Here is a 179,779-nt window from a genome sequence, read left to right on the forward strand (position 1 = left end):
GGCTGATCAGCGGGGTCAGCAGCGCCACCCCGATGAAGGCGAAGAGCACCCCGCCGAGGATGGTGGCGAGGGTGTTGTCGCCGGCGTGGCCGCCGAGGCCGAGGAAGAGCAGCACGGCGCCGATCGCGGTGACGATCCCACCGGCCACCGTCACCTTGGTCAGCGGTCGGTCCGGCGTCGCCACGTCCTGCATGGCGGCGATCGGCGGGATCCGGGACGCCCGCAGGGCCGGCAGCAGCGCCGCCACCACCGTGATCACCAGACCCACCCCGAACGCGCCGATCACGGCGGCCGGGGGTACGCCGAGCCCGGCCAGGCTGAGCCCGCCCGCCAGCTTCCCGAACAGGTACGCCAGCAGCGCGCCGACGCCGATGCCGGCGGCCAGCCCCAGCACGGAGGCGATCAGTCCGACCGCGATGGCCTCCAGCACCACCGAGCCGATGATCTGCCGGCCGCTCGCCCCGATGGCCCGCATCAGGGCCAGCTCCCGGGTCCGCTGCGCGACGATGATCGAGAAGGTGTTGAGGATGAGGAACGTACCGACCAGCAGCGCCACCGCGGCGAAGCCGAGGAGGATCTTGTTGAAGAAGGAGAGCCCCTCCTTCAGGCCGGCCGAGGCGTCCGCCGACATCTGCTCGCCGGTCTTGACCTCGTAACCAGCGTCGAGGGTCCGGGCGATGTCGTCCCGCAGCGTCTCGTCGCCGACGCCGGCGGCCGCCTTGACGCTGATGTTGTTGAAGACGTCCGGCTCGCCGAGCATCAGCCGCTGCGCCACCGGGGTGGTGAAGGCGACCTCGTTCGCCCCGCCGATCGAGGCCCGGTCACCGCTGTAACCGAAGATCCCGACCAGGGTGAACTCCTTCTTCGGCTCCAGGGTCAGCACGCCGACCCGGTCACCGACCTTCACCTTCGCCGCGTCGGCGAGCGCCTGGTTGATCACGATCTCGTCGTCGGCGCGCGGCTCGCGGCCTTGGCGCAGCTTGACCAGGTCGCTCTCTCCCACCCAGTTCTCGCCCAACTGCGGCGGCCCGAACGAGGTGACCACCTTGCCGTTGCTGCCGATCAGCCGGGCGCCGTCGGCGGCCACCACCCCGGTGGCCTCGGCCACCCCGGAGACCGACCGGACCTTCTCCAGCGCCGCGGCCGGGATCGGCGCGGCCACCTGCTCGCCCTCGACCTCACTGAGCGCGATCTTCGGCTTGGCGGCGACGTTGACGTCGACGCCCTCGTACGCGTCGGCGAAGACCGCGTCGAACGAGCGGCCGAGCGTGTCGGTGAGGACGAACGCGCCGGAGACGAACATGACGCCCAGCACCACCGCCAGGCCGGAGAGGATGAGGCGCACCTTGCGCGCTAGCAGGCTCTTCCATGTCGCGCGGAACATCAGCGCGTCACCTCGGCGGGCGTGTCGAGCTTCTTCATCGTGTCCAGCACCGTGTCGGCGGTCGGCTCGATCAGCTCCGAGACGATCTGCCCGTCGGCGAGGAAGATGACCCGGTCGGCGTACGCGGCGGCGGTCGGGTCGTGGGTGACCATGACGATGGTCTGGCCGTGCTCGCGTACCGAGTTGCGCAGGAAGTTCAGCACCTCCGCGCCGGAGCGGGAGTCCAGGTTGCCCGTCGGCTCGTCGGCGAAGATCACCTCGGGGCGGGAGACCAGCGCCCGCGCGCAGGCGACCCGCTGCTGCTGGCCGCCGGAGAGCTGCGCCGGCCGGTGCCTCAGCCGGTCCCGCAGGCCCACCGTGTCGATCACTGTGTCGTACCAGGCCGGGTCGGGCTTACGGCCGGCGATCGACAGCGGCAGCAGGATGTTCTCCTGCGCGGTCAGCGTCGGCAGCAGGTTGAACTGCTGGAAGATGAAGCCGACCTTGTCCCGGCGCAGCTTCGTCAGGCCGGCGTCGCCGAGCCCGGTCACCGTGGTCTCACCGATCGACACCGTGCCTCGGGTGACCGAGTCCAGCCCGGCCAGGCAGTGCATCAGCGTCGACTTGCCGGAGCCCGACGGGCCCATGATCGCCGTGAACCGGCCCCGCTCGAACTCGGCGCTGACCCCCCCCAGCGCGACGACCTGCGCCTCGCCGCTGCCGTACACCTTCCACACGTCACTGGCCCGGGCCGCGGCCTGCGCCTGCCGGCCTACCGTCGCGGTCACGTCATCAACCTCTTTCATCTGCCTGCCTGCGATCCCCACCGCCCCCGCTGGTCGGTGGGGTTGATCCCATCCTCGGTGCCGTCCGGCGCGGATCCGTCCGCCTGCGGGGTGACCCGGCGCGGATTTTCCGCTGCGGGTCGGCCCCGATCCCGGCTCAGGGTTGCCCCTGAGCCGACGGTGGTCGAGCGCGATTCCCGCACGGCGGGACGGCGCCGGAGCCGACGCTAGGACCTGACGCCACGTCATGGTCAACCCCGCCGCGCCGTCTTTCGTCACGGTAGGTGACGGGGGCAACCGCGCCGTCGTCCCGCAGGCGTCCCTTTCCGTACGCTGCGCGGCGCAGCAGCCGCCGGAGGCGCCGGGGCGTATCGCGGGCCTACCGGCGAAGGCGATGCCGGCTGCGACGGCGACGCGGCGCTTCAGTCCGACCGGGCTGTCCGCCGACGGGCAGGACGCGCCTCTGGTGGACCTGCCGGCCACCCGCAGCGGTCAGCGTCGCGCCAGGTGAGCGCGTCCGAGGGCGCCGGCCCGGCCCCACCGTCCGGGGACGTTGAGCAGCTCAATGCGGCCCATGCCCGGGGGCACGGCCGGTCTGGTCACGAGGTGGTCCCCGCGCGGCTCCATTCCGAGCATGGTCCGAAGCAACAGCAAGGGAGTGCCCGTGGACCACGCCTGTGGACTGCACGCCGTGGGGTACAGGACCGGGTACCTGGTCAGTGTCCGGTCGTATCCGGCGAATGCCTCCGGCAGCCTGCCGTCGAAGAACTCGGCGGCGTCAAGGATCCCCTCGGCGATGCGCCCTGCCTCATCGGTGAAGCCGTAGCGCCGCAGGCCCCAGGCGATGAACGCGTTGTCGAAGGGCCAGACGGTGCCGACGTGGTAGCCGAGCGGGTTGTATCGCCCCTGTCCCTCGGCCAGGGTGCGCACGCCCCAGCCGGAGAACAGTCGGGGGCTGAGCAGGTGTTCGGCGATCTTCGGGGCCCGGGATTCCTCGACGATCCCACTCCACAGCAGGTGGCCGATGTTGGAGGAGAGCGCGTCGACCTGGCGGCCGTCGCCGTCGAGCGCGAGGGCGTAGTATTCGCCGTCCTCGATCCAGAAGTCGCGGTTGAAGCGCTGCTTGAGCTCGGCCGCCTCCCGTTCCAGCCGGTCGGCGTACGCCGGGTCGTTCCAGAACTGGCGGGCCAGCCGGGCGCCGCGGATCTTGGCGTCGTAGGCGTAGCCCTGCAGTTCGCAGGTGGCGCGGGGCAGGCTGGGCAGCCGGCCGTCGCGGAAGGAGATCGAGTCCCAGGAGTCCTTCCAGCACTGGTTCTCCAGCCCGGTTTTCTCGTTGCGGCGCTGGTACCAGACGTAGCCGTCGCCCATCAGGTCGCCGTACTCGTCGATCCAGTGGAGTGCGGCTCTCGCCGAACGCTCGAGAAGCCGAACCGCGGTGGCGTCTCCGGTCCACCGCTCGTACTCGTCGAGCAGGATCACGTGGAGAGGAGTTGAGTCGGCGCTGCCGAAGTACGGCGTATGCGGCTGCTCCTCGAATCCGGCCGTCTCCCCGTACCGCAGTTCGTGGAGGATCTTCCCCGGCTCCTCCTCGCGGAAGTCATCCAGGACGATGCCCTGCGTCAGGGCCAGCAGGCGCAGCGTCGTGGCCGCGAGGTCCGGTGTGAAGGGCAGCGTCTGAAGGCTGGTGAGGATGCTGTCCCGACCGAAGATCGCCATGAACCACGGCAGGCCGGCGGCCGGCAGGGCATGCCCGCTGCCGGTCAACGGCATGAAACGCAGCGCGGCGAGATCAGCCAGGCTGCGCCGGTAGGTCATCGCCAACGTTTGAGAGTCGCAGGTCAGACGGGGTGCCGCCGCGAGCCACCGGTCGAGGTCCTGGCGCATCTGCTTCCTGGACCGACCGGGTATGCCCTGCAGGCTTTCCCGAAGATCACGTCCGTCCGCGCCCAGTGCTTGCACGTGCACTTCGGTGGCCCACTGGCCGTGCGGTTCGAGCCGGACGTCGTACGTCAGTCCCTGCTCGTCGATCCGGGCCGGCGCGGTGGAGGAGACCAGGGTCTCCCGGCAGAACATCTCCCGCTTGTAGCCGAGACGCAGGCACCCGTCTTCGATCCGGGTGTAGTATTCACCTCTTTTGTTGCCCACATCCTTGATCTCGAAAAGGTCGGCGAAGTCGCTCTCGACGTCGATCCGGATCTGCAGGTCGACCGTTTCGTGTTCGTGGTTGATCACCGTCAACTGTTCGGTGAAGCTTTCGCCGATCGAGCGCTCCCGAATGGCTGCCACTCTGGTCTCGACGAGCGGAGTCGGGACAGTCGCCACGACGAAGAAGCGGGCCTCGAAATACTCGACTTCCTCGGCGGTGAGCGCGCTGACCCGTTCGCCGTTGATGGACAGCGTCCACTTCGACAGGAATCGGGTGTCGAACGAGAAGAGACCGGTCGGGATGGTCGGAGACGCGTCGATGTCGCCGGTCTCCTCACTGACCACGAACGTGTTGCCGTCCAGCAGTCGGACGAGTCCGTCGCTCATGCCGGCCGGTTCCGCTTCCGCTCCTGGGCGAACTCCCGTGGGTGGTGCGCGCCGGGTGGCCCCGGCATGATCCGCTGGACGAGGCGGGCCAGCCGCACGTCGCCCTCCGCCCTGAGTTCGCTACGCGCCCACGCCGCGTAGAGGTGCGACCTGCCACTGACGATCCGGTCGAAGACCGCCCTGCTGCCGCGGACGAGGCAATCGACCTCGCCCTCCTCTTCCTGCGAGACGCGGACATCGCCGCGTTTGATCACCAGGAACCAGCGGTCGACGTCGTGGTCGTGTTCGAGGTCGAACCGTACGGTTCCGGTGGCCTCCTCGAGAAGGGGCTCGTGGCCGCGACGGCCGAGCGCTTCGAAGAAGCTCGCGGTGGGATTCGACATGAGCCTCCCTTCGATGAGCTCCGACGCTCGGATGAGTGGACGAACTCACCATGGCCGGGAGCGGGGCGCTGCCGCATCACCCGCATCGGGTGAAGTTCGGGCACCGCCCTCCGATCTCATCCTTCTGGGGTGATGCCGCGGCACCACCATCCGAGTGACGCTGCCTCTTGGTCGGCGGGATCTTCTCGGGGGTGGTGCGATGTCGGAGACGATCAGAGAGTTCTTTGACGCGCTCGAACGCCACGGCCACGAACGCCTGCTGAAGAAGACGAACGGCACCATACGCTTCGACCTCGAGCACGACCACGAGGTCGACCACTGGTTCGTGGAGATCCGCGGGGGTGTCGTCCGGGTGTCACAGAAGAACAGCGACGCCGACACGGTCATCCGCTCCGACAACGCCTTCTTCGATCGCATGGTGCGGGGCGAAATCAAACCGCTCCCGGCGTGGCTGAGGAACGAGATCACGACCGAAGGGAAATTTCAGTTCATCGTCCTGCTGGAGCGGCTCTTCGCACCGCCGCCCGGCGCGCGACATCCGCGGATGGCCGCCCGTGACCGTGGGGGCAGAGATGAAAAGTGACCTCGTCAGGATCCTGGACGGCAACATCTTCGTGTTGAGCGATGGCAGCGGCGACATAGAAGCGAAGCCCACCGTCCCGTGCGGGTTCTTCTCGTTCGACACCCGGTTCCTGTCGCTGTGGCGGCTGACCGTCAACGGTGAACGGCTGAGCGCGTTGGCCATGGACGAGCCGTCGTACTTCGAGGCGCGGTTCTTCCTGGTGCCGGGCGCTCCGACGCACTACGTGGACGCCAAGGCGTCGGTGATCCGCGAACGATCGGTGGCCGGCAGCTTCGAGGAGCGGTTGACCGTGCTCAACCACTCCGGGGAAGCGGCCGAGTTCACCATCCGCATGGACGCGGGCTGTGACTTCATCCCGCTGATCGTGGTCGGACAGGAACGCACGCCAGCTGGCCGGCTGTACCAGCGCGTCGAAATGGGGAGCCTGCACCTCGGCTATGAGCGGGAGAAGTTTCGGCGGGAGACCGTGATCTCGACGACGGAGCCGGCGCAGGTCGACGAGCAGGGACTGACGTACCACATCCGGATCGGAGCCCACGGGAAGTGGACCACCACGCTGCATGTCCGAGGGTTGGTGCTGCGTCCGGACGGTGAGGACGTTCGAGAGCATGTTCATCCCGGCCGCCTCCGACGCGACAGGTCCCGGCTCCAGTGGGACCTCCAGCAGTGGCTCGGCAAGGGTCCGCAGCTGACATGCGACTGGGAGCCACTGGAGCGGACCTACTGGCGTAGTTACGTCGATCTCGCCGCCCTGCGGTATTCGCCACTGACGCTACCGGCCGAGGCGATGCCCGCGGCGGGCCTGCCGTGGAACGCGACCCTCACCGGCCGTGACCCCCTTCTCACCAGCCTGGAGGTGTTGCCGTTCGCACCGGAACTCACGGTGGCGACGCTGCGCATGCTGGGAATCGACCAGGGTGCGGTGCTGGACGACTTCCGGGACGAGGAGCCCGGCAAGATCCTGCGCGAGTTCCGCTACGGCGAACTGGTCGCGTTTGAGGAACGCCCGCAGTCGCCGTACTACGGCGCCGCCGACATCACGCCGCTCTTCGTGGTCCTGCTCGACGAGTACGAGCTGTGGACCGGGGACGTCGCCGCGATGCATGAGTTCGAGGACGAGGCCCGGGCGGCCCTGCGCTGGATCGACGAGTACGGCGACCTGATGGGCGACGGCTACGTCTGGTACCAGCGCCGCAACGAGAAAACCGGCCTGGAGAACCAGTGCTGGAAGGAATCCTCGAACTCGATCTCCTTCCGCGACGGCCGGCTGCCCAGCCTGCCCCGCGCCACCTGCGAACTGCAGGGCTACGCCTACGACGCCAAGATCCGCGGCGCCCGGCTGGCCCGCCAGTTCTGGAACGACCCCGCATACGCCGACCGGCTGGAACGGGAGGCGGCCGAGCTCAAGCAACGCTTCAACCGCGACTTCTGGATCGAGGACGGGGAATACTACGCCCTCGCGCTCGACGGCGAGGGCCGCCAGGTCGACGCGCTCTCCTCGAACATCGGTCACCTGCTGTGGAGTGGGATCGTCGAGGAATCCCGGGCCCCGAAGATCGCCGAACACCTGCTCGGCCCCCGGCTGTTCTCCGGCTGGGGCGTGCGCACCCTGGCCGAGGGGCAGGGGCGGTACAACCCGCTCGGCTACCACGTCGGCACCGTCTGGCCCTTCGACAACGCGTTCATCGCCTGGGGCCTTCGGCGCTACGGCTTCACCGAGGAGGCAGGGCGCATCGCCGAGGGGATCATCGACGCGTCCCGGTATTTCGATGGGCGCCTGCCGGAGGCCTTCGGCGGCTACGACCGCGAGCTGACCGGGCACCCCATCTCGTACCCCGCAGCGAACAGCCCGCAGGCCCTGGCCACCGGAGCGCCCCTTCTGTTGGTGCGCACCGTGCTCGGCCTCGAGCCGTACGGGGACGATCTGGTGGTCGCGCCGGCGCTGCCCGAGCGGTTCGGCCGGATCGAACTGCTCGACATATTAGGGCGGTGGGGCCGGGTCGACGCCATCGGAAGCGTGGACTCCCGGGAGGGGTAAGGATCCCGGCAGATGAGCGCGGCGACGTCGCCACGGTGACCATGGCAGTTGACCCGGGACGGGGGTCACCGTTGGGGACGTACCAGACCCGTCTCGTACGCCAGCACCACCGCCTGCACCCGGTCGCGCAGCCCCAGCTTGGTCAGTACGTGCCCGACGTGGGTCTTGATGGTGGTCTCGCTGACCGACAGGGCGGCGGCGATCTCGGCGTTGGACAGCCCCCGGGCCATCTGCACCAGCACCTCCCGTTCCCGCTCGGTCAGCGCGTTGAGCGCCTTGGGCGGGGCGGCCGCCGGGTCGGGCAGCATGGCGGCGAACCGGTCCAGCAGCCGCTTGAGGATGCGCGGCGCGACCACCGCCTCCCCGGCGGCGACCGTCCGGATCGCGGTGACCAGGTCCTCCGCCGGCACGTCCTTGGCGAGGAAGCCGCTGGCGCCGGCCCGCAGCGCCCCCACCACGTACTCGTCCAGGTCGAAGGTGGTCAGGATGAGTACCCGGACCGGCAGCCGGGCACCGACGATGGCCCGGGTGGCGGCCACCCCGTCCATCCGCGGCATCCGGATGTCCATCAGCACCACGTCCGGCAGCAGCCGCCGGGACAGCTCCACCGCCTCCTGGCCGTCCCCGGCTTCGGCCACGATGTCCAGGTCGTCCTCGGTGCCCAGCACCATCCGGAAGCCGGTGCGCAGCAGCGGCTGGTCGTCGACGAGCAGGATCCGCACCGGTCGACCCGTCGCCGCGCCCTGGCTCATCCGCTCTCCCTGTCGTGCTGTCCCCGTCGGCCGTGCCGATTGGCGTCGCGTCGGCCGGTCACGCCGGCACCGCCCCGAGCGGCTCCACCGGGATCCTCGCGTACACCCGGTAGCCGCCGCCCGGGCGTGGGCCGGTCCGCAGGGTCCCACCGTAGAGGCCGACCCGTTCCCGCATCCCGACCAGCCCGTGCCCGATCCGGTCGGGTCCCGGGCCGGGCCCTCGGCCGGTGTCGGTGACCTCGACGGTGAGGAACCCGCCGTCGACGGTCAGCCGCACCAGCGCGGTCGCCTCCCCGGCGTGCTTGATGGCGTTGGTCAGCGCCTCCTGCACGATCCGGTAGACGGTCAACGACACGCCCTCCTCCACCGGCGGGGCGGTGCCGTCGACCCGCAGGGTCACCGGCAACCCGGCCTCGCGGACCTGCTCGACCAGCGCCTCGATCCCGGCGAGGCCGGGCTGCGGGGTCAGGTCGGCGGCCGGTTCCGCGTCGGTGCGCAGCACGTCCAGCAGGCGGCGCATTTCCCGCAGGGTGACCCGGCTGGTGTCCTCGATGGTGGCGATCGCCTCGTCGGCGGCGTCCAGGTCCCGGCGCAGCACCCGACGCGCCCCGGTGGCCAGCACCCCCATCACGCTCACGTGGTGGGCCACCACGTCGTGCAGCTCCCGGGCGATCCGGCGCCGCTCGTCGGCGACGGCCTGCTCGGCCAGGGAACGCTGGTTCTCCTCGGCCACCCGGGCCCGCTCCCGCAGCGCCCGCACCGACGCGCGGCGGGCCCGTACCGCCCGGCCCACCGCGTACGACAGCAGCCCGGTGAGCAGGTTGTTGAGCACCAGGTACGCCGGGCCGACCTTGAGCATCCCGTCCACCGGGGCGATCAGGTTGGCCAGCACCACCGGCACCCAGAGCAGCACCGCGGCGAGCACCGCCGGCCGGGCCGACCGGCGCGCCGCCATGGTGTACGTCAGTACCACGAACGTCAGGCCCTGGGTGGTGGGGGCGTGGCCGAGCAGCGCCGGCACGGCGAGCGTGGCCACCGCGGCGCCCACCGCCGGCCACGGGGCCACCCGGCGCAGCGCCACCGGGGCCGCGCCGAGCACGCTCCAGGCCAGCGCGGCCGGCAGTGGCTCGGGCCAGAACTCCCGGGGGGTGAGCAGGATGAAGGCGACCTCCACCACCACCAGGGCGGCGGCGAAGGCGGCGTCCCCGGCCAGCGGGTGGCGCCGCCACCAGCGCGCGGGTCCGTCGGTCATACCGGAACGCTAGCCGCCGCCCGGCGCGATCGGTCGTCGCCGACGGTGAACCCGGTCTCCTCTTCAGGGAGGAGGGTCATTCGTCCGCGCCGGGGGCGGCGGGGCGGGACCGGGCGTCCCGCAGCGGGTCGGCCGCCGCCGACCGGTCCGGGAACGGCGGCGGGGTGCCGCCGAAGGTCGGGCAGTGCGCCTGGTGGCTGCACCAGTCGCAGAGCCGGCTCGGCCGGGGCCGGAAATCCTGCCGCTCGGTGGCCTGCTCGATCGCCCGCCAGAGCGCCACCACCGTGCGCTCGAAGCGCAGCAGCTCCTCGGCGTCGGGGGAGTAGTCGCAGACCTCGGCGTCCTTGAGGTAGAGCAGGCGCAGCACCCGCGGCACCACGCCCCGGGTGCGCCACAGCACCAGCGCGTAGAACTTCAGCTGGAACAGCGCCCGCGCCTCGAACGCCTCCCGCGGCGCTCCGCCGGTCTTGTAGTCGACCACCCGCAGCGCGCCGTCCGGCGCCACGTCGAGCCGGTCGAGGTAGCCGCGGATGAGCAGCTCCTCGTCGACCACCGCGGAGATCAGGCTCTCCCGTTCCGCCGGCTCCAGCCGGCGCGGGTCCTCCACCGCGAAGTAGCCCTCGAGCAGCGCCGCCGCCGAGCGGAGGAACTCGGCGGTGCCGGCGGCGTCGCCGGGGTCGAACAGGCCGGCGAGCTCGGGCTGCTCGGTGACCAGCCGGTCCCACTGCGGGACGACGAGGTCACCGGCGGCGTCCGGGGTGCGCCCGCCCGCCGGCAGGTCGAACAGCCGCTCCAGCACGGCGTGCACCAGGGTGCCCCGGGCCTGCTCCACGGTGGGCCGCTCGGGCAGCCGGTCGATGCTGCGGAACCGGTAGAGCAGCGGGCAGGTCTTGAAATCCGCCGCCCGCGACGGTGACAGCGACGCCCGGACCGTGGCGGGCAACGCCGCCGGGGTGTCCTGCTGGTCGATCACCGGTTCCGCTGTCATGTCCCGAAGGTTAGGGCACGGGTGTGACAGCGCCGTGATCGCCGCACGGGGGCATGATCCGCGCCGCGTAGCATCGGGCCGGTGGAATCCCGCACCCGCGCCCCGCGCCGGCCGCGCCGGCCCGGCCGGCGTCCCGGCCTGACCGTCGGGCGGGTGTGCGGGGTGCCGCTGCACCTCAACGTCTCGATGCTGCTGCTGACCCTGCTGGTCACCGTGACGTACGCCGAGTTCGCCCGCGACCGGCTCGGCATGTCCCCGCTCGCCGGCTACGTGATCGGCCTGGGCTTCGTGGTGTCGCTGCTCGGGTCGGTGCTGCTGCACGAGCTGGGCCACGCGCTGACCGCCCGCCGGTTCGGCATCGGTGTGCGCGGGATCACCCTGGAACTGCTCGGCGGCTACACCGAGATGGACCGGGACGCCCCGACGCCCCGCGTCGACCTGCTGGTCTCGCTGGCCGGGCCGGCGGTCTCCGCGGTCCTCGGCGTGCTGGCCGTCGGCGCCACCCTGGCCCTCCCCGACCAGACCCTGGCCCACCAGCTCGCCCTGCAACTGGCGCTGAGCAACGTCATCGTCGCGCTGTTCAACCTCCTGCCCGGGCTGCCGCTGGACGGCGGCCGGGCGCTGCGCGCCCTGGTGTGGGGGATCACCCGGGACCGGGACCGGGCCACCGAGATCGCCGGCTGGGTGGGGCGCGCCGTCGCGGTGGCCACCGCGGCCGTGGTCGTCCTGCTGACCGTCGAGGAGATCCTGGTACCGCTGGCCCTGCCGCTGATGCTGCTGGTCGCGGTGACCCTCTGGCGGGGCGCCGGCCAGTCGATCCGGTACGCCCGGATCAGCCGCCGGGTCCCGCTGATCGACCTGGCCCGGCTGGCCCGCCCGGTCTTCGGCGTACCCACCGGCACCCCGCTGGCCGAGGCGCAGCGCCGCCACGCGGCGCAGGCCCCGCCCGGGGCGGCGGTGACCGTGCTCGACGGTGCCGGCCGGCCGGTCGCCCTGGTCGACCCGGTGAAGGCGGACGCCGTACCCCCGGCACGCCGGCCCTGGCTGGCGGTGGACGCGGTGGCCCGGCCGCTGGCCGGGCTGCCCACGCTGCCGGCCGGGCTCGACGGGGAGCGGGTGATGGAGGCCGTGCAGGCCCACCCGGGCGCACAGTACGTGGTGACGTCAGGCGAAGATGTCGTCGGCGTTCTGCACATCGCGGATCTCGCACAGGTCCTCGAACCCACACGGAAGATGAACAAGTGACCGCAGCACATCCCTCCGCCCTCCCGGCCGACCCCGGCACACCGGTGCCCGCCGCCATCCCGGAACTGCCCCCGGTGCACCGGGGGCCGTTCCGCCCCGGCGACCGGGTGCAGCTGACCGACCCGAAGGGGCGGATGCACACGGTCGTCCTGCAGTCCGGCAAGGCCTTCCACACCCACCGCGGCATCCTGGAGCACGACGCGCTGATCGGGCAGCCCGACGGCAGCGTGGCCACCACCACCGGCGGCGGGACGGCGTTCCTGGCGCTGCGTCCCCTGCTGTCGGACTACGTGCTGTCGATGCCGCGCGGCGCGCAGGTGATCTACCCGAAGGACTCGGCGCAGATCGTCGCGATGGGCGACATCTTCCCCGGCGCCAAGGTGCTGGAGGCCGGCGCCGGCTCCGGCGCGCTGAGCTGCTCGCTGCTGCGCGCCGTCGGCACCGGCGGCGAACTGCACTCGTACGAGATGCGCGAGGACTTCGCCCAGATCGCCAAGCGCAACGTGGAGGCGTTCTTCGGGGCCCCGCACCCGGCCTGGCGGCTGCACGTCGGCGACGTCGCGGACTGCCCGGAGACCGGTTTCGACCGGATCATCCTGGACATGCTCACCCCGTGGGAGACCCTCGACATGGTCGAGCGGGCGCTGCTGCCGGGCGGGGTGTTCATCGGCTACGTGGCGACCACCCCCCAGCTGTCCGAGCTGGTGGAGGCGCTGCGCGAGCGCGGCGGGTGGACCGAGCCCCGGGCCTGGGAGTCGCTGGTGCGGGACTGGCACGCCGAGGGGCTGGCCGTCCGCCCGGACCACCGGATGATCGCGCACACCGCGTTCCTGGTGTCCGCGCGTAAGCTCGCTCCGGGCGTCACCGCCCCGCCGCGGCGCCGCAAGCCCAGCAAGGGCGCCGAGGCGTACGCCGAGCGTCGGCAGGCGCTGCGCGAGGCAGAGGCGGCCCGGCAGGCGGCGGCCGCGCAGGCCGCCGGTGCGCCGCCGGCCCCGGCCGACGAGGTGGACCTGCCGTGACGACGGAACGGGGCGGCCGGGAGTGAGCGGGCGGATCCCGCCGACCGGTGCCGGGCGGCGGCGCGACCTGGTGGAGGTGGCATGAGTCGGCCGGGCTTCGGCGGCGGTGACCTGCCAGCCGTGTTCCCGGACTGGTCGCCCTACCAGGACCTCGAGTCGGCCGCGCGGGCCTACCTGCGCGATCCGGACATCGCCCTGGAGGCGCTCGGCGGGGTGCTGCGCGGGGCGTCGGTGCTCGGTTTCACCCTGGAGCGCTTCGTCAACGAGGTCAACGGCGTCTGGCAGGAGGTCGTCGTCTGTGACGGCAGCCGGCTGGTGCTCTGGCACGGTGAGGACGTGCCGCCGGAGGAGGGGCCGCCCGGTTCGATGACCTCGTCGCTGCGGGTGGTGCCGGTCTCCACGGTCACCGAGGTCGGCTGCCGGCGGCGGTTGACCCGGGCCGACAGCGGCGAGGTACGGGTCGACAGCATCGACGTCTACCTGCTGCTGACCTCGCTGGACGAGGCGCCGCCCGGCGACGAGATCGTCGGCGGGCCGCGGCACGACGCACTGCGCTTCGGCAAGACTCTCGACGACGGCGGCGCGGGTCAGATCGCCCGGCTGGAGGAGTTCGCCCGGCTGGTCGCCTCGGTGGTCGGCCGCCCGGTGCTCTGAGCGCGCGGGCCGCGGACGACGGTGTCGTCCGCGGCCCGACCACCGCCTGCGGCGGTCAGTCCTGCTCGGCCTCCGGGCCGGCGACCTCGACGCCGTCGCTGCCGCGCACCACGTGGATGCACTCGCCCGGGCACTCCTTCGCGGAGTCGATCACCTCGAGGCGCAGGTGCTCCGGCACGTCGACCCGGCTGCCCGGGGCAAGTCGCAGCTCGCCGTCGGGGCCCTTGACGTACGCCAGCCCGTCGACGTCGAACTCGAAGACCTCCGGCGCGTACTGCACGCAGAGCCCGTCGCCCGTGCAGAGATCCTGGTCCACCCAGACCTGCAACTGGTCGGTCGCGACCTCGGCCACCGGTGCACCCCCCATGTTCTCCCGTCCCACGCCACGACGGTACCCGAACGCCCGGACCTGCCCCGGAGGCGACCCTTGGCGATCAAGGTTCGGTGACGAGGGCGTTGCGTGGGACCGAATCGGCCTCATTGCGGCTAGTGTTAGGGCAGAACGTTCAAGCCCCCCGGGGAGGTGGGACGTGGCACGCAGCGACGACGCGGACTCGCGCGCCGCACGGTGGGAGAAGGAGGCCCACGATCTCTCCACGCAGGTCGCGTTCCTTCAAGAGGAACTCGCTCTGGTGCGGCGCAAGTTGACCGAAAGCCCCCGACACGTCCGGCAGCTCGAAGAGCGGCTGGCGGCCACCCAGGCACAGTTGGCGCGGCTCACCGAGAACAACGACCGGCTCGTGAGCACCCTCAAGGAGGCTCGCGCGCAGATCGTGACGCTCAAGGAGGAGATCGACCGTCTCGCCCAGCCGCCGAGTGGCTACGGCGTCTTCCTCGCGCGGCACGACGACGGCACGGTGGACATCTTCACCGGCGGACGCAAGCTCCGGGTCGCCGTCTCGCCCTCGCTGGACGCCGCCGAGCTGCGGCGCGGCCAGGAGGTCCTGCTCAACGACGCGCTCAACATCGTCGACGCGTTCGGTTACGAGCGGGTCGGCGAGGTGGTCATGCTCAAGGAGATCCTGGCGGGTCCCGACGGCGGCCCGGGTGACCGGGCGCTGGTGGTCTCGCACTCCGACGAGGAGCGCATCGTGCACCTCGCCGACACCCTGATCGGTTCGCCGATCCGGGCCGGCGACTCGCTCATGATCGAGCCCCGCTCGGCGTACGCGTACGAGCGGATCCCGAAGAGCGAGGTCGAGGAGCTGGTCCTGGAGGAGGTCCCCGACGTCGATTACGGCGACATCGGTGGCCTCCAGTCCCAGATCGAGCAGATCCGCGACGCGGTGGAGCTGCCCTTCCTGCACGCCGAACTGTTCCGCGAGCACCAGCTGCGCCCGCCGAAGGGCATCCTGCTCTACGGCCCGCCCGGCTGTGGAAAGACGCTGATCGCCAAGGCGGTGGCCAACTCGCTGGCGAAGAAGATCGCCGAGCGGCGCGGTGAGGAGAAGCACACCAGCTTCTTCCTCAACATCAAGGGTCCCGAGCTGCTCAACAAGTACGTCGGCGAGACCGAGCGGCACATCCGGCTGGTCTTCCAGCGGGCGCGGGAGAAGGCCGGCGAGGGCACCCCGGTCATCGTCTTCTTCGACGAGATGGACTCGGTCTTCCGTACCCGTGGCTCCGGCGTCTCCTCCGACGTGGAGAACACCATCGTCCCGCAGCTGCTCAGCGAGATCGACGGTGTGGAGGGGCTGGAGAACGTCATCGTGATCGGCGCCTCCAACCGGGAGGACATGATCGACCCGGCGATCCTGCGTCCCGGCCGGCTCGACGTGAAGATCAAGATCGAGCGTCCGGACGCCGAGGCGGCCAAGGACATCTTCTCCAAGTACATCCTCGCCGGGCTGCCCCTGCACCCGGACGACCTCACCGAGCACGGCGGCGACCCTCAGGCCACCGTGGCGGCGATGATCGACGCGGTCGTGCTGCGGATGTACTCGGAGACCGAGGAGAACCGCTTCCTCGAGGTGACCTACGCCAACGGCGACAAGGAAGTCCTCTACTTCAAGGACTTCAACTCCGGTGCGATGATCCAGAACATCGTCGACCGGGGCAAGAAGATGGCGATCAAGGAGTTCCTCACCTCGGGGCGGAAGGGGCTGCGGCTGCAGCACCTGCTCGACGCCTGCGTCGACGAGTTCCGGGAGAACGAGGACCTGCCGAACACCACCAACCCGGACGACTGGGCCCGGATCTCCGGCAAGAAGGGCGAGCGGATCGTCTACATCCGCACGCTCGTCTCCGGGGGCAAGGGCGCGGAGGCCGGCCGGTCGATAGAGACCGCCAGCAACACCGGCCAGTACCTCTGATCGGACCGACGGCACGGGCCCGCGACGCGACGCGTCGCGGGCCCGGTCGGTAGGCTCCGGTCACCGCGTTGTCGACCCCGTCGAGGATCCGCGGGAGTGGTCCGGCTGCTGCCCGCGCCCCGCCCGCCCGGGCCGTGCCCGGCGTGGCCACGACCACCGCCGCCGCACTCACCATGACCGTCGCGGTGGCGCTGTGCGGGGTCACCGGATGGCATCCGAGCCCGCTGCTGGCCGACAGGAAGACCCGGGCGCAGCGCTGGGTCCACCAGGACCTCACCGTGCCGTCCAGAGTGGCCTGGGTCTGCGCCGACGCGCAGCAGCGCCACCCCGACGTGCCGGGCACCACCACCATCGTGCTCGACCGGGGGCCGTACCGGGCCTACCTCGAATCGTTCTGCCTCTCCGCGCTCCAGGGCGCCAGCGCCCGCACCGAGCCCGGCATCTGCACCTGCCCTTCCTCGAGCCCGGCCGGACCGCGCTGACCGTCCGCCGGGTCGGCGGTCCGATCCGGTTCGTCACCGCCGACCACGGGGCCGAGCGGCGGGTCAAGCGGTGGCATCGAGGCCGGCCCGCTGCTGCGCCACCGGGTGAGCGCCGTCAGCGTCACCGTCCCCGAGTGCGCGGTGGCGCCCTCCGACGCTCCCCGCACGCCCGGCAACCCGCCCGCCGCGCCGGGCGCCCGAACCCCGACACCATCGCCGGCTGGGCCGGCGTGCCCCCTTCCCTGGTGACGGCGACTACGCTCGACGTGACGGCGGACCGGGTGAGGCGAGCGGAGCGGGTAGATCGATGAGCGTTAGACGGATCATGGGCACCGAGGTCGAGTACGGCATCTCCGTGCCCGGCCAGGCCGGAGCCAACCCGATGGTCACCTCCTCCCAGGTGGTCAACGCGTACGGAGCGCGCCCGGAACTCAACCGTGGCGGCCGGGCCCGCTGGGACTACGAGGAGGAGTCGCCGCTGCGCGACGCCCGCGGTTTCACCTACTCCGGAGCCGCGTACGACCCGGCCGAGGCGCTCGCCGACGAGGACCTCGGCCTGGCCAACGTGATACTCACCAACGGCGCCCGGCTCTACGTCGACCACGCCCACCCGGAGTACTCCACTCCGGAGGTGACCAACCCGCTGGACGTGGTGCGCTGGGACAAGGCGGGGGAGCGGGTGATGGCCGAGGCGTCCCGTCGGGCCGCCACCATTCCGGGCACCCACCCGATCCACCTCTACAAGAACAACACCGACAACAAGGGCGCCAGCTACGGCGCCCACGAGAACTACCTGATGCGGCGGCAGACGCCGTTCGCCGACATCGTGGCGTACCTGACGCCGTTCTTCGTCACCCGGCAGATCGTCTGCGGCGCCGGCCGGGTAGGCATCGGACAGGACGGCGGCCAGAGCGGCTTCCAGATCTCCCAGCGCGCCGACTTCTTCGAGGTCGAGGTCGGCCTGGAGACCACCCTCAAGCGACCGATCATCAACACCCGGGACGAGCCGCACGCCGACGCCGACAAATACCGCCGGCTGCACGTCATCATCGGCGACGCCAACCTGTCGGAGATCTCCACCTACCTCAAGGTCGGCACCACCGCGCTGATCCTCACCATGATCGAGGAGAAGGCGCTCGGTGCCGACCTGGGCATCGCCGACCCGGTCAGCGAGCTGCGCGCGGTCAGCCACGACCCGTCCCTGAAGCACCTGATGCGGATGCGTGACGGCCGCCGGCTCACCGCCCTGGACGTGCAGTGGGCCTACCTGGAGCGGGTCCGATCCTTCGTGGACGACCGGTACGGCAGCGACGTCGACGAGCAGACCGAGGACGTGCTGGCCCGCTGGGAGAGCGTGCTGGACCGGCTCGGCCGGGACGCCTTCCTCTGCGCCGACGAGCTGGACTGGGTGGCCAAGCTGCGGCTGTTGGAGGGTTACCGGGAGCGGGAGAAGCTCGGCTGGGGCTCGCACAAGCTGCAACTGGTCGACCTGCAGTACTCCGACGTCCGCCCGGAGAAGGGCCTCTACCACCGGCTGGTGTCCCGGGGCTCGATGAAGACTCTGCTGGACGACGAGCAGACCCGGCGGGCGATGACCGAGCCGCCGGAGGACACCCGGGCCTACTTCCGGGGCCGCTGCCTGGCCCAGTACGCCTCTGAGGTGGTCGCGGCCAGCTGGGACTCGGTGATCTTCGACGTCGGCCGGGAGTCGCTGGTCCGGGTGCCGATGATGGAGCCGGAGCGGGGCACCCGCAAGCACGTCGGGGCGCTCTTCGACCGGTGCGAGAGCGCCAAGGACCTGCTGGAAACCCTCACCGGCGGCTGACGCGCCGCCGACGGACGCCCGTCGTGTGCCGCAAGCCGGCGCGCGACGGGCTTTTCGTCGCTCAAGCGAGGTAAGTTCATCGCAGACGATCGTGGAGGAGGCAGCCATGGCCACTCGTGACAGCGGCGGGCAGTCGCAGTCGGGCAAGGCCCGTCAGGGCGAGGAGATCGAGGACGTCACCACCGAGGCGAACCCGGAGGTCGCCGAGCGGCACGCCGAGATCACCGAAGACGTGGACGACCTGCTCGACGAGATCGACTCCGTCCTCGAGGAGAACGCCGAGGAGTTCGTGAGGGGTTATGTGCAAAAAGGGGGCCAGTGAGGCATATGTCCGATTCCCCAAGGGTCGGACAAGATGTGCCCGCAGTGCACGCGGGCCCTCCCCTTCACTGAGTTCCACCGCGACCGCCGACGAGTGGATGGGCTCGCCTTCTACTGCAAGGCGTGCGCGACCGCCCGGTCCGAGGCGAGTCGCCGCAGGCGCGGCATCTCTCCTCAGCGGAAGTCGCCGACGCCGGTTGCCGGGGGTCTGAAGTGGTGCCCGGACTGCGAGCAGATAAAGCCGGCGGAGGACTTCCCCAGTACCGCCACCAAGGCCAGCGGCCGACACAGTTGCTGCAAACCCTGCCATAATGCCCGAGGCAGGGAGACGCGCAGCGACTCTACGGCGGGACGCGCGAGTACCACCTGCGGCGGCGTTACGGGGTGGGGCAGGAGGAGTTCGACGAGTTCCTGGCCGAACAGGGCGGCGTCTGCGCCATCTGCGGCGGCGTCGACCCGCAACACCTGGACCACGATCACCGCACCGGATGGGTGCGCGGGATACTCTGCTTCAACTGCAACGGTGGTCTTGGCCAGTTCCGTGACAGTCCCACGAGGCTGGCCAGGGCGATCACGTACCTGAGAGGAACCACGTGGCAGCGGGTTTTGATCCATCCGGGCGTCTACCAGATGTGTTCACCAACGCGGGGACGTCCTCCTTCACCTCGTTCCTGAGCAAGGTGGCCCCCGAGATGCTGCCCGGCCGACGGCCGCTGCCGCCGGGCATGGCCGCCGACATGGCGCCGCACGCGACGACCATCGTGGCCATCGCGGCCGCCGGTGGCGTGGTGATGGCCGGCGACCGGCGGGCCACCATGGGCAACCTGATCGCCCAGCGCGACATCGAGAAGGTGCACCCGGCCGATGCGTACTCGCTGGTCGGCATCGCGGGCACCGCGGGCATCGGCATCGAGCTGATGCGACTGTTCCAGGTGGAGCTGGAGCACTACGAGAAGATCGAGGGCGCGATGCTCTCGCTCGACGGCAAGGCCAACCGGCTCGCCTCGATGATCCGCGGCAACCTCGGCGCGGCCATGCAGGGGCTCGCGGTCATCCCGCTCTTCGCCGGCTTCGACCTGGCCGTCGGCGACCCGGCGCGGGCCGGGCGGATCTTCAGCTTCGACGTCACCGGCGGCCCCTACGGGGAGACCGGTTACGACGCGATCGGCTCCGGCTCGCTCTTCGCCAAGTCGGCGCTGAAGAAGCGCTTCCGGGCCGGGCTGTCCGTGGACGACGCGGCCCGCCTGGCCGTCGAGGCGCTCTACGACGCCGCCGACGACGACACCGCCACCGGCGGGCCGGACCTGACCCGCCGGATCTACCCGGTGGTGATGACGGCGACGGCCGACGGCACCCGCCGGCTCACCGACGCCGAGACGGCGACCATCGCCGAGGCGATCGTCGCCGGCCGGATGGAGAACCCAGGCGGCTGACCCCGCTCCCACCTCACCTGTCAGCAGTCGTCAGCACAGCGCCCGAAGGAGAACCGCCGCCGTGGCCATGCAGTTCTACGCCTCGCCCGAGCAGATCATGCGCGACCGCTCCGAGCTGGCCCGCAAGGGCGTCGCCCGGGGCCGTAGCGCGGTGGTCCTCAGCTACGAGGGCGGGGTGCTCTTCGTCGCGGAGAACCTCTCCAGCGCCCTGCACAAGGTCAGCGAGATCTACGACCGGATCGGCTTCGCCGCTGTCGGCCGGTACAACGAGTTCGAGAACCTCCGCCGCGCCGGCGTGCGGATGGCCGACCTGAACGGTCTGAGCTACGACCGGCGCGACGTCACCGGCCGGGCCCTGGCGAACGCGTTCGCGCAGACCCTGGGCTCCATCTTCACCGAGCAGTCCAAGCCGTTCGAGGTGGAGATCTGCGTGGCGCAGGTCGGCGCCACCGCGGAGGACGACGAGCTGTACCGGATCACCTACGACGGTTCGGTCAACGACGAGCCGGGCCGGATGGCGATGGGCGGCCAGGCCGAGGCGATCACCGGTGTGCTCAAGGCGCAGCACCGGCCGGAGATGTCGCTGAGCGAGGCGGTGAAGGTGGCCGTGCAGGCGTTGAGCAGCGTCGGCGGCGAGGGCGGAGCCTCCCGGACGATCGCCGCGAACCAGCTGGAGGTGGCGGTCCTGGACCGCCGCCGGGTGGGGCGTACCTTCCGGCGGGTCACCGGAGCGGCGTTGACCGCGCTGCTGGACGGCGACGCGTCGGGCGACGCCGCGCCGGCCGGTGGGCGGGCGAAGACCCCGACCGTGCCGACGGAGGAGGGGCACAAGCCGACCTCCTCCGCCGGCTCGGCGGACCTGGAGGGTCGGTCGGAGGACACGCCGGAGGCGTAGCGGTTCCTGGTTCCCAGGGGGTCGGGGTCTCCCCGGCCCCCTGATGTGTTCGGGCCCGGGCGGGCCGCCGGGCCGCGCGGACGCCGCCCAGTCGGCGGTACGCCCCGGCGGCGGCAAACCATTCCAGGGCGGCGAGTCGACGTACGCCACGACGACGGCTTGCCGCCCCATGCGCGCCGGTACGGCGAACGGCCCACCCGACCCGGAGACCTGGGTGGGCCGCTCGCCTGGGTCGACGGGGTGGCCGCCGGGTCAGCCGATCGGCAGGCGGGTCAGCCAGTCCTGCCAGGCCTGCTCGGTCCGGGCCGGGTCCGGGTCGGCGGCGAAGACGTGGTGCCCGAGGACGAGGACGTTGCCGCGGTCGGTACCGGAGTGGATGAACCGGTAGAGCGCGTCCGGGGTGCGTACGCCGAAGTACGTCGGCAGGCCGGCCAGGTCCACCACCCCGTCGATGGGCGGCAGGCCGGGCAGGTCGAGCCGGGCCGGCTCGCCCTCGGTGACCGGGCCGGTGAGCCGGAACGCGCCGGCCACCGCCGCCCAGACCTGGTCCGGGTCGCCCGCGCCAGGCCGGAAGGCCGAGACCGGGGTGCCGGTACGGCCGGCGAAGTGCCTCAGGTACGCCGCCAGGGTCTCCAGGTACATGTCCCAGCCAACCCGCATGGCCTCGTACTCGGTCTCCCAGTTGTCCCCGAGGACGCCGCTCTGCACCAGCCGCAGCACAGCGCCGCCCTGGTCGCGTCCCTCGATGAGGTACTCGAGGGCCATAAAGGTGCCGTCCGGCCCCGGCTCGGACCGGTGCGCGAACCGCTTTCCGGGCTCCCAGGCCGTGACCGTGGACTCCTCGACGTGGCCGGCCATGGCGAACCGGGTCCGGCCGCCTTCGCCCGGCTCGACCTCGCTGCGGCCCATGAACCAGGAGTCGATACCCGGACCGCTGGTGATCGCCGCCCAGACCTGTTCCGGGGTGGCGGGCAGTTCGATGTCCTTGCTCAGTTCAAACGGGTGTCCCATGGCGCAGCCTCTCTGGACGGTGATCCGAACGGGGTTGTCGAGCGGTCGAGCTGAGGTGTCGGGCGGCGGTCAGCGGGCGCGGCCGGGGGCGGCGGAGCGTGGGGCGCAGCGCGGCGGTGGTCGGTCGGTCCGCTCGATCAGGTACGCCCGGTCGACGCCGGCGGCTGTCGTGTGGTCATGTCAGGACTTGACCGATTCGCTGGTGCTGGCGGGTGGGTTGGCGGTGGGGTGCAGGGCGAGCACCAGCCGGTGCTCGCGACCGCCGGCGGCCTGCTCGTCGTGGTACTTGCCGACGAGGCCGGCCACGGTGGCCGCCAGCTCGTCGGCGAACGCGGCCCGGTCGGTCGCCGAGGCGAACCGGATGTTCGCGTCGATCGCGAAGGTCGCGACCCGCCTCCCGGCCCGGTCCGCGCCGGTGATCAGCGCGCCGACGTCCTGGACGAGCCGGGCGGCGATTGCCAGCAGCCACCGCGCGGAGAGCCGGTCCGGCGGCTGGGCCGGATCCGGGCGTACCGCGGCGAGGGCGACCGGCGAGATTACGTACGACGCCGCGGTGGCCCGCATGACCCGCTCGGTGACGTTGCCCTTGCGGCGCTCCTCGACCAGCTCGATCAGGCCGTGGTGCTCCAGCGCCCGGAGGTGGTAGTTGACCTTCTGCCGGGCCAGGCCGACCCGGGCGGCGAGCATCGTCGCGGAGGCCGGCTCGGCGAGCGCGGCGAGCAGCCGGGCCCGCATCGGGTCCAGCGACGCCTCGGCCGCCGCCGGGTCCTCGATCACAGCGATGTCCAACATGGCAACACCCTCCAACCGGAATTCCCTTGCCAGGACAGAAACATCTGTCGGATAAGCCGGTTCTGCACCGTGGGCCGGCCTTCAGGAGGCCGCCGGGTGGCGGGAGTCCCTCCGACTCGCCGTGCTCACGCAATGGCCTCCTTGCCATCGTGCACCATGAACTCGCCGGTGCCGGCGGTCCCGAACCCGGCCTGGCGCAGGGTGAGCGCCACCGCACCCGCACCCCCGGTCAGCACCTCCGACTCGGTGATCCGGTAGGTCGCCGGCGCGGCGCCGTCGGCGAACAGGCGCTTGCCGTCACCGACGACGACGGGGAACTGGAGCAACCGGTAGGTGTCGACGAGCCCCGCGTCGTGCAGGGTGCGCACCAGCTGCCAGCTGCCGTGCACCTGCAGCTCCCTGCCCGGCTGCTCCTTGAGCCGGCGCACCTGCTCGACGACGTCGCCGCGCAGCACGGTGGTGTTCCCCCAGGCCGCGTCTGCGTCGGAGAGGGTGTTGCTGACGACGTACTTCCGCCCCGTGTTGAGGGCGGTGGCCACGACGTTGTCGGGGTCGGTCACCTGCGGCCAGTAGCCACGCATCATCTCGAAGGTGGTGCGCCCCAGAAGGATGGCGTCGGCCTGCCGGAACCACCCCTCGACCGGGTTGAGCTGCCCGGCGTCGCTGTGCGGCACGAGCCAGCCCCCGCGTGCGAAGCCGTTGCTGGGGTCCTCCTGGGCCCCGCCCGGGCCCTGCATGGCGCCGTCGAGGCTGACGAAGGTGTGGACGCTGAGCTCCATGGCGCTCTCCCTGGATGGGGTCGTATGTATCCGACGTGGGCCGATTCGCTGTTCCTTCTGTCTGCCACCACTCTCGCACCGGAGACTTTTCCTGTCAAGACAAAAAAAACTGTCGGTGAGTCGGTCCCACGACGGAACCGACGGTGTAGCCCAGCTCGACCCGCAGCGCCACCGGCGCCGGGATCGCCGTCACGGCGACCAGGGCGGCCACGCCGGCGGTCCAGGCGAGGGCCTGCGCGCGGTGCCGCTCGCGGAGCTGACGGCGGCGCAGCAGCTCGACGATCGTGGCGAGCAGGATCAGGCCGGTCAGTACCTGACCAGGGCGAGCTTCATGCGACCTTCCACGGGGCGGGTGGGGTGGCGGAGTCGAAGGCGTCGGACAGCGTGTCGCGCCAGTCCGGCAGCGGGGGCAGGCCAGCGGCGGCCCAGCGGTCGTGCCCTAGCACACTGCACGCCGGTCGCGCAGCCGGACGGGGAAACCGATCGCTCGTGGTCGGTCGGATCCGGTCCGGGTCGAGCCCGGCCAGGGCGAAGGTGGCGCGGGCCAGGCCGTACCAGGTGGTGCGGCCGGAGCAGGTGCCGTGGTAGACCCCGGCCGGGGCCCGACCGGCCAGCGCCGCGTCGGCGAGCGCCATCAGCTGGGTGGCCAGGGCGTACGACCAGGTGGGCTGGCCCTGCTGGTCGTCGACCACGTCGAGGTGCTCGCGTTGCCCGGCGAGGCGGAGCATGGTCGCCACGAAATTGGGCCCGTGCGCGCCGTAGAGCCAGGCGGTGCGCACCACGTAGCCGGTTTCGGGGAGGAGTCGGACCACGGCCCGCTCTCCGGCGAGCTTGCTGCGCCCGTACGCGTTGACCGGGTCGGTCGGCGCGTCCTCGGCGTACGGGCTGGCCGCGTCGCCGGGGAAGACGTAGTCGGTGGAGACGTGCACCAACCGGGCGCCCGCCTCGGCGCACGCCCGGGCGAGGTGCGCCACCGCGTCGCCGTTGACCGCGGTGGCCGCCGCCTCGGCCTGCTCGGCGCCGTCGACGTCGGTCCAGGCGGCGGTGTTGAACACCACGTCGTGACCGGTGACGGCGGCGCGGACCGCGTCGGCGTCGGTGACGTCCAGTTCGGCGCGGGCGGCGGCGGTCACGGTGAGGTTGGCCCGGGTGTCGAGCACGGCCAGCAGATCCCGGCCGAGCATGCCGCCCGCGCCGGTGACGAGGACCCGGGTCATCCGGCCCTGGCCGCCTTGAGCGGCTCCCACCAGGCCCGGTTGTCCCGGTACCACTGCACCGTCTCGGCGAGCCCGCGGTCCAGGTCGATGCTGGGGGCGTACCCCAGCTCGGAGCTGATCTTGCTGATGTCCAGCGAGTAGCGGCGGTCGTGGCCCTTGCGGTCGGCGACCGGGACGACCCGGTCCCAGCCGGCGCCGCAGGCCTCCAGCAGCCGGCCGGTGAGCTCCTTGTTGGTCAGCTCGGTGCCGCCGCCGATGTTGTAGACCTCGCCGGCGCGGCCCTTCTGCTGGGCCAGCGCGATGCCCTGGCAGTGGTCGTGCACGTGCAGCCAGTCTCGGACGTTGTCGCCGTCGCCGTAGAGCGGGACGGTGCCGCCGTCGAGCAGGTTGGTGACGAACAGCGGGATGACCTTTTCGGGGAACTGGTACGGCCCGTAGTTGTTGGAGCAGCGGGTGACCACCACGTCCATGCCGTGGGTGCGGTGGTACGCCAGGGCGAGCAGGTCCGAGCCGGCCTTGGAGGCCGAGTACGGGGAGTTCGGCGACAGCGGCCAGGTCTCCGTCCAGGAACCCTCGTCGATCGAGCCGTACACCTCGTCGGTGGAGACGTGCACGAACCGGCCGGTGCCGTGCCGCAGCGCGGCGTCCAGCAGGGTCTGGGTGCCCAGCACGTTGGTGGTGACGAAGGGCGCGGCGCCGGCGATCGAGCGGTCGACGTGCGATTCGGCCGCGAAGTGCACGATCACCTCGTGACCGGCGACGACCTCGTCCACCAGGGTGGGGTCGCAGATGTCGCCCTGCACGAAGCGCAGCCGGGCGTCATCGCGGATCGGGTCGAGGTTGGCCAGGTTGCCCGAGTAGGTCAACTTGTCGAGGACGGTCACCGCGGCCGGTTCGAGCGCGGGCACGCCCGTGGCGCTGCCCAGGGGCCTCCCCAGCAGCATGCGTACGTACTCCGACCCGATGAATCCGGCTCCGCCGGTGACGAGGATCCTCACGGGTCCGAAAGTGTACGCGAAACGTCAGGACAGCCCGGGGATGTCGAACCGACCCCGGTGTCCGGTTCGGGGTGGTGCCGGTAGTCTCCCCGGGTGCGTGGAATCCTTCTCGCTGGTGGCACGGGGTCCCGGCTGTGGCCGATCACCCGCGCGGTGTCCAAGCAGCTGATGCCGGTATTCGACAAGCCGATGATCTACTACCCGCTGTCGACCCTGGTGATGTCCGGGGTGCGGGAGATCCTGGTGATCACCACGCCGGAGGACCAGCCCCAGTTCCACCGGCTGCTCGGCGATGGCAGCCAGTGGGGTCTGCGGCTGGAGTACGTCACGCAGGCCCGCCCGGAGGGCATCGCGCAGGCCTTCGTGCTGGGCGCGGACTTCATCGGCGACGACTCGGTCGTGCTGATCCTGGGCGACAACATCTTCCACGGCGTCGGCCTCGGCCGGCAGTTGGCGGCCAACACCGAGCTGGTCGGCGGTCGGGTGTTCGCGTACCCGGTGGCCAACCCCGAGGCGTACGGCGTGGTCGACTTCGACGCCGACGGCAAGGTGCTCTCGATCGAGGAGAAGCCGGCCCGGCCGAAGTCCCGGTACGCGGTGCCGGGGCTGTACTTCTACGACAACCGGGTGGTCGAGATCGCTCGCGGGCTGACCCCGAGCGCCCGGGGCGAGCTGGAGATCACCGCGGTCAACGAGGCGTACCGGGAGCGCGGCGAGCTCTCGGTGGCCGTGCTGGACCGGGGTACCGCCTGGCTGGACACCGGCACCTTCACCTCGATGATGCAGGCCGCCGAGTTCGTCCGGGTGATCGAGGAGCGGCAGGGCATGAAGATCGGCTGCGTCGAGGAGGTGGCCTGGCGGGCCGGCCTGATCGACGACGACCAGCTACGGGCGCTCGCCGAGCCGCTGACCAAGAGCGGCTACGGCGACTACCTGCTCGGCCTGCTGGCCGAGAAGCACGGCCAGGTGGTGACCCGATGAAGATCCGGCCGCTGAGCATCGAGGGCGCCTGGGAGATCACCCCGCAGCAGCACGGCGACCCGCGCGGGCTGTTCATGGAGTGGTACCGCGTCGACCGGCTCGCCGAGGCGGTCGGTCACCCGCTGCGGCTGGCCCAGGGCAACCTGTCGGTGTCGGCGAAGGACGTGGTGCGCGGCATCCACTTCGCCGACGTCCCGCCCGGCCAGGCCAAGTACGTCACCTGCGTACGGGGGGCGGTGCTGGACGTGGTGGTGGACCTGCGGGTCGGCTCGCCGACCTTCGGCCGCTGGGAGGGCGTCCGGCTGGACGACGCCGACCGCCGCGCGGTCTATCTCGCCGAGGGGCTGGGGCACGGCTTCTGCGCGCTGACCGACGACGCCACGCTGAGCTACCTCTGCTCCGCCACCTACAACCCGACCGGCGAGCACGCGGTGCACCCGCTCGACTCCGACCTGGCGATCGAGTGGCCGGCCGACGCGCCGCAGCTCTCCGCTCGGGACGACGCCGCGCCCACCCTGGCGCAGGCGTGCGAGTCCGGGCTGCTGCCCGACTACGAGGCCTGCCGGTCGTTCGTGGCCGGGCTGCGGCCGGACGGAATGTCGTACTCGGACGGTATTTGATCGACCGGACCGCACCTCCTGTGCTGTGACAGTGACGAACGGGGCCTCCGGGCGGCTAATGTCACATCATGGAGCGGCGAATCTTCGGCCTCGAGACCGAGTACGGCGTCACCTGCACCTACCGGGGGCAGCGACGGTTGTCCCCCGACGAGGTCGCCCGGTACCTCTTCCGCCGCGTCGTGTCGTGGGGCCGGTCGAGCAACGTCTTCCTGCGTAACGGGGCCCGGCTCTACCTGGACGTCGGGTCCCACCCGGAGTACGCCACGCCCGAGTGCGACTCGGTGGTGGACCTGGTCGCCCACGACCGGGCCGGTGAGCGGATCCTGGAGGGGCTGCTCATCGACGCGGAGAAGCGGCTGCACGACGAGGGCATCGCGGGCGAGATCTACCTGTTCAAGAACAACACCGACTCGGCCGGCAACTCGTACGGCTGCCACGAGAACTACCTGGTGTCCCGGCACGGGGAGTTCGGCCGCCTCGCCGACGTGCTGATCCCGTTCCTGGTCACCCGGCAGTTGATCTGCGGGGCCGGCAAGGTGCTGCAGACGCCGCGCGGCGCGGTCTACTGCCTGTCGCAGCGGGCCGAGCACATCTGGGAGGGCGTCTCCTCGGCGACCACCCGGAGCCGTCCGATCATCAACACCCGCGACGAGCCGCACGCCGATGCCGAGCGATACCGGCGGCTGCACGTCATCGTCGGCGACTCCAACATGAACGAGGTCACCACGCTGCTCAAGGTCGGCTCCGCCGACCTCGTGCTGCGGATGATCGAGGCCGGCGTGGTGATGCGCGACCTGTCGCTGGAGAACCCGATCCGGGCGATCCGCGAGGTGTCGCACGACATCACCGGCCGGCGCAAGGTGCGGCTGGCCTCCGGCAAGGAGGTCAGCGCGCTGGAGATCCAGCAGGAATACCTGGCCAAGGCGACCGAGTTCGTGGAGCGCCGCGGCGGCGACCAGACCGCCAAGCGGGTGGTGGAGCTCTGGGGCCGGGTGCTGCGCGCGGTGGAGACCGGCGACCTGGACCCGGTGGCCCGGGAGATCGACTGGGTGAGCAAGCTCCGGCTCATCGAGCGCTACCAGCGCAAGCACGACCTGCCGCTGTCGCATCCCCGGGTGGCCCAGATGGACCTGGCCTACCACGACCTGCGCCGCGGCCGGGGGCTCTACGGCCTGCTGGAGCGCCGTGGCGAGGTGGACCGGGTGGCCACCGACCCGGAGATCTTCGAGGCGAAGGAGACCCCGCCGCAGACCACCCGGGCCCGGCTGCGCGGCGAGTTCATCCGGCACGCCCAGGAGAAGCGGCGGGACTTCACCGTGGACTGGGTGCACCTGAAGCTCAACGACCAGGCGCAGCGCACCGTGCTCTGCAAGGACCCGTTCCGGGCGTACGACGAGCGGGTCGAGCGGCTGATCGCCAGCATGTGACGTCCCCGGCGGCCGGTGCTCCGCGCGCACCGGCCGCCGGCCCACCGGTACGCTGGCGTCGCGATGAACACTTCCGAACCCTCCGACCGCGATCGCGGCGCCGAGAAGCTGAACTGGATCGAGCGCCGCCGCGAGAAGATCCGCGCCGAGATCGCGCGCAACCGCCGTGGCGAGCACACCGTGCCGACCTGGGTGCTCGCGGTCGCGCTGGTCGCCATCGTCGGGGGCTGGCTCGCCCTCGTCTTCCTCGTCGGCTGACCTCCGGCCGCCGCTCAGCCGCCCAGGCTCGCGGCGTGCCGGCCCGCGGCCGCCGCCGTCAGGAAGTAGGCGTGGTCGGCGTCCAGGCCCCGGCCCATGGTGGACAGCTTCACCGGCAGGGCGCGCAGCGCCGCGTCCAGGCCGTCGGTGGGTACCCGGACGATTCGGTGCCGGCTGGCCAGCGGCGCGAGGGCGACGTCCACCTCGCCGGCCAGCGCCGGGTCCAGGCCGTCCGGCACCACCAGCTCCGCCGGGGCGAGGGCGACCCGGCCGTACGCGGTGAGGCTGTGGTGGGACACCCCGCGGTGGCGGGGCCGGGGATCGGCGTCGGAGATCCGCAGCGAGCCCACTGGCCGCCCGCCGAGGGTGGCCACCGCGTTGACCGCCTCGCCGACGGCGACGCCGGAGAAACCCCACCGGGTGCCGGTGCCCAGGTTGCCCGGGCCCTGGGCGACGATCGCGACGTCGGCGCGGAGCACGTGCCGGGCGGCCAGCAGCCCGCTGTGCAGCGTGCTGGCCTCCAGGTCGCCGCCGAACGCCTGGCCGACGCTGACCGTGCCGACCAGCTCGTCGCGCAGCCCGTCCAGCGTGCGGGAGAACCAGGCGGGCAGCGCCCCACCGTCGGTGAGCAGGTACGCCACCCGGGCGTCCGGCGCGTCGGTGCGGATGCCGGCCAGGATCGCCGGCAGCGCGGAGTGCAGGTCGGCGGTGACCACCGGCAGGCCGTCCAGGCTCTCCGCCGCGGCCAGCAACTGGTGGTGCGGGGAAGCCTCCTCGTCGACCCCGAGCATGATCGGCTGCAGCGGGGTGTAGCGGGCCTTGACCAGGTGGCCGGCGTCGCGGGTGTCGCCGGCCAGCGGCGGGTCCGCCGGCAGCCGGTCGGGCAGCGCGACCACCAGGGCGTACCCGCCGGTGCCGAGCCCCATCAGCAGGGCGCCGGCGTTGAGCAGCACCCGGTCGCCGGGCTCCGGGTCGCCGACCAGCTCCGGGTAGGCCAGGGCGCGCATCGTCGTACCGTCGGGCAGGGTGACGTCGAGTTCCGCCGCGCCGGCCCACCGCCGTCGTACCGCCGTGACCGTTCCGGACCGCCATCGCACCATGCCCGGCACGCTAGCCGCGACCGGCCGGTCCGCCATGGGCGGGTCCGGGACGCCGCGCCGGTCGGGACTGGCCGGGGCCGTCGACCTCCTGGTCCGCCGGTTCCTGAGTACGCCGGGCCCGGCGGCCGTCGGTGCCGGGCATCGACCGGGTCGGGTCGAGGAAGACGTACCCGATCTCCCGGTAGCGCTCGGTGAGCCGGCGCTCGGCCTCGTCGGCGGCGGCCTCGATGTCGGCGGCGGTGGCGTCGTCGCGGAAGTCGACCTTGGCGGCGACCAGGATGTCCTCCGGGCCGAGCAGCATGGTCATCAGCGTGTCGATCCGGTCGACCGTGGGCAGGCCGGCGAGTTCCCGCTCGATCTCGCGGTGCAGCCGCTCCGGCACGGACCGGCCGACCAGCAGCGAGATGTTGCTCCGCGCGAGGATCGCGGCGACCACCAGCAGCAGCAGGCCGATCGCGATGGAGGCGAGGCCGTCCCACAGCTCGTCGCCGGTCCAGTGCGACAGGCCGAGCCCGACCGCGGCGATCAGCAGCCCGGTCAGCGCGGCGGTGTCCTCCAGGAAGACCGCCTTGACGGTGGTGTCGGCGGTCAGCCGCAGGAACCGGCGCGGGGTGGTCCGCCAGCGGCGGGACTCGTTGCGCACCTGGCGTACCGCCCGGGCCAGCGACACCGACTCGATGGCGAAGGAGACCGCCAGCACGATGTACGAGACGAGGTAGTCGCCGCTGTGCCGGTGGACCAGGATGGTGGTCACGCCGTGGGTGATGGCGAAGCCCGCCCCGGCGACGAAGGTGAACAACGCGGCGAGGAACGCCCAGACGTAGCTCTCCTTGCCGTACCCGAAGGGGTGCCGGGTGTCCGCGGGCCGCGCCCCCCGACGCAGCGCCAGGTAGAGCAGCACCTCGGTGGTGGTGTCGGCGACCGAGTGGGCCGCCTCGGAGAGCATCGCCGCGGAGCCGGAGATCAGGCCGGCGACCAGCTTGGCCACCGCGATGGCGAGGTTCGCCGAGCCCGCCACCACGACCGTGCCGACGCTCTCGGTCTTGACTTCGCCTTCCGACATGCGGTCACCCTAAGTCGGTCGGGGTCGACGCCGCCGGGCGACGGCGCGCGGCGGGAACGCGGCAAGGTGTGCTGCGCGCCGCGCCCGCGTGGGTGCACGCGGCCGCCGCGCGGGCTGCTAGCGTTCAGGCGTGTCGCGCAGCCGTACCGAACGCCTGGTCAACCTGGTGATCTGCCTGCTGTCCACGCGACGGTTCCTGACCGCCGCGCAGATCGCCGCGACCGTGCCCGGTTACGAGCACGATCCGGACGACCCGAAGGAGCACGAGGCCTTCCAGCGCAAGTTCGAGCGGGACAAGGCCGAGCTGCGGGAGCTGGGGGTGCCGCTGGAGACCGGCACGGCGAGCGCCTTCGACGCTGAGCCCGGTTACCGGATCGCCCACCGGGAGTACGCGCTGCCGGACATCCCGCTCGAACCGGACGAGGCCGCCGCGGTGGGCATCGCCGCCCGGCTCTGGCGGCACGCCGGGCTGGCCGCCGCCGCCTCCTCCGGGCTGGCCAAGCTGCGCGCCGCCGGCGTGGACGTGGACCCGCAGGCCACCCTCGGCCTGGAGCCGATGGTCACCGTCGACCCGTCGTTCGCGCCGCTGACCGCCGCCGCCCGGGACCGGCGGGAGGTCAACTTCGACTACCGGGTGCCCGACCGGGACGCGCCCACCCGCCGCCGGCTGCAGCCGTGGGGCGTGGTCTGCTGGCGCGGCCGGTGGTACGTGGTCGGCCACGACCTGGACCGCGAGGCGACCCGCTGCTTCCGGCTCTCCCGCGTGGTGGGCACGGTCCGGGTGACCGGCGAGCCCGGTGGCTACGCGCCGCCGGCCGGCGTCGACCTGATCAGCCACGTGGCCCGCTGGTCCGGGCCGGTCGAGCGGACCGGCAGGGCCACCGTCCTGGCCGCCCCGGGCCGGGCCGCCGGCCTGCGGCGCTGGGCGGTGCAGAGCCTGCCCGGCCCGGACGGCGACCGGCTGGTCCTGCCGTACGCCGACCCGGACCACCTGGCCGGCCAGCTCGTCGGGTACGGCCCGGACGTGCGGGTGCTCGACCCGCCGGAGGTCCGCGACGCGGTGATCCAGCGGCTCAAGGAGATCGCCGCCCGGCACGACGATCTGGCCGTCGCCGGGGGTGCCCGGTGACCCGCCCGACCGCCCGCGGCGCCTCCCGCACCTCCGCCGACCGGCTGGCCCGGCTGCTGAACCTGGTGCCCTACCTGCTGGCCCGTCCCGGCATCGAGATCGCCGAGGCGGCCGGCGACCTGGGCGTCACCGAGCGGCAGCTGCGTGAGGACCTGGAGCTGCTCTGGGTCTGCGGGCTGCCCGGATACGGTCCTGGCGACCTGATCGACATGGCCTTCGACGGCGACCGGGTGACCATCACCTACGACGCCGGCATCGACCGGCCGCTGCGGCTCACCCCGGACGAGGCGCTCGCCCTGGTGGTGGCGCTGCGGATGCTCGCCGAGACGCCGGGGGTGGCCAACCGGGAGGCCGTTGAACGGGCCCTCGCGAAGATCGAGAACGCGGCCGGCGACCTGGTGGGCGCCCCGGTGGAGGTCCGGCTGCCCGGGGAGACCCGGCGGGTGCGGGAGCTGCGCGACGCGGTGGAGCGCCGCCGGGCGCTGCGGATCACCTACTACACCGCCGCCCGGGACGAGAGCACCGAGCGGACCATCGACCCGCTGCGGATGCTGATGGTCGACGGCCGGGCGTACGTGGAGGCGTGGTGCCGCCGCGCCGAGGCGGTCCGGCTGTTCCGGGCCGACCGGATCGACGCGGTCACCGAGCTGGACGAGCCGGCCGTGGTGCCGCCGCAGGCCCGCCCGCACGACCTCCGCGACGGGGTGTTCCGTCCCACCCCGGACCTGCCGCTGATCACCGTGCGGATCGGCCGGGGGGAGCGGTGGATCACCGAGTACTACCCGTGCGAGCGGGTGGAGGACGGCGACGGCGACCAGTGGCTGGTGTCGCTGCGGGTGACCGATCTCGGCTGGGCCCGCCGCTTCGTGCTCGGGCTCGGACCGGAGGTCACCGTGGTCGCCCCGGCGGAGCTCGCCGATCAGGTACGCGCACAGGCGGCGGCCGCGCTCGAGGCGTACGCCACCCCGCTGGGCGGCGCGGCGGAGTCGGCCGACCCGGCGGTGGAGTCCGTCACCCAGTAGGCTGACCGCCGTGGTGAAGTGGATCGTGCTCGCGGTGGTGCTGTTCGCGCTCGTCGTGCTGGCCCTGGCGGTCCGGCCGGTGCTGGCGCGGCTGCCCCGGCTGCGCCGGGCGGCGGTGGCGCTGCAGCGGCGCCAGGCCGACGCGGAGGCGCTGCGCGAGACGGCCGAGGTGCTCCAGGAGCGGGCCGAGACGCTCCAGCGGCAGGTCGAGACGACCCACCAGCGACTGGAACTGATCAAGGCCAAGCGAGGCAAGTGATCGATCGCGGTCGGTGGACCGCGCGTCCGCTGCGCCATCGGTGCCCGTTTCGCGCACGGATGGACGTGTCCAGGTGGTTGACGGGACGCTCCGAGGTGGTCAAGACTTCACCGGCCGGGACCCACCAGCAGTGGCCCGGCGGGTGGCAACGCCTCTCGACGCACGTACGATGGGCTGCGACACACCCTTCGACACAGAGCGACTGGAGCTTCCCATGGGTGCCCTCAAGCCGTGGCACATCGCCGTACTCGTGGTCGTGCTGATCCTGCTCTTCGGCGCGAAGCGGCTCCCCGACGCGGCCCGCTCGCTGGGCCGCTCGCTGCGGATCATCAAGGCGGAGACCAAGAGCCTGCACGACGACGACCGCGACCTGGCGGAGAAGGCCGACGCGCAGGCCGGCCACCAGCCGCTGCCGCCGCACGCCGGCCAGCAGCAGTACGCGCAGCCGCAGCAGCAGTACGCCCCGCAGCAGGCTCCGCAGCAGCCGGTCGCCCCGCCGGTCGACCCGGTGCAGCGCGTCCGCGACAACTGACCGAAGGGCCCGACCACCGTGGCCTTCGCGCTTCGTAAGCGCGGTCCGAGCGAGTTCGAACGGGCCGCCGATGGCTCCATGACGCTCATCGAGCACGTCCGTGAGCTGCGTAACCGACTCTTCCGCGCCTCGCTGGCGATCCTGGTCGGTTTCGGCCTCGGGATCTGGCTGGCCACGCCGGTGCGGATCCTGCTCTCCAAGCCCTACTGCGATCTGCCGCAGTCGATCGACCCGCTCACCGACAAGTGCAAATTCGTCCAGCTCGGTGTGGCCGACGTCTTCCTGCTCAACCTGAAGATCGGCCTCTGGGTCGGGTTGATCATCGCGGCCCCGGTCTGGCTCTACCAGCTCTGGGCGTTCATCGCGCCGGGCCTGCACCGGCACGAGCGTCGGTACGCGTACGTCTTCACGGCGCTCGCCGCGCCGCTGTTCGCGGCGGGCGCGGTGCTGGCGTTCTTCGTCACCACCAAGGGGCTCGAGTTCCTGCTCGACGTCTCCGGTGACGACATCGCCACCAACCTCGAGGTCACCCGCTACATCTCGTTCGTCACGAACCTGATCCTGCTGTTCGGGGTGGCGTTCGAGTTCCCGCTGATCGTGCTGATGCTCAACTTCGTCGGCCTGGCCAGCGCGAAGAAGCTGCTCAGCTGGTGGCGGGTGGCGATCTTCGTGTTCTTCGCCTTCTCCGCGGTGGTCACCCCGACGCCGGACCCGTTCGGCATGACGGCGTTGGCCATCTGCCTGTCCGCGCTGTACTTCGGCGCGGTCGGGGTCGCCTTCATCAACGACCGGCGCAAGGGCCGGGGCAAGGAGATCTACTCCGGTCTCAGCGACGACGAGGTGTCGCCGCTGAAGCTGGACGACGAGCCGGTTCCGGCCGCCTCGCGGGTCGACTTCTCCGGCCCGGTCGACGCCCCGGAACCGGTCGCCGCGCCGGCGCCGATCGAGCGCCGCTACGACGACATGACCTGACCGGCGGTTCCGGTGCCCGCGCCGGAGCGCCCGCACGAGCAGAGACGCCGTCCGTGAGGATGGCGTCTCTGCGTTTTCCGGCCGCCGACGACCTGCGGGGCGGGAGCGACCGGGCGACGGGTCGACCGGGAGGGTCAGAGCCCGCCGAGGAGCCGGTCCAGCGGTTCGGGCACCCGGTCGGGGTCGAGCGCGTCGACGAGCAGCCCGGCGTAGCGGTGCTTGCGGCCGGACCGGGTGCCGATGAAGCGGTGCAACTGGTCGGGCAGGCCGCGTCCCCGCTGTGCGGGCTGCCGCTGGAACAGGCGGAACGACGCCAGCTCACCCTGGGATTCGGCGACCCGCTCCACCCGGTCGGTGCCGAGGCAGCGGATCAGCTCGTCCTCCAGGTCGGCGACGCAGACGTGGAAGCCGCGCGCCGCCATCTCGCCGCGGGACAGGGTGCCGCCGAGGCCGGCGTCGCCGAGGGCGCGGCGGAACCAGCCCTCCTCGGCGGCGTCGCAGAGCCCCGAGATCCGGACGTCCAGGCCGCCCGGGCCGAACCGCCGCAGGAAATGGCCGACGTTCGTGGCCCCACCCATCGGCACCACGCGGACGCCCTCCGCCTCCAGTGACCGGTCGCGGCGACGCGCCAGGGTCTCGACGGCGTGCCGGTCGCTGGTCCCCTCGACGAGCACGATCGTGTGTGCCCCGGCGTCGGTGGCGAGGTCCTGGTTCATCTGCGGGTGCACCGGCGTCTCCTCCTGTCACGACGTCGGTCCGACCGTTGCAGACCCGGGTGGCGGCGGCAAGCGGATTCCGCGAGGGGCGCCCGCCTCCGTCGTCGGGGCCACTGACGTCGTACGAGGCCATCCCGCGCCGGGCCGGCGCCGGCGTTCCCCGGATCTCCGATTCCGCCCGGCGGCGGCCGGCCGTGTCTAGGCTGAAAGTCGCATCGGTACGGCTGCGTGACGCTCGACCGCCCGGCTCCCCGCAAGGGCTCATCCCGCGTGGGCGCCAACGCCAGCATGATCGGCGCCGCGTCCGGTGTCGCGAGCCGCCGGCCAACTCTGCGGGAGTGATGCGATGGCGGATACGGTCCGGAGGTTCTTCGACGACCTCGCTCGCCATGGTCATGAACGAGTGCTGCCGAAGACGACCGGCACGATCCGCTTCGACCTCACGCACGAGCGGGGCACCGACCACTGGTTCGTCTCGATCGTCGACGGCGCCGTCCGGGTCACCCGGGAGGAGCGTGACGCGGACACCGTCATTGGCGCCGAGGAGGCGTTCTTCCACCGGATGGCCCTAGGCGACGCCAGACCGTTGGCGGCGTGGTTGCGCAACGACATCACCGCCGAGGGCCACTTCCGCTTCGTCGTCCTGCTGGAACGGCTGTTCCCCGCGTCGCCCGGCGCGCGCCATCCGCGATCGCTCGTCCGCAACCGGCGGGGGCGGCGGTGAGGCCGGATCTCGTCAGGATCCTCGACGGGAACATGTTCGTGTTGAGCGACGGCAGCGGCGACGTGGAGGCGTCGCCGACGAACCCGTGCGGGTTCTTCGACTTCGACACCCGGTTCCTGTCGCTGTGGCTGCTGACCGTGAACGGGGAGCGCTTGAGCCCCCTCGCCATCGACGACGCGCACTACTTCGAGGTGCGGTTCTTCCTGGTGCCGGGCACGCCGACGCACTACGTGGACGCCAAGGCATCGGTCATCCGGGAACGGTCGATCACCGCCGGCACGTTCGAGGAGCGGCTGACGATCATCAACCACGACGCGGACCCGGTCGACTACACGGTGCGGGTCGACGCGGACAGCGACTTCGCCCCGGTGACGGCGGTCGAGCAGCGGCGGGAGCCGGTGGGCCGGATGGACCGCCGGGTCGAGCGGCGCTGCCTGCGCCTCGGATACCAGCGGGAGAAGTTCCGGCGGGAGACCGTGATCTCGGTGGCCGACCCGGCCGAGGTCGACGAGCACGGGCTGACCTTCCGGTTCCGTCTCGACCAGCGGGAGTCCTGGACGACGGTGATCCGGATCGAGACGGCGGTGCTGCGCCCCGACGGGCAGGATGTCCGCAAGCGGCTGCACCGCCGCCATCGGCGGTCCAGGTCGGAGCTGCGGCACGATCTCGACCGCTGGCTGGCCAAGGCCCCGCGCCTGAGCTGCAACTGGGAGACGATGACCGCCACCTACCGGCGCAGCCTGGTCGACCTGGCCGGTCTGCGCTACTCCCCGCTGACCCTGCCGGACGAGGCGATGCCGGCCGCCGGACTGCCGTGGGGCGCCACGATCACCGGTCGCGACAGCATCCTCACCAGCCTGCAGGTGCTGCCCGTCGCGCCGGAACTCGCGGTGGCGACGCTGCGCATGCTGGGGATCGACCAGGGTGCGGTGCTGGACGACTTCCGGGACGAGGAGCCGGGCAAGATCCTGCGGGAGTTCCGCTACGGCGAGCCGGCCGCGTTCGAGGAGAAACCGGTGTCCCCGTACTACGGCAGCGCGGACGTCACCCCCCTCTACGTCATCCTGCTCGACGAGTACGAGCGGTGGACCGGGGACGTCGCCCTCACCCGGGAGCTCGAGGACGAGGCGCGCGCCGCGCTGCGCTGGATCGACGAGTACGGCGACATCATGGGCGACGGGTACGTCTGGTACCAGCGCCGCAACGAGCTGACCGGCCTGGAGAACCAGTGCTGGAAGGAGTCCGCCGACGGGGTCTCCTACCGCGACGGCCGGCTCCCCGGCCTGCCCCGCGCCACCTGCGAACTGCAGGGGTACGCCTACGACGCCAAGCGGCGCGGCGCCCGGCTGGCCCGGGAGTGCTGGGGCGATCCGGCCTACGCCGACCGGTTGGAGCGGGAGGCGGCCGACCTGAAGCGGCGGTTCAACGAGGACTTCTGGATCGAGGACGGTGGTTACTACGCGCTCGCCCTCGACCCCGACGGCGGCCAGGTGGACGCCCTGTCGTCCAACATCGGCCACCTGCTCTGGAGCGGCATCGTCGACGAGTCCCGGGCGGCCGCGGTCGTCGGACATCTGCTCGGCCCCCGGCTGTTCACCGGATGGGGCGTGCGCACCCTGGCAGCGGGGGAGGGCCGGTACAACCCGCTGGGCTACCACGTCGGCACGGTCTGGCCCTTCGACAACGCGCTCATCGCCTGGGGCCTGTGCCGGTACGGCTTCCGCCGCGAGGCCGGCGCCATCGCCGAGGGCATCATCGACGCCGCCCGGTACTTCGACGGGCGGCTGCCGGAGGCGTTCGCCGGGTTCGACCGCGAGCAGACCGGCTACCCCGTGTCGTACCCGACGGCCAACAGCCCGCAGGCGATGGCCACCGGGGCGCCGATCCTGCTGCTGCGTACCCTGCTGGGCCTGGAGCCGTACGGGAATCACCTGGTGGTGGAGCCGGCGCTGCCGGCCAGGTTCGGCCGGATCGAGCTGCTCGACATCCCCGGCAGGTGGGGCCGGATCGACGCCATCGCCACCAGCCGTTGACTGGCGCCGGCTGGTGGGCCGGCGCGGCGACGGCCGCCCCTACGCGGCGACCGCCTGACGACGCCGGATCCGCTCCGCACGGTCCCGGTCGCGGCCGCCGGGACGGTCAGAGCACCTGGGAGAGGAAGCGGCGCAGCCGCGGGTGCTCCGGCGCCTCGAAGATCGCGGCCGGTTCGCCGGCTTCCAGGACCACGCCGTCGTCCATGAAGGCGACGGTGTCGGCGACCTCGCGGGCGAAGCCCATCTCGTGGGTGACCACCACCATCGTCATGCCGGCGGCCGAGAGGTCGGCCATCACCGCCAGGACGCCCTTGACCAGCTCGGGGTCGAGCGCGGAGGTGGCCTCGTCGAAGAGCATCACCTGCGGTTGCAGGGCCAGCGCGCGGGCGATCGCGACCCGCTGCTGCTGCCCGCCGGAGAGGTGCGCCGGGCGGGAGTCGGCCTTGGCGGCCAGCCCGACCAGCTCCAGCTGGGCCCGGGCCAGCTGGGCGGCCTCGTCCTCGGGCAGCTTCCTGATCTTCCTCAGCGCCAGGGTGATGTTGCGCAGCACGCTCATGTGCGGGAAGAGGTTGAACTGCTGGAACACCATGCCGACCCGCTGGCGCAGCGCGTCCGGGTCGTCGCGCAGCACGCTGCGCCCGTCGAGCAGCACGTCGCCGCGGTCCGGTTCGATGAGCCGGTTGATGGTGCGCAGCAGGGTGGACTTGCCGGAGCCGGACGGGCCGATCACGCAGGCGGTGCCGCCGCGGGCGACCTCCAGGTCGGCGCCGCGCAGCACCCTGTTGGCGCCGAAGGCCAGGTGCACGTCCCGGACGCTCAGGCTGACCGAGGTGGTGGTGGCGGTGGCGGTCATCGCGGGTCCTTCCGGGTCGGCGCGGTGGTCTCCGGGGGCAGGGCGGTCTCGCCGGCCAGGGCCAGCCCGCCGTCGTCGGAGGGGTTGACGGCGACCGCGCGGCCCTGGCGCAACCTCCGGTCGATCCAGTTCACCGCGTGGGTCAGCGGCACGGTGAGCGCCAGGTAGAACAGGCCGGCCAGCAGCAGGGCGGACTCGTTGCCGGTGGTGGCCGCGTAGTCCTGGCCGATCCGGAACAGTTCCCGCTGGCTGGCCACCAGGCCGAGGAAGTAGACCAGGCTGGAGTCCTTGATCAGGGCGATCAGCTGGTTGACCCAGGCCGGCAGCACCCGGCGTACGCCCTGCGGGACGATCACCAGGCGCATCGCCTCGCCCCAGGAGAAGCCGAGCGCCCGGGCGCCCTCCAGCTGGGCGGCCTCCACGCTCTGGATGCCGGACCGGAAGATCTCACCGATGTACGCGGCGGCGATCAGCGACAGCGCCAGGATGCCCAACGGGTACGGGTTGGGCCCCCAGACCTCCATGCCGAGCGGCGCCAGGCCGACGCCGATGAGCAGGATGGTCGCCGCGGCCGGCAGGCCGCGGAAGATGTCGGTGTAGACCCGGGCCGGCCAGCGCAGCCACCGGGTACGGGAGATGCCGGCGATGGCCAGCAGCATCCCGAACAGCGAGCCGAGCAGGGCGGCGGTGACCGCCAGGATCATCGTGTTGGGCAACCCGACGGTCAGCATCTCGGGCAGTGCCTCGCGCATCGAGTCCCAGTCGAAGAAGGTCTCCCACAGGGTGCTCCACGTGTCCATCAGTCGTTCACCGTCCGCCCCGCTCGCTCGTCATCCGTACCGGTCAGGAAGAGGCCGACGCCGACGGCGCCGCCACCGTGCCGCTGCCGGGCGTGAAGTCGGCCGGGATCGGGCGGCCCGGGTAGTACTGGGCCTGCAGCCGGCTCCAGGTGCCGTCGGCGATGACCTGGTCGAGGCCCTTGTTCAGCGCCTCGCGCAGCTTGTCGTTGCCCTTGGCCACGGCGTACGCGGTCGGGGCGGGGCTGAGCTGCTTGGCCGCCACCTTGATCTTGCCGCCGCTGTCGGCGGCGGACTTGTCGCCGATCTCGGCCGGGGCGATCCACGCGTCGGCGGTGCCGGCCTTGAGCTGGTTGAGCGCGCCGTTGTAGTCGGGCACCCGGACCGGGTTCAGGTTCTTGCCGGTGGCGTAGTCGTCCTGGACAGTGCCCTGCACGACGACCACCCGCTTGCCGGCGAGCTGATCGAAGCTGGTGATCGAGGAGCCGGCCGGCACGTCGAGTCCGAAGTAGCCGAAGTCGTAGCCGTTGCCGAAGTCGACGGTCTTCTTCCGCGCCTCGGTGATGGTGATCGAGGAGCTGCCCACGTCGAACTTGTGGTTGTTGACCTGGGAGAGCAGCGCGGAGAAGTCGGTACCGACGAACTCCACCTTCAGGCCGATCTTGCCGGCCGCGGCGGTGAGCAGGTCGTTGTCGAAGCCGGTGAACGTGCCGTCCTTGAGATACACGTTCGGCGGCGCGTCGGTGAGCGTGCCGGCCCGCAGCACGCCCGGCTGCAGCAGCTCGTACGGGTTGTCGGCGGCGCTGGTGGAGTCGTCGCCGCAGGCGGTCAGCGTGGTGGCCGCGAGGACGGCGGCGGCGCCGAGCGCGGCAACCTTGGACAGGGCAGGAATGATTCGCACGGGTTTCTCCGGGGTGATCGGTCGGCGGGCGCGAGGGCACGCCGCGAGACGGTGCGCCCGGTGGGCACACACCGCTGGAGTGGTTCGAGGAAGGGTGTCGTCTAGTGCGCGGCGGGGCGGCGACAGGCGTCGCTGCATACCCGCATCAGGTCGACGTGGCGCCGCTTGACCAGCGCGACGCCGGTCATTCGCCGGTACGACGGGGCCGCGCAGGCGGCGCCGGGAACGGGCGGTGCGCAAAAGTGAGCAGACATGGTTCTCCTGGGTCAGTGCTGACCTGGGAACCAGGCCACGCTTGCACCGGTGCTGCACCGGTGCCTGGTCTTCACCCGGAGCACCCCACCGTGGAGGAGGGTTGCCGGCCAGCGAGCCGGGGCTTGATGCTGGCGCTCATGACCTGCCGCAAAGGCTAGCAGCACCGCCCGGCCGATCGTCCAGCCGTTATGACGGCCCTCACGTCCGCTCCTTACCGAGCCGCCCTCGCGGCCGCAGCCGGCCGTTCGGCCCGGTCGCGTCGTACCCATCGAGCGATCCCACGGTTGCCTCGATGATCAAGAATGCCGGTCATGACCGCCCCCCTCGATGGCCGCCCCGCTCGCGCGCCGGTCGGGCCGCCGCTGGTTCCTCCTCGCCGCCCTTGCCCGAGCCGTTCGCCGCCGCGCTCGCCGACGCCGACCGCGGCCTGGCCCGGAGTGAGCTCTCCGTGCCCGTCGAGGACCTGGAGAAGCTGATCGGCCGGCGCCCGACCTCGCTCGCCGCGGCGGTCCGCGCGCCGCTCTGACCGGGTACGCCCCGCCTCGGGCCGCCCCGGGCGGGGCGATAACCCGTCGAGCGCGACCGCTTCGATGCGCCAGAATGGCGGCGTGGAACAACGGGCGCTGGTACGGCTGAGCAAGCGGATGTCCCTGGCGCTGCGCCACGAGCCCGGACGCTTCGGCCTGACCCCGGACCACGGGGGCTGGGTCACCGTGGCCGACCTGCTGACCGCCCTGCGGGTCGGGCGGCCGGCACTCGACCAGGTGGTCGCCGGCAACGACAAGCAGCGCTTCGCCGTCGAGCGGGGCGCCGACGGGGTCGAGCGGATCCGGGCCAGCCAGGGCCATTCCTACCCGGTCGACCTGGGACTGACCCCGACGCCGCCCCCGCCACGGCTCTACCACGGCACCGGCGCCGCCGCGCTCGACTCCATCCGGGCCACCGGCCTGCACCGGGGCGGGCGGCACCACGTACACCTCTCACCCGACGTGGAGACGGCCCGGCGGGTCGGCGCCCGCCGGGGCGGCGCGGTGGTGGTGCTCACCGTGGACGCGGCGGCGATGGCCGACGGCGGGCATGTCTTCTACCGCAGCGCCAACGGCGTCTGGCTCACCGAAGCGGTGCCGTCCGCCTACCTGAACTGAGCACGCGATGTCCTGGGTGGTACCGACGCTGGTCTGCTGAGCACCAGCGTGCTCGGCTCGCTCACCGCGTGCGGCGGTTCGGGTCCCGGCGCGCCGGCCGTCCGCGCGGGCGCTGGCCCGCGTCGGGCGGAACGGGTGCTACGCCAGCCGGATGTCGTCCCCGTCGTGCAGATGGCCGAGAACGCCTTGATGCTGCCCTCGGTCGGCTGGGTCACCACGACTCCCTGGGCGGCGAAGAGGGCGATCCGCCACGCGGAACCGGCGCGCGCCGGGCCGGTCCGGTCCACGCCGGACGGGGTACGCGGTCACCGCCCGTTGCCGCTATCGTGGCGGCGGTGCCCAGCGCCGCGGATCGTCCCCTGCTCTTCCTCGACGTCGACGGGCCGCTCATCCCGTTCGGCGCCCCGTCGCCGGCCCGTCCGGGCGGGCGCGAACCGGCGCCGGCGCTGCGCGGGAACCCGCTGCTGGCCCGGCTCGATCCGACGCACGGTTCCCGGTTGTGGGCGTTGCCCTGCGACCTGGTCTGGGCGACTACGTGGATGGCGGACGCGAACGTGGTGATCGGTCCGCTGCTGGGCCTGCCCGAGCTGCCGGTGGTGGACTGGCCGGACGCGGACCGGGAGGACGGTGGCCCGCACTGGAAGACGCGGGGTCTGTGCGACTGGGCGGCGGGCCGGCCGTTCGTCTGGGTCGACGACGAGATCACCGAGGCGGACCGCGCCTGGGTGTCCGCTCATCATCCCGGGCGGGCCCTGCTCCATCGCGTCGACCCGCAGCGCGGCCTGACCGAGGGGGACTTCACCGTCATCGGCCGGTGGCTGGCGCGCCGGTGACCGCGCCGGCCGGCCTCGCGCCGGGCCGCCACCGGCCGGATGCCGGCCGTCCCGGTCCGGGCCGGTCGCAACGGCCCGTCCCGGCTCCGGCCGGTCGGGGTTAAAGGCGCCGCTGCCGACCTACTTCGGCCTGTGCTTGGTTCATGGCATTAATCGTGGCGTTGATGCATCCTGGGAGTGGCCGCCGGTCGGTGGCGCCCAGGGAGAGGACCACGGCGGACATGGACGCCAGACGCACCACCGTGCGCGACATGCGCCGGGCCAACCGCTCGGTGCTGCTCACCCGGATCTGGTTGGACGGCCCGCTCAGCCGCTACGAGCTGGGGCAGAGCACCGCGTTGAGCCTGGCCAGCGTCAGCAACCTGGTCGGCGAGATGATCGACGAGGGCGTCGTCGAGGAGGCCGGCTTGGTCGAGTCGGACGGCGGTCGCCCCCGGGTGCTGTTGCGCGTCGCCCCCGGCTACGGCTACCTGGTCGGCGCGGACGTCGGCGAGACCCGGGTGCAGGTCGAACTCTTCGACCTGGCGATGACCGCGCTGGCCAAGGCGGAGTACCCGATCGCCGCGGCCGAGCCCGACCCGGACGACGTGGTGGCCAGCCTGCTGCACGGGCTGCACGCGGTCGTCGACCAGGCCGGTGTCGACCCCGCCGCGGTGCTCGGCTTCGGCGTAGCGGTGTCCGGGACGGTGGAACGCACCGCCGACGGGGTCGTGTACGCCCAGACGCTCGGCTGGGACGGCGTCCCGCTGGGCGCCATGCTGCGGGCCGGCACCGACATCCCGGTGCACCTCGACAACGGCGCGAAGACCCTCGGTCAGGCCGAGATGTGGTTCGGCGCCGGCCGGGGCGCGCGGCACGCCGTCATCGCCCTGGTCGGCTCCGGGGTCGGCGCCTGTGTGGTCGCCGACGGCGTCGGCTACCGGGGCGCGCACAGCAGCGCCGGCGAGTGGGGCCACACCACCATCGTGTACGGCGGGCGCCGCTGCCGCTGCGGCAACCTCGGCTGCCTGGAGGCGTACGTCGGCGCGGAGGGGGTGCTGGACCGGTTCCGGCAGGCCAACCGGGGGCGCCCGGCGGCCGGCGGCGACGAGGAGAGCGCCTTCGGCGAACTGCTGCGCTCCTCCACCCGGACGGCCGGGAAGGTGCTCGACGAGACGGTCGGCTACCTGGGCGCGGGGGTGGCGACGCTGGTCAACCTCTTCAACCCGGAGCGGGTGGTGCTCGGCGGTTGGGCCGGCCTGGCGCTGGGCGGGCGGTACCTGCCGCAGATCCGCGAGGCCACCGCGCGGCACGCGCTGCGGCAGCCGTACGCGCAGACCTCGATCGAGCTGTGCCAGCTCGGACCGGACGCGGTCGCGATGGGCGCGGCCACCCTGCCGATGGCCCGGCTGCTGCGCGACGGGGGCGTGCCGCGCGGCGGCGCCCCCCGGGTGGCCGCGACACCGCTGCCGCGTCCGGCGCGCCGCCCGCGGTCGCAGGCCCGCTGAGCCGCCGCATCCTGCGCGCCGCCCGCGGTACCGGGCCCGCTGAGCCGCCGCGCCTCGCATCCGGCCAGCCGGGGTACCCGCCCGACGGCGGCCCCGGCCGGCGAGCGGAGCGTCGCCGGCCGGGAGGAGATGGGGCGGCAGGGGAGAGGGCATGCGGCGGCGGCCGCCCGGGGTGTCCGGACGGCCGCCGCGCGCGGGGTCAGCGGTTGCCGCGTACCCGCCGGACGGTGTCGCTGTACCACAGGGCGCTGCGCTTCGGGATGCGCCGCTGGGTGTCGTAGTCGACCCGCACGATGCCGAACCGCTTGTCGTAGCCGTACGCCCACTCGAAGTTGTCCAGCAGCGACCAGGCGAAGTAGCCGCGCACGTCGGTTCCCGCCTGCCGGGCCCGGGCCACCGCGCGCAGGTGCTCGGTCAGGTACGCCACCCGGTCGTCGTCGGCGACGAAGCCCTCGGCGTTCGGCCGGTCGTCGAACGCCGCGCCGTTCTCGGTGATCACCAGCGGCACGCCCGGATAGTCGTGGCTGAGCCGGACCAGCAGGTCGGTGAAGGAATCCGGGACGATCTCCCAGTCCATCGCGGTGCGGGGCAGGTCCCGGCGGACCACCCGGCGCACCGGGCGGCCGTCGGCGTCCTCCGGCCGCCCGTCGGCGTCCACTCCGGAGAAGAGCTGACCGAAGTAGTAGTTGACGCCGAGCACGTCGAACGGGGTGGAGATGACGGCCAGGTCGTCGTCCTCGACCGGGATGCGTATGCCCTCGCGGGCCAGGTCGGCCACCACGTCCTCCGGATACCGGCCGTGCACCAGGGGATCGAGGTAGAGGCGGTTGCCCAGCCCGTCGGCGGCGCGGGCCGCCTCCCGGTCCGCCGGGCTGTCGGTGGCCGGGTCGGCGGTCGCCAGGTTGACGGTGATGCCGAGTTCCACCGGCCGGGTGGCCGCCGCCCGCAGCCGTCGGACCGCCAGCCCGTGGCCGAGCAGCAGGTGGTGCGCGGCGGCGATGCCGTCGCCCAGGTTCCGCCGGCCGGGGGCGTGCGCCCCGTAGGCGTAGCCGAGCATGGCCGAGCACCACGGCTCGTTCAGCGTGGTCCAGGTCCGCACCCGGTCACCGAGAGCGTCGAAGACCAGCTCGGCGTAGTCGGCGAACCGGTACGCGGTGTCCCGGACGGGCCAGCCGCCGGCGTCCTCGAGTTCCTGGGGAAGGTCCCAGTGGTAGAGGGTCACCCAGGGGTCGATGCCCCGGCCGAGGAGTTCGTCGACGAGCCGGTCGTAGAAGGCGAGGCCGGCGGCGTTGGCCGGGCCGCGGCCGCCGGGCTGCACCCGGGGCCAGGCGACGGAGAAGCGATAGGTGTCCAGGCCCAGGTCGGCGATGAGGCCGACATCCTCGGGCATCCGGTGGTAGTGGTCGCAGGCCACGTCACCGGTGTCCCCGCCCGCGACCGCGCCGGGGACCCGGCAGAAGGTGTCCCAGATGGACGGTGTCCTGCCGTCCTCGGCGACCGCTCCCTCGATCTGGTACGACGAGGTCGCCACCCCCCATCGGAACGTCGGCGGCAGGGTGTCGATCGGGTCGGCCTGACCGGCCGTCGCCGGGATGGTGAGGTCGGTGTCCATGGTTCTCCTCGCGATCGCGGGTGGTCGGTCAGAAGCGGAGGGGGCGGGCCGGCTCACCGGGGGACCGGCTCGGCGACGGGATGCAGCCAGCAGGCGACGGCCCGCCCCGGTCCGTCGTCGGCGGGTGGGCCGAGCGGCGGGAGCCGGGTGTCGCAGGGGTCGAACGCCCGGGGGCAGCGGGGGTGGAACGCGCACCCGGTGGGCATGGCCCGCAGGTCCGGCGGGGAGCCGGGGATGCCGGTCAGCTCCCGCCGCGGGCCCCGCAGGGCGGGGAAGGAGTGCAGCAGCCCGTCGGTGTACGGATGCAGGGCGTGCCGGTACAGCTGGGCGGTGGGCGCCTGCTCGACGATCCGGCCGCCGTACATGATGGCGATCCGGTCGGAGAACTCGACCAGCAACGACAGGTCGTGGGTGATGAACAGCACCGCGAAGCCGAGCCGCTGGCGCAGCTCGGCGAGCTGGCCGAGGATCTGCCGCTGCATCACCACGTCCAGCGCGGTGGTCGGCTCGTCCATGATGACCACCTGCGGCTCCAGCGCCAGCGCCACGGCAATCATCACCCGCTGCCGCATCCCGCCGGAGAGCTGGTGCGGATAGCTGTCCAGCCGGTCGGCTGAGATGCCGACCAGCCGCAGCAGCTCCCGAGCCCGGTCGAGCCGGGCGGCGGCGGTGGTACGCGGCTCGTGCGCCTTGATCACGTCGAGCAGCTGGGTGGAGACCTTGTGCACCGGGTTGAGCGAGTTCATCGCGCCCTGGAAGACGATGGAGGTCTCGGCCCAGCGGAACGCCCGCAGCCGGGCGGGGGAGAGCGACAGCACGTCGATCGGTTCGCCGCCGACCGGGTGGTAGATCACCTCGCCGCCGCTGACCACGCCGGGCGGGGGGAGCAGCCGGGTCAGTCCGTACGCCAGGGTGGACTTGCCGCTGCCGCTCTCCCCGGCCAGCCCCAGCACCTCGCCCCGGTGCAGGGTCAGGTCGACGTCGCGGACGGCGTGCACCGCGGCGTCGCCGAGCCCGTAGTCGACGCGGAGCCCGCGGATCTCCAGCACCGGATCGCTCATGGCGCGACCTCCTCTCTGGGGGCCGGCACCGGACGGGCCGGCGCCAGCACGGGGGTGAAGCCGACCCGCATCCGTACGGTGCGGCCGTCGGCGGTGCGGATCCGGGTCTTGCCGGCGCTGCGCAGCCGGGGGCTGACGAACTCGTCGATGCCGAAGTTGATCAGGGCGAGGGCGGTGCCGAGCAGCGCGATGGCCAGCCCGGCCGGGACGAACCACCACCAGGCGCCCTGGGCCAGGGCCTGCTGGCCCTGGGCCCAGAACAGGATGGTGCCCCAGTTCCAGGACGAGGTCGACGAGATGCCGATGAAGGCCAGGGTGATCTCCGACATGACCGCGAAGATGACGGTGCCGACGAAGCCGGACGCGATGATCGCGGTGAGGTTGGGCAGGACCTCGAACAGGATGATCCGCCAGGTCCGCTCGCCGGTGGCCCGCGCCGCCTCCACGTAGTCGCGGCGCCGCAGCGACAACGTCTGCGCGCGCAGCACCCGCGCGCCCCACGCCCACGAGGTGAACCCGATGATGAGCGCGACCAGCGTGTCGCTGGCCTGCTCGACGATCGACGTCACGATGATGATCAGCGGCAGCGCGGGAATGACCAGGAACACGTTGGACAGGGCCGACAGGCCCTCGTCGGCCGCCCCGCCGATGTAGCCGGCCGTCACGCCGATGAGGATGGACAGGATCGTCGCCAGCACGCCGGCGATCAGGCCCACGACCATCACGCCGCGCGCGCCCACCAGGATCTGGCTGAAGATGTCCTGACCCAGATGGGTCGTGCCGAACCAGTGCGTGGTCGACGGCGGCTGGAGGACGTCGCCGCTGCGCGCGCCCGGGTCGTACGGCGCCACCCACGGCCCGATGACCGCGAAAAGGCAGTAGACGGCCAGGATGACCAGGCCGGTCGCGGCCTTGGCATTGGCCACGAACCGGAACCGGCGCCGCTTCGCCCGGCCCGGCGCGGCCGCTGGCTGGGCCATCGCCCCCTGACCGGGGATGACCTGCTCGATGCTCGACGGTGAGATTGTCATCGCTCAGCTCTTTCGGGTCCGCGGGTCGAGAAGCAGGTACGCGACATCGGCGAGCAGGTTCGCCACCAGCACGGAGATCGTGATGATCAGGAAGATCCCCTGCATCAGCGGGTAGTCCTTGGCGCCCACCGCCTGGAAGAGCTGGTAGCCGAGACCCGGGTAGGAGAAGACGATCTCCACCAGCAGCGTGCCGCCGACGATGAACCCGAGCGACAGGGCGAAGCCCGAGACGTTGGGCAGCAGCGCGTTGCGGGCGGCGTAGCTGAGGGCCACCCGGCGCTCCGACAGCCCCTTCGCGTGGGCGACCGTGATGTAGTCCTCCGACGAGACGGTGACCATCATGTTGCGCATGCTGAGGATCCACCCGCTCATCGAGGAGACCAGGATGGTGGCGGCAGGCAGGATGCTGTGCTGGATCGCGCTCGGGATGAAGTATTGGTCGAACGCCGGCACGAGACCCGGCTCGTAGCCGCCGGAGGACGGGAAGAAGCTTCCCGGGCCGGCGAACAGGGCGATGGCGACGAGGCCCAACCAGAAGTACGGGACCGAGGACAGGAACGTCGTGGCCGGCAGCAGTCCGTCGACCCACGAGCCGCGCCGCCAGCCGGCGCCGACGCCGAGCGCGGTGCCGAGCAGGAAACTGATGATCGTGGTGATGCCGACCAGGCCGACGGTCCACGGCAGGCTGTCGCCGATCACCGTCGACACCGGCGCCGGGAAGAAGGTGAAGGACAGCCCCAGGTCACCGTGGAGGAGTTGCCCCCAGTAGTCGAGGTACTGCTCCCAGACGTTCTCGTTCTCGTCCAGCCCGAACAGCACGCGCAACGACTGGATGGCGTCGGCGCTGATCCGGCCCTGGTTGCGCGAGATGAGGGACTGGACCGGGTCGCCCGGGACCATCCGCGGGATGAAGAAGTTGAGCGTGATCGCCGCCCACGCCGTGAACAGGTAGAAGGCCATGCGCTGCAGCAGGAATCTCATCGTGCCTCCCCCAGCGTGGCGGTGTCTTCCCGCTCGACCAGCGCCGGGGGTGGCGGCACGGCCGGGTCGGCGTCGGGAGCGGCGGAGCCGGGGGCGTCGGCGGCGACGGTGGCCGGATCATAGAGCCAGCACGCCGCCCAATGGCCGGGCCGGTCGCCGATGCTCAGCCGCGGCGGCAGGTCCGCGGTGCAGCGCCGCATGGCGTGCGGGCACCGGGGGTGGAACCGGCAGCCGGCGGGCGGGCTGATCAGGCTCGGCGGCTCGCCGTGGCCGCGGTCTTTCCCGGCGGCCTCGTCGATGCCGGCGCCGTCGCCGGTGATGCGCTCGGGGTCCGGTGCCGACTCGGTGAGCAGCCGGGTGTACGGGTGGGCCGGGTTCTGGGTGATGGTCTCACTGTCGCCGCCCTCGACCATGCGGCCGGCGTACATCACGATCGTCTCGTCGGCGAAGTAGCGGGCCGAGGCGATGTCGTGCGTGATGTAGAGGATGGCGAGGTTGAGCCGCTTCTTGAGGTCCTGCAGCAGGTTGAGCACGCCGAGGCGGATCGAGACGTCGAGCATGGACACCGGCTCGTCGGCGAGGAGCACCTCCGGGTCGGCGCCGAGCGCCCGGGCGATGGCGACCCGCTGCCGCTGGCCGCCGGAGAGCTCGTGCGGGAACACGTCCAGGAAGCGCTCGGGCGGGGTGAGGCTGACCCGGGTGAGCAGATCGGCGAGGGCCTTGTCCAGATCCTCTCCGCTGCGCCCCGCGTTGCCGTGGATCCGTAGCGATCGGGTGAGGTGGTAGCGGACGGTGTGGACCGGGTTCAACGACGCGTACGGGTCCTGGAGGATCAGCTGGACACGTCGCACGTACGACCGGAACGCACGACCGCCGCGCACCCTGGTCGACGTGCCGTGCAGGCGGATGTCGCCGGCGGTGCGGGGGTAGATCTGGGCCAGCAGCCGGGCCACGGTGGACTTGCCGGAGCCGGATTCCCCGACCAGCGCGGTCACCCGGCCGCGACGCAGCGCGAACGATGCGTCGTCGACGGCGTGCACGACTGCCGGCGTCCGGGAGAAGAGGTCACGCAGCCGTCTGCGGACGGGGAAGTGCTTGGTCAGGCCGACGGCCTCCAGCACCACCTCGTCAACCGGCGCCGCCGCGCTCTCGCTCAACGTCATGCCGAGTTCCTGTCTGGGGTTGCCATGTCACCGAGGGGCGACGGGTACCAGTCTGAGTGTGGGTTCCGCCTCCCCGGCCGACCGCGGCCGACCGGGGAGGCGGTGCCGGGGGTCAGCTACCGGCGGGCTTGAGGTGCAGGACCACGTCCAGCGCGTTGGGCTGGGTGGGCTGCATGGCGCCGTACGGGTTCGAGTCGTCGGGCCAGCCGGTCCAGTTCTTCGTGCTGTACGCGCCACCGATGTTGTCCGCGCCGACCGGGATCATCGGCATCTGTTCGACGAAGACCTTCTGCAGCGTGTTCATCGCGGCGGTACGGGCGGCCTCGTCGGTGGCGTTCGCGTAGGCCTTCAGCGCCTCGGTCGCCTGGGGGTTGTTGAAGCGGCCGAAGTTGCCGGCGGGGGAGGCGGTGCCGATCGGCTTCAGCTGCCCGCCGTCCATGATGGTCCGGTAGATGTCGTACGGCGTCGCGCCGCCCTCGGTCCACCGGAAGGTCGCCTCGAAGTTGCCCTGCTCGACGTTTCGGAACCAGGCGTCCTGGTTGGCCTTGTCGATCGTCGCGGCGATGCCGATCTTCGACAGGTTGTCCTTCACGATCTCGAGGCTGGTCTGGTAGTCGGACCACCCGGCCGGGTCGGTCAGCTTGACCGTGACAGCCTTGCCGGTCTTGTCCTTGAGGGTGTTGCCGTCGAGCTTGTAGCCGCCGCCGGTGAGCAGCGCCTTGGCGCCGTCGACGTCGACCTTGTGCTCCTGGCCCTTGAACTCGGGCGCGATGAACGAGTCACCGGCCGGACTGGGCAGACCGGTCACGCTCTTCACCAGCGGGTGGAAGTACCCGGCCTCCGCCGTGGTGAAGATGTCCTGGCGGTCGATGACCATGTTCATCGCGCGGCGCAGTGCCGGGTCGTCGAACGGCTTCTTCGTGGTGTTGAGGTAGAGGCCGTGGATGCCCAGGATCGCCGGCGCCCACACCTTGTGGTGGGCCTGGTCCTTGGCCACGAAGACGGCCTGGTAGTTGGGGATGAAGACGAAGCTCCACTCCGACTCGCCGTTGGCGAGGGCGGTGGTCTGCGCGCTGTTGTCGGTGTACGACGTGAAGCGCAGCTCCTTGACCTTCGGCAGGTCCTGCCAGTAGCCGCTGCCGCGCACCGTCAGGGTCGTGGTGGCCGGGGTGAACGACTTCAGGGTGTACGGGCCGCTGCCGACCGGCTGCTTGACGGGGTCGGTCGTCGGGTCGCTGATCTTCTCCCAGAGGTGCTTGGGCACGATCGGCACCCGCCACAGCACCTTCTGCTGGTTGACGAACTGCGGGCTGGCCATCTTGATCGTGACCTCGTTGCCGCTGGCGGTCGCGTCCGTGTAGGGCACGCCCTGGTCGTTGAGCGCCGGGTACTTCTTGACCAGGTTGTAGGTGAACGCGACGTCCTCGGCCGTGACCTTCTGCCCGTCCGACCAGGTGGCGTTGTCGCGAATGGTGACCTTGACCGAGGTGTAGTCCGGCGACCACTCGGCCTTGGTCGCCAGCCACGGCTTGAACGGGTCGGCCGGCTTGACCGGATTCCACATCATCAAGGGCTCGAAGATCTGCCAGCGGTAGCCCAGCGAGGCCGCGGCGGACGTGGTGAGGAACGGGTTGTTGTTCTCCGCCTGCGGGCCGTTCGGCATGCCGACGTTCAGCACGGTGGCCGCCTGGCCGTTCTTCTTGTTGGCGTTCGGGCTGTCGCCACACGCCGCGAGCGCGGTGGCCATCGCGCCGGCCAGCGCGACGGCGAGGAACTGCCTTCTTCTCATGGAGGTCTCCCTCGGTGCTCCCGCAGGTCCTCGAGCGGGATGTGGTGGATGGAGGGTGTGCGGTGTTACCACCGGTGGGCGCGGTGCCCGCCGGTGTGGGTGGCGGATACAGCGGTGGAGCGGTCAGGTGGTGCTGGTTGAGGCGCGGACGGTGAAGCTGGTCGGGATGACGGTCGGTGAGTCGGGCAGGGGTGCGCCGTCGAAGTGGGAGATGAGGGTGCGGGCGGCCGCCGCGCCCATCTGGCGCAGCGGCTGGCGTACGGAGGTCAGCGGCGGGTGGGTGTGCCCCGCCAGCGGCAGGTCGTCGAAGCCGACGACCGCCACGTCCTGCGGGACCCGACGGCCGGCGTCCCGGAGGGCCTGCAGCGCCCCGGCGGCGGACAGGTCGTTGTGGGCGAAGACGGCGTCGAACGACACGCCGGCGGCGAGCAGTCGCCGTACCGCCTCGCGCCCGCACTCGAAGGTGAAGTCGCCCTCCACCACCCGGGGCGGTTCGATCGGCAGGCCCGCGTCGGCGTAGCCGTCGGCGAAGCCGGCCAGCCGCTCCCGGGTGCAGCCGAAGCGGGCCAGGCCGGTGATCACCAGGGGCCGGCGGCGCCCGAGGGTGAGCAGGTGCGCGGCGGCGGCGCGGGCGCCGGCGGCGTTGGTGGTCCCGACCGAGGGGAAGCCGGGCTGGTGGCTGCGGTCATCGATCAGGATCACCGGCAGGCCCCGCTCGTGCAGGGCGGTGATGTAGTCCAGCGTGCCCTCCGGCTCGACCACCAGCAGGCCGTCGAAGGACTTCGCCGAGACCTGGGAGGCGAACCGCCGCATCGACTCGTCACCCCGGTTGCAGGTGAACAGCAGCAGGCCGTACCCCTCGGTCTCGACCACGTCGACGGCGCCCTGCAACACCTCGCCCATCCAGGGCCAGGTGAGCGAGGGCACCAGCATGCCGACCACCCGGGTCCGGCCCCGGGCCAGTCCGACGGCGCGGGAGCTGGGCACGTAGCCCAGCTCGGCGATGACGGCGCGGACCCGGGCCTCTGTGGCCCGGTCGAGTTCACCCCTGCCGTTGAGCACCCGCGAGACGGTCGTCTTGCTCACGCCCGCCCGGGCGGCGACGTCGGCGATGGTGATCGGCACGTGACGCTCCCGGGTCGCAGGGATGGTGGGCGGGTTCCGGAACCGGTTTCGGAAGCGGTTCGGTCGCAGTCAATCCGAGTGACCACCGTCACGTCAATAACGCCCAGATAACGAAACATGGCTAACTTCAAGCCGTCAAAAAAGCCGCCCCGGCGAGGACGCCCCGCCGGGCCGGTCGCGGTCCGGGCCCACGTGGCGTTGAGCTGCCTCGATGCCGTCCGGCGCGGGTCATCGAGCCGGCCGCGTCAGGTCCAGCGGGCGGCGGCAGTCGGTGGACGAGTCCGCGTCACTCCTCGGATTCCGGCCCGAGCAGCCGGATCTCCTCGATGTCCATCGCCGCCTGCACCTCGCGCAGCACGCTGTCGTCGATCTCGTTGGCGTTACGCAGCCGGGTCACCTCGCGTCGCTTGTGCTCCAGGACGCCGAGCCGCAACCGGCGGTCCAGCTCCCGCGCCCGGTCGGCGTCCTCGCCCTCGCCCGCGGCGGCCGTGTCGTCGAGGTGCCGCTGGTAGTCGCCCCGCAGCCGGTCCACCGCGTCGGGTGCGACGCCGAGCTCCGCGGCGACCTCCGGCAACGCCGCCAGGCCCGCCTCGGTGGCCTTCACCCGGGCCCGCCGGACCTCGTCGCCGCGTTCCCGGTCACCCCGCAGGCCGGCCCAACGGACCACCGCCGGCAGCGTGGTGCCCTGGATCAGGATGGTCGACACGATGACCACCGCGGTGCAGAAGATGATCAGATCGCGTTCCCGCACCGGGGTGCCCGTGGCGGTGGTCACCGGCACGGCGAGCGCGGCGGCCAGGGAGACCGCTCCCCGGAAGCCGGCCCAACCGGCCGCCAGCCGTACCCGCCGGTCCACATGGGGGCCGCGTCGGACCACCGGTAGGCCGTACGAGAAGAGCTGCACCCACACCAACCGGATCGCCATCACCACCCCGGTCACCACCACCGCGATGGTCACCGCCTGGGTCACGGACTTGGTGGTGACGCTCTCGACGGCCCGGGGGATCTGCATGCCGAGCAGGACGAAGAGCGATCCGTTGATCAGGAAGGTGGACAGGTCCCAGAAGGCGTACGCCAGCACCCGGGAGCGGGCCCGGATGATCCGCGGCCCGGCGTACGAGAGGACCAGGCCGGCCACCACCACCGCGAGGACGCCGCTGGCGTGGACCACCTCGGCGAGCAGGAACGCGGTGAACGGGGTGAGGACGCTCAGCGCGCCCTCCCGCAGCGGGTCGTCGAGGCGGCGCCGGATCAGCACCACCACCAGGCCGATCGCCAGCCCGGCGCCGACCCCGCCGGCCGCCGAGCCGGCGAACTGGCCCAGGAACCCGAGCACCCCCGGCGCGGCGCCACCGGCGATCAGGCCGACGGCGACGGAGAAGAGCACCAGCGCCGTGCCGTCGTTGATCAGGCTCTCCGCCCGGAGCGTGGTCAGGATCCGGCGCGGCATCCGCTTGGCCAGGCCGGCGACCGCCGCAGCGTCGGTCGGCGCGAGCACCGCGCCCAGCACCCAGGCCGCGGCCGGGCTCAACCCCAGTTGCTGGGCGACCAGCGACACCCCGACCATCGTCACCCCGACCAGCGCCACCGCCAGGGACGCGATCACCAGCAGGTTGGCCCGGATCTCCCGCAGGCTGATGACCAGGCTCTCCCGGTAGAGCACGGCCGGCAGGAACAGCAGCAGCACGACCTCGGGTGCGAGGACGACGTCCGACAGCGGCGGCAGCAGGGCGAGCAGGCCACCCATCGTGATGAGCAGGACCGGCGGGGCCACGCTGTACCGTCCGCCGATCGTGGTGCCGACCAGCACCGTGGCGCCGAGCACCACGATCAGGACCAGTGCCTCCACGGCGTACTCCCGCCTCCCCGGCCGCGGCGCGTCTCCCCCCGCCGGCCGTGGTGGCCGTCCGGCTCCGATCCGTCCGGTGCCCGTGCGCCACCCGACATGCTGGTACGAAGTCGGACACCGCGCGGCGGAATCCCGGATCTGACCGGGTTCGGTGGACCGTGAGGCGCGCCGGGGCGTGCTCAGTGAGCAGGGCGAGCAGGCGGCTGAGATGCTGGCCCACGCGTTGAGGAACTGACCGATCGCGTCCGCCACGATCCCGGGAGCACGGCACATGACACCGCACACCGACGTCCGTACCCACCGGCTGCTCTACGGCTGCATGGGGCTCGGCGGGAGCTGGGACACCGCACCGTACGGTCCTCGCGACGTCGAGGAGGCCGAGGCGGCGGTGGCGGCCGCGCTGGCCGCCGGGATCACCGCGTTCGACCACGCGGACATCTACCGGCACGGCAAGTCCGAGGCGGTCTTCGGTGAGGTGCTCGCCCGGACGCCCAGCCTGCGGGACCGGATCGTCCTGCAGTCGAAGTGCGGGATCCGCCTCCCCGAGGGTGACCGCCCGGGATACTACGACCTGCGTGGGGCGAGCATCGTCCGCCGGGTCGAGGAGAGCCTCGAGCGGCTGCGTACCGACGTGCTGGACGTGCTGCTGCTGCACCGGCCCGACCCGCTGGCCGACCCCGACGAGATCGCCGAGGCGTTCGGTTCGCTGCGCCGCCAGGGCCTGGTGCGCCAGTTCGGTGTGTCCAACATGAGCGCCCCGCAGATCGCGCAGCTGCGGGCGCGGCTCGACGTCCCGCTGGTCGTCAACCAGCTCGAGATGAGCCTGCACCGCCGGGACTGGGTCGAGGCCGGCGTCCTGGTGAACACCTCGGCCGCCACCGGGAACGGCTTCCCGCTGGGCACTGTGGAGTACTGCGTCACCGAGCGGATCCAGCTCCAGGCCTGGGGGTCGCTCGCGCAGGGCCGCTTCACCGGGCGCGGGAGCACCCCGGCCGAGCAGGAGACCGCGCGGCTCGTGGCCGACCTGGCCGCCCGGAAGCGGACGACGCCGGAAACCATCCTGCTCTGGTGGCTGCAACGCCATCCGGCCGGCGTGGCGCCGGTCATCGGCACCACCCGTCCGGAACGGATCGGTGCCTGCCGGGACGCCGCCGGGCGGGAACCGGAACTCACCCACGAGGAGTGGTACCGCCTCTGGACCACCGCCCGCGGCGCTGCGCTGCCCTGACAGTGAGCAGGTACGACGCCGTTGGTGCGGATCCTCGGGTTCGTCTTCCCCGATGACCTCGACGCGCGAGGTCGTCGGGTGGCGGCTCCGGAGCGGGTGGGCGCGGCGCGCGAAGGGTCCTCTACGATTCCGCGCATGGCACTGCTGCACCGGGCGGAACTCCGACCCACGAAGCTCGAACTGGTGGCGCGGTGGTTGCCCGGCCGCCCCTGGTACCAGGGGCCGGCCGCCGGTGACATCGTGCGCGTGGCGGCCTACCGGTTCGACGACCCGGCCGGTGAGGTCGGGATCGAGACGACGCTCGTCAGCGCCGGCGACGGCCCGGTCCACCAGGTGCCGCTCACGTACCGTGGCGCCCCACTGGAGGGCGGCGACGACTGGCTGGTCGGTACCACCGAGCACTCGGTGCTCGGCCGGCGCTGGGTGTACGACGCGTGCGGAGACCCGGTCTACGCCGCCGCGCTGGCCAGCGCCATCTTCGCGGGCAAGGGCCAGGCGGAGGAGTTCCTCGAGGTCGACGGCCGACTCGTCCGCCGTGAGCCCACCATGACCGTCACCGGCAGCGGCGCCCAGGACGCCGGCGTCCCCGCCGTCGGCGCGCCCCGTCGCGTCCTGGCGGACGACCACACGCGCGTCGTCACGGACTCCGTCGAACTGGCCGTCGTCCGCCGCCTCGACGGCGGCGACGGGCTGGCCGGCGCCACGCCGACCGGCGCCACGCTGACCGGCACCTGGAGCGGCCAGCCGACTCCGCTGCCGCTGGCGTACGCCTGGCCGCGCTGACGGCCGCTCGTCCGACGACTGGCCCGCGCGGTTGCCGGCTACCACCCCCGCCCCGGGCGTAGGCTGGCGCGCGTGGATCAAGAAGACCGCATCGCCCTATTCCTCGACTACGAGAACCTCGCGCTGGGCGCCCGCGAACACCTCGGCGGCATGGCCTTCGACCTGCGCCCCATTGCCGACGCCCTCGCCGAGCGGGGGCGGGTGGTGGTGCGCCGGGCGTACGCCGACTGGTCGTACTTCGACGAGGACCGCCGGATGCTCACCCGGTCCCACGTCGAGCTCATCGAGATGACCCAGCGCATGGGCGCCTCGCGGAAGAACGCCGCCGACATCAAGATGGCTGTCGACGCGGTGGAGCTGGCCTTCGAGCGCTCGTACATCTCGACGTTCGTGATCTGCACCGGCGACAGTGACTTCACCCCGCTGGTGCACAAGCTCCGCGAGCTCAACAAGCGGGTGATCGGCGTCGGGGTCGAGAAGTCCACCTCGGCGTTGCTCCCGCCGGCCTGTGACGAGTTCCTCTACTACGACCGCCTGGAGGGGGTCGACATCGCGCCGACGCGGGCTCGGCGCGGCCGTCCGGCGCGGCTGCCGGGCGCGGAGGCGCCGCAGGTGGAGCAGGAACCCGAGCAGCAGCCGGTGGTGGAGGAACCGGTACGCGACGTCGACACGCTCGCCGTCCTCGTGGCCCAGACCGTGGCGGGTCTGCAGGGCAGTTCCAGCGGCGCGGTGACCGCCTCCACGCTGAAGCGCACCCTGCTGCGCAAGGATCCGACGTTCAGCGAGTCCGACTACGGGTTCCGCGCCTTCGGGGAGCTGCTGCGGCACCTCGCCGAGCGCAACGTGATCGAGCTGACCGAGGGGCCCGCCAAGGGCGACCCGGAGGTCTCCCTGCCCGAACACGGCGACCGGGAGGTGGCGTTCGGGCTCCTCCGCGCCGTGGTCCAGGAGCTGGCCGGCAGCGACGGCACGGTGGCCCTGTCCGGCCTGAAGAACCAGCTTCGGAGGGCACGGCCCGACTTCAGCGAGAAGAAGCTCGGCTACCGCAGCTTCCTTCAGTTCTGCAAGGCCGCCGCCACCAGCGGCGCCGTCCATCTGCGGTGGAGCCCCGAAGCCGACGACTACCTCCTCGCCACCCAGGCTCCGTGAGCGCGCCCGCGGCGGCGGTCAGGGTTTGCGGGCGACGGCGGCGTACATCGACGCCTGGGCCACGGGCGTACGCTGCTCCGGCGGGTCGTCCGGGCGCCATTCGGTCACCGGACTGATGCCCGGGTGGACCAGCTCGAGGCCGTCGAAGAACGACGCGAACTGCTCCCGGCTCCGGAAGGCCATGTCGATCATGCTCGTCGTGGTGGTGGGTGCCGCGGTGGCCGCGATGTGGTGCGGCACCAGATCGGTGGTGGCGTGGGAGATCACCACATAGCTGCCGGAGGGGATGGCCTCGATCAGCCGGCGGGTCACCCCGTACGGGTCGTCGCCGTCGGTGAGGAAGTGCAGGATCGCGACCAGCATCAGACCGACCGGACGCTGCAGGTCGAGGGTCGCGCGCAGGTCGGGGTGCCACAGGATCCGCTCGGGGTCGCGCAGGTCGGCGTCGACGTAGGCGGTGGCCCCGTCCGGTGCGCTGGTCAGCAGGGCGCGGGCGTGCGCGAGCACGATCGGGTCGTTGTCCACGTACACCACCCGCGATTCCGGTGTGACGCCCTGGGCGACCTCGTGCATGTTGGGGCTGGTCGGGATGCCCGTTCCGATATCGAGGAACTGTCGGATGCCGGCCTGCGCGGCGAGGTGGCGGGTGGCCCGCTGCATGAACCGCCGGTTCTCGATCACCGTGGTCCGGATCGCCGGGTAGGCCGCGGCGACCGCGTCACCCGACTCCCGGTCCGCGGCGAAGTTGTCCTTGCCGCCGAGCCAGTAGTCGTAACGGCGGGCGGCGTGCGGCACGGTCGGGTCGATCCGCGACGATGGCGGGACGTCATCCGTCAGGGGGGACCTGCTCGACGGGAGTGGCTCCGACGTCGTGTCGGCCATCGTGACCTCCGTGCGCTCGGGGACGGCACGGCGATCCTACCGGCACGACGGTCGTGCGGCGCACCCGTCACATGCAGGGCGGTCGATGCCGGCCTCAGTCGCCCAGCCGCTGTCGGGCGAGGAACTTCGGCACCACCATCCGCCACGCCTCGGTCACCAGCTCGGTCATGTGGTCGGGGTCGAGCCGGGCGAGATGGCAGCACACCCAGTGGAACCGCAGGTCGGATGCGCCGGGCAGGAAGAACAGGTCCGGCTCGGCGGCGACGAGGCCGTCGCGCTGCTCCCTGGGGTAGCCGAAACCCATCGTCTGCTCGTCCCGGGAGAACGCGACGTACACGATGGAGCCGACCCGGAACTTCACCCGGTCGCGGACCAGGTGCTCGCTGCTCCGGGGCAACGTCCGGGCCAGCGCCCGGACATCGGCGACGGTGACCACGCCGGCAACCCTACGGGCGCCCTCCGACATGGAACGGGTGGCTGGCTGAGCGTGGCGACCCGGCTCAAGGCCACCGCGTTGACCCGGACGGGGTCGCGGTAGATCCGCACCGACTCTGCCGCGGCGTGCACCGCCGCGGGCAGCTGCCCCAGGTCGGCGTGCCGCAGCCTGACCGTGTTCAGCGCCAGCGCGAGCTCGGGCAGGTAGACCGACAGCGCCGGGCCGTCGACCGCGTTCGCTGCCACGTCTCCGCGCCAGGTCACTGCTCGTCGTCGACGACCTCGGTCCGGTCGTCGTGTGTGACGGTCACCGGGCGGTGCTCGTCGGGCTGGGGCGCCTGCGCCATCGTGTGGTGGGGATCCCCGTCGGGGGAGTAGAGCACCCGGTCGGTCTTCCCGGTCTTCTCCCGGTCTTCCTCCGGCTCCGTCACGTCCGCCTCCTGCCTGCCGTCCGTGTCGCATACGCTACGCGGCCACCCCGCCGGTCGGTCCCGTTTCCGCCCGGTACGAGGCGATCGGTGCCGCATGAGGCACCGCACGGCGTGACGCCACCGGCTGGTACGCGCGCTGATCGTCGGGCCGACCCCGCTCCGGCGCGCGGGCCGACCACCCGGGCTCGGGCCACTTCCCGCGCGCTCAGTCCGGCTGGCGGAGCGTGCGGCCCCGGACCAGCCCGGCAGCCAGAAGATCACCACCGCGAGGATGTGCAGTGGGGCGCTCCGGTCCCGTCGGCGAGTCGCAGCGGCCGACCGGTGCGGACGTCACCGCACCGGCATGCGACGGCGGCCGAAGCCGGACCGGCCGTCCGGCGGTGGTGGGCCACCTCACCGCCCCCGCCGTCCGGGGGCATCGCGCCGGCCGCGCCGCGGTGCGTACAGTTCCCGGGTCGGTCGGTCGGTCGACCCAGCGGACGAGGACGAGACGGTAGCGGGAATGACGGTGGACAACGTCGCACAATCAGGTCGGAACGTGGAGTCCGTGGGCATCGACCAGGACCAGCTGCGGACCTGCCTGAGCGTCTTCGAGGCGTTGGAGGCGTTGCCGCCCGAGCACCCGGACGTGGTGCGGGTGCAGCGGGCCACCGCGAAGCTGTACAAGATGATCAAGCAGCGGCGGCGCGAGGAACGGCGCGATGCCATCCTGGCCCACGACCAGGCCGTGACGGCGGCCACGGCCACCGGCGCGCCGGGCCGCATCGACGACGAGACCCGCGGCATCCCGCTCGCCCCTCCCACCCCGGGCGCCACCGCCGGCACGCTGATCAACCCGCGCGGTTGCTACAGCTGCAAGGAGCGCTACCGCGAGGTGGACGCCTTCTACCACCAGCTCTGCCCACCCTGCGCCGCGCTCAACCGGGAACGTCGCGACGCCCGCACCGACCTGACCGGCCGACGGGCGTTGCTGACCGGCGGCCGCGCCAAGATCGGCATGTACATCGCGCTGCGGCTGCTGCGCGACGGCGCCCACACGACGATCACCACCCGGTTCCCGCACGACGCGGTCCGCCGGTTCACCGCGATGCCGGACAGCGGGGACTGGCTGCACCGGCTGCGGATCGTCGGCATCGACCTGCGCGACCCCGCCCAGGTGATGGCCCTCGCGGACTCGGTCAGCGCGCAGGGGCCGCTCGACATCCTGATCAACAACGCCGCACAGACCGTACGCCGCACCCCCGGCGCCTACGCCCATCTCGTCGCCGCCGAATCCGCGGCCCTGCCGGACGGGCCGCTGCCGGAGCTGCTCACCTTCTCCGGCGCGGGCGGCCGGGGCGACACCGCCGCGCTGCCCGGCGGGCGACCCGCGATGACCCCGCACGCCCTCACCGCGCTCGCGCTGACCAGCGGCTCCGCCTCGCCCGAGCGGATCGCCACCTCCACCGCCGTCGACGCGGGCGGCCTGGCCCCGGACCTCGGGCCGGTCAACAGCTGGGTGCAGCGGGTGCACGAGGTGGACCCGGTCGAGCTGCTGGAGGTGCAGCTCTGCAACGTGACCGCCCCGTTCGTCCTGGTCAGCCGGCTGCGACCGGCGTTGGCCGCGTCCCCCGCCCGGCGCACGTACGTGGTGAACGTGTCGGCGATGGAGGGCCAGTTCAGCCGGGCGTACAAGGGTGCGGGGCACCCGCACACCAACATGGCCAAGGCGGCCCTGAACATGCTGACCCGGACCAGCGCCGAGGACATGCTGGCCGACGGGATCCTGATGACCAGCGTCGACACCGGTTGGATCACCGACGAGCGCCCGCACCCGACCAAGATGCGGCTGGCCGACGAGGGCTTCCACGCGCCGCTGGACCTCGTCGACGGGGCAGCCCGGGTGTACGACCCGATCGTTCGCGGCGAACGCGGCGAGGACCTCTACGGCTGCTTCCTCAAGGACTACGCCCCCTGCGCCTGGTGAGCCCCGTTCACGACAGCCCGGCGATGAGTCCTTCCCTGGTGTCGGCCGGGTCGACGACGTCGTCGAGCTCGCCGCGGCGGACAGTGCTCGGCCACGGGCGTAGGCGAGGGCGACCAGCTCGTCGTACCGGCGCTGGCGCTCGGGGTCGTCGGTGATCGCCGCCAGTTCCCTGCGGTGCCCGAGCCGCACCGCGCCCTCGAGCCCTATGGCGCCGACCTCGCCGGTCGGCCAGGCGAGGGTGAGACATGACGGGTGGAAGCTCCCGCCGGCCATCGCCGTGGCGCCGAGCCCGTACGCCTTGCGTCGTCGATCAGGTCGGCGAGGTTCTCCCGTACGGTGCGCCGCCCGGCCGCGTGTCGCTTCGCCGCCGCCTCGGCGCGAGCCGCGTCGCGCAGTCCGGCCTGGCGGGCCAGCACCTCGGCGCAGCTCTGCCCGCACCGGCCCGTGGCGGTCTCCCGAGCGGTGCCGGAGGGCTCGTCGTCGCTCACGAGTTCGTCACGGGCCTCGGGCGTCCGGCGCCGCCGCCGACCGGGTTCGGCCCGTGCGGGGCGCGGGGCGCCGCCCGTTCCGGTTTCGCCGGCGCGCGCAGGCCACCGACGAACAGCGCGACGAGCTGGTGACCGACCTCCGCGAAGGTCAGCGGCCCGTCCGGGTGGAACCAGGTGTGCGTGTTGCCCAGGGCGCTGAGGAACGCGTGGGTGATCACCGTGGCGGAGACGTCGGTGCGGACCACGCCGCTGTCCTGGCCCTCGCGGACGAGGTCGCGGAACAGGTCGTGGTAGCGCCGGCGCTCGCGGCGGGTGGCCTCGGCCTGCTCGTCGTCGAGCAGGTGCGCCGACCGGGCCCAGACGGTGAGTTCGTCGAGGTGCTCGGCGGTGTGCTCGACCACGTCGAGGGCTGCGGCGCGCAGCCGCTCCTCGACCGGTCCGGGACCGTCGGCGATCGCCCGCAGCCGGGAGGTCTGCTCCGCGAGCAGCTCCCGGTAGATGCTGGTGAGCAGCTCGGACTTCGACCCGAACCAGTGGTACAGGGCCCCCTTGGTGACCTCCGCCGCCGCCACGATCTCCTGCACGCTGGTCGCCTCGTAGCCGCGCCGGGCGAACAGTTCGGTGGCGGCCGCGACGATGTTCTGCCGGGCCGAGCCGCGCGGTGCCCGCCGCCGTCCGGCCGCGGCGGCCGGCTCGGTCGGCGCCACGGTCACCGCGACTCCAGCTGTCGGCGGATCTCGCGCCGGGCCACGTCGCGAACGTGCACCTCGTCCGGGCCGTCGGCGATGCGCAGCGTACGGGCGCCGGCGTACATCGAGGCGAGGGGGAAGTCGTCGGAGACGCCGGCCCCGCCGTGGACCTGGATCGCCCGGTCGAGCACCTCCAGCGCGACCCGGGGGGCGACGACCTTGATGGCCGCGATCTCGGTGCGGGCGGCCTTCGCGCCGTACCGGTCGATCATCCAGGCCGCCTTGAGGGTGAGCAGTCGGGCCTGCTCGATCGCCATCCGCGACTCGGCGATCTGCTGCTGCACCACGCCCTGCCGGGCCAGCTCCTGGCCGAAGGCGACCCGGGTGGTGGCGCGGCGCACCATGAGGCTCAGCGCCCGCTCGGCCAGGCCGATGGCCCGCATGCAGTGGTGGATGCGCCCGGGGCCGAGCCGGGCCTGGGCGAGGGCGAACCCGCCGCCCTCCTCGCCGAGCAGGTGGGACGCCGGCACCCGGACGTCGGAGAAGGTCACCTCGCCGTGGCCGTGCTGGTCGTGGTAGCCGAAGACGGGAAGCGAGCGCACCACCTCGACGCCGGGGGTGTCCACCGGCACCAGGATCATCGACTGCTGCCGGTGGGTGTCGGCGGACGGGTCGGTCTTGCCCATCACGATCATGATCTGGCAGCGCGGGTCGGCGATGCCGGTGGTCCACCACTTGCGGCCGTTGATGACGTACGAGTCGCCGTCGCGTTCGATGCGGGTGGAGATGTTGGTGGCGTCGCTGGAGGCGACGTCCGGTTCGGTCATCGCGAAGGCGGACCGGATCTCGCCGTCGAGCAGCGGACGCAGCCAGCGCTCCTGCTGCTCGGCCGTGCCGAACATGTGCAGGATCTCCATGTTGCCGGTGTCCGGCGCCGCGCAGTTGGTCGCCTCGGGGGCGAGCTCGATCGAGCGGCCCGTCAGTTCCGCCAGCGGCGCGTACTCCAGGTTGGTCAGCCCGGAGACGTCGGGCAGGAAGAGGTTCCACAGCCCCCGGCGGCGGGCCTCGGCCTTGAGCTCCTCGACGACGGCGGGCAGGTGGTGGAGCCTGCCGGCCGCCGCGAGCTCGGCCCGTTGCGCCGCGTAGACCGGCTCGGCCGGGTAGACGTGGTCGTCCATGAACTCCTGGAGTCGCTTCAGGTGCTCGGCTCCCCGTGCGGTCGGTTCGAAGTCCATCGTTGCCTCTCCCCATTGACGCGCATGTCCGCGACTCGCTACCGTCGCCGGACGCCGAACATACCGGCTGGTCGGTATGGCGTCCAGAGCACAGTGAGCGTGAGGAGCACCAGGGTGAGCGTGATGGACCGGTTCCGCCTCGACGGGAAGGTCGCCGTGGTGACGGGCGCCTCCTCCGGCCTGGGGGTGTCGTTCGCCCGCGCGCTCGCCGAGGCCGGCGCCGACGTCGTGCTCGGCGCCCGCCGCGCCGAGCGCCTGCCGGAGACGGGCGCGCTCGTCGAGGCGGCCGGCCGGCGGTACGCGGCCCGCGCCACCGACGTCAGCAGGCCGGAGGACTGCGAGGCGCTGATCGCCACCGCGGTCGAGCAGTTCGGGCGGGTGGACGTGCTGGTCAACAACGCCGGCGTCGGCACCGCCGTGCCCGCCACCCGGGAGACCCCGGAGCAGTTCCGCTCGGTGGTCGACGTCAACCTGATGGGCAGCTACTGGATGGCCCAGGCCTTCGCCCGCGCGGCGACGGGCGGCGGCGCCATCGTCAACATCTCCAGCGTCATCGGCCTGCGCCCCGGCGGCATCCCACAGGCCGCGTACGCCTCCAGCAAGGCCGGCGTCATCGGGCTGACCCGCGACCTGGCCGCACAGTGGACCGGCCGCAAGGGCATCCGGGTCAACTGCATCGCTCCCGGCTTCTTCCAGTCCGAGATGAGCGACCAACTGGAGCCGGCCACCTTCGAGATGGTCAAGGCGCTGGCGCCGGCCGGCCGCCTCGGCGAGCACGAGGAACTCGCCGCCACGCTGATCTGGCTGGTCAGCGACGCGTCGTCGTACGTGACCGGTGTGACCGTCCCCGTCGACGGCGGCCTCGTCATGCCTTGACCTCCGCGGGGCGCAGGGCGTAGACCGGCTGTCACATCGATCGATGAACCGCGACCCGCCGCACAGGAGGAGCCGGATGAGCTTCAACCTCGCGACCATCCTCCGGGAGCACCCGGACAAGCCGCTCTGCCACATCAACGACCTGACGTTCAGCTACGCCCAGGTCGGATCCTGGCCACCGGTCAGCCTGCTGCGGGTCGGGTGGCCCCGGATCCGCGCGGCACGAACCCTGCACAGCAAGTGCAGTAGTTGTGGTCCGCGAGGCCGCGATCGATCTTCACGAAACCAGAAAGTCCTGATCGGACACCGTGACGTCACAGGGTCGCAACGAACCCATTGACGAATTCCGCTTGAAAAGTACACTCCCGGTGTAACAAACCGACCATGCTTCGCCCGAGTCGCCCAGCGCATCCCCCGTCGCCGCGTCCTCCACGAGGTGAAGATGAGCCCAGCACCCTCCGGCACCCTCGGTGACGGCATCGCCCTGGCACTGGACCACGTCGGCGTGCGGTTCGGCGGGCTGGTCGCGCTCGACGACGTCTCCCTGCGGGTGCCGCCCGGCCACATCGTCGGCGTGATCGGCCCCAACGGCGCAGGGAAGACCACGCTGTTCAACGTGGTCTGCGGCTTCGTCCCGCCGACCACCGGATCGCTCACCCTCGACGGCCAGCCGTTCCGGCCGCGTCCGCACCGACTCACCCGCGTCGGCATCGCCCGCACGCTGCAGGGGGTCGGCCTCTTCCCGGGCCTCACCGTCTGCGAGAACGTGATGGCCGGCGCCAGTCACGCCGCCCGGGCCGGCTTCGCCGCCGCGCTGTTCGGCCTGCCGCGCAGCGACCGCGACGAACGGCTGCTGCGGGAACGGGCGCTCGACCTCCTCGCCGAGCTGGGCGTCGCGCGGCACGCCGACGCGGCCACCGCCACCCTGCCGTACGCCGTCCGCAAACGCGTCGCCCTCGCCCGCGCCCTGATCGCCCGACCCCGCCTGCTCCTGCTCGACGAACCCGCCGGTGGTCTGAGCGCCGATGACATCGCCGAGCTCGGCGAGCTCATCACGGCGTTGCCCCGCCGCGCGGACCGCGCCTGCTCGATCATGCTCGTCGAGCACCACATGGACCTGGTCATGTCCGTCTGCCACGAGCTCGTGGTGCTCGACTTCGGCAGGGTCGTCGCCGCCGGGACACCAGAGCAGGTGCGCGACGACCCGCTGGTCACCGAGGCGTACCTCGGCGCCGACGTCCTAACCGAGGCACCGGGCCCGGGGGCCGGATCGTGAGCGCCATCCTGGAGGTCGACGCGCTCAGCTCCGGATACGGCCCGGTCCCGGTGCTGCGCGACGTCACGTTCAGCGTGCCCACCGGGACCGTCGCCGCCGTGCTCGGCGCCAACGGCGCCGGGAAGACCACCCTCCTGCGAACCCTGTCCGGCCTGCTCCGACCCACCGGCGGCCGGGTCCGCTTCGACGGCGCGGACCTGCGCGGCGTACCCGTCGAACGCCTCGTGCGGCGCGGCCTGGCGCACGTGCCGGAGGGTCGCGGCATCGTCGCGGAGCTGACCGTCGAGGAGAACCTGCGCCTGGGCGGGCTGTGGCGCCGCGACCGGGCCGACGCCCGGCGGGCACAGGACGAGGTGTACCAGCTGTTCGAGCCGCTCGCCCGTCGGCGGCGGCACGCCGGGCACCAGCTCTCCGGCGGGGAACGGCAGATGCTCGCCGTCGGACGGTCGCTGATCGCCCGCCCCAGGCTGCTGCTGCTCGACGAGCCGTCGCTCGGGCTCGCGCCCCGGGTGACCGCGCAGATCATGGCGCTGCTGCGCCAGCTCTGCGACAGCAGCGGCCTGACCGTCCTGCTCGTCGAGCAGAACGTGCGCAGCGCCCTCGGGATCGCCGACCAGGGTGTGGTGATGTCCCTGGGCCGGGTGGTCATGGCCACCCCGGCGGCGCAGTTGCGCGACGACGAGAAGCTCCGCCACGCGTACCTCGGGTTCTGACAGCCCGCCGGAGTAGGAAGGATCCGCGGTTGGACCGGTTCTTGTTCCTCACCTTCGACGGGCTGTCCACCGGCGCCGTCTACGCGGCGTTCGCCCTCGCCCTGGTGCTCATCTGGCGGGCGGCCCGCCTGGTCAACTTCGCGCAGGGCGCGATGGCGGTGGCGACGGCCTACGTCGGCTACGCCGTCGCCTCCGCCACCGGCTCGTACTGGCTCGGCCTCGGCGCCGCCGTCCTCGCCGGCCTCGCGCTGGGCGCGCTGGTGGAACGGGTGCTGATGCGCTTCGTCGGCCACGCCAACCCGCTCAACGACGTCATCGTCGCCCTCGGCCTGGTGCTGCTGATCCAGGCGGTGCTCGGCATGGTCTTCGGCAACGAGTATCGGCCGGCGGCCGCACCCTTCGACACCGACGCGCTGTCCATCGGCGGGATCGCCGCGATGTCCCCGTACGACCTGTGGGTCCTCAGCGCGGTCATCGTGGTCGTGGTGCTGCTCGCCCTGCTGTTCACCCGTACGCCGATCGGTCTGCGGATGCGGGCGTCCGCGTTCGCGCCCGAGGTGTCCCGGCTGCTCGGCGTCGACGTCTCCCGCATGCTCACGGTGGGCTGGGCGCTGGCCGCCGCGGTCGGCGCCCTCGCCGGCATGCTGGTGATTCCCACCGGGCTGGGACTGCACCCGCACGCGATGGACCTGGTCTTCGTCATCTCGTTCACCGCCGCGGTGGTCGGCGGCCTGGACAGCCCGGCCGGGGCGGTGGTCGGCGGCCTGCTGGTCGGCCTGATCCTGTCGTACGTCACCGGCTATCTCGGCCCCGACACCACGCCGCTGGCCATCCTCGTCCTGCTGCTGGCGATCCTCCTGGTCCGTCCCGGTGGGCTCTTCTCCGGCGTGAGAGCGAGGCACGTGTGACCACGACCCGGTCCGATCCGTCCACGGTCGATCCACCGCCCACCCGGTCGTCGCCGCTGCGCCGGCCGCTGCCCGGCCCGCCGGGCACCACCGGAGTGCGCGGGTCGACCCTGCTGCGCCACCTGATCCTGGCCGTGCTCGCCGGCACCGCGGTCGTGCTGGTGACCAACCAGTTGCCGCCGTACCAGAACCTCCAGGTGGCCCGGGTCTGCGCGTTCCTCTGCGTGACCGCCGGCTTCACCGTCCTGGTCGGGCTCAACGGCCAGCTCTCCCTCGGGCACGGGGCGCTGATGGCCACCGGCGCGTACACCGTCGCCCTCGCCCAGCGGGCCTTCGCCGAGCGGGCGGTGCCGGGTCGGTGGATCCTGCCGCTGTCCCTGCTGCTCGCCGTAGTGGTGACCGCGGTGGCCGGCCTCGTCATCGGGCTGGCCGCCGCCCGGCTGCGCGGGCCGTACCTGGCCGGCGTCACCCTCGCCGTCGCGACGCTGGTCCCGGCGATCACCACGATCTTCACCGGCGTCTTCAACGGCGAGCAGGGGTTGGGCTTTCCGGCGGAGACGCCGCCGGCGTTCCTCGGCGCGTACTTCCAGCCGGAGCGCTGGCTGGCCTGGGTCGGGCTGCTCGCCGCGCTGGTGACGATGCTGCTCATGGCGAACCTGGTACGCAGCCGGTTCGGTCGGTCGCTGCGCGCCGTCCGTGACGACGAGGTGGCCGCCCGGCTGGCCGGCATCCACGTCGCCCGCAACCAGGTGCTCGCCTTCGTGGTCAGCGCCGCCTGCGCCGGCCTGGGCGGGGGCGTGTACGCGGTGCTGACCGCCACCGTCGCCCCGGGCAAGTTCTCGCTCGACCTGTCGCTGTTCCTGCTGATGGCGATCGTGATCGGCGGCCTGGGCAGCCTCGCCGGTGCGGTCTGGGGGGCGGTCCTGCTGGTGGCGCTGCAGGACCTGCCGAGCCTCGTCACCGAGACCTTCACCCTGCCGTCGGGCCTGGCCCAACGGCTGGAGGGCAACCTGGCCCTCGCGCTGTTCGGTCTGATCCTCATCGTCGTGATGCTGCTGGCCCCGGGCGGCGTGCAGGGCGTCGTCCGCAGGCTCACCGCACGTCTCGGGCCGCGTCGCCGGGACCCGAGCCGCTGACCCATCCGGTTCCACCACACCCGTTCGCACCCGTCGCACCGGACAGGAGAACCATGCACCTCACCGCACGCCGCGCACTCGCGGCCGCTGCCGGCCTCGCGCTATTGGTCGGCGTGTCGGCCTGCGCCAACGACGAGCAGAAGGCGGCCGAGAACGTCCCGGGCGTCACCGACACCGAGGTCGTCATCGGCACCCACCAGCCGCTCACCGGCCCCGCCGCTCCCGGCTACTCCCGGATCTCCGCCGCCACCAAGGCGTACTTCGAGCACGTCAACAGCAAGGGCGGCGTGAACGGTCGGAAGATCGTCTACAAGGTGATGGACGACGGCTACAACCCCGCGAACACCGACAACGTCGTCCGCAAGCTCGTCCTCCAGGACAAGGTCTTCGCGCTCCTGGGCGGGCTCGGCACCCCCACCCACACCAACGTGCTGGAGTTCGTCAAGGCCCAGAAGGTGCCCGACCTCTTCGTCTCCTCCGGTAGCCGTAACTGGAACCAGCCGGAGAAGTACCCGACCACCTTCGGTTGGCAGCCCGACTACACCGTCGAGGGCAAGATCCTGGCCACGTTCGTGAAGGAGGAGTTCCCCGGCGCGAAGGTGTGCCACTTCGGGCAGAACGACGACTTCGGCCGGGACTCCCTCGTCGGAGTCGAGAAGATCCTCGGACCGGTGTCGGCCAAGCAGACCTACACCACCACCAACCAGCAGGTCGGCCCGGCGATCGGCGCGCTGAAGGCAGCCGGCTGCCAGGTGGTGATCTCCGCGAGCATTCCCGGCTTCACCGCGCTCGCCCTCGGCCAGGCCGCCGGTCAGGGGTTCAAGGCGCAGTGGGTGGTGTCCAACGTGGGTGCCGACTACACCACGCTCGCCAAGCAGCTCGGCGACAAGAAGGCGATCCTCGAGGGGCTGATCGCCGACAACTACCTGCCGATGGCCAACGACGCGAGCAACCCGTGGATCCAGGAGTTCACCAAGATCCACCAGCTGTACAACGCCGCCAACCCGGTCGACGGCAACGCCGTCTACGGCTACTCGATGGCGTACACGTTCGTGCAGGCGCTGCTCGCCACCGGCAAGGACCTGACCCGCGAGAAGCTGGTCGCGGCGGTGGAGAAGGGCGGCTTCGCCGGGCCCGGCCTGACCCCGTTCCGGTACGGCGGGGACGTCCACGCCGGCTACAGCGGCGTCCGGATGAACAAGATCCAGGGCGGCGTGCAGAGCTACTTCGGTCCGACCTGGACCACCGACGACGGCGACGGCGAGGTCAAGGAGTTCACCGAGGCGCCGAGCGCGCCGCCGGCTGACGCGATCCCGACGACCTGACCCGCGATGGCCCGGCGGGGCAGTCGCTGACGGGCCGCCACGGTGGCGTGGCGGCCCGTCAGGCCCGGGAGTGCCAGCCGGGCGGCGTCTACACTTCCGGTGCCGTTTCTCCGGTGGGGCCGGCCGTACCGACAGGGGCTGTCAGCTGTTGTTGGTCGAGTAGGCGTTGGTATGGGTTGGTGACCTTGAGAGAGTGGGTTGTGCGTCGTGGCGGCGTGTGGGTCAGGTGTTCGGCGGCGCGGTGCTGCGGGCGCGGCTGGCTGGGGTGAGTGTCGTACTGGGTGGTTAGTGTGCCTGGCATGGGGCAGCGGGATCGGCTGAGCGTCATCCAGGCGTACCGGTTCGCGTTGGACCTGACCCCGGCGCAGCAGCGGGAGGTGTTGGCTCATGCCGGGGCTGCTCGCAAGGCGTACAACTGGGCGCTGGCCCGGGTCAAGGCGGTGATGGATCAGCGGGCCGCCGAACGCAGCTACGGCATTTCCGAGGATCAGCTCACTCCAACGGTCGGCTGGTCTCTGCCTGCGCTGCGCCGGTCGTGGAACGAGGCGAAGGACGAGGTGGCGCCGTGGTGGCGGGATTACTCGAAGGAGGCGTACAACACCGGCTTGGACGCGCTTGCCCGTGGGCTGAACAACTGGGCCGACTCGCGTTCGGGTAAGCGGGCCGGCCGGCGGGTGGGTTTTCCCCGGTTCAAGTCCCGCCGCCGGTGCACACCGTCGGTGCGGTTCACCACCGGCGCCATCCGGATCGAGCCGGACCGTAAGCATGTGGTGTTGCCGCGGCTGGGCCGGTTGAAGCTGCACGAGTCGGCCCGGAAGTTGGCCCGCCGCCTAGAGGCCGGCACCGCCCGGATCCTGTCCGCCACGGTGCGCCGCGACGGCGGCCGCTGGTACGTGTCGTTCACCTGCCAGGTCCAGCGCGTCGAACGCACCCCCGCCCGTCCGAGTGCGACAGTCGGCGTTGACCTTGGGGTGAGGCACCTGGCGGTGCTGTCCACCGGCGACCTGGTGCCGAACCCGCGCCATCTCGATGCCGCTCTGCGGAAGCTACGCCGAGTCAGCCGTGGCCTGTCCCGCAAGACCGGCCCCGATCGGCGTACCCGCCGAGATCCTTCGAAACGGTGGGAGCGGGCGCGCGGCCAGCTCGGCCGGGCGCACGCGCGGGTGGGGAACCTGCGCCGCGATGGCCTGCACAAGCTCACCACCCGCCTCGCCACCACCTACGGCACGCTCGTGGTGGAAGACCTGAATGTCGCAGGGATGCTGCGTAACCGCCGGCTGGCCCGGCGGATCGCCGACGCCGGCTTCGCCGAGACCCGCCGGCAACTCGCCTACAAGACACAGTGGTACGGCGGCCACCTGGTGGTGGCCGACCGCTGGTACCCCTCCTCGAAAACGTGCTCAGGCTGCGGCGCGGTGAGAACCAAGCTGGCCCTGTCCGAACGCACCTACACCTGCACCACCTGCGGCCTGGCCCTGGACCGGGACCTCAACGCCGCACGGAACCTGGCCGCCCTGGCCGCCACCGTCGCCGGGAGTGGCCCGGAGACGCGAAACGGACGCGGAGCCGACCGTAAGACCCCGCCCGCGGGGCTGGTGGCCGTGAAACGTCAACCCGGCACCGCCACCGCGGGCAAGACCGGGACCGTCCCACCGCAAGGTAGGACACCCGATCATGTGCTTACTTCTGCTACATGAGAGGAAACGGACCGTCAACATGATCGACGTGGACGCCGACGCGCCGGCCCGGGTGGACGGGCGAGCGGCGCGAGGCGAGCGCACCCGCAGCGCCATCGTCGACGCGCACCTGGCGCTGATCGACGAGGGGGACCTCAAGCCCACCGGGGAGCGCATCGCCGAACGGGCCGGGGTGTCGCTGCGCACCCTCTGGACGAACTTCAAGGACATGGAGACGCTGTTCGCCGCGACCGGGCGACGGGTCAGCGAGCGGCAGGAGGCGCTGTTCCGTCCGATCCCGCCGGAGCTACCGCTCACCCGACGGATCGGGGAGTTCTGCGCCCTCCGGGTCCAGATGCTGGAGGTGCTGGCGCCCTCGGCCCGCGCCTCCGCGCTGCGCGAGCCGTTCTCGCCCCAGTTGCGGCGCAACCGCGAGGGCAACATCGCCCGGGTGCGCAGCGAGATCGAGACCGTGTTCGGCCCAGAGTTGACGCACGCGGGGGAGGGACGCGAGCAGCTGCTCGACGCCCTGACCGTGGCGAGCACCTGGTCGGCCTGGTCGATGATGCGCGACGCGATGGGGCTCGACGTCGAGGCGGCCCAGGCCACCCTGGCGCGGATCCTCGGCGCGCTGCTCGTCGACGCCATCGCCGCCGGCCTCCGGTAACCGGCCGGCGCGCCGGCCGGCCCTGAGGCGGTTACGGCTTCAGCACGACCTTGACGCAGTCGTCCTGCTTGTTCTTGAAGATGTCGTAGCCCTCCGGCGCGTCGTCGAGCCGCATGGTGTGCGTGATGATGAAGCTCGGGTCGATCTCACCCTTGCGGATCCGTTCCAGCAGCGGCCGCATGTAGCGCTGCACGTGCGCCTGCCCGGAGCGCATGGTCAGCGAGCGGTTCATGAACGAGCCCATCGGGAACTTGTCGACGAAGCCGCCGTACGCGCCGACCACCGAGATGGTGCCGCCGTTGCGGCAGCTCAACACCGCTTCGCGCAGCGCGTGCGGCCGGTCCGTCTCCACCTTCATCGCCTGCTTGGCCTTGTCGTACGCGTGCAGTGCCGGCGACGCGTGGTGCCCCTCCATGCCGACCGCGTCGATGCAGGCGTCCGGTCCGCGCCCGGCCGTCATGTCCCGCAGCTCGTCCAGGACGTCGGTCTGTTCGTAGTTGACGGTCTCCGCGCCGGTGTTCTCCCGCGCCATCAACAGCCGGTACGGGAACCGGTCGATGACGATGACCCGTTTCGCGCCGAGCAGGAAGGCGCTGGCGGCGGCGAATTGGCCGACCGGTCCCGCGCCCCAGATGGCGACCACGTCCCCGGGCGTGATGTCGCACATCTCGGCGGCCATGTAGCCGGTCGGCAGGACGTCGGACAGGAACAGCACCTTCTCGTCGGGCAGATCGTCCTCGATCTTGATGGCGCCGACGTCGGCGAAGGGCACCCGCACGTACTGCGCCTGTCCGCCCGCGTAGCCGCCCATCAGGTGTGAGTAGCCGAAGATGCCGGCGGGGGAGTGACCCATCGCCAGCTCCGCGATTCCCGCGTTGGGATTGGAGTTCTCGCAGATCGAGTAGAGGCCGCGTTGGCAGGAGGCGCAGTTGCCGCAGGCGATCGGGAAGCCCACCACGACCCGGTCGCCGACGCGCATGCCGTCGCCTACGCCGGGGCCCAGTTCCACGACCTCGCCCATGAACTCGTGGCCGAGCACGTCGCCCTTCTTCATGGCCGGCATGTATCCCTGCAACAAGTGCAGGTCCGAGCCGCAGATGGCCGACGAGGTGATCCGGATGATGGCGTCCCGCGAGTTGAGGATCTGCGGGTCGGGAACCTCTTCGACCGCCACGTCGTTCGGGGCGATCCAGCAGTTGGCTTTCATCCGGTTCCTCTCCTCCTCAACCCATCCGCAGCGTCGCCAGCGGCCGCGCGGGACGCTGCTTGGCCTGTTGCTGGATGCTCGAGCCTTCCGGGCTGCCGTCGGAACGGGTGATCTCGCCCGTCTCGATCACCTGCTTGAACCGCCGCAGGTCGTCGCAGATCTGCTGCTGCGGGTTCTCGCCGAAGGCCCTGGCGACCGCCGCGCCGAACCGCCGGCCCGGCACCGCGTACTCCATCTCGACCCGCACCTCCGTGCCGCGCCCGTCGCCGGCCGGCACGAACCGCACCGATCCCGAGTTCGGCACCCTCGCGCCCTTGATCGAACGCCAGCTGATCAGCTGGTTCGGGCGGTCGTCGACGATCTCCGCGTCCCACTGGACCCTCCGCCCGACCGGCGCCTTCGCCGTCCAGTGCGATCGCCGGTCACCGGTCGTCCGCACCTCCCGCAGGTGGTACATGAAACGGGGCAGGTTCTCGAAGTCGTGCCAGAACCGGTACGTCTCCTCCGCGCCGCGGTTGACCGTCACCGAGGCGTGTACCCGGCCGCCGTCGGGCCTGGGCCGGCGCCGGGTAGCCCGTACCGCCGTGTACAGGTCGATCGCGGTGATCCCGGCGACCGCCGAGGTCGTGTACACCAGCCGCCGCCGTCGGTCGCCCGGCCGGTGCCGCATCGCCTGGCCGCAGGCGGCGAGGTCCATGACGTCGCCGGCGACCCGCGTCCACGCCGCCCACCCCGCCCGGCGGGGGATCAGCAGCGACGCGGCGTGACCCAGCTCCCGAACCCCGGCGACTCGCAGTACGGTCTGCGCGGTGCGGGAGTCGTCGATGCCGGCGAGCCGGCTGACCCGTTGCCGGGCGGCGAGGGCGGCCACGCCCAGTCCGAGACTGAACCACCCCAGCAGTCGTGCCGTCCCCTCCGACCCGCGGTCCTGGCTCTCCCGTTCGATGCCGAGGGAGTCCGTCACGGACCGCGCGCTCAGCGTGTTCTTCCTCTTCATCCGTCCTCACCCTGCAATCTGACGCTGGCGGCCGCTCGTCGTGACCGGTTCCACCTCTCGCGTGTGCGTCGAGGTGCGCTGGCTTCCCCGAATCCCCAGGTCTACGCCCGCCCGCCGGGAACTGGCGGAGCCGGTCGGGCGGTTGGACATCGTCGTCCCGATGTCCAACCGCCGTGCCGCCGCGAACTGGCCGGGCGCAGGCAGGTGCGGGGCCGGCCGGGGTAGCCCTTGACGGTCGGTGGGCGGATCAGATCCGGCGGGCGGTCAGCCACCGATCCGGCCAGTACCCGACACCGTCCAGCAGGGGTTCGCCGGAGAGGTCGCCCATGGTGGGACCGTCTGTCTGGGACCGGCTGGAGATGAATCGGTGATGCCCGCCGTCGTCGATGCCGAGATAGATGCCTGAGTGGTCGATCTGGCGGTTGGGTATCGGCTGGGCGTTGAAGAACAGCAGATCGCCGGGGAGTAGGCGGTCGATCCCTCGGGTCCGCTGGCCGGAATTGGGCATCAACTGAACGCCTGGGCCCACCTCGGCCATCGCGTATGCCCGACGGGGGAGACCCTCGCCCGGGGTGTTCGTTCCGAGCAGCGGATACCCGAGCCGGTGACCGTAGACCATCCGCAGGTAGCCGGAGCAGTCCAGGGCCAGCGCGCGCTGCGGCTCGGGCACGGCGGCCTTGCCGTCGAGGAACGACCACGGGAGACCGAGGTAGTCGTAGAAGTCTGAGCGCTCCTGACGCCCATCGGGATCCGCGGGGTCCGGCGGTCCGAACGAGGCGTCACCCGAATACTGTTGTCCCTGGTTGTCCTTCTTCACCGGGGCTCCGTCGACGTATTCGAAGGCGATTGCCAACACGTCCGGCGAGCGGTCCTTGCGGGCCGCGGCGAGCCAGTCGATAAACCATTTCTCTTGTTCGGCGCCCGCATGCCACGCCTGGGGTGTGAGCCGAACCCACATCTTTGTCTCGATCTTCGCATCGGTAAAGCGTGGCTCTTCAAAAGTCCGGGGCGGACCGTCGATGTGCGCGGTCCGCGCGCCGTCCGTCATGATCGCGACGGGCTCTCCAGAGGAGTCGATGATCTCCGTACGATCTGGTCCGGTCGACCGCTGGTATGTGTAGCCCGAAGCACCGCGTGCCTGGCCGCCGGACGCCTTCGCCGCGCCCAGGGTCAACACCGGTTGGTCTGTCGGCGACGGTCGCGCGACGACATAGGTGACCGTGCTTGCGGCGACCAGCATGGCGAACCCGGCGATACTCAGCAGTGCAGCCCGGGTGCGGAGGTACCTCCGGTACTTCATGTCCGCTTCTCCCTTCGCGACTCGGTTCCAGGTGATCGGTCAGGTCACCGGCACGAAGCCGGCGACAACGCCGCTGAAAGCAACACCGAATGTGACCGCGGTCACGATGATGGTCGCCAGGATGGTGGCCTTGGGCGGCTGACGCACAAGCTGGTACGCGATTAGTCCTGGGATAACGAAGCCTAGGGTCTGGTGGGCGAACAGTAGCGGGAGGTCACGCTGGACGATGACGAACAGAGTCAATTGCAGGAGGACGCTGACCAGCACGATCGCCGCGAACAGCCGCTTTCCGTAGAGGATGACCACGCGTTGCATCAGCAGAGCGATGAGATAGGTCAGAAGGGTCATCCCCACGATGATCACAGCCTGCAATTGATCCTCGATGAGTGTCAACGCAATCCAGCCAGGCGTGATCATGCCGCCGGGCGAGAGGTTGGTGGTCAAGTAGCACATCAGCGCGAACACCAGCCCGATCCCAAGGCTCGCGGTGGCAAGCTGAGCACTGAGTTCTCCGCCGAACGTCATCGTTGCGTCCTTTCTTCGGTCGGCATACGAAGCGTGGAGGCGGATGGCGAGCCATCCTCGCAGGTCCAGCCCGGCAGTGTCGCTAGCTGATGGACCAACACCTCACCCTGTCCGTGGATGTTCCCCACCGCGATGATCGAGGCATCGTCCGGCGTTGCCGCCGTCACGCCCTCCAGCAGGCTGCCCGGATCGGGCTTGCCCCCCAGGTCGACGACCCGGTCCTGAAGTTCCGCCGGCACTGTCGTACGCGCACTCTTAGTGACCTCACCAATCAGGACGATGTTCTCGGGGCGCACCCGGCCGCTGAGCTCGCCCATCTGACCGTTACGTTCGATTCGGTCCGGCCGGCAATTGATCACCATGGTGAGCGGACGGGTGATGAGCTGCTGGTCCTCCAGTTGCCTGATGTTCATGAAGGTGGATTCCGGGTCGTTGGCGGCGAAGATGTTGGCGAACCGGAAGCGCTTTGTGCCGTTCATCACCCGTGCCACGGAGAGCACACCCGGGTCAGGTGGTGCCTCCCACATGCCCTTGAGCGCGTTCTGCCGGTTGACACCCAGTTGCTCGGCAACGGCCAGAGCAATGGCGACGTTCTCCTTGAAGGTGATCCAGCCGAATCCGTCCATCTCACGGTCGGTCACCGACTCCGGATCCACCGCTATGAGGTGGCAGTCACGCCGTTCGGCTTCCTCCTGCAGGATCGCCAGTCGGTCCCGCTCGGCGGTGATGCACACCCCTCCGGCCGGCATTGATCGGCTCAGAGACCGGGCCACATCATCCAGGGTGGGGCCCATCTCGGTGAGGTGGTCCTCGCGCACGTTGCACAGCACCCCGATGTTCGATCGGATTAGCTTGCTCTGGTTGACCTCCTGCAGCGCCGGCATCACCGCCATGCACTCCATGACCAAGACATCCGGGTGATACACGGCGGCCCGACGCACGATGCCGACCTGCTCCACCACATTCGCGATGCCGAACTTGCGGTGCACCGGCTCTTCTGTGGCGTCCGGAAAGATGAATCGGGCAGCGGTCCCGGTGGTCTTCGCCACCACCACCCGGCCGCCGCCGCGCAGGGCGCCGGCGCAGAGCCGCGTGATGGAGCTCTTGCCTCGGATGCCATTGACCAAAACTCGGTCCGGGATCTTGTCCAGGTTGCCATTGTGGTTGCGCTGCTCGACGACCCCGGCGACGAGCAGACCCAGACAGCTGAGAACGAAAACGACGTAAAGATATGCCACGTCAACCCCTTTCGTCTCGGTCGTCGGGGTGGAGATCGGCTCGATCTCCATACAATGGCGCGGCCCGATCAGCGTCTGCTTGCTGGGGGAGCTGTGGGAGCACGACGGTGCTGTCCTGCTCCGTGCCGCGCAGCCGGCTCGCACCACCCAACCGGCTGGAGCCGGTGTGCCGGACCTGCCGGCAGACCTCCAGGCACATGGCCAACGCCCCGATGTCGTCGTGCCGGTGCGGCGAGATCGGCTCCTCCACCGAGCCGTCGCCGATTCTGTCGGCCTCGTCGGCGAGCCGACGCAGTGGACGTGAGAAGACGTAGTACTGCCACACCTGCGTGAGCAGCACGATGCCTGTTACAGCCCCGGCGACCAACAGAGTCCAACGCCGTCCGTCGCTCTCCGGTAGCCGTAGCCCGGCCAGGTCCTGCTCCACCACGAGCGACCACTTCAAAGGAGTAACCGTGTTGGGCTTGTTCAGGCCAGCGGCGGCGACCAGAGTCGGACTTCCCTCGGGCGTCTTCGCCATCCCCACGGTGCCGCCCTTCAAGGCCTCGCCTGCGGCAACTCGTGCCGAACCCTCCAGTTCCTGGAAAGCGCGGAAACCCTCTGAGTCGAACACTGTGCGCAATTCCTCGTCGACGACCCGTACCTGCCCGTCCACCTCACGCAGCATCTCCAGCAGGTAGTCGATGTCGAACTCACCGACAACCGCGACGCCGTTGGCAGCGACTCGGAAGGCGTATACCACCGGGAGGCGGGCGGTATCGCCGTCCAGAGCGATGCCGGTTTCACCGCGCAGCGGCTCCTTCCGCAGCGGCTCACGCCCCGCGGAGCTAACCACCGATCCGCTCGGGTCCATCAGGTATAGGCCGCGAAAGCGGTGTTTGTCGGCCAACTCCTGCTTCAGCATGGGAGTCATTTGCGCCGGGTCGGTGGCCTCGGCCGCCTGGGAAATGCGCGTCACTGTCTGCAAACCGTTGTTCAGCGCCTTACCCATGACATTGCTCGCCGCCTCGGCCCTGCTCTCCTCGTCCCTGACAAGCTGATCGGGTATCGGCGGCTCAGGCGCGCGGAGTGTGTAGGCCACGGCCGCGGCCGGCCAGAGCAGAGCCACCACGGTGGCCAGAGCCAGGCCCTGCGTCACGGTCGGTCGCCACCGCCACCGCCACCGCCACCGACCACGGCGGGTGGTAGGAGACGAGGGATCTCCGGACGTGAGGGCCAGCGCCCGGGCGATACGGTGGGCCTCCGCGACGCGCAGCGGGTGCCGTCTGGTGGGGACGGCGCCGCAGGCGTTGTCCTTGGCGCGCTGTAGCAGCGACCGCACGGGGCCGAACAGCGCTAGCCGCATCAGCAGGAAACTCGGCACCGCCACCGCCAGCAGGGTCAGGCCGAGCAGGAAACCGTGTATGGCAGAGGTGCCGACCGTCTCGTCCGCGACAATCAAGGTGGCGACCGTCGCCCCAGTCTCCCCCACAGGAGCAGAGGAGACGACCAGCTGCTTGTTCAGCCATTCGGTCACCCTGATTGGGTGGCCCTCGCTGGACCCGGACTGCGCCAGCCCGCGGAACACCACCGGTAGATGGACGTCGGGTACGGCGCTAACCCCCTGCATCAGGGTGCTCTTGCCATCCGGTGTGATCACGAAGACGCCCTGTCTGGCGTCGGGGTTTAGCCGTAGCTCGTCTATGTCGAGCGGCTGCGTCGCCAGCAGGGTCCGCGAAGCGTCCAACGCGGTGCTGCGGACCAGCGCCGGCCCGTTGGGGGTGGTGATCGGGAACGTGTCCTTGACCGGCAGTGTTGGCGGCAGCAGCTCCAAGGGCACCCCGCTGCCGGCGGTCGCCAGCGGGCGACGGGAGGGGGTCTCCACGATCGCCGCCCCGTTCCAATCCGTCCCGTCCCCCACCAACTGTTTCAAGAGTTCAGGGTCGGGCGTGGATGGGGACCGGGCCGCGATCCGCTGATCGAGGTCCTCGACTGAGTGGTTGATGGTCAGTCGCATGCTGGAGGCGACCTTTGACACGTTGTCCCGCTGCGAATCGACCACGGCCGGCGGCACACCCCGTTGACCGTTGACAGCAAACCCCAGCACAATGGCCGCGCCTAGCACCATGGTCGCCCAGATATACACCAGCGATGGCTTATTGGAGCCCGCGGGAAACCCGGTGGTCGGTAGCTGCTGGTCAAGGGCCCGTCGCCGCCAGGGAAGGATTTGCTCCTGCGTCTCGGCGGGGTTTGCTGCCGCTACCGGAGCGCGTCCGCGAAACCGGCTCTGACCCGTCCTTCGGTCGGGCGCAGGCTGTTCGCCTCTGCTCTTTCTTCTCACGGCGACCCCTTCCCTTCCGGGAACATCGGAAGTTGCACGCTCAATCTCGATCATCGAACTCGGCGGGGTGAGGCAACGTCACCCCGCCGGGATGAACTCGAGCGCGGCGTGGACATTCCGCCATGCCCAGCTTCGCGAGCGCATGGGGCGGCACGATTAGATCGTCGAACTGGGCGGGATGAGGGAGCCTCACCCCGCCGAGGTGAACCCGACGTGGGCGGACGTTCGGCGAGCCGTTTCGAGGGGTTATGGGGCGTGTGTGACGGCAGGTTGGCCGGCCCCGCTGTTCGTAGGGTCCGCACCCCGTTGGATGGTGCTGGGCGCCCATCGGGTCGCGAGGTTCCCGAGCGCCGCCTTTTCACGGCAGTGGAAGGACCCGTCGCTGGCGTCCACGTGCACTCGGCCGCACCGGGCCGCCATCTCGGTTCCGCAGAAGCCTTGTCAGCGCCTCACACGGAGCCCGGCGGCGATCCCGCCGCGGCTGTTGAGGTAGCCGGTGATCCGATCCTGGGCCGCGGTGTAGATGGTGCGGCGATCGTCCCCGCCGGGCATGCCCTCGAGGGTGCGGGCCAGGTCGAGGATGCGGATGGTCGGTCTGAGGGAGAGCCACACCGGGATGGCCTCGGCGCGCGTGACGACCCACCGTCGGTTGGGCTGCTCAGTGAACGTGAATTTGGCCAGGACTCCCTCCCGGTTGGAGTCGTTGGGGAAGTCGTGGCGGGCAAGGGTGTTTCCCACGCCGAAAGCGATCCATTTGTCGCCAACCCGCTCGAAGGGCTGCACGACGTGAGCATGGTGACCGATGATCAGGTCGATGTTCGGGTCAGCGATGAGCTGTTTGGCCCAGAGCAGTTGCTCGCGGTTGGCTATGTGACTCATTTCGGTGCCCCAGTGGGCGGAGAGCACGATGATCTGCGCGCCGGCCTTGCGGGTGGCCTCGGCGGCGGCGCGGATCGCGGGGACGTCGATCCGGTTGGCCAGCCACGCCTTGCCGGGTGGCGGTTCTAGGCCGTTGAAGTGCATCGCCCAGGACAGGTGACCGATCTTGACACCGTTAACCTGGTAGATGGTCGGCGTGGCGTGCTCGGCAGCACTGCGGAAGGTGCCGGTGTGCCGCAGGCCGGCAGCGTCGAGGGCGCCGAGGTTGTCGTACACACCTTGCTCGCCTTGATCCAGCGAGTGATTGCTGGCCGTGGAGCAGGTGTCATAGCCGGCGGTCTTCACCGCGTCGGCCAGGTCCTCTGGGGCGTTGAAGCGCGGAAAATCCTTCGGTTCGCCAGGCCCCATCGGGGCCTCCACATGGCAGATGGCCAGGTCAGCCGATTCGACGGCCGGGCGGACCGAGGCGAACATCGGGTCGAAGTCGTAGCCAGCGCGGCCGGCCGCCTCGGCGTCCGCCCGTGCCTGCCGCCAGGTCGGCGGGTGCACCAGGATGTCCCCGGAGCCTAGGATGCTGACCTGGGACGGTGTGCCCGGCCCCGGTTGCGCAGTTGCCACCGCTGGCGGCGAGGAGAGCCGCTCGCGAAGGATGTCACCGCGCAGCGATGACACGCCCGTCGGGGCGACGACCAGCGCGGTGATGAGCACGACGCGGACGGCGGATAGGCGCATGTGGGCCTGCCCTTTCTTGAGCCGAACAACCGGCATGCGACTCGCCCGGAGTCGAGACGCCATCGGGGCACGTCGGCGAAGGTGGGCTGATCAATCTGCCCGGGCAGCTAGGGTGGGCCGCCGCCGGCCGGTTCTGTAGTCAGCAGGGAGGGCCAGAGGGCCACCTTCCCTCGGAGAGTCAACGCCCGATCGCGCTACCGTCCCTGCGCTTGTCCGCCGCACCGAAAAGCTGATTCCCTTCGACCTCGATAGCGGTGAGACCGCTGTCTAGTGCCACTAGCCTGGGGCATGGATGCTCGCGTACCGCCAGTTCAGCCAGAAGTGCGCCGACCCGCCTGCCCGCTTCAAGCTCAGAGGGAGCGCCAATTGCCTTCCCACATTTGCGGGTGATGTCCTGTCCGCTGAAATGTCCCTGATCGAGCGCCTCCGCCGGGCGCATGCCGTCGACCATTACCCCTGTCAGTGCCTGTGTCACGTAATCCGGGATGTGGGAGCCCCCGGCAGCGCCCACCACAAGCTTCAATTTCCTCGCGTCTTTGTCAAGCACTATCGTTGGTGCCATCGACGCCGTGGGTCGCTTTTTGGGCTCCATGACGTTCACCGGCTTGCCCGGTGAGACCGACGACGTGTCCGTAAAGTTGCTCATTGCGTTGTTGAGAATCATCCCCCGTGCCTCCAGGTGCGACCCGAAGTGGGTGTTGATGGTTGTAGTCATGGACACGGCGTTGCCGTCGGCATCGACGATGCTTATGCTGCTCGTCGGATCGCCAACGTCGATAGTGCTCGGGACGTCGCTGACAGATGGTGCGGGAGGCGCAACTCCCTTAGGGTCCCCTGGTTCAATCGGGTCGATTGCCCGGTCAGGGGAGTAGAGGGAGAAGCGCTTGTCGAGATAAGTGGTGTCGAGTAGCCCGGCCACCGGCACGTCATGGAATTCCGGGTCGCCTATGTATGCGCGGCGGTCGAAGTTCGCCAACCGGCTGACCTCGACTGCCAGATGAATGCGGTCTGCCGAGCCGGGGTCCGTCTTGCCTACCTCGCCGCGTTCCAGCATCCCCAGCATTTCCAGGACCGACACTCCTCCGAAGGCTGGCGGCGCTGAGCTGCATACGATCACGCCAAACACCTTCCTGCACAGCGGTTTGCGCTCTGTGGCCGTATAGTCCGCGAAGTCATCCGCAGTCATGAGACTGGGGATGGTTACCGGACCGGCCGTGTTGCCTTTGAGCTTGATTGGGCCCTTGGCCGCATGGCGTGCGATCGCCGGTGCGATCCTGCCGTTCGGGTCGTAGAACGCGTCCGCGCCCTCGTCCCGAACCTCCCGCAGGACGTCCGCGATGTCAGGGTTGCGAATCGTCGTCCCCGCCGCCTTCGGCTTGTCACCGTTGCAGTAACGGGGGCGAAGGTCGGGGTAGTTGCAGCGCTTCCTCCCATTGAAGCGTTCCCCGAGGCCACTGCTCAGGTTCTCGGACATTGGGAAGCCATCCGCAGCCAGCCGGATGGCGTCGTCGAAGAGTTCATCCCACGGCAGGACACCGTATGCTTCATGCACATCCGCGAGCACTCGCAGAGTGCCTGGAACAGCGAATGCCCGCCCGGTTGCAGACGCCGCGTACGGGAAGCGGTCAGTCCGAAGCGCCTGGCGCTCCTGATCAGTGGGAGTCATGACGTTCTGCGTCACGGTCTTGGGGGATCTGGACATGCCGTCGAAGAACCGAACGGTGTGCTTGTCAGGATCCCAATAGGTGATGAGTGTGCCGCCAGCCAAACCGGAGGCATGTGGCTCCACAACAGCGAGGACGGCCTGGACGGATACTGCCGCATCCGCACCCGTGCCACCCCGGGCAAGAATCCTGCAACCGGCCTGAACCGCGAGAGGATGGGCAGCCGCCACCATGAACTTTTTACCGACCGCGTCTGCTTCCCGACCAGTCGTCGGATTCGCGCAGGGATCGGGACGCGTCGCAACGGCGTTGGCTCCGATGGGCGCTGTCAACAGGGCTGGCAAGATGAGCGCCAACACCAGCGTGGGAAAGAAGTAGCGCTGCTTGCGTGCATACATATATCCAACCTCTCCGTTTATGCGAAAACGGGGCGTCGCGGTGGATTTCAGTAAGCTTCGTGGCAGGAATCCCACTTCCGCGGGGATGGCGGGGGTCGGCGCCGGCTGATTGCCAGGGCGCTCGGAGACGTGAAGACCATTCTTTGTTCGTACGCATCAGACCCCTCGTTCTTTCAACCGGTATCAGAGCGACGTCCCGGTCGGGGGCTAGCAGATTGATCTGAGCATGCGCTATTCCCCGTCCCACCAATGCCGAGCGGAGTTGCCACAGGCATCATCCTTCGTGGTTGGGCGACGGCGCAGGGCATCGCGATAAGTCGTGGCCTCCGGGACGGAGGTGTCGCAGGTGGTAGCGGGGAAGTCCGGTCTGGCCGAACACGGCGAGCAGTGTCTTGAAACAAACCGCGTGTCCCGGTTGGTGAGGCCGACTGTCGGCACCTGCGGGACAGGTCCTTCGAAGGGGATCTCGAAGGCTTAAGAATGCATTTCAGCGAGGTCGTCCACTGTCGGACGGCCGTGCCGGATTCCGAGGCAGAACACGGGGCCAGCAGCGCCGTTGGGGAAGCGGCGGCGGCTCGCGGACGGGGGCGCGACCTTCGCCCGTTACCCGTTCGCATTCGAATGCCGGGAAACCGCACAACTCCGCCCACGCGTCGACCAGGCTTCGAACTTCAGCTAGGAAGCTGCAGCCAGCACGCCCTTCACCACTGTTGCCCGCCCAAGACGCAGGGCAGCGACCTCGACCACACCGAGGACGTACGGCGGGGTGAAGAAGCGCGGACGGCCCGACAACCGGGCACGCAAGCCCGCGCGTGTTGTCGTAACGGGGCGATGGATGAGCAGCCGCAACGGTATGTCTCTCCGGTCGTCCCTGAAGCCTCTGCCGTCGAGACCAACATCGACCCATAGCCTTCAGTGACGAATCCACCCCGGAGCGTCCGCCTGGTGTTAGCGTCAGGTGGGCAGGGCCTTGTGACCGCGCCGGGGGGACCACGCACGTTCAGCACCTGCCAACACACGGGTGGCGAGCTGTGGTTCAGGGCCGTCACATCCGCCCGGCCACCCGGAGCGAGTTCCGCCCCGAGGAGGAATCGTGCAGGATCGGTTCGAGGCCACAGGTCGTACCCGCTGGCGCCGTTTCGCAGCCCTGATGGTACCGGCGACCGTCATCGCCGGCGCGATCGTGATGGGCATGGCAAACGGCGCGCTGGCTGCCTCCTTCGCCGTCTCCGGCCAGACGTTTAAGGTCTCCGCCTCCGAGCTGCGGGGCGAGGGTTTCGTCCAGTACGGCGGCATCGCCGAGGAGATCGACGGAACTGAGCACCCGGTCGCCGTCACCGGTATTCGCAACGCAAGGCTCTTCGATCTCTGCCAATCGGCGAAGGTGCCCGGCGCGCCCGTGGTGCTCACCATTAACGCCGGCGGCGGCGGCAGGCCCGCCACCGCGAGCGACCTGCTGATCGACGTCGACTCGCTCGAAGGTGACGCCGAGTTCACGAACATCAACATCGGCCAGGACGCGTCGACCCTCGAGGGTGGTCCCGACGGCGCACAGGGCGCCAGGAAGGCCTTCGGCCAGCAGGCCGCGACGGTGACGATCAAGAATCTCCGCCAAGTGGCCCGCTCCACCCACGCCGGGACGTTCAACCTCACCGGGCTGAAGCTGAAGGTCAATGTCGGCGCTGCCGCGAGGGAATGCTTCTGAGCTGACCACCGCGGCGAGCGTCGTCGCGCAGGACGCTGACGTGGGCGCGCGGACGGCACCCTCATCGGCACATTCCCTGCTCTCGACCCCTCATCCGGCAGGAGGCGTGCGTGACGAATGCCGAACAGCAACACACCCAGCCGAAGCGGTTCCGCGCCGGCTCGCGCGGCTTCCGCCGCTGGCGGCGGACACGGCCCTTCTGGGGCGGCCTGCTGACCGCACTGGCCGGTCTACAGATCTTCGGCACCACCCAGATGTCGCCCGCTGGTCTCGCCTTCCAGATGGGGCCAACCGGCTTCCTCTCCTGGCTGATCCCTACGATCCTGGTGACCTCCGGGCTACTGATGTGGTTCAGGCCGCAACACCGGATCCTCTACGCCATGGTCGCTGCGGTGACCGCGCTGTTCTCGCTGATCGGGGTGAACCTCGGCGGCTTCTTCGTCGGTCTGCTGCTCGGCATGGTGGGCAGCGCCCTCGGCTTCGCCTGGGTGCCGAACGTCCACCCGGCTGCCCGGTCCGGCGGTGAGTCGGCCAGCGACGCAACGGTGCGCGACGAGGCGGCCGGCGACGGCACGGCGCGGAAGGAGACGCCAGACGACGCGACGGGACGGGACAAGCCGACGGCCGGTGCGGGCGGTGACCTGGCGGCCCCCGACACAGCCCCGAGCGCGAGCAGCCGGCCCTCGTCAACGAGCTGATGTCTGGGCGGGACGGCATCGGGCCGTGTGTGGCCCAGCCGACGTTGGCTGCGCACGAAGAGATCGGTGGGCCCGGGACGTTCCGGCGAGTCGGAGGGCTGGAGGCGGAGCCGCCAAGGCCGCGACAACGCGTTCCGCGATTTTTCACGGTTCTGCTCGGGCTGCTCGGAATCTCCACCGCCCTGGGGCTCGCCGGGATCAGCCCGGTACGGGCGTCCACCTTCGCCGTCCTGGCGTTCGACGGGCCGACCTGCCCGACGCCACAGGCAGCGAGCGGTCTGCCAAGCGCAGGCCGGGCCTCGTCCGCCGGCCCGAACGGCTTGCCCTCGGCCGGCTCCGGCGGAAACGCCGAGGCGGACGACGGCAACACCTTCACGCTCGGCGGGATCGGCGATCGTTCGGGCAACCGCGGGGATGACGAAACCGAGGCCCCGGCGCAGCCGGTGCCCTCGGTCACGCTACGCCCCCAGCCGTCCGCGACCAGGCTGGCCAACGCCACGCCGAAGGTTTCCGCTCTCGAGTGCGCCCGTCCGAATCCGACCCCGAGCCCCACCGGAACTGTCCGGGCCGGCAAGCCCTTGCCGCGAATCAACGCCGAGCCGGGGCAGCCGGTGGTGGCCGCGACCCCGTCCAACCTGACCGGCTCCAAGGTGACCATGATCGGGCTCCGGTTCGAGGGGATCGTCGACTTGCCCACCGTCGACGGCACCCTCAAGGCGGTGAAGTTCAGCATGGAACGGGCCGTCATCCACGACTTCCTGCTGCGCGCGCCCGGCCCGGCCGGCATTACCATGCGGTTCGCCAGCGACCGGCTGACGGTGAGCGGCAATGTCAACTTCTATGCCACCCGTTTCGTCGGATGGCTGTTCGGCATCAAGATCATGCTCGCCCCGGACCTGCCGCTCCCCGACGGAATGCAGATTACGACGCCGATCCCGATCACGTTCAGCGATCCGGCGATCGATCTGGCCTTTGTCGACAGTGACACGGTGACCGCCTGGCCGGCGCTGAGGGGGACCCTGGACTGACGTCGCTCCACCAGCACCGCTTGTGGAGCGGCTGTCCCGCCGGTCCGCACCCGACATCAGAGCCGGGCGCGCTCCCTCGGAGCGCGGTCGTGCCCATGCGCCCAGTTGTGGATATGAACCGGCCTAAATGTCCTGTCCGGCGGTGGGGGCAATACCAAGCTTGCCTGCGTTCCTGCTCTCAGCGGGCAAGAGGGGGACCGACTGCGAGCGCGTTAAGGCCGCGGCCGGGACCGTCTTCGGAACCCGGCCAGCGACCGTATCAGAGGCCAGCGTCAGCTGGAGTAGCCGCGCTCAGCGATCCAGTCAGCGACCTTCTCGTCGCGCATCCAGTAATGCTTGGTCGGGTCGTACGGGTCGGCGATTCTCATGGTGTGACCGCCGTTGCGGTAACCAACGACGCTCACGTAGTGACCGCTCTCGTACGAGTACTGGTTGCCGTGGGTGTCTACGGCGGTGCCCGTGATGTTAGCCACCACGCCGCGCTGCGCGTCAACCGCCTCAACTACGTCGGTGCGCAGCGTGCCCACCTGCTCCGGATTCGCCTCAGCCCCCTCGATCTCGGTGGTCTCGTAGCCACCGCCGGTCAGCTCGTTGAGGACCCGGGTAGTGTCGTTGACCGAGTTGGTGCCGGCCTCGGTGGTACCGAGCTTTTTGGCCACCTCGCGCTGGCTCACAATTTTGCCCTTCGTGGACAAGGCAATCCGGGTTGCGGCAGGGGCGCAGTAGTAGGAGTTCGGCTGCCGTTGGTAGTCGTAGTGAAGCACCCGTTTGCCCTGGTCTGGCGGAGGGTGGGGCTGTGCCGCGACGGAGGAATTGCTCCTGACCAGCTCGGCGGCGGTCTCCGGACCGGCGGCGGCTTGGGCGGCGGTCTCCGGACCGGCGACGGCTTGTCCGGCGATCGCCGGACCGGCGACGGCGCCACCGGTGACCACGGCGAGGGACAGTAGGCTCCTGCGGAAAATCGAGTTCATCGTGAAGCTCCCATCGAAGAACTGGTCTTCCGGGCTGTCGGCCGCTTACCCCTCGAAGGTCCGCGTAAACAGAGACGCGCCTGTGTGAGGACGTCGTCGTGCCGCGGCGGGGCTGCCCGCCGCGCGTGTCATGGGCGAAGGCCGCCCGGTCGCGCATGTTGTCAAGGCACCACGGGGGTACGGCGCACCCACACCCAGCCCCCCGCCGGCACGCCAGCCCGCCGACACCACGGCCGTCCCCCGCCCACGGCCCGCCGCCGATCCCGTCACCGATCCCGCGACCACCACCGCCAGCCGGGGCGAGGATGGTCACCGGAAGCGTCGTGCGTCATCCCAGAACTCCCTCGGGCCCGCCCCGGCGCATACCCGCCTCGACGTCCTTGACGCCCCGGAGGGCGCATCCATCGCCTTGATCTCCGGCCAGTCAGGCTTGTCGCGCTGCGCCGTGGACCGTCGAGGCGGGCTCCCGTCGTGCCCGATCAACGGGATCGGTCGAGCGGCCGGCGACGCCGACGCAGTCGTTTGCCGGCTCCGGCACCGGGAAGGCGACGGGGACGAGTCCTGCCGCCGCCATGGGGCGACGCAACCTGAGGAGGCCGCATCATCAGCCAACACCCAGGAGCCGCTGGCCGGTAAACGAAATCGCGATCCTCGCCGCGGACGGCGGCGAAGAGGTCGAATACACCCAGCCCGAACCGCCGCGGAGCAGGCGGGCGCCGTGGGACCGTCAACCCGGACAGGCTCCGCATGAACCCCCGCGGCGATGTACTTCGTCCGGACGTTCTTCCAGCCCGACAAACCCGGTGGCGGCGATCTGCCACGGACCGTGGTCGTTGTTCGAGACCGGGATCGTCGACGGCCGGAGGGTGATTTCCTTCCCCAGCCTGCGCACCGACATCCAGAACGCGGGCGGGATCTGGGTCGACCAGCAGGTCCGGGTCGACAACGGCCTGGTGACCAGCCGCAGCCCTGCGGACCTGCCGGCGTTCTGCGACAAGATGGTGGAAGAGTTCGCCGAGGGCCGACACGTCCGCCAGATGGCAACCGCCTGACCCGCGCCGGCCCGGGCCCCGCGCCCGGGCCGGGCGCCGGGCCGGCGGTGCCGGGTCGCGCGGCCAGGCGGCGGTGAGCCGTACGGGTCAGCCATGGCCGATCCGGGGTGAGCCCGGCCACCGCGGCCGCCCGACGGGTGGGCGCGCGCCGAGACGGGGGTCTAGCGTCGTGCTGGCGGTCGTCCGCCCCGCACGGGCCGCGGCCGTCCCACCCCTGTCGCACCCCCGAAGGACGGTCACATGCGCGCCACCGTGATCCACGGACCGAACGACATCCGTGTCGAGGAGGTTCCGGACGCCGCCGTACGCCAGCCCACCGACGCCGTCGTGCGGGTGGTCAATGCCTGCATCTGCGGCAGCGACCTGTGGGCGTACCGCGGGGTGGCCAGCCGGCAGCCCGGCCAGCGCATCGGCCACGAGTTCCTCGGTGTGGTCGAGGCCACCGGCGCCGAGGTGATCTCGGTGCGGACCGGTGACCTGGTGGTGGCGCCGTTCGTCTGGTCCGACGGGGTCTGCGACTTCTGCCGCGAGGGCCTGCACACCTCCTGCCCGCATGGCGGGTTCTGGGGATCGGAGGGCTCCGACGGCGGGCAGGGCGAGGCGGTGCGTGTCCCGTACGCCGACGGCACGCTGGTGAAGCTGCCGGCCGAGGCCGCCGGCGACGAGCGGCTGCTCACTGCGATGCTCGCGCTCTCCGACGTGATGTCCACCGGCCACCACGCCGCGCTGGCCGCCCGGGTCCGCCCCGGCGCGACCGTCGCGGTCGTCGGTGACGGCGCGGTCGGGCTCTGCGGCGTGCTGGCCGCCCGCCGGCTCGGCGCCGAGCAGATCATCGCGCTCGGCCGGCACACCGCCCGCACCGACATCGCCCGTTCCTTCGGCGCCACCGACGTGGTCGCCGAGCGGGGCGACGCCGCGGTCGCCGCGGTGAAGGAGCTGACCAAGGGGCAGGGCGCGCACGCCGTGCTGGAGGCCGTCGGCACCGGGGAGTCCATGCGTACGGCGATCTCGATCACCCGCGACGGCGGCGCGGTCGGCTACGTGGGCGTGCCGCACGGCGGCAGCGCGGGCGTCGACATCGGCCAGATGTTCGGCCGCAATGTCGCCCTCGGCGGTGGCGTCGCCCCGGCCCGCGCCTACATCCCGGAGCTGCTCGCCGACGTCCTGGACGGCACCATCGACCCGTCGCCGGTCTTCGACCGCACCGTCACCCTGGACGAGGTGCCCGACGGTTACCGGGCGATGGACGAGCGGACCGCGCTGAAGGTCCGCATCACCTTCTGATCACAGCTGCGACCGACGGACGCCGCTCCTGGTGAGCGGCGTCCGCCGGGCCGGTACGGTGCTCGCCGTGACCGCAGAAGATCACCGCCCGACCGGCCCCGTCGCCGTGCTCGCCAACCCCACCGCCGGCCGGGGCCGGCACCGCGGCCTGCTGCCCCGGCTGCTCGACGGGCTGGCGGCCGCCGGACGTCCGGTCCAGCTGCTCGAGGCACGTACCCCCGACGAGGCGGAGGCGGCGTGCCATGCCGCCGTGGCCGGCGGTGCCGGCGCGGTGGTCGCGGTCGGCGGCGACGGCACCGTGCACCGGGCGTTGCAGGCGGTCGCCGGCACGAGCGTGCCGTTCGGGCCGGTCCCGGCCGGCACCGGCAACGACTTCGCCGTCGACACCGGCTTCCCGGCCGACCCTTTGGCGGCCGTGGCGGTGATCGCCGACGCGTTGCGCGCCGGGCGCAGCCGCCCGGTCGACCTGGCCCGGATGACCACCGCCCGCGGGGGCGACCGCTGGTACGGGGCGGTGCTCGCCGCCGGCTTCGACGCGATCGTCAACGAGCGGGCCAACCGGATGCGCTGGCCGCGCGGCCCGCGCCGCTACGACCTGGCGATCCTGGTCGAGCTGGCCCGGCTGCGCCCGCGCGCCTACACGCTGCGCCTCGACGGCGAGGAGCACCGCCTCGACGCGGTCCTCGTCGCGGTGGGCAATTGCGCCAGCTACGGCGGCGGCATGCGGATCTGCCCGGACGCCGACCCGACCGACGGCCTGCTCGACGTGGTGGTCGGCGGGCGCTTCGACCGGCGCACCCTGATGCGGGTCAAACCGCGTCTCTACCAGGGCACCCACGTGACGCATCCGCTGGTGCGCAGCTACCGGGCCCGCACGGTGGAGCTGGCGGCCGAGGGCATCACCACGTACGCCGACGGGGAGCGGGCGCTGGACCTGCCGGTGCGGATCACCGCCGTGCCGGCGGCGGTCCGGCTGCTGCACTGACGTCGGGTCGCTCGGCCGGCGTGCCATCCCGCGCGGCCGGCGCATCCCCGACCGGCCGCCCCGGACCGTCGGCGACCATGTCGGCCGGCGGTCCGGGCGATCTGCCGGCCCGGACCGCACCGGCGCTGGCGGCGATGACCAGGCCGATGGCGAGCACCTCCCACGCCCGCAGCTCCTGCCCGAGCACCAGGAACCCGGCGAGGGCGGCGATCGCCGGGCCCAGGCTCATCAGCACCGCGAAGGTGGCCGTGGGCAGCCGGCGCAGGGCCAGCAGTTCCAACGTGTAGGGCAGCACCGAGGCGAGCATGGCCAGCCCGGCGCCGAGCCCCAGCACGGCCGGGTGCCACAGCCGCGTCCCGGCGTCGACCAGGCCGATCGGGAGGGTGACCAGGGCGGCCACCCCGAGGGACAGGGCCAGCCCGTCGGCGCCCGGGAACCGGCCGCCGACCCGGGCCGAGCAGACGATGTACGCCGCCCACAGGGCGCCGGCGACCAGCGCGAGACCGGCGCCGACCGGGTCGAGCCGGTCGAAGCCGCCCTGGCCGAGCAGGGCCACCCCGGCCAGCGCCAGCCCGGCCCAGCACCAGGCGGCCGCCCGACGGGCGGTGAACACCGACAGCGCGAGCGGCCCGAGCACCTCCAGGGTCACCGCCGGGCCCAGCGGGATCCGCTCGATGGCCTGGTAGAAGATCGAGTTCATGCCGGCCAGGGCGAGGCCGAACGCGATCACCGAGGACCAGTCGGCGCGATCGTGCCCGCGCAGCCTCGGCCGGCACACCGCGAGCATCAGCAGGGCGCCGATGGCCAGCCGCAGGGTCACCGCGCCGGCCACCCCGGTACGCGGGAACAGCAGGGCGGCGCCCGCCGACCCGAACTGCACCGACAGGGCCCCGCCGAGCACCAGCCCGACCGCCGTGCCGCGGCCGTACCGGGGGCGCGTCGAGGCGCGGGGGGCGGCCGACACGTCCGGCGGCATGGTCTGGGTCATGCCTGCGACGCTAGGCCCCGCCGGCGGGGAGCGGAAATGCCGGTCTGCCCGCGGTTATGCTTCCCGCTCATGACCGTGGAGCTGCGGCACCTGCGCGCCTTCCTCGCCATCGCCGAGGAGGGCAGCGTCACCCGCGCCGCAGCCCGGCTGCACCTGACCCAGCCGGCCCTGTCGCGGACCCTGCGCCAGCTCGAGGACCATCTCGGGGTACGACTGGTCGACCGGTCCACCCATCACCTCGATCTCACCGCGGCCGGGCGGGCGTACCGGGACCGGGCGGCCGGCGCCTTGGCCGCCGTCGACGCGGTCCTCGACCCGGCGCGCCTCACGGGGGCGCCGATCCGGCTCGGTCACGCCTGGTCGGCGCTGGGGGAGCGGACGGTCGTGCTGCTGCGCCGGTGGCGGCAGCGCCATCCGGACATCCCGCTGGAGTTGCTGCGCATCGACGACCGCACCGCAGGGCTCGCCCAGGGCCGGGTCGACGTCGCCGTGCTGCGGCACCCCGTCGACCTGCCGGACGTGCACGCCGAGCTGCTGCTGACCGAGCCGCGGGTCGCCACGGTGGCCGCCGACAGCCCGCTGGCGCGGCGCGCCAGCCTGACCCTGGCGGACCTGGCCGACCAGCCGCTCGCGATGGCCGACCTCGGCACCACCACCCTGGCGTTGTGGCCGGCGGGGCGGGCCCCGGCCACGGTGGTGGCGGTGGCCAACACTGACGACTGGCTGGCGGCCATCGGCGCCGGTCGGGCGGTGGGCGTCACGACCGCGGCGACCGCCGCCACGTATCCGGGCCCGACCGTCGCCTACCGGCCGCTCACCGACGCCCCCGACGTCGAGGTGCTGCTGGCCTGGCGCCAGCCGTTCACCCACCCGGCCGTGGCCGACCTGCTCGCGCTGGTCCGCGAGACGGCGCGCGGCTGAGCCGACCGGCTCGTCAGCCGGCGGGCGGTCCGGGGACGGCGCCGGTGAGCCGGTCCAGCCACTCGGCCAGCAGCGCCCGTTCGGCGGGACTGAGGTCGCCCGCGACCTCGGCGAGCGCGGCCCTGAGCGCGATGGCGTGCCGGACCGCCCGGTCCGGTGGGCGTACCGCGCGGGCGGCCGGGCTGTCGGCGCAGATCGAGGCGAGCACCACCTCCCGGGTGGCGAGGGACAGGCCCGGGTCGCCGCCCTGGATCAGGGTGAGGGTGACCCCGCAGCTGGCGGCGTGGACCATCTCCGCCGCCCGGTCCACGCCGACCCGCAGCCGGCCCGCCTCGGCGACCCGGACGACCAGCTGGCCGAAGATGTCGGCGGCCACCCGGGCGGCGGTGGGGCGGACGCCGGGGCGCGGGTCGCCGTACATCAGGGCGTGGAAGGCCGGGTTGGCCACGCCGAACCCGACGTGCAGGTCCCAGCCCCGGCGCAGGTCGTCCACCGGGTCGTCGGCCGGCTCGCGGGCCGCCTCGGCGTGCAGGTACGCGGCGAAGCCGTAGCTGGCCGCGGCGTCGAGCAGTCCGGCCATGTCGCCGAACTGACGGTAGATCGTCGGGGCCTGCACCCCGGCGGCCCGGCCGACCGCCCGGGTGGTGACCGCCGGCCGTCCGCCCCCGGCGAGCAGCGCGGCGGCGGCCCGCACGATCCGGTCCCGGGCCGACGTCTCAGTCACGACAGCGACGATAACCCCCGACTGTTAGCGGCGACTGGTAGCGCGAGTAACACGCTCGTGTTAGCGAGCTGGTCAGTGGCGCACGGCCAGGTCGAGGACCGCGCCCAGGCCGTTGCTGCGGCCCGGGTCGGCGCACGGCAGCACCAGCACCGCGCAGCCCGCGCGGACCGCTCCCGCGTCGGCGGGGGTGTCGCCCACCATCAGCGCCCGCTCCGGGTCCACGCCGAGCATCCCGCACGCCCGCAGGAAGATCCCCGGGTCCGGCTTGCAGCGCCCCACCTCGTACGACAGGGCGTACGCGTCGACCAGCGCGTCGAGACCCCAGGCGGCGAAGTGCGGCCGGATGTCGAAGCCGATGTTGCTCACCACCGCCACCTTCACCCCGGCGTGCCGAAGCGCCGCCAGCGTCGTCGCCGTGTCGGAGTAGGGCACCCAGCCCTCCGGGACCAGCACCCGCTCGTAGAGCGCCGCGGCGAACCCGTCGATGCCGGCGTCCACCGTCTCGGCCAGCCCGGTGTACGCCCCCCGGTGCGCGTGCTCGTAGAGGTCCCGGTCGGCCCAGAGCTCGGCCAGCCGGGGCGGCACCCGGGCCGGCAGCGGCCCGCCCGCCCGGCCGGCGGTGAGCAGGCGGTCGGCCAGCGCGGTGACCCGCATCCGCTCCAGGGTCACCCCGCACGCCGTCGCGGCGGCCGTCACCCAGTCGTGGGGCTCCTCCACCTGGGCCAGCGTGCCGTGGAAGTCGAAGAGCACCGCCTCCACCGGGCGGCGGGACGCGCTCGGGCGGACTGCGCCGCGCGAGGCATGGGGCGGTTCGGCATGATCCGGCACGCCGTGCACCCTACCGACCCGCTCCGACCGTCCTGCCGGACGGCCTTGGCGGGTGGCGGCGCGCGGCACCAACTAATCTTGGAGGCATGTCGAGCCCCGCCGAGCGGTACGCCGCGGCGCGCCGCCGGGCCGCGCAGGCCTCACAGTTCCCGGCGCTGGACGAGTTCGCCCTTGACCTGGGGTTCGATCTCGACGACTTCCAGCGTGAGGCGTGCCAGTCCCTGGAGCGGGGCAGCGGCGTGCTGGTCTGCGCCCCGACCGGCGCCGGCAAGACCGTCGTCGGCGAGTTCGCCGTACACCTGGCGCTGCGCGGGGTCCCGGGGGAGCCCGCGGCGGCCGACGGCGAGCAACCGCCAGCCACCCGGCGCAAGTGCTTCTACACCACGCCGATCAAGGCGCTGTCGAACCAGAAGTACCACGACCTGGTCGACCGCTACGGCGCCGAGCAGGTCGGGCTGCTCACCGGCGACAACGCGATCAACGGCGACGCGCCCGTGGTGGTGATGACCACCGAGGTGCTGCGCAACATGCTCTACGCCGGCTCGGCCACCCTCGAGGGCCTGGCGTACGTGGTGATGGACGAGGTGCACTACCTCGCCGACCGGTTCCGCGGCGGGGTGTGGGAAGAGGTGATCATCCACCTGCCCCCCTCGGTCACGCTGGTGTCGCTCTCGGCGACCGTCTCCAACGCCGAGGAGTTCGCCGACTGGCTGGTCACCGTGCGCGGCGAGACCGCGGTGGTGGTCAGCGAGCATCGGCCGGTGCCGCTGTGGCAGCACATGCTGGTCGGCAAGCGGATGTTCGATCTGTTCCACGACGCCGACGCGGCCCGCAAGCACGACGTGCACCCGGAGCTGCTCCGCTACACCCGGGACACCATGCGTCGCCTGGAACTCGGCGAGGGCCGCAGCGCCGGCCCCGGCGGCGGGCGGCGCGGCCCCCGCTGGCGCGGTCCGATGCGCCCCGACATCGTCGACCGCCTCGACCGGGAGGGGCTGCTCCCGGCGATCCTGTTCATCTTCAGCCGGGCCGGCTGCGCCGCCGCCGTGCAGCAGTGCCTCGCCGCCGGCCTGCGGCTCACCTCCCCGGAGGAGCGCGCCGAGATCCGCCAGGTCGTGGAGAGCCGGGTCACCGCCATCCCCGGCGAGGACCTGACCGTGCTCGGCTACTGGGAGTGGCTCGACGGCCTGGAGCGCGGCCTGGCCGCCCACCACGCGGGCATGCTCCCGGTGTTCAAGGAGGTCGTCGAGGAGCTCTTCGTCCGCGGGCTGGTCAAGGCGGTCTTCGCCACCGAGACCCTCGCCCTGGGCATCAACATGCCGGCCCGCTGCGTCGTCCTCGAACGGCTGGTCAAGTACAACGGCGAGGCGCACGTCGACCTGACCCCGGGGGAGTACACCCAGCTCACCGGGCGGGCCGGCCGGCGCGGCATCGACGTCGAGGGGCACGCCGTCGTGGTCTGGTCGCCGGAGACCGACCCGCGGCACGTCGCCGGGCTCGCCTCCACCCGCACCTATCCGCTGCGATCCAGCTTCCGGCCGTCGTACAACATGGCGGTCAACCTGGTCGGCACGGTCGGCGCGGAGCCGGCCCGGGCGCTGCTGGAGTCGTCGTTCGCGCAGTTCCAGGCGGACCGGTCGGTGGTCGGCCTGGCCCGGCAGGTGCAGCGCAACACCGAGACCATCGAGGCGTACGGCGCGGAGGCGGCCTGCCACCACGGCGACTTCGACGAGTACTTCGCGCTGCGGGTGGCCATCGCCGACCGGGAACGGGCCATCGCCCGGCAGGGGCAGACCCAGCGCAAGGCGGCCGCGGTGGCGTCGCTGGAGCGGCTGCGGGTCGGCGATGTGATCCGGGTGCCCTCCGGGCGGCGCGCCGGCCTGGCGGTGGTCCTCGACCCGGCCACCGGCGGCTTCGGCGAGCCCCGCCCGCTGGTGCTCACCCAGGACCGCTGGGCCGGCCGGGTCAGCCCCGGCGACTTCACCACTCCGGCCGAGGTCCTCACCCGGATCCGGGTGCCGAAGCACTTCAACCACCGTTCGCCGGCCGCCCGGCGGGACCTCGCCGCCGAGGTCAGCGGCACCGGCCTGGACCAGCACGGCGGGCGTCGCGGCGGCCGGTCCCGGCAGGCCGACGGCGAGGACCACCGGCTCAGCCAGCTCCGCGGCGAGCTGCGCCGCCACCCCTGCCACGCCTGCGCGGATCGGGAGGAGCACGCCCGCTGGGCGGAGCGGCGCCGCCGGCTCGAACGCGACACCGAGGAGCTGCGCCAGCGGGTCTCCGGCCGCACCGGCTCCCTGGCCCGTACCTTCGACCGGATCGTCGCCCTGCTCACCGCCCGCGGCTACCTCTCGGCCGACGGCGGGGTCACCGACGCCGGCCGGATGCTCGGCCGGATCTGGACGGAGGCGGACCTGCTGGTCGCCGAGTGTCTGCGCCGGGGCGTCTGGGACGGGCTCTCCCCGGCCGAGCTGGCCTCCGCCGTGTCGGTGGTGGTCTTCGAGGCCCGCCGGGACGTCGACGAGCGGGCGTCGCTGCCACGCGGCGCGGTCGCCGACGCGGTCGACGAGACCCTCAGGCTGTGGGGCGAGATCGAGTCCGACGAGGCGAACCGCGGGCTCACCGTCACCCGCGAGCCGGATTTCGGCTTCGCCTGGCCGATCTACCGGTGGGCCCGCGGTGAGGCGCTGGCGAAGGTGCTCGCCAGCGGTCACCAGATCGACGGGGAGATGCCGGCCGGCGACTTCGTCCGCTGGGCGCGGCAGGTGGTCGACCTGCTCGGTCAGCTCGCCGACTCCGGCGGCGCGTCGACCGAGTTGCGCGCCACCGCCCGGCAGGCCATCGCGGCCGTCAACCGGGGCGTGCTGGCCTACCACACCTCCGCCTGATCTTCCGGCCACCGCTGGCCGGATATCGTCGCATCGCAGCGTCACCGCGACGGGTATCCCGGATTCGACCGGGGGTACGATTGCGCCTGCTCATCCACCTCCCCGATCATGGCTCGGACGCCTTGTTGCGCGACGGTAATCAACGGGGGGGACGACTGCGATGGCGCAGATCCATCACTTCGAGTACGGGTGGATCACGCCCGCGCTCAGTTACGCCCTGTCCGTGCTGGGCTCGGCCCTCGGGCTGGTCTGCGCCGGGCGGATCCGCACCGCGCCCAGCGCCGGCCAGCGGGCCTGGTGGGGGCTGCTCGCCGCCTTGGCCATCGGCGGCACGGCAATCTGGGCCATGCATTTCATGGCGATGCTCGGCTTCGGCGTCGAAGGGACGAGGATTCGCTACGACGTACCGATCACCGCGGCCAGCACCGTGATCGCCGTCGTGGCGGTCGGCATCGGGCTGGCCATCATCGGCACCGGCCGCCTCAACGCGCTGCGGCTCCTCGCCGGCGGCCTCTTCACGGGCCTCGGCGTGGCCGCGATGCACTACACCGGCATGGCGGCGATGCGGCTGGACGGCGCCCTCAGCTACGGCCGCATCCGGGTCGCCCTGTCGGTGCTCATCGCGGTGGTGGCTGCCACGGTGGCGCTCTGGCTGTCGATGACCGTCCGGCGCGGGCTGGCCATCGCCGCCTCGGCGCTGGTCATGGGCATCGCCGTCAACGGGATGCACTTCACCGGGATGAGCGCGCTCTCGGTGCACCTGCACGAACGTCGGGGCGACCTGGCCGGCGCCGAGGTCAGCGGCCTGCTGGTGCCGATCGTGCTCGCGGTGATCTTCGTGGTGGTCGGGCTGGTCTACGCGCTGCTGGCCGCGCCCACCGAGGACGACCGGGCGGGGTCGGCGTACCTGGACGCGCGGCGGGACGGGGTGCAGCCGGCCGCCGCGACGCCCGGGCCGGGGCCGGACCCGGTGGGGCTGCGCGCCCGCTCCACCCTGGGCCAGCCGGGCACGCCCTTCCCGTCCCGCCGGGACACCCTGCGCCGCTGACGCGGCCCGGCCCGGGGCCGCGGTTGGCCGACTGCGGCCCCGGGCCGTCTGATCCCCCGGCTTGTCTGATCACCCGCGCCGTCTGATCACTATCGGGCGGCGAGCGCGTCCACCAGGCGTCGGCACGAGCCGGCCAGGTTCCACCGCTGGGCCAGATCCAGCAGCCGGTCCGGGTCCGCGGGCGCGGTCGGCAGCGCGGTGGGCAGCGCCGGCAGCGGTACGTCGAGCGCCACCCGCACCACCTTCGGCGCGACCGCCAGGTAGTCCCCGGCCGCGACCAGCTTGGCCCGCAGCCCCGGCGCGAAGCCCGAACCCGGGTCGTCCAGCGCGTCGAGGATGCCCGGCAGGCCGCCGTACCGGTCGATCAGCCGGGCCGCCGTCTTCTCGCCCACCCCGGGCACGCCGGGCAGCCCGTCGCTCGGGTCGCCGCGCAGCGCCGCGAAGTCGGCGTACCGGTCGGCCGGCACGCCGTAGCGGGCGCGCACCGCCGCGTCGTCGCAGTCCTCCAGCTTGGCCACCCCGCGGCCGATGTAGAGCAGCCGCACCCCGCGCCGGTCGTCGATCAGCTGGAACAGGTCCCGGTCGCCGGAGACCACCTCCGCCGGGCCCGGCTGGGTCACCGACAGCGTGCCGAGCACGTCGTCCGCCTCGTAGCCGGTCGCACCGGTCGCGGTGATGCCGATCGCCTCCAGGACCTCCAGGATCACCGGCACCTGCGGGGAGAGGGTGTCCGGCACCACCTCGCCGCCCTCCGGCGCGACCCGGTGCGCCTTGTACGACGGCAGCAGCTCCACCCGCCACGCCGGCCGCCAGTCGTGGTCCAGCGCGCAGACCATCCGGTCCGGCCGGCGGGTGCGGATCAGCTGGGCGAGCATGTCGAGGAAGCCGCGGACGGCGTTGACCGGCTGGCCGTCCTCGGTCCTCGCGGCCGACTCGGGGATGCCGAAGTAGGCCCGGAAGTAGAGGCTGGGCGCGTCGATCAGCAGGATCGGGGGTTGGTCTGCCACACCGGACAGCCTGGCACAACCCTCCGACGGCTTGGCAACGGCGCGGCCTGATCCGACCGACTCCGTACCGGCGACGTGGGGGTGTCGGAGCGTCCGGGATGCCGCCATCTCGGTGACCGGATGCGGATCATCGCGGTCCCGCCGGCCGTCAGGGCTCGGCGTCGTCGCGGTAGAGCGTTTCGCGGCGGGCCACGGACTGCACCGCGTAGCTCGCCACCAGCAGCGCGATCGCGACCGCCACCTCGATGCCGGCGAGGGCGCCGTCGGCGATGGTCAGCCCGAGCGCGAGCAGCACCAGGCCGACCAGGGCGAGGATGCCGGCCCAGAGCAGCCGGCGCCTGCGTACCGCCGGCCGGTCCTGTGCCACCGTCCCCGCCTTCCGCCGAGCCGCCCCGGTCCAGGCTATCGGCGGTGACCGCCCGGCGGACCGATAACCGGTGGGTGGCGCCGGCCGTGGCCCGGCAGACTGCCGGCATGGCGTTCGTGCCCGGTCTGACGCTCAGCCGCCGCTTCCACGACGAGGTGATCGGTCCGCTGCTGGCCCGCCGCCTGCCGGACCTGCGGCACGCCGCCGGCCTGCTGGACGGCGGTTCGGAGCTGCTCGGGCTGGACACCGCACGCTCCACCGACCACGACTGGGGTCCCCGTGCCCAGCTCTTCGTCGCCGGGCCGGATGACGTGGCGGCGGTCCGCGCGGTGCTGGACGCCGACCTGCCGGCCGAGTTCCTGGGCTGGCCGACCCGGTTCGCCGGCCACACCGACGCCCGCCTCGGCGTCGTCCACGCGGACGGGGACCGGCACGGGGTCACCGTCGACGAGCTGGGCGGCTGGCTGCGCGGGCGGCTCGGCTTCGAACCGGGTACGGCGGTCACGGCCGAGGACTGGCTGTCGGTGCCCACCCAGCGGCTGGCCGAGCTGACCGGCGGGGCGGTCTTCCACGACGGGCTCGACGGCGCGCTCGCCGCTGCCCGGGCCCGGCTGTCCTGGTACCCCGACGACGTCTGGCGGTACGTGCTGGCCGCCGGGTGGACCCGGGTCGGCCAGGCCGAGCACCTCGCCGGCCGGTGCGCGGAGGTCGGCGACGACCTCGGCAGCCGGGTGGTGACCGCCGGCCTGGCGAGGGACCTGATGCGGCTCGGCCTGCTGCTGCACCGCCGCTGGCCCCCGTACGACAAGTGGCTCGGCACGCTGTTCGCCCGGCTGCCGACGGCGGCGCCGGTGGTCACGGCGCTGGCCGAGGCCCTCGGGTCCGCCGGCTGGGCCGACCGGCAGGCCGGCCTGGTCCGGGCCCTGGAGGCCCTCGCCGGCTGGACCAACGACGTCGGGCTGGCGCCGGTGGTCGACCCGCGGGCGCGCCCGTTCCACCAGCGGCCGTTCCTGGTGCTCGACGCCGGCCGGTTCGCCGCCGCGCTGCGCGCCGCCATTGGCGACCCGGCGCTGCGCGCGCGGCCGCCCGTCGGCGCGATCGACCAGTACGTGGACGGCGTGGACGTGCTCACCCGTCCCGACCGGGCGCGGCGGGTCGCGGCGGCGGTGCTGCCCGGCTGACGGGCGGCACGTCGGCGGTCGGCGGGAGTCAGCCGACCGGCTCGACCGGCCGGGCCGGCTCGTCGACCCGCAGGTCGGTGAGGTCGCGCAGGCCTCGGACGGGGGAGAGCAGCAGCGCCAGCGGCGCGAGCAGGGTGGCGACGGCGAAGAGGAACAGGGTGCCCCGCGTGCCGGCGACTCCGGCCAGGGCGCCGGCGACCACGCCGCCGACCGGGATCGCGCCCCAGGAGACGAACCGCACGGTGGCCATCACCCGGGCCAGCAGCTCCGGCGGGCTGGCGGTCTGCCGGTAGGTGCGGGTGGTGACGCTCAGCACCACCACCCCGCCGGCGAAGACCACGTTGCCGACTGCGAACATCAGGTACGCCGGCCAGCCGGCGCCCCACGGGACGAGCGCCGCACCGGCCACCGCGACGGAGCAGGCGACCACCAGCGACCGGGCGGTGCCCCAACGGTTCGTGATCCACGGCGTCAGCGCGGCGCCCACCAGCGATCCGACGCCCTCCACGGCGAGCAGCACACCGACCAGGGCGGCCGGGGCGTGCAGCTCCCGGACGAGGTGGAGCGGGTAGACCGCGAGCTGTGCCCCGCAGACGAAGTTGACCGCTGTGGCCGCCCACATGCCGGGGCCCATCACCGGGTGGCGGGTGACGTAGCGCCAGCCCTCGCCGATCATCTCCCGGACCGGGGGCCACCGGTCCGGGGCGTCGACCCGGCGGGCCGGCAGGGTGAGCAGCAGCGCCGCCGAGACCAGGTAGCTGGCCGCGTCGACCAGCACCGTCGGCACCGCGCCGAGCGCCTGCACCGCCAGCCCGCCCAGCGAGGGGCCGCTGAGCTGGGTGGTGGCGTGGGTGGCCGAGGTGAGGCTGTTGCGGGCGTGCAGCTGCTCCCGGCCGACGATGCCGGGCAGGAAGGTGGAGTTGGCCACGTCGAAGAGCACGTTGGCGAAGCTCACCACCAGCGCCACCACGATGAGCTGGGCGACGGTCAGCCAACCCTGCCACCAGGCGAGCGGGATCGACGCGACCGCGGCGGCCCGGGCCAGGTCGGCGCCGACCTGGGCGCCGCGCAGCGGCAGGCGTTGCACGATGACGCCGGCGGGCAGCCCGATCACGATCCAGGCGACGTAGCTGGCGGCGGCGATCAGCCCCATCTCGAAGGCGGTCGCGTCCAGCACGGTCAGCGCGGTCAGCGGTAGCGCCACCGCGCCGACCGCCGACCCGACCGAGCTGGTCGTGCCGGCGGTCCACCAGCGCCAGAACACTCCGGCTCCCTGCCCGACGGTCATCGCCGCCAACCCCCGTCCGCGAGCCAGTGAGTTCCAATCTGGAACGGACTATAGTCGTGGTGTCGATTGGGTTTGGGGGTGGGATGTGCGGCGGTCCGAGCTCGCCGACGCCGACTGCGGCATCGCCCAGGCCGTCGGCGTCCTCGGCGACTGGTGGACGTTCCTGATCGTCCGCGACATCGCCGGCGGCACCACCCGCTTCGACGCGCTGCAACGTGAGCTCGGCGTCAGCCGCCGGGCGCTCACCGAGCGACTGACCGCGCTGGTCGCGCACGGGGTGCTGCGTCGCGAGGCGTATTCGCACCACCCGCCGCGCTTCGACTACCTGCTCACCGCCAAGGGCGAGGGCCTGCTGCCGGTGCTGGTCGCCCTGCAGGACTGGGGCACCCGGCACGTGATGGGCGACGGCGACCTCACCGCCACCGCCGACGCCGCCTCCGCCGAGGCCCGCCGGGTCCAGCACCTCGTCGGCCGGCGGCTGCCCGCGCTCACCATGCGCCGCCACGACGGCGGCGCGGAGCCACCGGCCGTGCCCGGCCGGTGGAGCGTGCTCCACCTCTTCCCGGGCGCGTTCGCCCCCGGCGGCCAGGGACTTCCGCCCGGCTGGGGCGACATCCCCGGCGCCGTCGGGTGCACCCTCGAGTCGATGACGTACGCCGCCCGCCACCACCTCTTCCGCGCGGCCGGCGCCGAGGTACGCGGGATCAGCACCCAGCGCCCCGACCAGCTCGCCGCGTTCGCCGACCACGCCCGGCTGCCGTACCCGCTCCTGTCCGACCAGGATGGACGCCTCGCCGCGGGGCTGCTCCTGCCGACCTTCCGCGCCGGCGGGATGGACCGGTTCAAGCGACTCACCCTGCTGGTCGACCCGGCGGCGGTGGTGCGCGCGGTGCAGTTCCCGGTCACCGACCCGGCCGGCTCGGTGGACGAGATGCTCGACCTGCTGCGGCGGCAGAGCGCGCCGCGCCCGCCGCACTGATCCCGCTGCGGGCCGCGCCGGTCGGCGGGCCGACGACGGGCCGACGAGCAGGGCGACGTCGTCCTCGTGCCCGGCGCGGGCGAGCCGCATCGCCTCGCACGCCCAGCTCACCACGCCAGTGGCACCGCTGCGGGAACCCTGGCGGATGTGCATACTTGCGCGGTTGATGTTGTGCCGGACGGTTCCTGCCGTTCGGCTGCTGCGCATGGGGCGGTAATGATGGTCGAGCAGACGGTGCCGCGGCGACGCGAGGTGGCGACGGGCGCGAACGCTCCGATGGCCGACCCGGGCCTGCGCCAGTTGCTGGCCGGCCTGACGGCGGTGCGCGACGGTGACTTCGGCACCCGCCTGCCGGAGGACGCCGACGGGCTGCTCGGGGAGATTGCCACCGTCTTCAACGGCATGGTCGACCAGCTGTCGCTGTTCACCTCCGAGGTGACCCGGGTGGCCCGGGAGGTGGGCACGGAGGGGCAGCTGGGCGGTCAGGCCGAGGTGCCCGGGGTGTCGGGCACCTGGAAGGACCTCACCGACTCGGTGAACGCCATGGCCGGCAACCTGACCGACCAGGTCCGCGACATCGCCGAGGTCGCCACGGCGGTGGCTCGGGGTGACCTGTCGCAGAAGATCACCGTCGACGTGCGCGGCGAGATCCTGGAGCTGAAGATCACCATCAACACGATGGTGGACCAGCTGTCCTCGTTCGCCGACGAGGTGACCCGGGTGGCCCGGGAGGTGGGCAGCGAGGGCCGCCTCGGGGGCCAGGCCGAGGTGCCCGGCGTGGCCGGCACCTGGCGGGACCTCACCGACTCGGTGAACTTCATGGCCGGCAACCTGACCAGCCAGGTCCGCAACATCGCCCAGGTCACCACCGCGGTCGCCCGGGGCGACCTGTCGCAGAAGATCACCGTCGACGCCCGCGGCGAGATCCTCGAACTCAAGAGCACCATCAACACGATGGTGGACCAGCTGTCCTCGTTCGCCGACGAGGTGACCCGGGTGGCCCGGGAGGTGGGCACCGACGGGAGGCTCGGCGGTCAGGCCCAGGTCAGCGGCGTGGCCGGCACCTGGCGGGACCTCACCGACTCGGTGAACTCGATGGCCGGCAACCTGACCGACCAGGTCCGCAGCATCGCCCAGGTCGCCACCGCCGTCGCCCGGGGCGACCTGTCGCAGAAGATCACCGTCACCGCGCACGGGGAGATCCTGGAGCTGAAGAACACCATCAACACGATGGTGGACCAGCTGTCCTCGTTCGCCGACGAGGTCACCCGCGTCGCCCGGGAGGTGGGCACCGAGGGCCGCCTCGGCGGCCAGGCCGACGTCAAGGGTGTCTCCGGCACCTGGAAGGACCTCACCGAGTCGGTCAACGTCATGGCGGACAACCTCACCGCCCAGGTGCGCAGCATCGCCGAGGTGACCACCGCCGTCGCCAAGGGTGACCTGACACAGAAGATCCGGGTCGACGCCCGCGGTGAGATCCTGGCGCTCAAGGAGACCATCAACACGATGGTCGACCAGCTCTCCGCGTTCGCCGACGAGGTGACCCGGGTGGCGCGCGAGGTGGGCACCGAGGGGCGCCTCGGTGGCCAGGCCCGGGTCTCCAACGTCGGCGGCACCTGGAAGGACCTGACCGACAACGTCAACGAGATGGCGAACAACCTCACCAACCAGGTGCGCTCGATCGCGCTGGTCGCCACCGCCGTCGCTCAGGGCGACCTGAGCCGGCAGATCACCGTGGAGGCCAAGGGTGAGGTGGCGGTGCTCGCCCAGACCATCAACACGATGGTCGGCACGCTCGGCGCGTTCGCCGACGAGGTGACCCGGGTGGCGCGCGAGGTGGGCACCGAGGGGCGCCTCGGTGGCCAGGCCCGGGTGCCCAACGTGGCCGGCACCTGGAAGGACCTGACCGACAACGTCAACTCGATGGCGAACAACCTGACCGGCCAGGTGCGCAACATCGCCCAGGTCACCACCGCCGTGGCGCAGGGCGACCTGACCAAGAAGATCGACGTCGACGCGCGCGGCGAGATCCTCGAACTGAAGACCACCATCAACACGATGGTCGACCAGCTCTCCAGCTTCGCGGCCGAGGTCACCCGCGTCGCCCGGGAGGTGGGCAGCGAGGGCCGCCTCGGCGGCCAGGCCGAGGTCGAGGGCGTCTCCGGTACGTGGAAGCGGCTCACCGAGAACGTCAACGAGCTGGCCGGCAACCTCACCCGCCAGGTACGCGCGATCGCTGAGGTGACCAGCGCCGTCGCCACCGGCGACCTGACCCGGTCCATCACCGTGGACGCCCCCGGCGAGGTCGGCGAGCTGAAGGACAACATCAACTCGATGGTGGAGTCGCTGCGCGAGACCACCCGCACCAACCAGGAACAGGACTGGCTCAAGACCAACCTGGCCCGCATCTCCGGCCTCATGCAGGGTCACCGCGACCTCGACGTCGTCGCCGGCCTGGTGATGAACGAACTGGCACCCCTGGTGTCCGCACAGCTCGGCACCTTCCTGCTGGTCGACGACACCGGCACCGGGACCGCGCTGCGGGTCGTCGGCGGCTACGGCCACGACGCCACCCGCCGCCGGTACGCCCTCGGCGACTCGCTGGTGGGTCAGGCGGCGGTGAGCAAGCGGGCGATCGTGGTCGAGGCGGTGCCGGCCGACTACGTCACCGTCTCCTCCAGCCTGGGCGCCGCCGCCCCGCTGCACCTCGTGGTGCTGCCGATCCTCTTCGAGGACCAGGTCCTCGGCGTCATCGAGCTGGCCAGCATGAGCCGCTTCACCGATATCCAGCGCGACTTCCTCGACCAGCTCACCGAGACCATCGGCGTCAACGTCAACACCATCGTCGCCAACGCCCGCACCGACGTGCTGCTCACCGAGTCCCAGCGCCTCGCGGCCGAGTTGCAGGCCCGGTCGGAGGAACTGCAGGCCCGGTCGGAGGAGTTGCAGCGTTCCAATGCCGAGCTGGAGGACAAGGCGGCGCTGCTGGCGCGGCAGAACCACGACATCGAGACGAAGAACTCCGAGATCGAGCAGGCCCGCCAGGAGCTGGAGGCCCGCGCCCAGCAGCTCGCGCTCGCCTCGAAGTACAAGTCGGAGTTCCTCGCCAACATGAGCCACGAGCTGCGTACGCCGCTGAACTCGCTGCTCATCCTCGCCCAGTTGCTGGCGCAGAACCCGAACCGAAACCTGACCAGCAAGCAGGTCGAGTACGCCACGGTCATCCACTCCGCCGGCACCGACCTGTTGCAGCTCATCAACGACATTCTCGACCTGTCGAAGGTCGAGGCCGGCAAGATGGACATCAACCCCGAGGCGTTCGACCTGTCGGTCCTGCGGGACTACGTCGACGCGACCTTCCGTCCGTTGACCACGCCCCGCGGCCTGGAACTGGACATCGTCACCGGCCCGGACGTCCCCACCGCGCTGCATACCGATGAGCAGCGGCTGCGCCAGGTGCTGCGCAACCTGGTCTCGAACGCGGTCAAGTTCACCGAGAAGGGCAAGGTGCAGCTGCGCATCGAGCGGGCCCGGCCGGACGAGCTGCCCGGCGGCGTCGAGCCCGTGGAGAGCGTCATCGCGTTCCGGGTGATCGACACCGGGATCGGCATCGCCGAGCAGCACCTGACCGCCGTCTTCGACGCCTTCCAGCAGGCCGACGGCACCACCAGCCGTCGGTACGGCGGCACCGGCCTCGGCCTGTCCATCAGCCGGGAGATCGCCCACCTGCTGGGCGGTCAGATCACCGCGCAGAGCGTCCTGGGTCAGGGCAGCACCTTCACCCTGTACCTGCCGGCCTCCGCGGTCGGCCCGTTCGTCGCCGACACCGCGCCGGTCCTGGCGGCCGGGCACCCGGCGGGGCCGGCCGAGGCGGACGGCCACCGGCGGACCGACCGGCGGCGCCTGCTGGTGCTGGAACGCCACGACAAGGGCCTGCTCACCATGCTCGCCCAGGGCGTCGCCGCGGGGCCGGCGGAGCACGCGGTGAACGTGTCCACCGCGGTGGACACCGCGTCGGCGGTCGAGGCCCTCACCGCGCACCGTCACCACCTGCTCGTCCTGCACCTCGACGTGTCCACCGACGGCGGTACCGCCCTGCTCAAGGCGCTGGATGACGACCCGGGCCTGCGCGGCCTGCCCGTGCTGGCCTACCACGGGCAGCCGTTGACCGCCGGCCAGGAAACCCTGCTGCAGGCGCTGGCCAAGGACCGGCCGCTGGAGGTGCTGCGCAGCCTGGACGACCTGCGCGAGCGCATCGCCCTGCACCTGTCGGCGGACAGCCCTGATCGGGTCGTGCCGCTGACCCCACCGGCCGCCGACCACGCGCTCGCCGGCGACCCGTTCGCCGGGGCGCTGGCCGGTCGCAAGGTCCTCGTCGTCGACGACGACGCCCGCAACGTCTTCGCCCTGACCAACATCCTCGAGCTGCACGGCATCGACGTCTTCTACGCGGAGAACGGCCGCACGGGCGTCGAGACGCTGATCCGCCACAACGACATCGACCTTGTGTTGATGGACGTGATGATGCCGGAGATGGACGGGTACGCCGCGACCGCCGCGATCCGCGCCATGCCCCGCTACGCCGAGCTGCCCATCATCGCCGTCACCGCCAAGGCCATGCGCGGCGACCGGGAGAAGAGCATCTCCTCCGGCGCCAGCGACTACGTCACCAAGCCGGTCGACGCCGACGACCTGCTGCACTGCATCCACCGCTGGCTGAGCAGCTGAATCCGGGCCGCCGGTGCGCCGCCCGCAGCGCGGCCACCGGCCCGCCCTGCAGGTCACGCCGGCATGGGGCAGAGTGGCATCCGCGTCGGGACGCCTCCGGCGCCACCGAGGGAAGGGGCAGTGGCCGTGGAGGGACCGACCGGGGTGGTGTTCCCCCGTACCGGCGAGGGGCGCAGCACGAGCGCGCTCGGGCGCGCGGTCGTCGCCGACGCGCTGCGCGCCGTCGATCCGGTCGGTGCGCGCTCGGCGGAGCACGAGACCAACTGGCGGCACGGCTACCTGGGACACTTCCGCCGGCTGGTCGAGGCGGGGCTGCTCTCCCGCGACGCCGCCCTGAGCATCGCCCGGGACGGGCTCGCCTCGCTGCACGCCCGGATGACCGTGGTCGGTGACGACGGCCGCGAGACCGGGCTGGACGAGGCCTTCACGACCGCCACCGCTCACGCGGCCCTGGAGACGGCGACGGTCACCGGCGGCGGGCCGGTCGAGCGGGAATTCTCGCTGCCCTACCGGGGCCAGCGGCTGCGCGGCGACGACCTGCGCCGCCGACTCGACGCCTGGGTCACCGCCGGGGTCGTCGAGCCGTCCTGCGCCGAGGCGGTCGGCGCGGTCCTCGCCAACCCGGACTGGCTCGACCTGCGCGACCAGCGGGTCGTCGTGCTCGGCGCGGGCGCGGAGATGGGCCCGCTGCCGTCCCTGCTGCGCTGGGGCGGCGACGTCGTGGCGGTCGACCTGCCGCGACCGGAACTCTGGCGGCGGGTGCTGCAGACCGCCCGTCGCCACGGCGGCCGCCTCCGGCTGCCGGTACGGCCCGGCACCGCCGCCGACGACGACCACGCGCTGGCCTCCCGCGCGGGCGCCGACCTGCTGCACCGCCTGCCGCAGGTCGCCGACTGGCTGCGCGGCATCGACGGCCGGCTGGTGCTCGGCAACTACGTGTACGCCGACGGGGCGACCAACGTGCGGGTCGCCATGGCGGTCGACGCGCTCACCGGTCACCTGCAGCAGCACCGCGACGACGTCGCACTCGCCTTTCTCGCCACCCCCACCGACGTCTTCGCCGTCCCGGCCGAGGCGGTGCGGCACGCCGAGCGGGGCTACGCGGCACGTGGGTGGGCGCGCCGGTCACTGCGCGTCGTCTCCGGGGGCCGGCTGCTGCACCGCAACTATCCGCCCGGCGCCGATCCCGGCATCAACGACAGCCTGGTCCCGCAGCAGGGCCCGAACTACGCCCTCGCGAAGCGGCTGCAGCGGTGGCGGGCCACGGTGGCCCGGGACGCCGGCTCGACGGTGTCGTTCACGGTCGCCCCGCCGACCCGCACCCGCTCGGTGCTGCGCAACCGGGCGCTCGCCGCCGCGTACGCCGGCGCCCACCGGTTCGGCATCGAGGTGTTCGAGCCGGCGACCAGCAACACCCTGATGGCCGCGCTCCTGGTGCACGACCTGCGCACCGACGGCCCGGCGCTGGCGCACCCGTGGCAGGACGAGGCGTACGCCGCGGCGCACGGCGGGCTCTGGCGGGTGCCGTACGCGCCGCGCAGCGCCCTGGGGCTGGCCGTCCTGCTCGGCCTCGGCGGCGCCCGGGCCTGACCGGCCCCGCGAACCGGAGTAGGTCCCCGACCAAACGACCGTTAAGCTGGCGGGGTGGGAACCGAGGAGCTGTACCCGCCGGACCGGCTGGCCGCCGCGCAGCGCGCCACCGCCGCCGCCGGCCTGGACGCGTTGCTGCTGACTCCCGGCTCCGACCTGCGCTACCTGACCGGCTACCACGCGCACGCGGGGGAGCGGCTGACCTGCCTGGTGCTCCCCGCCGAGGGCGAGCCGACGCTGATCGTCCCCACCCTGGAACGCCCGGCCGCCGAGGCGTCGCCCGCCCCGGCCACCGGCGTCCGCATCGTCGACCACGCCGACGGCGTCGACCCGTACCCGCTGGTCACCGCCGCCCTCGGCGGACCCGTCGCCTCGGTCGGGCTGGCCGACCGGATGTGGGCCGAGCAGGTCCTCGCCCTGCGCGCCGTGCTGCCCGAGGCCACCCAGCGGCTGGCCGGGGAGGTGCTGCGGGAGCTGCGCATCCGCAAGTCCCCGGCCGAGGTCGCCGGCCTCGCGGAGGCGGGCGCGGCGATCGACGCGGTGCACGCCCGGATGGGCGAGTGGCTGCGCCCGGGGCGCACCGAGGCCGAGGTGGCCACCGACATCGCCGCGGCCATCCGTGCCGCCGGCCACGCGACCGTGGACTTCGTCATCGTCGCCGCCGGCCCGAACGGCGCCAGCCCCCACCACGGCACCTCCGACCGGCCGATCGGCGCCGGCGAGCCGGTCGTCGTCGACATCGGTGGCACCATGCCGTCGGGCTACTGCTCCGACTCCACCCGCACCTACGTGGCGGGCGGGCCGCCCCCGGCCGAGTTCACCGACTACTACGCAGTGCTGCACGCGGCGCAGCGCGCCGCCGTCGCCGCGGTCCGGCCCGGCGTCACCGCCGAGGCGGTCGACGCGGCCGCCCGCGAGCCGATCACCGTCGCCGGGTACGGCGACGCGTTCCTGCACCGCACCGGCCATGGCATCGGCCTGGACGGGCACGAGGAGCCGTACGTCGTCGCCGGCAACCCCCGGCCGCTGGAACCCGGCATGGCGTTCTCCATCGAACCGGGTATCTATCTCGCCGGGCGGCACGGCGCCCGCATCGAGGACATCGTCGTCTGCACAACGGACGGCGTGGTACGGCTCAACACCACCCCCACGGAGCTCATCGCGCTATGACTGTCGACCGGATCCTCCCCACCGACGAGGCCCACGACCTGCTGGACCTCGCCACCGAACTCGCCGACCGCGAGCTCGCCCCGAAGGCCGCCGGCTTCGAGGAGCGCGCCGAGTTCCCCCGGGAGGTGCTGCGCACCCTCGGCCGGGCCGGCCTGCTCGGCCTGCCGTACGCGGAGGAGCACGGCGGCGCCGCCCAGCCGTACGAGGTCTACCTCCAGGTGCTGGAGATCCTGGCCAGCCGCTGGCTCGCCGTCGCCGAGGCGGTCAGCGTGCACACTCTGTCCTGCTACCCGGTCGCCCAGTTCGGCACCGCCGAGCAGCGCAAACTGCTGCCCGACATGGTCGGCGGGGAGCTGCTCGGGGCGTACTGCCTCTCCGAGCCGCAGGGTGGCTCGGACGCCGCGTCGCTGACCACGAAGGCGGTCCGCGCCGGCGACGCGTACGTGGTCACCGGCACCAAGGCGTGGATCACCCATGCCCGGGTCGCCGACTTCTACAACATCTTCTGCCGCACCGGCGAGCCCGGCCCCAAGGGCATCTCCTGCCTGCTGGCCGACCGGGGCACGCCCGGCATCGTCCCGCAGGCGGCCGAGCGGACCATGGGGCTGCACGCCTCCCCGGTGGCGCAGATCGCCTTCGACGACGCCCGGGTGCCGGCCGACCGGCTGATCGGCGGCGAAGGGATGGGCTTCACCATCGCCATGTCCGCTCTGGACTCCGGACGGCTCGGCATCGCCGCCTGCGCGGTCGGGCTGGCCCAGGCGGCGCTGGACTACGCGGTCGGCTACGCCAGGGAGCGCCAGCAGTTCGGCCGGGCCATCATCGACTTCCAGGGGCTCGGCTTCAACCTGGCCGACCTGGCCACCCAGATCTCCGCCGCCCGGGCGCTCACCCTCTCCGCCGCCCGGCTGCGCGACGCCGGCCGGCCGTACTCGATCGAGGCGGCGAAGGCGAAGCTCTTCGCCACCGACATGGCGATGCGGGTGACCACCGACGCGGTGCAGGTGCTCGGCGGCGCCGGCTACGTCGCCGACCACCCGGTGGAGCGGTACATGCGGGAGGCGAAGGTGCTGCAGATCGTCGAGGGCACCAACCAGATCCAGCGGCTGGTGATCTCCCGGGCGCTGGCAAAGGGCTAGTGCGGTGTCCACTGACGTTCACCGGGTTTCCGGTGGGCGTTGTGGATCCTCGCCGTCGTAGGCGAGCGACTCCCCACGGGTGGTGGGGCGGGCCTCCGCGGGCCAACCGACCCTTTTCCCCTGACGACCAACCCGGCGAACTAGTGGACATCGCACTAGCCTGTCCCGGTGGCATTCCCGCGGATCACCATCGACCCCCAGGTCATGGGCGGCGCGCCGTGCGTCCGGCAGTCCCGGATCCCGGTGGCGACCCTGCTGGCGATGATGGCGGAGGGGATGTCCGTCACGGACATCCTCACCGACCTGCCCTTCCTCGACGAGGAGGACATGGCCGAGGTGTTGAACTTCGCCGCGGATGCGGTGCGCGACCGGTCGGCCCGCTGAGCGTCACGCTCGGCGACCGGTCGTCGCCAGGAAGCGCTTCACCAGGTAGGTTGCGTGCCGTGGAGGAGATCGACCGGGCCATCGTCGCCGCGCTGACCGCTGACGGCCGGCTGTCGTACACCGATCTGGCCGAGAAGGTCGGGCTGTCGGTCTCCGCGGTGCACCAGCGGGTCCGTCGGCTGGAGCAGCGCGGCGTGATCAGCGGGTACACGGCCCGGGTGTCGTTCGAGGCGCTGGACCTGCCGCTGACCGCGTTCGTGGCGATCCGCCCGTTCGACCCGTCGCAGCCCGACGACGCCCCGGAGCGGCTCGCCCACCTGCCCGAGATCGACTCCTGCTACTCGGTGGCGGGGGAGGACTTCTACCTGCTGCTGGTGCGGGTCGCCGGCCCGGCCGACCTGGAGCGGGTGCTGCAGGAGATCCGCACCGCCGCGAACGTCACCACCCGCACCACGGTGGTGCTGTCCACCCCGTACGAGGGGCGGCCGCCGAAGGTCGGCGTCGGCGAACCGGCCCGCCGCGCCCGCAACGGCGACTCCTGAGGTACGGCTCAGCCGCCGTTCCAGCGGAGGATGACCTCCCGGCCGTGCTCGTAGCCGAGCACGCTCACCGTGGCCGTGTCCAGCCGCAGCTTGCCGCCGCCCGACGGGGGCAGGCCGATCCACCGGGCGCCCACCACCCGCAGGCTGTGCGCGTGCCCGACCAGGCCGACGCTGCCCCGCTCCAGCAGGGGGGTGACGCGGGCCAGCAGCAGGTCGACCCGCTCGCCCACCTGCTCGGGGGACTCCCCGCCGGGGCAGCCGTCGGTCCAGATGTTCCAGTCCGCACGGTCGGAGTGGATGTCCACGGTGGTCCGACCCTCGTACGCGCCGTAGTTCCACTCGGCCAGGTCGTCGTCGGTGGCGTCCACGGTGAGGCCGGCCAGCTGCGCGGTGCGCAGCGCCCGGACCCGGGGGCTGGAGATCACCTTGACGAACCGCCGGCCGAGCAGCACCCCGGCGAGCGCCCGGGCCTGTCGCTCGCCGTCGGGGGTGAGCTCCAGATCGGTGTACGACGTGTGCCGGTGGCTGGCACTCCAGGTGGTCTCGCCGTGCCGGATCAGGACGATCTCGCTCATGTCCCCAGTCAACCAGGCCCGGGTGGCGCCGGCCGGCTCGCAGAGCCATCCACCTAATATCCTAGGACGCTCTAGAGGGTGTGACGTGTGTCGCGCCGCGAGGAAGTGGGTGCTACCGGAGTATCCTCCCGGGTATGACCGGGTCGGTGAGGAAACTGTCGATCTCCGTCCCGCCGGACGTGGCGGAGCGGCTGGAACGCGAACCCAACGCCAGCGCCTATCTGGTGGACGCCGCCCGGGCGCTGATGCGCCGGGAGGCGCTGGCCGCCGAGCTGGCCCACCAGGGAATCCAGGTCACCGACGAGGGGGTGGCCCGGGCGAGGGCGACGCGCGCCGCGGTGGACGCGGCGTGGCCGTCGGAGCGCTACGAGGCCGTGCGCGACCGCGTGCGCCGCGCGGTCCGGGACGACGACGTCGCCGGCACCGCGCAGGCGCCGGCCGCGTGACCGCGGGGGACGGCCTGCCGGTGCGGCTGGTGTTGGACAGGTCCGCGCTGCTGGCCTACCTGGCCGGATCGGTGCACGTCGGGGAGCCGCTGCACGAGGTGATCGCCGACGGGGTGCGGTTCGGGGTGACCGCCGTGACCGCCGCCGAGACCCTGGCGGTGGTGAATGACCCGAAGGACCGCGCCGCGCTGCACCGGCTGCTCGCCCTGGCCGCCTGCGCGGTGCTGCCGACCGCGGGGGAGGCCTGGCAGGAACTGGCCTACTGGCGCGGCTTCACCGGCCGCGCCGACCTGGCCACCACGGTGCTGGCCTGCCTGGAGCACGACGCGCCGATCCTGACCGGCGAACCCCGGTACGGCGACGGTGACCTACCGGTGATCCGGATACCGGGCTAGGCGTCCAGGAACTCGGGGCCAGCCACTCGGCCCGCTGCGGGATCGAGGTGTGCGTGGTGCCCGGCAGGATCGCCGGTCGGGCACTGCGGCAGCCCGGTGAGGTCGCCCGGCCGAGCCCGATCGACTCACCCTAGCGTCCTAGGGTGCCCTACGAGGTGTGACGCGCCATCCCACACCAGCAGGCCGCCGGCCGGGCAGGGCCCGGTTTCGGCGCTCGGTGACCGGGGACGCAGGGGGAGCGGGGCGGCAGGCCCCGAACCGCCGGAGCGACAGGAGGCGACATGAGCTTCACCGACAAGGCGAAGAGCAAGGCCCAGGAGCTGACCGGCGTTGCCAAGGAGCGGATCGGCGACGTCACCGACAACGAGCGGATGCGGGCCGAGGGCGCCAACGAGCAGAGCGCGGCGCGCGCCCAGCAGGCCAAGGAGGCCGGCGGCGAGGTGAAGGGCGCGATGCGCTGACCGCGGGCGTGTCGAGCGGCCCCCGGGGATTCCCCGGGGGCCGCTCGTCTACCGTTCCGGCATGCTGGTAGCCCGTTCCCTGCTGCTGTTCGTGCTCGCCGCGCTCGCCGAGATCGGCGGCGCGTGGCTGGTCTGGCAGGGCTGGCGGGAGCACCGCGGCCTGTGGTGGATCGCGGCCGGGGTGCTCGCCCTCGGCGCGTACGGCTTCGTCGCCACGTTCCAGCCGGACCCGAACTTCGGCCGGATCCTCGCCGCGTACGGCGGGGTGTTCGTCGCCGGGTCGCTCGCCTGGGGTGTGCTGGCGGACGGCTTCCGCCCGGACCGGTGGGACCTGGCCGGCGCGGCGATCTGCCTGCTCGGCGTCGCCGTCATCATGTACGCCCCGCGCGACGCCTGAGCCCTGCCCCGAAAACGCGGTGACGACGAGCAACAAGGGCTCCGGGCGCAGCATCCGGCGCAACAAGCGGTTCCCGCATCGACCGTGACCGACGACGAACGCTGCACCTGGATGGACCGGCTCGGCGGGTTCCGGTGGGCTGGACGACGCATCGCCCGGCACCCCGTCGAGGGTGCCGGGCGATGGTGGGTCGGGTCAGTCGGTGCGGTGCGCGGCCCACCACTGCTGGCCGGACTCGGGCAGGGTGTCGATCGGGTCGTAGTAGGCGTAGCGCTTGTTGAGCGCTTCCAGGTCGGCCGACTCGATGGAGGTGCGGTAGTTCTTGGTCCAGTACGAGATGCCGCGCTCGCGGTCGTACTCGGTGAGCATGTGCACCCAGCGCTTGCCGACGAAGGGCACGTCGCAGACGATCCGCGGGGTGGCGTAGCCGGGCAGGTAGCCCATGATGTCGTGCTGGAGCTGCTGGGCGTGCCAGACCGGGACCCGCCAGTGTTCGGCGTTGGGGATCATGTCGCACATGTAGAAGTAGTACGGCAGGATGCCCGCCTCGCCCTGCAGGGCGAAGCAGAGGTCGAGCAGGTCGGGGGCGGTGGCGTTGACGCCGCGCATGAGTACGCCCTGGTTGCGGACGTCGCGGACGCCGACGTCGAGGGCGGTCTGGGCGGCCTTCGCGACCAGCGGGGTGATTGACTGGGCGTGGTTGACGTGGGTGTGGATGGCGAGGTTCACGCCCTGCCGGGAGGCGGTGCGGGCGACCCGCTCCAGGCCCTCGACGACGTCGGGCTGGAGCCAGTGCTGGGGCAGGCCCATCAGGGCCTTGGTGGCGAGCCGGATGTCGCGGACGGTTTCGAGCTCGAGCAGTCGCATCAGGTACGACTCGAGGTTCTTCCACGGCACGTTGGCCACGTCGCCACCGGAGACGACCACGTCGCGGACGCCGGGGTGGGCCTTGAGGTAGGCGATGTGGGCGTCGTAGCGGTCGACGGGCTTGAGGGTGAGCTTGAGCTTGTCGACGGCGGGGGTGGAGTTGCCGACCAGGTCCATCCGGGTGCAGTGGCCGCAGTACTGCGGGCAGGTGGAGAGCAGTTCGGCGAGGACCTTGGTGGGGTAGCGGTGGGTGAGGCCTTCGGCGACCCACATGTCGTGCTCGTGCAGCGAGTCGCGGCTGGCGTACGGGTGGGACGGCCAGTCGGTGCGCCGGTCGGAGGCGACAGGGATCATGTAGCGCCGGATCGGGTCGGCGAGGAACGCCTCGGTGGTCATCGGCGCGAACGGGACCATCGTGTTGAGCATCTGCGGCGGCACCAGCATGGACATGGTGGCCAGCGCGCTCTGGTCGGCCACGAGGTCGTCGTAGAAGGTCTCGTCGACGAGGTCGCCGAGGACGGTGCGCAGCTGCTTGATGTTCTTGACGCAGTTGACGCGCTGCCACTGGGCGCTTTCCCACTGGTCGCGGGTGATGTGGCGCCAGCCGGGGAAGCGGGTCCAGTCGGGTTCGACCAGGGGGCTGCGGCGGTATTCGTACGGCTGCCCGACGGTCGGCACGGCGACCGGGGCGTGACGGGGTTGAGGGATGGTCTCAACCGGTTGGGTCTGGGTCACGGCCCCTCCTCGAGCGTGGCGTGGATGATCAGCAGATCCGAAGGCTACTGGAAAATATCCGGTGAAGAAACTAGTCTGCCGTAAGTTTTCCCGCGACGCGAGTCCTAGCCAGGGCTTCGGGCGGCTGGACAGGGGGAGGTCGGCGTGACGTCACCGGTGGGTCTGCACCGCGTTGTGGAACCGGCGGGGGTGCTGCCGCAGGCGGCGTGGCGGCTGGACGCCGACCCGCGGATCGCGGCGAACGAGGTGCGCATCCGGGTGGAGCGGCTCAACCTGGACGCGGCGAGCTTCCGGCAGCTGTGGGAGAAGCACGGCGGTGACGGGGAGAAGGTCCGCGCCGAGGTGCTGGAGATCGTCTCCACCCGGGGCAAGATGCAGAACCCGGTGACCGGGTCGGGCGGCATGCTGATCGGCACCGTGGAGGAGGTCGGCCGCCGCTCCCCGCTGGAGCTGAAGGCGGGCGACCGGGTCGCCACGCTGGTGTCGCTGACGCTGACCCCGCTGACCATCCTCGACGGGCTGGCCCGCTGGGACGGGCGCAGCGAGCAGGTGCCGTGCGACGGGTACGCCATCCTGTTCGCCCGGTCGATCGCGGCGGTGCTGCCGGCGGACCTGCACCCGGAGCTGTCCCTGGCGGTGCTGGACGTGTGCGGGGCGCCGGCGCTGACCGCGCGGGTGGTCGCCGAGCAGGTGCAGCGGCGGCAGCGGGCCGGTGACCCGACGCCGGTGAGCGTGGCGGTGATCGGCGGCGCGGGTAAGAGCGGGTCGCTGTCGCTGGCCGCGGCGCGGCGGGCGGGCGCGGGTCGTACCGTCGGGGTGGTGCCGGTGGCGGCGGAGCGCGACGCGCTGGAGGCCGCCGGCCTGGCGTCGGTGGTCGCGTTGGCCGACGCCCGGGATCCGGTGGCGCTGTCGACGGCGGTGACCTCGGCGTTGGGGATGCCGGCGGACGTGACGGTGGTCTGCGTGGACGTGCCGGGCTGCGAGCATGGGGCGGTGCTGGCCACCGCGGACGGCGGTACGGTGATCTTCTTCTCGATGGCGACGAGTTTCGCGGCGGCGGCGTTGGGCGCGGAGGGCCTGGCGGCGGACGTGACGATGCTGGTGGGCAACGGGTACGTGCCGGGGCACGCGGAGCTGGCGTTGGGTCTGCTGCGTTCGGAGCCGGGGGTCCGTGGTCTCTTCGAGTCCCGGTTGACGGCAGACTGAGACCCATGACGAACCCCTCGACGTTGTACCGCGGCGGAATGTTGCACTGTCCGGCGGAGCCGACCGCGACGGCGCTGCTGGTGCGTGACGGTCGGATCGCCTGGTTGGGCGCCTACGCGGACGCGCCGGCGGCCGACCGGGTGGTGGAGCTGGACGGGGCGCTGGTGACGCCGGCGTTCGTGGACGCACACGTGCACGCCACGGACACCGGGCTGGCGTTGTCGGGGCTGGACCTGTCCGGGGTGCGGTCGGCGGGGGAGTTGCTGGACGCGGTGGCCGCGTTCGCGGCCGGGTTGCCGGGCGACGCGGTGGTGCTGGGGCACGGTTGGGACGAGTCGGGTTGGGCGGATCAGGCGCTGCCGGACGCGGCGGCGTTGGACCGGGCCGCGGGCGGGCGGCGGGTGTACCTGTCGCAGGCGTCGATCCACTCGGCGCTGGTGTCGGCGGCGTTGCTGGCGGCCTGCCCGGAGGCGGCGGCTGCGCCGGGCTACGACGCGTCGGGGTGGTTGCGGCGTGACGCGCACCACGTGGTGCGGGCGGCGGCGCAGGGATCGGTGACCCGGTCGCAGCGGATCGCCGCGCAGCGGGTGGCGCTGGCGCACGCGGCGACGCTGGGGGTCGCGGCGGTGCACGAGTGCGGTGGTCCGGAGATCTCCGACGAGGAGGACTTCACCGGTCTGCTGGGCATCTCCGGTGCGGGTCTGCCGGAGGTGTACGGCTACTGGGGTGAGCTGTCCGGTGCGGCGCGGGCCCGGGAGCTGGGCGCGGTGGGTGCCGGCGGGGATCTGTTCGCCGACGGGGCGTTGGGCTCGCGCACGGCGCACGTGTCGCGGGACTACCTCGACGGGGACGGTTGCGGGCACGGCTACCTCTCCGCCGACCAGGTGCGCGACCACCTGTTGGACTGCGCGGCGCACGGCATGCAGGGCGGCTTCCACGCCATCGGTGACGCGGCGATCTCCACCGTGCTGGACGGGTTCGCGGCGGCGGCGGCGAAGCTCGGCACCGACCGGGTGCGGGCGGCCCGGCACCGGGTGGAGCACGCGGAGATCATGAGCAAGCGGCTGATCGCCGGGTTCGTGGAGTACGGGATCGTGGCGAGCATGCAGCCGGCGTTCGACCGGCTGTGGGGTGGCGCGGGCCGGATGTACGAGTCGCGCCTGGGGCTGGACCGGTCGTTGGAGTCGAACCCGATGGGGTCGATGCACGGCGTCGGGGTGGCGTTGGCGTTCGGGTCGGATTCGCCGGTGACGCCGCCGGACCCGTGGGGGTCGGTGCGGGCGGCGGCGGCGCATCACAACCCGATGCAGCGGATGAGTGTGCGAGCGGCGTTCGCCGCGCACACCCGCGGCGGGTGGCGGGCGGTGCACCTGGACAACGAGGGTGTCATCGCGTTGGGCGCGCCGGCGACGTTCGCGGTGTGGTCGACGCCGGCCGGGGCGGAACGGGGTCTGCCGGTGCTGTTGGCGGAAGACCCGGAGCAGCGGGGTCCGCAGGATCCCACGCCGTTGCCGGTGTGCCGGCGTACGGTGCTGCGCGGTGAGGTGATCTATGAGGAAGGGTCTTCGTGACAGGCAAGCTTGACCTGGATCCGGTGCTGATGTCCCGGGCGCGGGAGTTGGCGCGTCGCGCCGGGCGGCCGGTGGTGGATCTGGCGCGCAGCCACACCACCGTGTCGGTGGAGCGGGCGGTGCTGCGGTTGGCCGGGGTGACCGGCGCGGACCCGGACGGCATTCCGTGGGTGAACCGCCTGGTGGACGCGGTGGTCGCCGACACCGGCCTGGGGCACGGGGTGGCGGCGCCGGTGTTCGACGCGCTGGCCCGGGAGCAGATCACCGACGTGACGCTGCTGGCGCAGAAGGCGGCCGCCGGGTCGGTGCGCTTCGAGGTGCCGTCCGGTAAGGCGGCCACCGCCGCGCGCAGGGCGGCGCGCAGGGCCGTCGGTGCGGGTGTGCGGGCCATCGACCGGCGGCGGGCCGAACGGGACCGCCTGGTGAAGCGGTACGGGGATCCGAAGCAGCGGCCGTGGATCTACCTGATCGTGGCGACCGGGGACATCTACGAGGACATCCCGCAGGCGCAGGCGGCGGCGCGGGCCGGCGCGGACGTGATCGCGGTGATCCGTTCCACCGGGCAGTCGCTGCTGGACTACGTGCCGGAGGGGGCGACCCGGGAGGGTTTCGCCGGCACGTACGCCACCCAGGAGAACTTCCGGCTGATGCGGGCTGCGCTGGACGAGACGTCGAAGGAACTGGGCCGGTACGTGCGGCTGACGAACTACGCGTCGGGGCTGTGCATGCCGGAGATGGCCACCCTGGCCGGGCTGGAACGCCTGGACATGATGCTCAACGACTCGATGTACGGGATCCTGTTCCGCGACATCAACCCGATCCGTACGTTCGTGGACCAGCGGTTCTCCCGGCAGGTGCACGCCCGGGCGGGGATCATCATCAACACCGGTGAGGACAACTACCTCACCACCGCCGACGCGGTGGACGAGGCGCACACGGTGACGGTGTCGCAGCTGCTCAACGAGTACTTCGCGCACGAGGCGGGGCTAGCGGACTGGCAGCTGGGGCTGGGGCACGCGTTCGAGATCAACCCGGACGTGCCGGAGTCGTTCCGGCTGGAGTTGGCGCACGCGCTGCTGGCCCGGGAGCTGTTCCCGGACGCGCCGCTGAAGTGGATGCCGCCGACGAAGCACATGACCGGCGACGTGTTCCGCGGCAACCTGCTCGACGGGTTCTTCAACCTGGTGGGCACCATGACCGGGCAGAGCATCCTGCTGGTCGGCATGATGACCGAGGCGGTGGTGACGCCGTGGCTGTCGGACCGGGACGTCGCCCTGCAGAACGTCCGCTACGTGCTCGGCGCGGCCGGTGGGCTGCACGAGGACTTCGTGCCGGCGCCGGGCGGGTTCATCCAGCAGCGCGCCAACCGGGTGCTGTCCGAGGCGGTCGACCTGCTCGAACGCATCGGTGACCAGTCGCTGCTGACCGCGATCGCCGAGGGCACCTTCGGGATCATGAAGCGGCCCGCGGACCGGGGCAAGGGCCTGGCCGGGGTCGCCGCCCACGAGGCCGACTACTACAACCCGGCCACCGACATCCTGGAAGGGGGCCCCGCGTGACCGCCGCGGCCGAGAAGAAGATCGTCCGGCCGTACGGGGACACCACCGGCGATGGCATGGTGCAGGTGTCGTTCACGCTGCCGGTGCCGCACGACAAGCGGGCCGAGGGCGCGGCGATCCAGCTGGCCAACAAGATGGGCATCGACCCGGCGATGCTGGTGCACGCCAAGCCGATGAGCGACGGCTTCACCTTCTTCGTCGTGTACGGGCGGGTGAACCATCTGGTGGACCTCTCCCAGGTGCAGGTGGTGGAGCGCGACTTCCCGCTGCTGTCGGCCAAGGAGGCCAACGCGGTGGTGAAGCAGCGGTTGCGGCGCAAGCTGTCCGTGGTCGGGGCGTGCATCGGCACCGACGCGCACACCGTGGGCATCGACGCGATCCTCAACGTCAAGGGCATCGCCGGGGAGAAGGGCCTGGAGTACTACCGGGAGCTGAAGGTCACCAACCTGGGCGCGCAGGTCAGCGTCCCCGAGCTGGTGGAGGCGGCCCGGCAGGAGAAGGCCGACGCGGTGCTGGTGTCGCAGGTGGTCACCCAGCGCGACGCGCACCTGCACAACACCCGGGAGATGTCCGCCGCGTTCCGCGAGGCGATGCCGGCGGGCAGGCGGCCACTGCTGATCGTCGGCGGGCCGCGGTTCGACGAGGCGATGACCGACGAGCTGGGCGTGGACCGGATCTTCGGCCGGGGCACCACCCCCGGCGAGGTGGCCAGCTACCTGGTGCACGCGTTGATCACGAACAAGAAGGCGAAGGCATGAGTGATTCCCGGGTCGGTCTGACCGTCACCCACCGGCGGTACGTGCCGTACTCGCACGCCCACTACGCGGGGAACCTGGTCGACGGGGCGTACGCGCTGGGGCTGTTCGGGGACGTCGCCACCGAGGTGTGCATCCGCACCGACGGCGACGAGGGGCTGTTCGCCTCCTACTCGGACGTGCAGTTCAGGGCGCCGATGAAGGCGGGGGACGTCCTCGAGGTGGTGGCCACGGTGACCCGGGTGGGCACCCGCAGCCGCACCATCGACTTCGAGGCCCGGGTGGTGTGCCGGGGCCGCCCCGACAAGGGCGAGTCCGCCGCGGAGGTCCTGGACACGCCGATCGTGGCGGTCACCGCGACCGGCACCGTGGTCGTACCCCCGACGGCGTGAGCCTCGCCGTCTGCGCCGACGTCGGGTCCACGTACACCAAGGCCGCGGTGGTGGACCTCGACGGCGGCCGGCTGGTCGCGGCCGGGTCGGCGCCGACCACGGTCGGCACCGACGTGCTGCACGGCCTGGACGCCGCCGTCACGGCGGCCACCGCCGGCCTCGGCGTCCGCGACGTGCGCTGGTACGTCTGCTCGTCGGCCGGCGGTGGGCTGCGGCTGGCGGTGATCGGCTACGAGCCCCTGGTGACCGCGCAGGCCGGTCGGCGGGTCGGCCTGTCGGCGGGTGCGAACGTGGTGCACGTGGCCGCCGGCCGGCTCGGCGCCGCCGAACTGGCCGCGTTGCGCGCCGCCCGCCCCGATGTGGTGCTGCTCGTCGGAGGCACCGACGGCGGGGACGCCGACACGCTCACCCACAACGCCACCCGACTGGCCCGGGCCCGCTGGCGGGTGCCCGTGGTGCTCGCCGGCAACGTCGACGTCCGCGACGACCTGCACGCGCTGCTCGCCGGGGCGCGGGTGCCGGTGACGGTCGCCGACAACGTGCTGCCCCGCATCGGGGTTCTCGCCCCCGCCTCGGCGCGGGCGGCGATCCGGGAGGTGTTCCTGCGGCACGTCATCGGCGGCAAACGGCTCTCCCGGGGCACCCGCTTCGCCCACCTGGTGCGCGCGGCCACCCCCGACGCGGTGCTGACCGGGGTGGAGGTCCTCGCCGACACCCTCGGCGGGGACCTCGCCGTGGTCGACGTGGGCGGCGCCACCACCGACGTGTACTCGGTGCTCACCCCCGACGAGCGGGCCACCGGCCCGGGCCGGGAGGTCGCCGGGACGCTGTGGCGGGCCCGTACCGTGGAGGGCGACCTGGGCATGCGGTGGAGCGCCCCCGGCGTGGTCCGCGCCGCCGCCGAGGAACGCCTGCTCACCCCGGGGGAGCAGGACACCCTCGAACAGGCGGCGACGGTGCGGGCCGCCGACCCGGGGTTCCTCGCCGGCACCGACGCCGACCGGGCCGACGATGCGCGGATCGCCGCGCTCGCCGCGACGGTGGCGCTGCGCCGGCACGCCCGCGGCGTCGCCACCGGGGAACGCGCCGGCCGGGACCTGCGGGACGTGCGGCTGGTGGTGGGCTCCGGCGGTGTGCTGCGTCACGCGCCCGCCGCGGACGCCGCCGGGGTGCTCGCCGCGGTGCTCGGCGACCACGCCGGCGGGTGGCCGCTGCCCCGCGCCGCCCGGGCGGTCATCGACGTCGACTACGTGCTGGCCGCCGGCGGGCTGCTCGCCGCGGACCATCCGCAGGCCGCGCGGGCGTTGCTGCGCCGGCACCTCGCCTCGGATTGAGACGCGCCGACGCGACACGCCGTGGCGCAAGACACGACTGGCCGGGGGCGGGTTGACAGCGCCGGGGGTTCAGGCCGTACCGTCTTTGAGTCCTACCACGGGAAGCGGCTGTTGTTCGCTTCGTCCCTTCGTCCGCTGGCCGAGCGACACGGTGCACGTTCGTCGCGGCGGCCAGGTCCAGCGGGCGGGGGTCGGCGGGGCGGCGCGAACCGGTCGCGGTTACCGGTGTACGGGCAGGGGTGAGAGGCACGGCCAGTAGACAACGGCCAGGCGGGGGCAGCCAGTCCACGTCCGGTCGGTCCGAAGGTCGGCGCCGCTCATCCTCGCCTCACCGGCCGGGAAGGGCCTGGGAGCATCGGGGCGCGGCTCACGCCGCGCCCCGATTTCCGTTGCCGCCTCAGATCTCCCGCCGGTAGGCCTCCAGGCGGTCGGCGAGCAACTCGGGCTGGCTGAGGGCGAGCAGATGCCCCGCCGGGCAGTTCGTCCGGCTCCACGCCCAGCCGCTCCCGGGCCAGCCGCTGTTGGAACAGGGCCGGGAAGAACCGGTCGTCGCGGCCGGAGACCACCCGGGTGGGCACGCCCGGCCAGCGGCGCAGCGGATGGGGGGTGGGTGAACCACGTACGTCACCGTCGCCCCCCGCCGGGCCAGGTCTGCCCGCGCCCCCGAGCGGCCCACCGCCGGGTAGCCTTCGGCGCGTGATCGTGGTGAGGTGCCGGTGACGACGCTCGACCGGGATGAGGCGCGTGCCCCCGACGTGGCACGACAGAGCGCGGGCGGCCCGCTGCCGCTGCGGGTGGCCGTGCCGCTGGCGGTGGCGGCCGGCGTGGCGCTGCTGCTGGCGTTCCCCCCGTACGGGGTGTGGCCGCTGGCCCCGGTCGGGGTGGCGGCGCTCGGCGCGGCGGTGCACCGGCGGCGGCTGCGCGCCGGCGCCGGGCTGGGCTTCCTGACCGGTGTGGCGCTGTTCGCGCCGCTGCTGGAGTGGACCAACCTGCACACCGGCTACCTGCCGTGGGCGCTGCTGTCCCTGCTGCAGGCCGGCTACCTGGCGCTGCTCGGCGCCGCCACCGCGTGGGTGTCCCCGCTGGTCGACCGGTACCGGTGGGGGTGGCCCGCGGTGACCGGCCTGCTCTGGGTGGGGCAGGAGGCGCTGCGCGGCCGTACCCCGTTCGGCGGGTTCCCGTGGGGGCGGCTGGCGTTCAGTCAGGACGGCTCCCCGCTGCTGGGGCTGGCGTGGCTCGGCGGCGCCCCGCTGGTCACCTTCGCCGCCGCCCTGACCGGTGGGCTGCTGCTGGCCGCCGCCTGGCGCCGCTGGCCCGGCCGCGACGTCCAGGCGTGGACGCCGGTGGCCGTGCTCGCCGCCGTGGCGCTGGCCGTGACCGGCGGCGGGCTGCTCGCCCCCACCGGCGCCGGCGCCGGCGGCGACGGCCGGCGGGTCACCGTGGCGATCGTGCAGGGCAACGTGCCCCGGCTCGGGCTGGACTTCAACGCCCAACGCCAGGCCGTGCTCAACAACCACGTCGACGCCACCATCGAGCTGGCCGCCCAGGTCGCCGCCGGTACCCGGGCCCGCCCCGACCTGGTGGTGTGGCCGGAGAACTCCTCCGACATCGACCCGCTGCGCAACCCTTCCGCCGGGACGCGGATCTCCGCCGCCGCCGACGCGATCGGCGCGCCGATCCTGGTCGGCGCGGTGCTGCTCGGCCCCGGCGCCGGCCAGGTCCGCAACGCCGGCATCCTGTGGCGTCCCGGCACCGGACCCGACATGGACCAGCTGTACACCAAACGCCACCCGGTGCCGTTCGCCGAGTACGTGCCGCTGCGGAAGATCGCCCGCGCGGTCAGCTCCCAGGTCGACCGGATCCGCGCCGACTTCGTTCCCGGTGCCACCCCCGGCGTGGTCGACACCGGCCCGGCCGTGCTCGGCGACGTGATCTGCTTCGAGGTCGCCTACGACGGCCTGGTCCGCGACACCGTCGACGGCGGCGCCCAGCTGCTGGTGGTGCAGACCAACAACGCCACCTTCGACGTCGCCGAGGCCCGCCAGCAGCTGGCCATGGTGCGGCTGCGCGCCGTCGAGCACGGGCGCGGCGCACTGATGGCCTCCACGGTCGGAGTGTCCGGGTTCGTGACCCCCGACGGGCGGGTAAGCGGCGCCACCGGGTTCAACACCCGCGCGGTGGTGCTGCGGCAGATGGCGCTCACCGACGGGCGTACCCCGGCCAGCCGGGCCGGGGTGTGGCCGGAGGCGGCGCTGGCCGGCCTGGCCGTCCTGGTGCTGGTCGGCGCGGCGGTGCTGCGCCGCGCCCGCCGCCGGGAGGTCACACCCGGCGGCTAGGGCCAGGCCCGCGCCGGCAGATACGGAGGATGCGGTGGGCAGCGAGGCAGTCGACGTCGGCCATCCCGGGGTGGGTCGGGTGCTGGTGGTGATCCCCACCTACAACGAGGCCGACAACGTCACCGACATCGTCGCCCGGGTACGCGGGGCCGCCCCGGGCGTGGACATCCTCGTCGCCGACGACAACAGCCCCGACGGCACCGGTGCGCTCGCCGAGGCGATGGCCCGCACCGACCGGCACGTGCACGTGCTGCACCGCCCCGGCAAGGCGGGCCTCGGCGCGGCGTACCTGGCGGGATTCGCGTGGGCGCGGGAACGCGACTACGACGCGGTGGTGGAGATGGACGCCGACGGCTCGCACGCCCCGGAGGACCTGCCTGCGCTGCTGGACGCCGCCCGCGACGCCGACGTGGTCATCGGATCCCGGTGGACCGACGGGGCGAGGGTGGTGAACTGGCCGCTGCGGCGGCTGCTGCTCTCCCGTGGCGGCAACCTGTACGCGCGGCTGGCGCTGGGCATGCCGGTCTCGGACGCCACCGGCGGGTACCGGGTGTACCGGGCGGCGGCGCTGAAGGCGATGGAGCTGGAGTCGGTCTGTTCGCAGGGGTACTCGTTCCAGGTGGAGCTGTCCCGGCTGGCGAACCGGGCGGGGGCGCGGATCGTGGAGGTGCCGATCACGTTCGCCGAGCGGGAACGCGGGGCCAGCAAGATGAGCCCGCTGATCGTCGCCGAGGCGCTGTGGCGGATCACCACGTGGGGGTTGCGGGACCGGCGGCCGCGCCGGCTGCGGACCGGTCACGACCGGTGGCCGTGAGCGCCGGCGTGTCATGCTGGAGGGGCGGGATGTCGTTCGCCCCGTGTCCGGTTCTTCCGGGTGGGGCACCCGCACGACGCGATGAGGTGAGATGCGCCGATACCTGAGGTTCGTGCCGCCGGCCCTGCTGCTGGCGGTGCTGCTGGAACTGGCCGTGTTCGTCGGCGTGGGCCGGATGATCGGGTACGGCTCCGCGGTACTGCTGGTGTTCGCGGCGTCGCTGCTCGGCCTGGTGCTGCTGCGCCGGGAGGGAATGCGGGCGTGGCGGGGCTTCCGGGCGTCCGTGGAGTCCCGGCAGCCACCGGGACGGCAGGTCACCGACGGTCTGGTGGGGCTGCTGGGCGCGCTGCTGCTGGCCATGCCCGGCCTGGTCAGCGGCGTGGTCGGCCTGCTGCTGCTGGTGCCGCCGGTACGCCGGCTGGCCCGCGCCGGCGTGCAACGTGCCGCCGAGCGCCGGGTGTCGTCGATGGCCGCCGCTGACCTGTTCGGCCCACGCCGGGTACGGGTGCGCCGCGGTGCGCCCACGGCGGAGCCCACGGTCGACCCTGAGGTCGTCCCGCCGACGGTGGTCGACGGCGGCCGGGCCATCGAGGGCGAGATCGTCGAACCGCGCCCCTGACCCCGCTGACACGACGGCGCCCCCGGGGATCTTCCCCCGGGGGCGCCGACTCGTCGGTGGGGCGCTCAGGCGCGACCGCGGCGGGTACGGACCTCCTGCAGCCGCTCGGCGAGGATGTCCTCCAGCTCGGCGATGGAGCGACGCTCCAGCAGCATGTCCCAGTGGGTACGCGGCGGCTTGGCCTTCTTCTGCTCCGGCTCGTTGCCGTCGACCAGCCGGGCGACGCTGCCGTCGAACTTGCACTCCCAGGTCGCGGGGACCTCGGCGTCGACGGCGAACGGAACCTCGAACTGGTGCCCCTTGGCGCAGAGGTACTCGCGGGTCTGACGCGGCGCGAGCTCCGTGTTGCGGTCGGATTCGTAGCTGACCGCGCCCAGACGGCTTCCGCGCAGCATGCGATCGCCCATGATCGACTTCCCCTCGCTCGTGGTGCTGGTCTCTCGGTGTAACGGTCCGTCGCCGCCGGGGCATTCCCGCCCGGGTGGGTGATCCGGCCCCGTGGCCCCTGCAAGGGTAGCCGGCCACCACGTGAACCCGGCGGGGTCGTCCCCGGCCGGGTCGAATCGGTGGAGTGTTTCGGCGCTCACCGGGGATGTTAGCCGCCCCAGGTGTGCCGGAGGTGACGATGACCAGTGACGCGCCGGTCGGCGACCGAGCACCAGCGGGAAAGACCTTCTTCGGTCACCCGCGGGCCTTGTCGACCCTGTTCCTCACCGAGATGTGGGAGCGGTTCAGCTTCTACGGCATGCGGGCGATCCTCGTGCTGTACCTGACCGCCGCGGTCGCCGACGAGGGCCTCGGCATGCGCGAATCCACCGCCAACGCCGTCTACGGCACCTACAACGCGATGGTGTACCTGATGGCGCTGCCCGGCGGCTGGGTCGCCGACCGGCTGCTCGGCGCCCGGCGCAGCGTGCTGTGGGGCGGCGTTATCATCGCCGCCGGGCACTACGTGATGGCGATCCCCGCCGCGTGGAGCGTCTTCGCCGGCATGACCCTGATCGTGCTCGGCACCGGGCTGCTCAAACCCAACATCTCGACCATGGTCGGCGATCTGTACGACCGGGACTCCCCGCGCCGCGACGCCGGGTTCTCGATCTTCTACATGGGCATCAACCTCGGCGCTTTCCTCGCCCCGCTGGTCACCGGCTTCCTCGGCGAGAAGATCAACTGGCATCTGGGCTTCGGCGCCGCCGCGGTCGGCATGACCTTCGGCGTGCTGCAGTACGTGCTGGGCCGGCGCAACCTCGGCGACGCCGGCGCCCGCCCCGCCGACCCGCTGCTCGGCGCGGACCGGCGCCGGGCGCTGACCCGCATCGGCGTCGGCGTGCTGGTGCTGCTGCTGGTGTTCGCCGCGCTCGCCGTGGCCGGGCTGTTCACCGTCAACACCGTGGTGAACCTGCTCACCATCGCCACCGTGGTGATCACCATCGGCTACTTCACGCGGATCATCACCGACCGGGAGATCAGCGGCACCGAACGCAGCCGGATGAAGGCGTACCTGTGGCTGTTCGTCTTCGCCGCCTCGTTCTGGCTGATCTACGACCAGGCCGGGTCGGTGCTGAACATCTTCGCCGCCGACAAGACCGACCGGGACGTGCTCGGCTTCACCTTCCCCGCGTCCTGGCTCCAGTCGGTCAACCCGATCCTGATCATCATCGGAGCGCCGCTGGCGGCGTGGCTGTGGCTGCGCCTGGGCCACCGGGTCTCCACGCCGGTGAAGTTCGCCGTCGGCCTGGTGCTCAACGGCCTGTCGTTCGTGCTGATGGCCGCCGCCGCGCAGGCCGCCGTCGGCGGGGACCTGGTCTCCCCGTGGTGGCTGGTCGCCGTCTACGCCATCCAGGTCGCCGGTGAGCTGGCGCTGAGCCCGGTGGGCCTGTCCGCCACCACCAAGCTCGCCCCGGTCAAGTACGCCAGCCAGGTGATGGGCCTGTGGTTCCTGGCCAGCGCGGTCGGCGACGCGATCGGCGGGCAGGTGGCCCGGCTGGCCGAGACGTGGCCCGAACCGACGTACTTCCTCACCTTCGGGCTGGCGTCGGTGGCGCTGGGACTCGGCGCGGTCATGTTCACCCGGCACATCTCCCGGCTGATGGCCGGCATCCACTGACCCGGCCCACGCCCGGGCCCGACCGCACGGCCGGTCGGCCGGTGCCGACAGGGGCCGGCCGGCGCGGGCCGATCGCCGGTCGGGCCCGGCGGTAGCATCCGCGCCATGGCCCCCACCACCACCGTCCACCCCGGTGCCTGCCCGCTGGACTGCCCGGACACCTGCGTCTGGCAGCTCACCGTCACCGACGGCAGGGCGGTCGCGCTGCGCGGCGACAAGGACCACCCGTTCACCCGGGGCGCGCTCTGCGGCAAGGTCAACCGCTACCTCGACGCGGTCAACGGCCCCGACCGGCTCACCGAGCCGCTGGTGCGGGTCGGCCCGAAGGGCGCCGGGCCGGTGGCGTACCGGCCGGCGAGCTGGGACGAAGCGCTCGACCGGGTCGCGGTGGGGCTGCGCGCGGGCATCGACCGGCACGGGCCGCAGTCGATCCTGCCGTACTACTTCGCCGGCACCATGGGGTTTGTGCAGGGCTGGACGATGGGCCCGCGGCTCTTCGCCCACCTCGGGGCGTCCCGGTTGCGCACCACCATCTGCACCGCCGCCGCCCGAGCCGCCCTCGGCTCCCTCTACGGCGGATCGGTCGGCTTCGAACCCGAGTCGATCGTGGACGCGAAACTGATCGTGCTCTGGGGCGCCAACCTGCTCTCGACGAACCTGCACCACTGGCCGTTCGTCCGCGAGGCGCAGGCCCGGGGCGCGTACGTGGTGACCATCGACCCACTGCGCACCGACACCGCCGCCCGCAGCGACGAGCACGTCGCGCCGCTGCCCGGCACCGACGCCGCCCTCGCCCTGGGGCTGATGCGCCACGTCCGCGACCTCGGCGCCGCCGACCGGGAATGGCTGGCCGCGCACACTGTCGGCTGGGCCCGCCTCGAGGCCCGCCTCGACGAGTGGCCCGTCGAACGGGCCGCCGCCGAGTGCGGCCTCGACGTCGACGTGGTGCGCCGCCTCGGCGAACGGATCGCCACCACCCGCCCCACCGCGATCCGGGTCGGGCTCGGCGTGCAACGCCACGCCGGCGCCGGCCAGGCGATCCGGGCGATCTGCGCGCTGCCGCTGCTCACCGGCGACTTCCGCCACCCCGGCGGCGGGGCGCTGTGCACCACCTCCGGGCACCACACCATCGACCCCGGCCGAGTGATCACGCCGCCGGACATGCCGGCGCCGCCGGCCCGGTCGATCAACATGAGCCGGCTCGCCGCCGCGCTCAGCGGCGAGGCCGACCCGCCGGTCACCTCGCTGGTGGTGTTCAACGCCAACCCGGCCGCCACCGCCCCCGACCAGACCCGGGTGCTCGCCGGGCTGCGCCGGGCCGACCTGTTCACCGTCGTGCTGGAACAGCGCTGGACCGACACCTGCGACTACGCCGACGTGGTGCTGCCGGCCACCATGCAGCCCGAACACCTCGACCTGCAGACCTCCTACGGCCACCACTACGCCACCCTCAACCTGCCCGCCGTCTCCCCGCCCGGCCAGTCGCTGCCGAACACCGAGATCTTCCGCCGGATCGCCGCCGCGCTCGGGCTGGACCATCCGCGGCTGCGCGACAGCGACGAGGAGCTGGCCCGGCAGCTGCTCGACGGAAGCGGCATCAGCTACGAGGAGCTGGCGAAGAGCACGTACGTCCGGGCGACCGGCGTGGAGGTGGGCTCCGCCCCGTACGCGGCCGGCGGGTTCCCCACCCGCGACGGCCGAGCCCGGCTCTACGACCCGCAGCTCACCGCCCAGGGCGTCGACCCGCTGGTCGGCTACACCCCGCCCGCCGAGGCCGCCGACCCACAGCTGGCCCGCCGGTTCCCGCTGGCCCTGATCTCCCCGGCCGGCCGGTTCTTCATGAACTCGACGTTCGCGTCGCTGCCCTGGCACCGCGACCGCACCGGCCCGCCCCGCATCCACCTGCACCCCGACGACGCGGCCGCCCGCAGGCTTACCGACGGCGACCTGGCGCGGGTGCACAACGACCGGGGCGCGTTCCTCGCCACCGTCGCCGTGGACGACGCCACCCGGCCCGGCCTGGCGTTCACCTACAAGGCGTACTGGGCGCGGCTGAGCCCCGGCGGCAGCACCGTCAACGCGGTCACCGGCGTCCGCGACACCGACCTCGGCGGCGGCCCGACCTTCCACGACACCCGGGTACAGGTCGAGGCGGCCGGCCCCGGTCAGTCGGGCTGACCGGGCGAGCCGAGCCGGGCCAGCGCCGCGGCCAGGTCGCTGACCTGGTCGGCGAGCTGCGCCGCCCGCCGCTGGGCGGCGTCCCGGTCGGCTTCGGCGGCGCGCAGGCGTGCCTCCAGCCCGCCCAGGCGCGCCTCGGCGGCGGCGCCGGCCTGCCGTACCGTCGCCAGTTCCGCAGCGAGCACGTCGCGCTGCCCGGTCGTGGCGGCAAGCTCCTGCCGGGCCCGCGCCGCCGTCGCCGCCGTCTCCTGCCGGGCCGTCTCGGCCGCCGCCCGCGCGGCGTCCCGGTCGCGGGCCGCGGCGTCGGCGTCCGCCCGGGCCCGCCGGGCCTCCTCCCGCGCGGCGTCGGCGTCGGTACGCGCCCGCGTCGCTTCTGCGGTGGCCCGTTCGGCCTGCCGCAGCGCCTCGCCGGCGGCGGCGGTGGCCCGCTCGGCGTCGGCGCGCGCCGCGTCGCGTTCCCCGGTCAGGTCGGCGGCGCGCTGCCGTTCGGTGTCCCGCTCGGCGCGCAGGGTCCGCAGCTCGTGGCGGGCCGCGTCGCGGTCCCGTTCCGCCTGCACCCGCAGCGCCTCGGCGGCGCTGGCGTCCCGGCGGGCGGCGTCCCGGGCGGTCTCCGCCCGCTCGGCGCGTTCCTGCGCGTCGGTGGTCCGGGCGTCAGCCTGCTCCGCCCGGGCCAGTGCGGTGTCGCGGTCGGCGGCGGCGGTGCGGGCCTCCTGACGGGCGCGGGCGGCCTCGGCGGTCGCCGTCTCGGCGTCCCGGCGGGCCTCGTCGCGTTCGGTGTGCGCCTGCGCCACCTGGGCGGCGGCCTCGGCGCGCAGCTGCGCCAGCTGCCGCTCCACCCCGACCGGGGACAGCTCGGCGTGCAACGCCTCGGTCAGCGTCTCCACGATCTGGTCGAGGCGATCCACCGCCTCCCAGGTCCGCGCCACCTGACCCGGCAGGCCGGGGGCGTTGCGGTGCCGCATCCGGGAGTTGCGCGAGGCACGCTGGCACGCGCCGTCGTTGTCCCGGCAGTAGCGGAACGGCCGGCCGGCGCCGGCGCGCTGCGGCACCTCCCGTCCACAGTGGGCGCAGGGGCGGGTGTCGGCGGGGGCGGGCTGGAGGTCCATCGAGGCGGAAGTCTAGTGCCGCCGCCGGGTCGGTCAGTGGGCGGCGCGGGCCGTGCGGCGTCACCACCCACCCGGTGGTCTGCCCCAACGGCGACGCCTGCGAATACCTGAACATCTGGTTCCCACCTGGCACGCCCAGCCGGGCGAACGGCACCCGGCCCTCGGTCAGCCCGACGCGCTCTGCCGACCGGGCCGGTCACGCCTAGGGCGTGGCGACGGCGGCGCGGGACCTGTCGGCGGCGATCCGCACCGCGAGGCCGGCCAGCACGCTGCCCATCACGTACCGCTGCGCCCGCGCCCACGCCGGGCGGCGGACCAGGAACGCCGACACCGCACCGGCGGTGAGCACGATCAGCGCGTTGACGGTCAACGCGATCGCGATCTGGGTGAGGCCGAGCAGCAGGCTCTGCACCGCCACGTTCCCGCGCGCCGGGTCGATGAACTGCGGCAGCAGCGACACGTACAGGATCGCGATCTTCGGGTTGAGCAGGTTGGTGACCAGGCCCATGGTGAACAGCCGCCGCGGCCGGTCCGGCGGCAGCGGCGCCGGGTCGAACGCCGACCGGCCGCCCGGGCGCAGCGTGCGCCACGCCAGCCAGAGCAGGTACGCCGCGCCGGCCAGCTTCACCGCCGTGTACAGCGCCGGCACCAGGAGGAACACCGTGGCGATGCCGGCCACCGCGGCGGCCAGGTAGATCAGGAAGCCGACCGCCACCCCGAGCAGCGACACCAGACCGGCCCGCCGGCCCTGGGTCACCGACCGGGACACCAGGTAGACCATGTTCGGCCCGGGCGTCAGCACCAGACCCAACGCCACCAGACCGATTCCCACCAGCGCGCCGACCGTTACCACCGGGCCTCCCACCGTGCCGACGGGACCCGACCCTACGCCCCGGCTCGGCGGCGGCCGATGATTACCCCGGAGTGACCTGCTCCGCTGTCGTCATCACCGCCAGGCATACCAGCGGGCACCGACATCGAGGGGCTGTCGCGAGGGGCGTGCACGAGTGAGACTGCTCAGATGTCCATGACGCTGCGGGTCGCCGCGACCCCCTCCGCCCCGGAGCTCGTCCTGCGGGCCTGGCGCGACGACGACGTCCCCGAGCTGCTGGAGGTCTACCGCGACCCGGTGCTGCTGGCGCGGACCCGCCACTCGCTGACCACCAGCGCGGAGGCCCGCCGCTGGCTGGCCCGCAACCGGCAGGGCTGGGCGGCGGGCCGCCGGTTCAGCTTCGCCGTCTGCGAGCCGCACCCGCACAGCGGCGTGACCCGCCTCGTCGCCTGCATCGTGCTGAAGGACGTCGTACCGGGGCGGCCGGACGCCGAGGTGGGCTACTGGACGGCCGCGGCGGCCCGCGGCCGTGGGGTCGCCCCGCGCGCCCTGGACGCGGTGAGCCGGTGGGCGTTCACCCGGTTCGCCGCGGGCGGCCTGACCCGCCTGGAGCTGCTGCACCAGCTCGACAACCCGGCCTCCTGCCGGGTCGCCGAGAAGAGCGGGTACGGCTTCGTCGAGGTGCTGCCCGCCCGGCCGCCGTTCCCGCTGGACGGGCACCGGCACGTGCGCTGGCGGGACTGACCCTCACCCGCCGGCCAGGAAGGGTCTCGACCGGGCTCACGCCGCCGGCGGCTCGGGTGCGGGCGTACGGGCCGGGCCGAGCAGCCGCAGCAGCAGGCGCGGCTCACCCGGCCAGGCGGCCAGCAGCACCTCGCGGGGCACCTGCCGGCCCGCGTAGCGCAGCGCGAGGGCGACCACCACGATGTCGTCGAGCGGGCCGATGACCGGCAGGAACTCCGGGATCAGGTCGATCGGGCTGGCCAGCCAGAGCCCGGCCACCACGATGGCGATCTTCGCCTTGCGGGGCACGCGGGGGTCGGCGCGCAGCCGTCGTACCGTGGTCAGACAGTCGGGGATGAACGCGGCCAGGTCCCGCAGGATGCCCGGCGGCAGCCGCCGGGCCAGCAGCACCAGCAACCCCCAGCTGGCCAGCAGGCAGGCCACCGCCACCGCCAGGCCGATCAGCCAGTCCCGCACGACGCCCTCCTCCGGTCGTTGCGCGTCGACCTGCCGGGAATGTACGCCCCGGCGGGCGGGTCCGCCCGGTCCGGGAATGCGCGGGCGGGCCCCGGCGCTGGTTCCTGCCGACGGCTACCGTGGTTCGGGGAGGTGTCAGCGGTGACCAGCGGATGGGAAGCGGCGGTCGAGGCGCAGATCCGCACCGCTCAGCAGCGCGGTGAGTTCGACAACCTGCCCGGCATGGGCAAGCCGATCCCGGGCCGGGGCCTGCCGTACGACGAGTCGTGGTGGATCAAGGGTTTCCTGGAGCGGGAGGCGCTCCCCACCGACCTGCTGCTGCCCACCCCGCTCCACCTGCGCCGTAAGGTCGAGCAGGTCCCCGACGAGGTCCGTGACCTGCCCACCGAGGAGTCGGTGCGGGCCTACGTCAGCGTGCTGAACGCGGAGATCCTCGCCTGGCTGCGCAACCCCACCGGGCCGCGGGTGGTGGTCCGGCCGGTCAACGCCGACGACGTGGTACGCCGATGGCGCGCCGACCGGGAGCGGGCGGCGACGCCCGTCGCGGCGACGCCACTGCAGCCGGCGACCGCCGCCCCACGGGCCCGGCGGCGCCGGGGCTGGCGCCTGCCGTGGCGGCGCCGGCGCTGACGTTCCCGTCGTTGCTGGCGCCCACCGCCGCCCACGACGATCCGGTCAGGCCCTTCCCGGGGACGCCGGCGGCCGGGATTTACCGCCGACCCGTGGGCCGGCAACCCCCGGTCAGGAGATCGCGGCCCGCCAACTCCACGCGGTACGGCGGGGCCGCCCGTCGAGTTCGGCGCGACCGGTCATCCAGAGCAGCACGTCCGGCGCGTCCCCGGGCGGGGCGTCGGGGAACAGCCGGCGCAGCACCCGGGCGCAGAGCTCCGCCGGCGGTCGCCAGGAGACGTCGAGGCCCCGGGTGACGTCGTGGGTGTGCAGGAGGACCTCCGCCACGCCCATCGCGGCGAAGCCGCCCGGGTCGCACGGACCCCAGTGCCAGGCCCGCAGGTCCGCCGGCGCCGTGTCGACCGCCGCCTGGAGCAGGCCGCCGGCGGCGGACACCACCGTCAGCACCCGCGCCGGCGGCGCGTCCGCGCGCACCCGCAGGTCGAAGGGGAGGTAGTCGCTGTCCGGCCGCCCGGTGACCTGGCCGGCGTAGGCGAGCAGGTCGTGCGCGACGTGGGCGGCGGTGGTCCAGCACGACCAGTCCAGGTCGCCGGCCGGCACCGTCCAGTCCCGACCGGTGTACGGCCCCAGCGCCCGCAGCATCTCCTCCACCGCCGCTCGGACATCCACTCCCGGCTGACTCCGGGCCACCACCGCGGCACTCGGGCCGTTACGCCACGAGGGATGTCAGGTCGGCCACCATGACCTCGCCGGGTTCCGGGCCGGCCTGTGTGACGACGCGGCCGTCGGGTGCCCAGAAGCCGGAGCCTCCGGCGGTGCGCAGCGGCCCGTCCGGGCCTGCGCCGCAGGCGAGCACGACCGGGATGCGGTGGGTCGTCGCGCGTTCCCGCATGCGCTCGTCGCGAGGGTCGGACAGTCCGTTGAGGGTGCCGGCGACGTACACCTGTGCGCCGGCGGCGACCGTTGCGGCTGCGTGCTCGGGCAGTGAGGCGTCGCGGCAGATGGCGAGGCCGAGTCGCCAGCCGTCGAGAGTGAGCACGACGTGCTGCGCTGCGGGGACGAACCGTTCGTCCTCCGGCGGGTGGAGGTGGATCTTCCGGTATGCCACGGTCGCGCCCGCGGCGTCGATGCGCAGCGTGGCGATGTACTCCCGGCCGTCGGGGTCGGCGATGGGGGCGCCGGCGAGCGCGACGCCGCCGGTCGCGGTGCATGCGTCGATGATCGGCGTGAGGCGGTCGTCGGTGGGAGCGAGCGCGGGGGCGTCGAGGTTGTAGCCGGTGAGGGATAGTTCGGGGAACACGACGAGCCGGGCGCCCGACGCGTGGACGATAGCGGCGTGGGTGCGGGCGTTGGCGGTGACGTCGTACGCGACGACGGCCGGCTGGGCGACCGCGACTCGCATCTGGACCCCCTGGCTGCTGGCGGTGTGTATGTGGGGTTGCCGCGCCTGACACTACCGAACAGCCAGTCGGTCCTTACCTTCGGGAAGGCGGGTGGGTCGGGTCTAGGGGCGGGACACGGGCGGCGGCGTTGACCGGGCGCCACGCCCCGCCTGCGGCTCACCTTCCAACTGACCTGCCAGCACTGAGGAGTGCCCCCGATGACCCAGACGCCCCGGCTTCCGGATCACCGCGATGTCAGCGAACTGCTCCAGCAGTTCGCCGCACTCAATCGGCGGGTTTCTCCCAGACCGATACGTGCTGGCGGCTCTCGCTGGTGAACGGCTCCCGGGTCCATCCGTCCCAACGGTCGCGCAGCCGCATCCCGGCGAGCCGGGCCATCAGGTCGAGTTCCGCCGGCCACACGTACCGGAAGGGAATGGACCGGTACTCGCCGCGGCCGTCGACGACCCGTACGTAGTTGGAGCTCGTCTTCTGGGTGGCGACGTCGTAGATGTCGTACGCCCATCCGGTCGGACCGACCTGGAAGGGCACGACGTTCTGGCCGGGCGGGAGCCGGCGCAGCTCGGGCACCAGGACCTCGACGACGAAGGTGCCGCCGGGTTCCAGCTGCTCGGCGACGTTGCGGAAGCAGTCCACCTGTGCGTCCTGCGTGGTCAGGTTCATGATCGTGTTGAAGACCAGGTATGCCACCGAGAACGCCCCGTCCACCCTCGTGGTGGCGAAGTCGCCGATGGTCACGCCGATCGCGTCGCCGCCCGGCTTGGCCCGCAGCCGGTCGACCATCGCCCGGGACAGGTCGATGCCGTGCACCGGTACGCCGCGGCCGGCGAGCGGCAGCGCGACGCGTCCGGTCCCGATGCCCAGTTCGAGGGCGCGGCCCGCGCCGGCGAGTTCTGCCAGCACGTCGGCCGCGGCTTCCACGACGGTCGGCTGGAACATGTCCGCCGAGGAATCGTCGTAGGTGGCCGCCACCTCTTCGCCGAAGTGTCCGTCCGTCTCATGCATCGCCGGACCGTAGCGCGGCACCTGCCGGCGCCCCCCGTTTTCGACCCACGCCCCGCCGGCTCCTTCAGACGGCCGTTGGTCCTGGATATTGGATAAGCATTACCGGTAATCCGGCAATTGGATCGGACATAGGGGGCGTATCGACGAAGCACCATAATGTCTGTTCTGTTGTATTGAAGGGAGGCGGGGGTGTGGTACTTCGCGGCAGCCTTCCCGTCCCGGGTGCCTGTTGAGTGACCCCTCGACGTCCCGGCATCTGCCACTGGATGTCAGTAGAGGGTTGTCCGGTTTGCCTGGCGCGAACCGCCACCTCGGTCTACCGGCACGCGAAACGCAGGATGCCGCCGCGGAAGGGCTTGGGGCCGGACCACTTCATCCTGGTTGGGGGGCCGGATCGAAACACCTGCCCCTCCACACGCACAAACGCCTCATGCGCCCTGGTCGATGGAGTGTCCCGCTCCTGATGTTGCTGGCAACGCTGGCGCGGGGCCGCGTCCTCACCGCGAAGACGGCGCTGGTGGCTGGTCGTCGTCCGGGGCCGGTCCGGCCGGCTGTGACGTCGTGCCAGGCCCTTGAGGGGCCGTACCCCTGGCACACCGCTGATGTCTGACGGCTACCCGCCGGTGTTGGTCGTGGGGCGGGAGAGGTTCCCATTGAAGCCGGGCAGGACGGTGGAGAACGCGGACAGGTCGCGGCCGGCACTGAGGACGGTGCCGTCCGGGCGGACGATTGCTGCGTGGGCGCGGCCGTTTCTCAGCCATCGGTGTAGTTCGCTTCCGGGCCGCGCAGTGATGAAAACTGCTCCGCGCCGTTCGATGTCTGCTTGTAGGGTGGCGGGCGGCTCGGTGGACGTGACGATCACGAAGCGCCCCGCGGCCACGTCGTCGAGGCGGCGCTCACCGTCGAGGACGGCGTTCGGGCACAGTCGGCCCGCGAGGGCGCGGCGCAGACGTGGCCGCAGCACCAGAGCGGACCGGCGCAGCGCGGGTGTCTCACTGTCCGTAGCCAGGTCCGTGAGGCCAGGCACGAGATGCAGCCGTGGCGCCACCGCGCGGCGGATGATGTCGCCCACTCTGCCGCCGGCCGTCATCGCGGTGCCGATCACCTTCGCCAGCCTGATCATGGCGCGGGCGTGGTGCTTGCGTTCGATCTGGTAGGTGCCGAGCACGGTCTCGGGCAGGGACCCGTCGAGCACGCCGGCGAGTTTCCAGGCGAGGTTCATCGCGTCGCGCAGCCCGGCACCCATGCCCTGGCCGATGAACGGCGGGGTGAGGTGGGCGGCGTCGCCGAGCAGGAACACCCGGCGGTCGCGCCACCGGTCGGCGACCTGCGCGCGAAAGGTGTATTCGGCCGCACGGACGACCTCCAGCTCCCCGGCGGGGATGTTCCCCGTCCATCGCGAGATCAACGGATGCAGCCGGGTCATGTCGCGGAAGTCGTCGGCGGTTTCACCGGGCGCCAGCCGGAACTCCCAGCGGTAGCGGGTCTTCCCGACCCGCATGTACGTGCCGGCGCGGGCCCGGTCGGAGAGCTGGTGCACGCCTTCCCACTGGCCGAGTTCGGCCTTGGTGACCACATCGACGACGAGCCAGCGTTGCGTGAACCCCAGATCCTGCATGCTGGCGCCGATCGCGGCCCTCGTCAGGCTGTTGGCGCCGTCGCAACCCAGGACGTACGCCGCGCGGACGACCTGGTGCTCGCCGGTGGCCGTGTCGGTGACGTCGAGCCGTACGCCGTCGGCGTCCTGGGCCAGCGCGGTGACCTCGGTGCTGCCGCGCAGGGTGGCGCTGCCGTACTTCGTGAGATTTCGGCGGAGGATCGCCTCCAGCTCCGGCTGGTCGAACATGCTCCCCTGCGGGTAGCCGTGCCGGCCCGGCGCCACGTCGCGCTGGAACTCGGCCAGCACCCGCATGGTCCGGTCGACCAGTCGCAGGCCCCGGTGTGGCCTGGAGATGGCGGCGAACTCGTCCCGGAGCCCGAGGCGCGCCAGGATGCGGTGGACCTCGTCGTCGAGGGCGACGGCGCGGGGCAGGGAATAGACCGACTCCCACCGGTCGAGGATCAGGCACTCCACGCCGTGCTGGGCGAGAAGCGTCGCGGCGGTGAGCCCGGTGGGGCCTGCGCCGACGATCACTACCGGAACGATGCTCATTGTGTGGCCAGCACCTGAAGAACGAGGTAGGTGGCGACCAGGATTCCGCAGACGACGGCTGGGGCGTACTTGCGCGGGCCGTCTCCCTTGCGCAGGTGCACGACCAGGGCTCCGCCGAGCAGGAGGAGCAGCCCGGCACCGGCGAGGATGCCAATCAGCGGTTGGAACAGGCCGATGAGCAGCCCGATCACCGCGGCGACCTCGAGCAGGCCGATGCGGCGATAGGCCGCGACAGCAAAACCGGCCTCCGCGGCCAGCGCACGCATCGGTTGCAGGGCCAGGATCTTGGCCGTGCCCAGGACGGAGAAGATCAGCGCGAGCAGCACCGCGAGGATGGCCGAAGCGAGCGTCATGACACAACCACCAATCGCCATTCAATGGCATACCGGCCCAGGATCGCCTTGACGACCTCCTCCTGGGCAGAGGGATGAACTTTCACAGTGGCCACGATGGAGCTACCCTCGATCGCGGCCTCGATGTCCTGTATTCCGGCGATCTGGTCGAGCGCGGTACGGAGTTCCTCGCGGGCGGCGTCCCTGCGCAGGGCGAGCTTGTACAGCTTGCCCACGCCGGTGACGGGCAGTTCGTCGAGAACCGTCACGGTCTTGGGCGCGGCGGTGCGGTCGGGCACCCGGTCGCTTGCCCAGTCGCGCAGCTCGTCCTCCGTCACGGTGGCGCCGGGCGCGAGGGTGACGTAGGCGACCGGTACCTCGCCGGCGTGGACGTCGGGGCGCCCGACCGCGCTGGCCGCCGTGACCTGCGGGTGGGCCAGCAGCGTGTCCTCGATGATTGCGGGGTCGATGTTGTGCCCGCCGCGGATGATGAGGTCCTTGGCCCGGCCGGCGAGGTAGACGAAGCCGTCCTCGTCGATGCGTGCGAGGTCCCCGGTGTCCAGCCAGCCGTCGACCAGCTTGCCGAGTCCGTCGAGGACGGGGCCGTTCTCGTCCCGGTCGGTGACGTAGCCGGGGAAGACTGTCGGGCCGCTGACGGCCAGCACGCCGGTCGCGCCGACGGGTCGGTCTTCCCACGTGCCGTCCGCGGCGACCACCCGCACCCGCTGGTAGGGCAGGCGCTGCCCGACCGAGCCCGGCCGCGACGCGTCGGGGAAGGTACGTGCGCTCGCGCACGTCGCCTCGGTAAGCCCGAAGCCCTCGACCAGGGTTATCCCGGTGTGGGCCTGAAAGTTGTCCCGGACCGCGGTGGGCAGCGGCGAGGCCCCCACCATCGGAAACCGCAGGCTGCTGATGTCGGCGTCGATCGGGACCTGCGCCAGTACGGCGTACACGGTGGGCACTGCGCTCATGGCGGCGATCCGGTAGTGCTCGACGATCTTCCAGAACGCGCCGAACAGTGCGGGGTCGCGGTAGCCCGATGGACCGGCCCACACCACGGTCTGTCCCTTGAACAGGGGCGCCAGCAGGGTGACGACGAGCGCGTTCACGTGGAACAGCGGGAGGGCCGCGAAGACCACGGTCTGCTCGTCGAACAGGGAGCTGGCGGCCAGCATCCACGCGTCGGCGACCTCGTTGGCGTGCGTGTGCGCGGCCAGCTTCGGCGCGCCAGTGGTGCCACCGGTGTGGAACATCGCGGCCAGGTCGGCGGATCGAGGCAGCTCACCGCCGAAGGCGGACGGGTCCTTCGCTGCGGCAAGCTCGCCGAGGTAGCCGACGCGTACGCCGTCGATGGCCGGCAGCTGCTGGGGCGCGTCCGCCGCTCCGGTGGGTCGGAGCACGAGGATCGCGTCGAGCAGGCCGCCGCGGGCGAGCGCCTGCGCGGTGTCCCACATGTCCGGCGCGAGCTCGGTCCCGGCCGTGACCAGCACGCGGGCACCGGAGCGCCGGAGGAGCTCGGCGAGGTGCTGCCGCGACAGGCCGCCGCCCAGCGGCGCCGCGATCCCGGCGAGCTGCGCGGCCAGCGTCGCGGTGATCAGCTCGGCGCAGTTGGGCGACATCAGGGCGACCGCGTCATTCCGCCGCACCCCGAGGTCGTGGAACAGGTTCGCAACCCGGTGGACGTCGGCCAGGAGTTCGGCGAAGGTACGGCGCAGCGGCTCACGCCAGCGGGCGGCGTCCGGCAGGACGGTGATGGCCGCGCGGTCCGGCCAGTGCGTCGCCGCCCGCGACAGCAGCGCGTACGTCGACTCGGGCAGGCCCCGCGCCTCCAGCGGCACGGCCTCGATCGTGGCCAGGTCGGTGGGCGTGGCGTAGTCCGGCCACAGCAGGTCCTCGGTCATCAGGCGTACCTCACGACCGTGCGCTGCCGGCCCAGGTCGATCGCGCCGTCGTCGGTGGCGATGGTGGCCTCGACGACGTCGCCGTCCTTGAGGTACCTGGGGTTGCGGGCCTGGCCCTTGAAGAACATCTTCCACTTCACCGCGGGCGGCAGCAGCGAGGCGATGATCTCGACCGGCTTCGGCGGTGCGCTCAGGGCCGTCCCGACGGGCGTGCCGGTCAGCAGCAGGTCGCCGGGGTCGACTCGCTGGAAGCGGGTCAGCGCCTGCAGCGCCTGGACCGGCAGGTAGATCATGTCGGCGGCGGTCATGTTCTGCCGGAGTTCGCCGTTGACCCACAGCTTCAGCCGCAGGTCGGTGAACCGCTTGAGTTCGTCGGCGTCGAGCAGCACCAGCGCGGGGCCGACCGGGGTGAACGTCGGGTAGGACTTGGCCTCGTAGAACTGGGTCTTGGGCAGCTGGACGTCGCGTGCCGAGATGTCGTTGGTGACCACCAGGCCCGCGACGTAGTCGGCGAGGTTGTCCGCGGTGACGGTCGTGCCGACGGGCATCTCGCGGCCGAAGACCAGCCCGATCTCCACCTCGTAGTCCAGCAGCGTCACGTGGGTGGGACGGACCACGTCGGCAAAGGGACCGCTGACCGAGCCCGACGTCTTGCGGAAGAAGGTCAGGGGGACGGTCTCGGGATTGCCGTTGGTGTCCTTGACGTGCGAGGCGAAGTTCGTCATCTGGGCGACGACGCGGCAGGGCGCCGTCACCGGGGAGACCAGCGCAAGGTCGTCCACCGGAACGGTGTCGCTGCTCGTCGCGGCCGCGACGATCGCCGGCCGGTCGGCCAGCAGTTCCCCGGTGGTGGTGGCGCTGGTGTGCACCTTGGCGGCGCCGGTGGGGGTGAGCACCCACCAGGCGTCGGCGGTGCGCAGGACGGAGGTGGTCATGAGGTGAACGCTTTCATCAGGCCGCGGAGGCGGTGGAGGTCGAATTCGTTTTCCTCGCGCAGCGCGCTGATGACCGCGCGCAGCTCGCGAAGCGATTCCCGGCCGGGTCTCATGCCGAGAAAATCCTTGGTGGCGGGCGGACCCCACTGGGCGAGCCCGGAGGCGCTCATCGGTGCCCAGCCCGGCTCGAGCGTGCAGTCGAACAGGTCGCCGTCGGTGAAGTGCTCGACCAGAAAGTCGTCCGGGTCGCGCCAGTAGTCGAAGATCTGGCTGCCCTGGATGTGCCGGCCGATCCCCCAGGACCGCTGGTAGCCCCCGTCGAGCAGGTACTCCCCGCCGGCGGCGAGCGAGTCGAGGTCGGAGACCTGGTATGCCGAGTGCACGTACCGGTTGGCCGGGCCGAGCGTCATGGCGAGCGTGTGGTGGTCGGTGGGCGTGTTGCCGCGGTCGCAGCGGATGAAGCTCATGGTCGGGCCGCGCTCGCGCTGTCCCTGGTGGTAGAGGAAGTCGCTGACGATCAGGCCCAGGTGCTCGAGATACCAGTTGAGCGTCTCCAGGTACCTGGTCGTCTGCAGCACGACATGACCGAGCCGCTGCACCTTGGCCGGCTCCCGCGGCGGCCGCTGGGTGGCGTTCGCCCGCGCCACGTCGTGCCCAACGTTGAAGGTCAGTGGCTGCTGCGTGGGCAGCGCGGGGAGTTCGTGCGTGTCCGCGACCACGCGGACCCGCGTCCCGCTCGGGTCGACCAGGTCCACCGTCACCCCGCCCAGGCTCTCCGGCAGGCTGGCCATGGTCCGCCCGGTCGCGTCCGCCAGCCGCAGCACGTCGTTCGGCTCGGCAGCCCTGAACGCGGGACCGATGAACCGGGACCGGGGGCCCCGGCGGATGAGCACGCAGGGGGAACCGGGGTCGGTGCCCCGCAGGTGCAGCTCGTCCTGACCGCGCAGCGACGTCGTGAAGCCGAAGGCCCGGGCGAAGACCTCGGCCCGCTCCAGATCGGGCTTCTGGAACTCCAGCCAGGCCAGGTCGTGCACCTTGACGACCGGGTTGCGCGCCCGCCCGGGGTGCTCGCCCGGCAACGCACCCTGCTCGCTGTGCAGGCCGGTGTGTGGGTCGTGCCGGTCGATCATGTCACGCTCCTTTCCAGGCGATGACGAAATCGTCACTTACGAGAGTAGCGTCAGTCAAGACCGGCTGACGATTCCGTCATCTCTGAAACCCGCCCGGGTTAAAGTGGGCGCAGATCGACCTGGGAGAGGTGAACAAGTAGGCATGGCGCAACAGACCAGGCACGCCCCGAACCGCCTGGAACGGCGGAAAGCGCACACCCGATCGGCGCTCGTTCGCGCCGCCCAGACCTTCATCGCGGCCGGCAAGCAGAACGTCCCGATCCTCGAGCTCACTCAGGCCGCGGACGTGGGGATGGGGTCGTTCTACAACCACTTCGACAGCAGGGAGCAGCTCTACCAGGCCGCGGTGGAGGACGCCCTCGAGCGCTACGGCGCCCTGCTCGACGAGCTGACAGTGGGCTTGGACGACCCGGCCCATGTCTTCGCGCAGAGCTTCCGGCTGACCGGACGTCTCCATCGCCGGAGTCCCGAGCTGAGCAAGGTGCTGCTCAGCAACGGCCTGGCCCTGGCTGGTTCCGACAAGGGACTCGCGCCGCGAGCCCTGCGCGACATCGAAGACGGCGTCCGTGCCGGGCGGTTCAGCGTACGCGACCCCGAGTTGGCGATGGTGATCATTGCCGGCGCCGCGCTGGTTCTCGGGCAACTGCTGCACGACCACCCCGAGCGCGACGACGCCGCAGCAACCGACCGGGTCACCGAGGACCTGCTGCGCGCGCTCGGTCTACCGCCCGACGATGCGCACGAGATCTGCCTGCGGCCCTTACCCGCGCTCGACGGTGTCCGCCCGTAAGACCGATGTCCATCCGCCCGAGCGGGCCGCCGGCCGATCCTAGGCAGTGGCCGCCTCGCGCACCATCCGGTTGGCCGTCTCCGGCTCGTACCCGGTCGCGCGGAGCAGGTCACTCGCCATGGTGCGCAGCTGGATCACGATGGCATCCGAGAAGGGCTTGAGGCCCTTGTGGTACGCCTGGCCGGCCAGGCACGCCCCGTCCAACACCGCGTTGCGGGTCTGGTCGAACGGCCCACCCGCCCGCGCCTCCCGCCTCAGCAACTGGATTGCCTCGGCGAACCTATCCATGGCGCCGGGGAGTTCCTCCGGCACCGGCTCGTCGTACTGCAGCGTGGTCGCGGCCCAGCGGGCCAGCGCCCGGCACCCGAGGATCACCCGATCGATGTGCTCGATGCCGCGCCGGTAGTGCTCGACATCGACCCGGCGTCGCCAGCGCGCCGGGGCAATGGTCGTTACCTCCTGGGCGCCACTCAGGGCCTCGTGCATCCGGGCGAGATCGGGTTCCATTCCGCTCAGCTGATCCAGCGCCCGTATCGCGCGGTCCGGGTCACGCCGGGCGAGTGCGTGTGCAACCTCTCGAAGCTGCGTGTGGAGGGTCGCGGCGACCGGTGCGGTGGCGCGGTCGAGAATGCGCATCGGGTTGATCGGTAGCAGCAACGCCACCACCGCCAGGCCGATGGCGCCGCCCACGCCCGCGTCAATGACCCGCGCCCATTCGAGGCCCTGCTCCACATGGGAGATCGTGGCGATCAGCACAGCGGTACTGCCCGACTGAGCGACCAGCGCACCGCTGCGCCCGGTCATCAACAGGGCGACGGCGATGGCCAGCATCACCACCAGGCCGATCTGCCAGGGCCCGAACCCGAGAGAGCGGATGAGAAGATCACTGACAAGCAGGCCCAGCCCCACGCCGAGCATCAGCTCGGCGGTACGTAAGGCGCGCTGCCCGAGGGCGGCGACGATCGTGCCGACGGCCGCGCTGGGCGCGAAGATCGGTGCGGGGCGACCCAGGACTTCGTGCGCCAGCCCCCAGGACAACGTCGCGGCAAGCCCACATTGAGCTGCGATGAACAGGATGATCGTGAACAGCCGCAGCCTCAGCCGGCCTGCCTCACCACCGCGACGCCGGACCTTCGCCGTCAAGTCCTTGGCGTGCCCGGAAGCGGCGTTGGGGCGAGACAGGCTTCCCCGGTCAGCCATGGCGAGGGTTACCCCGCCCGGGCCTCACAAACCTGCGGCCCGTGCCCCCCCGGCCGAGGCGATTTCGGTTGCATCCGCTCCCATGGCTACGCCTTCGGCGACGCCGGGCAGGTTTGCGGCGTTACGACCCCCTCAGCTAGCCACGGTGACTTACCCCGAGCCGTTGCGGTCGCGCCGGGCACAGGTGGCCGTAGATCGTCTGCCCGTCCGGAAGCGGCTAACCAGGTGGTGACGGCTGCTCGGATGGGAGTCTTCGAGTGCGGAGCGTGTCGGCTACGGCGACGCCGGCGAGGATGAAGGCGGCGGTGGTGGCTACCGCGAGCGGCGGTGCCGGCTTCATTGCTGGGGTGAGGGCGAGGAGGGCGAGTGCGCCGATCACGCGGGGTGGGGACACGCGGCCGAACACCGCGTACTCGAAGGTGGCTCGTCCGGCGAGGAACAGGGCGGGTCCGCCGAGGATGACGACGATCCAGGCCGGGTCCGGGTGTCCGAACGGGTGCGTGATGATGAGTTCGTCGCCGACTGCGATGGCGACGATGCCGGCGATCATGATCACGTGGGAGTAGATCGTCAGGATCGCAACGCGGCGTGGGTTGTTGGTCGCCGCGATGGCGTCGGCCAGCAGTGCTCCGGCGCGGTGGATGTAGATGCGCCACAGCAGTGCCGTGGTGCCGAACGCCAGTAGGGTCGCGGCGCTGCGGTCCGCCCCGAACTCGCCGCTTCCGAACGTCAGTCCGGCCACCAGGATGGGCTCGCCGAGCGCGATGATGAAGAACTGCTGGTACCGCTCGGCCATGTGCTCTTCGGCGACCACGATGTCGGCTCGGCGACGCGTACCGGCGCGGCCCAGCCTCGGCGTGGGGAAGCCGAGTGCGATCCCCACGTACTCCACGGCCGCCGCCGTCATCCACAACGCTCCACGCGCCCAGCCGGGTAGGAGCGCTCCGGCGATCCATGGCACCGCAGCCATGCCGACCCAGAACAGTAGCCGCACCGCGTTGCGCTGCCCCTCGTGGCCACGCAACAGAAACACCCCGCCAGCGACCACACCAACCCGGACGGTGACGTACGCGCCTGCGAACACCAGGCCCTTGTGGCCGAACGCCTCAGGTGCCGCAGCCGCCATCACGAGGGCGCCGAACATGGTCAGCAGGACCAGCAGCTGTATCAGCGGATGCCGCAGGTCGAACAGGTTCGTAAACCTCGCCGTATAGGACCAGACATGCAACACGGGGAGCAGCAACACCAGTGTCTGGAACGCGCCAGTCCAGCTCAGATGCTCCAGCAGCTGCTGCGAGAGCCGAAAGAATGCGAGGACGAACACCAGGTCGAAGAACAGTTCCAGGAATGCCGGCCGCGCCTGGCCGGGTCTTCGCAGCAGTGCCCCGAACTTACCCGTCGTCATCGGTCGCCCCCGCCTTGATCGGTCAGCCTGGTCGTTCGCCGGCCGGTGGCTGGTCCCGGTCACCGGGTGCCGGCCGCAGGCCGTCGCGTCGTCCCCCGGGTGGTCGCCCGCCGGCTGGTCCGGGCCGCCCTGACCGAGGCCGCTCAGGCGGTGCAGGTCCCCTCGTGCGGTCTCCGGGGTCGGCCTCGGCTGGCACGGAGCCGGCCTGCCGGACGGCGGGCACGAACTCACGCAGCAGAATTCGCGCGATGCCGGCCGCCGGGATGGCCAGCACGGCTCCCACGAGGCCGCCCAGCTCGGCGGCGATCAGCACGCTGACCAGCACGGTCAGCGGGTTGAGCTGAACCGCGTGGGACATGATGACCGGTTGCAGCAGGTGGTTCTCGACCTGCTGGTAGACCACGAAGAAGACCAGCACGACCACCCCGGCGGTCGGGGAGTGCAGGAAGCCGGCGCCGCCCGCGATGATGGCGCCGAGAGTCGCCCCCACCAGCGGGATCAGGTCGGCGATGGCGACCAACAGCGCGATCGCGGCGGCGAACGGCACGCCGGTGAGCGCGAGCACCACGAAGGTCAGCAGGCCGCAGATCAGGCTGATCAGCAGGTTGCCGCTCAGGTAGCCGGTGATCGTGCGCGCCGACTCCCGGCCGATGCGGCGCAGCGGCTCCGCTCGGGCGCCACCGGCCAGGGCCAGCGTCCCGGCGGTCATCCGCGGCCCCTGCACCACCATCAGGTACGCCAGCACAACCACGGTCAACACTCCGGCGACGCCCTGAACCGCCCCACGGACCAGGCCGACCGTCGACCGGCCGAGTTGGCCGCCGAAGCGCTGGATCTGGTCGACATGGGCCTCGGCGTGCCGCCGCAGGTGGAACCGCTCCAGCAGCTCACCGACCGGCCCGCGCCCGGCCCGCGCCTCGCGCAACAGTTCCGGCGCCCGGTCGGCGAACCGGGCCAGCTCGTCCAGCAGGGGCACCACGATCAGCACGCCGAGCGCGGCGAGGGCCACGAAGGCGGCCAGGAACACCAACAGCGTAGCCGCCGCCCGACGCCGGACGAACCGTCGTTGCACCCGGTCCACCAGGGGATTCAGGGCCACCGCGAAGAACGCGGCCACCACCACCCAGATCAACACCCGCCGGGTCTCCCACACCAACGCCAGCCCGACCAGGGTGGCGAGGACCAGACCGATGACAATCAGCGCCTGGCGGGCCGTGGACCGGTCGTCGGCGTTGCCCATCGGGCGCGGCTACCCTCCGCGAAACAAACGAAACACCATCGGAGCAGTTTCGATCTCTGGGCGTGCCGTCAGGTGAACGGGCTCGACGCGAGGGCGTCGAGCGCTGCCCGCCGTCCGACTTCGATCATCTCGGTCGCGCGGTGGAACTCGTGCGTCCGGACGGCGTCCGTCGGTACCTCGATCAGCAGGTCCGGCGGGTAGCCGGCCAACCGGTAGCGGATGAGGAGATCCCCGACGGCCTCCAACGACAGGCTCATGACATCAGGTGCGCGCAGGTCGGCGGGGAGTTTGCCAAGCATGCCGTCGTCGATCACTTGACCGGTGGATTCGAAGGCGCGGCTCCCCGGGTGCTTTCCCCACCGTGGCCCGGGTGCGGGTCGGCCGATTCCCGCACAGCCGCCACGGGATGGGTGTTGGCGCGGGCACTCTTGAGGGACACGGCGACGACCGCGTCGGCCGGCACGATGGTGGTCGGTGCCATCGGCAGCGGCTCCATCAGGCCGCCGTCGGCGAGGAGCCGGCCGTTGATCATGACCGGTGTGATGGCGGGTGGCAGCGCGATGGAGACCCGCACGGCGACGTCCACCGGGCCGTGCTGAAACCACACGGCTCGCCGGGCCAGCAGGTCGGTCGCTACCGCCGTGAAGGGCATGGGCAGCTGTTCGATGCGTACGCCGTCGAGCAGTTCCCTGACCCCGGCCATGAGCTTCTCGGCCCGGATCGCGCCGGGCGCGCCCACCGCCGGATCGAGCAGACGCAGCACGTCGCCAATGTGCGCCGCTGAGCTTCCGCCAGCACTTACGGTGAGAGCAGTTGCAGGAGTCCTGGCAGGAGGCCGGTGAGTGGAGTCGTATCCGATCGTCGAGTCACATGGCCTGATCGGGGACCTGCAGACAGCGGCGCTGATCGCGGACGACGGCACCCTTGACTGGTTCTGCGCGCCGCGGTTCGACTCGCCCAGCCTGTTCGCCGGACTGCTCGACCACAAAAGGGGCGGGCATTTCCGTATCGCACCCGATGGCGCCGACTACGTCAGAAAGGAGCAGTTGTACCTGCCGGGGACACCGATCCTGATCACTCGTTTCCTGACGTCCGACGGCGTGGGTGAGGTCATCGACTTCATGCCGGTCGCCGGCGATACGCCGACCGATCGTCATCGCCTCGTTCGGCTCATCAGCGTGGTTCGGGGCACCATACGGTTCCGGATCGATTGCCAGCCGCGATTCAACTATGGGCGCGACCGGCACGAAATCGAGATGTACGCCGACGGCGTCGTTTTCCGCAGCCCGACGCTCAGTATGACGGTGCATCGGGTCCGCCACGCCGACCAGCGCCCGGACGAAGTCGAGATCGAACGCGACGGCGACGGGGTGCGCGCCTTCGCCACCCTTCGCGAGGGTGCCACCAGCGGGGCCCTCGTCGAAACCGGCTCGGGTGAGCGACCCCGGCTCATCGGGCCTGAGGAAATACGGGCTATGTACGAGCAGACCCGGGACTATTGGCGGGCCTGGCTCAGCGGCTCCTGCTATCGCGGACGGTGGCGGGATGCGGTGGAGCGCTCCGCCCTGACGCTGAAACTCCTCACGTACGCGCCGACCGGCGCCCTGATCGCCGCTCCGACCGCAGGCCTGCCGGAGCAGATCGGCGGGACGCGAAACTGGGACTACCGCTACGCCTGGATCCGCGACGCCTCAGCTTCGGTCTACGCCCTGCTCGGTCTCGGCTTCACCGAGGAAGCGCGCCGATACCTGCTGTGGCTCAACGATCGGATCTGCGAGGCGGCCGGCCGTGCGACGCCGCTGCACCACCTGTACCGCGTCGACGGCTCGACCGCCCTCGACGAGGAACTCCTCGATCACCTCGAGGGCTATCGACGCTCCCGCCCGGTGCGGATCGGCAACGCCGCTGCCGACCAGCTCCAGCTTGATATTTACGGCGAAGCGCTGAGCGCCATCCACTTCGCCGACTCGTATGGACTGCGCAGCTCCTATCAGGCGTGGCTCAACACCGTGAAGTCCATCGACTGGCTCTGCGAGCACTGGGACAGACCCGATGAAGGGATCTGGGAGACCCGGGGCGGCCGCCAGGACTTCACCTTCGGCCGCGTCATGTCCTGGGTGGCTGTCGACCGGGCCATCCGCCTCGCTCAGCGGTACGGGGTACCCGGCGAAATCGACCGCTGGAGCACCGAGCGCAGCCGGATCTACCACCAGATCATGAACCGGGGTTACCACCCCGCACGCCGGGCGTTTGTGCAGCACTACGACAGCGACGTCCTGGACGCGGCGCTGCTCATGATGCCGAGCGTGGGGTTCATCGCGCCCGACGATCCGATGTGGCAGTCCACACTGCGGGCGATGGGCGGCGAACTCGTCTCGGACAGCCTCGTCTACCGGTACAACCCCACCGCATCGCCCGACGGCCTGGCCGGCAACGAAGGCACCTTCAGCATGTGCACCTTCTGGTACGTCGAAGCCCTGGCCCGCTCGGGACGTCTGGACGACGCGCTGATCACCTTCGAGAAGATGCTCACCTACAGCACCCGCCTCGGTCTTTTCGCAGAGGAGATCGGCCCGACCGGCGAGCAAGTCGGCAACTTTCCCCAAGCCTTCAGCCACCTCGCACTGATCAAGGCCGCGATGACCCTCGATCAACTCATGGACGCTGCACCGGCACCGTGTCGCGCTCCGCTCGAAACCCTGGTCGAGCGAGATTCACCGCGTCCGTGAAGACTCGTCCAAGGTACCTGCGGCGGAGTCCGGATCATCTCGATGCCCTCGGCGGTGAACACAGCGTCGAAAACCTTGGGTGAAGGGCGTCGTCGATCGCGGGCTGCGGTCGAGTAGCGCTCGGACCATGGCCGGAGTACCTTGCGGCGTGTGCACGCGAGGCTGAGGGAACGTCACGTGACGACGCACCTGATCCGGATCCACTTTGGTCGAAAATTCACATCAGCCGCGAGAGGCGGCCCCAGGACTACGCACTCGCATGGCGCTAGCGACTGCCACGAACACAAGGCGGTCAACCAGCGACTGGAGCGCGACCGAACTGGCAAACCGCGCAATACCATCACCTCTCGTGCTCGAGCTTCTCGATGCGCACTGGGCTCCGACTGTAGAGTCCGAGCCGGCCCTGGGTCTGGGGCCGCCCGGAGGCGATCATGAGGGCCTGGAGCGCCGGAAAGGGCGAGCGGCTCGCGCCGGCAGCAGAGGGTCCACCGAAACCTTGATGGTCGAGCTGCCGGGCCGCGTCGCGTCGGGTGCAACTGCGGCCTGGCGGCGGCTTAAGTGCGGCGTAGCACGGGTTGGAGGTGTCCGAGTAGTACGACGGGCGACACGCCGACGCTCGGTTGGCCATCCATGGTGCTCATTCACGATGAGGTTGCTACTCGTGAATGAGATTGAGGCGCGGGGGAGTGGTCAGCCGGTCGACTCCGTCGATCCAAATGAACAGCTCTCGGAGTCGGCCCGCCGGCGTATCCGGGAGTCCGTACCCGCATCTACGCGACGAGCGTCAGCGGCGACTGGCGCCGGTTCACCGTCTGGTGCATCGTGCGGGATCTCCTCGCCCTCGCCGAGCTCAGCCTCGACCAGGAGCTGGAAGAGACCATCGAAGCCGGGACTGTCGCCACCACCATCCTGACAGGGCTGCGGCCGGGCACGTCGCAGAGGCTGCGCCCGCTAGCCGAGGCCGCCGCCGCTGGCCGGCCGCAGGACGCGATGATCGGACTGGTCACCGTGCTGGTCGCCGAGAGCCCCAGTGGGCAACTGCACGGTTCCCTGCAGGCGGTGCCACCCGGCAACGTGCTGTCGGAAGGGGCAGCCGCTGGCGTGCCGCTCCCGCTCGCGCTGGTCGCCTCGACGAAGGTCGCCAAGATACGAGGCCTGGCCGTCGCCCCGACCGCCAGGGGTCTCGGGATCGGCGACGTACTGCTGCGTCGTGCCGTACAGCTCTACCACCAGCTGGATTGGCTGCTGCTGTACGGGCAGTTCCCGGCCTGGTCCGGGCTGGATAGCTACTACGGTCGCCGCGGATTCACCGTGCTGCCGCCGGGCGCCGGCATCGACCTGGCTCGACTGAACCTGCCGGTCGACATCCACCACGAGCCCGGTGAGCAACTGTTCACCCGCTGGCGTCGACGGCCAACCGCTAGCCACCGGAGCACAGCTGGGCCCGAGCCGTGGTGTTGGAACTGAACCGGCCGCCAGATGCACGAAGGGCCCGCGAGAGCGGGCCCCAAGGCGGGCGCGGGAACCCCTCGGGGCCTCCTGCGGCTTTGAGGCTAGCAGCGTTTGTTGGTCGCGTGAGCACTTCAGTCTTACTCGACTGACCAACGTCCGCCGGACCCCACCACCCAGCATCGCCTGCGCGTCCGGTGCTAGCCGTTGCTGTATGTCAGGGTCCCCTCGCGCAGATTGCCTGCCATCCGCATGGTGTCGTACAGCAACGAGTGCAGCGCCCGCACGTTCCCACTCGCTCAGGTCCAGGTCAGCGGCCCGCCGCTGGACATGATGCGGAACCTTATCGCAGGCGACGGCGGCAGCCTGAGCGTCGCGGATCAGCCGGATCGCGGTAGTGCACGGTGCCCTGACCACAGAGAAGCGGACTGACAAATGATGTCACTTTCGCTGACACTCAACAACGGGCGTTCGCCCGCGCACGCACGATCGACGCTGGACGGAAATACGCCTGCAGCCTTCTTGATCCGATATGGATGCGGGGATACCATCCGCGCGAAACGATCTTGGAGGGGGGCAGGAAATGACCAGGAAACGTGTGACGCGCGCGCTTATCGCCGCGCTGACGCCGATGGTGGTGCTCGCCGGCGCGCAACCGGCGATGGCGCAGTCGTCCGAACCGCCACCGCCGATCAGGTCCTACGAGGGGGATCCCGGCCGGCTCGGCGATCCGGCGAGCTGGCGTACGCCCGAGTTCAACCGGGACGCCGGGCTGGTGGCGATGGGAGCAGAGTTTGCCTACGCCGCCGGCTACTCCGGCGCCGGGATGAACATCGGCGTCGTCGACTCGGGCGTGTTCGCCGGGCACATCCGGGAGCACGGCAGCCTCGAGACGAACTACGCGATCGGAGACCGCTACTTCTCGGTGGAGGCCCAGGGCGGCGACACCGGTCCCACGCCGGGGTTCTACGACCCGGCGTTCAACGACAGCCACGGCACGCACGTCAGCGGGACGGTCGGCGCGAGCCGCGACGGTGTCGGCGAGACGCAACCGGGTGGACCGGCCGCCAACATGCACGGGGTGGCCTTCAACAGCAACATCTACGCGGGCAACACCCACAAGACCGACGGCGTGCTCTACGGCGTCCTGCCGTCGACCGCGACCGTCGCGCAGACGCCGGACAACGCCTACCTCGGCAACGTCTACCGGGCGGTGAACGCCGCCCCGACGGCGAACGGCAAGCCCGTCCGGATCATCACCACCAGCTGGGGCAGCCAGCCCAACACGGAGAACTACCACACCTACGGCACGCCGCCCGGCGCCCCGGCGACCTTCGGCCTGAACGCGGCGTGGCGTCACCTGTCCACCCCGGACGGCGTCGCCGACGTGAACGGTAAGACCGTCCACTGGCTGAACGGCGCCATCGACGCCGCCCGCTCCGGCACCATCGTCCAGTTCACCGCCGGCAACAGCGGCTACGCGAACCCGTCGCCGCGCGGCGCCGCGCCGTACTTTCTGCCGGCGCTGGAGGGCAGCTGGTACACGACGTCGGGGATCAACCCCACGGTGGGGCGTACGTTCAACCCGGACGGTTCGGTCCTCGTCCCCGGGCAGCAGACGTTCAACCAGTGCGGTGTCGCGAAGTGGTCCTGCGTGACGGCGCCGGCCAACGGGATCAACAGCACGACCGTTCAGGTCGTCAACGGCGTCCCGCAGCCCCGCTACGGAAGCTCGTCGGGAACGTCGATGGCGGGGCCGCACTCGGCGGCCGCGCTGGCGTTGGTCATGCAGCGCTTCCCGTACCTGACCAACGAGCAGGCGCTCTACACGATGTTCACCACCGGCCGGCAGAACAACACGGTCAGCGACGCGGCGGGCACCGCGGTGCCGAATCCCACCCGCGGCCAGATCGTGCAGGTGCCCGACGCCCGTAACGGTTGGCACACCCCCAGCCTGCGGGAGGCCATGAACGGTCCGGGTCAGCTGCTGGGGGCGTTCGACGTGGACACGCAGGGATACAGCGACGTCTGGTCGAACGACATCTCCGACGTCGCGATCCGGGCGCGCCAGCAGGAGGACGCGGCCGAGGCGGCCGCCTGGGAGGCGACCAAGGTCGCCAAGGGCTGGACCAACGGGCTGCCGGCCGACGCGAACGACGTCGACCGGTCGGACTACGCGATCGGTCTCCGCCGCGAGCAGGCCCGCAGCGCCCGCGCCCACGAGGGCAGCCTCACCAAGCGCGGCGACGGAATGCTGTTCCTCGCCGGCAACGACAGCTGGCACGGCACGAGCACCGTCCGCGCCGGCACGCTCTCGGTCGTCGGCTCGCACGCGAGTGCGATCGACGTACGCGGCGGGACGCTCGGTGGCAGCGGCAGCGTGGGCGACAGCGTCACCGTCACCGACGGCGTGCTGCGGCCCGGTCTCACGGCAGAGGAGGCCGCGCAGATCACCGACGTGCCGGTCGCGCCCGGCAACGTCCTGAACGTCGGCGGGGACGTCACCATCGGCCGGGAGGGCGGCCTCGCCGTCACGGTCTCCGGCGACGGGGACTACACGAGCGTCCGGGCCGCGGGCGACGTGGTGCTGTCCGGAGACCTGACCCTGGACGTGCGGGGTTCGCTGACCCCGGGCACCAAGCTGACGATCATGAGCGGCAGTTCGATCAAGGGTAGTTTCCACGCGATGCCCGAGAAGCGTGTCCTCAACGCGGACGGATACCTGTTCCGGGTGTCCTACAAGAACGACAACGTGACGCTGACCGTCCTGCGCGCGCTGCCGCCCATGGCGAAATGAACGGTGACCATTCCGTCCACCTCGGCTTGACCCGGTTCGGGCCGAGGTGGCGAGTTATGACGGCCTGAAGGGACAGCACGGAACGGGTGGGCCGCGACGCCGAGACAGGCGTCGCGGCCCACCCGTTCCGTCAGGTGCATTGCGAGGACGGCCATCTCCGCCCACGCGCAAGCACAGCAGGCCTACCAGGGGGCAGGGCCCCTCGGCGCCACTGCCCGTTGTGCGGCACCCGTGCGGCGTGGCAGTCTGCGGGTGCCGATGCCGGAGGAAGCAGTTGCAGATGTTGGCCGTCCACGAGGTGTCCGTCGGATACGGCGACGCACCAGCCGTCCTCACTGACGTCTCGGTGACGGTCCGCCCGGGTCAGACGCTGGCGCTGACCGGTTTGGCGGGCGCGGGCAAGACCACCCTGCTGAGCACGATGGCCGGGCTGCTGTCGCCGCGCGCCGGCGCGGTGACCGTCCACGGGCAGCGGCTGCGCGACCGCGACCACGCGGTGGAACGAAAGGTCGTCCTCATCCCACAGGACAACGGTCTGGCCCCGATCCTGACCGCGGCGGAGAACGTGCAGGTTGCCCTCGTCGCCAGGGGCGTGGCCCCGCCGGAGGCGCGCCGGCTCACCGCTGCGACGCTCGACCGGTTGGGCCTGGCCGGCCAGGCCGACCAACTCGTCGAGGAACTGTCCGGCGGTCAGCAGCAGCGCACGGCCATCGCCCGGGGGCTGGCCCTGGCAGGCGGTGTGCTCCTGGCCGACGAGGTGACCAGCGAGCTGGACGCCGGTAACCGGCAGCGGGTGCTGGACCTGCTGCACGAGGAGGCGCGGCGGGGTGCGGCCGTCGTGTTCGCCACCCACGATTCGGAGGCAGCGGCCGCCTGCGCGACGGAACTGCACCTCGCGGACGGCCGGGCGGAACTGCGTCGGGGTTGACGAACTCAAGGTAACCGGACGGTATCGATCCGCGTCCAGGGGCCCGCCCACACCGACGCTGGCCACTAGCGTTACCAGCTATGCTGGCCGTCATCGCGGGAGCACTCGCCGCCCGCCGGGCGCAGGGCCTCACGGTGCTCCTTCTCGCGGTGCTCGCCAGCGCCGCCGCCGCGGCCGCGCCGATGTACGTGACCGCCGCCGGTCAGGCCCTCGCGAGTCACGAACTCGCCGCCGCCGAGCCCGACGAACGCCGGCTGCGGCTCAGCTCGATCGCCGAATACCCCGGGATGCCCGCCGATCCCGGCGTGGCGGCGTTCCGTGGCCTGATCGAACCGTTCGCTGCGGCCGGCTTCGACGTCGTTCTCGGCGCGCAGGCCAGCGGCGTCGCCGCCGGCCCAGCGGGGACCGTGACCTCGAACCTCGTCTTCCGGCAGGGAATCTGCGAGCGCGTCGCCCTGACCGGCGCCTGTCCGGCGTCCACCTCGGAAGGTCAGCGACCCGAGGTGATGATCAGCGCGAGCACCGCGGCGCATCTGGGCGTCACCGCCGGCGGCGAGGTGACCTTCGCCAAGGTGCCGCTGCGGGTCGTCGGTGTCTACCGGCCGCTCGACCCGGCGGACCCGTTCTGGCTCGGCGACGAGTACCTCCTGCCCCCCGCACCGGGCACGGCGCCCGTGTTCGCCGTGGGTAGCGCACAGGATGCCATCTTCACCGCCGAGTCGTCACGCCTGGCCGACGAGGATGCCATCCTGCAACGACCGACGGCCGACCTGTTCATCACCGAAGAGCTGGTGCGCACCGGGTCGGCCGAAGAACTGAAGGGCATCCTCGCGGCTGCGGTACGCAACGCCGTGGCTGAGCGTCTCGGTGCCGGCACCGCGCTGCCCAGCCTGCTCGACCGCGTCACCGTGCAACGCGGCCAACTGGCGGCCGGCGTGACCCTGGGCGCCGGGCTGCTCGTCCTGCTCTGCTGGCTGGTGCTCTTCGTGGCAGTCAGCTCGGCGGCCGATGAACGCCGGCCGGAGCAGGGCCTTCTGCTGCTGCGCGGTGTGCAACGCTGGCGCCTGTGGACGCTGGCGATCGGTGAGCACGCCGCGCCCGCCTTGGCCGCGATCCCCCTGGGCGGCCTGGCAGGCCTGGCCGCCGCCGACCTGCTCGCCGCACACACGCTGACCGGCGATGCCGGGTTGACGCTGAACGCCGCCGCGATCGGCTATGCCACGGTCGCCGCCGCCGGTGCGCTCACCGCGGTGCTGCTGGCCCAGGCCCGGACCCTGTCCGCGCCGGTCGTCGACCTGCTGCGCCGCGTGCCGGCGCGGGCGCGTGGCTGGCGGACGAGCATCGGTGACGTCGTCGCGGTTTCCGTCGCCGCGGCGGCCATAGTGCAGCTGCGCGCCGGTGGGTCACCCACCGGTCTCGCGTTGCTGGCGCCGGTCGTCGCTGTGCTCGCCGTGGGCGCCCTGCTGGCGCGGGTCGCCCTGCTGTCCGGTGCGGCGGTGGGTGCGGCGTTGCTGGCGCGAGGTCGGACACGGGCGGGTCTCGCGCTCGTGCAGGTGGGCCGGCAGCCGCGGTTCCGGCCCCTGATCGCGCTGCTCACGGTGGTGGTCGCGATGCTGGCCTTCACCGCAGCCACCCGGGAGCTCGCGATGGCGGCGTACGCGGACCGGGCAACCGTCGACGTCGGTGCCCCCCGGGTGATCGGTGTCGACGCGATGTCCCGCGAGCATCTTTTGGGGGCCGTCCGGGCCACCGACCCCGAGGGGCGGTTCGCGATGGCCGTGGTGGCGACGAACACGACGAGCAGGTCGAACACGGCGGTGCTCGCCGTGGACTCCGACCGGCTGGGGACGGTGGCCGCGCCGCACCCGTCGTACGGGGTGGCGCTGACCGACATCGCCCGGACGCTGCGCCCGGACCCACCGGCAGCACCGGTGCTGCTGCAGGGCCGTCTGCTCACCGTGACCGTCACCGCCAGCTACGACGAGGACGCCTTCGCCGGTTATGCGCCCCGCCTCTTCGTCCATGTCGCCGCCCGGTCCGGCACCCGCCAGGTCAGTGTCATCGGCGAGAAGGGCAACACCCTGACCCCCGGCCGGGCGGAGTACCACGTACCGGTGCCCGAGTGTGAACCGCAGTGCCGGTTGGTCAAGTTCGAGGTCAACACTCCGGTCAACCCCCTACCGCTGCAGGTCCGGTTCGAGGAGCTGCGCTCCGGTGACCAAGACACGGTCCGGATGACCGGTGCGGAGCTGGCGCACGCGGAACGCTGGCGGACACCCGGCCGGCGGAACGACGTCTCGCTCTCCGGCACAGGCGGCAGCGATCCAGCGCTGGTCCTGGACGTCCCGGACGGCCGCCGGCCAGAGCCGATCCCCATCGCCGTGGCCGACACGCCCGATCCGCTACCCGCGTGGCTGACGCGGTCGATGGGAACGAACCTCGGCTCGATCCGGTACGACGGTATCGATTCGCTGCCGGCCAACGCGCTGGTCGCCGGCTCCGCGCACCGGCTGCCGCGGCTCGGGGAGACCGGTATGGTGATCGACCTGGAGTACGCCGATCGGCTCGCCGCCGGCGGTCAGACGGGGACCAAGGAGGTGTGGCTGGGCCGGGCGGCGCCCGCCGACGTGCTCGACCGGTTGCGCGCGCAGGGTCTGGTCGTCCGGTACGACCGGACTATCGCCGCCGTACGACAGGATCTCCGCCGTCAGGGGCCGGCGCTGGCGTTGGGATTCAACCTGTTCGCCGCACTGGCCGGGGTCCTGATCGGGGCGGCCGGCCTGGTCGCGACGGCGGCGGCCGACCAGCGCAACCGGGCCGCCACGCTGGTCGCGCTCCGGCGGCAGGGGCTGCCGGAGCGCGCCATCCGCGGCGGATACGGGTGGCCGGTCGCGGTGGCCACGGCGGCGGGTGGCCTGGCCACCGTGGCTATCTGGGTTCTCGCTCGGGACGGACAGCGACTGTTCAGCGACGGCAGGTCGCCCGTGCCGGTGCCTGCCTGGCCGGAGGTCGATCGGCTGCTGGCGGTCATGGTGCCCGCGGTCGTGGTCTTCGCCGTGACCGCGGTGGTCCTCGGCCGGGTCCTCGTCGCCTCGGTTCGCCGCAGGACCGGCCGATGACCGCGACGCCGCCCGGTGGGGGCACGTCGGTCACCTGCCACCGGCTGATACACATCTACTCCACCGGCTCCGGTGACGTGGTCGCGCTCTCCGGCGTGGACCTGCACATCGCCGCCGGCGAAATGCTGGCGCTCGTCGGCCCGTCCGGCTCCGGCAAGTCCACCCTGGTGGCCATTCTCGGGGGCCTCATGCGGTCCAGTGCCGGCCGGGTGTACGTCGGTGAGCACGAGCTGTCGAGGCTCTCGTCGGCCCAGCTCGCCGCCCTCCGGGGAACCGTGGTCGGCACCGTGTTGCAGGGCGCCGAGCGCAACCTGCTGCCGTACGTGTCGCTGTGGCGCAACATCTGGCTGGCGCAGCGACCGGCGGCACGCCTGGCCGGCCGGCGGCTGGATCCGCCGGAGGCGATCCTGGACCTCGTCGGCCTGGCCGGCGCCGGCAAGCGGCACACCGGCGAGCTGACCCCGGGCCAGCGTCAGCGGGCCGCCCTGGCGCAGGGGCTGGCTGCCAGGCCCGGACTGCTCCTGGTGGACGAGCCGACCAGCCAGCTCGACGGGGCCGGCCGCGACGAGGTGCTCGCGGCGTTGGAAACTATCAACAGCGAGCGGGGGACCACCGTGGTCGTGGTGACCCACGACGGGCAGGTCGGCGCGCGGCTGGGGCGAGCCGTCACCATCCGGGATGGCCGCGTCGGCGCCGAGGGTCGCGACGGCCGCGATTTCGCCGTCGTCGCCGGGGACGGCACGATCCAGTTGCCGCCGGAGACGGTGTCCACCTTCCCACCGGGCACGCTCTTCGCGGTCGAGCACACCGACCGGTCCGTCACCCTGGTCGTCAACGCCACACCCGTGCCCCCGCCGAGAAACCACGGTGCCGAGCGGCCGGCCGACGAGCGCGCAACAGGTGGCCGGGGCGGAGAGGCTCGACCACCGGTCACGCGCTGATATCCCAACACCCGGCCGGTGCCGCGTCGGCCCGGACGAGGCTCAGGCGCGGGCACCGCCGAGGCCGAGCAGGACGGCGAGCCCGAGCGCGCTGCGCGGGGCGTACGGCACCCGCCACAGCCCGCCGTGCGCCGCGGCGTACCCCTCGTCCTGCCACGGCTGCGCGCACCTCGGGCCGCCGGTGCGCAGGTTGTGCACCAGCAGCGCGGCCATCAGGGTGTTGCTGGTGGCCGGGTCGAACACCTCGATGCCGAACCGGTGCGCGCCGGCGTACGCGGCCGCGAGCGCCCGGTTGCGCAGCACCGACCGCGTACGGGTCGGCGGTGCGACGCTGAACGACACCGTCCGCCCCCGCCTCCCGGGCCACCGTGGCCCGCCACCGCTGCAGCCGCTTCGCGAGGGCGTAGTTGGGGCCCTGCTGCGGTACGAGGCTGTCGTTGATGCCCGGATCGGCGCCCGGTGGATAGTTGCGGTGCAGGAGTCGACCGGCGGAGAGCACCCGCAGCGCACGGCGTGCGACGCCGCGGCGCGCGTACCCCTGCTCCGCGTGACCCACCGCCTCGGCCGGGACGGCGAAGACGTCGGTGGGGGTGGCCAGGAACGCGAGCGCCACGTCGTCGCGGCGCTCCTGCAGGTGCCGGGTGAGCGCGTCGACCGCCACGGCGACCCGCACGTTGGTGGCCCCGTCGGCGTAGACGTAGTTGCCCAGCACGAGCCGGCCGTCGATCCCGTGCAGCCAGTCGGCCACCTGCGGCAGACGGTGCAGCAGGTCAGCGCCCGCGGACGAGGCCAGCGTCTGGTCGTCGGCGTCCGCGCCAGCGCCGGGCCGCAGCGGCAGGTGGAGCCGACCGCCGTGGCGACGGGCGGTCCGCAGCACCCGCCGCCAGATCTCCGGCCGGGGCAGGTCGACCGCCACCACCTCGCCGCCCCACCGCAACACGGACGTCAGCGGGCCCATCTCCGCGCCGGCACCGAGCACCACGATCCGCTGGTCGCGCAGATCCAGCCAGTCCGGATTCCCGATCACCGTGCCCACCGCCTCGGCGCACGAGGGCTCCACGACGCCGGCGGTGACCCAGGCGTCGAGCTGGCGGCGCAGGTCGTCGCCGCGCAGCCGTTCGCCGCGGTACGGCAGCGAGAGTTCCCGCTCGACCGGACCCCACCACCCAGCATCGCCTGCGCGCCCGGTGCTAGCCGTTGCTGTATGTCAGGGTCCCCTCGCGCAGATTGCCTGCCATCCGCATGGCGTCGTACAGCAACGAGTGCAGCGCCCGCACGTTCCCATCACGCCGGGAGGCGGGAGGCGGCGAGGACCTGGGCCCAGCTGATCTCGGTGGTCCGGTCGCCCGCCGAGGCGGCGACGATCTCGAGCGCCCGGCGACGGGCCTCGGCGGGCAGGTCGTCGCCGAGCCGGTCGAGGAACAGGACGCCGCGCGGCCGAGCCAGCCCGCCGAGCGTTTCCAGGACGGTGGTGACCAGTTCGGCGGCGAGGACCGGGCCCGCGCCGGCGCCGGGGGCCGGTACGACACAGGCGACGATCCGGCGTCCCATCCGGGCGTCGGTCACCGCGACGACCTCGGCGGCGTCGAGGAACGGGTGCTCCAGCAGCACGTCACGGATCTCGGCCAGCGACACGAGCTGCCCGGAGACGCTGACCACCGGATCGATGCGGCCCAGAAACTCGAGACGATTGCCGGGATGCCGGATCGCCCGGTCGCCGGTGCAGTAGATGCCGGGGCGTTGGTCCCAGTGGTCGTAGCCGACCTCGCCCTCGACCGCGCGCAGGGTCCCGGCCCACGGCCGGCGCAGCACCATCTCGCCGGGCACGCCGTCGGCGACCGGCTCGCCCGCCTCGTCGACGACGGCGAGCCCCGCGTCGGGCAGCCGCTCCGGGTCGGCGGGGGAGTCGACGGTGACGATCGCGCCCAGCTCGATCTGGCCCCAGGCGTCGGCGACGGCGTCCTTGTCGCCAGTCACCCGCTCGGCGATCCACCCCCACAGCTCGGGGTGGAGCGGCTCGGCCATGGCGACAACCCGTCGCAGGGTGCGGCGGGCGCTCTCGGGGGGCGTGCCGTCCGCCCAGCCGCGCACCTGGGTCAGCACCGACGGGGTGGTGAGCAGGGTTGCCACACCGTAGCGCTCGGTGATGTCCCAGAGTCGGCGATGGTTGGGCACGTCGACCGTGCCCTCGAACATCACCGCGGTGTCGCCGCAGGCCAGCGGCCCGAGCACACCGTGCACCTGGGCGCCGAACCAGCCGATGTCCCCGGCGCACCAGAAGACCCCGCCGGAGCTGATGCCGTGGCGGTGCAGCGCGGTCGCGGCGGCCAGCTGGGTCGCCGTGCCGTGGACGGCGAGGACGGGCCGGCCGCGCCGGTTCGCGAGCCAGCTGAGCAGCAGCGGATGTTCCGCGGGTAGCGCCGGTGCGGGCGCCGGCTCGCTCGGCGGAACCCGGGCCGGGGCGAGCAGGTCGTGCAGCCACCGGTCGCCCTCGAACCAGGCGACGTCGAGCCCGGTGCGGCGTACGACGATGGTGTGCTGGACGCCTCCTGCCGCGGTGAGCGCGTCGTCCACCTTGGACTTGGTGGGGATGATGGTGCCGTGCCGCCAGGCGCCGTCCTGGGTTATCAGGACCCGTGGGCGGAGACTCTCCAACCGCTCGGCCAGCGCCTCGACCGGCAGGGGCACCGGGATCAGGGAGAACGGGGCGCCAATGCGGGCGCAGGCGAGCATCGCCACGACCGCCTCCGGCAGCCAGCCCAGGTGCAGCGCGACCCGGTGACCGGGCCCGACGTCGAGCCCCCGCAGCACGGCGGCGAATGCCGCGACCTCGTCGGCCAGCTCGCGGAAGGTCAGCGTGCGCCGGTCGCCGGGCTCGCCCTCCCAGTGGATGGCAGGCCGGTCGCTGAGGTGCCGGTCGACGCAGTTGACGGCGGCGTTGAGGGTGCCGCCGGGGAACCACCGCCCGTACGGGCCCTCCGGTTCATAGAGGCCGTGCGGGGGCGTGGCCCAGGTGAGGTCGGCCGCCACCGCTTTCCAGCGCGGGTCGGGGTCAGCCATGGCCGAGCGTCCTGCCGGCCGCCTGCGCGGCCCGGGAGAGGTGGGTGACCGCCTTGCGGACGCCGTCGTCGTCGGTGACGGAGGCCACCAGCGCGGCGCTCGCCTCTCCCGTCAGGTCGAGGATCGGCACGGCCACCTCGACCGCGCCCCCGTCCGGGTCGGGCAGGGCAAGGTGCGGTGCGTGCTGCCACGACGGGCGCCCGGCGATCGCCTCGGCGCGCTCCTCGTCGGTCACCTGCGCGAGCGCCAGTTCCCAGCTGGCGTCGTCGGAGCGCGCGGCGAGCAGTCGTCCGGGCGCGGTACGCAGGGCGGGCGCCACCCGATGCGGCTCGCGGTACAGGCTCCCGTCCGTGCCCTCGGCCCGGTCGACGTACGTCGCCCACCCGCGGGTGTGCAGTACGACGTGGACGGAGACGCCGAGGACGTCACGCACCGGCATGAGGTACGGGGAGATGGCGGCCAGCACCGGCAGCCGTCCGAGATACCGCTGCGACAGCCGCACCAGTTCGGGCCCGAGGCCGTAGCGTGCCGAGCGGCTGTCCTGTTCCACGAGCCCCGCGAGGCTCAACGAACGCAGCAGCCGGTGCACGGTGGGCAGGGACAGTCCCGAGCGCTCGGCGAGATCGGTGAGCTGGTGGTGGGCCGGCCCCTCGGCGAGCAGGTGGAGCAGCGCGACGGCGTTGCGGACGGTCCCCAGCGATCCCCGGGTACCCGCTTCCACATCGGTCACGGTCGCACGGTACCAGTCGAGAGGCCGTTACACATAAGGCCATTGACTTTCACATAGTGGAAACATAACCTGCGTCACATCATCGGACCCCGGGAGGGCGAGCGTGATCACCCGCGAATACCGCTTCCCGCTCAACAGCAGCGCCCTGACAGCGGGGCAACCGCTGCTGAAGGTCGACGATCTCCACCTGCGATTCGGCGGAGTCCAAGCCCTCGCCGACGTCTCGCTCCAGGTGACGCAGGGCGAGATCCACGCCGTGATCGGCCCGAACGGCGCCGGTAAGTCGAGCCTGCTCAACTGCATCTCCGGGCTGTACCGGCCGCAGCGGGGGCGGATCCTGCTGCACCGCGAGGAGGGCTTCCTCCCACTCGTCGGGCGGCCGCCGCACCGCATCGCCCGGCTGGGGGTGGCCCGCTCCTTCCAGAACATCGAGTTGTTCCGCCACCTCACGGTCCTGGAAAACCTCATGCTCGGGCGCCACCACCGGATGAGCAGCGCGCTGCTGCCCGCACTGGTCTGGTACGGCCCGGCCCGGCGGCAGGAGATCGCCCACCGGGAACTGGTCGAGGAGGTGATCGACCTGCTGGAGCTGCAGGCGGTACGGCACAAGCCGGTCGGCTCCCTGGCGTACGGATACGCCAAGCGCGTCGAGTTGGGCCGGGCGCTGTGCATGCAACCGGCGGTGCTCCTGCTCGACGAACCCATGGCCGGCATGAACGCCGAAGAGAAGGAGGACATGGCCCGATATGTGCTCGACGTCAACGAACTGGCCGGCGTGACCGTGGTGCTGATCGAGCACGACATGGACGTGGTCATGGACATCTCCTCGCGGGTGACCGTGCTCGACTTCGGACGGCTGATCGCCGAGGGCACCCCCGACGAGGTGCGCCGCGACCCGGCGGTCATCGACGCGTACCTCGGCGAGGCGACGGCATGAGCGCGGGAGATCTCGGCCAGCGCGGTGGGCTCGTGGGCCAGCGCGGCCCGGCGCAACCGCCGGCGGCACCCGCCTCCACCATGAGCGAGGACACCTTCCCGCGCCTGCTGATGGCGCACGCCGCGCGGCAGCCGCACGCCATCGCGCTGCAGGAAAAGCGGTACGGCATCTGGCAGCCGCTGACCTGGGCCCAGTACGCCCAACGGGTGCGCGACTTCGCGTACGGACTGGCCGAACTCGGGGTCCGGCGCGGCGACGTCGTTGCGGTGCTCGGGGACAACCGGCCGGAATGGTTGATCACCGAACTGGCCGCCCAGTGCCTCGGCGCCGCCGTCGTGGGGGTCTACCCCACCAGCATCGGTGAGGAGGTCAGCCACCTCCTCGGCCTCGGCGCCGTACGCGTCGTGGTCGCCGAGGACCAGGAGCAGGTCGACAAGCTGATCCGCCTCAAGGACGAGCTGCCCGAACTCGCCACGATCGTCTACTACGACCCCCGCGGCCTGACCAGCTACCCCGAGCCGTACCTGACCAAGTTCACTGACGTGGAGGCCGCCGGCGCAGAGGCGGCCAAGGCCCGTCCCGACTGGCTGGACGACGAGATCGGCAACGGAGCGCCGGACGACACCGCGGTCATCTGCACCACCTCGGGCACGACCGCGCGGCCCAAGGGCGCCGAGCTGTCCCACGCCAACCTGCTCACCATGGCCGAGCACCTCACCGCCGTCGACCCCGTCCGGACCGGCTTCCGGTACGTGTCGTTCCTGCCGCTGGCCTGGATCGGCGAGCAGATGCTCGCCGTCGCGTGTGGACTGCGGCACGGGATGACCCTGTCGTTTCCCGAGGAGGCCGCAACCCAGCGGGCGGACCTGCGCGAGATCGGGCCGGACGTGATGTTCAGCCCGCCGCGGATCTGGGAGTCGATGCTCTCCGAGGTGCAGGTCCGCATCGACGAGGCCGGCTGGCTGAAGCGGAAGGTCTTTGGGTGGGCGTACAGGGTGGGGGACCGGGCCGCAACGCTCCGGGGTGGCAAGTCCCGCGCCGGGCTCAGCCAGCGTCTGGCGGACGCGATCGGCCTGCGCCCGGTGCGCGACCAGCTCGGCCTGGCCCGCGTGCGACGCTGCTACACGGGCGGGGCCCCGCTCTCACCCGACGTCTTCCGTTTCTTCCACGCCATCGGCGTCAACCTCAAGCAGATCTACGGCCAGACGGAGATCTGCGGCATCGCAGTCACCCACCGCGACGGGGCCGTCCGCTTCCACACCGTCGGGGTGCCGATCCCCGGCACCGAGTTGACGATCAGCGACGAGGGCGAGATCCTGCTCCGCTCGGCCAGCGTCTTCCGTGGTTATCTCCGGGACCCGCAGGGCACCGCGCGGGCCAAGACCGCCGAAGGGTGGCTGCACACCGGCGACGCGGGCTACCTGGACGAGGGTGAACTGGTGGTCATCGACCGACAGTCCGATGTGCTCTCCCTGCCCGACGGCACCCGCTTCTCGTCGGCGTTCATCGAGAACAAGCTCAAGTTCTCGCCGTACGTCGAGGAGGCCGTCACCTTCCACGGCAGCGTGGGCATCACCGCCATCGTCTGCCTCGACCCGGCCGTCACCGGGGCGTGGGCCGAGCGGGCCCGGGTCGGTTACACCACCTACACCGACCTGGCCGCCAAGCCGGAGGTCGCCGAACTGGTCGCCGAGGAGGTGGCCCGGGCCAACGCCGACCTGCCCGAGGCGATCCGGGTGCGCCGGTTCGTGCTGCTGCACAAGCAGTTCGACCCGGACGACGACGAGATCACGCGTACCCGCAAGGTGCGCCGCAGCGTCATCGCCACCCGCTACGCCGACATCATCGCCGCCCTCGACGCGGGCGACCCGACGGTCGACATCCACACGACGGTCACCTACCAGGACGGCTCGAAGGCCGACCGGACCATCACCTTGGCGATCCGGGAGCCCGTGCCGCAGGACGCGCTGGCGCGCCGGCGGCGCCGCCCGGTTTGGAGTGGACGGGCATGACGCAATTCATCCAGTTGACGGTGTACGGCATGGCCAACGGGGCCGTGCTGGCCCTGGCCGCGCTGGGCTTCGTGCTCATCTACAAGGCCACCAGCGTCATCAACTTCGCCCAGGGCGAGTTGCTGCTCGTCGGGGCATACCTCTTCTACACCGCCTTCGTGCTGCTGCGGCTGCCACTCGTGGTGGCGGTGGTCGCCGGGGTCGTGGCCGCCGCCGCCCTGGGCGTCGCCGTCGAACGGCTGGTGCTGCGGCCGCTGATCGGCGAGAACCCGATCGCCGTGATCATGGTGACCATCGGCCTGGCCGCCGTCCTGAAGGCGGTCGTGCAGATGTTCTACGGCACCGCGCCCAAGGAGATGCCGAAGGTGCTTCCGGGCGGCTCGGTGGAGATCGCCGGCGCGCCGGTGCCGCTGGACCGACTGCTGGCGGTGGCGATCGCCGCGGTGGTGCTCGTCGCCTTCACCGCCTTCTTCCGCTGGTCGCGCCATGGCATCGCGATGCGGGCCGTCGCAGACGACCAGCAGGCAGCCCTCGTACAGGGCATCTCGGTGCGGCGGATCTTCGCGCTGGCCTGGGCGCTGGCCGCGGTCAGCGCGCTGATCGCCGGCATCCTGCTCGGCGACATCGCCGAGGTGAGCCAGAACCTCGCCAACTTCGGCCTGGTGGTCTTCCCCGTCGTCATCCTGGGCGGCCTGGACTCCGTGCCCGGCACCATCGTCGGCGGGGTCGTGATCGGCCTGCTCAGCCAGTACGCCGAAGGGCTATCCGCCGGCGCGTCCCAGGTCGTGCCCTACATCGCGCTCGTGCTGATCCTGCTCCTGCGGCCGTACGGGCTGTTCGGCCAGACCCGGATTGAGAGGGTGTGACATGGCGGCCACCGCCACCGGCGTCCACCACACGTCGTACGCCTCAGAACTGCGGCTGCGGCACACCACCGCCGAGCGGCTGCGCCTGGTGCTCATGGTCTCCGCGGTGCTCGCCCTGCCCTGGCTGGTCAACGGCTACTGGCTGGGTGTGGTCAACACCATCGGCATCGCGGTCATCGGCGCCGTCGGGCTGAACATCCTGGTCGGCTTCACCGGCCAGATCTCGCTGGGCCAGGGCGGCTTCCTGGCCGTCGGGGCGTTCACCTCGGCACTGCTCGCGCAGCGGGCGGGCCTGCCGGTGCCGCTGGCGATGCTTGCCGCGGTGCTCGTCACCGCCGCCGTCGGCGCCTTCTTCGGCCTGCCGGCGCTGCGGCTCAAGGGCCTGTACCTGGCGATCGCCACCATCGCCAGCCAGGAGATCATCGTCTTCGTCATCCGCCGGTGGGGGTGGCTCACCGGTGGACAGGGCTTCCTCGACGTCGACCGGCTGACCCTCTTCGGGTGGCGGGTGCCCCGCACCAGCTTCGAGTTCACCTGGTACTGGATCATCGCCGGGCTCGCCGTCGTCGCGGTCATCACCGCCCGCAACCTGTTCCGCACCACCCTCGGCCGCTCGTTCATGGCCGTACGGGACCAGGACATCGCCGCCTCGGCGATCGGCGTCGACCTCACCCGTACCAAGCTGGTGGCCTTCGCCGTGTCGTCCGGCTACGTCGGCCTGGCCGGGGCGCTCACCGCCCACTACACCCAGACCGTCACGTGGGAGCGGTTCACCATCGACGTCTCGATCCAGTACCTCGCAATGATCATCGTCGGCGGGTTGGGCAGCGTCGCCGGCGCCGTCTACGGGGCGGCGTTCATCATGCTGCTCCCGCCGCTGCTCGCCGAATTGGCGACCGGTGTCCGCGCCTGGGCACCGTTCGTCTCCGACCGGTTGCCGGCCGTGCAGGCGGCCACGTTCGGCCTGGTCATCGTGTTGTTCCTGCTGTTCGAACCCCGCGGTCTGGACCGCGTCTGGCACCGCACAAAGGACTACATCCGCTTCTGGCCCTTCCGGTACTAGGAGGACATCCCCCATGAGAAGGCTGCTCATCGCCGGCGCGGCGCTCGCGCTGCTGGCCGGCTGCGGTGGACCCGGCGGCGACGCCGGGGACGGTGAGAAAGAGATCGTGATCGGCGTCATCGCCGACCTGACCGGCGCGACCGGTGACGTCGGGACCCCGTACAACGAGGGCATGCTCGCCTACGTCGACTACCTCAACGGCAAGGGCGGCATCAAGGGTCACAAGATCAAGGCGATGAGTGAGGACTACGCCTACAAGGTCCCCACCGCCGAGGAGAAATACAAGAAGTACGTCTCCGAGGGCGCGGTCGCCATCCAGGGCTGGGGCACCGGTGACTCCGAAGCGCTGCGCGGCAAGGTGAAGGACGACGAACTGCCGTTCATGTCCGCCTCGTACGCCGAGGTGCTCACCGACCCGAAGCAGTCGCCGTACAACTTCGTCGTCGCGCCCACCTACTCCGACCAGATGCGGGTCGGGCTGGACTACATCGCCGCTCAGGACCCCGTCGCCCAGGTGGCGGTCTTCCACCACGACTCGCCCTTCGGCAACGCGCCGGTGGCCGACGGCGAAAAGTGGATCAAGGAGAGAGGCTACCAGCTCGGCTACAAGTCCTACCCGATGAAGACCGGCGCCACCGACCAGGTCGGCCTGCTGCAGCAGGCCAAGGCCCAGGGCGCCAAGTACATCGTCATCCAGAACGTGTCCAGCCCGGCCGCGGTCGTCGCCCGCGACATCGCCGCCCAGAAGCTGGACATGAAGATCGTGTGTCTCAACTGGTGCGCCGACGAGCTGTTCATCAAGAACGCCGGCCCCGCCGCCGAGGGACACACCATGATCCAGCCCTTCGCCCCGCCGGGCGCCAACAAGCCGGGCCACCAGGTGATCCGCGAGTACGCCAAGGGCAAGGGCATCGACCTCGACGCCAAGGGCCTGCACTTCGTGCAGGGCTGGTACACGATGCACGTGATGGCGCAGGGGATCGAGAAGGTCCTCACCGACGGCAAGGAACTGACCGGCCCGAACATCAAGGCGGCGCTGGAGAACATGGGTCCGGTGGACGCCGGGGGCGTGATCGGGCCGGTGAAGTTCTCGACCGACAGCCACCGGGGCAGCAAGGCCTCGGGCGTCTACCAGGTCACCGGCGGCAAGCTCACCGAGCTGTCGTCCGGGGTCGAGCCGAAGGCATGAGCGAGGCATGAGTACGTCGGAGGTGGCCGCCCCCCAACCGGGCGCGGGCGGGGCGGCCACCACCCCACTGCTGAGCGTGGAGAACGTCGAAGTCATCTACGACCAAGTGATCCTCGTGCTGCGTGGACTGTCGCTGACCGTGCCGAACGGGCAGATCGTCGCCCTGCTCGGCTCGAACGGCGCGGGCAAGTCGACCACCCTCAAGGCGATCGCCGGGCTGCTGCCCACCGAGCACGGCGAGGTGACCGACGGCGCCGTACGCTTCGACGGCGCCGACATCACCAGGGTGGACGCGGCCCAGCGGGTACGGCGCGGGGTGGCCCTGGTGATGGAGGGGCGGCGGGTCTTCGAGCACCTCACGGTGCACGAGAACCTCGTCGCCGGCGGCTACACCCGAGGCAACCGCGCCGACTACGAACGGATCTACGAGTTCCTGCCCCGGCTGGCGACGCTGCGCTCGCGGGTCGCCGGATACCTGTCCGGGGGAGAGCAGCAGATGCTGGCTATCGGCCGGGCCCTCATGTCCGACCCGCGCCTGCTGATGCTCGACGAGCCGTCCCTGGGACTCGCGCCGCGCATGGTGGACGAGGTGTTCACGTTCATCCAGCGGCTCAACGCCGAGCTCGGCCTCACCGCGCTGCTCGTCGAGCAGAACGCCCGGCGCGCGCTGGCCATCGCCCACCGCGGCTACATCATGGAGTCGGGCCGGATCGTCCTCGACGGCGCCGCGTCCGAACTGGCCGACAACCCCGACGTGAAGGAGTTCTACCTCGGGCTCGGCGAGGCGGGGGCACGCAAGCGGTACCGAGACGTCAAGCACTACAAGCGCCGCAAGCGCTGGTTGTAGAGGGGGGTGCGGCGTGCTGGCCGACCGGATCCGGGAATACACCACGAGCCTCGACGGGGCGGTGGTCACCGCGGTGGGGAACGCCGCGGCGCAGGTACCGGCGCTCGCCGCCCGGCTGGCCACCGCCGGCGTCGAGACGGTCGACGCGGTCGCGGACCTCGACGATCTGCCGGTGCTCACCAAGGATGACCTGCTCGAGGCGCAGCGTGCCGACCCGCCGTTCGGCGGCGCGGTGGCCCCGGGGACGGCGCTGCGCAAGGTCTTCGCCTCGCCCGGCCCGCTCTACGAACCCCAGCTGCCCGGGGCTGACCCCTGGCGGTGGGGCGAGGCGTTGCGGGCCGCCGGCGTCGGCGGCTCGGACGTGGTGCTCAACTGCTTCAGCTACCACCTGTCACCGGCGGGCGCGATGTTCGAGGAGGCCGCGCTGGCGCTCGGCGCCACGGTCATCCCTGCCGGGGTCGGCAACCAGGACATCCAGGTGCAGGTGGCGGCCGCCGTCGGCGCCACCGCCTTCACCGGGCTGCCGTCGTACCTGAGGGCGCTGGTGGAGAAGGCCGCCGCCCTGGACCTGCCCTTTCCGGTACGCCGGGCGCTCGTCACCGCCGAGCCGCTGCCGGACTCGCTACGGCAGTGGCTCTCCGCGCATGTGGAGACTGTGCACCAGGCGTACGGCACCGCGGAGACGGGGCTGCTGGGCTACGAGACGGCGCCCGGCTCCGGGCTGGCACTGCCCGCCGGCGCGCTGGTGCAGATCTGCGACGCCGCCACCGGCCGGCCGTACCTCAACGACAGCATCGGGCAGGTCGTCGTGACCCTGCTGCGGCCCGACCAGCCGCTGGTGCGCTTCGGCACCGGCGACCTGTCGGCGTGGATGCTCGGGGCGGACGGTTCGCTGCGCCTGGCCGGCGTGCTGGGCCGCATCGGCGAGGCGGTGAAGGTGCGGGGGATGTTCCTGCACCCCCGGCAGGCCGCGGACGCGCTGGCCCACGAGCCGGGGGTGCGGGCGTACCGTTTCGTGGTCGAACGCGCCGCTCACCGCGACCTGCTGCGGTGCGAGGTCGTCCCGGCCGCCGGCGCCGACGAGCGCCTGGCGGACCGGGTCCGCGAGGCGATCCGTTCGCGGCTGCGGCTGTCGGCCGACGTGGTCTGTGTGGCGTCGCTTGCGGAGGGCCCGACCCTCGACGATCGGCGAGACTGGTCCTGACCCGCGAGTCCGTAATGCCCCAAAAAAGCCTTGGGTGGCTTCCGTGTACGACCCGGAGGACGATGTCTATCGCTCCCCACCCTGGTCCAGATCGCCGGGGCGCTGGTGATCGCCGGTGGGGTGCCTCGCGGATCAGCCGGCGGTGAAGGCGGTCTGGCGGGCGGAACCACTCGCTGCCGGGGAGAACGCCTCGCTGACCCCGGCGGACCGGCCCCGCACCGCCGCGAACGGCGACGGGATGAGCAACTCGACGTTGCGGTCCGGCAGTTCACCGCGCCGGAGGTCAGCCTTGCCCTGCCAGTCGTTCGCCGACAACTCCCGGGAGAGCGCGGCGAGTGCGATGGTGCCCGAAAGCCCGCCCCGGGCGACCGGTCCGGCGTGGTCGACGATGGTGCAGAACGCGGAGAGCGTGCCGTCGAGGTTGTCGACCAGCTCGATGATCCGGGACTGCTCGGGCCAGTCGATGTGGGCCGCGGTGTTGACCTCCCAGAAGCCGCCGCCGACGGCCGCACCGGCCGGGCGCGCGTGGGGCAGTACCTCGTTGCGGTGGGTGTGCCCGTTGACCCAGAGAATGACGTTGGGGTATCTCAGCAGCAGCGCGCGCACCTCCTCACCACTGATCCGCTCACTGCCGGCCGGTACGTTGTCCATGCTGCCGATCGTGTGGTGGCTGAAGATCGCGACGTACTTGTCCGCCCGACCCGGCCGGCTGACCGCCTCGCCCGACGGTGACAGCCAGCGGCTGCTCGCCACCTGCAGTTGCCGCTCCAGCCAGGCGTACTGCACGGGGTCGATCGAGCCGTTGGGCCCGCCGGCACTGTTCACCGTGTCCAGGACGATGTTGCGCACCCGACCGGCGTCGAAGGTGTAGTACGCGGTGGCGTCGGCGATGTTCCGCTGGGTGAAGCCGTGCCCGACCGGCGTGCCGGTCGTGGCGAAGTGTTCGGTCACGGTGGTGGCCCGGTCCACGATCCGCCGGTCGACGTCGGGGGTGACGAAACGGCGTCCGCCGGAGGCGAGCATCAGGGCGACCGCGGCCGGGTCCTGGGAGAGCAGCTCGACGATGAACTGGATCTGCCTCGGAATCGGCGCCGCGAGGATCGACGGTGGCAGGCTGGTCAGCTTCAGCGGGCCGGTGGCCAGTTGTTGCAGCAGCGGCGAGGCGGGCACGTTGCCCTGAACCAGTCCGTCGTGGTTGCCGTAGACCGAGTACCACGGCACGCCGATCCCGGCCGCCTGGAACGGGGCGCGCGCGGCGTCGAGCAGGCCCGGCACGACGGGGAACCCGTAGACCGAGGTCGCCTGGCCGAAGCCGGTCTCGGGGTGCCAGAAATACGGATCCGGCACGACATCGTCCGCCACGCCCTCGTACCGGGTGGGGTCGCCGGAGTCGGGCCGGATGGCGGCACCGTCGAGCAGGTCGATGTACCAGCGCAGCTCGTTGTGCTGGCAGTTGTCGGTGTTGTCACCCGTGACGACCGCGAACCGCACCGGAGCGCCGGTGCGCGGGCCCGCGTGCACCCGGCGCAGCTGTCGGATCATGGCGTCGCCCACCTGGACGCTGAGCAGCTCCTGCGGCCGGTACGCGCTGCTCAGGTCATCCAGGCCGGGCAGGCTGCCGTACTTGTCGAAGAACTCGAACCGCCCCGGTGACTGTACGTCCAGCACGTGCACGTCGCTCAGTTGCGCGAAGCAGGTCAACACCCGGCCGGTGAAGCCCGCGCGCTGGCGCGGAACTCCGCCGAGGTCGGCACGGAGGAGGAACGGCTCGCCCTCGGCGAGGCGCAGGGTGGCGTAGCCGCCGGCGCCGGGCGTTCCCCGGGCGACGGTGTGCTCCAATGTGGTACCGGCGGTGCGGGGTGCGGGCATGGCGAATGCCCGACGGGGCGGGAACTGGGCAAGGCCGAGGGCACTACCGGCGCCGCCGAGCATCCCCGCGAGTATCGCTCTCCTGCTGAGCGGCATCAGGCTCTCCATTCCGTGTCGGCGAGCTTCGATGCCCGCCGGGAGGAAACCGACAGCTGTCGAAGCGCCACGGGCAGCACCAGATCAATGGAAGAACGATCGCGCTCACTACGCGTCGGCGCAATAGCCTGACGGCGCTGTCGCTACGGACGTGTGGGTGGTCATGGCGGGGGCCTCCGTACGATGTGCTTCTCCCAGGCCCACGCGGCGATCTCGACCCAGTTGCGTACCCCCAGCTTGGTCTGGATGCCGGAGAGGTGGCTCTTCACGGTGCTCAGGGAGATTGCGCTGCTGGCGGCGCTTGGCCTGTGGCGCGTCCGGCGCCGCCCGAATTGAGGTGGAGGGTGCCGGCGGTGACGGTTACCGTGCGCCGATGCGGAACGCGGAGTTCACCGATCCCCGCCTCGTCGAGGTCTACGACGCCGAGTGCCCATGGGGCCGTGACGACGACTACTTCGTCTCGGTGGTCGGTGAGACCCTCGCCGCGCGGGTGCTCGACCTCGGTTGCGGTACCGGTCGGCTGGCCCTCGGCCTCGCGGCGGCCGGGCATACCGTCACCGGTGTCGACCCGGCCCGTGCCTCGCTGGAGGCCGCCCGCGCCAAGCCGGGGGCCGACCGGATCAGCTGGCTCGAGGGCAGCGTCGAGGTGCTCCCGGCGGGGGCGTACGACGTGGCGGTGATGACCAGCCACGTGGCGCAGTTCCTCGTCGACGACGAACAGTGGCATCGGGCCCTGACCGCGCTGCGCCGCGCGCTGGTCGACGGTGGACGGCTGGTCTTCGACTCGCGGGATCCGGCCGACCGCCGGTGGGAGCGGTGGAACCGGGTCGACTCCCGCCGCCGGCTGGTGCTGTCGGGTGGCCGGCAGGTCGAGGTGTGGACGGAGACGACCGACGTGCACGACGGCGTCGTCCGGTTCACCCGGCAATACCGGTTCCCGGACGTCGAGCTGCTCGGTGACGTGGTGCTGCGGTTCCGCACCGAACGGGAGCTGCGGGGTTCGCTCGACGGGGCGGGCTTCCGGGTGGAGCGGATCCACGGCGGCTGGAACCGGGAGCCGGTGGGCCAGGGTGACGGCGAGTTTCTGGTCGTCGCGACAGCGGTGTGATCGTCAGTCGGCGTACCTGTTGACCCTCCTCGGTGGCCATCGTGTCGACGACGGTGGCGAGCCGCTCGCGCGCGCGATTTAGCGGCGGCGTTCAGCCGGCGTGGCGTACCTCCTGGTCCCAGATCTGCGACCACGGACGCCGCAGGCCGGTGCAGAGCCAGACCGGGCCGCCGTTCTCCTCGTTGTCGACGTCGACCCGCTGGTCGACCCGGCCGGCGAGGGCGACCTGGTCGAACCAGCCGCGCAGCTGGTCGGGCCGTTCCCAACCGACGGCGATCACCACGTCGGCGTCGGCGGGCGGGCGGCCGAAGTCGGCCATGCTGTTGTGCCCGGAGTACGCCGGCGGCAGGCCACGCGACGGGCCGTACCGGGCGACCGCCCCGGCCTCGCCGTAGTTGGCGGTGAGGATGACCGCGCGCGGCCGCTGCTGCGGCGGCAGCGCCCGGTGGACGGCGGCGAGCGAGTCAGCGAAGGCCGGCCAGCCGATTGTCTCCCCGGAGTCGTAGTTGACGTCGACCACGAAGCCGGGCAGCCGCTCGGCGGGCAGGGTGGGCAGCAGCAGCACCGCGCTGGCCGCGACGGCCACCACCGCGCCGACCGCGAGCAGCCCGCGGCGCAGCGCGACGACGCCGCGGGCTGCCCAGTCGACGGTGACGATCGCGCCGGCGGCGGTGAGCACCAGCAGCAACGGCGCGTCGTAGTAGCCCTTGCCGCCGGCGAGCAGCACGATGCCGAAGGCCACGACCCAGGCCCAGGCCAGCGCCCGGTACGCCCGCCACGCCGGCCGTCGCAGCAGCGCCACCAGCCCGGCGATCCAGATCGGGGCGGCGTACGGGCTGACGATCTCGAACTGCAGCACGACGGCCTCGAAGCGGCCGCTGTAGGAGCTGTCGCCGCCCTCGATGGACGAGGCGACCGACAGCTGGGGGAAGCCGTGGGTGGCCTGCCACAGCAGGTTCGGCGCGGCGAGCAGCACGGCGACCGCCACCGCGCAGAGCACCCACCGGTCGCGCAGCAGCGGTCGGGGGCCGGCGATCACCACCCCGGCCAGCAGGCTCACGGCCAGCAGCGCGGGCAGCGGCTTGTTGAGCATGCCGACACCGATCGCGACCCCGACGCCGAGCGCCCAGCGGGTGTCGTCGCCGCGCAGCAGCCGCACCGCGCAGTAGGTCGCGACCAGCCAGACCAGCAGGTCGACGGTGGTGGTGCTGAGCAGGTGCCCGGCGGCGAGCACGACACCCGAGGCCGCGGCCAGGAACGCAGCGAACAGCTGCCCGCCCCGGCCGGCGCCGAGCTGGCGGGCGATGGCCGTGACCAGCGCCACCGCACCGCCGGCGATCAGCGCCGACGGGGTACGCAGGACCATCAGGTTGCCGGGGGCGAGGGTGTCCATCGCCCGGGCCAGGGCGGGGACGAGCGGCCCCTGGTCGACGTACCCCCAGTCGAGGTGTCGCCCGCAGAGCAGGAAGTACAGCTCGTCTCGGTGGTAGCCGTACCGGGAGGCGAGCAGCAGCAGCACGGCGGTGACCGCGCCGGCGACCAGCCACGGCGTGGTCGTGCGGGGCCCGGGCGGTGGCGGGCCGGCGGGGGCCGGCCGGTCGTGGCGGGGCAGGTCGGTGACGGGTTCGGCCACGTCCCCATCGTCCCCGGCGGGTCCGGCCGGTGCTGTCCCCTACCGGTCTCGGTTCGGCGGCCGTTAATGCCGTTGCCCGTCGGATCTCGGTGGGGCTAGCGTCCGCCCGGTGCTGATCAGAGACTTCGTCCAGGCCGACTGGCCGTCGGTGTGGCCGATCTTCCAGGAGATCGTCGCCGACGGCGACACCTTCCCGTACGACCCGGCGTGGCCGGCGGAGGTGGCCCGCGAGGTGTGGGTGGAGGCGCCGCCGGGGCGCACGGTGGTCGCGGTGGACGGCGACCGGGTGCTGGGCACGGCGAAGATGGGCCGAAACCGGCCCGGCCCGGGCGCGCACGTCTCCACGGCGAGCTTCATGGTGGCCGGCGACGCGCGCGGCCGTGGGGTCGGGCGGGCGCTGGCCGCGCACGCGCTGGACTGGGCCCGCGCGCAGGGGTACGCCGCGATGCAGTTCAACGCGGTGGTCGAGTCGAACACGGTGGCGGTCGACCTGTATCGGCGGCTCGGGTTCACGGTGGTCGGCACGGTGCCGGAGTCCTTCACGCACCCGACCCGGGGCCGGGTCGGGCTGCACGTCATGCACCGGTTCCTGTCAACTACCCGCCCATGAATGGGCGGGCTTGCAGATCAATCCCGCTGCTGGGTGCAACGAGGTGCCGCGTGTGGGCGATTGACTGCTCCCCAGCTGTCCACACCGCGCTGGGCGATGTTGACGGCCGCATTCCGATCGGCGTGGCAACGACCCCGCACGACCGGCAGATGAAGGTGGCCTGGTCGGGCCGGTTCCGCTTGTCCCGGTGACCACACTGCGCACACGTCTGCGAGGTGTACGCCGGGTCGACCTGGACAAGAGCGACACCGGCCCGGTGGGCCTTGTAGGTCAGGAAAGAGCCGAGCTGGGCGAACGCCCACGAATGCACCGCGGCCCGTTGGGGCTTGCGCAGCCGTACCCTCTGCCGGATCCCCGTCAACTGCTCGACGGCGACCCCGCGCGAGGTGCGTGCGGCCTCGGCCACGATGCTTTTCGAGATCACATGGTTGGTGTCGGTGGCATGCCGCGCTTCCCTGCGCTTGCGCCGGGCCAGCAGCCGCCGCGCGGACTTGGTGCCCTTGGCTTGTAGTCGGGCGCGCAGTCGCAGCTGGCGGCGCCGGTAGCGGTTCAGCTTCTCCCCGGCGTACGCCCGCCCGTCGGAGTCGGT

The 179,779-nt window shown here is 72.0% G+C and carries 163 protein-coding genes, 1 pseudogene and 1 riboswitch (1 of these 165 running past the window's edge); of the genes and pseudogenes, 89 read left to right on the top strand and 75 right to left on the bottom strand.

Translation table 11 applies throughout. The features are described from left to right. From ACLQ2U_RS16315 to ACLQ2U_RS16330, 4 genes are all read right to left on the bottom strand, one after another. Window positions 1-1,384: the 5' portion of an ABC transporter permease gene (locus tag ACLQ2U_RS16315; RefSeq protein WP_425751495.1), read on the bottom strand. The gene continues 1,166 nt to the left of window position 1, outside the view; 1,384 of the gene's 2,550 nt are visible here — the first part of the coding sequence; it begins with the start codon at window positions 1,382-1,384; the stop codon falls past the left edge of the window. Continuing rightward, window positions 1,384-2,151 carry an ABC transporter ATP-binding protein gene (locus ACLQ2U_RS16320; protein ID WP_425751496.1) on the bottom strand — a complete coding sequence of 256 codons (768 nt, stop codon included), beginning with the start codon at window positions 2,149-2,151 and terminating at the stop codon, window positions 1,384-1,386. Before ACLQ2U_RS16320 ends, ACLQ2U_RS16315 begins: the two co-directional genes overlap by 1 nt. Before the next feature lie 489 nt (window positions 2,152-2,640). After that, on the bottom strand, window positions 2,641-4,680 hold the full coding sequence (locus ACLQ2U_RS16325; RefSeq protein WP_425751497.1) for a glycogen debranching N-terminal domain-containing protein: 2,040 nt from the start codon (window positions 4,678-4,680) through the stop codon (window positions 2,641-2,643). Continuing rightward, a complete protein-coding gene (locus tag ACLQ2U_RS16330) occupies window positions 4,677-5,063 on the bottom strand; it encodes an SCP2 sterol-binding domain-containing protein (RefSeq protein WP_425751498.1) in 387 nt (128 codons plus the stop codon). Before ACLQ2U_RS16330 ends, ACLQ2U_RS16325 begins: the two co-directional genes overlap by 4 nt. A 199-nt stretch (window positions 5,064-5,262) precedes the next feature. Between ACLQ2U_RS16330 and ACLQ2U_RS16335 the strand changes: the two genes are divergently transcribed. Both ACLQ2U_RS16335 and ACLQ2U_RS16340 read left to right on the top strand, forming a co-directional pair. Continuing rightward, window positions 5,263-5,646 carry an SCP2 sterol-binding domain-containing protein gene (locus ACLQ2U_RS16335; RefSeq protein ID WP_425751499.1) on the top strand — a complete coding sequence of 128 codons (384 nt, stop codon included), beginning with the start codon at window positions 5,263-5,265 and terminating at the stop codon, window positions 5,644-5,646. Continuing rightward, window positions 5,636-7,684: a glycogen debranching N-terminal domain-containing protein gene (locus tag ACLQ2U_RS16340; RefSeq protein WP_425751500.1), complete on the top strand. Its 2,049-nt coding sequence runs from the start codon at window positions 5,636-5,638 to the stop codon at window positions 7,682-7,684. The genes ACLQ2U_RS16335 and ACLQ2U_RS16340 overlap by 11 nt, the downstream gene beginning before the upstream one ends. A 65-nt stretch (window positions 7,685-7,749) precedes the next feature. Here ACLQ2U_RS16340 and ACLQ2U_RS16345 read toward each other — a convergent pair whose 3' ends face one another. From ACLQ2U_RS16345 to ACLQ2U_RS16355, 3 genes are all read right to left on the bottom strand, one after another. Further along, a complete protein-coding gene (locus ACLQ2U_RS16345) occupies window positions 7,750-8,436 on the bottom strand; it encodes a response regulator (RefSeq protein ID WP_425751501.1) in 687 nt (228 codons plus the stop codon). A gap of 58 nt (window positions 8,437-8,494) precedes the next feature. Beyond that, window positions 8,495-9,688, bottom strand: a complete 1,194-nt coding sequence (locus ACLQ2U_RS16350; protein ID WP_425751502.1) for a histidine kinase — start codon at window positions 9,686-9,688, stop codon at window positions 8,495-8,497. A gap of 76 nt (window positions 9,689-9,764) precedes the next feature. After that, entirely contained in the window at window positions 9,765-10,676 is a 912-nt protein-coding gene (locus ACLQ2U_RS16355; protein WP_425751503.1) for a RecB family exonuclease, read from the bottom strand. 81 nt (window positions 10,677-10,757) lie between these two features. Between ACLQ2U_RS16355 and ACLQ2U_RS16360 the strand changes: the two genes are divergently transcribed. The 3 genes from ACLQ2U_RS16360 to ACLQ2U_RS16370 all read left to right on the top strand — a co-directional run bounded on the left by ACLQ2U_RS16360 (window position 10,758) and on the right by ACLQ2U_RS16370 (window position 13,594). Next, entirely contained in the window at window positions 10,758-11,921 is a 1,164-nt protein-coding gene (locus ACLQ2U_RS16360; RefSeq protein ID WP_425751504.1) for a site-2 protease family protein, read from the top strand. Window positions 11,922-11,965: 44 nt separating this feature from the next. Next, window positions 11,966-12,940: a tRNA (adenine-N1)-methyltransferase gene (locus tag ACLQ2U_RS16365; RefSeq protein ID WP_425751649.1), complete on the top strand. Its 975-nt coding sequence runs from the start codon at window positions 11,966-11,968 to the stop codon at window positions 12,938-12,940. An 81-nt stretch (window positions 12,941-13,021) separates the two neighbouring features. Then, entirely contained in the window at window positions 13,022-13,594 is a 573-nt protein-coding gene (locus ACLQ2U_RS16370; protein WP_425751505.1) for a hypothetical protein, read from the top strand. Window positions 13,595-13,649: 55 nt separating this feature from the next. On the opposite strand, the gene ACLQ2U_RS16375 is transcribed toward ACLQ2U_RS16370, so the two are convergent. Next, the gene (locus tag ACLQ2U_RS16375) at window positions 13,650-13,946 is read right to left on the bottom strand and encodes a ferredoxin (protein ID WP_425751650.1); all 297 of its coding nucleotides are present in this window, start codon (window positions 13,944-13,946) and stop codon (window positions 13,650-13,652) included. A 178-nt stretch (window positions 13,947-14,124) separates the two neighbouring features. Here ACLQ2U_RS16375 and arc point away from each other — a divergent pair, with 178 nt between their 5' ends. The 4 genes from arc (at window position 14,125) to ACLQ2U_RS16395 (ending at window position 18,535) form a co-directional block, all read left to right on the top strand. Next, a complete protein-coding gene (arc, locus tag ACLQ2U_RS16380) occupies window positions 14,125-15,906 on the top strand; it encodes a proteasome ATPase (RefSeq protein ID WP_425751506.1) in 1,782 nt (593 codons plus the stop codon). Between the two features lie 143 nt (window positions 15,907-16,049). Continuing rightward, window positions 16,050-16,388, top strand: a complete 339-nt coding sequence (locus ACLQ2U_RS16385) for a hypothetical protein (RefSeq protein ID WP_425751507.1) — start codon at window positions 16,050-16,052, stop codon at window positions 16,386-16,388. A 307-nt stretch (window positions 16,389-16,695) separates the two neighbouring features. After that, window positions 16,696-18,213: a depupylase/deamidase Dop gene (gene dop / locus ACLQ2U_RS16390; RefSeq protein ID WP_425751508.1), complete on the top strand. Its 1,518-nt coding sequence runs from the start codon at window positions 16,696-16,698 to the stop codon at window positions 18,211-18,213. Window positions 18,214-18,319: 106 nt separating this feature from the next. Continuing rightward, a complete protein-coding gene (locus ACLQ2U_RS16395) occupies window positions 18,320-18,535 on the top strand; it encodes a ubiquitin-like protein Pup (protein WP_074477166.1) in 216 nt (71 codons plus the stop codon). A gap of 173 nt (window positions 18,536-18,708) precedes the next feature. Here the strand turns inward: ACLQ2U_RS16395 and ACLQ2U_RS16400 are convergent, their stop codons facing one another. Beyond that, window positions 18,709-19,014 (bottom strand): hypothetical protein, encoded by a 306-nt coding sequence (locus ACLQ2U_RS16400; protein WP_425751661.1) that lies wholly within the window; start codon window positions 19,012-19,014, stop codon window positions 18,709-18,711. Here ACLQ2U_RS16400 and ACLQ2U_RS16405 point away from each other — a divergent pair. From ACLQ2U_RS16405 to prcA, 3 genes are all read left to right on the top strand, one after another. Beyond that, window positions 18,919-19,209 carry an endonuclease VII domain-containing protein gene (locus tag ACLQ2U_RS16405; protein WP_425751509.1) on the top strand — a complete coding sequence of 97 codons (291 nt, stop codon included), beginning with the start codon at window positions 18,919-18,921 and terminating at the stop codon, window positions 19,207-19,209. The two genes, ACLQ2U_RS16400 and ACLQ2U_RS16405, sit on opposite strands and share 96 nt — an antisense overlap. Further along, the gene (gene prcB, locus ACLQ2U_RS16410) at window positions 19,128-19,967 is read left to right on the top strand and encodes a proteasome subunit beta (protein ID WP_425751510.1); all 840 of its coding nucleotides are present in this window, start codon (window positions 19,128-19,130) and stop codon (window positions 19,965-19,967) included. Before ACLQ2U_RS16405 ends, prcB begins: the two co-directional genes overlap by 82 nt. Before the next feature lie 61 nt (window positions 19,968-20,028). Then, window positions 20,029-20,862 (top strand): proteasome subunit alpha, encoded by an 834-nt coding sequence (prcA, locus tag ACLQ2U_RS16415; protein WP_425751511.1) that lies wholly within the window; start codon window positions 20,029-20,031, stop codon window positions 20,860-20,862. A gap of 252 nt (window positions 20,863-21,114) precedes the next feature. Here prcA and ACLQ2U_RS16420 read toward each other — a convergent pair whose 3' ends face one another. The 5 genes from ACLQ2U_RS16420 to rfbB form a co-directional block, all read right to left on the bottom strand. After that, the gene (locus tag ACLQ2U_RS16420) at window positions 21,115-21,873 is read right to left on the bottom strand and encodes an SRPBCC family protein (RefSeq protein ID WP_425751512.1); all 759 of its coding nucleotides are present in this window, start codon (window positions 21,871-21,873) and stop codon (window positions 21,115-21,117) included. Window positions 21,874-22,053: 180 nt separating this feature from the next. Next, window positions 22,054-22,665 (bottom strand): ArsR/SmtB family transcription factor, encoded by a 612-nt coding sequence (locus ACLQ2U_RS16425; RefSeq protein ID WP_425751513.1) that lies wholly within the window; start codon window positions 22,663-22,665, stop codon window positions 22,054-22,056. Between the two features lie 125 nt (window positions 22,666-22,790). Then, window positions 22,791-23,444 (bottom strand): dihydrofolate reductase family protein, encoded by a 654-nt coding sequence (locus tag ACLQ2U_RS16430; protein WP_425751514.1) that lies wholly within the window; start codon window positions 23,442-23,444, stop codon window positions 22,791-22,793. Between the two features lie 329 nt (window positions 23,445-23,773). After that, a complete protein-coding gene (gene rfbD / locus ACLQ2U_RS16435) occupies window positions 23,774-24,661 on the bottom strand; it encodes a dTDP-4-dehydrorhamnose reductase (protein ID WP_425751515.1) in 888 nt (295 codons plus the stop codon). After that, complete coding sequence (rfbB, locus tag ACLQ2U_RS16440; protein ID WP_425751516.1) at window positions 24,658-25,659, bottom strand: dTDP-glucose 4,6-dehydratase; 1,002 nt, start codon at window positions 25,657-25,659, stop codon at window positions 24,658-24,660. The genes rfbD and rfbB overlap by 4 nt, the downstream gene beginning before the upstream one ends. Before the next feature lie 93 nt (window positions 25,660-25,752). On the opposite strand from rfbB, the gene rfbA reads away from it, so the two are divergent. From rfbA to ACLQ2U_RS16460, 4 genes are all read left to right on the top strand, one after another. Next, complete coding sequence (rfbA, locus tag ACLQ2U_RS16445) at window positions 25,753-26,640, top strand: glucose-1-phosphate thymidylyltransferase RfbA (RefSeq protein ID WP_425751517.1); 888 nt, start codon at window positions 25,753-25,755, stop codon at window positions 26,638-26,640. After that, window positions 26,637-27,260: a dTDP-4-dehydrorhamnose 3,5-epimerase family protein gene (locus ACLQ2U_RS16450; protein ID WP_425751518.1), complete on the top strand. Its 624-nt coding sequence runs from the start codon at window positions 26,637-26,639 to the stop codon at window positions 27,258-27,260. Before rfbA ends, ACLQ2U_RS16450 begins: the two co-directional genes overlap by 4 nt. A 68-nt stretch (window positions 27,261-27,328) precedes the next feature. Further along, window positions 27,329-28,687 carry a Pup--protein ligase gene (gene pafA / locus ACLQ2U_RS16455; protein WP_425751519.1) on the top strand — a complete coding sequence of 453 codons (1,359 nt, stop codon included), beginning with the start codon at window positions 27,329-27,331 and terminating at the stop codon, window positions 28,685-28,687. Between the two features lie 63 nt (window positions 28,688-28,750). Further along, window positions 28,751-28,945: a hypothetical protein gene (locus ACLQ2U_RS16460; RefSeq protein ID WP_425751520.1), complete on the top strand. Its 195-nt coding sequence runs from the start codon at window positions 28,751-28,753 to the stop codon at window positions 28,943-28,945. Window positions 28,946-28,959: 14 nt separating this feature from the next. Here the strand turns inward: ACLQ2U_RS16460 and ACLQ2U_RS16465 are convergent, their stop codons facing one another. Together ACLQ2U_RS16465 and ACLQ2U_RS16470 are read right to left on the bottom strand one after the other, a co-directional pair. Next, on the bottom strand, window positions 28,960-30,045 hold the full coding sequence (locus ACLQ2U_RS16465; RefSeq protein ID WP_425751521.1) for a DUF3866 family protein: 1,086 nt from the start codon (window positions 30,043-30,045) through the stop codon (window positions 28,960-28,962). A 10-nt stretch (window positions 30,046-30,055) separates the two neighbouring features. Next, the gene (locus ACLQ2U_RS16470) at window positions 30,056-31,108 is read right to left on the bottom strand and encodes a cation diffusion facilitator family transporter (RefSeq protein ID WP_425751522.1); all 1,053 of its coding nucleotides are present in this window, start codon (window positions 31,106-31,108) and stop codon (window positions 30,056-30,058) included. A 130-nt stretch (window positions 31,109-31,238) separates the two neighbouring features. On the opposite strand from ACLQ2U_RS16470, the gene ACLQ2U_RS16475 reads away from it, so the two are divergent. From ACLQ2U_RS16475 to tatC, 5 genes are all read left to right on the top strand, one after another. Further along, window positions 31,239-32,237 carry a helix-turn-helix transcriptional regulator gene (locus ACLQ2U_RS16475; protein ID WP_425751523.1) on the top strand — a complete coding sequence of 333 codons (999 nt, stop codon included), beginning with the start codon at window positions 31,239-31,241 and terminating at the stop codon, window positions 32,235-32,237. Continuing rightward, window positions 32,234-33,259 carry a helix-turn-helix transcriptional regulator gene (locus ACLQ2U_RS16480; RefSeq protein ID WP_425751524.1) on the top strand — a complete coding sequence of 342 codons (1,026 nt, stop codon included), beginning with the start codon at window positions 32,234-32,236 and terminating at the stop codon, window positions 33,257-33,259. The genes ACLQ2U_RS16475 and ACLQ2U_RS16480 overlap by 4 nt, the downstream gene beginning before the upstream one ends. A gap of 10 nt (window positions 33,260-33,269) precedes the next feature. Next, window positions 33,270-33,518, top strand: coding sequence for a hypothetical protein (locus ACLQ2U_RS16485; protein ID WP_425751525.1), 249 nt, complete (start codon window positions 33,270-33,272; stop codon window positions 33,516-33,518). 214 nt (window positions 33,519-33,732) lie between these two features. After that, the gene (gene tatA, locus ACLQ2U_RS16490; protein WP_425751526.1) at window positions 33,733-34,050 is read left to right on the top strand and encodes a Sec-independent protein translocase subunit TatA; all 318 of its coding nucleotides are present in this window, start codon (window positions 33,733-33,735) and stop codon (window positions 34,048-34,050) included. Between the two features lie 18 nt (window positions 34,051-34,068). Further along, complete coding sequence (gene tatC / locus ACLQ2U_RS16495; RefSeq protein ID WP_425751527.1) at window positions 34,069-35,022, top strand: twin-arginine translocase subunit TatC; 954 nt, start codon at window positions 34,069-34,071, stop codon at window positions 35,020-35,022. Between the two features lie 134 nt (window positions 35,023-35,156). Here the strand turns inward: tatC and ACLQ2U_RS16500 are convergent, their stop codons facing one another. Further along, complete coding sequence (locus ACLQ2U_RS16500; RefSeq protein WP_425751528.1) at window positions 35,157-35,750, bottom strand: TOPRIM nucleotidyl transferase/hydrolase domain-containing protein; 594 nt, start codon at window positions 35,748-35,750, stop codon at window positions 35,157-35,159. A gap of 334 nt (window positions 35,751-36,084) precedes the next feature. Between ACLQ2U_RS16500 and ACLQ2U_RS16505 the strand changes: the two genes are divergently transcribed. Together ACLQ2U_RS16505 and ACLQ2U_RS16510 are read left to right on the top strand one after the other, a co-directional pair. After that, entirely contained in the window at window positions 36,085-36,462 is a 378-nt protein-coding gene (locus ACLQ2U_RS16505; protein WP_425751529.1) for an SCP2 sterol-binding domain-containing protein, read from the top strand. Beyond that, the gene (locus tag ACLQ2U_RS16510) at window positions 36,459-38,495 is read left to right on the top strand and encodes a glycogen debranching N-terminal domain-containing protein (protein WP_425751530.1); all 2,037 of its coding nucleotides are present in this window, start codon (window positions 36,459-36,461) and stop codon (window positions 38,493-38,495) included. The genes ACLQ2U_RS16505 and ACLQ2U_RS16510 overlap by 4 nt, the downstream gene beginning before the upstream one ends. Before the next feature lie 106 nt (window positions 38,496-38,601). Here ACLQ2U_RS16510 and ACLQ2U_RS16515 read toward each other — a convergent pair whose 3' ends face one another. The 4 genes from ACLQ2U_RS16515 to ACLQ2U_RS16530 all read right to left on the bottom strand — a co-directional run bounded on the left by ACLQ2U_RS16515 (window position 38,602) and on the right by ACLQ2U_RS16530 (window position 41,300). Beyond that, window positions 38,602-39,348, bottom strand: a complete 747-nt coding sequence (locus ACLQ2U_RS16515) for an amino acid ABC transporter ATP-binding protein (RefSeq protein WP_425751531.1) — start codon at window positions 39,346-39,348, stop codon at window positions 38,602-38,604. Continuing rightward, complete coding sequence (locus ACLQ2U_RS16520) at window positions 39,345-40,148, bottom strand: amino acid ABC transporter permease (RefSeq protein ID WP_425751532.1); 804 nt, start codon at window positions 40,146-40,148, stop codon at window positions 39,345-39,347. The genes ACLQ2U_RS16515 and ACLQ2U_RS16520 overlap by 4 nt, the downstream gene beginning before the upstream one ends. 43 nt (window positions 40,149-40,191) lie before the next feature. After that, the gene (locus ACLQ2U_RS16525) at window positions 40,192-41,046 is read right to left on the bottom strand and encodes an ABC transporter substrate-binding protein (protein ID WP_425751533.1); all 855 of its coding nucleotides are present in this window, start codon (window positions 41,044-41,046) and stop codon (window positions 40,192-40,194) included. A 101-nt stretch (window positions 41,047-41,147) separates the two neighbouring features. After that, window positions 41,148-41,300 carry a hypothetical protein gene (locus ACLQ2U_RS16530; protein WP_425751534.1) on the bottom strand — a complete coding sequence of 51 codons (153 nt, stop codon included), beginning with the start codon at window positions 41,298-41,300 and terminating at the stop codon, window positions 41,148-41,150. A gap of 32 nt (window positions 41,301-41,332) precedes the next feature. Beyond that, window positions 41,333-41,444, bottom strand: a riboswitch (SAM riboswitch). 149 nt (window positions 41,445-41,593) lie between these two features. Between ACLQ2U_RS16530 and ACLQ2U_RS16535 the strand changes: the two genes are divergently transcribed. The 4 genes from ACLQ2U_RS16535 to ACLQ2U_RS16550 all read left to right on the top strand — a co-directional run bounded on the left by ACLQ2U_RS16535 (window position 41,594) and on the right by ACLQ2U_RS16550 (window position 44,766). Next, the gene (locus ACLQ2U_RS16535; RefSeq protein WP_425751535.1) at window positions 41,594-41,827 is read left to right on the top strand and encodes a hypothetical protein; all 234 of its coding nucleotides are present in this window, start codon (window positions 41,594-41,596) and stop codon (window positions 41,825-41,827) included. 82 nt (window positions 41,828-41,909) lie between these two features. Continuing rightward, complete coding sequence (locus ACLQ2U_RS16540; protein WP_425751536.1) at window positions 41,910-42,446, top strand: RNA 2'-phosphotransferase; 537 nt, start codon at window positions 41,910-41,912, stop codon at window positions 42,444-42,446. Window positions 42,447-42,781: 335 nt separating this feature from the next. Next, the gene (locus tag ACLQ2U_RS16545) at window positions 42,782-43,279 is read left to right on the top strand and encodes an HAD domain-containing protein (RefSeq protein WP_425751537.1); all 498 of its coding nucleotides are present in this window, start codon (window positions 42,782-42,784) and stop codon (window positions 43,277-43,279) included. Window positions 43,280-43,500: 221 nt separating this feature from the next. Further along, window positions 43,501-44,766, top strand: a complete 1,266-nt coding sequence (locus ACLQ2U_RS16550) for an ROK family transcriptional regulator (protein ID WP_425751538.1) — start codon at window positions 43,501-43,503, stop codon at window positions 44,764-44,766. A 199-nt stretch (window positions 44,767-44,965) separates the two neighbouring features. Here the strand turns inward: ACLQ2U_RS16550 and ACLQ2U_RS16555 are convergent, their stop codons facing one another. The 8 genes from ACLQ2U_RS16555 to ACLQ2U_RS16590 form a co-directional block, all read right to left on the bottom strand. Then, window positions 44,966-46,378, bottom strand: coding sequence for a GH1 family beta-glucosidase (locus ACLQ2U_RS16555; protein ID WP_425751539.1), 1,413 nt, complete (start codon window positions 46,376-46,378; stop codon window positions 44,966-44,968). A 53-nt stretch (window positions 46,379-46,431) separates the two neighbouring features. Then, on the bottom strand, window positions 46,432-47,439 hold the full coding sequence (locus ACLQ2U_RS16560) for an ABC transporter ATP-binding protein (RefSeq protein ID WP_425751540.1): 1,008 nt from the start codon (window positions 47,437-47,439) through the stop codon (window positions 46,432-46,434). Beyond that, the gene (locus ACLQ2U_RS16565) at window positions 47,436-48,470 is read right to left on the bottom strand and encodes an ABC transporter permease (protein WP_425751541.1); all 1,035 of its coding nucleotides are present in this window, start codon (window positions 48,468-48,470) and stop codon (window positions 47,436-47,438) included. The genes ACLQ2U_RS16560 and ACLQ2U_RS16565 overlap by 4 nt, the downstream gene beginning before the upstream one ends. Window positions 48,471-48,473: 3 nt before the next feature. After that, on the bottom strand, window positions 48,474-49,451 hold the full coding sequence (locus tag ACLQ2U_RS16570; RefSeq protein WP_425751542.1) for an ABC transporter permease: 978 nt from the start codon (window positions 49,449-49,451) through the stop codon (window positions 48,474-48,476). Beyond that, complete coding sequence (locus tag ACLQ2U_RS16575) at window positions 49,448-50,614, bottom strand: ABC transporter ATP-binding protein (RefSeq protein ID WP_425751543.1); 1,167 nt, start codon at window positions 50,612-50,614, stop codon at window positions 49,448-49,450. The genes ACLQ2U_RS16570 and ACLQ2U_RS16575 overlap by 4 nt, the downstream gene beginning before the upstream one ends. Window positions 50,615-50,726: 112 nt before the next feature. Next, window positions 50,727-52,403, bottom strand: a complete 1,677-nt coding sequence (locus ACLQ2U_RS16580) for an ABC transporter substrate-binding protein (RefSeq protein WP_425751544.1) — start codon at window positions 52,401-52,403, stop codon at window positions 50,727-50,729. A gap of 123 nt (window positions 52,404-52,526) precedes the next feature. Continuing rightward, window positions 52,527-53,528: a LacI family DNA-binding transcriptional regulator gene (locus ACLQ2U_RS16585; protein ID WP_425751545.1), complete on the bottom strand. Its 1,002-nt coding sequence runs from the start codon at window positions 53,526-53,528 to the stop codon at window positions 52,527-52,529. Between the two features lie 286 nt (window positions 53,529-53,814). Next, the gene (locus ACLQ2U_RS16590) at window positions 53,815-55,377 is read right to left on the bottom strand and encodes a Na+/H+ antiporter (protein WP_425751546.1); all 1,563 of its coding nucleotides are present in this window, start codon (window positions 55,375-55,377) and stop codon (window positions 53,815-53,817) included. Window positions 55,378-55,648: 271 nt separating this feature from the next. Here ACLQ2U_RS16590 and ACLQ2U_RS16595 point away from each other — a divergent pair, with 271 nt between their 5' ends. From ACLQ2U_RS16595 to ACLQ2U_RS16605, 3 genes are all read left to right on the top strand, one after another. Then, window positions 55,649-56,605 (top strand): aldo/keto reductase, encoded by a 957-nt coding sequence (locus tag ACLQ2U_RS16595; protein ID WP_425751547.1) that lies wholly within the window; start codon window positions 55,649-55,651, stop codon window positions 56,603-56,605. A 135-nt stretch (window positions 56,606-56,740) separates the two neighbouring features. Continuing rightward, complete coding sequence (locus tag ACLQ2U_RS16600) at window positions 56,741-57,388, top strand: CG0192-related protein (RefSeq protein ID WP_425751548.1); 648 nt, start codon at window positions 56,741-56,743, stop codon at window positions 57,386-57,388. 72 nt (window positions 57,389-57,460) lie between these two features. Beyond that, complete coding sequence (locus tag ACLQ2U_RS16605; protein ID WP_425751549.1) at window positions 57,461-58,537, top strand: NYN domain-containing protein; 1,077 nt, start codon at window positions 57,461-57,463, stop codon at window positions 58,535-58,537. Between the two features lie 18 nt (window positions 58,538-58,555). Here the strand turns inward: ACLQ2U_RS16605 and ACLQ2U_RS16610 are convergent, their stop codons facing one another. From ACLQ2U_RS16610 to ACLQ2U_RS16620, 3 genes are all read right to left on the bottom strand, one after another. Continuing rightward, window positions 58,556-59,419 (bottom strand): SAM-dependent methyltransferase, encoded by an 864-nt coding sequence (locus tag ACLQ2U_RS16610; protein ID WP_425751550.1) that lies wholly within the window; start codon window positions 59,417-59,419, stop codon window positions 58,556-58,558. A 94-nt stretch (window positions 59,420-59,513) separates the two neighbouring features. After that, window positions 59,514-59,855 (bottom strand): MmcQ/YjbR family DNA-binding protein, encoded by a 342-nt coding sequence (locus tag ACLQ2U_RS16615; RefSeq protein WP_425751551.1) that lies wholly within the window; start codon window positions 59,853-59,855, stop codon window positions 59,514-59,516. Between the two features lie 259 nt (window positions 59,856-60,114). After that, on the bottom strand, window positions 60,115-60,285 hold the full coding sequence (locus tag ACLQ2U_RS16620; protein WP_425751552.1) for a hypothetical protein: 171 nt from the start codon (window positions 60,283-60,285) through the stop codon (window positions 60,115-60,117). 502 nt (window positions 60,286-60,787) lie between these two features. Between ACLQ2U_RS16620 and ACLQ2U_RS16625 the strand changes: the two genes are divergently transcribed. Then, window positions 60,788-62,251 (top strand): SDR family NAD(P)-dependent oxidoreductase, encoded by a 1,464-nt coding sequence (locus ACLQ2U_RS16625; RefSeq protein WP_425751553.1) that lies wholly within the window; start codon window positions 60,788-60,790, stop codon window positions 62,249-62,251. Window positions 62,252-62,735: 484 nt separating this feature from the next. Here ACLQ2U_RS16625 and ACLQ2U_RS16630 read toward each other — a convergent pair whose 3' ends face one another. Together ACLQ2U_RS16630 and ACLQ2U_RS16635 are read right to left on the bottom strand one after the other, a co-directional pair. After that, window positions 62,736-63,452: a TetR/AcrR family transcriptional regulator gene (locus tag ACLQ2U_RS16630; protein ID WP_425751554.1), complete on the bottom strand. Its 717-nt coding sequence runs from the start codon at window positions 63,450-63,452 to the stop codon at window positions 62,736-62,738. Continuing rightward, window positions 63,449-64,663, bottom strand: coding sequence for an acyl-CoA dehydrogenase family protein (locus ACLQ2U_RS16635; RefSeq protein ID WP_425751555.1), 1,215 nt, complete (start codon window positions 64,661-64,663; stop codon window positions 63,449-63,451). The genes ACLQ2U_RS16630 and ACLQ2U_RS16635 overlap by 4 nt, the downstream gene beginning before the upstream one ends. A gap of 123 nt (window positions 64,664-64,786) precedes the next feature. On the opposite strand from ACLQ2U_RS16635, the gene ACLQ2U_RS16640 reads away from it, so the two are divergent. The 8 genes from ACLQ2U_RS16640 to ACLQ2U_RS16675 all read left to right on the top strand — a co-directional run bounded on the left by ACLQ2U_RS16640 (window position 64,787) and on the right by ACLQ2U_RS16675 (window position 73,240). Next, window positions 64,787-65,539 (top strand): SDR family NAD(P)-dependent oxidoreductase, encoded by a 753-nt coding sequence (locus ACLQ2U_RS16640; protein ID WP_425751651.1) that lies wholly within the window; start codon window positions 64,787-64,789, stop codon window positions 65,537-65,539. A 442-nt stretch (window positions 65,540-65,981) separates the two neighbouring features. Next, window positions 65,982-66,815 carry an ABC transporter ATP-binding protein gene (locus ACLQ2U_RS16645; protein WP_425751556.1) on the top strand — a complete coding sequence of 278 codons (834 nt, stop codon included), beginning with the start codon at window positions 65,982-65,984 and terminating at the stop codon, window positions 66,813-66,815. Further along, window positions 66,812-67,528, top strand: coding sequence for an ABC transporter ATP-binding protein (locus ACLQ2U_RS16650; protein ID WP_425751557.1), 717 nt, complete (start codon window positions 66,812-66,814; stop codon window positions 67,526-67,528). The genes ACLQ2U_RS16645 and ACLQ2U_RS16650 overlap by 4 nt, the downstream gene beginning before the upstream one ends. Window positions 67,529-67,557: 29 nt before the next feature. Further along, a complete protein-coding gene (locus ACLQ2U_RS16655; protein ID WP_425751558.1) occupies window positions 67,558-68,436 on the top strand; it encodes a branched-chain amino acid ABC transporter permease in 879 nt (292 codons plus the stop codon). Window positions 68,437-68,504: 68 nt separating this feature from the next. Next, window positions 68,505-69,572: a branched-chain amino acid ABC transporter permease gene (locus tag ACLQ2U_RS16660; protein WP_425751652.1), complete on the top strand. Its 1,068-nt coding sequence runs from the start codon at window positions 68,505-68,507 to the stop codon at window positions 69,570-69,572. Between the two features lie 53 nt (window positions 69,573-69,625). Next, complete coding sequence (locus tag ACLQ2U_RS16665; RefSeq protein WP_425751559.1) at window positions 69,626-70,897, top strand: ABC transporter substrate-binding protein; 1,272 nt, start codon at window positions 69,626-69,628, stop codon at window positions 70,895-70,897. A 299-nt stretch (window positions 70,898-71,196) separates the two neighbouring features. Beyond that, window positions 71,197-72,594: an IS607 family element RNA-guided endonuclease TnpB gene (gene tnpB, locus ACLQ2U_RS16670; RefSeq protein WP_425751560.1), complete on the top strand. Its 1,398-nt coding sequence runs from the start codon at window positions 71,197-71,199 to the stop codon at window positions 72,592-72,594. Between the two features lie 19 nt (window positions 72,595-72,613). Next, window positions 72,614-73,240 carry a TetR/AcrR family transcriptional regulator gene (locus ACLQ2U_RS16675; protein ID WP_425751561.1) on the top strand — a complete coding sequence of 209 codons (627 nt, stop codon included), beginning with the start codon at window positions 72,614-72,616 and terminating at the stop codon, window positions 73,238-73,240. Between the two features lie 31 nt (window positions 73,241-73,271). Here the strand turns inward: ACLQ2U_RS16675 and ACLQ2U_RS16680 are convergent, their stop codons facing one another. From ACLQ2U_RS16680 to ACLQ2U_RS16715, 8 genes are all read right to left on the bottom strand, one after another. Further along, complete coding sequence (locus ACLQ2U_RS16680; RefSeq protein WP_425751562.1) at window positions 73,272-74,447, bottom strand: zinc-dependent alcohol dehydrogenase; 1,176 nt, start codon at window positions 74,445-74,447, stop codon at window positions 73,272-73,274. Window positions 74,448-74,463: 16 nt separating this feature from the next. Next, window positions 74,464-75,444 (bottom strand): SRPBCC family protein, encoded by a 981-nt coding sequence (locus ACLQ2U_RS16685; RefSeq protein WP_425751563.1) that lies wholly within the window; start codon window positions 75,442-75,444, stop codon window positions 74,464-74,466. Window positions 75,445-75,691: 247 nt separating this feature from the next. After that, window positions 75,692-76,744 (bottom strand): NlpC/P60 family protein, encoded by a 1,053-nt coding sequence (locus tag ACLQ2U_RS16690; RefSeq protein ID WP_425751564.1) that lies wholly within the window; start codon window positions 76,742-76,744, stop codon window positions 75,692-75,694. A gap of 39 nt (window positions 76,745-76,783) precedes the next feature. Then, a complete protein-coding gene (locus ACLQ2U_RS16695; RefSeq protein ID WP_425751565.1) occupies window positions 76,784-77,269 on the bottom strand; it encodes a poly-gamma-glutamate biosynthesis protein PgsC/CapC in 486 nt (161 codons plus the stop codon). After that, a complete protein-coding gene (gene pgsB, locus ACLQ2U_RS16700) occupies window positions 77,266-78,558 on the bottom strand; it encodes a poly-gamma-glutamate synthase PgsB (RefSeq protein WP_425751566.1) in 1,293 nt (430 codons plus the stop codon). Before pgsB ends, ACLQ2U_RS16695 begins: the two co-directional genes overlap by 4 nt. Continuing rightward, window positions 78,509-80,632 carry a HAMP domain-containing protein gene (locus tag ACLQ2U_RS16705; RefSeq protein ID WP_425751567.1) on the bottom strand — a complete coding sequence of 708 codons (2,124 nt, stop codon included), beginning with the start codon at window positions 80,630-80,632 and terminating at the stop codon, window positions 78,509-78,511. The genes pgsB and ACLQ2U_RS16705 overlap by 50 nt, the downstream gene beginning before the upstream one ends. Before the next feature lie 636 nt (window positions 80,633-81,268). Then, window positions 81,269-82,414, bottom strand: coding sequence for a CapA family protein (locus tag ACLQ2U_RS16710; RefSeq protein WP_425751568.1), 1,146 nt, complete (start codon window positions 82,412-82,414; stop codon window positions 81,269-81,271). A gap of 202 nt (window positions 82,415-82,616) precedes the next feature. Continuing rightward, window positions 82,617-84,500: a gamma-glutamyltransferase family protein gene (locus tag ACLQ2U_RS16715; RefSeq protein ID WP_425751569.1), complete on the bottom strand. Its 1,884-nt coding sequence runs from the start codon at window positions 84,498-84,500 to the stop codon at window positions 82,617-82,619. Window positions 84,501-85,593: 1,093 nt separating this feature from the next. On the opposite strand from ACLQ2U_RS16715, the gene ACLQ2U_RS16720 reads away from it, so the two are divergent. From ACLQ2U_RS16720 to ACLQ2U_RS16730, 3 genes and pseudogenes are all read left to right on the top strand, one after another. Continuing rightward, window positions 85,594-86,205 carry a DUF6230 family protein gene (locus ACLQ2U_RS16720; RefSeq protein WP_425751570.1) on the top strand — a complete coding sequence of 204 codons (612 nt, stop codon included), beginning with the start codon at window positions 85,594-85,596 and terminating at the stop codon, window positions 86,203-86,205. A gap of 110 nt (window positions 86,206-86,315) precedes the next feature. Further along, window positions 86,316-86,697: pseudogene (locus tag ACLQ2U_RS16725) on the top strand (DUF6114 domain-containing protein); the annotation flags it as partial. 235 nt (window positions 86,698-86,932) lie between these two features. Continuing rightward, on the top strand, window positions 86,933-87,931 hold the full coding sequence (locus tag ACLQ2U_RS16730; protein WP_425751571.1) for a hypothetical protein: 999 nt from the start codon (window positions 86,933-86,935) through the stop codon (window positions 87,929-87,931). A gap of 272 nt (window positions 87,932-88,203) precedes the next feature. Here ACLQ2U_RS16730 and ACLQ2U_RS16735 read toward each other — a convergent pair whose 3' ends face one another. Beyond that, entirely contained in the window at window positions 88,204-88,902 is a 699-nt protein-coding gene (locus tag ACLQ2U_RS16735; protein WP_425751572.1) for a C39 family peptidase, read from the bottom strand. Between the two features lie 833 nt (window positions 88,903-89,735). Here ACLQ2U_RS16735 and ACLQ2U_RS16740 point away from each other — a divergent pair. The 3 genes from ACLQ2U_RS16740 (at window position 89,736) to ACLQ2U_RS16750 (ending at window position 92,223) form a co-directional block, all read left to right on the top strand. Next, a complete protein-coding gene (locus ACLQ2U_RS16740; protein ID WP_425751573.1) occupies window positions 89,736-89,954 on the top strand; it encodes a DJ-1/PfpI family protein in 219 nt (72 codons plus the stop codon). A gap of 240 nt (window positions 89,955-90,194) precedes the next feature. Next, window positions 90,195-91,238 carry a zinc-dependent alcohol dehydrogenase family protein gene (locus ACLQ2U_RS16745; protein WP_425751574.1) on the top strand — a complete coding sequence of 348 codons (1,044 nt, stop codon included), beginning with the start codon at window positions 90,195-90,197 and terminating at the stop codon, window positions 91,236-91,238. Window positions 91,239-91,296: 58 nt separating this feature from the next. Then, window positions 91,297-92,223, top strand: coding sequence for a diacylglycerol kinase family protein (locus ACLQ2U_RS16750; RefSeq protein ID WP_425751653.1), 927 nt, complete (start codon window positions 91,297-91,299; stop codon window positions 92,221-92,223). On the opposite strand, the gene ACLQ2U_RS16755 is transcribed toward ACLQ2U_RS16750, so the two are convergent. Continuing rightward, entirely contained in the window at window positions 92,186-93,199 is a 1,014-nt protein-coding gene (locus ACLQ2U_RS16755) for an EamA family transporter (RefSeq protein ID WP_425751654.1), read from the bottom strand. The two genes, ACLQ2U_RS16750 and ACLQ2U_RS16755, sit on opposite strands and share 38 nt — an antisense overlap. An 81-nt stretch (window positions 93,200-93,280) precedes the next feature. Between ACLQ2U_RS16755 and ACLQ2U_RS16760 the strand changes: the two genes are divergently transcribed. Further along, window positions 93,281-94,132 (top strand): LysR family transcriptional regulator, encoded by an 852-nt coding sequence (locus ACLQ2U_RS16760; RefSeq protein WP_425751575.1) that lies wholly within the window; start codon window positions 93,281-93,283, stop codon window positions 94,130-94,132. 13 nt (window positions 94,133-94,145) lie between these two features. Here the strand turns inward: ACLQ2U_RS16760 and ACLQ2U_RS16765 are convergent, their stop codons facing one another. Further along, complete coding sequence (locus tag ACLQ2U_RS16765) at window positions 94,146-94,856, bottom strand: TetR/AcrR family transcriptional regulator (protein ID WP_425751576.1); 711 nt, start codon at window positions 94,854-94,856, stop codon at window positions 94,146-94,148. 72 nt (window positions 94,857-94,928) lie between these two features. Further along, complete coding sequence (locus ACLQ2U_RS16770) at window positions 94,929-95,684, bottom strand: HAD family hydrolase (RefSeq protein WP_425751577.1); 756 nt, start codon at window positions 95,682-95,684, stop codon at window positions 94,929-94,931. Window positions 95,685-95,770: 86 nt separating this feature from the next. Between ACLQ2U_RS16770 and ACLQ2U_RS16775 the strand changes: the two genes are divergently transcribed. Together ACLQ2U_RS16775 and ACLQ2U_RS16780 are read left to right on the top strand one after the other, a co-directional pair. Then, on the top strand, window positions 95,771-98,572 hold the full coding sequence (locus tag ACLQ2U_RS16775) for a DEAD/DEAH box helicase (protein WP_425751578.1): 2,802 nt from the start codon (window positions 95,771-95,773) through the stop codon (window positions 98,570-98,572). A 160-nt stretch (window positions 98,573-98,732) separates the two neighbouring features. After that, the gene (locus ACLQ2U_RS16780) at window positions 98,733-99,620 is read left to right on the top strand and encodes an MHYT domain-containing protein (protein WP_425751579.1); all 888 of its coding nucleotides are present in this window, start codon (window positions 98,733-98,735) and stop codon (window positions 99,618-99,620) included. Window positions 99,621-99,709: 89 nt separating this feature from the next. On the opposite strand, the gene ACLQ2U_RS16785 is transcribed toward ACLQ2U_RS16780, so the two are convergent. Together ACLQ2U_RS16785 and ACLQ2U_RS16790 are read right to left on the bottom strand one after the other, a co-directional pair. Next, window positions 99,710-100,627, bottom strand: a complete 918-nt coding sequence (locus tag ACLQ2U_RS16785; RefSeq protein ID WP_425751580.1) for a 5'-3' exonuclease — start codon at window positions 100,625-100,627, stop codon at window positions 99,710-99,712. Between the two features lie 148 nt (window positions 100,628-100,775). After that, window positions 100,776-100,994 carry a hypothetical protein gene (locus ACLQ2U_RS16790; RefSeq protein ID WP_425751581.1) on the bottom strand — a complete coding sequence of 73 codons (219 nt, stop codon included), beginning with the start codon at window positions 100,992-100,994 and terminating at the stop codon, window positions 100,776-100,778. 107 nt (window positions 100,995-101,101) lie between these two features. Here ACLQ2U_RS16790 and ACLQ2U_RS16795 point away from each other — a divergent pair, with 107 nt between their 5' ends. Then, entirely contained in the window at window positions 101,102-102,175 is a 1,074-nt protein-coding gene (locus tag ACLQ2U_RS16795; RefSeq protein WP_425751582.1) for a DUF4037 domain-containing protein, read from the top strand. Between the two features lie 28 nt (window positions 102,176-102,203). Here ACLQ2U_RS16795 and ACLQ2U_RS16800 read toward each other — a convergent pair whose 3' ends face one another. Further along, window positions 102,204-103,463: an MFS transporter gene (locus tag ACLQ2U_RS16800; protein WP_425751583.1), complete on the bottom strand. Its 1,260-nt coding sequence runs from the start codon at window positions 103,461-103,463 to the stop codon at window positions 102,204-102,206. 85 nt (window positions 103,464-103,548) lie between these two features. On the opposite strand from ACLQ2U_RS16800, the gene ACLQ2U_RS16805 reads away from it, so the two are divergent. From ACLQ2U_RS16805 to ACLQ2U_RS16835, 7 genes are all read left to right on the top strand, one after another. Then, window positions 103,549-104,442, top strand: coding sequence for a winged helix-turn-helix transcriptional regulator (locus ACLQ2U_RS16805; protein ID WP_425751584.1), 894 nt, complete (start codon window positions 103,549-103,551; stop codon window positions 104,440-104,442). A 216-nt stretch (window positions 104,443-104,658) separates the two neighbouring features. Next, complete coding sequence (locus ACLQ2U_RS16810; protein ID WP_425751585.1) at window positions 104,659-109,170, top strand: HAMP domain-containing protein; 4,512 nt, start codon at window positions 104,659-104,661, stop codon at window positions 109,168-109,170. 126 nt (window positions 109,171-109,296) lie between these two features. Next, window positions 109,297-110,760, top strand: coding sequence for a hypothetical protein (locus ACLQ2U_RS16815; protein WP_425751586.1), 1,464 nt, complete (start codon window positions 109,297-109,299; stop codon window positions 110,758-110,760). A 54-nt stretch (window positions 110,761-110,814) separates the two neighbouring features. Then, the gene (locus ACLQ2U_RS16820) at window positions 110,815-111,930 is read left to right on the top strand and encodes a M24 family metallopeptidase (protein WP_425751587.1); all 1,116 of its coding nucleotides are present in this window, start codon (window positions 110,815-110,817) and stop codon (window positions 111,928-111,930) included. Next, window positions 111,927-113,069 carry an acyl-CoA dehydrogenase family protein gene (locus ACLQ2U_RS16825; protein ID WP_425751588.1) on the top strand — a complete coding sequence of 381 codons (1,143 nt, stop codon included), beginning with the start codon at window positions 111,927-111,929 and terminating at the stop codon, window positions 113,067-113,069. Before ACLQ2U_RS16820 ends, ACLQ2U_RS16825 begins: the two co-directional genes overlap by 4 nt. Window positions 113,070-113,237: 168 nt before the next feature. Next, a complete protein-coding gene (locus ACLQ2U_RS16830; RefSeq protein ID WP_425751589.1) occupies window positions 113,238-113,453 on the top strand; it encodes a DUF433 domain-containing protein in 216 nt (71 codons plus the stop codon). A gap of 59 nt (window positions 113,454-113,512) precedes the next feature. Next, window positions 113,513-113,995, top strand: a complete 483-nt coding sequence (locus tag ACLQ2U_RS16835) for an Lrp/AsnC family transcriptional regulator (protein WP_425751590.1) — start codon at window positions 113,513-113,515, stop codon at window positions 113,993-113,995. A gap of 8 nt (window positions 113,996-114,003) precedes the next feature. On the opposite strand, the gene ACLQ2U_RS16840 is transcribed toward ACLQ2U_RS16835, so the two are convergent. Continuing rightward, entirely contained in the window at window positions 114,004-114,570 is a 567-nt protein-coding gene (locus ACLQ2U_RS16840; protein ID WP_425751591.1) for a histidine phosphatase family protein, read from the bottom strand. Window positions 114,571-114,704: 134 nt separating this feature from the next. Between ACLQ2U_RS16840 and ACLQ2U_RS16845 the strand changes: the two genes are divergently transcribed. From ACLQ2U_RS16845 to ACLQ2U_RS16860, 4 genes are all read left to right on the top strand, one after another. After that, window positions 114,705-115,016, top strand: a complete 312-nt coding sequence (locus ACLQ2U_RS16845; protein WP_425751592.1) for a hypothetical protein — start codon at window positions 114,705-114,707, stop codon at window positions 115,014-115,016. Continuing rightward, window positions 115,013-115,411 carry a PIN domain-containing protein gene (locus tag ACLQ2U_RS16850; RefSeq protein WP_425751593.1) on the top strand — a complete coding sequence of 133 codons (399 nt, stop codon included), beginning with the start codon at window positions 115,013-115,015 and terminating at the stop codon, window positions 115,409-115,411. The genes ACLQ2U_RS16845 and ACLQ2U_RS16850 overlap by 4 nt, the downstream gene beginning before the upstream one ends. A 281-nt stretch (window positions 115,412-115,692) precedes the next feature. Further along, window positions 115,693-115,872 (top strand): CsbD family protein, encoded by a 180-nt coding sequence (locus ACLQ2U_RS16855; protein ID WP_425751594.1) that lies wholly within the window; start codon window positions 115,693-115,695, stop codon window positions 115,870-115,872. Between the two features lie 61 nt (window positions 115,873-115,933). After that, entirely contained in the window at window positions 115,934-116,269 is a 336-nt protein-coding gene (locus ACLQ2U_RS16860) for a YnfA family protein (protein ID WP_425751595.1), read from the top strand. 195 nt (window positions 116,270-116,464) lie between these two features. Here the strand turns inward: ACLQ2U_RS16860 and ACLQ2U_RS16865 are convergent, their stop codons facing one another. Then, a complete protein-coding gene (locus ACLQ2U_RS16865; protein WP_425751596.1) occupies window positions 116,465-117,871 on the bottom strand; it encodes a KamA family radical SAM protein in 1,407 nt (468 codons plus the stop codon). Between the two features lie 156 nt (window positions 117,872-118,027). On the opposite strand from ACLQ2U_RS16865, the gene ACLQ2U_RS16870 reads away from it, so the two are divergent. From ACLQ2U_RS16870 to ACLQ2U_RS16910, 9 genes are all read left to right on the top strand, one after another. Continuing rightward, on the top strand, window positions 118,028-119,077 hold the full coding sequence (locus ACLQ2U_RS16870; protein WP_425751655.1) for a zinc-binding alcohol dehydrogenase: 1,050 nt from the start codon (window positions 118,028-118,030) through the stop codon (window positions 119,075-119,077). Between the two features lie 5 nt (window positions 119,078-119,082). After that, window positions 119,083-120,648: an amidohydrolase gene (locus ACLQ2U_RS16875; protein ID WP_425751597.1), complete on the top strand. Its 1,566-nt coding sequence runs from the start codon at window positions 119,083-119,085 to the stop codon at window positions 120,646-120,648. After that, window positions 120,645-122,207, top strand: a complete 1,563-nt coding sequence (locus ACLQ2U_RS16880; protein WP_425751598.1) for a lysine 5,6-aminomutase subunit alpha — start codon at window positions 120,645-120,647, stop codon at window positions 122,205-122,207. The genes ACLQ2U_RS16875 and ACLQ2U_RS16880 overlap by 4 nt, the downstream gene beginning before the upstream one ends. Beyond that, window positions 122,204-122,965, top strand: a complete 762-nt coding sequence (locus tag ACLQ2U_RS16885; protein ID WP_425751599.1) for an OAM dimerization domain-containing protein — start codon at window positions 122,204-122,206, stop codon at window positions 122,963-122,965. Before ACLQ2U_RS16880 ends, ACLQ2U_RS16885 begins: the two co-directional genes overlap by 4 nt. Further along, window positions 122,962-123,354, top strand: coding sequence for a hotdog domain-containing protein (locus tag ACLQ2U_RS16890; protein ID WP_425751600.1), 393 nt, complete (start codon window positions 122,962-122,964; stop codon window positions 123,352-123,354). Before ACLQ2U_RS16885 ends, ACLQ2U_RS16890 begins: the two co-directional genes overlap by 4 nt. After that, window positions 123,351-124,688, top strand: coding sequence for a glutamate mutase L (locus ACLQ2U_RS16895; RefSeq protein WP_425751601.1), 1,338 nt, complete (start codon window positions 123,351-123,353; stop codon window positions 124,686-124,688). Before ACLQ2U_RS16890 ends, ACLQ2U_RS16895 begins: the two co-directional genes overlap by 4 nt. Before the next feature lie 716 nt (window positions 124,689-125,404). After that, window positions 125,405-127,024 carry an apolipoprotein N-acyltransferase gene (gene lnt / locus ACLQ2U_RS16900; RefSeq protein WP_425751656.1) on the top strand — a complete coding sequence of 540 codons (1,620 nt, stop codon included), beginning with the start codon at window positions 125,405-125,407 and terminating at the stop codon, window positions 127,022-127,024. Between the two features lie 34 nt (window positions 127,025-127,058). Continuing rightward, on the top strand, window positions 127,059-127,838 hold the full coding sequence (locus tag ACLQ2U_RS16905; RefSeq protein WP_425751602.1) for a polyprenol monophosphomannose synthase: 780 nt from the start codon (window positions 127,059-127,061) through the stop codon (window positions 127,836-127,838). 91 nt (window positions 127,839-127,929) lie between these two features. Then, complete coding sequence (locus ACLQ2U_RS16910) at window positions 127,930-128,457, top strand: FxsA family protein (protein ID WP_425751603.1); 528 nt, start codon at window positions 127,930-127,932, stop codon at window positions 128,455-128,457. Between the two features lie 65 nt (window positions 128,458-128,522). Here ACLQ2U_RS16910 and ACLQ2U_RS16915 read toward each other — a convergent pair whose 3' ends face one another. After that, on the bottom strand, window positions 128,523-128,864 hold the full coding sequence (locus ACLQ2U_RS16915; RefSeq protein ID WP_319462076.1) for an RNA polymerase-binding protein RbpA: 342 nt from the start codon (window positions 128,862-128,864) through the stop codon (window positions 128,523-128,525). A gap of 218 nt (window positions 128,865-129,082) precedes the next feature. Here ACLQ2U_RS16915 and ACLQ2U_RS16920 point away from each other — a divergent pair, with 218 nt between their 5' ends. Both ACLQ2U_RS16920 and ACLQ2U_RS16925 read left to right on the top strand, forming a co-directional pair. Further along, a complete protein-coding gene (locus ACLQ2U_RS16920; protein ID WP_425751657.1) occupies window positions 129,083-130,564 on the top strand; it encodes a peptide MFS transporter in 1,482 nt (493 codons plus the stop codon). Between the two features lie 105 nt (window positions 130,565-130,669). Beyond that, the gene (locus ACLQ2U_RS16925) at window positions 130,670-132,742 is read left to right on the top strand and encodes a molybdopterin-containing oxidoreductase family protein (RefSeq protein WP_425751604.1); all 2,073 of its coding nucleotides are present in this window, start codon (window positions 130,670-130,672) and stop codon (window positions 132,740-132,742) included. Here ACLQ2U_RS16925 and ACLQ2U_RS16930 read toward each other — a convergent pair. Together ACLQ2U_RS16930 and ACLQ2U_RS16935 are read right to left on the bottom strand one after the other, a co-directional pair. Continuing rightward, a complete protein-coding gene (locus ACLQ2U_RS16930) occupies window positions 132,730-133,848 on the bottom strand; it encodes a hypothetical protein (protein ID WP_425751605.1) in 1,119 nt (372 codons plus the stop codon). The genes ACLQ2U_RS16925 and ACLQ2U_RS16930 overlap by 13 nt on opposite strands. A gap of 202 nt (window positions 133,849-134,050) precedes the next feature. Then, window positions 134,051-134,701, bottom strand: a complete 651-nt coding sequence (locus tag ACLQ2U_RS16935; protein WP_425751658.1) for a LysE family translocator — start codon at window positions 134,699-134,701, stop codon at window positions 134,051-134,053. Window positions 134,702-134,869: 168 nt separating this feature from the next. Between ACLQ2U_RS16935 and ACLQ2U_RS16940 the strand changes: the two genes are divergently transcribed. After that, complete coding sequence (locus tag ACLQ2U_RS16940) at window positions 134,870-135,424, top strand: GNAT family N-acetyltransferase (RefSeq protein WP_425751606.1); 555 nt, start codon at window positions 134,870-134,872, stop codon at window positions 135,422-135,424. Window positions 135,425-135,460: 36 nt separating this feature from the next. Here the strand turns inward: ACLQ2U_RS16940 and ACLQ2U_RS16945 are convergent, their stop codons facing one another. After that, window positions 135,461-135,880, bottom strand: coding sequence for a YkvA family protein (locus tag ACLQ2U_RS16945; protein WP_425751607.1), 420 nt, complete (start codon window positions 135,878-135,880; stop codon window positions 135,461-135,463). 141 nt (window positions 135,881-136,021) lie between these two features. Here ACLQ2U_RS16945 and ACLQ2U_RS16950 point away from each other — a divergent pair, with 141 nt between their 5' ends. Beyond that, window positions 136,022-136,510 carry a DUF1992 domain-containing protein gene (locus ACLQ2U_RS16950; RefSeq protein ID WP_425751608.1) on the top strand — a complete coding sequence of 163 codons (489 nt, stop codon included), beginning with the start codon at window positions 136,022-136,024 and terminating at the stop codon, window positions 136,508-136,510. 111 nt (window positions 136,511-136,621) lie between these two features. Here the strand turns inward: ACLQ2U_RS16950 and ACLQ2U_RS16955 are convergent, their stop codons facing one another. The 8 genes from ACLQ2U_RS16955 to ACLQ2U_RS16990 all read right to left on the bottom strand — a co-directional run bounded on the left by ACLQ2U_RS16955 (window position 136,622) and on the right by ACLQ2U_RS16990 (window position 145,368). Continuing rightward, window positions 136,622-137,179 (bottom strand): maleylpyruvate isomerase N-terminal domain-containing protein, encoded by a 558-nt coding sequence (locus tag ACLQ2U_RS16955; RefSeq protein ID WP_425751609.1) that lies wholly within the window; start codon window positions 137,177-137,179, stop codon window positions 136,622-136,624. 40 nt (window positions 137,180-137,219) lie between these two features. Beyond that, window positions 137,220-137,912, bottom strand: coding sequence for a carbon-nitrogen hydrolase family protein (locus tag ACLQ2U_RS16960; protein WP_425751610.1), 693 nt, complete (start codon window positions 137,910-137,912; stop codon window positions 137,220-137,222). Between the two features lie 265 nt (window positions 137,913-138,177). Next, window positions 138,178-138,918, bottom strand: coding sequence for a class I SAM-dependent DNA methyltransferase (locus ACLQ2U_RS16965; RefSeq protein WP_425751611.1), 741 nt, complete (start codon window positions 138,916-138,918; stop codon window positions 138,178-138,180). Between the two features lie 613 nt (window positions 138,919-139,531). Next, entirely contained in the window at window positions 139,532-141,070 is a 1,539-nt protein-coding gene (locus ACLQ2U_RS16970) for a bifunctional 3-(3-hydroxy-phenyl)propionate/3-hydroxycinnamic acid hydroxylase (RefSeq protein WP_425751612.1), read from the bottom strand. Beyond that, window positions 141,067-141,423 (bottom strand): DoxX family protein, encoded by a 357-nt coding sequence (locus tag ACLQ2U_RS16975; RefSeq protein ID WP_425751613.1) that lies wholly within the window; start codon window positions 141,421-141,423, stop codon window positions 141,067-141,069. Before ACLQ2U_RS16975 ends, ACLQ2U_RS16970 begins: the two co-directional genes overlap by 4 nt. Further along, on the bottom strand, window positions 141,420-143,303 hold the full coding sequence (locus ACLQ2U_RS16980) for an acyl-CoA synthetase (protein ID WP_425751614.1): 1,884 nt from the start codon (window positions 143,301-143,303) through the stop codon (window positions 141,420-141,422). The genes ACLQ2U_RS16975 and ACLQ2U_RS16980 overlap by 4 nt, the downstream gene beginning before the upstream one ends. Next, the gene (locus ACLQ2U_RS16985) at window positions 143,303-144,238 is read right to left on the bottom strand and encodes a fumarylacetoacetate hydrolase family protein (RefSeq protein ID WP_425751615.1); all 936 of its coding nucleotides are present in this window, start codon (window positions 144,236-144,238) and stop codon (window positions 143,303-143,305) included. The genes ACLQ2U_RS16980 and ACLQ2U_RS16985 overlap by 1 nt, the downstream gene beginning before the upstream one ends. Continuing rightward, complete coding sequence (locus tag ACLQ2U_RS16990) at window positions 144,235-145,368, bottom strand: VOC family protein (RefSeq protein WP_425751616.1); 1,134 nt, start codon at window positions 145,366-145,368, stop codon at window positions 144,235-144,237. Before ACLQ2U_RS16990 ends, ACLQ2U_RS16985 begins: the two co-directional genes overlap by 4 nt. 142 nt (window positions 145,369-145,510) lie before the next feature. Here ACLQ2U_RS16990 and ACLQ2U_RS16995 point away from each other — a divergent pair, with 142 nt between their 5' ends. Continuing rightward, window positions 145,511-146,158, top strand: a complete 648-nt coding sequence (locus ACLQ2U_RS16995; RefSeq protein WP_425751617.1) for a TetR/AcrR family transcriptional regulator — start codon at window positions 145,511-145,513, stop codon at window positions 146,156-146,158. Between the two features lie 39 nt (window positions 146,159-146,197). On the opposite strand, the gene ACLQ2U_RS17000 is transcribed toward ACLQ2U_RS16995, so the two are convergent. The 5 genes from ACLQ2U_RS17000 to ACLQ2U_RS17020 form a co-directional block, all read right to left on the bottom strand. Further along, window positions 146,198-147,358 carry an FUSC family protein gene (locus ACLQ2U_RS17000; protein WP_425751618.1) on the bottom strand — a complete coding sequence of 387 codons (1,161 nt, stop codon included), beginning with the start codon at window positions 147,356-147,358 and terminating at the stop codon, window positions 146,198-146,200. Between the two features lie 217 nt (window positions 147,359-147,575). Next, a complete protein-coding gene (locus tag ACLQ2U_RS17005) occupies window positions 147,576-148,763 on the bottom strand; it encodes a low temperature requirement protein A (protein ID WP_425751619.1) in 1,188 nt (395 codons plus the stop codon). A gap of 22 nt (window positions 148,764-148,785) precedes the next feature. Next, window positions 148,786-150,003: an AI-2E family transporter gene (locus ACLQ2U_RS17010; RefSeq protein ID WP_425751620.1), complete on the bottom strand. Its 1,218-nt coding sequence runs from the start codon at window positions 150,001-150,003 to the stop codon at window positions 148,786-148,788. 68 nt (window positions 150,004-150,071) lie between these two features. Next, the gene (locus ACLQ2U_RS17015) at window positions 150,072-150,317 is read right to left on the bottom strand and encodes a hypothetical protein (RefSeq protein ID WP_425751621.1); all 246 of its coding nucleotides are present in this window, start codon (window positions 150,315-150,317) and stop codon (window positions 150,072-150,074) included. Beyond that, window positions 150,314-150,766 (bottom strand): hypothetical protein, encoded by a 453-nt coding sequence (locus tag ACLQ2U_RS17020; protein ID WP_425751622.1) that lies wholly within the window; start codon window positions 150,764-150,766, stop codon window positions 150,314-150,316. The genes ACLQ2U_RS17015 and ACLQ2U_RS17020 overlap by 4 nt, the downstream gene beginning before the upstream one ends. Window positions 150,767-150,845: 79 nt before the next feature. Between ACLQ2U_RS17020 and ACLQ2U_RS17025 the strand changes: the two genes are divergently transcribed. The 6 genes from ACLQ2U_RS17025 (at window position 150,846) to ACLQ2U_RS17050 (ending at window position 161,966) form a co-directional block, all read left to right on the top strand. After that, window positions 150,846-152,732 (top strand): glycoside hydrolase family 15 protein, encoded by a 1,887-nt coding sequence (locus tag ACLQ2U_RS17025; RefSeq protein ID WP_425751623.1) that lies wholly within the window; start codon window positions 150,846-150,848, stop codon window positions 152,730-152,732. A gap of 822 nt (window positions 152,733-153,554) precedes the next feature. Then, entirely contained in the window at window positions 153,555-154,199 is a 645-nt protein-coding gene (locus tag ACLQ2U_RS17030; RefSeq protein WP_425751624.1) for a GNAT family N-acetyltransferase, read from the top strand. A 580-nt stretch (window positions 154,200-154,779) separates the two neighbouring features. After that, window positions 154,780-156,978, top strand: coding sequence for a S8 family serine peptidase (locus ACLQ2U_RS17035; RefSeq protein ID WP_425751625.1), 2,199 nt, complete (start codon window positions 154,780-154,782; stop codon window positions 156,976-156,978). A 280-nt stretch (window positions 156,979-157,258) separates the two neighbouring features. Next, complete coding sequence (locus tag ACLQ2U_RS17040; RefSeq protein WP_425751626.1) at window positions 157,259-157,906, top strand: ABC transporter ATP-binding protein; 648 nt, start codon at window positions 157,259-157,261, stop codon at window positions 157,904-157,906. 80 nt (window positions 157,907-157,986) lie between these two features. After that, entirely contained in the window at window positions 157,987-161,025 is a 3,039-nt protein-coding gene (locus ACLQ2U_RS17045) for an FtsX-like permease family protein (protein ID WP_425751627.1), read from the top strand. After that, window positions 161,022-161,966 carry an ABC transporter ATP-binding protein gene (locus ACLQ2U_RS17050; RefSeq protein WP_425751628.1) on the top strand — a complete coding sequence of 315 codons (945 nt, stop codon included), beginning with the start codon at window positions 161,022-161,024 and terminating at the stop codon, window positions 161,964-161,966. Before ACLQ2U_RS17045 ends, ACLQ2U_RS17050 begins: the two co-directional genes overlap by 4 nt. Here ACLQ2U_RS17050 and ACLQ2U_RS17055 read toward each other — a convergent pair. From ACLQ2U_RS17055 to ACLQ2U_RS17065, 3 genes are all read right to left on the bottom strand, one after another. After that, window positions 161,956-163,026: a hypothetical protein gene (locus tag ACLQ2U_RS17055; RefSeq protein ID WP_425751629.1), complete on the bottom strand. Its 1,071-nt coding sequence runs from the start codon at window positions 163,024-163,026 to the stop codon at window positions 161,956-161,958. The genes ACLQ2U_RS17050 and ACLQ2U_RS17055 overlap by 11 nt on opposite strands. Window positions 163,027-163,250: 224 nt before the next feature. Then, entirely contained in the window at window positions 163,251-165,026 is a 1,776-nt protein-coding gene (locus tag ACLQ2U_RS17060; RefSeq protein ID WP_425751630.1) for an AMP-binding protein, read from the bottom strand. Continuing rightward, the gene (locus ACLQ2U_RS17065) at window positions 165,019-165,756 is read right to left on the bottom strand and encodes an IclR family transcriptional regulator (RefSeq protein ID WP_425751631.1); all 738 of its coding nucleotides are present in this window, start codon (window positions 165,754-165,756) and stop codon (window positions 165,019-165,021) included. The genes ACLQ2U_RS17060 and ACLQ2U_RS17065 overlap by 8 nt, the downstream gene beginning before the upstream one ends. A 103-nt stretch (window positions 165,757-165,859) precedes the next feature. Between ACLQ2U_RS17065 and ACLQ2U_RS17070 the strand changes: the two genes are divergently transcribed. From ACLQ2U_RS17070 to ACLQ2U_RS17100, 7 genes are read left to right on the top strand one after another with little or no spacing between them, the layout of a single operon-like run. Continuing rightward, window positions 165,860-166,693, top strand: a complete 834-nt coding sequence (locus tag ACLQ2U_RS17070; RefSeq protein ID WP_425751632.1) for an ABC transporter ATP-binding protein — start codon at window positions 165,860-165,862, stop codon at window positions 166,691-166,693. After that, entirely contained in the window at window positions 166,690-168,705 is a 2,016-nt protein-coding gene (locus ACLQ2U_RS17075; protein WP_425751633.1) for an AMP-binding protein, read from the top strand. The genes ACLQ2U_RS17070 and ACLQ2U_RS17075 overlap by 4 nt, the downstream gene beginning before the upstream one ends. Beyond that, window positions 168,702-169,571 (top strand): branched-chain amino acid ABC transporter permease, encoded by an 870-nt coding sequence (locus tag ACLQ2U_RS17080; protein ID WP_425751634.1) that lies wholly within the window; start codon window positions 168,702-168,704, stop codon window positions 169,569-169,571. Before ACLQ2U_RS17075 ends, ACLQ2U_RS17080 begins: the two co-directional genes overlap by 4 nt. Window position 169,572: 1 nt before the next feature. Further along, window positions 169,573-170,634 carry a branched-chain amino acid ABC transporter permease gene (locus ACLQ2U_RS17085; protein WP_425751635.1) on the top strand — a complete coding sequence of 354 codons (1,062 nt, stop codon included), beginning with the start codon at window positions 169,573-169,575 and terminating at the stop codon, window positions 170,632-170,634. A gap of 13 nt (window positions 170,635-170,647) precedes the next feature. After that, window positions 170,648-171,823, top strand: coding sequence for an ABC transporter substrate-binding protein (locus ACLQ2U_RS17090; protein ID WP_425751636.1), 1,176 nt, complete (start codon window positions 170,648-170,650; stop codon window positions 171,821-171,823). Between the two features lie 7 nt (window positions 171,824-171,830). Continuing rightward, window positions 171,831-172,670 carry an ABC transporter ATP-binding protein gene (locus ACLQ2U_RS17095; protein WP_425751637.1) on the top strand — a complete coding sequence of 280 codons (840 nt, stop codon included), beginning with the start codon at window positions 171,831-171,833 and terminating at the stop codon, window positions 172,668-172,670. A gap of 13 nt (window positions 172,671-172,683) precedes the next feature. Further along, the gene (locus ACLQ2U_RS17100; RefSeq protein WP_425751638.1) at window positions 172,684-173,874 is read left to right on the top strand and encodes a phenylacetate--CoA ligase family protein; all 1,191 of its coding nucleotides are present in this window, start codon (window positions 172,684-172,686) and stop codon (window positions 173,872-173,874) included. A 132-nt stretch (window positions 173,875-174,006) separates the two neighbouring features. Here the strand turns inward: ACLQ2U_RS17100 and ACLQ2U_RS17105 are convergent, their stop codons facing one another. Both ACLQ2U_RS17105 and ACLQ2U_RS17110 read right to left on the bottom strand, forming a co-directional pair. Further along, window positions 174,007-175,743: a TIGR03767 family metallophosphoesterase gene (locus ACLQ2U_RS17105; protein WP_425751639.1), complete on the bottom strand. Its 1,737-nt coding sequence runs from the start codon at window positions 175,741-175,743 to the stop codon at window positions 174,007-174,009. 257 nt (window positions 175,744-176,000) lie between these two features. Next, complete coding sequence (locus ACLQ2U_RS17110; protein ID WP_425751659.1) at window positions 176,001-176,123, bottom strand: hypothetical protein; 123 nt, start codon at window positions 176,121-176,123, stop codon at window positions 176,001-176,003. Between the two features lie 89 nt (window positions 176,124-176,212). Here ACLQ2U_RS17110 and ACLQ2U_RS17115 point away from each other — a divergent pair, with 89 nt between their 5' ends. After that, window positions 176,213-176,947: a class I SAM-dependent methyltransferase gene (locus ACLQ2U_RS17115; RefSeq protein ID WP_425751640.1), complete on the top strand. Its 735-nt coding sequence runs from the start codon at window positions 176,213-176,215 to the stop codon at window positions 176,945-176,947. Window positions 176,948-177,038: 91 nt separating this feature from the next. On the opposite strand, the gene ACLQ2U_RS17120 is transcribed toward ACLQ2U_RS17115, so the two are convergent. After that, a complete protein-coding gene (locus ACLQ2U_RS17120; RefSeq protein ID WP_425751641.1) occupies window positions 177,039-178,580 on the bottom strand; it encodes a glycosyltransferase family 39 protein in 1,542 nt (513 codons plus the stop codon). Between the two features lie 109 nt (window positions 178,581-178,689). On the opposite strand from ACLQ2U_RS17120, the gene ACLQ2U_RS17125 reads away from it, so the two are divergent. Then, complete coding sequence (locus ACLQ2U_RS17125; protein WP_425751642.1) at window positions 178,690-179,190, top strand: GNAT family N-acetyltransferase; 501 nt, start codon at window positions 178,690-178,692, stop codon at window positions 179,188-179,190. Here the strand turns inward: ACLQ2U_RS17125 and ACLQ2U_RS17130 are convergent. After that, window positions 179,177-179,779 (bottom strand): RNA-guided endonuclease TnpB family protein (locus tag ACLQ2U_RS17130; RefSeq protein WP_425751643.1); only part of this gene is annotated, 603 nt, incomplete at its 5' end. The genes ACLQ2U_RS17125 and ACLQ2U_RS17130 overlap by 14 nt on opposite strands.

This window comes from Micromonospora sp. DT47 (genome assembly GCF_049844475.1).
GTDB lineage: Bacteria > Actinomycetota > Actinomycetes > Mycobacteriales > Micromonosporaceae > Micromonospora.

What these genes read in the sequence shown, in the direction of transcription:
- ACLQ2U_RS16325 (WP_425751497.1), bottom strand. Translation starts at nt 4,680, where the DNA reads ATGAGCGACGGACTCGTCCGACTGCTGGACGGCAACACGTTCGTGGTC.
- ACLQ2U_RS16330 (WP_425751498.1), bottom strand. Translation starts at nt 5,063, where the DNA reads ATGTCGAATCCCACCGCGAGCTTCTTCGAAGCGCTCGGCCGTCGCGGC.
- ACLQ2U_RS16335 (WP_425751499.1), top strand. Translation starts at nt 5,263, where the DNA reads ATGTCGGAGACGATCAGAGAGTTCTTTGACGCGCTCGAACGCCACGGC.
- ACLQ2U_RS16340 (WP_425751500.1), top strand. Translation starts at nt 5,636, where the DNA reads ATGAAAAGTGACCTCGTCAGGATCCTGGACGGCAACATCTTCGTGTTG.
- ACLQ2U_RS16345 (WP_425751501.1), bottom strand. Translation starts at nt 8,436, where the DNA reads ATGAGCCAGGGCGCGGCGACGGGTCGACCGGTGCGGATCCTGCTCGTC.
- ACLQ2U_RS16350 (WP_425751502.1), bottom strand. Translation starts at nt 9,688, where the DNA reads ATGACCGACGGACCCGCGCGCTGGTGGCGGCGCCACCCGCTGGCCGGG.
- ACLQ2U_RS16355 (WP_425751503.1), bottom strand. Translation starts at nt 10,676, where the DNA reads ATGACAGCGGAACCGGTGATCGACCAGCAGGACACCCCGGCGGCGTTG.
- ACLQ2U_RS16370 (WP_425751505.1), top strand. Translation starts at nt 13,022, where the DNA reads ATGAGTCGGCCGGGCTTCGGCGGCGGTGACCTGCCAGCCGTGTTCCCG.
- dop (WP_425751508.1), top strand. Translation starts at nt 16,696, where the DNA reads ATGAGCGTTAGACGGATCATGGGCACCGAGGTCGAGTACGGCATCTCC.
- ACLQ2U_RS16395 (WP_074477166.1), top strand. Translation starts at nt 18,320, where the DNA reads ATGGCCACTCGTGACAGCGGCGGGCAGTCGCAGTCGGGCAAGGCCCGT.
- ACLQ2U_RS16420 (WP_425751512.1), bottom strand. Translation starts at nt 21,873, where the DNA reads ATGGGACACCCGTTTGAACTGAGCAAGGACATCGAACTGCCCGCCACC.
- ACLQ2U_RS16425 (WP_425751513.1), bottom strand. Translation starts at nt 22,665, where the DNA reads ATGTTGGACATCGCTGTGATCGAGGACCCGGCGGCGGCCGAGGCGTCG.
- ACLQ2U_RS16430 (WP_425751514.1), bottom strand. Translation starts at nt 23,444, where the DNA reads ATGGAGCTCAGCGTCCACACCTTCGTCAGCCTCGACGGCGCCATGCAG.
- rfbD (WP_425751515.1), bottom strand. Translation starts at nt 24,661, where the DNA reads ATGACCCGGGTCCTCGTCACCGGCGCGGGCGGCATGCTCGGCCGGGAT.
- ACLQ2U_RS16450 (WP_425751518.1), top strand. Translation starts at nt 26,637, where the DNA reads ATGAAGATCCGGCCGCTGAGCATCGAGGGCGCCTGGGAGATCACCCCG.
- pafA (WP_425751519.1), top strand. Translation starts at nt 27,329, where the DNA reads ATGGAGCGGCGAATCTTCGGCCTCGAGACCGAGTACGGCGTCACCTGC.
- ACLQ2U_RS16460 (WP_425751520.1), top strand. Translation starts at nt 28,751, where the DNA reads ATGAACACTTCCGAACCCTCCGACCGCGATCGCGGCGCCGAGAAGCTG.
- ACLQ2U_RS16465 (WP_425751521.1), bottom strand. Translation starts at nt 30,045, where the DNA reads ATGGTGCGATGGCGGTCCGGAACGGTCACGGCGGTACGACGGCGGTGG.
- ACLQ2U_RS16470 (WP_425751522.1), bottom strand. Translation starts at nt 31,108, where the DNA reads ATGTCGGAAGGCGAAGTCAAGACCGAGAGCGTCGGCACGGTCGTGGTG.
- tatA (WP_425751526.1), top strand. Translation starts at nt 33,733, where the DNA reads ATGGGTGCCCTCAAGCCGTGGCACATCGCCGTACTCGTGGTCGTGCTG.
- ACLQ2U_RS16505 (WP_425751529.1), top strand. Translation starts at nt 36,085, where the DNA reads ATGGCGGATACGGTCCGGAGGTTCTTCGACGACCTCGCTCGCCATGGT.
- ACLQ2U_RS16515 (WP_425751531.1), bottom strand. Translation starts at nt 39,348, where the DNA reads ATGACCGCCACCGCCACCACCACCTCGGTCAGCCTGAGCGTCCGGGAC.
- ACLQ2U_RS16520 (WP_425751532.1), bottom strand. Translation starts at nt 40,148, where the DNA reads ATGGACACGTGGAGCACCCTGTGGGAGACCTTCTTCGACTGGGACTCG.
- ACLQ2U_RS16530 (WP_425751534.1), bottom strand. Translation starts at nt 41,300, where the DNA reads ATGTCTGCTCACTTTTGCGCACCGCCCGTTCCCGGCGCCGCCTGCGCG.
- ACLQ2U_RS16535 (WP_425751535.1), top strand. Translation starts at nt 41,594, where the DNA reads ATGATCAAGAATGCCGGTCATGACCGCCCCCCTCGATGGCCGCCCCGC.
- ACLQ2U_RS16550 (WP_425751538.1), top strand. Translation starts at nt 43,501, where the DNA reads ATGGACGCCAGACGCACCACCGTGCGCGACATGCGCCGGGCCAACCGC.
- ACLQ2U_RS16555 (WP_425751539.1), bottom strand. Translation starts at nt 46,378, where the DNA reads ATGGACACCGACCTCACCATCCCGGCGACGGCCGGTCAGGCCGACCCG.
- ACLQ2U_RS16560 (WP_425751540.1), bottom strand. Translation starts at nt 47,439, where the DNA reads ATGAGCGATCCGGTGCTGGAGATCCGCGGGCTCCGCGTCGACTACGGG.
- ACLQ2U_RS16565 (WP_425751541.1), bottom strand. Translation starts at nt 48,470, where the DNA reads ATGACAATCTCACCGTCGAGCATCGAGCAGGTCATCCCCGGTCAGGGG.
- ACLQ2U_RS16570 (WP_425751542.1), bottom strand. Translation starts at nt 49,451, where the DNA reads ATGAGATTCCTGCTGCAGCGCATGGCCTTCTACCTGTTCACGGCGTGG.
- ACLQ2U_RS16575 (WP_425751543.1), bottom strand. Translation starts at nt 50,614, where the DNA reads ATGACGTTGAGCGAGAGCGCGGCGGCGCCGGTTGACGAGGTGGTGCTG.
- ACLQ2U_RS16580 (WP_425751544.1), bottom strand. Translation starts at nt 52,403, where the DNA reads ATGAGAAGAAGGCAGTTCCTCGCCGTCGCGCTGGCCGGCGCGATGGCC.
- ACLQ2U_RS16595 (WP_425751547.1), top strand. Translation starts at nt 55,649, where the DNA reads ATGACACCGCACACCGACGTCCGTACCCACCGGCTGCTCTACGGCTGC.
- ACLQ2U_RS16600 (WP_425751548.1), top strand. Translation starts at nt 56,741, where the DNA reads ATGGCACTGCTGCACCGGGCGGAACTCCGACCCACGAAGCTCGAACTG.
- ACLQ2U_RS16610 (WP_425751550.1), bottom strand. Translation starts at nt 59,419, where the DNA reads ATGGCCGACACGACGTCGGAGCCACTCCCGTCGAGCAGGTCCCCCCTG.
- ACLQ2U_RS16625 (WP_425751553.1), top strand. Translation starts at nt 60,788, where the DNA reads ATGACGGTGGACAACGTCGCACAATCAGGTCGGAACGTGGAGTCCGTG.
- ACLQ2U_RS16635 (WP_425751555.1), bottom strand. Translation starts at nt 64,663, where the DNA reads ATGGACTTCGAACCGACCGCACGGGGAGCCGAGCACCTGAAGCGACTC.
- ACLQ2U_RS16640 (WP_425751651.1), top strand. Translation starts at nt 64,787, where the DNA reads ATGGACCGGTTCCGCCTCGACGGGAAGGTCGCCGTGGTGACGGGCGCC.
- ACLQ2U_RS16645 (WP_425751556.1), top strand. Translation starts at nt 65,982, where the DNA reads ATGAGCCCAGCACCCTCCGGCACCCTCGGTGACGGCATCGCCCTGGCA.
- ACLQ2U_RS16665 (WP_425751559.1), top strand. Translation starts at nt 69,626, where the DNA reads ATGCACCTCACCGCACGCCGCGCACTCGCGGCCGCTGCCGGCCTCGCG.
- tnpB (WP_425751560.1), top strand. Translation starts at nt 71,197, where the DNA reads ATGGGGCAGCGGGATCGGCTGAGCGTCATCCAGGCGTACCGGTTCGCG.
- ACLQ2U_RS16675 (WP_425751561.1), top strand. Translation starts at nt 72,614, where the DNA reads ATGATCGACGTGGACGCCGACGCGCCGGCCCGGGTGGACGGGCGAGCG.
- ACLQ2U_RS16680 (WP_425751562.1), bottom strand. Translation starts at nt 74,447, where the DNA reads ATGAAAGCCAACTGCTGGATCGCCCCGAACGACGTGGCGGTCGAAGAG.
- ACLQ2U_RS16685 (WP_425751563.1), bottom strand. Translation starts at nt 75,444, where the DNA reads ATGAAGAGGAAGAACACGCTGAGCGCGCGGTCCGTGACGGACTCCCTC.
- ACLQ2U_RS16690 (WP_425751564.1), bottom strand. Translation starts at nt 76,744, where the DNA reads ATGAAGTACCGGAGGTACCTCCGCACCCGGGCTGCACTGCTGAGTATC.
- ACLQ2U_RS16695 (WP_425751565.1), bottom strand. Translation starts at nt 77,269, where the DNA reads ATGACGTTCGGCGGAGAACTCAGTGCTCAGCTTGCCACCGCGAGCCTT.
- pgsB (WP_425751566.1), bottom strand. Translation starts at nt 78,558, where the DNA reads ATGGAGATCGAGCCGATCTCCACCCCGACGACCGAGACGAAAGGGGTT.
- ACLQ2U_RS16715 (WP_425751569.1), bottom strand. Translation starts at nt 84,500, where the DNA reads ATGTATGCACGCAAGCAGCGCTACTTCTTTCCCACGCTGGTGTTGGCG.
- ACLQ2U_RS16735 (WP_425751572.1), bottom strand. Translation starts at nt 88,902, where the DNA reads ATGAACTCGATTTTCCGCAGGAGCCTACTGTCCCTCGCCGTGGTCACC.
- ACLQ2U_RS16745 (WP_425751574.1), top strand. Translation starts at nt 90,195, where the DNA reads ATGCGCGCCACCGTGATCCACGGACCGAACGACATCCGTGTCGAGGAG.
- ACLQ2U_RS16755 (WP_425751654.1), bottom strand. Translation starts at nt 93,199, where the DNA reads ATGCCGCCGGACGTGTCGGCCGCCCCCCGCGCCTCGACGCGCCCCCGG.
- ACLQ2U_RS16760 (WP_425751575.1), top strand. Translation starts at nt 93,281, where the DNA reads ATGACCGTGGAGCTGCGGCACCTGCGCGCCTTCCTCGCCATCGCCGAG.
- ACLQ2U_RS16775 (WP_425751578.1), top strand. Translation starts at nt 95,771, where the DNA reads ATGTCGAGCCCCGCCGAGCGGTACGCCGCGGCGCGCCGCCGGGCCGCG.
- ACLQ2U_RS16780 (WP_425751579.1), top strand. Translation starts at nt 98,733, where the DNA reads ATGGCGCAGATCCATCACTTCGAGTACGGGTGGATCACGCCCGCGCTC.
- ACLQ2U_RS16795 (WP_425751582.1), top strand. Translation starts at nt 101,102, where the DNA reads ATGGCGTTCGTGCCCGGTCTGACGCTCAGCCGCCGCTTCCACGACGAG.
- ACLQ2U_RS16800 (WP_425751583.1), bottom strand. Translation starts at nt 103,463, where the DNA reads ATGACCGTCGGGCAGGGAGCCGGAGTGTTCTGGCGCTGGTGGACCGCC.
- ACLQ2U_RS16810 (WP_425751585.1), top strand. Translation starts at nt 104,659, where the DNA reads ATGATGGTCGAGCAGACGGTGCCGCGGCGACGCGAGGTGGCGACGGGC.
- ACLQ2U_RS16825 (WP_425751588.1), top strand. Translation starts at nt 111,927, where the DNA reads ATGACTGTCGACCGGATCCTCCCCACCGACGAGGCCCACGACCTGCTG.
- ACLQ2U_RS16840 (WP_425751591.1), bottom strand. Translation starts at nt 114,570, where the DNA reads ATGAGCGAGATCGTCCTGATCCGGCACGGCGAGACCACCTGGAGTGCC.
- ACLQ2U_RS16845 (WP_425751592.1), top strand. Translation starts at nt 114,705, where the DNA reads ATGACCGGGTCGGTGAGGAAACTGTCGATCTCCGTCCCGCCGGACGTG.
- ACLQ2U_RS16855 (WP_425751594.1), top strand. Translation starts at nt 115,693, where the DNA reads ATGAGCTTCACCGACAAGGCGAAGAGCAAGGCCCAGGAGCTGACCGGC.
- ACLQ2U_RS16860 (WP_425751595.1), top strand. Translation starts at nt 115,934, where the DNA reads ATGCTGGTAGCCCGTTCCCTGCTGCTGTTCGTGCTCGCCGCGCTCGCC.
- ACLQ2U_RS16875 (WP_425751597.1), top strand. Translation starts at nt 119,083, where the DNA reads ATGACGAACCCCTCGACGTTGTACCGCGGCGGAATGTTGCACTGTCCG.
- ACLQ2U_RS16890 (WP_425751600.1), top strand. Translation starts at nt 122,962, where the DNA reads ATGAGTGATTCCCGGGTCGGTCTGACCGTCACCCACCGGCGGTACGTG.
- ACLQ2U_RS16910 (WP_425751603.1), top strand. Translation starts at nt 127,930, where the DNA reads ATGCGCCGATACCTGAGGTTCGTGCCGCCGGCCCTGCTGCTGGCGGTG.
- ACLQ2U_RS16915 (WP_319462076.1), bottom strand. Translation starts at nt 128,864, where the DNA reads ATGGGCGATCGCATGCTGCGCGGAAGCCGTCTGGGCGCGGTCAGCTAC.
- ACLQ2U_RS16920 (WP_425751657.1), top strand. Translation starts at nt 129,083, where the DNA reads ATGACCAGTGACGCGCCGGTCGGCGACCGAGCACCAGCGGGAAAGACC.
- ACLQ2U_RS16925 (WP_425751604.1), top strand. Translation starts at nt 130,670, where the DNA reads ATGGCCCCCACCACCACCGTCCACCCCGGTGCCTGCCCGCTGGACTGC.
- ACLQ2U_RS16930 (WP_425751605.1), bottom strand. Translation starts at nt 133,848, where the DNA reads ATGGACCTCCAGCCCGCCCCCGCCGACACCCGCCCCTGCGCCCACTGT.
- ACLQ2U_RS16940 (WP_425751606.1), top strand. Translation starts at nt 134,870, where the DNA reads ATGTCCATGACGCTGCGGGTCGCCGCGACCCCCTCCGCCCCGGAGCTC.
- ACLQ2U_RS16960 (WP_425751610.1), bottom strand. Translation starts at nt 137,912, where the DNA reads ATGCGAGTCGCGGTCGCCCAGCCGGCCGTCGTCGCGTACGACGTCACC.
- ACLQ2U_RS16965 (WP_425751611.1), bottom strand. Translation starts at nt 138,918, where the DNA reads ATGCATGAGACGGACGGACACTTCGGCGAAGAGGTGGCGGCCACCTAC.
- ACLQ2U_RS16970 (WP_425751612.1), bottom strand. Translation starts at nt 141,070, where the DNA reads ATGAGCATCGTTCCGGTAGTGATCGTCGGCGCAGGCCCCACCGGGCTC.
- ACLQ2U_RS16975 (WP_425751613.1), bottom strand. Translation starts at nt 141,423, where the DNA reads ATGACGCTCGCTTCGGCCATCCTCGCGGTGCTGCTCGCGCTGATCTTC.
- ACLQ2U_RS16980 (WP_425751614.1), bottom strand. Translation starts at nt 143,303, where the DNA reads ATGACCGAGGACCTGCTGTGGCCGGACTACGCCACGCCCACCGACCTG.
- ACLQ2U_RS16985 (WP_425751615.1), bottom strand. Translation starts at nt 144,238, where the DNA reads ATGACCACCTCCGTCCTGCGCACCGCCGACGCCTGGTGGGTGCTCACC.
- ACLQ2U_RS16990 (WP_425751616.1), bottom strand. Translation starts at nt 145,368, where the DNA reads ATGATCGACCGGCACGACCCACACACCGGCCTGCACAGCGAGCAGGGT.
- ACLQ2U_RS16995 (WP_425751617.1), top strand. Translation starts at nt 145,511, where the DNA reads ATGGCGCAACAGACCAGGCACGCCCCGAACCGCCTGGAACGGCGGAAA.
- ACLQ2U_RS17000 (WP_425751618.1), bottom strand. Translation starts at nt 147,358, where the DNA reads ATGGCTGACCGGGGAAGCCTGTCTCGCCCCAACGCCGCTTCCGGGCAC.
- ACLQ2U_RS17005 (WP_425751619.1), bottom strand. Translation starts at nt 148,763, where the DNA reads ATGACGACGGGTAAGTTCGGGGCACTGCTGCGAAGACCCGGCCAGGCG.
- ACLQ2U_RS17010 (WP_425751620.1), bottom strand. Translation starts at nt 150,003, where the DNA reads ATGGGCAACGCCGACGACCGGTCCACGGCCCGCCAGGCGCTGATTGTC.
- ACLQ2U_RS17040 (WP_425751626.1), top strand. Translation starts at nt 157,259, where the DNA reads ATGTTGGCCGTCCACGAGGTGTCCGTCGGATACGGCGACGCACCAGCC.
- ACLQ2U_RS17045 (WP_425751627.1), top strand. Translation starts at nt 157,987, where the DNA reads ATGCTGGCCGTCATCGCGGGAGCACTCGCCGCCCGCCGGGCGCAGGGC.
- ACLQ2U_RS17050 (WP_425751628.1), top strand. Translation starts at nt 161,022, where the DNA reads ATGACCGCGACGCCGCCCGGTGGGGGCACGTCGGTCACCTGCCACCGG.
- ACLQ2U_RS17060 (WP_425751630.1), bottom strand. Translation starts at nt 165,026, where the DNA reads ATGGCTGACCCCGACCCGCGCTGGAAAGCGGTGGCGGCCGACCTCACC.
- ACLQ2U_RS17075 (WP_425751633.1), top strand. Translation starts at nt 166,690, where the DNA reads ATGAGCGCGGGAGATCTCGGCCAGCGCGGTGGGCTCGTGGGCCAGCGC.
- ACLQ2U_RS17080 (WP_425751634.1), top strand. Translation starts at nt 168,702, where the DNA reads ATGACGCAATTCATCCAGTTGACGGTGTACGGCATGGCCAACGGGGCC.
- ACLQ2U_RS17085 (WP_425751635.1), top strand. Translation starts at nt 169,573, where the DNA reads ATGGCGGCCACCGCCACCGGCGTCCACCACACGTCGTACGCCTCAGAA.
- ACLQ2U_RS17090 (WP_425751636.1), top strand. Translation starts at nt 170,648, where the DNA reads ATGAGAAGGCTGCTCATCGCCGGCGCGGCGCTCGCGCTGCTGGCCGGC.
- ACLQ2U_RS17095 (WP_425751637.1), top strand. Translation starts at nt 171,831, where the DNA reads ATGAGTACGTCGGAGGTGGCCGCCCCCCAACCGGGCGCGGGCGGGGCG.
- ACLQ2U_RS17105 (WP_425751639.1), bottom strand. Translation starts at nt 175,743, where the DNA reads ATGCCCGCACCCCGCACCGCCGGTACCACATTGGAGCACACCGTCGCC.
- ACLQ2U_RS17115 (WP_425751640.1), top strand. Translation starts at nt 176,213, where the DNA reads ATGCGGAACGCGGAGTTCACCGATCCCCGCCTCGTCGAGGTCTACGAC.